This window comes from Corynebacterium dentalis, from assembly GCF_900232865.1.
GTDB lineage: Bacteria > Actinomycetota > Actinomycetes > Mycobacteriales > Mycobacteriaceae > Corynebacterium > Corynebacterium dentalis.
Genome location: NZ_OCTS01000001.1, coordinates 57,672 through 288,357, shown reverse-complemented (window position 1 = coordinate 288,357; position 230,686 = coordinate 57,672). Strand labels below are relative to the sequence as shown.

At 60.0% G+C, this 230,686-nt stretch carries 195 protein-coding genes, 4 tRNA genes and 5 pseudogenes (2 of these 204 only partly in view); 127 read left to right on the top strand and 77 right to left on the bottom strand.

Annotation, left to right across the window (positions count from 1 at the left end; all coding sequences use genetic code 11):
* From CS919_RS01280 to glpX, 4 genes are all read right to left on the bottom strand, one after another.
* Positions 1–264, bottom strand: partial view of an MDR family MFS transporter gene (locus CS919_RS01280; protein WP_234990698.1) — the 5' portion only. The gene continues 1,299 nt to the left of window position 1, outside the view; only the first 264 of its 1,563 coding nucleotides appear in the window; its start codon is at positions 262–264; its stop codon lies beyond the left edge, outside the window.
* Between the two features lie 10 nt (positions 265–274).
* The gene (locus CS919_RS01275; protein WP_234990696.1) at positions 275–1,039 is read right to left on the bottom strand and encodes a TetR/AcrR family transcriptional regulator; all 765 of its coding nucleotides are present in this window, start codon (positions 1,037–1,039) and stop codon (positions 275–277) included.
* A gap of 139 nt (positions 1,040–1,178) precedes the next feature.
* Positions 1,179–2,582 (bottom strand): class II fumarate hydratase, encoded by a 1,404-nt coding sequence (locus tag CS919_RS01270; protein WP_099297465.1) that lies wholly within the window; start codon positions 2,580–2,582, stop codon positions 1,179–1,181.
* A 72-nt stretch (positions 2,583–2,654) separates the two neighbouring features.
* The gene (gene glpX / locus CS919_RS01265) at positions 2,655–3,689 is read right to left on the bottom strand and encodes a class II fructose-bisphosphatase (RefSeq protein ID WP_099297463.1); all 1,035 of its coding nucleotides are present in this window, start codon (positions 3,687–3,689) and stop codon (positions 2,655–2,657) included.
* 131 nt (positions 3,690–3,820) lie between these two features.
* On the opposite strand from glpX, the gene CS919_RS01260 reads away from it, so the two are divergent.
* Positions 3,821–4,387, top strand: a complete 567-nt coding sequence (locus CS919_RS01260) for a DUF4245 domain-containing protein (protein WP_099297461.1) — start codon at positions 3,821–3,823, stop codon at positions 4,385–4,387.
* A 6-nt stretch (positions 4,388–4,393) separates the two neighbouring features.
* Here the strand turns inward: CS919_RS01260 and CS919_RS01255 are convergent, their stop codons facing one another.
* On the bottom strand, positions 4,394–4,666 hold the full coding sequence (locus CS919_RS01255) for an exodeoxyribonuclease VII small subunit (RefSeq protein WP_099297459.1): 273 nt from the start codon (positions 4,664–4,666) through the stop codon (positions 4,394–4,396).
* Positions 4,659–5,990 carry an exodeoxyribonuclease VII large subunit gene (gene xseA / locus CS919_RS01250; RefSeq protein WP_099297457.1) on the bottom strand — a complete coding sequence of 444 codons (1,332 nt, stop codon included), beginning with the start codon at positions 5,988–5,990 and terminating at the stop codon, positions 4,659–4,661. The genes CS919_RS01255 and xseA overlap by 8 nt, the downstream gene beginning before the upstream one ends.
* 97 nt (positions 5,991–6,087) lie before the next feature.
* Between xseA and CS919_RS01245 the strand changes: the two genes are divergently transcribed.
* Positions 6,088–7,089: a 4-hydroxy-3-methylbut-2-enyl diphosphate reductase gene (locus CS919_RS01245; protein WP_099297605.1), complete on the top strand. Its 1,002-nt coding sequence runs from the start codon at positions 6,088–6,090 to the stop codon at positions 7,087–7,089.
* A gap of 3 nt (positions 7,090–7,092) precedes the next feature.
* On the opposite strand, the gene CS919_RS01240 is transcribed toward CS919_RS01245, so the two are convergent.
* Genes CS919_RS01240 through CS919_RS01225 form a run of 4 tightly spaced genes read right to left on the bottom strand, consistent with a single transcriptional unit; the run spans position 7,093 to position 11,291 of the window.
* The gene (locus CS919_RS01240; RefSeq protein ID WP_200818314.1) at positions 7,093–7,854 is read right to left on the bottom strand and encodes a DUF6542 domain-containing protein; all 762 of its coding nucleotides are present in this window, start codon (positions 7,852–7,854) and stop codon (positions 7,093–7,095) included.
* A gap of 11 nt (positions 7,855–7,865) precedes the next feature.
* Entirely contained in the window at positions 7,866–9,449 is a 1,584-nt protein-coding gene (locus CS919_RS01235) for an AI-2E family transporter (protein ID WP_099297455.1), read from the bottom strand.
* Positions 9,450–9,492: 43 nt separating this feature from the next.
* Positions 9,493–9,657: a methionine/alanine import NSS transporter subunit MetS gene (gene metS / locus CS919_RS01230; RefSeq protein WP_099297453.1), complete on the bottom strand. Its 165-nt coding sequence runs from the start codon at positions 9,655–9,657 to the stop codon at positions 9,493–9,495.
* Between the two features lie 5 nt (positions 9,658–9,662).
* A complete protein-coding gene (locus CS919_RS01225) occupies positions 9,663–11,291 on the bottom strand; it encodes a sodium-dependent transporter (RefSeq protein WP_370737734.1) in 1,629 nt (542 codons plus the stop codon).
* A 236-nt stretch (positions 11,292–11,527) separates the two neighbouring features.
* Between CS919_RS01225 and ychF the strand changes: the two genes are divergently transcribed.
* The gene (gene ychF / locus CS919_RS01220; protein ID WP_099297449.1) at positions 11,528–12,613 is read left to right on the top strand and encodes a redox-regulated ATPase YchF; all 1,086 of its coding nucleotides are present in this window, start codon (positions 11,528–11,530) and stop codon (positions 12,611–12,613) included.
* A gap of 275 nt (positions 12,614–12,888) precedes the next feature.
* On the opposite strand, the gene CS919_RS01215 is transcribed toward ychF, so the two are convergent.
* From CS919_RS01215 to CS919_RS01205, 3 genes are all read right to left on the bottom strand, one after another.
* A complete protein-coding gene (locus CS919_RS01215; protein WP_099297447.1) occupies positions 12,889–13,431 on the bottom strand; it encodes a DUF488 domain-containing protein in 543 nt (180 codons plus the stop codon).
* Positions 13,432–14,223: 792 nt separating this feature from the next.
* Positions 14,224–14,601 carry a DUF3253 domain-containing protein gene (locus tag CS919_RS01210; RefSeq protein ID WP_200818321.1) on the bottom strand — a complete coding sequence of 126 codons (378 nt, stop codon included), beginning with the start codon at positions 14,599–14,601 and terminating at the stop codon, positions 14,224–14,226.
* Positions 14,602–14,817: 216 nt separating this feature from the next.
* Positions 14,818–16,212, bottom strand: coding sequence for a threonine/serine exporter family protein (locus CS919_RS01205; RefSeq protein ID WP_099297443.1), 1,395 nt, complete (start codon positions 16,210–16,212; stop codon positions 14,818–14,820).
* Positions 16,213–16,325: 113 nt separating this feature from the next.
* On the opposite strand from CS919_RS01205, the pseudogene CS919_RS01200 reads away from it, so the two are divergent.
* Positions 16,326–16,702: pseudogene (locus CS919_RS01200) on the top strand (PH domain-containing protein).
* Between the two features lie 1,149 nt (positions 16,703–17,851).
* Here CS919_RS01200 and CS919_RS01185 read toward each other — a convergent pair.
* Together CS919_RS01185 and CS919_RS01180 are read right to left on the bottom strand one after the other, a co-directional pair.
* The gene (locus CS919_RS01185) at positions 17,852–19,033 is read right to left on the bottom strand and encodes an alcohol dehydrogenase catalytic domain-containing protein (protein ID WP_099297439.1); all 1,182 of its coding nucleotides are present in this window, start codon (positions 19,031–19,033) and stop codon (positions 17,852–17,854) included.
* A gap of 46 nt (positions 19,034–19,079) precedes the next feature.
* A complete protein-coding gene (locus tag CS919_RS01180; RefSeq protein ID WP_099297437.1) occupies positions 19,080–20,726 on the bottom strand; it encodes an NAD-dependent epimerase/dehydratase family protein in 1,647 nt (548 codons plus the stop codon).
* Positions 20,727–21,102: 376 nt separating this feature from the next.
* On the opposite strand from CS919_RS01180, the gene CS919_RS01175 reads away from it, so the two are divergent.
* Positions 21,103–21,456 carry a hypothetical protein gene (locus CS919_RS01175; RefSeq protein WP_099297435.1) on the top strand — a complete coding sequence of 118 codons (354 nt, stop codon included), beginning with the start codon at positions 21,103–21,105 and terminating at the stop codon, positions 21,454–21,456.
* Between the two features lie 136 nt (positions 21,457–21,592).
* On the opposite strand, the gene CS919_RS01170 is transcribed toward CS919_RS01175, so the two are convergent.
* On the bottom strand, positions 21,593–23,875 hold the full coding sequence (locus CS919_RS01170; protein WP_099297433.1) for a glycosyltransferase: 2,283 nt from the start codon (positions 23,873–23,875) through the stop codon (positions 21,593–21,595).
* On the bottom strand, positions 23,872–24,984 hold the full coding sequence (locus CS919_RS01165; RefSeq protein ID WP_159460938.1) for a WcbI family polysaccharide biosynthesis putative acetyltransferase: 1,113 nt from the start codon (positions 24,982–24,984) through the stop codon (positions 23,872–23,874). The genes CS919_RS01170 and CS919_RS01165 overlap by 4 nt, the downstream gene beginning before the upstream one ends.
* A 226-nt stretch (positions 24,985–25,210) precedes the next feature.
* On the opposite strand from CS919_RS01165, the gene CS919_RS01160 reads away from it, so the two are divergent.
* The 3 genes from CS919_RS01160 to CS919_RS01145 all read left to right on the top strand — a co-directional run bounded on the left by CS919_RS01160 (position 25,211) and on the right by CS919_RS01145 (position 29,741).
* Positions 25,211–27,331: a glycosyltransferase gene (locus CS919_RS01160; protein WP_099297429.1), complete on the top strand. Its 2,121-nt coding sequence runs from the start codon at positions 25,211–25,213 to the stop codon at positions 27,329–27,331.
* 302 nt (positions 27,332–27,633) lie between these two features.
* Positions 27,634–28,416, top strand: a complete 783-nt coding sequence (locus tag CS919_RS01155) for a glycosyltransferase (protein ID WP_234990694.1) — start codon at positions 27,634–27,636, stop codon at positions 28,414–28,416.
* 815 nt (positions 28,417–29,231) lie between these two features.
* Complete coding sequence (locus CS919_RS01145; protein WP_099297423.1) at positions 29,232–29,741, top strand: 2'-5' RNA ligase; 510 nt, start codon at positions 29,232–29,234, stop codon at positions 29,739–29,741.
* 2 nt (positions 29,742–29,743) lie between these two features.
* Here the strand turns inward: CS919_RS01145 and CS919_RS01140 are convergent, their stop codons facing one another.
* Positions 29,744–30,685 carry a cation diffusion facilitator family transporter gene (locus CS919_RS01140; RefSeq protein ID WP_099297421.1) on the bottom strand — a complete coding sequence of 314 codons (942 nt, stop codon included), beginning with the start codon at positions 30,683–30,685 and terminating at the stop codon, positions 29,744–29,746.
* Positions 30,686–30,801: 116 nt separating this feature from the next.
* Here CS919_RS01140 and CS919_RS01135 point away from each other — a divergent pair, with 116 nt between their 5' ends.
* Positions 30,802–31,284, top strand: a complete 483-nt coding sequence (locus CS919_RS01135; protein ID WP_099297419.1) for a DUF4395 domain-containing protein — start codon at positions 30,802–30,804, stop codon at positions 31,282–31,284.
* Between the two features lie 2 nt (positions 31,285–31,286).
* On the opposite strand, the gene CS919_RS01130 is transcribed toward CS919_RS01135, so the two are convergent.
* On the bottom strand, positions 31,287–31,784 hold the full coding sequence (locus CS919_RS01130; RefSeq protein ID WP_099297417.1) for a GyrI-like domain-containing protein: 498 nt from the start codon (positions 31,782–31,784) through the stop codon (positions 31,287–31,289).
* Between the two features lie 75 nt (positions 31,785–31,859).
* The gene (locus CS919_RS01125) at positions 31,860–32,903 is read right to left on the bottom strand and encodes an FUSC family protein (protein WP_159460936.1); all 1,044 of its coding nucleotides are present in this window, start codon (positions 32,901–32,903) and stop codon (positions 31,860–31,862) included.
* Between the two features lie 99 nt (positions 32,904–33,002).
* On the opposite strand from CS919_RS01125, the gene CS919_RS01120 reads away from it, so the two are divergent.
* Positions 33,003–33,422: a DUF488 domain-containing protein gene (locus tag CS919_RS01120; protein WP_099297413.1), complete on the top strand. Its 420-nt coding sequence runs from the start codon at positions 33,003–33,005 to the stop codon at positions 33,420–33,422.
* Positions 33,423–33,506: 84 nt separating this feature from the next.
* On the top strand, positions 33,507–34,160 hold the full coding sequence (locus tag CS919_RS01115) for a hypothetical protein (RefSeq protein ID WP_099297411.1): 654 nt from the start codon (positions 33,507–33,509) through the stop codon (positions 34,158–34,160).
* A gap of 7 nt (positions 34,161–34,167) precedes the next feature.
* On the opposite strand, the gene CS919_RS01110 is transcribed toward CS919_RS01115, so the two are convergent.
* Together CS919_RS01110 and CS919_RS01105 are read right to left on the bottom strand one after the other, a co-directional pair.
* Positions 34,168–35,043, bottom strand: coding sequence for a patatin-like phospholipase family protein (locus tag CS919_RS01110; protein ID WP_099297409.1), 876 nt, complete (start codon positions 35,041–35,043; stop codon positions 34,168–34,170).
* Between the two features lie 39 nt (positions 35,044–35,082).
* A complete protein-coding gene (locus CS919_RS01105; RefSeq protein ID WP_099297407.1) occupies positions 35,083–36,009 on the bottom strand; it encodes a DUF808 domain-containing protein in 927 nt (308 codons plus the stop codon).
* A gap of 219 nt (positions 36,010–36,228) precedes the next feature.
* On the opposite strand from CS919_RS01105, the gene CS919_RS01100 reads away from it, so the two are divergent.
* The gene (locus CS919_RS01100) at positions 36,229–37,128 is read left to right on the top strand and encodes a cutinase family protein (RefSeq protein WP_099297405.1); all 900 of its coding nucleotides are present in this window, start codon (positions 36,229–36,231) and stop codon (positions 37,126–37,128) included.
* Between the two features lie 36 nt (positions 37,129–37,164).
* On the opposite strand, the gene CS919_RS01095 is transcribed toward CS919_RS01100, so the two are convergent.
* Complete coding sequence (locus CS919_RS01095) at positions 37,165–38,913, bottom strand: hypothetical protein (protein WP_099297403.1); 1,749 nt, start codon at positions 38,911–38,913, stop codon at positions 37,165–37,167.
* A gap of 73 nt (positions 38,914–38,986) precedes the next feature.
* A complete protein-coding gene (locus CS919_RS01090; protein ID WP_099297401.1) occupies positions 38,987–39,673 on the bottom strand; it encodes a DUF4232 domain-containing protein in 687 nt (228 codons plus the stop codon).
* Between the two features lie 269 nt (positions 39,674–39,942).
* Between CS919_RS01090 and CS919_RS01085 the strand changes: the two genes are divergently transcribed.
* Entirely contained in the window at positions 39,943–41,112 is a 1,170-nt protein-coding gene (locus CS919_RS01085; RefSeq protein WP_099297399.1) for an acyl-CoA dehydrogenase family protein, read from the top strand.
* 249 nt (positions 41,113–41,361) lie between these two features.
* Entirely contained in the window at positions 41,362–41,646 is a 285-nt protein-coding gene (locus tag CS919_RS01080) for a hypothetical protein (protein WP_099297398.1), read from the top strand.
* A gap of 83 nt (positions 41,647–41,729) precedes the next feature.
* On the opposite strand, the gene CS919_RS01075 is transcribed toward CS919_RS01080, so the two are convergent.
* Together CS919_RS01075 and CS919_RS01070 are read right to left on the bottom strand one after the other, a co-directional pair.
* On the bottom strand, positions 41,730–42,284 hold the full coding sequence (locus CS919_RS01075) for a DUF402 domain-containing protein (RefSeq protein ID WP_099297396.1): 555 nt from the start codon (positions 42,282–42,284) through the stop codon (positions 41,730–41,732).
* A gap of 6 nt (positions 42,285–42,290) precedes the next feature.
* Positions 42,291–42,965 (bottom strand): Rv1157c family protein, encoded by a 675-nt coding sequence (locus tag CS919_RS01070; protein ID WP_099297394.1) that lies wholly within the window; start codon positions 42,963–42,965, stop codon positions 42,291–42,293.
* A 324-nt stretch (positions 42,966–43,289) separates the two neighbouring features.
* Between CS919_RS01070 and typA the strand changes: the two genes are divergently transcribed.
* From typA to CS919_RS01035, 7 genes are all read left to right on the top strand, one after another.
* Complete coding sequence (typA, locus tag CS919_RS01065; protein WP_099297392.1) at positions 43,290–45,212, top strand: translational GTPase TypA; 1,923 nt, start codon at positions 43,290–43,292, stop codon at positions 45,210–45,212.
* A 27-nt stretch (positions 45,213–45,239) separates the two neighbouring features.
* Positions 45,240–47,006, top strand: a complete 1,767-nt coding sequence (locus CS919_RS01060; RefSeq protein WP_143341734.1) for an ABC transporter family substrate-binding protein — start codon at positions 45,240–45,242, stop codon at positions 47,004–47,006.
* Positions 47,006–47,923, top strand: coding sequence for an N-acetyl-1-D-myo-inositol-2-amino-2-deoxy-alpha-D-glucopyranoside deacetylase (gene mshB / locus CS919_RS01055; RefSeq protein WP_234990693.1), 918 nt, complete (start codon positions 47,006–47,008; stop codon positions 47,921–47,923). The genes CS919_RS01060 and mshB overlap by 1 nt, the downstream gene beginning before the upstream one ends.
* A gap of 5 nt (positions 47,924–47,928) precedes the next feature.
* The gene (locus CS919_RS01050) at positions 47,929–48,387 is read left to right on the top strand and encodes a hypothetical protein (protein WP_099297388.1); all 459 of its coding nucleotides are present in this window, start codon (positions 47,929–47,931) and stop codon (positions 48,385–48,387) included.
* 117 nt (positions 48,388–48,504) lie between these two features.
* Positions 48,505–48,825 carry a ferredoxin gene (gene fdxA / locus CS919_RS01045; RefSeq protein WP_099297386.1) on the top strand — a complete coding sequence of 107 codons (321 nt, stop codon included), beginning with the start codon at positions 48,505–48,507 and terminating at the stop codon, positions 48,823–48,825.
* A gap of 1 nt (position 48,826) precedes the next feature.
* Complete coding sequence (dapC, locus tag CS919_RS01040; protein WP_099297384.1) at positions 48,827–49,963, top strand: succinyldiaminopimelate transaminase; 1,137 nt, start codon at positions 48,827–48,829, stop codon at positions 49,961–49,963.
* A 6-nt stretch (positions 49,964–49,969) separates the two neighbouring features.
* Complete coding sequence (locus tag CS919_RS01035) at positions 49,970–50,845, top strand: pseudouridine synthase (protein ID WP_099297382.1); 876 nt, start codon at positions 49,970–49,972, stop codon at positions 50,843–50,845.
* On the opposite strand, the gene dapD is transcribed toward CS919_RS01035, so the two are convergent.
* On the bottom strand, positions 50,842–51,825 hold the full coding sequence (dapD, locus tag CS919_RS01030) for a 2,3,4,5-tetrahydropyridine-2,6-dicarboxylate N-succinyltransferase (RefSeq protein ID WP_099297380.1): 984 nt from the start codon (positions 51,823–51,825) through the stop codon (positions 50,842–50,844). The genes CS919_RS01035 and dapD overlap by 4 nt on opposite strands.
* A gap of 52 nt (positions 51,826–51,877) precedes the next feature.
* Entirely contained in the window at positions 51,878–53,293 is a 1,416-nt protein-coding gene (locus CS919_RS01025) for an amino acid permease (protein WP_099297378.1), read from the bottom strand.
* Positions 53,294–53,412: 119 nt separating this feature from the next.
* Between CS919_RS01025 and dapE the strand changes: the two genes are divergently transcribed.
* The 5 genes from dapE to CS919_RS01000 are packed head-to-tail and all read left to right on the top strand — an operon-like array spanning position 53,413 to position 58,188.
* Complete coding sequence (gene dapE, locus CS919_RS01020) at positions 53,413–54,576, top strand: succinyl-diaminopimelate desuccinylase (protein WP_099297376.1); 1,164 nt, start codon at positions 53,413–53,415, stop codon at positions 54,574–54,576.
* Positions 54,577–54,597: 21 nt separating this feature from the next.
* Positions 54,598–55,497, top strand: coding sequence for an LOG family protein (locus CS919_RS01015; protein ID WP_099297374.1), 900 nt, complete (start codon positions 54,598–54,600; stop codon positions 55,495–55,497).
* A 5-nt stretch (positions 55,498–55,502) separates the two neighbouring features.
* Positions 55,503–55,811: a DivIVA domain-containing protein gene (locus CS919_RS01010; protein WP_099297372.1), complete on the top strand. Its 309-nt coding sequence runs from the start codon at positions 55,503–55,505 to the stop codon at positions 55,809–55,811.
* Positions 55,808–57,265, top strand: coding sequence for a leucyl aminopeptidase family protein (locus CS919_RS01005; RefSeq protein ID WP_099297370.1), 1,458 nt, complete (start codon positions 55,808–55,810; stop codon positions 57,263–57,265). The genes CS919_RS01010 and CS919_RS01005 overlap by 4 nt, the downstream gene beginning before the upstream one ends.
* A gap of 50 nt (positions 57,266–57,315) precedes the next feature.
* Entirely contained in the window at positions 57,316–58,188 is an 873-nt protein-coding gene (locus CS919_RS01000) for a methyltransferase domain-containing protein (RefSeq protein ID WP_099297368.1), read from the top strand.
* On the opposite strand, the gene CS919_RS00995 is transcribed toward CS919_RS01000, so the two are convergent.
* Positions 58,185–59,726, bottom strand: a complete 1,542-nt coding sequence (locus CS919_RS00995; RefSeq protein ID WP_099297366.1) for a glycoside hydrolase family 32 protein — start codon at positions 59,724–59,726, stop codon at positions 58,185–58,187. The genes CS919_RS01000 and CS919_RS00995 overlap by 4 nt on opposite strands.
* Before the next feature lie 23 nt (positions 59,727–59,749).
* Positions 59,750–60,934 (bottom strand): glycogen synthase, encoded by a 1,185-nt coding sequence (gene glgA, locus CS919_RS00990; protein WP_099297364.1) that lies wholly within the window; start codon positions 60,932–60,934, stop codon positions 59,750–59,752.
* A gap of 120 nt (positions 60,935–61,054) precedes the next feature.
* Here glgA and glgC point away from each other — a divergent pair, with 120 nt between their 5' ends.
* Entirely contained in the window at positions 61,055–62,272 is a 1,218-nt protein-coding gene (gene glgC / locus CS919_RS00985) for a glucose-1-phosphate adenylyltransferase (RefSeq protein ID WP_099297362.1), read from the top strand.
* 6 nt (positions 62,273–62,278) lie between these two features.
* Here the strand turns inward: glgC and CS919_RS00980 are convergent, their stop codons facing one another.
* Positions 62,279–62,959: an O-methyltransferase gene (locus CS919_RS00980; RefSeq protein ID WP_200818313.1), complete on the bottom strand. Its 681-nt coding sequence runs from the start codon at positions 62,957–62,959 to the stop codon at positions 62,279–62,281.
* 169 nt (positions 62,960–63,128) lie between these two features.
* On the opposite strand from CS919_RS00980, the gene sigE reads away from it, so the two are divergent.
* From sigE to CS919_RS00965, 3 genes are read left to right on the top strand one after another with little or no spacing between them, the layout of a single operon-like run.
* A complete protein-coding gene (gene sigE, locus CS919_RS00975; protein ID WP_268803734.1) occupies positions 63,129–63,728 on the top strand; it encodes an RNA polymerase sigma factor SigE in 600 nt (199 codons plus the stop codon).
* 23 nt (positions 63,729–63,751) lie between these two features.
* The gene (locus tag CS919_RS00970; protein ID WP_099297358.1) at positions 63,752–64,126 is read left to right on the top strand and encodes an anti-sigma factor; all 375 of its coding nucleotides are present in this window, start codon (positions 63,752–63,754) and stop codon (positions 64,124–64,126) included.
* A 42-nt stretch (positions 64,127–64,168) separates the two neighbouring features.
* Positions 64,169–64,702, top strand: a complete 534-nt coding sequence (locus tag CS919_RS00965; protein WP_099297356.1) for a twin-arginine translocase TatA/TatE family subunit — start codon at positions 64,169–64,171, stop codon at positions 64,700–64,702.
* 12 nt (positions 64,703–64,714) lie between these two features.
* Here the strand turns inward: CS919_RS00965 and CS919_RS00960 are convergent, their stop codons facing one another.
* The 3 genes from CS919_RS00960 to CS919_RS00950 are packed head-to-tail and all read right to left on the bottom strand — an operon-like array spanning position 64,715 to position 67,742.
* A complete protein-coding gene (locus tag CS919_RS00960; RefSeq protein WP_099297354.1) occupies positions 64,715–65,845 on the bottom strand; it encodes an Mrp/NBP35 family ATP-binding protein in 1,131 nt (376 codons plus the stop codon).
* Positions 65,846–65,900: 55 nt separating this feature from the next.
* Positions 65,901–66,449 (bottom strand): DUF1003 domain-containing protein, encoded by a 549-nt coding sequence (locus tag CS919_RS00955; protein WP_099297352.1) that lies wholly within the window; start codon positions 66,447–66,449, stop codon positions 65,901–65,903.
* Positions 66,450–66,455: 6 nt separating this feature from the next.
* Positions 66,456–67,742 (bottom strand): magnesium transporter MgtE N-terminal domain-containing protein, encoded by a 1,287-nt coding sequence (locus tag CS919_RS00950; RefSeq protein ID WP_099297350.1) that lies wholly within the window; start codon positions 67,740–67,742, stop codon positions 66,456–66,458.
* Positions 67,743–67,824: 82 nt separating this feature from the next.
* Here CS919_RS00950 and CS919_RS00945 point away from each other — a divergent pair, with 82 nt between their 5' ends.
* On the top strand, positions 67,825–68,049 hold the full coding sequence (locus tag CS919_RS00945) for a hypothetical protein (protein ID WP_099297348.1): 225 nt from the start codon (positions 67,825–67,827) through the stop codon (positions 68,047–68,049).
* Positions 68,050–68,113: 64 nt separating this feature from the next.
* Positions 68,114–68,629, top strand: coding sequence for a hypothetical protein (locus CS919_RS00940; protein ID WP_143341733.1), 516 nt, complete (start codon positions 68,114–68,116; stop codon positions 68,627–68,629).
* Between the two features lie 65 nt (positions 68,630–68,694).
* Here CS919_RS00940 and CS919_RS00935 read toward each other — a convergent pair whose 3' ends face one another.
* From CS919_RS00935 to CS919_RS00925, 3 genes are all read right to left on the bottom strand, one after another.
* Positions 68,695–72,390, bottom strand: a complete 3,696-nt coding sequence (locus tag CS919_RS00935; protein WP_099297344.1) for a multifunctional oxoglutarate decarboxylase/oxoglutarate dehydrogenase thiamine pyrophosphate-binding subunit/dihydrolipoyllysine-residue succinyltransferase subunit — start codon at positions 72,388–72,390, stop codon at positions 68,695–68,697.
* A gap of 158 nt (positions 72,391–72,548) precedes the next feature.
* Positions 72,549–75,995 (bottom strand): ABC transporter ATP-binding protein, encoded by a 3,447-nt coding sequence (locus CS919_RS00930; RefSeq protein WP_234990692.1) that lies wholly within the window; start codon positions 75,993–75,995, stop codon positions 72,549–72,551.
* Positions 75,996–76,019: 24 nt separating this feature from the next.
* Complete coding sequence (locus CS919_RS00925; RefSeq protein ID WP_099297340.1) at positions 76,020–76,745, bottom strand: hypothetical protein; 726 nt, start codon at positions 76,743–76,745, stop codon at positions 76,020–76,022.
* A gap of 148 nt (positions 76,746–76,893) precedes the next feature.
* On the opposite strand from CS919_RS00925, the gene CS919_RS00920 reads away from it, so the two are divergent.
* Both CS919_RS00920 and CS919_RS00915 read left to right on the top strand, forming a co-directional pair.
* On the top strand, positions 76,894–78,426 hold the full coding sequence (locus tag CS919_RS00920) for a carboxylesterase/lipase family protein (protein WP_099297338.1): 1,533 nt from the start codon (positions 76,894–76,896) through the stop codon (positions 78,424–78,426).
* 118 nt (positions 78,427–78,544) lie between these two features.
* The gene (locus CS919_RS00915; RefSeq protein WP_099297336.1) at positions 78,545–79,339 is read left to right on the top strand and encodes a hypothetical protein; all 795 of its coding nucleotides are present in this window, start codon (positions 78,545–78,547) and stop codon (positions 79,337–79,339) included.
* A 15-nt stretch (positions 79,340–79,354) separates the two neighbouring features.
* Here the strand turns inward: CS919_RS00915 and CS919_RS00910 are convergent, their stop codons facing one another.
* Complete coding sequence (locus tag CS919_RS00910; RefSeq protein WP_143341732.1) at positions 79,355–79,846, bottom strand: hypothetical protein; 492 nt, start codon at positions 79,844–79,846, stop codon at positions 79,355–79,357.
* Positions 79,847–80,064: 218 nt separating this feature from the next.
* On the opposite strand from CS919_RS00910, the gene CS919_RS00905 reads away from it, so the two are divergent.
* Positions 80,065–81,390 (top strand): FAD-dependent oxidoreductase, encoded by a 1,326-nt coding sequence (locus CS919_RS00905; RefSeq protein ID WP_099297332.1) that lies wholly within the window; start codon positions 80,065–80,067, stop codon positions 81,388–81,390.
* Between the two features lie 104 nt (positions 81,391–81,494).
* Entirely contained in the window at positions 81,495–83,702 is a 2,208-nt protein-coding gene (locus tag CS919_RS00900; RefSeq protein ID WP_099297330.1) for a DEAD/DEAH box helicase, read from the top strand.
* Positions 83,703–83,796: 94 nt separating this feature from the next.
* Here CS919_RS00900 and CS919_RS00895 read toward each other — a convergent pair whose 3' ends face one another.
* The 3 genes from CS919_RS00895 to putP are packed head-to-tail and all read right to left on the bottom strand — an operon-like array spanning position 83,797 to position 86,612.
* Positions 83,797–84,279, bottom strand: coding sequence for a hypothetical protein (locus CS919_RS00895; protein WP_099297328.1), 483 nt, complete (start codon positions 84,277–84,279; stop codon positions 83,797–83,799).
* A 45-nt stretch (positions 84,280–84,324) separates the two neighbouring features.
* Positions 84,325–84,957 carry an HNH endonuclease family protein gene (locus CS919_RS00890; protein WP_228073257.1) on the bottom strand — a complete coding sequence of 211 codons (633 nt, stop codon included), beginning with the start codon at positions 84,955–84,957 and terminating at the stop codon, positions 84,325–84,327.
* A gap of 53 nt (positions 84,958–85,010) precedes the next feature.
* Positions 85,011–86,612, bottom strand: a complete 1,602-nt coding sequence (gene putP / locus CS919_RS00885) for a sodium/proline symporter PutP (protein ID WP_099297326.1) — start codon at positions 86,610–86,612, stop codon at positions 85,011–85,013.
* 141 nt (positions 86,613–86,753) lie between these two features.
* On the opposite strand from putP, the gene CS919_RS00880 reads away from it, so the two are divergent.
* From CS919_RS00880 to CS919_RS00865, 4 genes are read left to right on the top strand one after another with little or no spacing between them, the layout of a single operon-like run.
* Complete coding sequence (locus CS919_RS00880; protein WP_099297324.1) at positions 86,754–89,837, top strand: DEAD/DEAH box helicase; 3,084 nt, start codon at positions 86,754–86,756, stop codon at positions 89,835–89,837.
* The gene (locus CS919_RS00875) at positions 89,834–90,811 is read left to right on the top strand and encodes an SWIM zinc finger family protein (protein WP_099297322.1); all 978 of its coding nucleotides are present in this window, start codon (positions 89,834–89,836) and stop codon (positions 90,809–90,811) included. The genes CS919_RS00880 and CS919_RS00875 overlap by 4 nt, the downstream gene beginning before the upstream one ends.
* Positions 90,804–92,036, top strand: coding sequence for a metallophosphoesterase family protein (locus CS919_RS00870; protein WP_099297320.1), 1,233 nt, complete (start codon positions 90,804–90,806; stop codon positions 92,034–92,036). Before CS919_RS00875 ends, CS919_RS00870 begins: the two co-directional genes overlap by 8 nt.
* Before the next feature lie 4 nt (positions 92,037–92,040).
* Entirely contained in the window at positions 92,041–94,818 is a 2,778-nt protein-coding gene (locus tag CS919_RS00865) for an AAA family ATPase (protein WP_099297318.1), read from the top strand.
* Between the two features lie 20 nt (positions 94,819–94,838).
* On the opposite strand, the gene CS919_RS00860 is transcribed toward CS919_RS00865, so the two are convergent.
* A tRNA-Arg gene (locus CS919_RS00860) sits at positions 94,839–94,911 on the bottom strand.
* Between the two features lie 128 nt (positions 94,912–95,039).
* On the opposite strand from CS919_RS00860, the gene argS reads away from it, so the two are divergent.
* The 5 genes from argS (at position 95,040) to CS919_RS00835 (ending at position 102,598) form a co-directional block, all read left to right on the top strand.
* Positions 95,040–96,704 carry an arginine--tRNA ligase gene (argS, locus tag CS919_RS00855; RefSeq protein WP_099297316.1) on the top strand — a complete coding sequence of 555 codons (1,665 nt, stop codon included), beginning with the start codon at positions 95,040–95,042 and terminating at the stop codon, positions 96,702–96,704.
* Between the two features lie 6 nt (positions 96,705–96,710).
* Positions 96,711–98,105: a diaminopimelate decarboxylase gene (lysA, locus tag CS919_RS00850; RefSeq protein WP_099297313.1), complete on the top strand. Its 1,395-nt coding sequence runs from the start codon at positions 96,711–96,713 to the stop codon at positions 98,103–98,105.
* A gap of 94 nt (positions 98,106–98,199) precedes the next feature.
* A complete protein-coding gene (locus tag CS919_RS00845) occupies positions 98,200–99,534 on the top strand; it encodes a homoserine dehydrogenase (RefSeq protein ID WP_099297311.1) in 1,335 nt (444 codons plus the stop codon).
* Positions 99,535–99,552: 18 nt separating this feature from the next.
* Complete coding sequence (thrB, locus tag CS919_RS00840; RefSeq protein WP_099297309.1) at positions 99,553–100,476, top strand: homoserine kinase; 924 nt, start codon at positions 99,553–99,555, stop codon at positions 100,474–100,476.
* A gap of 145 nt (positions 100,477–100,621) precedes the next feature.
* On the top strand, positions 100,622–102,598 hold the full coding sequence (locus CS919_RS00835; protein ID WP_143341731.1) for a YPDG domain-containing protein: 1,977 nt from the start codon (positions 100,622–100,624) through the stop codon (positions 102,596–102,598).
* On the opposite strand, the gene CS919_RS00830 is transcribed toward CS919_RS00835, so the two are convergent.
* The gene (locus tag CS919_RS00830; RefSeq protein WP_099297305.1) at positions 102,549–104,285 is read right to left on the bottom strand and encodes a long-chain fatty-acid--CoA ligase; all 1,737 of its coding nucleotides are present in this window, start codon (positions 104,283–104,285) and stop codon (positions 102,549–102,551) included. The two genes, CS919_RS00835 and CS919_RS00830, sit on opposite strands and share 50 nt — an antisense overlap.
* A gap of 262 nt (positions 104,286–104,547) precedes the next feature.
* On the opposite strand from CS919_RS00830, the gene rho reads away from it, so the two are divergent.
* From rho to CS919_RS00740, 18 genes are all read left to right on the top strand, one after another.
* The gene (gene rho / locus CS919_RS00825; RefSeq protein ID WP_099297303.1) at positions 104,548–106,185 is read left to right on the top strand and encodes a transcription termination factor Rho; all 1,638 of its coding nucleotides are present in this window, start codon (positions 104,548–104,550) and stop codon (positions 106,183–106,185) included.
* Positions 106,186–106,202: 17 nt separating this feature from the next.
* Positions 106,203–107,279, top strand: coding sequence for a peptide chain release factor 1 (gene prfA / locus CS919_RS00820; RefSeq protein ID WP_099297301.1), 1,077 nt, complete (start codon positions 106,203–106,205; stop codon positions 107,277–107,279).
* Positions 107,280–107,290: 11 nt separating this feature from the next.
* The gene (locus CS919_RS00815; RefSeq protein ID WP_099297299.1) at positions 107,291–108,322 is read left to right on the top strand and encodes a N5-glutamine methyltransferase family protein; all 1,032 of its coding nucleotides are present in this window, start codon (positions 107,291–107,293) and stop codon (positions 108,320–108,322) included.
* A 9-nt stretch (positions 108,323–108,331) separates the two neighbouring features.
* Complete coding sequence (locus CS919_RS00810; protein ID WP_099297297.1) at positions 108,332–108,991, top strand: L-threonylcarbamoyladenylate synthase; 660 nt, start codon at positions 108,332–108,334, stop codon at positions 108,989–108,991.
* Between the two features lie 5 nt (positions 108,992–108,996).
* Complete coding sequence (locus tag CS919_RS00805) at positions 108,997–110,172, top strand: MraY family glycosyltransferase (RefSeq protein ID WP_099297295.1); 1,176 nt, start codon at positions 108,997–108,999, stop codon at positions 110,170–110,172.
* Positions 110,173–110,213: 41 nt separating this feature from the next.
* Positions 110,214–110,657, top strand: coding sequence for a Cg1360 family ATP-synthase-associated protein (locus tag CS919_RS00800; RefSeq protein ID WP_099297293.1), 444 nt, complete (start codon positions 110,214–110,216; stop codon positions 110,655–110,657).
* Between the two features lie 293 nt (positions 110,658–110,950).
* A complete protein-coding gene (gene atpB / locus CS919_RS00795; RefSeq protein WP_099297291.1) occupies positions 110,951–111,751 on the top strand; it encodes a F0F1 ATP synthase subunit A in 801 nt (266 codons plus the stop codon).
* Positions 111,752–111,848: 97 nt separating this feature from the next.
* Positions 111,849–112,097: an ATP synthase F0 subunit C gene (locus CS919_RS00790; RefSeq protein ID WP_099297289.1), complete on the top strand. Its 249-nt coding sequence runs from the start codon at positions 111,849–111,851 to the stop codon at positions 112,095–112,097.
* 100 nt (positions 112,098–112,197) lie between these two features.
* Positions 112,198–112,761: a F0F1 ATP synthase subunit B gene (locus CS919_RS00785; RefSeq protein WP_099297287.1), complete on the top strand. Its 564-nt coding sequence runs from the start codon at positions 112,198–112,200 to the stop codon at positions 112,759–112,761.
* A 5-nt stretch (positions 112,762–112,766) separates the two neighbouring features.
* Positions 112,767–113,585 carry a F0F1 ATP synthase subunit delta gene (locus CS919_RS00780; RefSeq protein ID WP_099297285.1) on the top strand — a complete coding sequence of 273 codons (819 nt, stop codon included), beginning with the start codon at positions 112,767–112,769 and terminating at the stop codon, positions 113,583–113,585.
* 56 nt (positions 113,586–113,641) lie between these two features.
* Positions 113,642–115,279 (top strand): F0F1 ATP synthase subunit alpha, encoded by a 1,638-nt coding sequence (atpA, locus tag CS919_RS00775; protein WP_099297597.1) that lies wholly within the window; start codon positions 113,642–113,644, stop codon positions 115,277–115,279.
* A gap of 61 nt (positions 115,280–115,340) precedes the next feature.
* Complete coding sequence (locus tag CS919_RS00770; RefSeq protein ID WP_099297283.1) at positions 115,341–116,321, top strand: F0F1 ATP synthase subunit gamma; 981 nt, start codon at positions 115,341–115,343, stop codon at positions 116,319–116,321.
* Positions 116,322–116,323: 2 nt separating this feature from the next.
* Positions 116,324–117,769, top strand: coding sequence for a F0F1 ATP synthase subunit beta (gene atpD, locus CS919_RS00765; protein WP_099297282.1), 1,446 nt, complete (start codon positions 116,324–116,326; stop codon positions 117,767–117,769).
* Between the two features lie 12 nt (positions 117,770–117,781).
* The gene (locus CS919_RS00760) at positions 117,782–118,153 is read left to right on the top strand and encodes a F0F1 ATP synthase subunit epsilon (RefSeq protein ID WP_099297280.1); all 372 of its coding nucleotides are present in this window, start codon (positions 117,782–117,784) and stop codon (positions 118,151–118,153) included.
* 150 nt (positions 118,154–118,303) lie between these two features.
* Positions 118,304–118,765 (top strand): DUF2550 domain-containing protein, encoded by a 462-nt coding sequence (locus tag CS919_RS00755; RefSeq protein ID WP_234990691.1) that lies wholly within the window; start codon positions 118,304–118,306, stop codon positions 118,763–118,765.
* Between the two features lie 19 nt (positions 118,766–118,784).
* Positions 118,785–119,498: an endonuclease NucS gene (gene nucS, locus CS919_RS00750; protein WP_099297278.1), complete on the top strand. Its 714-nt coding sequence runs from the start codon at positions 118,785–118,787 to the stop codon at positions 119,496–119,498.
* Between the two features lie 21 nt (positions 119,499–119,519).
* A complete protein-coding gene (locus CS919_RS00745; protein ID WP_099297277.1) occupies positions 119,520–120,377 on the top strand; it encodes a tetratricopeptide repeat protein in 858 nt (285 codons plus the stop codon).
* A 35-nt stretch (positions 120,378–120,412) separates the two neighbouring features.
* Complete coding sequence (locus CS919_RS00740; protein WP_099297275.1) at positions 120,413–120,865, top strand: hypothetical protein; 453 nt, start codon at positions 120,413–120,415, stop codon at positions 120,863–120,865.
* On the opposite strand, the gene glgB is transcribed toward CS919_RS00740, so the two are convergent.
* Complete coding sequence (gene glgB / locus CS919_RS00735; protein WP_099297269.1) at positions 120,862–123,027, bottom strand: 1,4-alpha-glucan branching protein GlgB; 2,166 nt, start codon at positions 123,025–123,027, stop codon at positions 120,862–120,864. The two genes, CS919_RS00740 and glgB, sit on opposite strands and share 4 nt — an antisense overlap.
* Before the next feature lie 24 nt (positions 123,028–123,051).
* The gene (locus tag CS919_RS00730) at positions 123,052–125,085 is read right to left on the bottom strand and encodes an alpha-1,4-glucan--maltose-1-phosphate maltosyltransferase (protein ID WP_099297267.1); all 2,034 of its coding nucleotides are present in this window, start codon (positions 125,083–125,085) and stop codon (positions 123,052–123,054) included.
* Between CS919_RS00730 and CS919_RS11065 the strand changes: the two are divergent.
* The 6 genes and pseudogenes from CS919_RS11065 to CS919_RS00700 all read left to right on the top strand — a co-directional run.
* Positions 125,084–125,761: pseudogene (locus CS919_RS11065) on the top strand (ABC transporter ATP-binding protein); the annotation flags it as partial. The gene CS919_RS00730 and the pseudogene CS919_RS11065 overlap by 2 nt on opposite strands.
* Positions 125,762–126,054: 293 nt before the next feature.
* Entirely contained in the window at positions 126,055–126,960 is a 906-nt protein-coding gene (locus CS919_RS00720; protein WP_099297265.1) for an NUDIX hydrolase, read from the top strand.
* A 3-nt stretch (positions 126,961–126,963) separates the two neighbouring features.
* Positions 126,964–128,130 (top strand): class I SAM-dependent methyltransferase, encoded by a 1,167-nt coding sequence (locus CS919_RS00715; RefSeq protein ID WP_099297263.1) that lies wholly within the window; start codon positions 126,964–126,966, stop codon positions 128,128–128,130.
* A gap of 99 nt (positions 128,131–128,229) precedes the next feature.
* Positions 128,230–129,018, top strand: a complete 789-nt coding sequence (locus CS919_RS00710; RefSeq protein WP_099297262.1) for an electron transfer flavoprotein subunit beta/FixA family protein — start codon at positions 128,230–128,232, stop codon at positions 129,016–129,018.
* Positions 129,019–129,064: 46 nt separating this feature from the next.
* Positions 129,065–130,018 (top strand): electron transfer flavoprotein subunit alpha/FixB family protein, encoded by a 954-nt coding sequence (locus CS919_RS00705; protein ID WP_099297261.1) that lies wholly within the window; start codon positions 129,065–129,067, stop codon positions 130,016–130,018.
* Positions 130,019–130,109: 91 nt separating this feature from the next.
* Positions 130,110–130,805 (top strand): DUF8548 family protein, encoded by a 696-nt coding sequence (locus CS919_RS00700; RefSeq protein ID WP_099297259.1) that lies wholly within the window; start codon positions 130,110–130,112, stop codon positions 130,803–130,805.
* Here the strand turns inward: CS919_RS00700 and CS919_RS00695 are convergent.
* Positions 130,756–131,859, bottom strand: coding sequence for an ATP-binding protein (locus CS919_RS00695; protein ID WP_200818312.1), 1,104 nt, complete (start codon positions 131,857–131,859; stop codon positions 130,756–130,758). The two genes, CS919_RS00700 and CS919_RS00695, sit on opposite strands and share 50 nt — an antisense overlap.
* A gap of 98 nt (positions 131,860–131,957) precedes the next feature.
* Here CS919_RS00695 and CS919_RS00690 point away from each other — a divergent pair, with 98 nt between their 5' ends.
* Genes CS919_RS00690 through CS919_RS00675 form a run of 5 tightly spaced genes read left to right on the top strand, consistent with a single transcriptional unit; the run spans position 131,958 to position 136,067 of the window.
* Positions 131,958–133,115: a cysteine desulfurase family protein gene (locus CS919_RS00690; protein WP_099297257.1), complete on the top strand. Its 1,158-nt coding sequence runs from the start codon at positions 131,958–131,960 to the stop codon at positions 133,113–133,115.
* A gap of 10 nt (positions 133,116–133,125) precedes the next feature.
* A complete protein-coding gene (gene mnmA / locus CS919_RS00685; RefSeq protein WP_099297255.1) occupies positions 133,126–134,253 on the top strand; it encodes a tRNA 2-thiouridine(34) synthase MnmA in 1,128 nt (375 codons plus the stop codon).
* On the top strand, positions 134,250–135,173 hold the full coding sequence (locus CS919_RS00680) for a uroporphyrinogen decarboxylase/cobalamine-independent methonine synthase family protein (RefSeq protein WP_099297254.1): 924 nt from the start codon (positions 134,250–134,252) through the stop codon (positions 135,171–135,173). The genes mnmA and CS919_RS00680 overlap by 4 nt, the downstream gene beginning before the upstream one ends.
* Positions 135,173–135,493 (top strand): thiol-disulfide oxidoreductase DCC family protein, encoded by a 321-nt coding sequence (locus CS919_RS10690; RefSeq protein ID WP_159460935.1) that lies wholly within the window; start codon positions 135,173–135,175, stop codon positions 135,491–135,493. Before CS919_RS00680 ends, CS919_RS10690 begins: the two co-directional genes overlap by 1 nt.
* 10 nt (positions 135,494–135,503) lie before the next feature.
* A complete protein-coding gene (locus CS919_RS00675) occupies positions 135,504–136,067 on the top strand; it encodes a TspO/MBR family protein (RefSeq protein WP_159460934.1) in 564 nt (187 codons plus the stop codon).
* On the opposite strand, the gene ligA is transcribed toward CS919_RS00675, so the two are convergent.
* The gene (ligA, locus tag CS919_RS00670; RefSeq protein WP_099297251.1) at positions 136,030–138,141 is read right to left on the bottom strand and encodes an NAD-dependent DNA ligase LigA; all 2,112 of its coding nucleotides are present in this window, start codon (positions 138,139–138,141) and stop codon (positions 136,030–136,032) included. The genes CS919_RS00675 and ligA overlap by 38 nt on opposite strands.
* Positions 138,065–139,393 (bottom strand): HNH endonuclease signature motif containing protein, encoded by a 1,329-nt coding sequence (locus tag CS919_RS00665; RefSeq protein WP_099297250.1) that lies wholly within the window; start codon positions 139,391–139,393, stop codon positions 138,065–138,067. The genes ligA and CS919_RS00665 overlap by 77 nt, the downstream gene beginning before the upstream one ends.
* A gap of 532 nt (positions 139,394–139,925) precedes the next feature.
* On the opposite strand from CS919_RS00665, the gene CS919_RS00660 reads away from it, so the two are divergent.
* Positions 139,926–140,597: a 3'-5' exonuclease gene (locus CS919_RS00660; protein WP_099297249.1), complete on the top strand. Its 672-nt coding sequence runs from the start codon at positions 139,926–139,928 to the stop codon at positions 140,595–140,597.
* Between the two features lie 34 nt (positions 140,598–140,631).
* Positions 140,632–142,143, top strand: a complete 1,512-nt coding sequence (ilvA, locus tag CS919_RS00655; protein WP_099297247.1) for a threonine ammonia-lyase, biosynthetic — start codon at positions 140,632–140,634, stop codon at positions 142,141–142,143.
* On the opposite strand, the gene CS919_RS00650 is transcribed toward ilvA, so the two are convergent.
* A complete protein-coding gene (locus tag CS919_RS00650; RefSeq protein ID WP_099297246.1) occupies positions 142,140–142,802 on the bottom strand; it encodes an ACT domain-containing protein in 663 nt (220 codons plus the stop codon). The genes ilvA and CS919_RS00650 overlap by 4 nt on opposite strands.
* A gap of 73 nt (positions 142,803–142,875) precedes the next feature.
* Between CS919_RS00650 and gatC the strand changes: the two genes are divergently transcribed.
* The 5 genes from gatC to CS919_RS00625 are packed head-to-tail and all read left to right on the top strand — an operon-like array spanning position 142,876 to position 147,677.
* Positions 142,876–143,181, top strand: coding sequence for an Asp-tRNA(Asn)/Glu-tRNA(Gln) amidotransferase subunit GatC (gene gatC / locus CS919_RS00645; RefSeq protein ID WP_099297245.1), 306 nt, complete (start codon positions 142,876–142,878; stop codon positions 143,179–143,181).
* A gap of 11 nt (positions 143,182–143,192) precedes the next feature.
* A complete protein-coding gene (gatA, locus tag CS919_RS00640; protein ID WP_099297243.1) occupies positions 143,193–144,701 on the top strand; it encodes an Asp-tRNA(Asn)/Glu-tRNA(Gln) amidotransferase subunit GatA in 1,509 nt (502 codons plus the stop codon).
* On the top strand, positions 144,691–145,641 hold the full coding sequence (locus CS919_RS00635) for a hypothetical protein (protein WP_099297242.1): 951 nt from the start codon (positions 144,691–144,693) through the stop codon (positions 145,639–145,641). The genes gatA and CS919_RS00635 overlap by 11 nt, the downstream gene beginning before the upstream one ends.
* Before the next feature lie 18 nt (positions 145,642–145,659).
* Positions 145,660–146,298, top strand: a complete 639-nt coding sequence (locus tag CS919_RS00630; RefSeq protein ID WP_099297241.1) for an NUDIX domain-containing protein — start codon at positions 145,660–145,662, stop codon at positions 146,296–146,298.
* A gap of 17 nt (positions 146,299–146,315) precedes the next feature.
* On the top strand, positions 146,316–147,677 hold the full coding sequence (locus CS919_RS00625; protein ID WP_234990731.1) for a DHA2 family efflux MFS transporter permease subunit: 1,362 nt from the start codon (positions 146,316–146,318) through the stop codon (positions 147,675–147,677).
* A gap of 32 nt (positions 147,678–147,709) precedes the next feature.
* Here CS919_RS00625 and CS919_RS10795 read toward each other — a convergent pair.
* A pseudogene (locus CS919_RS10795) lies at positions 147,710–147,820 on the bottom strand (Dyp-type peroxidase); the annotation flags it as partial.
* A 130-nt stretch (positions 147,821–147,950) separates the two neighbouring features.
* A pseudogene (locus tag CS919_RS10790) lies at positions 147,951–148,196 on the bottom strand (Dyp-type peroxidase domain-containing protein); the annotation flags it as partial.
* Positions 148,197–148,235: 39 nt separating this feature from the next.
* Between CS919_RS10790 and CS919_RS00615 the strand changes: the two are divergent.
* The 3 genes from CS919_RS00615 (at position 148,236) to gatB (ending at position 152,229) form a co-directional block, all read left to right on the top strand.
* Complete coding sequence (locus CS919_RS00615; protein WP_099297240.1) at positions 148,236–149,264, top strand: ATP-dependent 6-phosphofructokinase; 1,029 nt, start codon at positions 148,236–148,238, stop codon at positions 149,262–149,264.
* A gap of 458 nt (positions 149,265–149,722) precedes the next feature.
* Complete coding sequence (locus CS919_RS00605) at positions 149,723–150,661, top strand: bile acid:sodium symporter family protein (protein ID WP_099297238.1); 939 nt, start codon at positions 149,723–149,725, stop codon at positions 150,659–150,661.
* A gap of 50 nt (positions 150,662–150,711) precedes the next feature.
* Positions 150,712–152,229 carry an Asp-tRNA(Asn)/Glu-tRNA(Gln) amidotransferase subunit GatB gene (gene gatB, locus CS919_RS00600; RefSeq protein ID WP_194187525.1) on the top strand — a complete coding sequence of 506 codons (1,518 nt, stop codon included), beginning with the start codon at positions 150,712–150,714 and terminating at the stop codon, positions 152,227–152,229.
* Here gatB and CS919_RS00595 read toward each other — a convergent pair.
* Positions 152,226–153,215 (bottom strand): glutathione S-transferase family protein, encoded by a 990-nt coding sequence (locus CS919_RS00595; protein ID WP_099297236.1) that lies wholly within the window; start codon positions 153,213–153,215, stop codon positions 152,226–152,228. The two genes, gatB and CS919_RS00595, sit on opposite strands and share 4 nt — an antisense overlap.
* A gap of 134 nt (positions 153,216–153,349) precedes the next feature.
* Between CS919_RS00595 and CS919_RS00590 the strand changes: the two genes are divergently transcribed.
* Complete coding sequence (locus CS919_RS00590; RefSeq protein ID WP_099297234.1) at positions 153,350–154,240, top strand: DoxX family membrane protein; 891 nt, start codon at positions 153,350–153,352, stop codon at positions 154,238–154,240.
* On the opposite strand, the gene ilvD is transcribed toward CS919_RS00590, so the two are convergent.
* From ilvD to CS919_RS00575, 3 genes are read right to left on the bottom strand one after another with little or no spacing between them, the layout of a single operon-like run.
* Positions 154,237–156,087 (bottom strand): dihydroxy-acid dehydratase, encoded by a 1,851-nt coding sequence (gene ilvD / locus CS919_RS00585; RefSeq protein WP_099297233.1) that lies wholly within the window; start codon positions 156,085–156,087, stop codon positions 154,237–154,239. The genes CS919_RS00590 and ilvD overlap by 4 nt on opposite strands.
* A 4-nt stretch (positions 156,088–156,091) precedes the next feature.
* On the bottom strand, positions 156,092–156,664 hold the full coding sequence (locus CS919_RS00580) for a PH domain-containing protein (RefSeq protein WP_099297231.1): 573 nt from the start codon (positions 156,662–156,664) through the stop codon (positions 156,092–156,094).
* A gap of 44 nt (positions 156,665–156,708) precedes the next feature.
* Positions 156,709–158,181, bottom strand: a complete 1,473-nt coding sequence (locus CS919_RS00575) for a mechanosensitive ion channel family protein (protein WP_099297230.1) — start codon at positions 158,179–158,181, stop codon at positions 156,709–156,711.
* Positions 158,182–158,521: 340 nt separating this feature from the next.
* Between CS919_RS00575 and CS919_RS00570 the strand changes: the two genes are divergently transcribed.
* The 5 genes from CS919_RS00570 (at position 158,522) to serA (ending at position 165,072) form a co-directional block, all read left to right on the top strand.
* Positions 158,522–160,432, top strand: a complete 1,911-nt coding sequence (locus tag CS919_RS00570) for an acetolactate synthase large subunit (RefSeq protein ID WP_099297229.1) — start codon at positions 158,522–158,524, stop codon at positions 160,430–160,432.
* Positions 160,432–160,938 (top strand): acetolactate synthase small subunit, encoded by a 507-nt coding sequence (gene ilvN, locus CS919_RS00565; RefSeq protein WP_099297227.1) that lies wholly within the window; start codon positions 160,432–160,434, stop codon positions 160,936–160,938. Before CS919_RS00570 ends, ilvN begins: the two co-directional genes overlap by 1 nt.
* Positions 160,939–161,072: 134 nt before the next feature.
* Positions 161,073–162,089 carry a ketol-acid reductoisomerase gene (ilvC, locus tag CS919_RS00560; RefSeq protein ID WP_099297226.1) on the top strand — a complete coding sequence of 339 codons (1,017 nt, stop codon included), beginning with the start codon at positions 161,073–161,075 and terminating at the stop codon, positions 162,087–162,089.
* A gap of 237 nt (positions 162,090–162,326) precedes the next feature.
* Positions 162,327–163,376 carry a GTP-binding protein gene (locus CS919_RS00555; RefSeq protein WP_099297225.1) on the top strand — a complete coding sequence of 350 codons (1,050 nt, stop codon included), beginning with the start codon at positions 162,327–162,329 and terminating at the stop codon, positions 163,374–163,376.
* A 100-nt stretch (positions 163,377–163,476) separates the two neighbouring features.
* Entirely contained in the window at positions 163,477–165,072 is a 1,596-nt protein-coding gene (gene serA / locus CS919_RS00550; protein WP_370737733.1) for a phosphoglycerate dehydrogenase, read from the top strand.
* Here the strand turns inward: serA and efeB are convergent.
* The 3 genes from efeB to efeU are packed head-to-tail and all read right to left on the bottom strand — an operon-like array spanning position 165,069 to position 168,311.
* Positions 165,069–166,325, bottom strand: coding sequence for an iron uptake transporter deferrochelatase/peroxidase subunit (gene efeB, locus CS919_RS00545; protein WP_099297222.1), 1,257 nt, complete (start codon positions 166,323–166,325; stop codon positions 165,069–165,071). The two genes, serA and efeB, sit on opposite strands and share 4 nt — an antisense overlap.
* 2 nt (positions 166,326–166,327) lie before the next feature.
* The gene (gene efeO / locus CS919_RS00540; protein WP_099297221.1) at positions 166,328–167,467 is read right to left on the bottom strand and encodes an iron uptake system protein EfeO; all 1,140 of its coding nucleotides are present in this window, start codon (positions 167,465–167,467) and stop codon (positions 166,328–166,330) included.
* Positions 167,460–168,311 (bottom strand): iron uptake transporter permease EfeU, encoded by an 852-nt coding sequence (gene efeU, locus CS919_RS00535; protein ID WP_099297219.1) that lies wholly within the window; start codon positions 168,309–168,311, stop codon positions 167,460–167,462. Before efeU ends, efeO begins: the two co-directional genes overlap by 8 nt.
* Before the next feature lie 214 nt (positions 168,312–168,525).
* Between efeU and CS919_RS00530 the strand changes: the two genes are divergently transcribed.
* The 4 genes from CS919_RS00530 to CS919_RS00515 are packed head-to-tail and all read left to right on the top strand — an operon-like array spanning position 168,526 to position 172,944.
* Positions 168,526–169,548, top strand: coding sequence for a 3-isopropylmalate dehydrogenase (locus tag CS919_RS00530; RefSeq protein WP_099297217.1), 1,023 nt, complete (start codon positions 168,526–168,528; stop codon positions 169,546–169,548).
* Positions 169,549–169,587: 39 nt separating this feature from the next.
* Positions 169,588–171,450 carry a DUF294 nucleotidyltransferase-like domain-containing protein gene (locus tag CS919_RS00525; RefSeq protein WP_099297215.1) on the top strand — a complete coding sequence of 621 codons (1,863 nt, stop codon included), beginning with the start codon at positions 169,588–169,590 and terminating at the stop codon, positions 171,448–171,450.
* Positions 171,450–172,106, top strand: coding sequence for an exonuclease domain-containing protein (locus CS919_RS00520; protein WP_194187533.1), 657 nt, complete (start codon positions 171,450–171,452; stop codon positions 172,104–172,106). Before CS919_RS00525 ends, CS919_RS00520 begins: the two co-directional genes overlap by 1 nt.
* A 31-nt stretch (positions 172,107–172,137) precedes the next feature.
* Positions 172,138–172,944, top strand: a complete 807-nt coding sequence (locus CS919_RS00515) for a fumarylacetoacetate hydrolase family protein (RefSeq protein WP_099297213.1) — start codon at positions 172,138–172,140, stop codon at positions 172,942–172,944.
* Here the strand turns inward: CS919_RS00515 and CS919_RS00510 are convergent.
* The 3 genes from CS919_RS00510 to CS919_RS00500 form a co-directional block, all read right to left on the bottom strand.
* The gene (locus CS919_RS00510; protein WP_099297589.1) at positions 172,941–174,125 is read right to left on the bottom strand and encodes an isochorismate synthase; all 1,185 of its coding nucleotides are present in this window, start codon (positions 174,123–174,125) and stop codon (positions 172,941–172,943) included. The two genes, CS919_RS00515 and CS919_RS00510, sit on opposite strands and share 4 nt — an antisense overlap.
* 31 nt (positions 174,126–174,156) lie before the next feature.
* The gene (locus tag CS919_RS00505; RefSeq protein WP_099297211.1) at positions 174,157–174,462 is read right to left on the bottom strand and encodes an LppU/SCO3897 family protein; all 306 of its coding nucleotides are present in this window, start codon (positions 174,460–174,462) and stop codon (positions 174,157–174,159) included.
* Between the two features lie 124 nt (positions 174,463–174,586).
* On the bottom strand, positions 174,587–175,312 hold the full coding sequence (locus tag CS919_RS00500) for an SDR family oxidoreductase (RefSeq protein WP_099297587.1): 726 nt from the start codon (positions 175,310–175,312) through the stop codon (positions 174,587–174,589).
* A 51-nt stretch (positions 175,313–175,363) separates the two neighbouring features.
* Here CS919_RS00500 and CS919_RS00495 point away from each other — a divergent pair, with 51 nt between their 5' ends.
* The 5 genes from CS919_RS00495 (at position 175,364) to CS919_RS00475 (ending at position 178,982) form a co-directional block, all read left to right on the top strand.
* Positions 175,364–176,095, top strand: coding sequence for a TIM barrel protein (locus tag CS919_RS00495; protein WP_159460933.1), 732 nt, complete (start codon positions 175,364–175,366; stop codon positions 176,093–176,095).
* Between the two features lie 87 nt (positions 176,096–176,182).
* Positions 176,183–177,118 carry a CE1 family esterase gene (locus CS919_RS00490; protein ID WP_234990690.1) on the top strand — a complete coding sequence of 312 codons (936 nt, stop codon included), beginning with the start codon at positions 176,183–176,185 and terminating at the stop codon, positions 177,116–177,118.
* Between the two features lie 52 nt (positions 177,119–177,170).
* The gene (gltX, locus tag CS919_RS00485; protein WP_099297207.1) at positions 177,171–178,661 is read left to right on the top strand and encodes a glutamate--tRNA ligase; all 1,491 of its coding nucleotides are present in this window, start codon (positions 177,171–177,173) and stop codon (positions 178,659–178,661) included.
* 175 nt (positions 178,662–178,836) lie between these two features.
* A tRNA-Gln gene (locus CS919_RS00480) sits at positions 178,837–178,908 on the top strand.
* 1 nt (position 178,909) lies between these two features.
* Positions 178,910–178,982, top strand: a tRNA-Glu gene (locus CS919_RS00475).
* Positions 178,983–178,985: 3 nt separating this feature from the next.
* On the opposite strand, the gene CS919_RS00470 is transcribed toward CS919_RS00475, so the two are convergent.
* The 4 genes from CS919_RS00470 to CS919_RS00455 form a co-directional block, all read right to left on the bottom strand.
* Positions 178,986–179,981, bottom strand: coding sequence for an SGNH/GDSL hydrolase family protein (locus tag CS919_RS00470; RefSeq protein ID WP_099297205.1), 996 nt, complete (start codon positions 179,979–179,981; stop codon positions 178,986–178,988).
* A 71-nt stretch (positions 179,982–180,052) separates the two neighbouring features.
* The gene (locus CS919_RS00465) at positions 180,053–180,946 is read right to left on the bottom strand and encodes an SGNH/GDSL hydrolase family protein (protein WP_099297203.1); all 894 of its coding nucleotides are present in this window, start codon (positions 180,944–180,946) and stop codon (positions 180,053–180,055) included.
* 77 nt (positions 180,947–181,023) lie between these two features.
* Positions 181,024–182,196 (bottom strand): type II toxin-antitoxin system HipA family toxin, encoded by a 1,173-nt coding sequence (locus CS919_RS00460; RefSeq protein WP_099297201.1) that lies wholly within the window; start codon positions 182,194–182,196, stop codon positions 181,024–181,026.
* Positions 182,197–182,198: 2 nt separating this feature from the next.
* On the bottom strand, positions 182,199–182,414 hold the full coding sequence (locus tag CS919_RS00455; protein ID WP_099297199.1) for a helix-turn-helix domain-containing protein: 216 nt from the start codon (positions 182,412–182,414) through the stop codon (positions 182,199–182,201).
* A gap of 253 nt (positions 182,415–182,667) precedes the next feature.
* On the opposite strand from CS919_RS00455, the gene CS919_RS00450 reads away from it, so the two are divergent.
* Positions 182,668–183,576, top strand: a complete 909-nt coding sequence (locus CS919_RS00450) for a VOC family protein (protein WP_099297197.1) — start codon at positions 182,668–182,670, stop codon at positions 183,574–183,576.
* Positions 183,577–183,723: 147 nt separating this feature from the next.
* The gene (locus CS919_RS00445; protein WP_099297195.1) at positions 183,724–184,308 is read left to right on the top strand and encodes an LGFP repeat-containing protein; all 585 of its coding nucleotides are present in this window, start codon (positions 183,724–183,726) and stop codon (positions 184,306–184,308) included.
* A gap of 76 nt (positions 184,309–184,384) precedes the next feature.
* Here the strand turns inward: CS919_RS00445 and CS919_RS00440 are convergent, their stop codons facing one another.
* Positions 184,385–184,672, bottom strand: coding sequence for a DUF7218 family protein (locus CS919_RS00440; RefSeq protein ID WP_099297193.1), 288 nt, complete (start codon positions 184,670–184,672; stop codon positions 184,385–184,387).
* A 209-nt stretch (positions 184,673–184,881) separates the two neighbouring features.
* Between CS919_RS00440 and CS919_RS00435 the strand changes: the two genes are divergently transcribed.
* Both CS919_RS00435 and pntB read left to right on the top strand, forming a co-directional pair.
* Positions 184,882–186,438, top strand: coding sequence for a Re/Si-specific NAD(P)(+) transhydrogenase subunit alpha (locus CS919_RS00435; RefSeq protein WP_099297191.1), 1,557 nt, complete (start codon positions 184,882–184,884; stop codon positions 186,436–186,438).
* A gap of 2 nt (positions 186,439–186,440) precedes the next feature.
* A complete protein-coding gene (gene pntB, locus CS919_RS00430) occupies positions 186,441–187,922 on the top strand; it encodes a Re/Si-specific NAD(P)(+) transhydrogenase subunit beta (RefSeq protein ID WP_099297189.1) in 1,482 nt (493 codons plus the stop codon).
* 39 nt (positions 187,923–187,961) lie between these two features.
* On the opposite strand, the gene malP is transcribed toward pntB, so the two are convergent.
* The 3 genes and pseudogenes from malP to CS919_RS00415 form a co-directional block, all read right to left on the bottom strand.
* Positions 187,962–190,346, bottom strand: coding sequence for a maltodextrin phosphorylase MalP (malP, locus tag CS919_RS00425; RefSeq protein ID WP_099297187.1), 2,385 nt, complete (start codon positions 190,344–190,346; stop codon positions 187,962–187,964).
* Positions 190,347–190,391: 45 nt separating this feature from the next.
* Positions 190,392–192,328: pseudogene (locus CS919_RS00420) on the bottom strand (OPT family oligopeptide transporter).
* A 194-nt stretch (positions 192,329–192,522) separates the two neighbouring features.
* On the bottom strand, positions 192,523–193,719 hold the full coding sequence (locus tag CS919_RS00415; RefSeq protein ID WP_099297185.1) for an MFS transporter: 1,197 nt from the start codon (positions 193,717–193,719) through the stop codon (positions 192,523–192,525).
* 139 nt (positions 193,720–193,858) lie between these two features.
* On the opposite strand from CS919_RS00415, the gene CS919_RS00410 reads away from it, so the two are divergent.
* The 3 genes from CS919_RS00410 (at position 193,859) to CS919_RS00400 (ending at position 195,679) form a co-directional block, all read left to right on the top strand.
* Entirely contained in the window at positions 193,859–194,398 is a 540-nt protein-coding gene (locus CS919_RS00410; protein WP_234990689.1) for a MarR family winged helix-turn-helix transcriptional regulator, read from the top strand.
* Between the two features lie 123 nt (positions 194,399–194,521).
* Positions 194,522–195,199, top strand: a complete 678-nt coding sequence (locus CS919_RS00405; protein WP_099297183.1) for an SDR family oxidoreductase — start codon at positions 194,522–194,524, stop codon at positions 195,197–195,199.
* A 135-nt stretch (positions 195,200–195,334) separates the two neighbouring features.
* Positions 195,335–195,679, top strand: a complete 345-nt coding sequence (locus CS919_RS00400; RefSeq protein WP_370737736.1) for a carboxymuconolactone decarboxylase family protein — start codon at positions 195,335–195,337, stop codon at positions 195,677–195,679.
* Here the strand turns inward: CS919_RS00400 and CS919_RS00395 are convergent.
* On the bottom strand, positions 195,666–196,832 hold the full coding sequence (locus tag CS919_RS00395) for a YihY/virulence factor BrkB family protein (protein ID WP_099297179.1): 1,167 nt from the start codon (positions 196,830–196,832) through the stop codon (positions 195,666–195,668). The two genes, CS919_RS00400 and CS919_RS00395, sit on opposite strands and share 14 nt — an antisense overlap.
* Positions 196,833–196,906: 74 nt before the next feature.
* Positions 196,907–197,977, bottom strand: coding sequence for a winged helix DNA-binding domain-containing protein (locus tag CS919_RS00390; RefSeq protein WP_099297177.1), 1,071 nt, complete (start codon positions 197,975–197,977; stop codon positions 196,907–196,909).
* Positions 197,978–198,381: 404 nt separating this feature from the next.
* Between CS919_RS00390 and CS919_RS00385 the strand changes: the two genes are divergently transcribed.
* Positions 198,382–199,953 (top strand): HNH endonuclease signature motif containing protein, encoded by a 1,572-nt coding sequence (locus tag CS919_RS00385; protein ID WP_159460932.1) that lies wholly within the window; start codon positions 198,382–198,384, stop codon positions 199,951–199,953.
* Between the two features lie 200 nt (positions 199,954–200,153).
* Positions 200,154–200,229 (top strand) — tRNA-Glu (locus CS919_RS00380).
* 104 nt (positions 200,230–200,333) lie between these two features.
* On the opposite strand, the gene CS919_RS00375 is transcribed toward CS919_RS00380, so the two are convergent.
* Positions 200,334–201,056, bottom strand: coding sequence for an IclR family transcriptional regulator (locus tag CS919_RS00375; protein WP_099297173.1), 723 nt, complete (start codon positions 201,054–201,056; stop codon positions 200,334–200,336).
* Positions 201,057–201,230: 174 nt separating this feature from the next.
* On the opposite strand from CS919_RS00375, the gene leuC reads away from it, so the two are divergent.
* A complete protein-coding gene (gene leuC, locus CS919_RS00370) occupies positions 201,231–202,700 on the top strand; it encodes a 3-isopropylmalate dehydratase large subunit (protein ID WP_099297171.1) in 1,470 nt (489 codons plus the stop codon).
* A gap of 121 nt (positions 202,701–202,821) precedes the next feature.
* Entirely contained in the window at positions 202,822–203,409 is a 588-nt protein-coding gene (gene leuD, locus CS919_RS00365) for a 3-isopropylmalate dehydratase small subunit (RefSeq protein WP_099297169.1), read from the top strand.
* Between the two features lie 8 nt (positions 203,410–203,417).
* On the opposite strand, the gene CS919_RS00360 is transcribed toward leuD, so the two are convergent.
* A complete protein-coding gene (locus CS919_RS00360; RefSeq protein ID WP_099297167.1) occupies positions 203,418–204,464 on the bottom strand; it encodes an NUDIX hydrolase in 1,047 nt (348 codons plus the stop codon).
* A gap of 197 nt (positions 204,465–204,661) precedes the next feature.
* Here CS919_RS00360 and CS919_RS00355 point away from each other — a divergent pair, with 197 nt between their 5' ends.
* Positions 204,662–205,663, top strand: a complete 1,002-nt coding sequence (locus tag CS919_RS00355) for an NAD(P)H-dependent glycerol-3-phosphate dehydrogenase (protein ID WP_099297165.1) — start codon at positions 204,662–204,664, stop codon at positions 205,661–205,663.
* A gap of 128 nt (positions 205,664–205,791) precedes the next feature.
* Positions 205,792–207,000, top strand: a complete 1,209-nt coding sequence (locus CS919_RS00350; protein ID WP_288801068.1) for a D-alanine--D-alanine ligase family protein — start codon at positions 205,792–205,794, stop codon at positions 206,998–207,000.
* Positions 207,001–207,019: 19 nt separating this feature from the next.
* On the opposite strand, the gene CS919_RS00345 is transcribed toward CS919_RS00350, so the two are convergent.
* Complete coding sequence (locus tag CS919_RS00345; protein WP_099297161.1) at positions 207,020–208,015, bottom strand: DUF3515 domain-containing protein; 996 nt, start codon at positions 208,013–208,015, stop codon at positions 207,020–207,022.
* A 209-nt stretch (positions 208,016–208,224) separates the two neighbouring features.
* Between CS919_RS00345 and CS919_RS00340 the strand changes: the two genes are divergently transcribed.
* The 11 genes from CS919_RS00340 to mutM all read left to right on the top strand — a co-directional run bounded on the left by CS919_RS00340 (position 208,225) and on the right by mutM (position 218,142).
* Positions 208,225–209,208, top strand: a complete 984-nt coding sequence (locus CS919_RS00340; protein WP_099297159.1) for a thiamine-phosphate kinase — start codon at positions 208,225–208,227, stop codon at positions 209,206–209,208.
* Positions 209,209–209,228: 20 nt separating this feature from the next.
* Entirely contained in the window at positions 209,229–209,891 is a 663-nt protein-coding gene (locus CS919_RS00335) for a uracil-DNA glycosylase (protein ID WP_099297583.1), read from the top strand.
* A 10-nt stretch (positions 209,892–209,901) separates the two neighbouring features.
* Positions 209,902–211,467, top strand: a complete 1,566-nt coding sequence (locus tag CS919_RS00330) for a DAK2 domain-containing protein (protein WP_099297157.1) — start codon at positions 209,902–209,904, stop codon at positions 211,465–211,467.
* Entirely contained in the window at positions 211,468–213,639 is a 2,172-nt protein-coding gene (locus CS919_RS00325; protein WP_099297155.1) for an ATP-dependent DNA helicase RecG, read from the top strand.
* Positions 213,640–213,692: 53 nt separating this feature from the next.
* On the top strand, positions 213,693–213,920 hold the full coding sequence (locus tag CS919_RS00320) for a biotin/lipoyl-containing protein (protein ID WP_099297153.1): 228 nt from the start codon (positions 213,693–213,695) through the stop codon (positions 213,918–213,920).
* Positions 213,917–214,480 carry a 16S rRNA (guanine(966)-N(2))-methyltransferase RsmD gene (gene rsmD, locus CS919_RS00315; protein WP_099297151.1) on the top strand — a complete coding sequence of 188 codons (564 nt, stop codon included), beginning with the start codon at positions 213,917–213,919 and terminating at the stop codon, positions 214,478–214,480. Before CS919_RS00320 ends, rsmD begins: the two co-directional genes overlap by 4 nt.
* A gap of 18 nt (positions 214,481–214,498) precedes the next feature.
* Complete coding sequence (gene coaD, locus CS919_RS00310; protein WP_099297149.1) at positions 214,499–214,984, top strand: pantetheine-phosphate adenylyltransferase; 486 nt, start codon at positions 214,499–214,501, stop codon at positions 214,982–214,984.
* Positions 214,985–215,139: 155 nt separating this feature from the next.
* Entirely contained in the window at positions 215,140–215,898 is a 759-nt protein-coding gene (locus CS919_RS00305) for a F0F1 ATP synthase subunit B (RefSeq protein WP_099297581.1), read from the top strand.
* A gap of 38 nt (positions 215,899–215,936) precedes the next feature.
* On the top strand, positions 215,937–216,476 hold the full coding sequence (locus CS919_RS00300) for a YceD family protein (protein ID WP_099297147.1): 540 nt from the start codon (positions 215,937–215,939) through the stop codon (positions 216,474–216,476).
* 3 nt (positions 216,477–216,479) lie between these two features.
* Positions 216,480–217,253, top strand: a complete 774-nt coding sequence (gene rnc, locus CS919_RS00295; RefSeq protein WP_099297145.1) for a ribonuclease III — start codon at positions 216,480–216,482, stop codon at positions 217,251–217,253.
* A gap of 4 nt (positions 217,254–217,257) precedes the next feature.
* The gene (mutM, locus tag CS919_RS00290) at positions 217,258–218,142 is read left to right on the top strand and encodes a bifunctional DNA-formamidopyrimidine glycosylase/DNA-(apurinic or apyrimidinic site) lyase (RefSeq protein WP_099297143.1); all 885 of its coding nucleotides are present in this window, start codon (positions 217,258–217,260) and stop codon (positions 218,140–218,142) included.
* Positions 218,143–218,180: 38 nt separating this feature from the next.
* On the opposite strand, the gene CS919_RS00285 is transcribed toward mutM, so the two are convergent.
* Entirely contained in the window at positions 218,181–220,274 is a 2,094-nt protein-coding gene (locus CS919_RS00285) for a heavy metal translocating P-type ATPase (RefSeq protein WP_099297141.1), read from the bottom strand.
* A 342-nt stretch (positions 220,275–220,616) separates the two neighbouring features.
* On the opposite strand from CS919_RS00285, the gene CS919_RS00280 reads away from it, so the two are divergent.
* The 3 genes from CS919_RS00280 to CS919_RS00270 are packed head-to-tail and all read left to right on the top strand — an operon-like array spanning position 220,617 to position 229,191.
* Positions 220,617–222,086 carry an alanine/glycine:cation symporter family protein gene (locus tag CS919_RS00280; protein WP_099297139.1) on the top strand — a complete coding sequence of 490 codons (1,470 nt, stop codon included), beginning with the start codon at positions 220,617–220,619 and terminating at the stop codon, positions 222,084–222,086.
* Positions 222,087–222,110: 24 nt separating this feature from the next.
* The gene (smc, locus tag CS919_RS00275) at positions 222,111–225,602 is read left to right on the top strand and encodes a chromosome segregation protein SMC (RefSeq protein ID WP_099297137.1); all 3,492 of its coding nucleotides are present in this window, start codon (positions 222,111–222,113) and stop codon (positions 225,600–225,602) included.
* A 34-nt stretch (positions 225,603–225,636) separates the two neighbouring features.
* A complete protein-coding gene (locus tag CS919_RS00270; RefSeq protein ID WP_234990688.1) occupies positions 225,637–229,191 on the top strand; it encodes a hypothetical protein in 3,555 nt (1,184 codons plus the stop codon).
* Here the strand turns inward: CS919_RS00270 and CS919_RS00265 are convergent.
* Entirely contained in the window at positions 229,188–229,601 is a 414-nt protein-coding gene (locus CS919_RS00265) for an alpha/beta hydrolase (protein ID WP_143341730.1), read from the bottom strand. The two genes, CS919_RS00270 and CS919_RS00265, sit on opposite strands and share 4 nt — an antisense overlap.
* Positions 229,516–229,869, bottom strand: a complete 354-nt coding sequence (locus CS919_RS10630; RefSeq protein ID WP_143341729.1) for an alpha/beta hydrolase — start codon at positions 229,867–229,869, stop codon at positions 229,516–229,518. The genes CS919_RS00265 and CS919_RS10630 overlap by 86 nt, the downstream gene beginning before the upstream one ends.
* A 729-nt stretch (positions 229,870–230,598) precedes the next feature.
* Between CS919_RS10630 and ftsY the strand changes: the two genes are divergently transcribed.
* Positions 230,599–230,686, top strand: the 5' end (the start) of a protein-coding gene (gene ftsY, locus CS919_RS00260; RefSeq protein WP_099297131.1) for a signal recognition particle-docking protein FtsY. 1,610 nt of this gene lie beyond the right edge of the window; 88 of the gene's 1,698 nt are visible here — the first part of the coding sequence; its start codon is at positions 230,599–230,601; its stop codon lies off the right edge, out of view.

The window sequence follows — 230,686 nt, the reverse complement described above, 5'->3', positions numbered from 1 at the left end:
GGGCTTGCGACCGATCTGGTCGCCCAACTTGCCGTAAACCGGCATGCCCACCGTCATCGTGAGCATGAAAATAGTGATGACCCAGCTCATCTGAGCTGCGCCGCCGAGCTCGCCCACCAGTGTGGGAAGCGCGGTAGAGAAAATCATTTGCCCCAGCGAGGACATCAACATGCCCAGCATCAGGCAGGCAACCACAACAGGGACGTTATTGGATTCCGACGTGGTGTTCTCGGGGGTTTCAACAGGTGAAGCTGGAGTGGACAATTACAAAGACCTAATCTGCGTTGGTGAACAGGGATTTTTCTGACATAGCGGTGTAGATGGCCGCGAAGTCAGAGGCAGTAGTGTCTACTGATTCTTCGGTCAGGTACGCCGAAATTGGCTGGGTTGGGAGGATGGAGGCGGCCCACAGCGTCATCGTGGACGAAGTGACCACCAAGCGGGCTTCCTGCGCGGTGGAGCGATGGGGAAGCATGCGGTGCTCGGGGTACTTCTCGAGGTTTTTGGTTACCGCGACGGCCAACCGATTGCGTGTCTTTTCGAACGCGCTGAGCTTGGATAGGCCAAGCGCCGGGTGGCGACGCAACAGCTCGATGCGACGCTGGGAGAGCTCATCTGTCATCTGAGGGTTGATCGAGTTTTGTTCGATATCGCGGGCATGTGCCACGCGAGCGGCACCGACGATCCGCATGAGCTCGTGAATCAGCGAGGAGCCTTCGGGGACCTTAATGTTCTCGATCTTGTCGTAGTCATGGTCGCCGAAGCTGACGGGGGTGGAGCCCACGGCGACGTGCTCTTTCGACTGGAAGTAGTTGAAAAAGGTACGACGCGAGACCATTGCTGCCTCGCAGATTTCCTCGAGGGTGACATCGTCATAGTTCCGCTCGAGGAACAGCTGCGTGGCTTTGTCCTCGATGCGCAAATACGTCTCGAGGCGCTTGCGTTCGCGCAATCCCATGTTTTTGTAGTCAGACTCCAGCTGTGAGCTGACGTGTTGGGCAGTTCTGCTTTCTGTTGGTGAATGAGTTCGAGTTTCCACGACGCACAGTATAACGCGCTCCGAGTAAATAATTCCACCGGTGTAAAAATACACTTACTACAGAATGGGCAGTGGGTGCACGAGAAAGCTCGGAACCCGAAGCGTATTCGGGTTCCGAGCTTTTTCGTGCAGGTGGGGACTACTTATCGCGGTCCGTGTTCGCCATAGCCAGCACGTCGAGGCGCTTGTCCAGCTCTTCCTCGGTGAGCTTGTCGCCATCAACGAAGCCCATGTCGATCACGGTCTGGCGGATAGTCTTGCCTTCCTTCAGCGCGGTCTTGGCGACCTTCGCGGCGTTCTCGTAGCCGATCGCGGAGTTCAGCGGGGTCACGATGGAAGGGGAGGACTCAGCCAGGGTGCGCATGCGGTCCTCATCTGGCTCGATGCCGTCTACCAGGCGGGTAGCGAACTGGCGTGCCGTGTTGGCGATGAGCTTTGCGGACTCCAGAACGTTGCGTGCCATCACTGGGATGAACACGTTGAGCTCGAAGTGTCCGTTGGCACCGGAGAAAGCCACAGCAGCGTCGTTGCCGATAACCTGAGCCGCTACCTGGGTGGCAGTCTCGCACAGAACAGGGTTGACCTTGCCCGGCATGATGGAAGAACCAGGCTGCAGGTCTGGCAGGTGAATCTCGCCCAAGCCGGTCAGCGGGCCGGAGCCCATCCAGCGGATGTCGTTGGCGATCTTGTTCAGAGAGATAGCCACGCCGCGCATTGCAGCGGAGAACTCCACCAGGCCGTCGCGGTTAGCCTGCGCCTCGAAGTGGTTGGTTGCCTCGCTCAGGGACTCGTTGCCCGTGAGCTTGACCAGCTCTGCGGTGACCTTGGCACCGAAGTCAGCTGGGGTGTTCAGGCCGGTACCCACAGCGGTGCCGCCGATGGGCAGCTCGCCGAGGCGACCCAGGGTGGCCTCGATGCGCTCGATGCCCAGGGTGATCTGGCGGGCGTAGCCACCGAACTCCTGGCCGAGGGTCACGGGAACGGCATCCATCAGGTGGGTGCGGCCGGACTTGACCACGTTCTCCCACTCCTTGGACTTCTTCAGCAGGGACTCTTCCAGAACCTTCAGGCCAGGAATCAGGTCATCCGCAGCAGCAACCGCTGCGGCCACATGGGTCGCAGTAGGGAAGGTGTCATTGGAGGACTGGCCCATGTTCACGTGGTCATTAGGGTGAACCTCCACGCCGTTGTTCTTGGCGATGGAAGCGATGACCTCGTTGGTGTTCATGTTCGAGGAAGTACCGGAACCGGTCTGGAACACGTCGATAGGGAATTCATCATCGTGCTTGCCATCGGCAATTTCCTTGGCAGCGGTGATGATGGCATCAGCCTGCTCGTCGCTCAGCAGGCCGCGATCCTTGTTGACCTGGGCACAAGCTGCCTTGAGCAGACCCATGGCGCGGATCTGCGCGGCCTCGAGAGGACGGTCGGAGATAGGGAAGTTGTCTACCGCACGCTGGGTCTGTGCTCGCCACAGCGCCTTGGCTGGGACCTTCACCTCGCCCATCGTGTCGTGTTCAATGCGGAACTCTTGCTCGCTCATTAAAAATCCACCTTTGTTGTCCGTGAAAACTTGCTAACCAGAATACTCGCCGTTTCCGGCGCGGGCAGGTGCCTACCGGGTGTAGTCCAACACGGAGTACTCCTGCAGCTTGTTGAGCTGATGGACACTTTCGATGTGGCGGATGGTGCCGGACTTGGAGCGCATCACCAGAGAGCGGGTGATGGCGGAATTCTGGCGGTAGGAAACGCCACGAACCATGTCGCCGTTGGTCACGCCGGTGGCCACGAAGTAGCAGTGCTCGGAATTGACCAGATCCGAGGTGGTCAGCACGCGGTCCAGGTCATGGCCAGCGTCGATCGCCTTCTGGCGCTCGGCGTCGTCCTTAGGCCACAGCTTTCCCTGGATCTCACCGCCCATGCACTTCATGGCGGCCGCAGTGATCACCCCTTCCGGTGTGCCGCCGATACCCATCATGATGTCCACGGAGTTGGTCAGGTCATCTTGCGCGGCCGCAACGGCACCGGCTACGTCGCCGTCGCCAATTAGACGCACCTTGGCGCCGGCCTCGCGGATTTCGCGAATCAGGTCAGCGTGGCGAGGGCGATCCAGCACCACCACGGTAATGTCCCCAGGAACGGTGTTTTTGGCATTGGCCACGGCATTGATGTTGTGTGCCACAGGCGCGTCGATATCCACCTTGCCCACGGACTCTGGCCCTACGGCCAGCTTGTTCATGTAGAACACGGCGGATGGATCGTACATGGAACCGCGCTCAGCAGCGGCGATCACGGAGATCGCGTTGGGGCGGCCTTCGGCCATCAGGGTGGTGCCGTCCACGGGATCCACGGCGATGTCCACAGCTGGGCCTTGTCCGTTGCCCACTTCCTCACCGTTGAACAGCATGGGGGCTTCGTCCTTCTCGCCCTCGCCGATGACAACCACGCCCTGCATGGTTACCGAGTTGATCATCTGTCGCATGGCATCGACAGCCGCGCCATCGCCGGATTCCTTCTGTCCGCGGCCAACCCACTTGCCGGAGGCCAGCGCTGCGGCCTCGGTGACGCGCACCAGTTCCATTGCCAGGTTGCGGTCTGGCGCTTCACCGGTGCGCTGCGCGGAAGGGTTAACGTTTGCTTGGGCGGTCATCTGCACCAACTCATTTCGTTGTCATCAAGTCTGGGTTGCCTGTGTCTATCGTGTCCATTGTGGCACCGTTGTGGGCTTTCGGGCACTAACCGAAACACCGATTGGGGGGTGGGGCACCATTTAGTGCGATAATGACACCCGTGCGTATCGAAAAGCCTCGTGTATTCCAGTCCGCCAAGGATGTTTTCCTGACTTTGGGAGTGCTCCTGTTTGCCATGTTCTTGGTGGTGGGCTTCACTGGAATGTGTTCGGTGGATCCGGGGGCGCCGGAGGCCAATGGGCCGGTGCAGGAGGTGGATGCTCGGGGCATTTTGACGATGGATGCACGCGCGCTGAATTTCCCCATCCGCTACCCGGACATGCCGGACGGTTGGGTCCCGAACTCGCAGCGCCGCACCACGATTGGTCAGGAGACCTCCGTGGTCACCGGGTGGGTCATTGATGGTGACAAGTTCATTTCTCTTACGCAGACTCCCGCGCCGATGAAGAAGGCCGAGCAGCCAGATGATGATTACCGCGAGGAGATCCGCACGGAGGACATCGCTGGTCAGGAATGGAACGTCTTCGAGGGTGACGACGCCCGCCCCATCTGGGTCACCGACCTCGGCGACGTACGCCTGATCATCGAGGCGATGGCCACCGATGACCTCGCTCGTCAGGCCGCGGAAGCGTCCGTGAAGGCCGAACCGATCTCCTAAACCGGGCTAGTCTTCGTAGTCCTCGCTGTCGGCATCGTCGCCTGCCTCGCGATGTTCGAGCGCCTGCTCGATGCGGGTCGACGCACCGTCCAGGTAGCGCTCGCAGTACGCCGCGAGCTCCTCGCCGCGTTCCCAGTAGTTCAGCGATTCATCCAGGCTCATCTGTCCGAGCTCCAGAATCTTCACGATTTCCACCAGCTCATCGCGCGCCTGCTCGTAGTTCAGTTCCTCGAGTGGACGGAACTGCTGCTGTTCGTTGTCCTGTTGTGGGTTAGTCATCGTTGTTGTCCGCTTCATTGTTGTTGGATGTTGTTGTGTTCTTTTTCTCGACGCCACCAGGTGCTACTTGCACTCCCATCGCCGCTGCGGTGATGGACCCATCCGCCACGCGAATGCGCAGCTGACTTCCGGGTTGCACCTGCTCCACGCCCGTCACCACCGCAGGCCCCGACCCGTCCCGAGGAACTACTTGCAGCACTGAGTAGCCACGCGCCAATGTCTGGGACGGACCCAGGGCGTTGACCTGTGCTTTCAGGGAAGAGATGTGATTGCGCCGCTCGCGGACGGCCAACCCGAGAGCGCGATCCTTGCGTTGCATGGTTTCCCGGACGATGTCCTGCTGTTGCTTGACCGGCAGAAGTGGATCCGCGAGCACTGGCCTGCTGCGGATGTTGTGCAAGCCTCGGCGTTCGTTGGCCACCCATCCGCGTAGGGCGCCGGAGGCGCGTCCACGGAGCTCAATGAGCAGCTGCTTTTCCGCCAGGACATCCGGAACCACGGTTTTCGCTGCATCGGTGGGGGTAGCGGCGCGCAGGTCAGCGACGTTATCCAAAACTGGGTTGTCGGGCTCGTGGCCGATTGCGGAGACGGTTGGCGTCGAGACTCGAGACACCGCACGCGCCAGAGCCTCCTCGCTGAAAGGAAGGAGATCCTCCACCGAACCGCCACCACGGGCGATGATGATCACGTCCACGGTGGGGTCGCGGTCCAGCTTTTCCAATGCCTCGATCACCTGAGGGACTGCGGTGGGGCCTTGCACGGCGGTGTTGATGACCTCGAACTGCACGGCCGGCCAGCGGGACTGGGCAACGGAGAGCACGTCGCGCTCTGCCGCCGAACCGCGGCCGGTGATCAGTCCGATGCGGTGCGGCAGGAAGGGGAGGGGGCGCTTCAGACGTGGATCAAACAGGCCTTCGGCAGCCAGCGCCCGCTTGAGCTCTTCGATGCGCGCCAGCAACTCGCCGATACCTACGTGGCGCACCTTCGTTACCCATAGGGAAAACGAGCCGCGACCTGCATAAAACGCGGGCTTTCCATACATGATCACGCGGTCGCCGTTCTTCAACGGCGTGGTCATGGACCGCAACGTGGACGTGCTCAACGTCACCTGCACGGAAGCCTCTTGCTCCACATCGCGCAAGGTCACGTAGGACAACTTCCACGTGGGCTTCATGTTGACCTGAGTGGCCTGACCTTCCACCCAAATGTGGCCGAGGCGTTCCACCCACTGCTTGACCTTGGCATTGAGTTCCGCCACCGGCCAGGGGGCGGCCTCGCCGGTGGGGGAATCGGGGCCGGAAGAATCTTGGCTAAGAGAAGTCACGGTTATTCATTGTATGGGCAGCCGAGACAACGGCCGGGAGCCCGGCTGCAACAAGGGTCACTGCCTGAGGTTTGTTCCGTGTTATACGATGGCTGACATGACCATTACTAACACCGCCGAAACCGCCGATTCTGGCCAGCCAACCCAGTCTGACAAGCGGGTTTTACTGGCAGCACCGCGAGGCTACTGCGCTGGTGTTGACCGCGCCGTGGAGACTGTGGAGAAGTCGCTCGAAAAGTACGGCGCACCGATCTACGTCCGCAAGGAAATCGTGCACAACAAGCACGTGGTGAAGACCTTCGAGGACCGCGGCGTGATCTTCGTCGACGAAACCACCGAGGTTCCCCAGGGCGCCAACGTGGTGTTCTCCGCCCACGGTGTCTCGCCGATGGTGCACCAGGAGGCCCGCAAGCTGGAACTGAACACCCTGGATGCCACCTGCCCGCTGGTCACTAAGGTGCACCACGAGGTTAAGCGCTTTGCCAAGCAGGGCTACCAGATCGTGCTCATTGGCCACCACGGACACGAGGAAGTGGAAGGTACCGCAGGCGAGGCGCCCGATGTGGTGCACCTGGTTGACGGTCAGGATGACGTCAACGCTCTGGACTTCCCAGAAGGCACCAAGCTGATCTGGTTGTCCCAGACCACGCTGAGCGTGGACGAGACCATGGACACCGTCAAGATGCTGCGCGAGAAGTTCCCGCACATCCAGGATCCGCCGAGCGATGACATCTGCTACGCCACCCAGAACCGCCAAGTCGCGGTCAAGGCCATCGCACCCAAGGTGGAGCTGATGATTGTGGTGGGCTCGCAGAACTCCTCCAACTCGAAGCGCTTGGTGGAGGTCGCGTTGCAGCACGGCACCAAGGAGTCCTACCTGGTGGACTACGCCGATCAGATCGACCTGGCGTGGCTCGAGGGAGTGAACAGCGTGGGCGTGACCAGTGGCGCTTCCGTGCCGGAGATCCTGGTACGCGGCGTGCTGGATCTGCTCGCTGAGCAGGGCTTCCCCACCGTGGAAGAGGTCACCACGGCCACGGAAGATCTGATCTTCTCCCTGCCACGCGAGCTGCGCCCCTCCCGCACCAATCGCGAGTAAGTTCTAGCGCTCGTCGTCGAAGCGGAACTCTGAGTCCTCGAAGGGCTTTTTGTTCGACGCCTGGTATCGGCGAGCTGGGCGGGGCAGCTCAGTTTCCGTCCTCCTCGCGCCGTTTTCGGTCTGCATAGATTCCGAACGGGCGGCGCGCCTTTCTTCTGCGCGGCGCATCAGCTCATCGACAGTGTGGGTGTGAGGCACCTCTGTGGTGCGGGGTTCTCGGGGCTCAGTGCGTGTGGTGCGCGAGCGAACGGTGGTGTAGCTCGAGCGATTGGACTCGTCCGCAGCACGGCGACGCTGCCGGGCTTCGGCATCAGCAAAGGCGGCACGGGTGGCGTCGGCCTTAAAACGACGGAACCGCACCACCGCAATGATGATCGCAATAACGAACGGCACGGCCAGCCACAAAAAGTGCTCCACGGCAGGATACGCCGTGGTCAACAACATGGTCTTCTTCCCACCGACGCTGTTTGCGGGAGCAGCAATCCAGCCGATGAGCATGGTGCCGATCACGTAGTAAATCGGCTGCGTGACCACACTGAGAAACAGCCCACGCGGCTCCACCAACAAGGTGCAGACCACGCAGGCGATAGCGAAGAGAACAAAGAAAGACAGCGGGGCTGCGTCCTTCTCAAACGCAAAAACCAATCCGGTGATTGCGACAGCAATCATCACCAGTAGGGGAGCCCATACCGGAAAGAACGGGCGATCAGACGGCGCGGAGTGGCGGGACTTCGCGCCAGATCGATTTTGATTGGATTCAGACACAGGTAGGAATATTACTTCTCATTTTTCGCAGATTTGTCATTGCCCCGCAGTGGATTGAGAAGAGACGTGATATTCAGCTTCTCTGCCATGGAACGCTTGTGCTCGGACTTGGCGAAGTGACGCTTAGCAGCTTCCTCGCTCTGTGCGCCGGTGAGCGCACCTGCGGTGGTGGAGAACTTGATCTCCGACGAGGTCTTTTCTCCCGTGGCCAAATCCGTGAGGTCGCCCATGTAGCGGAAGGCCACCATGACCATGGCCGCGACAGGCACAGCCAGGAAAGCGCCGATGATGCTGAACAGGGTGGAACCGATGGTGATGGCCAGCAGGATGATGACGGGGTGAACGTTCATCGCGCGGGACTGCAGCACCGGCTGCAGGATGTTGCCCTCCAGCTGCTGCACTGCGATGATGATCACCAGCACGATTACGGCGGTGGTGAAATCATTGGCCACCAGCGCAACCAACACGCTCAGCGCACCAGCGGTGAACGCACCGATCATCGGGATGAAGCCGGCGAAGAAGGTGATCACGGCCAAGAAGCCTGCCAGTGGAACGCCCAGGATCACCAGGCCGATGCCAATGAAGAACGCATCAATGAAGCTCACCAGCGCCTGGGTGCGGATGAATCCGCCCAGGGTGTTCCACATGCGGGTCAGGACCTCGGTGAGGTGCCAGCCCACGCGGCGACCGGTCACTCGGCGCACCATTGGCAGGAAGTGCTCGCCGTCCTTCAGGAAGAAGAAGGTCAGCACCAGCACGATCAGCAAGGTCACCAGAGCGGACAACGTAGCGGAGGCACCAGCGGCGACCTGAGTGGCGATAGTGCCAGAGCGCTCTTGCAGCCAAGCCGTGCCCTTATCCAGCGCGTCATTGAGCTGCGTGGCCTCGAGGTTCAACGGAGGTCCGGAGATCCAGTCCTGGATGGTGGTCAAACCATGGTTGGCCTTGTCCACCAGATCACTCGTCTGGGAGACCGCAGAAGGGGCGATCATCCAGAACACGCCACCGATGACGGCGAAGAATCCCACGATGGTTAGTAGCACCGCGAGGGCATTCGGGATGTGGAACTTGCGCAGCGTGCTTACCACTGGCCATAGCACCGTACACACGATCAGCGACAGCAGGATAGGCAGGATGCCTGCCCACAGCTTGCCGATGACGTTAGACAGAACGTAGCCCGCGGCCACCATGATGAGGAAGCGCAAGCACCAGCCGGCGAACCAGCGGACGGAGGTGCCGATGACCTCCGCGCGGTCGCGAACCTCAGGGCGCAGGCCTTCGTTCTCTCTCAGTTCCTTTTGCAAGGATTCATCGTCCGGATCCAGATCGTGGGCCTTGACGGCTTTGCCTTCGGCGGAATCATCCACGGGAAGACTATGCTCGGCATCGGAGCGGTCATCGGAGCCATCGCCATCTACCCCAGTAGGGACGGTGGGAGGCTCGGACGGATCGCCGCCGAGGGCGGTGCTATCCGGGGACTCTGGAAGAGGCAGCGTTGCCTCGGGATCTAGTCGCTCTGATCCTGCGAGGAAGTCAGCAAAATCCCGGCCATTGTGCTCAGAGCGTGGCTCATCATCACGCTTGTTAGGGCTCATTCTCCCTATTGTGCACTATGACTGGGAAGTGGGAAAGAAATACTTAACGATTCGACGCTGTCAGAGCGCGATCATCAGTACCAGGTGCATCACCAAGTTCGCCGGAGATGTCGTCATTGGTGCTATTGAGCATCACGACGGAGGCCACCAAGCCGCCCCAAATGATGAGAATGAACAGAACCATGAGCACGATTGCAGTTGCAGACATACTGGTTAAATCCTTTCGCTAGCTGGGGTGGACTCAGTGGCGGTTGCCTGAGCAAGTGGGTTCGGCTCACCCTTTGGGCGACCCTTGGAAGGCACACCGTAATCAGAACCTGGAACGCCAGTCAGAACGGTCTGGTTCTTGAACGGGATGAACGTCCACACCACGGCATTGACGATAATGAACGCCACCACGGCCCAGCCGTAGATGCCCAGCTGAGAGGTTGCGTAATCTCCGTAGCCCTCAGTCAGCAGCGTGGAAACCTCCTCGTAGAGGAAGTAGATCAGGATCAGGGGAGTAGCGATGAATGCGCACAGTTGGTATAGCCCGCCCACGCGCACCGAAGACACAGCATTGAGGTGTTGGGTGACTTCGTTGCGTCGACCAGTAATCCAACCCACTGTCACCAGGGCAACCACGGCACAGAACACGATGCCCAAGTTGTTGGTCCACTTATCCATGATGTCCAGGGCGACCAGGCCGGAGGTGGAAGCGAAAAGCACGGTGGACAGGATACCCATGATCGAACCGATGATGATCGCGGTCTTGGCACGACCCCATCCAAGCTTATCGTTAATAGCGGAGAAGACCACTTCCATGATGGAAATCAGGGAAGTCACGCCAGCCAAGAATAAGGTGAGGAAGAACAGCACGCCGAAGACTTCGCCGAACGGCATGTTGTTAATGATCGTCGGGAAGGCCACGAAGGCCAGGCCGATGCCGCTGGTAGCGACCTCATCCACGCCCACGCCCGCAGCGTGTGCCATGTAGCCCAGCGTGGCAAACACGCCGATGCCAGCCAGCACCTCGAAGGAGGAGTTAGCAAAAGCGGTCACCAGGCCGGTGTTGGCCAGGTTCGTACGTGGCTTGAGGTAGGACGCGTAAGTGATCATGATGCCGAAGCCCACGGACAAAGAGAAGAAGATCTGCCCATACGCGGCGATCCATACGCTGGAGTCCTTCAGCGCTTCCCAGTTAGGAGTGAAGAAAGCGTTCAAGCCTTCCGTCGAACCTTCCAAGAACAGGGAACGGACCACCAGGACGGTGAAGAGAACCACCAGGACAGGCACGAACACCACGGTCAGCTTGCCGATGCCGCTGTTGACATCCAGGGCCAGGACCACGATGGAGAACAGCCACACGCCGATCATCATGAACAGAATGGGCAGCACGTAGTTACCGGAAAAGGTGGAGGTGCCGTCCATCTGCAGGAAGTCATTGAACAGGTGGGTCTCTGGGTCATCGCCCCATGCCTTGGTGAAGGCCTTGACGGTGTAGATCGCGGCCCAGGCCACGATCGCGGCGTAGTAGACGGCGATGAAGAAGCTCACGCCCACCTTGAACCAGCCGATGACCTCGCCGTTTCCGGAGAGGCGGCGGAACGCCAGGGGAGCGGAAGCGCGCCAGCGGTGGCCGATGGTGAAATCGAACCACAGGATGGGGATACCCGCGGTCAGCAGTGCGACCAGGTAGGGGATCAGGAAGGCGCCGCCGCCGTTTTCGTAGGCGACGTAGGGGAAGCGCCAGATGTTTCCGAGGCCGACGGCAGAACCGATGGCGGCCATGAGAAACACGAGGCGCGAGTCAAAAGTGTCTCTCTTTGCGGGAGACTTTGCGGTGGCTTCAGCCATACTCATGCTCTTTCTTACTTGTAGGCGCTGGCTCTGGTGAAGATGTTCGCCCAACTTCACATACTTTGAGCTAGGTCACATCGAAGATGTTGAAGATGAATATATCTGGCTTGGAGCCCTCGGGCGTAATTTTTCCTGATAATTCCTTGGGAAAAACGTGGGTGCGCCTGTTGCGGGGGCGGTGAGCTGGAGGTGGGGTGCTGGCGTTTGGTGGAGGTGGCAGACGCGATAGGATAGCCCTCGTGACTCTTACTCTCGGAATTGTCGGACTGCCAAACGTGGGCAAGTCCACCCTGTTTAACGCCCTGACTCGCAGCGACGTATTGGCTGCGAACTACCCGTTCGCCACCATCGAGCCGAATGTGGGCTTGGTGGAGCTGCCGGATGCTCGTTTGAACCGGTTGGCCGAGATCTTCGGTTCGGAACGTATCTTGCCTGCGACTGTGTCCTTTGTGGACATCGCCGGCATCGTGAAGGGGGCGGCCGATGGCGAGGGCATGGGCAATGCGTTCCTCGCCAACATTCGCGAAGCCGATGCGATTTGCCAGGTTGTTCGTGCCTTTTCCGACGACAACGTCATCCACGTCGACGGCCGGGTTGATCCTAGTGCAGACATTTCCGTCATTGAGACGGAGCTGATCCTGGCTGACCTGCAGACGATTGAGAAGGCAGTGCCTCGTCTAGAGAAGGAAGCGCGGAAGAATAAGGAGCTGACCGAGCAGGTCGAGGGAGCCAAAAAGGCTCAGGAGATCTTGGATGACGGACGCACTTTGTCCTCCGCTGCTGCGAAGGGTGAGATCGACTTGGCATCGGTGCGGGAGCTGCACCTGATGACGGCCAAGCCATTTCTTTATGTCTTTAACTCTGATGAGTCGGTGCTGACGGACGAGGCAAAGCAGCAGGAGCTGCGCGACTTGGTGGCACCTGCCGACTGTGTGTTCTTGGATGCTGCTACTGAATCCGAGCTGCTTGAGCTGGATGACGACGAGGCCGCCGAGCTGTTGGCTTCCGTGGGCCAGGATGAGCCGGGCTTGCAGACGCTTGCGCGCGCTGGCTTTGACACGCTGGGGCTGCAGACTTACCTGACCGCTGGTCCGAAGGAGTCCCGCGCGTGGACGATCCGCAAGGGTTCCACAGCTCCACAGGCCGCGGGCGTGATCCACACCGACTTCGAGCGCGGCTTCATTAAGGCCGAGATTGTGACCTTCGATGACTTGGACGAGCTTGGCTCCATGGCTGAGGCTAAGTCCCACGGCAAGGTGCGCCAGGAGGGCAAGGACTACGTCATGCACGATGGTGACGTGGTGGAGTTCAAGTTCAACGTCTAGGTCCGTTGCAAGTCGGTAGCACGTTTTTCGATTCGACGCTTTGGGGCACTACCGGGGCTACCGGTGGTCTTCTTAGGCTAAGCGGTTCAGATTTCCTAACCTAAAGCTCGTTTGAGCGTGCTATTCGCTGGTGTGCCTCCGATGCTGCTGCTCATAAGGGGCGGGCGCTCCATGAATACAAGGCGTAGGTCGCGCCTGAGGTCAGACCGAGGCGGATGCCGTGGCTGACTGAGGCGTAGTCCGAGATTCCGCACCCCGGGCCTCTGGTGTACGCGCTAGCCCCGCTCGGGGTAGCGCACGAGAAGATCGTTGCCGATGACTGCGCCGTCGTTGAGCGTGGCCTCGCTCACCTTCGCCCCGGCTGCACCCAGGCCCATAATGTGGCCTACCTCGTCACCGTGGGCGATGAGGTGGTCGGCGATGATACGCCGGTGGCACCGCCACCACACTGCCTCGGAGCACATGATCGCGGTGGGGGTTTCGGCGGCGTTCGCCCGTAGCTGCGAGAGCGCGTCCGAGAACTCCCCACCCAGCGCATAGTCGGCGTAATTGTGGAAACTGCGGTTACGCCAGTTGCCGTTAACCTCAAACGGCACCGAGTGGGACACGTTGCGCCGCCCGGTGAGGCCCTCGCTTCTGCCGTAAGTGATGCCACATGTGGGAAGGTGTTCGGCAAGGTGGTCGCCGTTGAACCACGGGTACTTCCTGGACCCGGGCAGCTTGCGCACATCCACGATGGATGCCACACCGGCAGCCTTGATCATTTCAGCGAAGTCCTCGAACTCGAGGTTGGAGTGGCCCACGGTGAAAATGCGCATGTCGTCAATGCTACGCGCCAAGCGGGTACACCCACATCGGCGTCCAGGTATCGCGCATCGGCAGGTGGTCGGACCGGTAGAACGGGGGGGGGAGTAGCAGACAGGACGTTTAATGCATTCGCGCCCGCCTTTGCGCGGCATCAATCCTATTTACGGCCGAGCGTTCCGCACGGACCGTTCGGTTAAGTTTCAACGGGTCGCTTGGGCGACATCGGAAGCCTGAATTAACCGTATGTGGGGCGAATCCCATGTATGTCTTGCTAAAGGACGCTGCTGCACGAGGAGCGGGGGCTGAGGCTACCTGGTGTGCACTCTATCTTTGCCGCACATAGCCGGGTGTGGTGGTTTTTAGCTGCTATTCTCGAATGAGAAGGTGACTTTGCAACGACACGTCGTGGAGTTTAAATTTAACGTCTAGCGACGCACCGAAGACTCGGCCGGAGTCGTCAGCGAAAGTTTTTCGGAAGAAGTCAGATTAATGCCTATGTGAAAGCCGATTGCACCTAGCTTTATGGGCACGACGTGAAGGACATGGGTTACCGCCCATGTAGCGCGGTCTTCCCATCCATAGCAGTCTTCAACGCGGCGGTTTCGTTAGAATCTGCCCCGTCGCCAGTGTTGAAGCCCTACAACGAGATGGGTGCATGGCGAGAAAATTCTGAAGCGACTTATTACTGACTTGCTATGAGCAATTTTATCAATTGAGGTGGGCTAGCTCCAGTCGGAATCCATCAGACCGGCTCGGATGGTGATGAGGGATAAGCAGCGGTGGACATGGGTGGAACGGTGCCTTCAGGAGAGGTCACGTAACTGAAACCCAGCCCCAATTCTGATCGGACCCGAAACGGCATCGATGTCAACAGGCTCCCCTTTCTGCAGCACCGTCACCTCACCAGTCCTCACGAGTTCCCCTGCTACGTCACGGGTAATAGGCATGAGATCTCGCCATTGATCGCCTCCCACCACACGGGCAGCCTCCGAAGGACAGATTGTGTTGCCTGCATCCCGATGTCGTAATAGAACTCGTATCGTCGCAGCTAGCCTTTCTCGTCGACCTTCGTCGGTGGCTTCCCACCATGGTTCCCCGCGCTCGCCTAGAGCGATTTTCGCGTCTTGAACTCGGAAACGCACGGAATCTCCGTGGGACTTCACCAATCGTCGTGCGGTCATTAGTTCTTCTACTAGCTGGGAGCGTAATTGGTCCGGAATTGACGGATCGCTTGCTCGCCATTTCCTTCCGTTCACGATGATGTGGCGTCCATCAGGGGTGCGCTCCGGTCCATCAGCAGCTGTATCACTCACTGGAGCAACGGTACACGCTCAACTAGCCATAGCACTGGGATGATGGCGTGGGCATTTCCTCGACTTGCTGGTTGGTATGCGTGGCTAAACCTTTTTACGATCGTCGGTCATCCCCTTTGCTTGAGGCTGGAACTCCTCAACCAAGAAGGGTCGTCTGAACAGAGGGGTGCTGAGCCATTCTGCAGTGAGATGCCGTGCGTCAGTAGTAATTTCTCCATGCAGATACTGTTCACCGAAGTTTCGCGCCTTCATGCCGTTCCATAGAATTTGGCTGGCAATGTATTGACCCAGCACAATGCCTGATCCGAGCGCCATGGCTAACAAGAGAGCAAGTCCGAAGCGGGGGAGAGCAGGTTTATCGTTCGAAAGGTCAACGAATCCAAGGTAAATCTGCATGCCGGGAAGCAACGGCGCGAGCGCCACGCCCAGGGCACCAGTAGGAGTCAACTGGATCCACCTGGTGCCAAGCACTGCAACTGCGCCGAGGGCTGCTGCAGCGATGACAAGTGAGGTCACCGTAGACAGCCCTACGCGTGTTAAAGCCTCAGAGAGCGTAGCAGCACCAACCGCAAGCCCAGCGATCACCGGCACGCGGGACCAAGGCGCGTGGCTACCCAACGCGAAACCACTGGCGATTAGGATAGCGGAAACTGCGACGATGAGTAGTGCCCTTTCCTGCTCGGGCTCTTCGGTAAGATCCAGGCTAAGGCCATAACGGGCAGCGAAGGACAACGCTCCAATGACACCCACCACTAGACCAGCGGTGACGAGTGCCGCGTCGAGGATGCGCGCCGTTGCAGTTAGATACCAGCCGGTGAGGACATCTTGAGCAGCGCCAAGTGCCGCTCCACCGGCGAGCTTAGCAACCAATGCTGCTGTGATAACGACTGCAGGACTGGCCTCGGCGGTGAACTCCACTATTAAGAGTGCAGCCCCCGTGGTAAGAGCTCCCGTGGCTACATGGATGAAGAAAATCGGCATCTCTTGTTCTGATAAATATCCCGAAATTCCTTCCATGACGAAAGCGATTATCGCGGCCAAGAGCATGCTGACCCATCCTGCGCCGAGCAACATAGCGAATCCTGCGGACATAAGCGCCCAACCAAGTAAGCGAATGACAGCATGATGGCCAAGAGGGGTGTACTCAATTTCCTCTAGGCGCTGTGTGCCGGTTGCTAGGGAAATATCCCCACGGATGACATCTTTGGTGGTGGACTCCACGGCGCGGATGGCCGACAAATTGAAACCGGCGGTTCCCACGGCGTGGCTGATGGAAATAGACCGGTCCTCGTCCGGGCTAATCTCAGACATCGTCAACTGATCCATCGTGACGGTAGCGGACGCATTTGGTCTGCCAAAAGTGCGCGCGACCGCGAGCAATGTGTGGGTGACTGTGGCAGCTGGGGCACCGTTGCGGGTCATGATGGAGCCAGCGAGTAGGGCAAACATGAACACACTGTGCAGCGAAGGTTTAGACATTAGCTACAGTCTAACCCGCATCCACTGAAGTTGAATGGGGGTTCAACTAGGTCGGGTTAAGGGTTGTCGCGTTTCCCCTCGTGATTCGGAGCCTTTCTGTATTGACTCGAAACGTGTCAGCTGAAATCGCAGAAAATACCGCGTGGACTTTCCCTCAGAAATCCCCGTTCCGCAACATATCGGGCCGCTCCTCGTCCCCGGTGAAAAGGCTATGGCGGACTACTAAATCTTCCGTGACTCCGCGTTGTTCACAGACCGTCGACTCGTCGTCCGTGATGCTCGCGGCTTGCGAGTAAAGAAAGTGGAACTCTATTCCCTTCCTTGCTCCTCAATCAACATGTGGTCTTCTGAGAATGCCGGGACGTTCGATCTCAATTCTGAAATAAAATTGTGGACGCGAGCAGGAAAAATCAAAATTAACTAGGGTCGCGATGTGGACGTTCGTCGCTTGGACTCTCTAATCGCTCACGTCTTGCTTGCTTCTCATTAACCCCACACTTACTGCAATTGGAATGCCTGAGTAAGCACCGCCGGTTTTTAGGCAGCCAGATTCGCGTGAAGGAGGTTCCTAATGTCGGAACAGCTAGTTACCACACTGTTGGACAAGTACGGGACAACCTCTGCCGAACAAGCCCACATCACTCTGAAGAACGAACCCTCCCCGTTGTTCCGCTTACTCACGCTCAGTATGCTACGAGCCAAACCGATCGGTGCGGACACCGCAGTTCAGGCACTCCTTGGACTCAATAAAGAGGACCTGGACACCGCGGAAAATGTGCATTCCGCGTCTCGGCGAACCATGATTGCGGCCCTTCAAAAGAGCGGCTCACGCTCGTTACGACGAAAGCTCGGCGACCTACCTGCATGAGGCCACAGAGCATGTGCTCAAAGAATAGGGCGGGGACCTCCGCGATCTACGAACTTTCGGAAATATCAAAAAAGATTTATAGAAAATCAGTGGTGTGGGTTCCCCTGCGCAGACATGTTCGCCCGCAACGTCCAAGCCGTGTGGCCGGCACTCGCACCGGCACTAAATACCAAAGCAATTCAAGGCGCCAAAAGACTTTGGCTTTTCGCAGGCCCATAAACCCTTGGGCAAATGGTGAATACGGAAGATCTTCCCAGGCTGTCAGCAGCACTCGTGCGAATCGCGTTGAACCAAACTAACTACATCCTGCTGCCCGTCTAATCGGCCTTTTTCTCGCGAATATCTTTAAGCGCAGCTGAATCGCCAGCCACCATCTCGCAATCTCGGGCAAACTCCTGATCGCCGAATCGAAGCTGCCGTACCGTGAAAATTACCCCGCACCCGTGAGGATGGTGCATAACCCGCAAGGGGTTGGTGACAGTTATGCCTGTGGGGGCATGACGTCGTGATCTGCAATAAGAAAAAGATCCCGTGGCACAAAACAACGCGAACGTTCCCCATCGGGTACATTACGAGAAGGTCAGCCCCATCGATCTCCACCTGTGAGAGCGCTAGGCCCGCTGCCCATTGCAGTAAATGGCCAGGTGTGGCAACGAACTCGTATACATCGCTGGCCGGGACATTAATTAACTACACATGAATAATGACGGCTCTCCATAGGAACAACGTACCCGTGGAGAGCCGGAGACTCATGGTAGAAGCGATTTCGTTTTAACCAGCGGTTGGGTCGAGAACTACCTTCACACAACCGTCCTCTTTTTCCTGGAACATGTCGTATGCTTCAGGCGCCTGAGAAAGAGGCATGCGGTGCGTAACGAAATCATTCAGACCTAGCGGGTCGGCGCTGTCTTCAACGAGCGGGAGCAAATCATCAATCCAGCTACGGACATTACACTGCCCCATTCGAAGCTGAATCTGCTTATCGAACATTGTCAACAGTGGCATAGGGCTGGCTGTGCCTCCGTAGACACCAGAAAGGGAAATGGTTCCGCCGCGGCGTACCAAATCGATGGAGGAGTGCAAAGCAGCGAGGCGGTCCACGCCGGCATTCTGCATGAAGGGTTCGGCAATAGCGTCGGGAAGAAGACCAGCGACATCGTGCGCAAACTTACCCACCGGAGACCCGTGAGCTTCCATGCCCACCGCATCAACCACAGCATCAGGACCACGTCCTTGCGTGGCATCACGGATTTCGTCAGCGGTATCTTCACCACCGTCGAATACCTCAATCCCGTGACGAGCTGCCATGTTCCTGCGTTCCACAACGGGATCGATGCCGAACACTCGCGCGCCTAGGTGGCGTCCGATACGAGCACACATTTGACCGATGGGTCCGAGACCGTAAACAGCTAACGTCTCACCTTCTTTCACATCGGCATAAGCGACTGCCTGCCATGCGGTGGGGAGAACATCACTAAGGAATAGGTAGCGGTGATCGGGGAGTTCTTCTCCCACCTTGACCGGACCAAAATCCGCGTGAGGGACGCGGAGGAACTGTGCCTGCGCACCGGGAACGGATCCGTACAGCTTGGAGTACCCGAAGAGCTGAGCACCAGAACCAAAGTCCTTAACCTGAGTGGTCTCACATTGAGAGAAGAGTCCACGTTGACACATCCAGCATGAACCGCAAGAGATTGTAAATGGGACTACCACGCGGTCACCCACGGTGAGCCCGGATGCGCTGCCCGCTTCAACTACGCGACCCATTGGTTCATGGCCGATGACATCACCTTCCGTCATGAATGGGCCGAGAACTTCGTAGAGGTGCAAGTCGGAACCGCAAATACCCGTTGAGGTGACCTCGATGATTGCATCCGTATCCTGCTGGAGGGTGGGATCAGGAACGGTCTCAACGCTGAGTTTCCGCTTTCCTTGCCAAGTAAGAGCCTTCATTTTTTCTTCTTATCCTTTGGTCTTTGTGGTGGTGGGAGAGTTTTTCTTAACGGTCCGTAGTGCCGTCTTCTGTGAATGCGCGCGGCGCCGCATAGGCGTGGACTTCTTCGAGGTTCTTCAGCTGTTGTTTCGCATCGTCAATGAGCTGTTCAAATACACCGGGATCCAGTCCCAAGTCCTCAGCGTGTGAAAGTAAGGCTTCCCACCCGCCCATCTTGGCTTGCACTGCGCCGCGCATCAGGTCGGCTTCGAGAAGCAACGTCATGGGTGAGCGCTCCACAGCGCGCTTATTGAGCTTCAACCGACCCACACGTTCGCCCACCCACGCCACAGCTTGGCGATAAGGTTTGCGTTGCATTCCCAGATCTTTAATGAGCTGCGCAAGAAAATCGCGCTCGGCGGTGATCTGCTCAGCCATTTGCCCGAGCAGCCCATAAACGGGAGTGTCGATGAAGTCCGCTGCCATGCGGCTTATTCGGTTGACCCCAGCGGTTGCTCCCGTGAGGTGGTCGGATAGATACAGCTCCAAGAGATCATGGCCAATCGTCTCCGGCAGTGGCTTGGGAGCGGATGTTCCCGTTCCTGCATTGGCACCTTCCTCCGCGTTTTCATGTATGGCCTGCACATTGCGCTGGCCCGCATCTCGCGGCTGCAGAGGAGGGGAGGAGTGTCCAGCACCGTCTGCCATCCCGTCGAGGATCTCTCGAACTGTATCGGCAGCACCGTGGCGGGGAGTCCACCCCAGCTCTCGCTTAGCGCGGGAGTTGTCCATCATGGGGACACCCATGGCCATATCGAGCCACCCGGCGTCGGCCGGGACCGCTCCGGTGGTATGAGCGGTAACCATGGCAGCACGAACCAGTGCGGCGGGTGCCTCGGCAACGGAGTCCGAACCAGTGAGAATGGTGGCTAGATCTCGTGGGGAGAGGATATCGTCGGCACAGATGTTGAACGCCCCGCCACGACCCGTCACCGCAGCTGCGGCATACGCCTCACCAGCGTCATCGGAATGAATCACCTGAATATGCAATCCCTTTGGTAGTAAAAGCGAAGGCAGAGCTCCGGGCCGTAGTTTGCGGCTAGGCACCGCAGAACCGATGAAATAGCGTTGAATTTCGCTGGCTGCGTCCCGTTGGAAAATCAGAGCTGGCCGCAGACGAGTCACTGCAATCTCAGGGTGGGCGGCCTCGAAAGCATCCAAAACATCTTCCTGATCAGCTTTATCGGAGCTGTAGTGCGAGGATTTGATACCGTCCGTAGGGAAAGATTCATCACGAAGAGGGAGATCTCCGGCGGTCGTCCGGGCATTATCAGGGGAGTAAGAACCTACAGAGCTCGCGACAATCAAGTGCGGTACGCCGGCCGCTGCGACCGCTTCGGCCACGCGCCGGGTGCCCTCCACATTGACTCGGTGGAGCAACTCGCGTCGGTTATTGGGCTGGATTAGCCAAGCCAAGTGAATGACTGCGTCGTAGTTTCGGAGGTTTTCTGTCAGCTCCGCGATGGCCTCGTCGCAAGCAGTAGCCGCCGCGATATCGATGGAAGCCCATTCGGCCGAATCATAAGGCTCGACGGTGTGATCAGGGAGACGGCGGGCGATGCCCAACACATGCGTGACCTCCGACCGACGTTGGAGCGCACGGAGGACAGCCGTGCCCGCATTTCCGGTGGCGCCTATGACTGCTATGCGCATTTCTTGCTCCCTCGGCACGGCTTGCACGTGCATTGGTGTGTAAGTGGGTTGGCCCAAGACTACACGCCGACGAAGCATCCTTGCCCGCGCCGACAATCTGGTCCATCCAGCCCTCTGCCTGCTAAAACACGAATTGAAATGACCGGTCTTAGCTCCAGTACCCCCGTATGGGTGGCCCGCTTCGAAATGAACCCACCCAGTGGATTCAGCTTCGAACAGCCTTGTGCAGGCGGGAAAATCTCACCGGTGCATCACCTACGTTCAACTGAACCGCCTCACGGCGCTCACTCTCAAAGGAATCCCCCATGTCTCCGACGCTTCGCTCTTCGCGCATCGCAGCAGGACTCTTTACTATCCCCGCCGTCTCCTTTTCGGAATGGGAGCCGCCGGAGCTGCCCCGGCAGTGTCTCCGCTTCCACAACCAACCGTTAACGGGGTGGATTTTGCGGGCGCTTTGCCGCAGCAGTCAGCTCAGAAAGGCAAGACTCAAGCCCAAGCGTGGGACGCCATCGCCTTGGGGGTTTCCGTTCAGGGTGGAACTGCAGTGACTAACGCCAAGAACTTCTCTGCACCGGCAGTCGTCTCCATTGGCCAGAATTTGTGGGCCGAAGCATGGGGAGTAAAGCCAGGTTTGGCACTTGCCGTGGCCGGCCCTAACTCCACCGCCCGTGTTCTTGGCAATACCCCCGTCGAACGTGAGGGCGAATGGGGTCTGGCAGGCGACTTTTAGACCCTCACTGGTTGCGTGGCGTGCCCAACGAACCAGGGTTCTGTACAAGTCCCTCTTAATTCCCCACCCACTTCTCGCTGGCTTGCCTCGTTAGCTTTCCAGTCCCAACAGAAACATAAGCCGCAGCAAGACCCCCTCACCAGCCCGCAAATTGTCGTTCCAAACGGATAGGTTCGCGGGCCGTGTTCCACGTCACGAACACGTCAGTGGCAGTAGAGGAAAGATGCCCCGCAACCTCCAGCGATCTATATCGAGCAGTGGTGATCGTGCCGACCTGAATGTCTTCCTGATTGCTACTGCCGGAGCTGGTGTACACCGTGCACTTTCCCCCTAAGCCATCAACTCCAAAGATGCACTGAGCGGACGAACGATCCGTCGGCCAGGCCGCTTGCTGTAAGTCCACGTTGATGCGGCCCAGGGCCGGACGTTGGTCCACTACTCTCACTCTCGGGTCATCTGCTAATAGCCCCGTCTCCTCCGAATGTAATGCGGTAGCGGGCACCACGACGTGGACGTAGGGGATTGCCAGCCATCCGGTGATCGCCGCGATAGCAGCCCCGGGCGGCCACTCTCCAGCGTTGTCGGGCAACTGAACGAGAACGTCAGCGTCGTCGAAGATCACACCCTCGGGTCGGGCTATGGGGTGAGTAATCCTCTTCGCCAGAGCGAGCGTCTCCGGATTTTTCTGGGAACACGCTTCTTCCCACCCAGCTTGCCGACCCGACCAATCCGGTTCTGGATGAAATGCAAGTGCCGCGGGATTGTGGTGGAAGAGTGCGCCTGCATTCCATGCCCTCCATCCGAACTCCCAGTCCTCTCCTCCATATCCAACAATGGTGGTATCGAATCCCCCCACGCGATCGAACAACTGCCGGTGGCATGTCAACACTGCGGAGATTATGAAGCGCCACGAGGTGTCATCAGCACCTGTTAGATTGCCAGTACGAAGCCACGCGTCGCGCAGCCAGGCGGGCTCCTGAGCATTGCCGTCCCCCACCTCACCGTGTACCCGCCGACCCACCACTAAACCGCGTGGATCGAGCGCGGGTAATCGGACAGCTTCGCGTAGGTAAGCGCGACTCGGAATCGTGTCTCCGTCGACAAACGCCAGAACCTCACCGCGGGCACCACCTGCACCCAAATTCCGGGCAGCAGCCGCTCGGAATCCCTGATCCGCTTGCCGCTCAACCCGGATGGGGAAACTGTACTCCTCTGGGATGAAGGTGGGGGGAGAGCTAGAGCCGTCATCTGCCACCACGCATTCAAATTCGCCGGGATAGTCTTGCTCCGCAAGTGCGCGCAGGATTGCCCGCAATCCCTCCGGGTTGTCGAAGTAAGGGATCACTACGCTCACCAGTGGCCAATGTTCTGGGTTTCTTCCCGCCAGCGGGTAGTTCTTCATCACATCAAAAGGCTCCTTCATCCACACCTGGTGATAGGAAGAAGCCACCTGCGCCCACGTCCAGTCGCTCGGCGGGTCAGAAGGATCACAGAAATCTGAAGGAAGAGCAGCGATAGCTTCAGGCCAGGCGTCGTCTTCCACAAGAACTATGAAATTTGGCCACCGTTCCCGCAACTCTCGAGGGTAGGGACCGTCCGCCACGAGAACTCTACGTCCCAAACTAATCCACTTCATCAAAGAACCGGATGCACTGAAATGGCGATGCGCGCAGACCGGAATGCCCGCCCGGAGCATTTCTTGTTCGAGTTCTTCCGGATTGAGAAAGCCCGTGATCTCAAGGTCGACGCCGGCGCGCATACTGGCCGAACGTAAGTCATCAGCCAGCCACTCGTGGCCATCGGCTATGCGGCCCAGAGCTCTCAGACTGTGAATGCCATGTGCGGGGTTCTTCGATAGAGAATCTAGGAGCTCCATATGCCCCTTACCCGGGTAGATGAATCCCATGATGGCAATGTCATCGTGAATACTCGGAGGGTTAGGGGGGGTGGAGGATGAGGGCTTTATAGTGGTGACGCGCTGCGGAAGAGGAAGCGGAACCACACGCAGCGCTGGGTGTGGATTCTGGGTAAGACGCTGGGTGAAGAATCGAGCCTCGTGCTGCGAATTCACCACCACTGCATCGGCGCGTTGAGCGAGCTCAACGTAGGCCTTGGCTCGGCGCGCAAAGCGGTCAGCTCCCTCCTCTAGTTGGGGGACATCATGAAAAGAAACACTGAGTGGGTGATTCCCCACCAAGTTAAGGACGCGGGTGAGCGCCTCAGACGGTGAACTGCCGAAGAGGTGATCGGTGAAGTAGATCTGTAGCGGCCCAGCTGGAAATTCACGAGGATCTGTGGGCAGAGCAGTCCAATTGTCGAATCGCACAACGCGTCCCCCAGCGTGCTTAGCGAGGAGGAGACCGTATTCAACCACCCCGTGCTGTTCGGGGCCAACGATGAGATGAGTAGGCAAAGTCATGCCCGGGCCCCCACGTGTTGATAACCCAGTAGTCGAAGGAGGGTGGCGTGGCGCGTCATGGCTGAGGTTACGAATTCTGGATGATCGGTGTAGAAGCGGCGGTGAGCGAAGGCGATCTCTTCGGGGTCTAGGGCTCTGCCGTGCAGGGTCCAAGAATCGCGGTCAGCGGGTACCTGTGGGTTATTCGGGACGAGTGTTTCCCAGGCAGCAGTATCGACAGGTTCGCGTAGGTGGCCCAGCATTTCTCGATCCATCGGGGCACTGACTTGGTCAGAGGGTTCGGCGAGATGTGCCCATTCTATCCTCCGCTTTGCGATTGCCTGCTGCACCTGCACACCGAGTCGTTCCAACGTGGCATTGTCCGGGTGATTGAGGGTGTGCCATGTGGGGCACGTCCTGAGGTAATCGGACATGATGACCGTGCCATGTGCGCGTTCGCGCTCTCCCATTTGTTTCACATTTAAATCAAGAATGCCTGGGTAGTCAGCGGGATTCACTCGAGTCAATCCACCCAGCTCCGCGAGGATAGTTATATCGTGGTATGGAACAACTGGCGGGTTGAGGGAGGTATCTGCGGGGGAGCGCACAATGACCCACGTTGGATTGAGCGCGCTGAATCGCAAAACTGGGAAACGGATGACCTGTGCCTCGCCTTCATTGTCCATATTCTGCGCGCGGAGCATCTTTTCAAGCTGAGCTGTGCCGCAGGGCAAGCCGCGGTAATTGTCCCGTACTGGTTGGGATACGAGAACGTTTGCCCACCGGAGTGCGTGATGCACAAACGGCATATCTTCCTGCGTCCATTCGTGGATCGGCGGGATCCGGAATGAGTCGATAGGTTCTGAACTGCTTAACACGATGCGGAGGGACTCCGCTTGGCAATTTCCCACCACTACAACTCGCGGGCGGGCAGTGGCCGTAGACGTAGCGTTAGAGGTACCGGCCGCGTCTGTGGAACCCGGTAGCGGAAGGAGTCCGTAGAACTGCCCGTAGTGGCGAGTCCGGTCCGTAACTCCTGAGGAGAGAATGGGTCGCCTAGGTGCGCCACCGGACACGGTGACAGAATCAGCGGTTGATGGGGGTGTAGTTGGCGTGTCGATTGCTTGCATCCTTGCAGGGGAGTCTAGATAACTTCGGGAGGCTTTCTTTACTTCAAGTATGCGCTCTGTAGCGATTCTCTACTAGCAGCAACCGGTTGCCATAGGGTTAGCTCCACGGCAACCCGGCTGCATACAGCGTGCATGTTTTCCGCTAATGTACTTACTTAAGCCGAGGGCCTTTCGTGGGCACTCGGCTTAAGAAAGCGTATATGCCTAGTGTGGGAGGAGTCGGTTCATGGCAATCCTTTCCATACCTAGCGCGCACCCTTACGTCCAATCCATTCAGCCTCGTGGTGGGTGGTCGTTTACGCATGTGTTGCCGGACCCTGTGGTCAATCCGGATAAACCTGCCCAGTGGTGGCCTCATCCCGCTTTCCACGCACATTGGTGGCTGGATCGGGAGCGTATAGGGACTTCGGAGAGGATTGACCTCGTTCACGTGCACTTCGGTTTTGAGCACTTGACGGTTCACCAGACTCGGGACTTTGTGGAATTGCTTCGCATGCGGCGCATTCCGTTGGTCTTGACGGTGCACGATATCGACAACCCTCACGTGGTTGATCAGCAGGCGTTTCATGTGCAGTTGCGAATTCTTTCAGACGATGCGGCCCGCATTCTTACACTCACTGAGGCTGCCCGGGTCCGCTTGACCCGAGACTTTGGGATCGACCCGCAACGCATAACCGTCGTTCCTCACCCGAGAATTATTGAGGATCCACAATCGGTGGTGGCAGCACAGATGGGAACGGACATTGGGATATTCCTGAAATCGGTGCGTGCCAACGTGGTTACGGATGCGGACTTCTATATCCGCATTGCGGAGCGTTGTGTCGAGAAGGGCCGTCGTGTCACCGTCTTCCTCCACCGCGATCAGGAAGGCACCGTTCTTCATCGATTGCTCTCCGATTCCCCCGCAGTGCACCTTGTACTCCATGAACCTTTTTCCGACGCCACCCTCTTCAGCACAGTGGCAGAGTGTTCCGCTGTCATCCTGCCGTATCTTCGAGGTACGCATTCTGGGTGGTTAGAGATGTGCCGTGACTTAGGTGTGCCTGTGGCTTACCCGGATTGTGGATGTTATTTCAGTCAACTGGATGATTCCTCCGCAGGTGAATCATACCGGGTTGCCGATGCTTGCTCAGCCGCCGATGCGGCAGTGCGTTTAGCTTCGGCGGGTTCAGCCCCGCTGGCTGTAGATCGCCAAGCCCAACGTTCGTTCGTTCTCGATGTGCATGAGCAGATTTATCGGGCGATGTCCACACCCAAACTCAATATCGCCCTCATCGCACCTGCCCGTTTCCCAATCGCCCAGCCCTATGCGGGAGGCTTGGAAGCATTCTGCGCGATGATGGTGCAGGCGTACCGGCACTTCGGGCACCGAGTAGACCTCTATGCCGCCGCCGGTTCGGATGGCCACCAGCGGGAATGGCAATTCCCTGGCGTTAATTGGTCGGGTTACGAAAAGTTTCGGACTGACCATACGTACCCGCCTGGTGAAATGGATCGAGAAGATGCGGCTTTTGCCCGTACTATCGCCCACTTGGAGCAGGCGGTCGAAGCGGGTGTTTACGATGTTATTCACAACAACTGTCTTCACCCCGCCCCATTTCAGACTAAGCGGCCCCTGCCCATGCTCACCACGATTCACACCCCGGTGGATGAACGCATGCAGAACGCAATCAGCACCGCTGTTTCTGAGCGCGGGTCGCGTGGGGCGGGTGCCTTTGCTTCAGTTAGCAGGGCAGCATCATCAACGTGGGACCTGCCGGAAGAGCCAATTGTTGTCTCTAACGGCTTCGATGAGAACATCTGGATGCCGGGGGCTGGTGGGGAGCGCGCTGTGTGGTTCGGTCGTGTCGTGCCGGAAAAGGGGCTGCATTTCGCGATCGACGCTGCCCGTGAACTTGGATTGGAATTGGACATTGCCGGACGAATTGGAAATGAGAGCTATTACGAAGAGGAAATTCTTCCACGGCTAGGTTCGGACACCCACTGGGTAGGTGAATCCTCACAGGAAACTCTCTCTGCATTGGTGGGCGGCAGTAAGTTGTGTTTAGTAACCCCTGTTTGGGACGAGCCCTTCGGTTTGGTTGTGGTCGAAGCATTGGCTTGCGGGACGCCTGTGGCTGCATTGGCGCGCGGGGGAATTGCGGAGATCCTGGCGGATTTCCCGCAAGCCCTAGCTGACCCCGCCAATCCGGTCGCTGACCTGGTCAGAGCCGCTCGCTACGTGATGTCGTTCAGGCGGGAGGACTGGGCTCAGTGGTCCCGTCAGAACTTCAGCGGCCGCCGTTTAGCGAACATTTACACAGAGATCCTTGAAACAGTGGCTTTCAGTTCGCAGGTGACGCAATGACAAGCGAGCAACCGGTCGTTGGAATGTACGCCCATCACCAGGGATCAGGGCACCTCCACAGGTGCAGAACCATCGCATGTGAATTGGCTGCAAGGGGAGCGAAAGTCACTATCTTTTCCTCTGCCATTTCACGGACCGCGTACGACAGCGGACTTGACAGACGACCTTATGAGGAACGGTTTATCCCACTGGATGTTGACCGAGCGGAAGATGTCTCAACCCAGGGGCCTCCGGCTGAAGATCCCACGGCCCATGGAACTTTACACTGGGCACCTACGGACCATCCCGGTTATACACGGCGGATGTTGGCTTTGGCAGCGTGGGTTGCCGAGAATCACCCGGAAGTGTTCTATGTGGATGTTTCAGTTGAGGTCGCTTTATTCATCCGTTTGCTCGGGATTCCCGTTGTGACTCTTGCTATGCCCGGGCAGCGAGTCGACAGGACTCATCAAATGGCTTATAAGCAGGCTGCTGCGATCATTGCTGCGTGGCCAGAAGATGTAGGTGTGCCCGCACATCTGCAAGAATATAGAAATGTGGTGAGTTGTGTCGGTGGAATAAGTAGATTCGACACGCCTACCCGTCCGACCGCAAAAGACACCCCGCGTGACATCCCCGCACGTCGTGTTGTGGTTCTTCAAGGAGCGGGAGGTACGCAATGGACGGAAAAATACTGGTTGGACGTGCAACGAGCTTGTCCTGGGTGGACTTTCAATTTCCTGGGTGGCCGAGTTTTCAGTGACAACCCGTTACGTGACATGGGCGGTGCTGATGTGGTTGTTAGTGCCGCTGGGCAAAATTCAGTGGCTGATATCGCCCTCACCGGGAAGCCCTGCATTCTGATTCCTCAGGACAGAGCATTTCATGAGCAGCATGCCACTGCCTCCGCCGTAGCGCGACTCGGTCTTGCTTTACAGTGTGCGGATCTGCCTGAACCGCACGAATTCCCTTCACTTTTAGAGCAAGCCGTGAGCATGAACCCGGAATGGGTGCTATGGCGGGTTGAGGGTGCAGCGAGGCGAGCGGCATGCGTGATCTTGGAATTATGTTCTTCTGCCCGGCTGGGTAAGGAGAACTGGACATGATCGTCGTTAGTATCGCTAGTGCCGACCGGGCACAGCGGTTAGCTGAACAGCGCAGGCATGTTGAGCTGGGCTCGCCGAGCGTCAAGCATGGCGTCGTCATTCTCGGAAAGGAATCGCTGGATATCGCGGGCGTGGAATGCATCGCTCACGTGAAGGACACTCCAGTCAACCTTTCTCGGGCTCGCAATTTGGCAGGCGATTGGGCAGCAACTCAAGCGAGTACAGGTGGGGAGGCCATAGTTTTTCTCGATGTTGATTGTCTCCCAGCCGAGCAGCTCCAGGGATGGTATCTGGAGGCCCTCTCCCAGTATCCAAACAGCGTGCTGAGCGGCCCCGTTACGTACTTGCCGGAGGATGCTCCTACGGAGCCAGAGCGTTTACACGAGTTGAGGAATCCTCACCCAGCCCGTCCTGACCTCGAACCGGGCGAGGTTCGCCAAGCTACCCACGGTGAATATGATCTCTTTTGGTCGTTAAACTTTTGTGTGAGCGCCCAATTTTGGCGAACCCTCCGGGATCATGGCATTGGCTTTGACGAACAGTTCACGGGGTATGGAGGCGAGGACACAGACTTTGCCTGGAATCTTCGGGCCATGGACGTATCTCTCTGCTGGGTGGGTGGCGCGGACGCGTTCCATATGTGGCATTCAGTGTCCTCGCCACCGTGGGAACACTTGGAGGATATCGTTACCAATGCAAACCGATTTCACGATAAGTGGGGTCAGTGGCCCATGCGTGGCTGGTTGGATGAGTTTGCGGCGGCGGGTGCCATTCGGTGCGAACACAATGTGTGGGTTGTGGTTAGTTAAGAACCCATGACGTCACCCGATAACATACTGCTCCACCTGTCAAAAGATGAGGAACAACAGGTGCGTTCAATCTTCGCTGCTATGTCCGAGCGTGGTTTTCCCCAGCAACGGCAGACACCGCACATCACCATCACCTACTCGCCGCTCATGGGCGATGCAGCCATTGAGCGCGCCGCGGAGCTGCTTCCGCCAGTGATTCCGGCGCAGTTTCGTCGTGCGGGAACCGTGGTGTTTGGAACCAAGGGCAAGCAGACCATCGCCTGGCTGCTGGAAACCTCCGACGAGGTGGAAGACGCAGCGCGCGAAGTTAGTGCCGCCAATCCTGACGGCCGAGGAAAGCAGTGGATCCCGCATCTCACCATGGGTCTGCGCATCCCGCGAAGCCTGGTCGGCGAGTACATCATGGCCCTCGACGAGGAAACCTCCTCGCACTTCAAAAACATGACCGCCACCAGAGCTTCCCTGTGGCGGCCACGCACCCAGGAGCTGACGGTCTTCGCCCACAGTGAGGCGTAGGGCTATTCGTGGCGGATTGCGGGGCTCTCGGCCTCGCTGGCGGACTGCGTTTCCAACTGGAACGTGGAGTGGGTGATGGAAATGGGGAAGTGGTGCTCTACGCAGTTCTGGATATCCCGCAAGATCTTGGGAGCATGGCTATCAGCGAAGCATTCGTCCGCCAGCACGATGTGCGCCGAAATTGTCGGCAAGCCCGTGGCCACCGTGGAGGCATGTAGATCGTGGACGTCCAGCACATGTTCAATGCCCATTATGTGCTCCCGGACCTCGGAAAGATCTAGGTCCTGAGGGGTGAACTCCATGAGGATCGCGGTGGTCTCCCGCATGATTTTTATTGCGCGGGGAACAATGAGAGATGCGATAAAGAGACCCGCGATGGCGTCGGCCTGAAGAAACCCGGTGGTCGCCATCACAATTGCCGCGATGATCACACCGAGGGATCCCAACGCGTCCGCAAGGACCTCGAGGAACGCGGCGCGCATGTTGAAATTGGCGCCGCGGGAGGAGGAGAGCACCACGATGGCGGCGACGTTGGCCAACAGGCCGATCACGCCGAAAATCAGCAGTTCGGTGGCGGGAACCTCGGGCGGGGAGAAAAGCCGCTTGATGCCCTCGACAGCAGCGTAAATACCCACCACCAGCAGCAATGTGGACTGACCGAGGGCAGCGATCACCTCAATGCGACGGAATCCCCACGTGCGCTGCGGATCGGCCGGGAGCATCATCAGGTTGGCTGCTATCAGGGCGATGAGTAGGCCGGAAGCGTCCGTGAGTGCGTGCGCGGTATCGGTTAACAGGGCGAGGCTGCCAGTGAGGAGCGCGCCGATGGCCTGTGCCACCACGATGCCCGCAGTGATGCCGAACGCGATCCACAGCTTGGTGCGGTGGTCGCCGGGGCCTGCGGCGTCCGCAGCTCCGTGATCGTGAGAATGTCCGGCGCTCAAGTGAAGCTCCCTTCTGCAACAGCTTCTTATCTGCGGTGATTATATCACTGGGCGATGACGGGTGAAACAGCCGAGCGTCACTTTGCAAACCAGACAGATCGGTCTATGGTGAGAGAATGCCTTTTGGAGAGTTCCCTGAACGAGTCAACGAGCACGCAGCCCGCACCACCGCCATGCTCGTCATCGCGCTTGCCGTGGTCACCATTGCCTGTGCGCTGTCGATTCAAGGTGGTGTGACGATCGCCCTGAACCTGCTGCTGGTGGTCGGTTTCGCGCTCCGCCTGTGGGCGGGGCCGAAGTACTCGCTGTTCGGGCAGCTGTCCGTGCGCTACCTGGCCCGCGCCGCGTTCGGTGAGCCGCGCATCGTCTCCGGCGCGCCCAAGCAGTTCGCCCAGGGCATCGGCCTGGTGTTCTCCGTGGTGGCACTGTTGTTTAGCGTCTCTGGTCTTTTTGTGGCGACGTCAGTAACCCTCATTCTGCTCGTCGCCGCAGCCTCCGCCGAGGCCTTCCTTGGTTTCTGCGCTGGCTGCTGGATCTACCGCCACGCCCAGCGCGCAGGCATCCTTCCTCCCGATGCCTGTGAGACCTGCGCCATCTAGAACTATTCCGTCTCGCCGGTGACGGGAACCGCGAGGCCAGTGATCAGATCGGCGGGATCCGTCTCCGGGGTGGGCATCGTGTCATAGGCCTCCCAGGACGGCGCACCGAATTCCATGCCGGACGTGTGAATCTCGCCGAGGAAATCCTCCCATGCCTGCGGTAGACCGTCGTAGCCTCCACGGTGTTTGGTGATGGCAATCCGGCCCTGCGGGAGAGAAGAATTGCTGATGGTGAAATCTCCAGCAGCAATGTCTTCCGTCAGACCGTCGTTGACTGGGAAGCCGATTTCCATCGTCGCGGTATCCGTTGGGGGAGCGTCATAGCGCGCGAACGCCGGACCCGTGGGTGTGAACTTGCCTTGAGAAATGGCCTGACCAAGGGCGGTGAAAGTGGCGTCGAAAATCTCATGAATCCGCGCCATCGGCCAGTCCTCCACGCGGACGACCACCGTGGACATGCCGGGGAAATCGATGGTTTGGATTGGATCAATGGTGCTCATGAATGCTCCTTGTCGGTGAGAGGTCACGTTCGAGGGTAGCGAGACTTCGGTGACCGCGGCAGAGGCTCAAGCACGTTACGTCTTGCGCAAGCGCGTGAAGGGGAACTTCTCCGGATTCTCCGCCGAATAGCCAAACGCAACCACACCGATGGCCACGGTGGCGCCGATGACCGTCTCCACAAAGCGAGCGAGAAGCAGATCCGGCACGTCCACGGGAGCAGCGATCTGCGTCATCATCAGCGCCACCGGAGTGATGAAGAGCAACGCCAGCGCATAGTTACGGGCGATGTAGAGCTCTCCTAAGAACTGCAAGATGATGATCCACACCACGAACTGCCACGGATCGATGGGAAAAGAAAGCAAAAAGCCAGCGAGCATCACGCCGCCAAAGCTGCCGAAAATGCGGTGCAGAGAGCGCACAAACCTGTCGCGATGACGCGGCGGAGTAATCGGCGCGACCGCCGCCACCATCGCCCAATAGGAATGTGACAAGCCAGGAATGCCCTGTACAGAGAGTATTCCGATGGTTCCCGCGATTAACGGCGCGATCAGGAAACGAAGCCCATGGCTGCGGATTTCCTTCGTGGACAGGGGAGCGGGCGTGGGTAATTCGGGAATGCCACGACCTTCTCCAATCAAATGTGCGCCCAATCCCAGCACCACACAAAAGGCCGCGGATGCGGCCGCGATGAGGAAGGCCAATCCAGGATGAACGCCACCGTGGACGCTGCCCACTGCTGCCGTCGCAAAGATAAAGAACACGGAACCCGGAGGAACCAGAGCGAAACGAGCCGCCATCATCGCCGTGAAACTTGATAACACGGAGGTCACCAGCATGACGATCCACGGCCCGGCGGCGAACCAGCTGAGCGTGGCGCCCACCGTCACACACATCGTGAGCAACGCGCCGGCCAGGGACTGCTTAAAGAAGCGCGCTTGCGGCGATTCGTGACGTGCGTAGATGCCAGTGAAAGCGCCGAAGGTGGCATAAATGGCCAGGTCAAGACGATGCGTGGCGAGAAGAATTAGCAGCGGGATGGCCACGCCGAAGGCGATGCGGAAAGCGGGAATGTGATCTCGGTTCGCTGGGGCAAGGCCGAACAACTCCCGAAACTGCATGCGCGCTCCTTTACTCTGCTTGTCCTCAACGTCGTCGATGGTAGACCTCTGGGAATCGCAGGAACGCACCGCTCCGGCGACACGGCTACGTTGGAGGATATGTACCACGTCGAAACAGTCAAGATCCATGACCTGCGCTCCGGTGAGGACGATCCGCACGGCACCAACGTGCTGGTGGACCGGATGTGGCCTCGGGGAGTGGCCAAGGACGACGTAGATCTGGAGGAGTGGCTGAAAGATGTTGCCCCGTCGCCGGATCTCCGCAAGTGGTTTGACCACGAGAAGGACAAGTTCGCCGCGTTTAGCAAGAAGTACCGCTCGGAGCTGGACGAGCATGCAGAAGAGCTCGATTCTGCAGACTCCGAGGACCTCTCTGATGCCGCGAAGGATTTAGACACGCTATTGAAGCTGGCTAAGAAGTCCAGCAAGACCACGCCGTTGGTACTGGTGTACGCGGCGAAGGATCGCAAGATAAATCATGCGAACGTGCTGGCAGACTGGCTGACCAAACAGAAGTAGCGCAGCGTGCGGACATCGTCCCGGCTCGCGCTACAATCTCTGGAGACTGTCCCCGCAACTACCACCGGATGGAGAACGTAGTACATGCTGCACGCCGTGAGCTTCGCGCTGATCGATTCGCTCAATGTGCTGCTCATCGGGGTCCTGTTTGCCGCTGCGGTTCTCCACGCGCGGAAGCCGACCTACGGCAAGGTGGCCACGCTGCTGATCGCCGGGGACTGGTTCGGCGTATTCATCCTCTCCCTGTTCACCATGTTGGTGTTCGACGGCATCGGCGACCTCGTCCAGCGCTTCCTCCATTCGCCGATCCTGGGTGTCTTGCTGATCGCTACCGGCCTGCTCAGTGCGGTGCTGACCTTCCGCGGCGGCGACCCCACGCCCATGATCCAGCGAGTGTCCGCACCCCTGCAGACCGCCTCGCGCAAAACATTCTTCACCGGCATGAGCCTGGGGTTGATCCAGTCCGTGACGTCGATTCCGTTCTTTGTGGGCCTTGCGTACTTGAGCGATTCTGGGCTTGCCACCTGGTCGCGCTACCTCGGCGTGGTGATGTACGCCAGCTTGGCGCTGAGTCTTCCGGCCCTGTTCGGGTTACTCATTGGTTTTATTCGACGCCACCCTGATTCCCCCGTCGCTCTATTCATCGAGCGGCTTGGGACGCACAAGGATGCCACCATTGCGGCCTCGGGATATGTCGTGGCCGTGGTATTGATCCTGCTGGGCATCCTGTACCTTTAGTGGTGGATCACTGCTGCAGGAATTCCATCCAGCTATCCCATTCGCGGACGGTTTGGGCCATGCCTGCGTTGAAAGACTGCTTGAGTTTCTGCAGGTTGCGTTCGGTGTTTTGGATACGCATGTCATCCGGATAAAACACCAGTGCTTTGCCGTCGCTTTCCAGCTGCTCGATGACCTCGGCGTAGTGGTTGTAGCGCTTGTGCCGGGTCAGCATGGCCTCAGCTACGGCGGGACGGGAGCGCAACAACCGGCGAATGAGCCGCGGGCTGCGCGGGGGAGTACGGCGGAAGCCACGAGGTCGGGTGCGCAAGATGAGAAACTTTTCAAAGCCGTCATCCATTGCGGCGTCCACGGCCAACCCACCGGAGCGGCCAAGGGCACCGTCCACGTAGTCCACGCCGTCGATCGTGGGCGTGGGCATCAGGCCCGGTAGGGTGCCGGAACAGCGCATACGGAGCATGAAGTCTTTGAGATCCTTAAAGTCCTCGCGTCCCCAGTAGACCGTCTCTCCGTTATCTGCCCGGGTGGCACCGATGCGCAAAGGTGTGGGTTCATTGACGAAGGTCTCCCAGTCAAAGGGCAACTCTTCGCCGGGCGCGCCAGCGATTTCAAACACGTACTCCGCATTGAAGTAGCCGGTTCCGCGCAGAAGACTGCGCACCCCACCAGTGCGAGGATCCGCCCCGAATTCCACGAAACTGTGCGTGGCACGCCACCGGTCGTGGGAGAGAAAGTTCGCGGAGTGAGTGGCGCCGGCACTGATGCCGCCGACCCAGCCAAAGGATACATTGTGAGCGATGAGCTGATCCACGCATGCAGCCGTATAGCTGTTGCGCATCCCGCCACCTTCGAAGATGAGGGCGACATTGGGAGCATCAACCATGGGAAACCTCAGACGTGTGGGGCAGGTTAATCCTGCAACTTATTCTTCGTGCTTGTTGCTTGTGAAAGGCAAGAAGTGCACGATCGCGACCACGATACTACCCACGATAAATCCGAAAATCATCGAAAAGAATGTATTCACGATCCACTGCAGGGCTGCATTGGAACCAACCGCTTCCTCCGCATGGTGAATCATCTCGTGCGGCCAGTGCCAGAACAGCTCGTAGAGTCCTTCGACCAGAATATGGCCGCCAACCCATAGCATGGCAGCTGTACCAATCACCGCGATGATCTGCAGGACATAGGGCATGCCCTTAACTAGGCCACGTCCGAACTTCTGCGAGAATTCCGAGTCCCGCTGCGCCATGGCCAATCCGATATCATCCATCTTCACTAACGCGCTGACTGCTCCGTACACCACCAGAGTGATCAGCAAGCCGACGATGGCGAGGACCACAGCGCGGTTGAGGAAAGGCTGGTCTGCTACCTCGTTGAGCGAGATGACCATGATTTCCGCAGACAGAATGAAGTCCGTGGTCACCGCGCCTCGGACAATCTCCGATTCTGGCTTGGCCGCTTTTTCCTCTTCCACATCTTCTGCGGCTCCTTTGTGCAGGAGCTTTTCCAGAATCTTCTCCGCGCCTTCGAAACACAGATACGTGCCACCACACATCAGCAGGGGAGTCAGAGCCCACGGGGCTAGCCAGCTCAGAATCAGGGCGATCGGCAGAATGATCAGCAGCTTGTTGCGCAGACTGCCCTTGGTGATCTTCCAGATAATGGGTAGTTCGCGGTTGGGCTTGACTCCCGCGACGAAGCGAGGAGTTACTGCAGCATCGTCGACCACCACACCGGCAGCTTTCGCGGAAGTTTTGCCCACTGCCAGACCCACGTCATCCACGCTGGCAGCGGCGGTTTTTGCGATGAGTGCCACATCGTCGAGTAAGGCGGCTAGACCAATGGCCATGGGCAAGTGCTCCGATCTCCGAAAATTCTTACAACAGGGGAGTGCAATCCGTTTAAAGATACGGCATTAACTGTGGCTCTTGGGCACCAACGGGTCTCCAGAGGGCCAATGATGTCCCCTTAAAGAGAGGAATCTGTCACAGATTTACTTCCTCTCCTCGCGCTTAGTCGCAACTGCATCTATTATTAACTCGATTTGAAGAGGAAAAATTAGAAACCCATGATCGGATCACACATGAAGCACCGTTTTGCGCGAGCGTGCGCTAGTCTTGCTCTCGCCGTCACTGCAGTGGCTGGCGGAACCGCCTCCGCCTCCGCGCAGACTCTGGGCAGTTCCAATGTCGGCCTTCCTGATCTGAGCAGTCGTCAGTGCGCTGCCAACATGGTGATTAGCGTTCCCGGTGGAGCGAACTCCAGTGCACGAGTTCCAGACAACGTGCCGCACGGGTTGTACACCACCGACGTGGGCCCGCAGCTGCGCAACACCACGGGTGGCCGAGTCGTGGACCACTACGCGTCCTTCGATTCTCTGCCCGGCGGATTCCGTGACTATGAGACCGTCCGCAACGGTGCCCTCAAATCCGCCCGGAACCTGATCGCGCGCGATGCAGCCAAGTGCCCAGACGCCAAGTTCAGCATCTACGGCTACTCCCTAGGAGCTGACGTGGCTTCCTTGCTGGTTCGTGACATTGGCAACGGCCGGGGACCAATTCCCGTTGACCGACTCAGCTCTGCTGTCTTCATGGCGAGCCCGAACCGCGGCGTGCCTGGCGTCGAACAACTTGGCGGAGCTCCTGGCTACACCGAAGGCGCCTTCGGTGCGCTGCCCGGCGGCTACGGCGAAGCGACCGACCGCGTGGTGGACATCTGCCGCCGTGGAGATATAGTTTGCGACACGCCACACGCAACGTCGACCGTGGCAAAGCAGCTGGCCAAGACGGCAATCTTGACCTCACACACCAACCTGGCTGCGGCGTTGACCTCCATCAACAGCCTGAGCCCCGCAGATAAGCTGGTCGCAGCGCCAGCGCTGATCACGGGATTCCCCATCCACATCGACTATGTCGCGGTGAACGGAACGGGCCTGTCCGCCAACTACATCCGCAGCCACCTGGCTTAGTTTTCAGCGCTTAGTTTTCTGGGCTTAGTTCCTGGGCTAGCCCTGCGGCACCATCGGCCCGATGTTCCCCGCGCCCAGGCAGATATGGGCGTTGCTATCCGGCCCATGAACCTCAACCATGATCGTGCCGCCGCCGCCGTGCACGCTCACCCACTCGGGCTGAAGATCCGTGCTGACCGGCACGGTAACAGCCCGAGATCTCGTTTGTTCGGCCGTCTCCAGCCCGTTCGGCGTGGTGATGGTCATCGTGGTCCCTGGAGTCGACGCCACCGCGTTGAGCTCCCACACCCACAGCCCAAATGGAAGCGGATTATCGATTTTCACGATCTTCCACTGTCCCGATTGCACGCGGATCCCACACTGTTCAGCATCGCCGTGTTCCGTGCGTGCTGCAGGCAAAACCGCCGCGGGCACTACATTGCCCTGCACATCGATGACCTGCGGGCGAGTGGTGAGGTTTTCCTTCTCCTTGCCCGTGACCGAGTAAATGGTGTTGTAGGGATGCATCAGCGGAGTGAGCACTTCCAGCGGAACCGGCTGATCCAGGATTGGTTCTTGAGTCTGGTCGAGAGAACGCTGGAGGTTCGCTAGATAGTCACCTGTGGGGTCATCCTTCCACGCGTTGACCCAGGACACCGTGGTGATCGTGGAAGAAACAGCGAGCAGGATTGCGAGAACAATGCGTAGGTGGGGGAGGTGACGTCGGGAAGAAGGCCAACGATACGTTCCCGCGGCCAGAATCAGGACGCTCAACGTCCACCACTCGGCGTAATAGTGCAGCGTACGCGTCAGCAAGTCGGCAGCACCAGGGCCCGTGCGCGCATTGCCCAACACCCACATCAGGACCATGAAAAAGGCCAAGGAAACAACCAACTCTGCACCGCGGCGAGGGCGCCGAAACACCCATCCGATGACCAGGACCGCTGCCACAACCACCGCCAATATCAGCAGCCAGGTGGGAGGGCTCGCAAAGGCCTGCGATGGAGTCCACCTTTCCCAGACCCACGGGCCGCCCAGCATTCCCGGTATCACGGCTTTGCCCAGAGTCTCGGGCAGGAAATCCATCAGGTTTTGCGGGGAATCCGAACGGAACACGGTGGTGTTGCTAAAGACGACAAAGGCCCACGCGATAGACAATGCAAGCGGGCCCAACCAGAACAGCCAGTTGATGCGACGATGCATTATCCACACGGTAAAGGCCACCAGCGGAGCGATGGACAAGGACTTTTCGGATAGCGTCAGAGCGCCCAAGACGGCGAGGGAAGCCACTACTGAGGGCCACACCAGGCGGTGAGGAGAATTCACGGCGATGCTGGCGCACCACAAAGTCACCGCAAAGCCCAGCTGCCAGCCCAAAGAATTTAGAGCCGCGGACCACCAGCCGGAGGCGGTCATCAAAAACGGCGAGAATGTTAACGCCACGAACGTCAGCGTGTACAGTCCGCGCAGGTCACGAGACTTCTGCCGCGGGAACAGCCGAGTCAACGCGGCGGCAAAAAAGCCATACGTCGCCGCGGTCATCACCACGATGACGCACGCTGGAAACACAAAATTCAGCGGGGCAATCGCATCAGCCAGAACCTGAATGCCGATCGCGCCCGGCATCACATGACCGTCGTAAGACTGGAAGAAATCCGTGAAGCTCGCGTCCCGGAAGCGAGCCGGAATAACCAAGTCATCCCAATAGAACGTGCGTTGCGAGAGTTGATAAATCCGCAGGCACAGCGCGGCGATCGCAATGGCCGTGAGCCATACCCACGGAGAACGGGACTTGACGGTGGGCATGATGTGCGGGTTGTTCCTCAAATATCGTCGACGCCAAGGGCAAGCACCCGGCGCACAAGTGAAGTAGCGGGAACTACTCAGATTCGACGACAGGCTGAATGCTTAATACTGGCACATCGCCGGCACAACCTTCGAGGTTTTCCATAGCAATAAAAGCAGCAGAGGTCTGCGCTGGAGGGTAGACGCGCAGTCCGTCCGCCTTGGTGGGATCACACTCGGAAGGATCCAGCGGGCCGGTGGAGGTGACCTTCAGGTCCGCGGTTGCAGATTGACCCTTGTCGATGGTCACCGGCTGGTACTCAACATTCCTTTCCCGCGTCGCCGAGGCGCCCAGCTGAGTTCCGTTGTTATCTGTCACCAAAGAGACGCCGGGGAAGCCGTTGAGGACACACGGGGCATCGCCCTTATTGGTGAACTTGATGGAAAACAAAGTGGATCCGGCGGCGCCGTGTGGCTCGGTCGTGGTGATATCGAGGGCGTTGGTGGCGCAGATGTTGTCATCGTTTGTTTCCGACGCCTGACCGCCCTGTGCTGTCAGCGCTGCATTGGTTTGTGCATCGGAAGACTCGGCAGACTGGGTGGACTCAGACGAAGAATCTGAGTTCGTGCCATCTTCGGGGAAGCAAGCGGCCAAAGCGGTGCTCGATGAGGCGGTGAGTGCGGCGAAAACCAGCGCTGCCTTCCGAGTGGAACGCACGGGGCGCTTGGCACGAGGGGCTGTGCTGGGTGAGGAGGAAACGGACTGCAACCGTGTATTCATGTCCCATACGTTAATAGGAGGGGCCAGTGGGATAAAAGTGAAAAGGGGCGTTCACCCTGCAAAGTGAGCAAATTGATTCCAATTTGTAATGAAAACCGGCTGAGATGGCGCGGAAAGATAAAGAAACGGGGAACAGAATATATCGTCAGCCGCTCCGGCTACACTGGAGTACGTCCGTTCTCGTGCACAATTGCCGGTACACGCACCCTCGACAGGTGGCGTTCTGTCCGGCCACAAACGACAGATCTTACGAAAGGTTGTTCACCACTATGGGTTTTAACCCGGATTTCGAGCCCTTCCGCCTTCCCGACGAGTACCTGGAGCTGCGCAGCGCCATCCGTGGCCTCGTAGAGCAGGAAATTGCTCCTTATGCTGCGGATGTTGATGAAAACGAGCGCTTTCCGGAAGAGGCTCTCAAGGCTCTGAACGCCTCTGGCTTCAACGCTATCCACGTTCCAGATGAGTTCGGTGGACAGGGCGGAGATTCCCTGGCCGCAGTCATCGTCATTGAAGAAGTGGCTCGCGTGTGTGGATCTTCCTCTCTGATCCCCGCAGTGAACAAGCTGGGAACCATGGGCTTGATCCTCAACGGTTCCGACGAACTCAAGGGTGAGGTGCTGCCAGATATCGCCAACGGCGAGATGGCATCTTATGCACTGACCGAGCGTGAGGCCGGCTCCGATGCCGGTGCTATGAAGACCCGCGCGGTGCGCGATGGCGATTCCTACGTCATCAACGGCTCCAAGTGCTTCATCACCAACGGCGGACGCTCCAGCTGGTACACCGTCATGGCCGTGACTGATCCAGATGCTGGCGCTCGCGGCATCTCCGCATTCATGGTGCACAAGGATGACGAAGGTTTCCGCGTGGGCGGACTGGAACACAAGCTGGGCATCAAGGGTTCCCCGACAGCTGAGCTGTACTTCGAGGACTGCCGTGTCCCCGCCTCCCGCATGATCGGCGAAGAGGGAAGTGGCTTCAAGACTGCTCTGCAGACCTTGGACCACACTCGCCCAACCATCGGCGCGCAGGCTTTGGGTATTGCTCAGGGCGCATTCGATAACGCCGTGGCTTACGTCAAGGAGCGCAAGCAGTTCGGCAAGGCCATCGCGGACTTCCAGAACACACAGTTCATGCTGGCAGACATGAAGATGAAGATCGATGCTGCGCGCCTGATGATCTACACCGCAGCGTCCAACGCTGAGCGCGGCGAGGCAGAAAGCGGAGAGAAGCTGGGTCTGCTGGCAGCAGGCTCCAAGGCCTTTGCCTCTGACGTGGCCATGGATGTCACCGTGGATGCAGTCCAGTTGCTGGGTGGCTACGGCTTCACCCGTGATTTTCCACTGGAGCGCATGATGCGCGACGCGAAGATCACCCAGATCTACGAAGGCACCAACCAGATCTGCCGCATGGTCATGGGCCGCCAGATCCTCGGCTAGCAGGGACTTTTAATAACACGAGCCGGGATCTTCCTGAAGGAGGGTGCCGGCTTTGTCGTTACCGAGGAAATGGGGAAGTGTACACCCTGATGCAAATCGTTACGCAACATGAAAAAGTTAGTTTCGCCATGCAAGCGGTGTATAGAAACCCCCCCGGGGGTAAGAATTTTTCGGTAGGGTGTAGCAAAAACTCAGGGTATCGCGGTAGATAAATGTTTATACCGTTCATATTTTGACAGGAAGTACACAATGTCTCTCATCCTCGAAATCCAGGAAATTGTCTCCGGTCCAATCAAGGACCTGTTCCTCGAGATCACCGGCCCGCTGTTCCAGTTGCCTCCCGCTCCTCAGCTGCCTCCGGTAGACGTTCAGGTTGGTCCTGAGACCGTTGGTGACGTGAACTTGGGTTCTTCCTTCGGTGATCAGAACTTCGGCTCCAGCTTCGGCGATTTCGCTCCTGAGTTGGGCTCCAGCAATGGTGACCAGAACATCTGCGGCCTGTCATTGCCTTCCATCCTAGGCTCTGCTGGCTAATAGCTCAACGCACAAATCCGGCCTATCTGCAGCAAGTCGCTGTGGATAGGCCGGCTATTTTTGTGTTCGGCGAGTCGATCGAATTACGGCTTGGGTGGGTGGTCGGACTCGCGGGGAATGTCCTGGTGCCAGGCCAGCGGGTAATCATGCCGCGATAGCCACGAGTGGAGATTGCCGTGGGTATTAATGCCGTCCAACAGCTGCTGGGTGGCGTGTAGCGCTCGGTTGCCCTCTTCGGCGTCTATGTATCCGGCGGCGAGCGCAAGGCCCAGCTCGTCGAGATCTAGCACTTCCAACCTTCCGCCACGATGTGTGACCACGTCGATGTAGAGGTCCCGCGTTGTCCAATTGTCTGGATCGGAATTGTCCACCGTGGCGATGTCTACGTACATCTCCTGGGTGGGCACATCCTTGCGGGCCTGTTCGCGAAAGTGAAACCAGGTCACGCGGATATCCAGACTCGGGTAGAGCCAGGATTCTAGATAGTGGAATCGAGGATGATCAGCCGGCCGCGCCATATACAAAGCGCCCCGCTGGATCGAAAACTGATCCACGGGGTGAGTAAACCCCTTGGGGTCTACGTTGACCTGCTCGGCGATCTGAAATGACTCCAGCTTGACTGGGTGCAGATCGGCCATGGGTGCTTAGCGAACTGGAATGATTGCTGCGGTAGGCAGGAAGTTGCAGTTCGAAGGGCCGTTGTCATTGTTGGTGGTCACGCCACCGGTAACGACAGCCAGCACGGTGCCGCTGCCAGTCTTGGCTGCGCCGTTGACGGTTGCCGGACCCTTAGGGTTGATGCCGTTGTAGCCCAAGCGGGTGGTGCCCATGCGACCGTTGTTGATGTTGACCCACTGGACGTTCATCTGGGTGGTCTGGCGCTGAGCGACGGTTCCGGTGCCCAGGGCAGTGAAGACGAAGTTGACTTCGCCGCGACCCACGCCGGGCAGTGGCAGTGCGGCAGGGCCAGGCACGGCGGCTGCGGTGCCGACGGCGTTGTTCTTGCCGTCGATGCAGGAACCGGCGATGGTTGGCCATCCAAACTGGGTGAACACAGGGCCGTTTTGTGGGATGTCGACGCCAGGCTCGCCATCGCCACGGAAGAAGCCAACCAGGCGCTTCAGGATTGGCTGCAGCCTCTCTGGGGTCGCTGGATTCTCAGCCAGGTTTTCCATCTGGGTGAGGATCTGCTCGTTGGGGCGACCCAGTTCATCGAGTGGGCTTGCAGCGGTTGCCGGGGCAAACAGGGTGGGAACGGCCAGGGCGATAGCAGTGGTGATGGAAGCGACTGCTCGTGAGGTGCGTCGTGAAATAGCCACGGTCAACCTTTCATGTCCTTTGAAAATCGTGGGTAAAGCGTATGAATTCGCGCTAGTGCTGAGCAAATGTGCAGCTCAAATGACATATCGCGAATTAACAATAGTCACACCAGTAACAAATGTCACATTGATAACAACCTTCGTTGCTATGGCAATATGGTATCACTACTAAAACTACAACTGTAGCGAAACGGTAAATTCCCGTAGGTTTTCCTGAATTCCCCTGACAATTACCTCTTCGTGATGCTCCGGATGAGAGGTTTGGGGCGGAAGAGAGTAGCATTTAACCGTTACCCGCTTTAGCTATCAGGAAGTTTTGGATCTGTGACCCTCACTGAATTCCGTAATGTCGCCATCGTCGCACACGTTGACCACGGCAAAACCACCCTCGTGGACGCCATGTTGCACCAGTCGGGAGCATTCGACTCCCACGGTGAAGTGCAAGATCGTGTGATGGACTCAGGTGACTTGGAAAAGGAAAAGGGCATCACGATCCTTGCCAAGAACACCGCCATCCGTCGCAAGGGAGCCGGCAAGGATGGTCAGGATCTGATCATCAACGTGATCGACACCCCAGGCCACGCCGACTTCGGCGGCGAGGTGGAGCGCGCGCTGTCCATGGTGGACGGCGTGGTTCTGCTGGTGGACGCATCTGAAGGCCCGTTGCCTCAGACCCGCTTTGTGCTGGGCAAGGCACTTGCCTCCAAGCTTCCCGTGATCATCTGCGTGAACAAGACTGACCGTCCGGATGCGCGCATCGACGATGTGGTGGAAGAAGCGCAGGACCTGCTGCTGGAGCTGGCCTCTACCCTCGAGGACGAAGACGCAGCCCTTGCAGCCGAGAAGCTGCTGGATCTGCCAGTGCTCTACACTTCCGGTCGCGAAGGCAAGGCCTCCACCGAAAACCCAGGCAACGGCAACGTCCCCGATTCTGAGGACCTGCAGCCACTGTTCAACGTTCTCTACGATGTCCTCCCAGAGCCTTCTGCAGACATCGACGCTCCTCTGCAAGCACACGTCACCAACCTGGATTCCTCGTCCTTCCTGGGACGAATCGGCTTGGTCCGCATTTTCGCGGGCAAGCTCCGCAAGGGCCAGCAGGTTGCATGGATTCACTACGACGATGAAGGCAACCAACACATTAAGACCGCCAAGATCGCAGAGCTGCTGCGTACCGTCGGTGTGACCCGAATCCCTGCTGAGGAAATTATCGCCGGTGACATCGCCGCAATCTCTGGCATCGATAACGTCATGATCGGTGATACCTTGGCCGATCCAGAAGATCCTCAGGCGCTGCCACGCATCACCGTGGATGAGCCAGCTATCTCCATGACCATCGGTGTGAACACCTCCCCGATGGCCGGAAAGGGTGGCGGCGACAAGCTCACCGCCCGCGTGGTTAAGGCTCGCCTGGACCAAGAGCTCATCGGTAACGTGTCCATCCGCGTTCTCCCCACCGACCGTCCGGATGCCTGGGAAGTCCAGGGCCGTGGCGAAATGGCACTGTCAGTGCTCGTGGAGACCATGCGACGTGAAGGCTTCGAGCTGACCGTGGGTAAGCCACAGGTGGTTACCCGCACCATCGACGGCACCCTGCACGAGCCATACGAGAACTTAATCATCGACGTGCCAGAAGAGCACCTCGGTGCAGTTACCCAGCTGATGGCCGCCCGCAAGGGCCGCATGGAGAGCATGGACAACTCCGGCTCCGGCTGGATCCGCATGCACTTCATCGTGCCTGCGCGTGGCCTGATTGGTTTCCGTACCGTGTTCATGACCGAAACCCGCGGCACCGGCATCGCCAACAACTACTCCGCTGGCTACCAGCCGTGGGCAGGCGAGATCAAGGATCGCGCCTCTGGATCCCTGGTGGCAGACCGCACCGGTCAGATCACCGCATATGCACTCATGCAGCTGGCTGACCGAGGCTCGTTCTTCGTTGAGCCTGGCGTCGATGCATACGAGGGCATGGTCGTGGGCGCCAACAACCGTGATGAGGACATGGACATCAACATCACGAAGGAAAAGAAGCTTACCAACATGCGTTCCGCAACGGCTGATGCCACCGTGACGCTGGCCAAGGCTAAGAACCTGACCTTGGAAGAGGCCATGGAGTTCTGTGGTGTTGACGAGTGTGTTGAGGTAACTCCAGACACCGTGCGCGTCCGCAAGGTGATTCTGAACGCTACCGAGCGTGGTCGTGCTCGTTCTCGCGAGAAGCAGCGCAACCAGGCCGCTCAGTCCTAAAGCGACATAGCGGCAGGTGAGACGCGCGTGGGAGCGTTTTTTGGTGACGGTGGGCGAGCAGAGGCTCGGGTGAGCTGGCGACGACGTGGTGTTTTCTTAGCGACGCCACTTCTGGCCGTCATGCTTGCTGCCTGCCAAGCTAATCCCGGTGACGCTCCGACTGTTGAGCAGGTGGATTCGACCGCTGAATCCGCACCGCCGACAGCTCCTCCCGATAAAGATGACCTGCAGCTGCATGTGGGCATCGGCTCGTTTACCGGCAATCTCAACCCGCACCTGACGGGCAATGTTAGTGCCACGGTGATGGGCATCGCAGATCTCACTCTGCCCAGCACTCACAACCTGCGCGACGGCGCGTGGGAGATGAACTCTGATCTGCTTCTAAGTGTGACTCCCAACGATCCACAGACTCCTATAAAGGTCACCTATCAGCTGAACACGTCGGCTCAGTGGTCAGACGGCACGCCGGTAAACGTTAGCGATTTCCGCTATCTCCGCCAGCAGATCGTGCAGAATCCTTCCACGGCTGAAGCTGCCTCGTATGAACTGATCAAGTCCATCGAGCCGGTGTCCGGCGGGAAGATCGAAGTGACGTTTAGCCAACCGTTTGCTGGGTGGCAGTCGCTGTTTCGGCATCTGCTGCCCAGCCATATCTACGGTGCTGAGAATCAGCCGTTTGCCACGATGATGGACGGTAATTTGGCTGCTTCTGCCAGCGCGTATGCCGTCACCAGCATCGATGAAGGCCGCGGACGCATTGAACTGCGCCGGAACGACCGCTTCTGGGGGGATACTCCCGCGGCCACGGACCGGCTCATTTTCGATCGGATTCCGGATCTTCCGACGGGCATGCAGATGCTGCGTACCGGCCAGATCGAGATGATGGTCTCGGAGCCCAGCGATATCAGCACCATTGCCCTCGAATCGATTCCGGGCGTGCAATATCGAGCTATTGAACGTCACGTGGATTTGAGCTTTTTGTTGAATACCCACAGCTCAACTATGGCTATGGCTGATTATCGCGCACGGATCATGCAGGCATTGAACCCAGACCGCATCGCGCAGATAGCCACGGAAAGTACCCACACGGTCCGGCCAGCGAACCCGCCGATTGAGGCGGCTGCGGTCCGAGGTGCGGCGACGGAATCGACGAATGAGCAAACGAATGACCCCGCGCGTGCCCTCGGTAGCCTCAGCGGCGACGGGGCGGTAGTTATCGGTGCACCGTCGGACGACGATCGGGCCGTGGCAGCAGCACGCGTGGCTGCCGATCAGTTGAACTCCGCAGGTATCACTACTCGCGTGGTGACGAAAGACGAAGCGGAACTGTTTGCTAAGGATATTCCTGAGGGAACCGTGGATGCCGTAGTGAGTTGGCAGAAGACCCCAGAGAGCAGCACGGATTACTTCAACCAGTTCTATTGCTCACCGAAGCAGGGCGGAACTAGCACTGAGGGTGCGGATGCGGAGCGGAATAGTCTCATTCCATTGTCCGGAAACATCACTGGCTACTGCAGTGAAGAGCTGAATCTGGGTCTGTTGGACACTATCGAAGGAAAAACGGCCTTCGCCGCTCAGCAAGACAAGCTCAATGAGCGCATTGCGCAGGCCAACGTCGTGGTCCCCTTGGTGCGGGATACGCAAGTGGTGGCCACAGGCCCGGCGATCGAAGGAGCTGCTCCTGCGCTCGAACAGTGGGCGGCGGATCCTTTGAGCGGCGTGATGGTCTCCGCACCGGATTGGAAGAAGCTCAATTTGGATGAATCGAGCGAATCTTTGGAAGGGGAGCAGTAGTGTCACAAGACCTGCACAATCTGACGGTGGTGGCGGTGCATGCCCATCCAGATGACGAGTCCATTTGGACGGGGTTACTGCTCGCACAGTTAGCGCGGCGCGGGGCGCGCACCCACGTGGTGACCTGCACGATGGGGGAGCAGGGCGAAGTCATTGGCGATTACCAGGCACTGGTGGAAGAACACACCGGGCTGCTCGGCGGTTATCGCATTGCGGAGCTGGAGCGAGCACTGGAAGCCTTGGGTGCGCAGCCACAGCCGGATTTCCTGGGCGGAGTGGGCCGGTGGAAAGATTCCGGCATGGCCGGTTCTGACTCAATACAACGCGCCGGTGCCTTTGCCAACCCGGAGGATGGGGAAGCATTCCACCATCAAGTCGAGCACCTGACTACTGCGTTGCAGCGCATACAGCCAGACATCGTGCTGACATATGCGCCGGATGGCGGCTACGGCCACCCGGATCACATTCGTGCCCACAAGATCACGCACGCGGCAGTCAGTGATGGGGGTGTGCCGTCGGTTAAGCAGATCTTGTGGCCTCGCACCGTGACTGAGGATGTGCAGGACGGTATGCAGGGAGCACACGTTCCGGAGGAGTGGAGTGCTCCTGCGGACGGAGACATCGCCAGCGTAGATAAGTCCGAGACGTCGCTGCGAGTGCAGGGAAGTTCAGCGGACGTAGCAACCAAGCATCGCGCCATGCGGGCGCACGCCACACAGGTCTGGTTCGCGGACGGACAACCCAGCCCGGCGCAGCCCCATACCGTTGCAGTACCAGAGGGTTCGCCAATGCTGTGGGCGCTGAGTAATTTGATTGCCCAACCGCTGCTGGATACCGAATGCTATTCAGTGGGATATACCGCGGAGGGAATCAGCCAAGACTATTCCGTCCAACAACTTGGAATCGATCGGTTTTAGGCGTCATGAGCATAGAGACAGACGAACCCAACTGGGGGCATCCAACGAAATCCCAGGTACGACGTGACACCACTCAGGCCGAGCGGATTTCTGGCATCGCGTGGCTGACCATCGGCGCACTGTTCTGCCTGTTCGTGTGTGTGCTGTACATCGGGACTCGTATGACGTTTGGGTCGGTCAATATTCCTGTTCCCTGGCCGATCCTCTTTGCCCCGTTCATGCTGTATGTCTTGAGCTCCACGGCGTTGCTGTGGACCGAGAATAAGCTGATCGCCGGAATTCCTCTGGCCGCCTGGGTGGGCGGGTTTGTGATCCTCGCCGCGTGGCCAGCTCTTCCATTAGGTGGAGATACCGTGGTGCCGGGCTCGCTGTGGTCCATGCTGCTGATGATCTTTGGCATGGTGGGTGGATCATTGCCCCTGTTAACTCGGTTTTCCTTTGACCCCCCTACGGTGGAACAATAGGACACTGGTTTAGTATTGCGGTATACACTAAATAGACAGATCTGTTCAGGTGACTCTGAACGGAGTGACGAATCACTTTTGCGAAACGCTCAGCGAAAGAAAGGTCGGTAAACGACGATGACCTACACCATTGCGCAGCCTTGTGTGGACGTCTTGGACCGCGCATGTGTTGAAGAATGCCCCGTCGATTGCATCTACGAGGGCAAGCGCATGCTCTACATCCACCCAGACGAGTGCGTGGACTGCGGTGCTTGTGAGCCAGTCTGCCCCGTTGAGGCCATCTTCTACGAAGATGATGTGCCCGAGGAGTGGGAAGAGTACAACGACGCCAACGCGGCGTTCTTCGACGATCTCGGTTCCCCGGGCGGTGCGGCCAAGTTGGGTCCTCAGGACTTCGACGCCGAGATGATCGCCAAGCTTCCTCCCCAGGCCGAGTAGCATGGCCCAGTCCCGCGTCCCTGTATCCCAACGGCTGCCAGATTTCCCGTGGGACTCCTTGGCAGAGGCAACCGCAGCGGCGAAGGCTCACCCGGAAGGTCTCATCGACCTGTCCGTAGGTACACCTATTGATCCTGTAGCTCCTAACATTCAGTTGGCACTCGCGGAATCAGCGGCGGTGCCGGGCTACCCGCAGACCAAGGGAACGCCTCGCTTGCGCCAAGCCACTGCTCTAGCGATGGAGCGCCGTTTTGGCGTGACGGGACTGGACGCGGATCAGCACGTCCTGCCGGTGATCGGCACCAAGGAAGCCATCGCCTGGCTTCCTACCCTCCTGGGTGTGGGCGAGGGTCACCAGGTGGTCATCCCTGAGCTGGCATATCCCACCTATGAGGTCTCCGCGAAGCTCGCGGGTGCCGAGGTGACGCGGAGCGATTCCACCCTTCGTTTGGGGCCTTCTGCGCCAGCGCTGTTCTACCTCAACTCCCCGGCGAACCCGCACGGCAAGGTTTTGGGTGTGGAGCACCTGCGCAAGATGGTGGAGTTCGCCCGCGAACGCGGCACCATAGTGGTTTCAGACGAGTGCTATTTGGGGCTCGGCTGGGAAGGGGAGCGTCCGCGCTCCATTCTGGATCCAGAGGTCTGCGACGGAGATTTCACCAACCTCATCGCCGTGCATTCCCTGTCCAAGACGTCCAACATGGCCAGCTACCGCGCTGGTTGGCTGGCGGGCGATCCGCAGCTCATTCAGGAGCTGTTGGAAGTGCGCCGTCACGCTGGCCTGATGAACCCCGGCCCCATCCAGGCCGCCATGGTGGCCGCGCTGGAGGAAGATGGCCACGAGCAGCTGCAGAAGGAGCTCTACCGGCACCGCCGCGAGATCCTGCGTTCTGCCCTGACCGAGGCCGGATTCACCATCGAACACTCCGAGGCGGGCTTGTATCTCTGGGCCACAGAAGGCCGCGACGGCCGGGAGACCGTGTCCCGTTTGGCGGAGATCGGCATTCTCTGTGCTCCAGGCGAGTTTTATGGCCCGAATGGCGCCCAGTATGTGCGTGTCGGCCTGACTGCCACCGATCAGCAGATCGAGGCCGCCGCCACACGTATTGCAGAGGCCTTCGGGGCGGCTTCCCGCTAAACTCCGATGCCTCTTGAGCGCTGGTCGCCCACTCCTCGACAGGGTATTTCCGCCCAGCGAGTGAAGCTTTCCGGCTGCGTTCCGGACGACGGCGTGGCCTACCTGGCCGCTGCAGCCGGGGACTCTCCCTTTGCCCCCGGCGAGCCTTTGGAACCCGGCACCCCTCTGGGACATCCGATTCCCGCCTGGTTTCATCCCACCACCGGCGACGAGCCCCCGCACCTGCTCAACAGTGATGTCCCCATCGTCGGCGAAACTCCGGACGTGCTGGTGGTGGACGAGCCCCACGGCCTGCCCTCCACACCGAACGGGTGCCTCATGCGAGCCACCGCGCAGACCCTGTTGCGCATTAGGCGCGAGGAGCCAGATCTGGTCGCCGCGCACCGCCTGGATCGGTTGACGGGTGGTCTTCTTCTTTTTTCTCGACGCCAACCCACCCGCGGATTCCTACAAACCCAATTCCAAAGGCATGAAGTGTCCAAGTGTTACCGAGCGCGAACCGAAGTGGACGTGGACACAGTGCTGGGCACGAGGACGGACGTGGGGGCAGTGGTGGCGTCGGGAAAAAGAACGAGGGTGACCCTCCCAATGCGCAAGGACAAAGGAAACCCGCACGTGAGCGTGCACCCAAATGGAAAGATGACCGAGACGTGGGTGACACGAGTGGGGGACAGGGAGTTCGCGTTGGAGCCACGCACGGGGCACACGCACCAGCTGCGCGTGCTCATGAATCATCTGGGCATGCCGATTGCTGGCGATGACACATATCCCCACGTGCGTGACGCAGACCTCTGGGATGCAGACGCGAAAAAGCTCCAGCTGCGGGCAGTGCGGCTGGAGCTGAAGCTTCCCGATGGTCAGCTCGGGAGTTGGGAAATTTAGTTCTTGTGCAGGTCAGCGTTGAGCTGCACGCCGAGGCCTGCTGCAGGAACGGCCTCCACAGCGCCGGAAACAGAGTTGCGGCGGAACAAGATGTTGGACTTGCCGGAGAGCTCGGAGGCCTTGACCAGGCCGCCGTCTTCCACGTCTGCTTCCTCGGCGATGATGCCGCGAGCGGTGACCTTGGTGCCGAAGGTGAGGTAGAGACCAGCCTCTACGGTCACGTTGTCACCCAAGGAAATTCCTACGCCGGAGTTAGCGCCCAACAGGCAGCCCTGGCCCACGGAGATGACCTGCTTGCCGCCACCGGACAGGGTGCCCATGATGGACGCGCCACCGCCGATGTCGGAGCCGTCACCCACTACAACGCCGCCGGAAATGCGGCCTTCCACCATGGAGGAGCCGAGCGTGCCGGCATTGAAGTTCACAAAGCCCTCGTGCATCACGGTGGTGCCCTCAGCCAGGTGAGCGCCGAGACGAACGCGGTCTGCATCGCCAATACGCACGCCGGTGGGGACTACGTAATCCACCATGCGAGGGAACTTGTCAATGGAGTACACGCTCACAGCACCGCGCGAAGCCTGCAGGCGCGCACGGGTGGTCTCGAAGCCCTCCACGGCGCACGGTCCGTGATTGGTCCACACGACGTTGGTCAGCAGGCCGAAAACGCCGTCCAGGTTGCATCCATGCGGCTGCAGCTTGCGACCGGAGATCAGGTGCAGACGAAGGTAGGCATCGTAGGCATCGGCAGGTGCTGCGTCGATATCAGCGATGACGGTACGCACGGCAACGCGGCGGACCTGGCGAACCTCATCCACACCAGCCAGCTCAGCCAGCTGTGGGTCGATCTCTGAAGGCTCCACCACGGTGGATCCCACGGAGCCCTCGGGGCTGTCCGTGAGATCAAAGTTGATGTACCACGCATCCAGGACTGTGCCCTGCTCGGTCAGAGTTGCGAATCCATTACCAATTGCAGCTGTCATAGTGGGAAATCCTACAGAATGTTCGAGACAGGGACGTCTGGGAGGTGGTCGCTTAAGAGGTGGCGGAGGTGTCTACGCGGTCCGAAAGCGAATCATCGTAGGCCGGAGCCGTGCGCCCGCGGGTGATGAGCCAGCCCAGAGCAGACAGGGCTACGAAGACCACAGCGACCGTGAGCACCTGCATGCGAGCGCTTTCATCCCACAGCATGAGCAGTCCCAAGCCGAGAACCATGACGAACGTGATCCACGGCAGAACTGGATAGCCCCACATGCGTACTGGCATGGGGCCAGCCGCTTCCAACTGTGGGCGCAAGCGGATTGCGGAGAGCGTAATCATGGCCCAGATCACCAGCAGAGAGCCACCCACAGCGTTGAACAGTACGCCGATGAGGTTGGACGGTCCCCATACCTGCAGAGCCACGGACAGGAAGCCGAACACCAGGGAAGAGATGACCGCAAGGGTTGGAACGCGGGAAGAATTGAGCTTCTGGAAGAACTTCGGTGCGAAGCCCTGGTGGGAGAAGCTGTAGACCAAACGCGAGGTGGCGTAGATCTGAGCGTTGAACGCGGACAGCAACGCGATCACGATGATGATCTCCATGAAGCGGACCACACCAGGGATCTCAGCGAACGCCAAGATGCGGGTGAAGGGAGACTCGGCAGCGCTGGATGCTTCGCCCAGAGAGTCGGAAGGCAGTAGCGCAGCGATGAAGAACACGGAGCCCAAGTAGAACACGGAGATGCGCCAGATCACGGCGCGCACAGCAGCCGCAATGGACTCGACGGGCTTTTCGGACTCAGCAGCGGCGATGGTGACGATCTCGATGCCGCCGAAAGCAAACGCCACGGCTAGCAAGCCGACAGCCAGGCCGGAAATGCCATTGGGCATGAAGTTTTCAAAGTTGGACATGCCCGGGGACTCATAGTTCGGGAAGAGATCGAACAGCAGACCTGCGGCGATGATGAGGAACAGAACCAATACGGCCACCTTGATGAAGGCGAACCAGTACTCAAACTCGCCGAAACCGCGCACGGCGGCCAGGTTGATCACGGTAAAGAAGCAGACGGCGACCAAGCCGGGAATCCAGCCGGGGACTCCGAACCATTCACCCATGATGGCGCCAGCGCCGGTGATTTCCGCACCCATCACCATGATCAGCATGAACCAGTACAGCCAGCCGAGGGAGAATCCGGCCCAGTCACCGAAGGCCAGACGGCCGTAGGTGGCGAAGGAGCCTGAGGCCGGACGAGCAGCCGCCATCTCCCCGAGCATTTGCATCACGAAGATCACCAGAATGCCGGCGACGATATAAGACAGGAGAACTGCCGGACCTGCGGCTTGGATACCAACGCCGGTGCCGAGGAAGAGGCCCGCGCCGATGGCAGATCCCAAGCCCATCATTGTGAGGTGTCGAGTCTTTAGACCGTGGCCAAGTTGCCCGCGAGACTCTGCTGTAGGTGTAGTCATAGCGAGAATTGTCGCACACGAGCAGGACGTTGAAGGAAAAGTTAGGTTTTCGCGCAAAAAATTCGGGGGCACACTGTCACCCATGTGCGATGTCTGGCTTATCTATACGATGAAACCCGATGGCTACTAATGAGCAACCAACCGATTATCATCAGTTCCGTGGCACCGGATCTCTGACATTGACGGATGACCCAATCTCGCTCACCGCAGCGCTCGTGGATATCTACAGTGAATCCCACAATGAGCAGGTCATTGCCGATGTCCTCGAGACCGCCTTGCGGGAGATCCCAGAGGTTGAGGTGGTTCGGCAAGGACACACGATTATCGCCCGCACGCAGCGCGACCTCGGCGACCGTGTGATCCTCGCCGGGCACATCGATACCGTGCCGCCTGCTAACAACCTGCCTTCGCGCATCGGAGTGGACGAACAAACCGGCCAGGAGACGTTGTTCGGCCTGGGTAGCGTGGATATGAAGTCCGGCGCAGCCTGCTACATTCACGCATTTGCCACGCTGGCGAATTCTCCAGATCTGCGACGGGACCTCACCCTGGTGCTCTATGAGTGCGAGGAAGTCTCCACCAAGTACAACGGGTTGCACCGGTTGGTCCGCACTAACCCGGAGCTCTTTGATGGTTCCGTGGCGCTGCTGGGAGAGCCCTCCAACGCACAGATCGAGGCGGGTTGCCAAGGCACGCTGCGTTTGCGCGTCACCGCCCACGGCCAGCGCGCCCATTCAGCACGCAGCTGGCTGGGTGACAATGCCCTACACAAGCTAGCTCGCGTCATGGTGCGGGCGGCTGACTATGAGGCTGCCGCAGTGGAGATTGACGGATTGACCTACCGCGAGGGGCTGAACTTCGTGGTCGCAGAGTCCGGAGTGGCCACCAACACCATCCCGGACGAGGCATGGGCCTTCGTCAATTTCCGCTTCGCCCCGAACCGCACGGTGGACGAAGCACTCGCGCACACCTACGAGGTGCTCGGCATCGGTACCTCGGAAGATCCCGCAGAGGGATTCACCATTGAGATTGATGACACGGCGAGCGGAGCCTTACCCGGGTTGGATCAGCCCGCCACGCAGGCGCTGGTGCAGGCCACAGGAGGCCAAGTCCACCCAAAGTTTGGATGGACCGACGTTGCTTGCTTCACCGAACTGGGAATTCCTGCGGTGAACTTTGGGGCGGGCGACCCAGGACTTTCCCACACCAAGGATGAGCGGTGTCCCGTGGAACAGATAACCACCGTTTCTGATCAGCTACTGAAGTTCCTCACCACTGCCTAGACAGAGCACACAATCACCAACATGAACGAGGAAAAATCAGTGAACGACAAGCCGAAATTTGACCAAGATTCCAACGCCCAGCGGTCGGACAACCGCAGTGAATTTGGCCTACGTGGACCGGTTGTCTTACGCGGCAGCCAACTGGGAAGCAAGCAGGAATCCACCACGGACCAGCGCCTCTTGGGCGAGCAGACCAGCGTGGATTGGCTGCACACGGATCCCTGGCGCGTCATGCGTATTCAATCCGAGTTCGTGGACGGTTTCGGCGCTCTGGCCAAGATCCCCAAGGCCATCACCGTGTTCGGCTCGGCGCGCGTGAGGCCGGATCACCCGTACTACGAAACCGGCTTGGAGCTGGGCAAGCTCATCGCGGAAGCAGGCTATGCCACCATCACCGGCGGTGGACCAGGGCTCATGGAAGCCCCCAACCGCGGAGCAAACGAAGCCGGCGGTCTATCCATCGGCTTGGGCATCGAGCTGCCCATGGAGCAAGGGCTCAACCACTGGGTGGACCTGGGCCTAAACTTCCGCTACTTCTTCGTGCGCAAGACCATGTTCCTCAAGTACTCCCAGGCATATATCTGCCTGCCGGGCGGGTTCGGCACCTTGGACGAGATGTTTGAAGCGCTGGTCATGGTGCAGACCGAAAAGATCCAGCGTTTCCCCATCATCCTCATCGGCACCGAGTTCTGGTCCGGCCTGGTGGACTGGATTCGCGCCCGCCTGGTGGACGAGAAGATGATCAACGCGGATGACCCAGACCTGTTTTTCGTCACCGATGACCCGAAGGAGGCCGTGGATTTCTGCGTGCAGGCCCATGCGCAGCGTATGGATGATCTCCTGGAGCGTCGCGAGGAGCTGCGCCAAGAGTCCGCCGAATTGGACCGGGAGATCGATCGCTTTAACCGGCAGGTAGATTAAGAGCCATGTACTGGTTGTTTTCCTTCGGCGGAGCTGTTTTGGTGGGCGCATTGCTCACCTACCTGCTATCCACCTCTTTCGGGCGCGGCGAGGATCTGCCTCCCGCCACCCGAGGACCGTTGGAGCCAGAACACCGCGCACAATTGGAGCAGGCCCCTGTGTCTGCAGATAGCGTGGACAACGTGAGATTCGCCACCGCTGTACGAGGCTATAACCAGCAGGAAGTTGATGCCTATCTGCGCCGCATTTCGGCGCGTCTGGCTGAGTACGAGGCGCGGGACACCGCGATCGAGATCCGAGGAGAAGCACAATGACCCCGATTCCCAGCATTCCCCAGCCCGTTCCTACCGTGACCTACGGCGAGCCCTCCACGCGGATTGAGGGCAGCGAGGTCATTGATGTGCGCATCGTTCCCGGTGCTCGCGGTGTGGAGTTGCAAGCCGACGGTACGTGGGAGGTCGGTGTTGATGAAGAGCCGACGCAACTAGTGGATCTTTCCGATAATCCAGAATTCTTTGAGGAAGGCTGGCGTGGAGCGGGCGCCTCGCTGGTGCGACGTATCAACACCATCATCGAGGGCCACCCAGTGCGCGCCAAGAAGCACGTGGTACAAATCTCCCTGCCCGCCACCACCAGTGCGCAGAACCTACGCAATCTGGCCATTGGCCTGACCGTCGGCGGACATTCCTTTGTCAGCACCAATCGCAAGCGCCCAGCGCGAGTGCGCAGCATCCATATCGTTGCGGCCTCTGCGCTGAACGTGGATGCGATGAACAGTGCGGTGGAAGAAGGCGTAGACATGGGCACAGCCACGTGTCTCAGCCGCGATCTGGCCAACACCCCATCGAACGTCAAGTCACCAGAATGGTTGGCTGACCAGGCAAAGCGCGCTGTCCGTGACGTCGCTGGAGTCAAGGTCAAGATCCGCGACGAACAGTGGCTAGAATCCAAGGGCTTCGGCGGAGTCCTCGCGGTGGGCAATGGCTCCACGCGTCCGCCTCGCCTGATCCAGTTGGTGTGGGACCCAGAAGAAGTAGGCAAGAAGCGCCGCCGCAACACCGTGCTGTTGGTGGGCAAGGGTGTCACTTTCGACACTGGCGGAATTAGCATCAAGCCTGCGTCGGGAATGGATACGATGCGCACCGACATGACCGGCGGTGCATCCGTGATTGCCGCATTCAAACTGCTGGCGGAACGCCAAGTTCCTCGCAAGATCGTGGCGCTGATTCCGGCTGCGGAAAACATGGTGGACGGCAATTCCTACCGTCCGGGCGATGTGGTGGAGCACTACGGTGGAATCACCACTGAGGTGGCCAATACGGATGCAGAAGGCCGGATGATTCTCGCCGATGCGTTGAGTTACGGATGCAAGAAGTTCCGCCCGTCTACCGTGGTGACGGTAGCTACGCTCACAGGTGCGGCCAAGGTGGCGCTGGGAACCCGCACGGGCGCTGTCTTCGCACCGACGTGGTCGCGGGCCGTGAAAGTTGCGCGTCGGGGCGCTGCCGTGGGCGAGCGCTGGTGGCCGATGCCGATGCTGGACTACCTCGAGGACAACGTGGACTCGCAGGTCGCGGACGTTAAGCAGGCGCCGAGCGGTCCCGGTGCCGTTACCGCGGCGATGTTCCTGCGCCGGTTTACCCGCAATACGCCACTGATCCACCTGGATATCGCCGGCCCCGGGCGGGCGGAATCGACCTTCGATGAGGTTAACCCAGTGGGAACCGGATTCGCCGCGCGCACTCTTGTACAGTGGTTGTCACATTAGAGGCTCTTCACCAGCGCCCCATCATTACTACTTTCTAAGGAGTGCAGCCGGTGCTTTCGGATGTCATTGACTTGCTTGCCGATCCAGTGGATGGAACGGATTTGTCTGCTGGCGATGAGCAATGGCGCACGGTGGTCTCTGAATCAGGACATAGCTACGACGTCGCCCGCCAAGGCTATGTCACGTTGGTTGGCGGATCCGGGCTGCGCTACTCGGGCGACGATGCCTCGATGATCGATGCCCGCGAGACCTTCCTGTCTGGCGGTCACTTCGCGCCGTTCGTGGAGAGCGTGACGCACAACGTGGAAGCGGTGCTGGACGATGCTGCCCTCGGCGCCGATGCTCGCCCTGCGATCGTGGAGGTGGGCGCAGGTACTGGCTACTACCTCTCGCACACTCTGGATACGGTGGAGAACTCTCGCGGCGTGGGCTTGGATGTCTCCACTGCGGCGGCGAAGCGTTTAGCCTCGGCGCATCCTCGGGTCGGTGCCGTTGTTGCCGACGCATGGTCTCAGCTGCCTCTGCGTGATTCCAGCACCGACGCGATCATGGTGGTCTTTGCTCCGCGTAACGCCGCTGAGTTCGCGCGCGTGCTCTCGCCGAAGGGCGAGGTGGTGGTGCTAACTGCGGATGCCGGCCACCTGGCTGAGCTGCGCGAGCCTTTGGGCATCATCGACGTGGAAAAGGGCAAGGTGGAGCGCATGATTGCCCAGGCATCTGGCCACTTGGAGCCCGTGGCGTCCTCACAGATCGTTGAGTTCACGATGAACTTGGATCAGGCATCCATCGCCGCGCAGATTGGGATGAGCCCTTCGGCCCGTCACATCCATCCGGACGTGCTGCGCGAGCGCATCGCGGAGCTGCCGGACTCGATGGAAGTCACGGCGCGCGCCGCGATTACGCGCTTGAAGCCGCTGCGCTAGTCGTCTTCGGAGAACAAGCCTTCAGCAACTTCGCGGTCGGCGACCAGCGCTTCTGCCATGAATCGTTCCTGGGCTTCGGGGGAATCTAAGCCCACCCGGGTGAGCAGCAGCTCTTGCCCCACGGTGACCATGGAATTGATGATGCTGGCTTCACCGGAGACTTCTACCTGCACGTCCGTCGCTCCCTCGGGGATGGTGCTGGTGAGGGAGGTGGCGCCGCCATCCACGAAGACTTCGCACAGTGGGCCATCCACGAAGATAGCCAAGCTGGAGGAGCTGGTATCACCAAGCTGAGCGGTTACAGTATCGTCCTCGCCGCGGGTGACGGAGACAGACGATTGGTCGTGCGTGATGTGCACGAGGGCATTGCCTTCCTTGTCCACCACGTCCGCAGTCACTGATCCATCGGTGCAATCCAACTGGCCGGTCCAAATGACCGCGCGATCGGAGTATCCCTTGACTGCGCGAGGTGCTCCCACGATGTCTTGGTAGACGTGACCGTCCACCAAGCTCAAATAGCGCGGGGAGGTCAGGCAGTTAGCCCACAAGCTATCCAGATTTGGATGCGCGCCCACCAGTCCGAAGAGGAGCGGTTGGTCGCCGGAAATGACGCGGGGCCGAGTGAAATTGTGACCGTGATCCAGCACCGTGTACGCAGTGGACACCGTGAATTCCGCTTCCTGGAGCGTGCCCACAACATAGCCGGTGGACTCAGACGACCCACTGGTTTCTGGGTATGTCACAAACAACACGTCGCGAACCTCGCCCGTGGACTCGTCCGTCATGGAGACCATGCGGGGTGAGAATGGCCGCACCGCCGGGAGATTGGCCTCACCAGCAATCTGCAGCGGGCCCACTACCTTCCAGTGCTGACGGTCAGTTGAGCGAAGTACTACGATCTCGGCATCGGTCTCGCCGGACAGGCTCAGTGCGATCATTAGCCAGGATCCCTCGTGAAAGAGGACGTTTGGAGTCACCAAGTCCTCGATGGGGTAGGCGCTGTCATCGATATCGATAGCACCCAAGCGCTCCACCCGGCTATCCGCCTCGGTCGGATCATCAGACACATCCAGCATGTCTGCGACATCGGGGATGTAAGCGCGCTGAATCTGGAATGAACGATCGCTCCGATCCCCGTGGTGGATGCGATTGCCCAAGAGATCAGGGGAAGCGGAACCGGTTGATTTTGGCGTCGACGTCACGAAGAACAGTTCCACCGCATTGTTGTCCTCGGAGCCTGCCGCCTGAGGGTCTGCGGACAACAAAACGGACGAACCGGCGAGGACATCCACCTCGTTGCCTGCAGGAGTGAGCACGTCATCGCAAACATCCCAGTCATAAGGAACCTCGGAGGCCACTTGGTGAGCCCAACGGGATCCTTCGTCCGCGCGGGGGCGGAACTGGTGGAAGACGTGGAGGTTTCCATCGGCAACTATCGCTCCAGCGGGTGCTTCCAAAACACCCAGCTCCGCGGTGACGTGAAGTTCCGGACGGCTGGTGGAGGTTTCTGCTTGGGGCTGAACAGAGGAAGTTGACATACCGTCTTTTGTACCAGCGAAATCTACATCAGGGAGCGGTAGACCTCGATGGTTTGCTCAGCGATGTTCTCCCAAGAGAACGTGGTGACGGCTCGCTCGCGCCCCGCCTCGCCGAATGCCTTGGCCTTGGCAGAGTCCCCGACGAGGGCGTTGGTGGCTTCGGCGAGACTGCGTTCGAACCCTTCAGGATCGGATTCTTCGTAGTGGCAGAGGATTCCTGTCTGCCCGTCCACGACAACCTCGGGAATACCGCCGACGTCCGAGGCGATAACAGCAGTGCCACAAGCCATGGCCTCCAGGTTGACGATGCCCAGCGGTTCGTAGATCGACGGGCACAAAAACGCATCTGAGGCCGTGAGGATCTCTTGCAAGTAGCGCTTGTCCAGCATGTTCTTAACCCAGTGAACGCCGTCACGCTCGGCCTGCAGCGTTTGTACCAGCTCGGTGACCTCGGCCTCGATCTCCGGGGTATCAGGAGCACCGGCACACAGCACCACCTGAATCTCCGGATCCATCTGCCGGATTGCTTTGAGAAGGTGGGGCACACCTTTCTGGCGAGTAATGCGGCCAACAAAGCTGATCAGGGGACGGTTCGGATCCACGCCGAGCTCACCTAAGACACTTCGTCCGGTTTCTTCAACAGCGGCAGCAAAGGTAGGCCGCGGCTGCCAGAGCTGAGAATCGATGCCGTTGAGCACTACGTGAATGCGCTCCGGATCGATTGCCGGGTAGGCATCCAAGATGGCCTGCTTCATCTTGGCGGATACCGCGATGACCGCATCCGCGTGTTCCATGGCGTTCTTCTCTGACCACGAAGACACCTCGTAACCGCCACCCAATTGTTCGCGCTTCCACGGGCGATGCGGCTCCAACGAATGCGCAGTAGCAACGTGTGGGATTCCCCACAGTTTTCCGCCCACATGGCCACCCAAGCCGGTGTACCACGTGTGGGAGTGAACCACGTCTACATCGCCCAAGGAATTGGCCATACGCAGACCGGTAGACAGTGTCTTCAGGGATGCATTCGCCTCCTCCAAAGCCGGATCCACACCGTGCACGTAAACGTTGGGCTCATCGCGAGGTGCGCCCATACAATGCACGTCAACGGGCTCGAGTTCTCGCATGAAACGAGTCAACTCTGTGACGTGTACGCCAGCGCCACCGTAGATCTCTGGGGGATATTCCTTGGTCAGCATCGCGATTCGCATAAAACCCACAGTAGTGCGCGGGCGCAGACCTGTCCGTGCAATCAGTGCCGGGGTAGATCGGGGAGAGCAGCCCGAAAAGTTGTCCGGCGAACGTCACTGATTCTCACTACCGTAGGAGGTGTGAAGACTACTCCGAACGTTCTGTCCATTGTCCTTGCGGGCGGCGAGGGAAAGCGTCTGTATCCCTTCACCGCAGACCGCGCCAAGCCAGCCGTGCCTTTCGGCGGCAACTACCGCCTCATTGACTTTGTCTTGTCCAACCTGGTCAACGCGGGCTACCACAAGATTTGCGTGCTCACCCAGTACAAGAGTCACTCGCTGGACCGCCACATATCCCAGTCCTGGCAGTTGTCTGGCTTGACCGGGCAGTACATCACCCCAGTTCCAGCACAGCAACGGTTGGGACGCCGCTGGTTCACCGGTTCCGCAGATGCCATCCTGCAGTCCTTGAACTTGGTATACGACGAACAGCCGGAATACATCATCGTCTTTGGTGCGGATCACGTCTACCGCATGGATCCAGAGCAGATGGTCGAGGCACACATCGCCTCGGGCGCCGGAGTCACCGTCGCGGGCCTGCGCGTTCCTCGCGAGGAAGCCACGGCGTTTGGAGTGATCCAAGCAGGTGAGGACAACCGCATCGAGCAATTCCTGGAAAAACCTGCCGACCCTCCGAGCGTTCCGGATGATGAGAACGTGGCCTTTGCTTCCATGGGCAACTACGTGTTCACCGCGCAGACGCTGATTGACGCGCTCAAGGAGGACTCGGAAAATGAAAGCTCCAACCACGATATGGGTGGAGACATCATTCCGATGCTCGTGGACCGCGGAGAGGCTTACGTTTACGATTTCTCAGACAACTACGTGCCGGGCGAGACGGAACGCGATAAGGGCTATTGGCGCGATGTGGGAACCGTGGATGCCTTCTACGAGGCGCATATGGACCTGATCTCCGTGCACCCAGTGTTTAACCTCTACAACCTGAAGTGGCCGATTCACACCGCAGAGACGGGTAATTTGCCTCCCGCCAAGTTCGTCAAGGGTGGTATCGCCCAGTCCTCCATGGTGGCTGCAGGATCGATCATTTCTGCAGGTACCGTGCGCAACAGCGTGATCTCAGAGAACGTGATCGTGGAGGACAGTGCGACCGTCGAAGGCTGCGTACTCATGCCGGGCGTACGCGTGGGTAAGGGCGCGGTGGTTCGCCACGCCATCATCGACAAGAACGTGCAGATCACCGACGGGCAGATCGTGGGCGTGGATCGTCAACTCGACGAGCAGCGCTTCACCGTCTCCCAAGGCGGGGTGGTGTGCGTGGGCAAGAACGAAGTGGTCTAGCCCGACTTAAGCTGACTTGGTGATCAGCGTCAGGCCTGCGCCAAGTGGCAGGCGGCTGACGCTGATGCCATCCATCTCCTGCAGTGCAGCATCGGCCTCGCGGGCAGCGGTGGTCTGCCGATCAGTGCGCGATTCATCCGCGATCAGGCCATCCAAGAGAGAGTCCAGCAGCACCAAAATGCCACCGGGGCGCAGTGCGGGGAGGGTGGATTCTACGGTGCGCAGGAGATTTTCTTCCGCGGCGTCGGCGATGGCGATGTCGTAGCTATCCTGCGCTAGGCGCCCAACGACATCCAGGGGAGCGCTGGGCAGGAAGCGGAACATGTTCGCGCGCACACCGGCGGACTGGAAAGCATTGCGCGCCAGCTGCTGGTGCTGCACCTCCGGCTCAATGCACGTTACGTGGCCAGCGCCGAGACCGCGGAACAAATGTAGTCCGATCACTCCGCACGCTGGAGACATCACGATTGCGGTAGGGGTGTGCCCCGTCTGCGTACTCGTTCCCGCAGCGCGCGCTGCCAAGAAGGTGAGAAATTCGGTGGTCATCGTGTCCGGGGTGGACAGTCCGAATTCCGCAGCGGCTTCGTTAGCAGCATCGATGTTCTCATCGTTGGGCGCAGTGCGGTCGACGAAAGAGCGGATCGCATCGAGGGGAGAGTTCTGAGCAGCATTCACAACGGCAACCATAGGGGAATACCTGCTGCATGTGGGGGTGGTGAGCCGGAGTGTCAGGGGTGGCGTCGAAAAAAAGAAACGAGAGTAAACGCGTGTGAAAGCAGTGATTAAAAACACGACGGTTCACGTGGCAAAATCATTCACAGCAAACGTACAGCGGAAAGAGAGAACAACCGCACATGTGTGGTTCAATATGATGAGTATGTCCTCACACGAACCTGCCTCCACCGCTGAATTCGACGCCGGAAACGGCGCGATGCCTTCATGGAGCGAGCTGGTGGAGCAGCACGCAGATAGCGTGTACCGCTTGGCCTACCGGCTGTCCGGAAATCAGCACGATGCCGAAGACCTCACTCAAGACACATTCATGCGCGTGTTCCGCAGCCTCAAGAACTACCGCCCCGGAACGTTCGAGGGATGGCTGCACCGCATTACCACAAACCTCTTTTTGGACATGGTGCGCCACCGCTCCTCCATTCGGATGGAAGCGCTGCCCGAGGATTACGACCGGATCGAAGGCAACCTGGCCGATCCCGAACAGCACTTCGCGATGAGCCACCTGGACCCGGCGCTAGAGAAGGCGCTGGACCAACTCGCGCCCGATTTCCGCGTCGCCGTGGTGCTCTGTGACGTGCTCGGCATGACTTACGATGAAATCGCCCAGACACTCGGTGTAAAAATGGGAACTGTGCGTTCCCGAATCCACCGAGCACGAGCACAACTGCGCGACATGCTGGAGCGGGACGTTGAGCTTGGACACCTGAGCTACATCGGAAGCTGAACGGAAGGAGAGCATCGGAAACCATGACATCTCATGTAGAAAATCCAGATACTCAGTTATCCGTGGAGCACCTGTCATGCGAGGCGATCGCCGCACTGGCCGATGGTGAGCTGTCCCGCCGCGCTGAGCATCGAGCCAAGGTGCACCTCGTGCACTGCGTGACTTGCCGAGAAGAAGTGACCAGGCAGCGAGAGGCCTCCGAAAGGTTGCGCGATAACTGCGAAGTCAAGGCCTCTGGGAGCCTGATCGAAAGACTGTCCCGAATTCCAGAAGCGGCCGGGGAATCGCCTCGCTCACGAGACTTCGGTGTAGACGGGTGCCGTCACCCGGAAACGTTTGTGGACAGCGTGGATCTTTGGGTGCGCAAGCTGCAACGCTTGCCACGACGTTCGAAGTAATCTGACCGCCCCGATGGGGCCTAAGTGCGATAAGGTAAACGGGTGTTTTCAAGTGTCGGATGGGGAGAAGTTCTTGTTCTCCTAGTGGTGGGCTTGCTGGTCATTGGACCAGAGCGGCTGCCCGGTCTCATCAACGAAGCGCGCGCGGTGTTGCTCGCAATCCGCAACGCGGTAGGCGAAGCCAAAGAGCAGCTGGACGGCGAATTTGGTGATGAACTCAAGCAATTTTCCAAGCCCATCTCAGAGCTCAACAGCGTGCGCCAAATGGGTGCGCGTGGATTCATCACCAAGACGTTGCTAGACGGAGATGATTCCTTCCTGACCAGCTTCGATTCCACGAAGAATGACGTGAAGAGCACCGTCGATGGCGTACGCAAGACGAACCTGCGGGACGCTCTGCGCAGCCCACAAAATAGCAGCTCCGATGGCGCAGTGCCCGTCCAGCAGCAAGCCGCCGCGGGCGAATCTCAAGCAGCGGACCGTCCCATTCAGTCCGCAGCGCAGGATATGACACAGGATCTCTCGTCCGCCGAAGGCCAAGGAAGAATCGCCGGCAACTGGGACGATGTCACCTAGGCCAGCAATCTTCTAGTTGTTTGTCACGCCCAAGTTCAGCGACTTACCTGCCAAAGAATCCCGGCGCTTGGCCAGCTGATCCGCGATCTTTCCGAAGGCACTAGTGACCTCCGCCTGCGGTTCAGCCTTGACGATGGGGTTACCCACATCTCCGCCGACGCGCAGATTAGGATCCAGCGGAATCTGTCCCAGCAGGGGAATCTCCGAGCCAGTCAGCTGGCTCAAGCGATCCGCCACGAACTGTCCACCACCAGAGCCAAAAGGCTCCATGCGGGAGCCGTCCGGCAGATCCATCCAGCTCATGTTTTCAATCACGCCACCGATGCGCTGGCGAGTCTGCTGAGAAATTGAACCAGCGCGCTCCGCCACCTCAGCCGCGGCCACCTGCGGGGTCGTCACAATCAGCAGCTCCGCGTTCGGAACCAGCTGAGCCACGGAGATGGCAACATCGCCGGTTCCCGGTGGAAGATCCAGCAGCAGGATGTCTAGATCGCCCCAGAACACATCGCCCAAGAACTGCTGAATCGCGCGGTGCAGCATCGGACCGCGCCACACCACCGGGGAGTTATCGTCCACAAAGTGGCCGATGGAAATCAGCTTCACGCCGTGCGCCTGCAGCGGCATGATCATCTCGTCCACCTGATGAGGCTTGTCCGTAGAACCCATGAGGTGGGGAACGGAATGTCCGTAGATGTCTGCGTCGACAATTCCCACATTCAACCCCCGCTGCGCCAGCGCAACGGCCAGGTTCACGGTGACGCTCGACTTGCCCACGCCACCCTTGCCGGAGGCCACGGCGTAGACGCGCGTGGTGGAGTCCGGCTGTGCGAAAGGGATCACTGGCTCGGCGGATTCGCCACGCACCTTGATGCGGATTTCGCGGCGCTGCTCGTCGCTCATGACATCCGTGGAGACAGTGACGTCCTCCACGCCTTCCACGCCGAGGGCTGCCTCGCGCGTGGATTCCGTGAGGTGCGTTTTCATCGGGCAACCAGCGATGGTCAGGTAGATCTCTACGGCGACCGACGAGCCGTCGATGTCAATGGATTTGACCATTCCCAGATCGGTGATGGAGCGGTTGAGCTCGGGATCCTCTACGCGGGACAGCGCGCTGCGGACAGCGGATTCAGTGACAACAGACATGATGAAACCATCCTAACGCAGCCCCCAGAGAGTGCTTAAACCCCCGTGGCACTCCTTATCGTTGCCGGTCGTCGGCCTGCGGTGGATCCTGCAGCGAGGTTTCATCGTGGCGCGTGTCCTCGAGCTTGTCCTCGATACGGTGCATCAGGACCGTGAGTTCTTCCAATTCTCGACGAAGGTAGTCGCGGGTCACTGTCTCACCCACGGAGATGCGCACGCCGGCGAGCTCGCGGGCGAGGAATTCTGTATCGGCCTTTGTCTCTGCGGCGCGTCGGCGGTCCTCGTCCAGGGAGACGCGGTCGCGGTCATCCTGGCGGTTCTGGGCTAGCAGGATCAGCGGTGCGGCGTAAGCAGCCTGGGTGGAAAATGCCAAGTTCAACAGGATGAACGGGTACGGATCCCAAGCAAACGCGAACATTCCTGCGTTGAGTAGCACCCACACGATCACGAAGATGGACTGCCACGCCAGATACTGGCCGGTGCCGAGGAAGCGGGCTACTTTTTCCGCAGAACGTCCCACGCTGTCGCCATTGAGGCTGAACTTCTTGCGCCGTACAGACTGAACCGGTGTGTCCAGATCGGCCTTCTTGTAGTTGTTGGCCATAGGGGACTAGGCCTCCTTTCGCATCTGGTCGGTGGTGTCCACGCGCCAATCTTGCTGGCGCCAGTCCTCAGGCAGCAAGTGATCCAGCAGGTCGTCCACGGCCACGGCACCCAGTAGGTGGTTGTCCTGATCCAGCACGGGGCCGCACACCAGGTTGTACGTGGCGAAGTAACGGGCCGCTGTCTCCTGGTTGTCCTCGGCGTAGAGGGCGGGAAGCTCGAGGTCCAGGATGCCGCCGATCTGCGTAGATGGGGGTTCGCGCAGCAGCTTCTGCAGGTGGACACAGCCGAGGTATTTGCCGGTGGGCGTGGCCTGCGGAGGACGCGCGACGAAAATCATCGAGGACAGAGAAGTAGGTAGCTCAGGGTTGCGAGCGTGCGCCAGCGCCTCTGCCACAGTGGCTTGCGGCATCAAGATGATGGGCTCCGGGGTCATCAAAGCACCTACCGTGTCCGGCGAGAACGTCATCAGACGGCGCACCGGTTCGGAATCCTCGGGATTCATCAGCTCCAGCAGCACGTCCGACTTATCCTCACCCAGCTCGGCCAGGACGTCTGCCGCGTCATCCGGATCCATTTCTTCCAGCACGTCGGCGGCGCGCTCGATATTCAGCTGGCTGAGGATGTCCGCCTGGTAATCGTCTGGCATCTCGGCCAGCACGTCCGCCAGGCGCTCATCGTCGAGCTCTTGGGCGATCTTCACGCGGCGATCTTCGGGGAGGTCGTGCAGAGTGCTCGCCACGTCTGCGTTGCGCATCTCGTTGAACGAGGCGATCAGCTCCGCATCCGGGTTGACCGTGCCTGTACCCGAGGCGTGCAGACCCTGGATACGATCCAAAGGAATAATGGTCACGCGTGTGCGTCGACCCAAACGGGAACGCTGCGCCACCGCAACGCGGCGAATACGCCAATCTCTGGTGCGGTTGCGCTCCATCTCGACGTCCACGATTTCCACGGCCTTGCCGTGCAGCTCAGGGTGCTCTGGATCGTCAGTGTGCACCTTGGCGCCAATGAGGTCATCCATGAGGGAGACTTCGCCGGAACGGGGTTTGAAAGGGCGGAGATTGACCGTACTGCTGACTGTGGTCAGCTCGTTTTCCGTGATGGCCGCGATGCGCAGCATGGGAAGGAAAATCTTCCTCTTCGTGGCCAGCTCTACGACAACCCCCAAGGCAGTGGCCTTGTCTTCGTAGATGGAAACGACCACGTCACGCACGCGTCCGACGGAATCGCCATCGGGTCCTAACACCACCATGCCGGCAAGCCGGCCGGCAAACACACGCATACCAGTCATAACGCTCGAGACTACTGCACGCGGGTAATGTTGTTGTGTCTTAGGTTTGATGGAGGTTGTTACGCATGGAGGTCGGTGCGCGATGAGGATTCTCAGTAGATTAATCACCGGTGGATTAGTCGGTTTTGCGTGCGTGCTGGCAGTGCTTGGCCATTCCATGTGGATCGCTCATGCGGTGTCTGCGGCCGTGTCCTTTGTTGCCGTGATGATTGCCGCTGTGGGGGAGCGGCAGGGCCGTAGTTCTCGCGTGTGGTTGGTGGTGCCGGTGATCGCTCTAATTGCGGTGTATTTCTATGCGTGGTTCTAGGCTTTACGTGTGCAGCGCCGTCGTTGCGGTCAGCGTTCTTGGACTCGCGGGGTGTGGCATGCAGATGGCCGACGACACCGCGCCTGATCCCAAAGCCGGTCTAATCCTCGGAGTGCCTGATTCGGACACCATCGAGCCGTCACTGTTGCCGGGCATCCGCGCCACCTACGTGGAGAAGTTGGAAGGCACAGACCATCCGGTTCGTTCCATGGCGGTCACTGATGCCAAGCGCATCGAGGACGTCCGTAACGGGCAGGTGGATGTGACCTTCGGGTGTGTGGGTGAGTTGTTAGATCTTGCCGACGCCAATGCGGCCGATCGTCTCCGCTCCGAGTACGCCGCCGAGGAGGATCCGGATCCAGTGACCTGGCGCGACGCCGTCCATTCCACGCTGTTGGGCACGATGCCAGGCGGTGTGACGCTGTCCAATCCAGGTATCGCCGAAGTGTGTGAAGACGAGACTCTGCCGCAGAATATCGTTGCGGTGTATCGCGCGGTGGATATTGATCGCGAGGACACTCAAGCCCTGAACAACGTGGCGGGCGGCACATCTGAGGAAGCGTTTGCGGACAAGGGCTAGCTTCCTAAAGGCAAAGGAAAAACCCGCTTGCTGGAGAACCAGCAAGCGGGTGAGGGGGCGGGGTATTAGTCCTCGAAGGCCTCTTCCATCAGCGCCTTCTGCTCCATCTGGTGGACCTTGGCCACACCAGTTGCAGTGGAAGACTGAGCGCGACGGGATACGCGCTTGAGCTGAATGCCAGGCAGGTACTCAGGCAACTGCAGAGCCAGGAATGGCCATGCGCCCTGGTTTGCTGGCTCATCCTGTACCCAGCGGATTTCCGTGGCGTTCGGGTAGTTGCCCAGCGCGTCGCGGATCCGGTTGTAAGGAACAGGGTGCAGCATCTCCACGCGGACGATGGCGACATCGTCGCGGCCATCGGCCTCGCGCTTCTTCTCGAGGTCGTAGTAGACCTTGCCGGAGCACATTAGGACGGTCTTGATGTCCTTATTGACGCCGTTCTGGTTTGGATCATCGATCACCGACTGGAACTTCTTGACCTCGGTGAAGTCCTCGATGGAAGACACCGCGGCTTTGTTGCGCAGCATGGACTTCGGGGTGAAGACGATAAGTGGGCGCTTCAGGCCACCCAGCGCGTGACGGCGCAACAGGTGGAAGTAGTTCGCGGGGGTGGTGGGCTGAGCCACCGTCCACGAACCCTCGGCGGACATCTGCAGGAAGCGCTCGATGCGAGCAGAGGAGTGGTCTGGTCCCTGTCCCTCGTAACCGTGTGGTAGCAGCAGGATCAGGGAGGACTTCTGTCCCCACTTGGCCTCGCCGGAGGAGATGTACTCATCGACGATGGTCTGGGCACCGTTGATGAAGTCGCCGAACTGAGCTTCCCATGCCACCACGGCATCCGGGTTACCCACGGTGTAGCCGTATTCGAATCCCACGGCAGCGAACTCGCTGAGTGCGGAGTTGTAGGCCCGGAAGGATCCGCCGTTGCCGGCCTCTTCGGCCAGGGTCTGCAGTGGGTTGTAGCTATCCAGATCTTCGTGGTCGAACAGCACGGCGTGGCGCTGGGTGAAGGTTCCGCGCAGCGTATCCTCACCGATCAGGCGGACCAACCTGCCACGCTCTACGAGCGAACCAAAGGCGATGAGTTCGCCGAAAGCCCAGTCGATATTGCCCTTTTCGGACATCTCCTTACGCTTCTTAATTACCGGAGCCACGCGAGGGTGGATCTTGAGGTAATCAGGCGTGTTGTAGAACTTGTCACCGATCTCGGCGATCAGGTCCTTGGAGATGGACGTGTCCAAGCCGTGCGGGAGTTCCTGCGAGCCGGTGATGCCGGTTTGTTCCTTGGGCTTTGCACCCTTTTCCGCCTGGCGAACGTCGTTGAACACTGTCTCCAGCTGCTCGTGGAAGTCTCGCTGGACGCGCTCGGCATCTTCTTCGGACAGATCGCCGCGACCGATGAGGGTTTCCGTGTACTGCGCGCGGGAGGTCGGCAGTTCGGAGATGATCTTGTACATCAGCGGCTGGGTCATCGATGGGTCGTCGGCCTCGTTGTGGCCGCGACGACGGTAGGCCACAAGGTCGATGAACACATCTTTGCCGTAGCGGTTGCGATAGTCCACAGCCAGCTGAGCAACCCAGACTACGGCTTCGGCATCGTCGCCGTTGACGTGGAAGACAGGGGAATCAAAGCCCTTGGCCAGGTCGGTGGCGTAGTGGGTGGAGCGGCCAGCATCTGGGGTGGTGGTGAAGCCGATCTGGTTGTTCACCACGATGTGCACGGTGCCGCCCACTTCGTAAGCGTCCAGCTTGGCCAGGTTCAGGGTTTCCTGCACGATGCCCAAGCCAGTGAAGGAGGCATCGCCGTGCAGCATGATAGGCAGCACGGTGCGCTCGTCGTCTCGATCAATTTGATCTTGACGGGCGCGGGCGATGCCCTCCATGACTGGGTCGACAGCCTCGAGGTGGGATGGGTTGGCTGCCAGGTAGACCTCGATGTCTCCCTCGCCGAACATCTGGTGGTAGTGGCCACGGGAGCCCAAGTGGTACTTCACGTCGCCGGAACCGCCAGCCGACGCTGGGTCGATGTTGCCCTCGAACTCGGTGAAGATCTTGGAGTATGGCTTGCCGACGATGTTGGCCAGGACGTTGAGGCGGCCACGGTGTGGCATGCCGATCACAACTTCATCCAAGTCCGCACCAGCGGCGCGGTCGATGGCGGCATCCATCATCGGGATCAGGGTTTCAGCGCCCTCGAGGGAGAAGCGCTTCTGGCCCACGTACTTGGTCTGCAGGAAGTTCTCAAACGCCTCGGCAGAGTTGAGCTTCTGCAGGATGTACTTCTGCTCGGCCTGGGAGTAGCGAGGCTGACCAGCCTCGATGCGCTCGCGCAACCAAGAGCGCTCCTCGGCATCCAGGATGTGCGTGTACTCGTAGCCGACTTTGAGGGTGTAAGCCTTGCGCAGTGCTGCGAGCACCTCGCGCAAGGTCATGGTCTCGCGACCAAGGAATCCGCCCACGTTGAACGTGCGGTCGTAATCCCACAGAGTCAGACCGTGGTTCTCGATGAACAGGTCTGAGTGATCCGGCACAGGCAGACCCGGCTGGGTCCAGTGCAGGGGATCGATATCTGCAATCAGGTGACCACGGGAGCGGTAAGACTCGATCAGCTCCATCACGCGGGTGGACTTGTCCACGCCGGCGTTTGGCAGGTCCTGGCTCCAGCGCACAGGAGCGTAAGGCACCTTCATGGACTTGAAGATGTCATCCCAGAACTCATCGTTGATGAGCAGGCGGCTCATGGTACGCAGGAATTCGCCGGATTCAGCACCCTGAATGATGCGGTGATCGTAGGTAGAGGTGATGGTCACCAGCTTGCCTACACCCATTTCGCCGAGGCGATCCTCGGATGCACCGGCGAATTCGGCTGGGTAATCCATGGAGCCCACGCCGATGATAGCGCCCTGGCCCTTGGTTAGGCGAGGTACGGAGTGACGGGTACCGATGCCACCTGGGTTCGTCAGCGAGATGGTGACTCCGGAGAAGTCGTCCATCGTCAGCTTGCCGTGGCGAGCACGGTCCACGATGTCCTCGTACTTCTCCACGAATTGGGAGAAGCTCAGGGTCTCGGATTCCTTGATGGCTGCCACCACGAGGGAGCGGGTGCCGTTCTTGCCCACCATGTCGATGGCAAGTCCCAGGTTAATGTGCTCCGGGGTCACGAGGGTGGGCTTGCCATCCACGACTTCGTAGGAGTTGTTCATGTCCGGGTGAGCCATGACCGCACGGATGAGCGCGTAGCCGATGATGTGCGTGAAGCTGATCTTTCCGCCGCCGCGTGCACGCAGGGTGTTGTTGATCATCGTGCGGTTTTCGAACATCAGCTTGGCTGGCATGTCACGCACGGAGGTCGCGGTAGGGATCTCCAAAGACAGATCCATATTCTTCACCACGGCCTTGGCAGCACCACGGATGACAGACTTACCAGCCTCCGGAGCATCCACCACGTCCTTAGGTGCAGGTGGTGCCTTGCGTTCTGGAATGACCGAGCGCTTGGTGTGCTCGGGTTGCTGCTTCTTTGAATCTGGAATGACCTCAGAGGCAGCCTGGGCAACTGTTTGTTGCTGTACTGCATCCTCAGAGGACACCCGGCTTCCGGCAGATTCCTTGGGGGTTTCGGCAGAACTGACCTCTGCGTTCCCCTGAGGATTCTTCTTGAAGAAGTCGCGCCATTCTGGATCCACTGATTGTGGGTCTTTGCTGTACTGCTGGTACATCTGATCCACCAGCCATGCATTCTGACCAAAATTCGCGCTGCTCACGGCAGGTCCTCGCCTCTTTTCTTAATGACTTCAGTCTCGTCGCCCCACCCTACTACAAATCAGAGACTCCGCCGCGGGGCAGGGGGCGAGGAATTTATGTATATATGTGCAGATGAATGGCGACTTTTGCTCTCAGAACAAGTCACCTGCGTTAAGACTTAGGTGATGAGTCCCATATGGCTAGCCCAAAGGTCGGCATAGACACCTTTATGCCGCAGCAATTCGCCGTGGGTGCCGGATTCCACGATTTTTCCGCCGTCCATCACCACCACGCGGTCCGCGTGCACCGCCGTGGAGAGTCGGTGGGCAATGATGATGGCCGTTCGTCCTGCCACTGCCTTGGAAATCGCGGAGACCACCGCTCGCTCCACCTCCGAAGGCAGGGTCGAGGTGGCTTCGTCGAGCACCATGATCGATGGCCCCAGCAGTTGGGCGCGAGCCAACGCCACGATCTGTCGCTGTCCGGCCGAAAGGTTGTGCGCTCGTTCGTTCAGCGGCGCCAGGAAGCCCCCGGGGATGCTGGCGAGGATTTCTTGGCCACCAATGTCCTTGACCGCTTGTTCAATCTCCTCGCGGGTGGCATCCGGTCGCCCAAAGGCGATGTTGTGCGCCACCGTGGTGGGGAAGAAGTAGGGTTCCTGCGGCACCGTTCCTATTTCTCGACGCCACTGCCGAATATCCGCCTCTTTCACCGGCAAGACATGCGACTGCCCCGTGTCACGGAACTCCGCCACCACAGCACCTTGTTGTGGGTCGTACCAGCGGGACACCAGCTTGCCCAGCGTGGACTTTCCCGCGCCCGAGGCTCCGACCACCGCCGTGGTACCCGTGAAAGTCGTGTCGATATCCAACTCAGGACGCATATTTGGGGAAGTAGAGGAATACCAGAAGCGCGTGGCGTCGAAACAAAGACGTGGAGCACTGCCGGCAGGAACGGACCGCGGCGAGGAAGAATTGACCACGCGGGGCTCGGTGCGGAGGAAATCACCAATGCGAGACAGGCCCACGGAGGCCTGCTGGAAGCTGTCGAAGATCTGTGACAGCTGCTGAACCGGGCCGAAGAAGATCGACAAGTAAAGGCTGAAAGCCACCACCGCACCCTCGGTGGTGCGGCCCTCGGCGATCAGTGACGTGCCCGCCGCCAAGATGCTGGCCTGAGCAAGTTCTGTGAGCCAGTTGATGCCGGGGAAAAATACGCTCACCGCGGCTTGGGCCTGTGTGCGTAGGCGACGGTAGCCAGCGGATTCGGCATCCAAACGCGATTGTAGCGTGGATCCATAGCCGTAGCCCTGGCTGGTCACCAGGCCGTAAATAGATTCCTGGAAGGTGGCGTTGACTTGGCTGACCTGAGTGCGGGACAACGTGTACAAGCGTGCAGCCGTGCGCTTGAATACCCACGAAGCCACCGCGATGACGGGAAGAAACGCGGCGGTGATCAGCGTGAGCGTGATATCCGTGTACAGCAACATGCCCAGCACGCCGAGCAACACGGTGAGGCTGACGATGGTCTGGGATAGGCCGTTGTAGAGGAATCGGGACAGCGAATCGATGTCCGTGGTCAGGCGTGTCATTATGTGGCCGGAAGAGTTGTTCTCGAACCAACTGATGTCCATGCGATTGAGGTGCCGGTAGCAGCGCAAACGCAGGGCATACAGCAGGCTTTCGCCCGCGCGCATCGTTAGCACGGTGTTGGCGGCCAGGGCAGCCCAACAGAGCAACACCACCAGTAGGGCGACCGCGGCCGTGGAATAGACCACGGATTCGTTGCCCTGAGCGATACCCGCATCGAGTGCGTAGCGAATGAAGCTGGGCAGGGTGATGTCTGCCAGGACGGTGACCAGCAATGTTGCCACCACCGCGATCAGCGGAACGCGGATCAGCGCGATCAACGAGCGCAGACTGAAGGCCGCGGTGTAGTCAGCTACCGCGGGTTCTGAGCCGTGGGGATCGATCTCCGTGGCGCCGGGCGGAATGTCTTGGGCGGGTTCGAGGGGAGCAGGAGGGTCTGCGGGCCAGAGCTCGTGCTCGGCTGCCGGGGAAAGCTGGACAGTGTGCGCGGGAGTAGAGCTGGGGGAGGCCAGAGTTTCCTGACGATGGGTGATCACCACCAGAGTCATCGGGCCAGACTCCGCCACGGCAGCCATGATGCGGCGTTCGGTGACAGTGTCGATGGCGGAGGTGGCGTCGTCGAGAATGAGGAACGACGGCCGGCGCAACACCGCACGCGCTAGAGCGATGCGCTGGCGCTGACCGCCGGACAAGGTGAGCCCGCGCTCGCCAACCACCGTGTCCAGTCCGCCGAGCTCGGCGACGAAATCCAACGCACACGCCACGGCGAGAGCATCCCAAATCTGCTCGTCGGAGGCGGCGAAGCCAAGCGCGACGTTGTCTCGGATGCTGCTGGAAAACAGGAAGGGCTCGTCCACCACCAGTACCGGGCGAGCGGACTCGGGGACGTCCAATAGTGGGGTGCGGGTGCCGTCGGACAAGACTGCCGTGAAGTCCCGTGCGGCCTGCGAATTCAAGCCCGCTAGCGCTTGCGCGAGATACGTCTTTCCCGTTGCCGGATCACCGTTAATGACCGTGGTCTGGCCTGCGGGAACGGAAACCTGAAGGAGGCTGCTATCAAGCCCGTCAAGGCAGCCCTCGATAGCCACCACGCGGTGTGACGTGCCGGACGGAGTGGGACGAGCGTCCATGGCCAACAGATCCTCGATCCGTCGCATCGAGGCGCGAGCCACAAAGACTTCCACCAGCATCGCCGCAGTCATGCGAGTCAACCGTGCGAGCATCGTGACAAACGTCGCGGTGGCAAGGAACTCGCCCACCGACAAATGCCCGCGCATGGCCATCCAACCACCTACCACGATAATTCCCACCAGCATCACGTTGGGCAGCGTATTCAGCAGCGGTTGGAACGTAGCAGTGATACGGCTGACCACCATGCGCAAGCCAAACAACTCCCGCGCGAGCACCGCAAAGCGCTCATACAAGCGCTGCTGCTGGCCAAAGTTCTTCACCACGCGGACGCCCGCCACGGACTGCTCGATGTGGGCGGCGATGTCCGCTGTCTGTTGCTGAGCGCGCCACGTGGCGGGATACAGCCTGCGGCGGGAACGCGCGGCAACCACAAACATGAGCGGCACGTGGGCCAGCACCAGAAGCCCCACAGGGACGGACATCCACAATACGATGCCGATGATCAAGACCACCTCGAAGAGCCCCGAGGCGATGATGGGCAGAGTGGCAAGCATCGACTGGACCTGATTGAGGTCAGAGATCGTCCGCGACACCACATGACCCGTGCGCAGAGACGTTGCCTGGATGGCATCGATGTGTAGAAGCCGACGCATCACGGACATGCGCAGCGTGTGCTGCACACGCACTGAGAGCGTGCCGGCGAGGAAACGCCTCGAACCGTGAACGGCGAAGCGGACGGTAGCTGCGATTAACAGCCCACCGATGGCACCCTGCTTCCCATCGATCGCCGCACCCGCAAACAGTGGCGAGGCCACCGCAGCAATGGGAACCAGTGCGCTGAATATGGTAACGCACGCGAACAGCCACGGATGCTGCTTGAGGTAGTCCAGAAGGGTGCGGGTCACAATGGAAAGACGTTACATGCAGCTCTAGGCAGCAGAGGAGTCCAGCTCGCTCATCAAGCGACGGACCTGGGAAATCATGCCGTCGGCGATCTTACGATTAGCGCGTGCACCCAGCACAGCACCCACACCGAATGGCAGAATCTTGCGCACCAAGGCACCGCCGAAGCGCTTGCGCATCTGCTTGAACGCGATGCGACCGAGCATGGAGTTCACCGCAAGGAGATCCTTGCCCGAGGCGTTCTTCAGTCCGCGCAGCGACTTGATAGAAGTAAGGGCACCGTCCTCCGTGAGCGCCTGGACCAGCTCGTTGCCCGAGGCGCCGGATACTGCGGTGAGGATGATGGTGCGTCGGCGCTGTTCGTCATCGATGTTGATTCCGTGCAGCTGTGCGGAAGCCAGAGCGTAGAGGCCACAGGCCTCCAAAAGAACCACGGACTCGCCAGCGATACTTCCCAGAGAAAGCAGCGTGCCGATTCCCGGCATCGCCGCAAGACCACCCGTGCCCAGGCCAGAACCGGTGGCCAGGGTGCGGAAGTGCTTATCCAGGATCTGCTGCTTTTCCTCTAGCGACTTTGCAGAGTGCTTGGATTCCAGCTTCTTGACATACGAGCGCACGGCAGGACCCTGGACGGACGCCGCGCTATCAACGGCCGAAAAGAAGCGACCGGCGATGGGGCCGCTAGGGTAATCCGAGCGATCCGCCAGGTTCGTCGATTCCTGCTTTTTGTCCTTCTTGGAAAAGATCCCCATGAGTCCTATATTCCTTGTCTTATTGCCAGTGAGCTGACCACCGAATGGTGCTGGTCTATGCATTGCAACACTAATGCAACAATCGAATGCGTGTGAAAAGGCTGAAGATAGCTGCGTTGGAGGCGCGGTGGACTTACTATCGACTCTCATGAACACAGTCGACGGGCGCGCAGAGGGGGATTTTATCGACGCCACCGTGGACGGAGGAGCCCTCCGCGGTCTGGTTACCGAGGGCGTGCGTACCTGGCGGGGCGTGCCCTATGGAGTGGCAGACAGGTGGAAAGCACCGCGCCCCGTGGAGTGGGAGGGGGTGTGGCAGGCAGACGAGTACGGCAACGTGGCACCGCAAACCACTTACACCCTGAAAGATGATGTGGTGGGGGACGAAGACTGCCTGAACCTGGATGTGGTGCGTCCGGACACCGAGGAAACCTTGCCCGTGGTGGTCTACCTGCATGGCGGTGGGTTCTTCGCTGGTGCCAGCCACACAGCCGTGCTGCGGGGCTTTTCTTTTGCCAAGCGAGTCAATGCTGTTTATGTGGCGGTGAACTTTCGCCTGGGTGTGTTTGGGTACCTGGACATGTCTTCACTGGGAGTGGAGGGCGCAGAGGACTATGAGCCAAATCCCGCGTTGCGCGACCAAATGTTGGCGCTGCGCTGGGTGAAGAAGAACATTGCCGCGTTCGGTGGGGATCCGGATAGAGTCACGCTAATGGGAGAGTCCGCTGGGGGCTCGGCCATTGCGGCGCTGATGGCAACTCCTTCCGCGAATGGCCTGTTTCATCGAGCGATCCTGCAATCTGCCCCCGTGCTGACGGTTCACGGCAGAGAACAATCTCGCATTTGGTCTAAGAAGCTGGTGCAGTACGCAGGACTTACTCCCCGCACGGTGAAGGTTCGGGACCTAGAGAGCATGGCGGCAGGAGACTTGGTGCGCGCCGGGCAGCAGATGCTGTGGCGAGGCAGAGGGCTGTGGGAGCTCAACTCTTGTTTCAGCAACGCGGTGGACGGGGATTTGCTTCCGGAACATCCTTTGACCGCGTTTGAAAACGTGCATCAACATCGCGTTCCCATGCTCATTGGTACTAACGACGACGAGCTCAGCGCTGCCCAAGTGTTGTTCTTCTCCAAGGGCAAGCGTGCCAAAGCGGTGCGAAAGATGCTGAGTGCGCACGATCCAGAGCTGGCCGAGAAGGTGGAAGCGGCATACGGCGATGTGGGATCCAGACAGGCATTTGCCCAGCTGATGGCGGATGCAGTCTTTTGGGCGCAGTCGGTGCGGCTAGCAGACTTGCACGCTCGAGCGGGCCTGGACGTGTGGATGTATCGCTTCGATTACGCCCCCGCGTTGCTACGCAGGCTGGGTGTGGGCGCGATGCATTCCATGGAGCTATCCGCGGTATTCGGCGATGCGCATGCCTCCAAGGCCCGGGTGCTGTTGGGCGCGGAGATGGAGCAAGTCACTGAGGAAATGCAGGAAGCATGGGCAGGCTTCATCTGGGGCGACTCTCCAGGTTGGGAGAAGTACACCGAAGATACCCGGGCCACGCGCATCATCGAACGCAGTTCTCACACGGAGAACGATCCGCGCCGGGAACATCGCTTGGCGTGGGAGAGTTTTCGCATGCAGGGTTGGATGGGCACGCCGGAGGGGATCCCGCTGCCTCGTCCTGGCCGGTAGTCATACTCAGGGGCACTAGCAGCGGCGGGCTAGCGCGGTTACGATGAGGTCGTAGCGTCGGTGCTTGCCGGGGTGACTGTCACAACACACGGAATTGACCCGTAGGAAGGGACCTGTTGTGGGTTTCTATGAAGACATTGCTGATGCGCTAGATCTAGAGGGCATCGAGTCCAGGATCGCGGAGGACACGCTGTTCGTCCCGATCGCTCCGGAGTTGGAAATCCAGTTTGTTCAGATTCACGGCGTGGGGGCCGCCCAGTCCATTCAGGCTGCCAATGTTTTTGTGGCCATGGCTGATGTCTCCGATGAGGATGAACAGTTCGATGCCGCGCTGGTGGGCGTGGTCTTTTCCGTGGAATCTGCCATGCAAGAAGTGGCCAGTTACATGGCCACTGACCATGTGATCAGTGTGCTCAACGAGTTGCTGGAGGGCGAGGACGAGCGGCTCGAAGAGCTTGAATTTGAGCAGGATCCGTCTGAACCTTTCGTGGTCTACGCCTCGGTGGGAGAAGGCTCCGTTCTGACGGTGGAATTGGATCCCGAGGGAATCGCTCCCACTGGCAACGTCAGCTTCGTGACCTATGGCGATGATTTCGACGAGCTGCTGGAACAGGCCACTGAAGAGCTGATCGAGGCCGATGATGAAGTCACTGAGAGTGAAAAGCAGGAGATTTTCCGCTCAGCAGTCGCAGACGTGGGGGAGCAGACCCGTGAGGTCTTGGAACTGGGCACTTTCGACGATTTCGAATTGATGTTTGACGCCCTTGCCGTGGCTTCTCAGCAGGCCTACGAGTGGGAGGAGATGCTGGTTCCGTTGGACGACGGCGCGCGTGGCATCGTCTATTTTGACGAGGACCTCGACGAGGAAGATCTCGATGACGATGACTACTTCGAGGACGAATCAGAAGACTAAAACCTGGGTGAGTGACTAAGCGACGTGCGGCTGCGCGTGTTTTGTGTCGGCATCGAGGTCACGTTGTGTCATCAGGCTGTGCCACGTCCACGTCAGGTTGTCTCCCACGTGTTCGCGCTGCGTCCAGCTTTCTCCGGTGACCGCGCGAAACAGAGAATGGATTTCCGACGTCACGCTCGCGAGGCTTCCCGAGACGGAATCCGCATCCACCGTGGCGCTTAGAGTGACCAAAAACATGGGTTGCTCACTGGGGGCTTCAACTCCGTTGAGCTTTTCCCACAACACGGGTGTGACGCGGTGGCGAGATACGTGAACCAGAGCGTCCGCAGAGTTGAGCTCCGCAGAAATATAAGGTGCGCGCCAACCGGGAGTGATCCGGATGCGGCTGCGGGGATGCCGCAACAGCGCCTTCATCTGCTCTCCGTATTCGCTGATCAGCGAAGTAGGTGCCAGGTTGGACAACGGGAAAGCCTTGTGGGACACAGTGGGTATACGAAGGTTCAACATCGGCTATCTCCTATCAATGTAAGTGGTGAGCTAGGCCCGGTAGGCCGAGTGACGAGTGTCAATCTAGGACAGGGGTGAGACAGGGAGAGGGTGGCGTCGGAAAATAAATCGAACAATTGTTCTAAACATACCGGGAGGCAAACAACTACCGCAACCGACTGCGGACAATTAGCATGGCTTATGTTTAAAGCACTAAGAAGCGATCAAGGTGGACAGCAATGAGCGACGTGGCGATCATCGGCGGAGGACTGCCGGGCCTGGCAGCTGCCCGCACACTCCGAAACGCGGGAGTGAGGTGCGCGCTGTTCGAAGCCTCGGATCAATTGGGTGGTCGAGCGCGCTCCCAGCACTTCGGGGACATCACCGTGGACAACGGTTTCCAGCTGTTGAACTCCTGGTATCCGTCCTTGAAAGAATTGCTCAGCAATGGCGAATACGCTGCGCTCAACCAGTGCAACTTCGAATCGGGATTTCAAACGCACACGTCGCAGGGCCAGGTGTTCATTGGTGACCCCGTCCGCACCCCACGTCTACTCGGTGAGCTGCTGAGCAAAAACTCCCGCTCAGCGATGAGCTTCCGAGACATCATGGGTCTGCGCAAGTGGTTCGGTTCCGAGCTGTCCCATCGTTCCTCGTTGGAGATGCGCAAGATCAGTGAAAAGCGGCGAGCCAAGGACTCGAAGGTGTGCGAAAGCCTTGATAAGTCCGGTGTGACCCGCCAGATGCGCACGGCGGCTGCGGACCCTGCGATGCGAGCATTCTTGCTGGACACGGACGGTGAGACCTCCGCGATCACGGCGAAGTGGGTCTTTGCCACCTTGCTGCGTGGAGCACCGACGGTTCCAGCGCAAGGCATGGGCGATGTGGCTAACCTGTTGGGGCGGAACACTGGCGTGATCACGGAGACGAACGCACGGGTAACCGCGCTAAAAACCAATCCGGGAAATTCCACGGAATCCGCTGGGGTGACCCTGCACTTCGGTGAGCATGACCGCACAGAGACCTTCCGCTATGTCGTGTTGGCTCTGCCACAGAAGATGGAAGCAGAATTGCTGGACCGACCAGTATTGCCTGCTCGGGGCATGGAAACGTTTTGGTTTGTCTCCGACGAGCCAATAGGAAAGCGGCCGGTCATCACCGTAGACGGCACCGGCAGGACACCGGTTGCCAGCGTGGCCGAACTCACCGCCGCAGCTCCCTCTTATGCGCCCGGCCGTCACCTCATCCAAGGAACTGTTGCTTTTGGCGGAAGCCAACGTGCGCTGCAGCCGGGAGCGATCCCCAACGAGGTGGAGATGCGCAGGTACATGGGCGAGATTCTGGACGTACCCACCAGTGGATGGGAACTAGTGACTCGTCAAAGAATCACAGATGTTTTCCCCGTGCTGACCCCAGAGCGTGCGGCGCATAGCGCCGAGGAGGATCTGGTGGTGGATGGTGGTGTCATCCTGGCCGGGGCACAACATGCCACTCCGTCCATCGACGGCGCCCTGCGTAGTGGGCAGCGCGCGGCCCAAAAGGTCATTGAATTAATGGGCTCATAGCTTAAGTGATCTAGCACTCACTTGGGGGCTGTGGGATCAGTTTGCTCACTCCCGGACGCTGCAAAATCGCTTTTAGCTGCGCAATCGCGTAGGGTAAGCAGGCAATGAGTGATACTGAAAACGTCGCCGGCGACGTAAACCAGCCGGTGGAAGACGATAAGTCGGTATCTCAGAACAATCTGCACGGTGAGGACAATGGCGCAAAGCCATTGGACGTGGTCGATGTGCTCGGGCGAGAACCCGAAGCAGTTGTGCCTTCTGAGGAAGCACACAGCACCACGGAGCATGTGAACGCAGGAGCATCTGAGAAAGCCGAAGAAGCTGAAGATGTCCAGGAGAAGGCCGATAAGGGCCCTCGTTTCGAGGGTCTGGGTCTTCCTAAGGAAGTCCTGGCAGCGGTGAAGAAGGTTGGATTCGAACAGCCATCACCTATCCAGGCGGAGACCATTCCAGTTTTGATGGATGGTCAGGACGTAGTGGGACTGGCGCAGACCGGTACGGGTAAGACCGCCGCATTCGCACTGCCCATCTTGTCCCAGATCGATCCGAAGGACCGCCACCCGCAAGCGTTGGTGCTGGCCCCAACCCGTGAGCTCGCACTGCAGGTCGCGGAATCTTTCCAGTCATTTTCTGAGCACCTGGGCGGCATTTCTGTGCTGCCTATCTACGGTGGTCAGGCCTACGGCGTGCAGCTGTCCGGGCTGCGCCGTGGCGCTCACATCGTGGTGGGCACCCCGGGCCGTGTCATCGATCACCTGAAGAAGGGCAGCCTGGATATCTCCAAGCTGCGTTTCATGGTGCTGGATGAGGCCGATGAAATGCTCAACATGGGCTTCCAGGAAGACGTGGAGCGCATTCTGGAGGACACGCCAGAGGACAAGCAGGTTGCTCTGTTCTCCGCGACCATGCCTAACGGCATTCGTCGCCTGTCCAAGCAGTACTTGAAGAGCCCCGTGGAAGTCACGGTCAAGGCCACGCAGCGTACCTCGGAGAACATCACGCAGGACTACCTGCTGGTGAATCACCGCGAAAAGCTGGACGCTTTGACCCGCATCCTCGAGGTCACTGAGTTCGACGCGATGATCATGTTCGTGCGTACCAAGAATGAGACCGAAGAGCTGGCAGAACGTCTGCGTGCTCGTGGTTTCAACGCTGCAGCGATCAATGGCGATATTGCCCAGGCGCAGCGCGAGCGCACCGTTGACCAGCTCAAGGATGGCCGTCTGGACATCCTGGTTGCTACCGACGTGGCAGCCCGTGGCTTGGACGTGGATCGCATCACCCACGTGTTCAACTACGACATCCCGCACGATACCGAGTCCTATGTGCACCGCATTGGCCGTACCGGCCGTGCTGGCCGTACCGGTCGCGCCGTGCTGTTCGTTACCCCTCGTGAACGACGCCTGCTCAAGGCCATTGAGCGTGCGACCAAGTCTCGCTTGAACGAGATCCAGCTGCCTTCCGTTGACGAGGTCAACGAGTCGCGCAAGGAAAAGTTCAACGATCAGCTGACTGAGTCCCTCGGTGACCCGCAGATGCAGGTCTTCCGCGAGCTCGTTACTCAGTACGCGGCTGCAAACGACGTGCCGATGGAAGACATCGCTGCAGCGTTGGCTACCCAGCTGCAGGCTGGCGAGAAGTTCCTGATGAAGGAGCAGCCCAAGAGCGAGCGTCCGCAGCGCCGTCGGGACGATGATCGTTACGGCGATGACCGTCGCAACGGTGGTGGATCTGCCCGCGACTTCAAGGAGCGTTTCAACAAGGAAGCTCCTAAGGTTGCGGATCGCAATGGCAACGAACTGGCCGTCTACCGCCTCAGCGTGGGACACCGCCAGCGCGTTCGCCCAGGTGCCATCGTGGGCGCTTTGGCTAACGAAGGTGGCCTGAACTCCCGCGACTTCGGACGTATCAGCATTTTCGCTGAGCACTCCCTGGTGGAACTGCCTGCGGATCTGCCGGAAGACGTGTTCCGTCAGCTGGATGACACGCGCGTGTCCGGTCAGCTGATCAACATTGAGCCGGATCCGGGGGCACCGAATGGTCGCCCTGCCATCCACCGAGATCGTGGTGACCGAGATCGTGGTGACCGTGGCGGTAAGCGTGGAGATTTCCGCGGCGACCGTCGACGCGATGGCGACCGTAACGATCGTCGTGACGACCGCCGTGGCGGTGGCCGTGGTGGTCGCTTCAACGATCGTGATGACCGTCGCGATGATCGCCGTGGCGGTGGCCGAGGCGGACGTTTCAACGACCGTCAGGACAACTTCCGCGGTGACCGAGGTGGACGCGGCCGTGGAAAGTGGGATCGCTAAACAGCGAATCCCCGCACAATAAACGCCCCGCACTTGGTGCTCGCTCTCGTGGAGAGTGGCTGCCGGTGCGGGGCGTTTGTGATGAAAGTGGACGCTAGATTACCATCAGGATCGCGATGATGACCCACAGCAGGTTGAAGATGCCACCGAACATTGCTGCTTGACCAGGCAGCTTAGTAGCATCGGTTTTCTGAACCGCGGCAGTTTCCTTCTCCGTGGCGGGGTCGTCAGCTGGCTGCAGCGCGTTGGCAGCAACCAGGCCCAGGCGCTGGCGAGGGATCACCAGGAAGACCAGCAAGCCCCATGCGATGACGGCCAGCAGGATGGAAGCGTGGAAGCGACCGTCCTTCAGGGCACCTTCAGAGGTAAACATGGCGATGACGCCCAGAACGGGCACGATGGCAGAAGCCAAGCCGTAGACGCGAGTGATCTTGTGCAGCAGGCGCAGAGTGCCTGCAGATTCGTTACCTGCAGTGACCTTGCGCAGTTGTGGGGCGAACATTGACGTGGCCACCATCACGGGGCCCATCAACATGATTGCTGCTATAACGTGCAGTCCGACAACAATTGTTTCCATACCCATACTCAATCAGAGTTGCCTGGCTTTGTCAGATCGGCACATCTACAGCCCACAGACATCCCGAGCTACTTGTGCGTCCGCCGAGCTGATGGCGAGGCGGTAGTGCAGCGCCACCGTGAGAAACTGCGAAACGTAGTGGCAGTGCCCGCCCGCTGGGGGAGGCAGCCATAGCCCTGGGGTGCTATCCGATTTGTCCTGGTTAATCGCCCCCGCCGTGGCCACCAAGTTGATGTCCACGTCATTAGCGAACCGGCGCCGCTGCTCTGCCTCCCAACTCCACGCGCCCATGTCCCACGCGGCAGCCAGGGGGTAGACGTGGTCGATCTCCATTGTCGACGCCAATTCCGTGGCTCCCGTGTATCCGTCCGTAGCCTCGGCAGGATTTTGCCTAGGCTGTGCACCCACTGCGGCCTGACGCAGGACGATGTCTCGGGTGTCCAGATAATCGCCGTCTGAGGAAAGCCGCATGGCCCATCCGTTGCCGAACTGATCTCGGGAGTAGCCCAGCACGCGCGGCCGATAGGCCACCACCTGCAGCTGGCTCAAGGCGGAGGCGACGGAGTTGGCGTCGGGAAAAGAGGACAAAGACCACGGCAAACGCACGCACGTAACCAACAACGAGGCGGCGATGACGGCATAGAAAAAGGCCCTCCGGCGATGGGCGCTGACGCTCAATAACAACACATGAGCATCAGACTCCGCCGAGGGGCCGAAGGTTCTTGGGGAGACTAGACGGTGCCAGCCTGGCGAACCTCGTCGGACTTCGCAGCTTCCTCGAAGTCCGTTTCTGGATCCTTCTTCGCAGCGTGGGACAGAGCCACGGCCTTGTCGAAGGTGGAGGTCACTGCCTCAGAAGGCTCCTTGGTGGCGTAGGTGACAATCACCATGGCGATGATGTTTGCTGCCACGCCAGGGATCATCTCGTACAAACCAAATGGCTTGTCAATGATGCCGAAGGTTGGAAGACCGCCCCAGATGAACGCCACGACCGCACCAGCGAACATGCCGGCTGCAGCGCCTGCAGCGTTGAGACGGCGCCAGTACAGCGCTCCGACCACGATAGGACCGAAGGCCGAACCGAAGCCAGCCCATGCGAACTCCACCAGCTTGAGGATGCCGGAATCTGGGTTCCACGCGATCACACCGGCCAGCAGAGCCACGACGATCACGGAGACGCGGGACAGGTTCTTCAGGGAAGAGTCGTCGGCATTCTTGTTGATCAGGCCCTTGTAGATGTCTTCGATCAGCGCGGAGGAAACCACCAGCAGCTGGGAGGAAACGGTGGACATGATCGCAGCCAGCACAGCGGTCAGAACCAGACCAGCAATCAGTGGGTGGAACAGGATGCGTCCCATATCTAGGAAGATTGTCTCGAAATTCTCTTGGTCAGTGATCGCGATGCTTGGATCCATTCCGAAGAATGCAGGTCCGATGATCGCCACGGCGATGGCGCCGATCAGGCACAAGAACATCCAGGTCACGCCGTAGCGCATGCCGGCCTTGGCATCCGATGGGGTACGCAGTGCCATGAAGCGCACGATAATGTGTGGCTGGCCGAAGTAGCCCAAGCCCCATGCGAGGTTGGAAACGATGGCCACGAAGCTCACACCGGTGAACAAGGAGAACCAGTGTGGGTTTGGCTCGATGGTGCCCACGCCGTAGGCATTCTCGGTCTGGTAGGTCCAGATGGCACCGGGATCGCTCATGTGCAGCAGGGCCATGATTGGCACCAAGATCAGCGAGATGAACATGATGATGCCCTGGACGGTATCCGTGTAGGACACAGCCAAGAAGCCGCCCACGAAGGTGTAGGCCACGGTGACCGCAGCCACCACGATCAGGCCGGTGATGTAATCGCCCTCGAACGTGGACTGGAAGTAACGACCGCCAGCTACCATGCCGGAGGAGACGTAGAAGGTGAAGAACACCAGAATCACGATGCCGGCGATGATGCGCAGCGTATGGGTGCGATCGTTAAAGCGGTTCTCGAAGAACGAGGGCAGGGTGATCGAGTTGTTCGCGACCTCGGTGTAGGCGCGCAGACGTGGGGCGGTCAGCCACCAGTTCAGCGTTGCACCCACCAGCAAGCCCAAAGCCATCCAAATCTCAGAGAAGCCGGAGACATACAGGGCACCGGGGAGACCCATGAGGAGCCAGCCGGACATATCCGAGGCTCCGGCCGACAGTGCGGCGGGGAAAGGGTGAAGATTGCGTCCGGCGAGCATGAAATCTTCGTACTCGTCAGTTTGCTTAAAGGAATACAAACCGATGAGGAGCATAGCGATCAGATAGATCACCATGGCTATGACAAACCATGTTAAGTCTGACACGTTCTTGACACTCCTTGAATCGTCAATTGCGCAGCAGCTGAAAATTCCCTGTGTGGGGTTCAGCTAACTCCAATGAATATGTGTGCCATCCCACCGTAGCTAAAAGAGACTGCCGTCACAGCCACATGGTAAAACCGACACATGGAATTCGACTGTCGGCTGCACATCTTGTTGCCGCCTCAAGGCGGCGTGCACTTATGGGTCGAACGAGTGGCCGGACACGTGGTCATCGCTGATGCGGGAGATCTCACTGAAACCGACTTGCCTCGCGAGGTGCTTCGATTGGTGCAGGTCAGGCCTTTTCGTCATCGGGGATCGGTGAGTCTGGCCACGCCGAAGGGCAAGCTGAAGAAGATTTCTGTGCCCACCGTTGCGTATACGCCAGAGCAATCTTTGGCGGTTTTGCATCAGTTAAATGAGTGGGCCGTAGAATCGGTGGAAAATAATTCTGAGAATTTCTCCGATGCGGGCGTGGTGTGGGGCGCAGACGTTCAATTTCTTCTTACTTTGTATCGTTTGGCGTTCGATATTGTCCGCGCCGGCCGTGTGATGCTGCGGATGGATCGGGTGGATCAGGAATGGATGCCGCGATGGATGCCGTCCACCGCAGGCTCCCACCACGGAGTGATCCAGCAGCTCCGGGAACGTGTGCCGCAGGTGCTGGAGCTCAACGGCAGTAGCGATGTGGTGGGGGATGCCGTTGATGAGCTGGTGCATTGGATGACCGTGCGCATCCTCCGTGACCACTTGGGGGCCAGCGACGAGATCGATACTCCGTTCATGCGTGCAATCCTTGCGGGAAAGCCCGCGCGCCGGGTGACAGCAGACACGGTGTCCATGCTGAATCGGTGGCGAGTCTCCGCCGCCGACGCCGCCAGCAACGTGGTCCTTATTCTTTCTTCTCCTTCCGACGCCACACTCGCCTCCTCCGGCCACTCCGAGACCCTCGCCCAGTTGGATGCTGACGAGGTGGACCTAGACGACGTGCGTTGGCGCTTGGACATTGGCCTGAGCATGAATGACGGGCCAGTCGAAGTACTAGTCCCCGCGGAAGTGACAGAAGCACAGTCCACGCGCCTCTACCGCGCGCTGAGCCACATGCGTGCCTCGTGGACGCCGCTGGCGGAGATGATTGCGCCGGTGGAGCAGTGGTTTGCCACCGGCGTGTGGCAGCCGCAGCTCTATGCCACCCGAACGATATCCCTGGCGCTGACGATTCGCCAGGTGGAGCAGCTTCTAGCCGAGGGCGTGCGGACCCTGCGCGGAGCAGGAGTACAAGTGATGGTCCCCCGTGGTTGGACCAGGGCGGTGCCCCGGGTGAACGTAGCGGTCAATCCCGTGGGAACCGGACCGGGCTCGGGCAAGCTGGGGATGGACCAGCTGGTGGACTTCGAATGGGACGTGTCCGTAGAGGGCGCCAGCCTGAGTGAAGAAGAACGACAAGGGCTATTGAATTCCGCAAGCAATATCGTGGCGGTTAACGGGCAATTCGTATTTCTAGACACCAGCTCTCTGACTCGTGCTCGCGGGTGGATCGAAGCAGTGCGGAAAAAGCAGGAAGGGGATAAGGACTCGGAGGAGTCCACCGACGGCGAATCCCAGGTGACACTGCGGGACGTGATGGAGGCGGACGCCTTGGCGTCGGACTTCCAAGAAAAAAACGGCGACCACCACTTCCGAGTGGAGGCTGGCGGATGGATGCAACGGCTGATGTCCGACCAACCCGTAGAGCCACCGCAGTCGGTGACGGTGCCGGACACAGTGGTCACGACGTTGCGCGATCATCAGCAGCGCGGCGTGAATTGGCTGGCGTGGATGAGCCAGCACCAGCTCGGCGCGATTCTGGCCGACGACATGGGTCTGGGTAAAACGCTGCAGATCTTGACACTGCTGGCATGCGAAAAGGCCGCGGGAAAAGCCGTCGACCCCATGTTGGTGATCGCACCGACTAGCGTCTTGGAATCCTGGCGCAGGGAAGTGCAACGGCATACGCCGTCACTGACCGTGCTGGTGGACCACGGTTCCGTTAAGGTCGCCGATGCGGAATTCGAAGAGAATGCGCGGAGCCACGATGTGGTGGTGACCTCGTATGGAACGGTCTCGCGGAATCCGGAGCGCTACCAACAGCTGGAATGGCACCGGGTGGTTGCCGATGAGGCACAGAACATTAAGAATCCGGGAACCAAGCAGTCCAGGGCAGTGCGGAGTTTGCACGCTCGAAATCGGATCGCGCTGACAGGAACGCCTGTAGAAAACCGGCTCTCGGACTTGTACGCGATCATGGACTTCGCCAACCCGGGCATTCTGGGCAGCCCCGCGGCATTCCAAAACCGGTTGGCTATCCCCGTGGAGCGCTACCAAGACGAGGCCGCGCGGGATCGTTTACAGCGCGTGGTGCAGCCGTTTGTATTGCGTCGACTAAAAACCGACGAGGGAGTGGGCCTCAACCTGCCCACCAAGCGCGACCACGTGGAATTGATCCCACTGACCAACGAGCAGGCCGCGCTGTACAAGGCGTACACGGACAACATGGAACAGAAACTGCGGGACCGGGAGGAATCTCGACGCGGGCTAATCCTTGGGGCTTTGGTCAAAATCAAGCAGATTTGCAACCACCCCGCGCACTTCGCCGGGGATGGTTCCGCGCTGTTGCGGTTGGGCAGGCATCGCTCGAACAAGGTCAAGCGGATGTTTGAAATCATCGACGAGGCGCGAGCCTCCGGGCGCAAGGTGCTGGTATTTACGCAGTTCCCGTCCTTTGGGCGGATGCTGATTCCGGAAATGAACCAGCGTTACGAGGTGGACGTGCCCATGCTGCACGGCGGGCTGACACGTACTGCGCGCGTGAAGATGGTGGAGGATTTCCAATCTCCGGAAGGGCCGCCGATCATGGTGCTGTCTGTCCGTGCGGGTGGTACCGGCATCACGCTGACGGAGGCCTCGGTGGTCATCCACATCGACCGCTGGTGGAATCCGGCGGTGGAAGACCAGGCTACGGACCGGGCGTATCGCATCGGGCAGGATAAGGACGTCACCGTTTATAAGTTGGTGTCCAAGGGCACATTGGATGAGCGCATTCATGACATCATCGTGGGTAAACGAGAGCTCGCCGGCGCCGTGATTGGGGCGGGTGAGGGCTGGATCGCCAACCTGGACGATGCCGATCTGCGTGAATTGTGGAGATTGAAGTCCGCATCCGAAGAGGCGAGCGAGGGGCAACCATGAGTGAGAAGAAAAAGGGACGTAAGTACGCCACCTGGGGTGACAACGTTGTCCTCGCAGATTTTGGTGCCCGACGCAGGCGCGAAATGGCCGCAGGAAAAGCCGAACCAAAGTTTCCCCATCGGGACACGGAAAGTTGGGCGGCGAACCTGCTCATGGAAGCAGTGGCGGAGAACGCGGACTCGGGAAGGCTGGCGCGTGGGCGCGAGTACTACCGCGCGGACAAAGTGCTGGGTGTCGAGCTACTGGCCAACATGATTAGCGGGCTGGTGGCGGGCACGCAATTAGAGCCTTTCGATGTCACTGTGCGTCTGCGGCCGTTGGGAGATAGGCAACGGGAGTTTGTGAAGCAAGAACTGCTGATGGATGCCTCGCACATGCGCAGCTTGGCCCGAGGTAGCGCGCCGGGCGATGACGTGGCGTCCATCCTGTTGCGCCGGGATCACATTGGGCAGCTTTCCTGTACCTGTCCGGACAAATCTGCGGTGTGTAAGCACGTGGTCTGTGTGATGTACGCGGTGTCTGCGCGGTTGACTCGCTACCCGTTGCACATTCTGCGTCTGCGGGGGATTGACCCGGCGCCGTTGCTGCAGCAACTGGGGCAGGCAGATCATGCGGCGGGAGTGGTGCCGCTGGCACGCGGTGCGGAGACGGAGAAGCAGCAATATTCACTGAAGACAGATGCTGCGGATGAAACCCCGGAGATCGTGGACACGAAGGCGTTTTGGGGCGAGGGTGCTGACGATGTGACCTGGGAGCCGTTCGCAGAGGAGTGGGGGATGGAAAAGGGCGACGAGCAGGCGTTAATGGGTGCACTGCGGACTGTGTCCTTCACTGGCGTGGATCAGCTGTATATCCGCCATGAGCTGGAGCGATGCTATGAGACGCTGACTGATTCACAGCTGGTGTTCGATAATCCCCCGTGGAGCGAGGATCCGCTGTCTGGGCTGGATGCTAGAAATGGTCAGCATGACTGAGAACCAAGGCGCTACCGCCACGTTCCGCTTCCTCCACACCTCCGACTGGCAGCTGGGTATGCCCACGAAATACCTAGATCATGAAGCCCGCGCTCGTTTCGCCGAGGCGCGCCTCGCTGCGGTGGAAAAGCTGTTCGCGCTAGCAGTTGAGCGTGAGTGTGAGGCGATTGTGGTGGCAGGGGATGTCTTTGATGACAACCTCCTGCGCCCCGAGGTGTACCGCCGCGCCATGGACGTGCTGCGCCGCAGTCCGGTTCCTGTGTTCTTGTTGCCGGGCAATCATGATCCATTCGACGCCGCCAGCATCTATCGCAAGCCCGAGTTTGCAGAGCTCGCAGAAGGCAGCGGCAACGGTGCTGCCGTGGTGGTGCTGGATGACAGCGCTCCGCGCGTAGTTCGAGACAGTGAGCAGGGTCGCGTAGAGATTGTGGGGGCTCCGTTGTTGACGAAGAAGCCCAACGAGGATTTGGTGGCGAAGGCTATTGCCGAGTGTGCACAACGGGATGATGAAGCTGACATCCGCGTACTGGTGGGACACGGAAATGTGAGTTCCTTCGGCGACGTACTTGACCTGAGCCAGATTGACGTGGCCGCCGCGGAGCGCGCATGTGCAGACGGAGTCATTGATTACGTGGCCCTCGGGGATACACACTCGGCGATGAAGCTGGGCACCGAAGGGACCGTGTGGTACTCGGGAGCGCCCGAAGTCACGGCGTTTCTGGAGCCACACGGGGGAGGCGAGAACAATTCCGGAAAGGCACTGGTGGTGGATATCACCGCCGGTGATGGCTCCGACGCAGCCGAAGTACAGGTAGAAGAAGTGCATGTGGGCCAGTGGGCGTTTATCGCACTGGAGGCGGAGATCAATTCGCGGGAAGATGCGGAGGCTTTCGTCGAGAAATTGAACGATCTGCCGCACAAGCGCACCACAGTGGCGAAGTACGCGCTGCGGGGGACGGTGGACTTGGACACTGCCGCGTGGATGGACGAGCAATTAGCAGATATTTCACTCGGATTTGCGCGGCTTTACGCGCGAGAACGGCTGATGGACTTGCACGTGGTACCGGAGATGGATGAATTGGCCGAGGCCAATTTTGGTGAAGGATTCGTAGATGCGGCAGCGAGGGAACTGCTGGAACGCGCGCGCAATGAGGAGCAGGCGGCATCGGATGCACTGCGCTTGCTGTACCGGCTGAGCTCATCTGTGCGAAAGGAAGGTGCATGAGGCCATGCTGATCTTGCACAGTTTGACCCTGAAGAATGTGGCCGGAGTGGATGCAGCCCGGATTGAGCTAGCCGAGCGCGGGGTCTCAGTGATCTATGGTCCCAATGAGGCGGGAAAGACCACGCTTCTCAAGGCCTTCGAAACCCTGCTGAGAGACATCAAGGTGGGCAGTAGCGCCAAAGCCGTGCAGTGGATGTATCCCCGGCAAGCAGATGTCTCCCCGGAGATCAGCGCCGAGATGACGGTGGGCGACTATGAGCTGCGGGTAACCAAGATGTATAAGCAGCGTGCGGGGCAAGCCACTCTGCAAGTCAGCGCACCGCAGGTGGAAAACCTGACGGGACGCCAAGCAGAGGAACGTTTACAGGAGATCTTGTCCGAAGGGATGGACCGGACGCTGCGCGATGCCCTGACGATCCGGCAGGGCGAAAGCCTGGAGACGTTTGTAGCTGCGGACGTGGACTCCCTTGCACAGGCCTTGGAAGACGATGACGCCGTGGACAGCGCGCCACAGTCTGCCGATGCTTCTTCGGAACTGCTGAACCGGGTGTACACGGAATACAAACGATATTTCACCGACGGTGGTGCAGAGTCGAATAAGGGCGAGCTGCGGACAGCGCGCCGGGCAGTGGAAGAGGCCCAAGAGGTAGCCGACGTAGCCCAACAAAACTATGCAGCGGCGCAAGGTCACATTGAAGCAATTGATCAACTGACCCAGAGCATCGAAGAGCAAAAGGCTAACATTCCGGCTGCGCACCAGGAGCTGGAAAAGCGGAAGCTGGAACTTGCAGAAGCCGAGGCAGTGGAACAGAAGCGACAGAAGTTGGAAGCCATTGCGCGAGCAGCGGAGAGCCAGCGGGAAGTTGCAGAATCCAGGGTGGTAGCTCGGCGGGAATTGATTGCCGACGTGGGTGCACTCGGCGAGAAGATCAGCGAGTTGGAATCTGGGCTCGTCGCTTCGCGAGAAAGGTTTGATTTTGAACAACAATCAGCTCGCGAGCAGGTGCAACGGCGCGAGGCTAAGATGCGTGAGCTGGATGAGTCCGAGCTCCTGCTAGCAGTGGTATCTGGTGTGGAGGAAGTGCAGGAGCGCGCGCACCAGGCGATTGCAGCGCATCGCCTATCTGTGGAGATTGCCGAACTGATGGAGCAGCGCGCGAAGGTTAAGGAGGCATTAGACGGAAACCCTGCAACACCCAAGAAGCTGGCGTCTTTCCGGGAAACGGTGGCTCAGCTGCGTACAGCGGAGCGTTTCCGAGATTCTGTGGCCACCAGCGTGCACATTGATGGCCCGTCCGGAGCGACGATCGGCGATGAAGCAGGTGAAGACTTAGAGCTAGCGGAAGATGGAGTGCAGATTCACGTCACTTCTCGGAGAAAGCTCTCGCTGGGCGAATACACCGTGACCGTCACGCCTTCGCAGGACTTGTCTCAGAGCGAGACCGACGTGCAGCGCGCAACAAAGGACGTGGACAAGCTGTGCGCGGAATTGGGGTTGGAATCTCCAGAACTCGGACCGGCGGAAAGCAAAGCTGCGCTCCGAGAAAAGGCAGCCGAAGAGTTACAGCAACTGCAAAACAAGCTGGCTTCGAAGGTCGGTGACCGAGGAGAAGAGAACGTCGGAACTAGGGCTGAGGATGCAGCGGAGTCGATGGCGCGTTCGCTCGATTCACTGCAGGAGTTGGTCACTGAGTATGACGAGCTGGAGGTAGAGAAACCGCACGATCTTCTGAAGCATGCAAGGAAGCTGTACGCCGTAAAGGACACGAACACTGATCCAGTCGAGCGGAGTGCAGCTATCACGCAGCTGTCCGAGGAGTCAGGCTTTGACGTGAACGCGGCTCGCGAGGAGGTTCAGCGATGGAACGCCCAGGTCAAAGACTTTGTGCGGAGCCTTCCAGAACGTGACGGTGGAATGTCCGAAGTGCAAAAGAAGTACTTCTCTTTGGAAGCGGGGTTGGAACAGGTTCAAGCCTCGCACCATTCCAAGGCGGAGACTCTCTCCATTGCACGAGAAGACTCTTCCGACGAGGATCTAGAGCAGGAGCACAAGGCCGCGGCAGAAGCTTTTGGCCAAGCCAAACAGGCACTTGAGCAGGCAGAACAAAGCGGTGGCGCGGACTCTGTGCAATTGGTGCGGGAGAAGTTTGACGGCGCGGAAGCTCGAGTGCAGCAAATCGACAATCGGATTCAGCAGCTGAAGCTGGATCGCGCGCAGCGGGAGGGCCAACTCGAACGCGGTTATGGTGCTGCCTCGGAGAAGGAAGAAGCAGACAGGGAACTGAAAACTCAGGAACTGGCGCTGCAGAAAGTTCAAGCTCAGGCTGCGGCGGCGAAGTTACTCCACGAGACCATCGAGGGCGCGCGGGCAGCTCTTCGCGCGCAGTACGAAAAGCCCTTCAAGCAGGCCTTCGAGAGCTTGGCTGGAGCGGTGTTCGGCAATGGCACAAGCTTCACTTTTGGCACGGATCTGAGCATTGAGAAGCGCGTGCGAGGCGGCGTGGACATCGAGGCGGACGCGTTGTCCGGCGGTGCCCAAGAGCAGATGATGATGCTGGCGCGCCTCGCTGTGGCGACCCTGGTTGGTGGGGGAGACAGCGTGCCGATATTCATCGACGACGCGCTCGGCTTCTCGGATCCACACCGTATGAAGAGCATGAACGCGGTGCTGGGACGCCTAGGCAGAGATCATCAAATCATTGTGTTGACCTGCGATGTTGATCGCTTCGATAGTATCGCCGGGGCTGCCCAGCACTCTATCGAGAGCGTGAAGTCCGTCTAGGAGACGCACGCATAAAAATGTGCCCTCGAGAGGATTCGAACCTCCGACCCCTGGTACCGGAAACCAGTGCTCTATCCCCTGAGCTACGAGGGCGCGCACCCACATCCAAGTGAGTACGAGGGCAAAGTCTAGCATTCGGGCGCGGGCCGCCAATAAATCGCCATCCGCTATCCCAAACCGCCGTGCATATACCTGCCTTGGCGCTTGCTAGGCTAGCCCGTGTGACTCCTGCAGAACTTTCCTCACTGATTACCGATGTTGCCCGTAACGTGCTCGAAGCCCAAGGGCTGGATAGTGACGTCGTCGAAAAAACGGCAACCGTAGAGCGTCCCCGCAACTCTGAGCACGGCGATTACGCCACCAACATCGCCATGCAGGTAGCCAAGCGCGCCGGAACGAATCCGCGGCAGCTGGGAACCTGGCTGGCAGAGGCCCTCGCCGAAGAAGAGGCCATCGACGAGGCCAGCGTGGCTGGACCCGGCTTCATCAATATCCGTTTGGCCGCTGCGGCGCAGGGCAAGATCGTCGCAGAGATCCTCGCCACCGGTGCGGACTTCGGTAAGGGTGAGGAGCTCGCAGGACAGAAGATCAACCTGGAGTTCGTCTCCGCCAACCCCACCGGCCCCATCCACTTGGGCGGCACCCGCTGGGCTGCCGTGGGTGATTCCCTCGGCCGCGTGCTGGGACACCGGGGCGCAGACGTGACCCGCGAGTACTACTTCAATGATCACGGCACCCAGATCGACCGTTTCGCCAACTCTCTAATCGCCGCAGCCAAGGGCGAGCCCACCCCAGAAGACGGCTACGGCGGCGCCTACATCCACGATATCGCCCAGCAGGTCACCACCGCGAACCCGCAGTGGAGTGAACTGCCGGAAGAGAAGCTTCGGGAATTGTTCCGCTCCGAGGGCGTGGAGTTGATGTTCGCGCACATCAAGCGCACGCTCGCTGAGTTCGGCACGGAGTTTGACGTGTACTTCCACGAAAACTCGCTGTTCGAGTCCGGGGCAGTGGACAAGGCGATCAACACTCTCAAGTCCAACGGCAACCTCTACGAGGCCGACGGCGCGTGGTGGTTGAAGTCTTCCGAGTATGGAGACGACAAGGACCGGGTGGTTATTAAGTCCGACGGCAATGCCGCCTATATTGCGGGTGATATCGCTTACATCGTGGACAAGATCGAGCGCGGGCATAACCTCTGCATCTACATGCTCGGAGCCGACCACCACGGATACATCGCCCGCCTACGCGCAGCTGCCGCTGCCTTGGGATATGACCCGAACCAGGTCGAGGTTCTCATCGGACAGATGGTCAACCTCGTGCAGCACGGCAAGGCCGTGCGCATGTCCAAGCGCGCAGGAAACGTCATCACTCTCGATGACCTGGTGGAAGCCATCGGTGTGGACGCGGCTCGCTACGCGCTGATCCGCTCTTCTGTGGATTCTTCGCTAGATATCGACATGGCTCTCTGGTCTTCCAAGACTTCTGACAACCCGGTGTTCTACGTCCAGTACGGTCACGCCCGCCTCGCGTCTATCGGCCGCAAGGCCGCAGAGCTGGGCGTGACCTATTCCGATCCAGATCTGTCACTGCTCACCGATGGGCGCGAAGGTGATCTGATCCGCACCCTGGGTGAGTTCCCGAAGGTGGTGGGAACCGCAGCTGAACTGCGCGAACCACACCGCATTGCTCGCTACACCGAGGAGCTGGCAGGCACGTTCCACCGTTTCTACGATGCGTGCCAGATCCTGCCGAAGGGCGAGGAACCCACCGGGGAGCAGGCCGATCCACTGTTCCGGGCTCGCCTTGCTCTGGCGGCTGCTACCAAGCAGACTCTGGCCAACGCGTTGCAGCTGGTGGGCGTCAGCGCACCGGAGAGGATGTAATTCCGCATGGATATTGAAACCAGCCTCCGCCCCGTCCCGTTGCGTCACCGCACGGAGACCACCGCGGAGTTCAACCAGATTCCGGCACACGTGTTCTCGGAGCACACCACCCGCGAGGATGACGGCGCCGTATCTATTGCTGGCGTGAAGCTGACGGACATTGCGCAGCAATACGGCACCGCCGCGTTTGTACTGGATGAAGCTGATTTTCGAAATCGCTGTCGTCGGCTCGCTACCGCGTTTGGCGGCGGAGAACGCGTCCACTATGCGTCCAAGGCGTTTCTCTCCAAGACCGTGTGCAAGTGGGTCGAGGATGAGGGCCTGTCCCTAGACGTCGCGAGCCACGGCGAGCTGCAGGTCGCTCTGGCGGCTGGGTTCCCTGCCAACCGCATCACCGTGCACGGCAACAACAAGTCCCGCGAGTTTCTTACCGCCGCCGTCGAGGCCGAGGTTGAGCTGATCGTCGTAGATTCCCTGCAGGAAATCGGCACGCTTTCTGAAGTGGCGACCAGCTGCGGTCGCACGCAAGATGTGCTGGTGCGCGTCACCCCGGGCGTGCACGTGGATACGCACGAGTTCATCGCGACCAGCCACGAGGACCAGAAGTTCGGTTTCTCTTTGGCCTCCGGCGCCGCGCGTCGTGCTGCTCTTTCGTGTGTCGACGCCACCTCTGTCACCTTGCGCGGATTGCATTGCCACGTGGGTTCCCAAGTCTTCGAGGCCGATGGCTTTGTTCTGGCAGCGGAGCGTTTGCTTAGCCTGTGGGCGGGGCTGCTTCAGGAATTGCAGGGGGAGCAGGCCAAGGCCTTGGACACTCTGGACTTGGGTGGCGGTTACGGCATCGCGTACATGCCGGATCACGAAGCGCTTGATGTGGAAGCTGTCGCTGCAGAACTGCTGGAAAAGGTCGCCGAGGCCGCGTACAAGATGGGCGTTCCTCGCCCCGTGGTGAACGTGGAGCCTGGCCGGGCAATTGCTGGCCCATCGATGGTCACGTTGTACACAGTGGGCACGGTCAAGGACGTAGAAACGTCGGATCGTGCAGTGCGGCGGTACGTCTCGGTAGACGGAGGTATGGCGGATAACATCCGACCAGCTCTCTACCAGGCGGAATACGACGTGCGCGTGGTTAACCGTGAGCTAGCTGGCGAATTGGTGCCCTCCCGAGTTGTGGGATCGCACTGTGAGTCCGGCGATGTTTTGGTCAATGACGTTCCGCTGCCGAATGACCTCGTGCCCGGCGATCTGCTGGCCATTCCAGCCACGGGTGCGTACTGCTATTCCATGGCGTCGCGCTACAACATGATGCTGCGTCCGCCCGTGATTGTGGTTTCCGAAGGGCAGTCGCGCGTGATGATTCGTCGCGAGACGATCGAAGATGCTCTGGCACTGGAGGAGTAGCGCGCCCCTCCCGCTTGACTGCATGAGATGGGGATCACGCTAGACTACGGAAAGCACCTGCTTAACAAACTCTCAAAGAAAACGGAGAAGAAACATGACTGAAGCGTCGACTTATTCTTTCCGCCCAGGCAAGGGCGCAGGCTCCACCGTTGGTGTGGCTCTGCTGGGTATGGGCACTGTCGGCGCGGAAGTCATGCGCTTGATCGAAGAGCGCGGCGATGAGTTTGCCGCCCGCATTGGCGGCCGTTTGGAAGTTCGCGGCGTGGCCGTTGGCGATATCAATAAGCCTCGTCCAGGCGTTTCTCCTGATCTGCTCACCGACGATGCCCTGAGCTTGGCGCAGCGCGATGACATTGATTTGGTCATCGAAGTTATCGGTGGCATTGATTACCCGCGCGAGGTCGTGCTTGCTGCTCTGCAAGCCGGTAAGTCCGTAGTGACCGCGAACAAGGCGTTGATTGCAGCACACGCAGACGAGCTCTCGGCTGCCGCCGATGAGTCCGGAGTAGACCTATTCTTCGAGGCTGCTGTGGCCGCGGCGATCCCACTAGTCGGTCCGCTGCGTCGTTCGCTGGCTGGCGACAAGGTGGACGCCGTGATGGGTATCGTCAACGGAACCACCAACTTCATCTTGGATGCCATGTACAACCGTGGCGCTTCCTATGACGAGATGCTCGCCGAGGCCACGGAGCTGGGCTACGCGGAAGCGGATCCCACCGCCGACGTGGACGGCTTCGACGCTGCCAGCAAGGCAGCAATCCTGGCCTCCATCGCCTTCCACACTCGTGTGTCCAGCGACGATGTCCACACCGAGGGTATCCGTGAGATCTCTATCGATGACATCAAGGCGGCCAAGGCAGCGAACTCCACGATCAAGCTGCTGGCCATCTGCGAGCGTCTCAAGGACGAGTCCGGACAGGAATCTGTGTCCGCTCGAGTGTACCCCGCTCTCGTTCCTCTTTCTCATCCACTGGCTTCCGTCTCCGAGTCCTACAATGCGGTATTCGTTGAAGCCGAATCTGCAGGCGGTCTCATGTTCTACGGAAATGGTGCCGGTGGAGGCCCAACTGCCTCTGCCGTGCTCGGCGATGTTGTTGCCGTGTCTCGAAACATTGTCTTGGGCGGACGCGGCCCCGGTGAATCCACGTACGCCGAGCTGCCGATTGCGGACTTCGGCGAAGTAGAAACTGCCTACCACGTGGACATGGAAGTCGAAGACCGCGTGGGCGTTTTGGCTGAGGTGGCAAACGCCTTCTCGGATAATGGTGTCTCTCTCAAGACGGTTCGCCAGGAGGGTCTGGCAGACGGCGCTCGCCTCGTGGTGATCACGCATGTGGCCAAGGAGCGCAACTTGGAAGAAACGGTCGCGCACCTGAAGGAACTGGATGCGGTGAAGTCCGTACGTTCCGTCATCCGCATGGAAGGCTAGGAAGGGCGCGTAAGAACCATGAGTGTGGAAATTCCAGTCGGAAAGTCCGTTCACGTCTCTGTTCCGGCATCGTCTGCCAACCTCGGCCCAGGGTTTGACACTCTCGGGCTGGCAGTTGGCCTCTATGACCACGTTGACGTGGAGGTCATCGAATCTGGCCTGGATATTGAGGTCACCGGTGAGGGCAGCGGGGAAGTTCCACTCGACGAGCGTCACCTTGTGGTCCGCGCGATCCGCGAAGGTCTCCGTGCAGCCGATGTCACCGTGCCTGGATTGCGTGTGCGGTGTAATAACTCCATCCCGCAGTCCCGCGGCCTGGGTTCTTCTGCAGCTGCGGCTGTGGCGGGAGTTGCCGCGGCTAATGGACTGGCAGGTTTTACCTTGACCGATGCGCAGCTTATCCAGCTGGCATCAACGTTCGAAGGCCACCCAGATAATGCGGCGGCCTCGATCCTGGGCAACGCCGTGGTTTCATGGACGAATATCCCCGTCGATGGTCATACTGCCCCTCAGTACGCAGCAGCTCGCATCGATGTGCACAAAGACATTTTGATCACGGCGTTTGTGCCAGATTTCCATGCCTCCACCGAAGCCGTGCGGCGCGTGCTTCCCACAGACATTAGCCACCGGGACGCTCGGTTCAACGTCTCCCGTACTGCTGTCATGACCGTGGCATTGCGCGATAATCCCGAGTTGCTCTGGGAAGGCACCAGGGATCGCATGCACCAGCCGTATCGTGCGGAAGTTCTTCCCGTGACCTCGGAATGGGTCAATCGTCTGCGTAACCAGGGCTATCCCGCCTTCCTTTCCGGAGCGGGCCCTACCATCATGGTTCTGTCCACGGAAAAGGTTGATAAGTCACATGTTGAAGAGGCGAGGGGACGAGGTATCAAAGTGATGGAATTCGAGGTCGCGCAGGCCGTCGAGGTCACTGTCAACTAGACGATGTGATCTGCGACCTTCCGCTGGCTGTTCGCCTATCGCTCAGCTTTACCTCAGTGTAAGCTGAGCCTAAGTTTTCAACTTCTATTTACGTGGCTGTTGCCTTCAGAAGGGCGCTCTCGTGTTCCAGCGGAAACTGCCTTCTGTGGCAGTCAGTGCGGTGATGGTGTTTTCCATCGTCGTGGCTCCGCATGCTACGGCGCAGGAACTTTCGGAGACCACCGCTGATACCACTGCGGAAACCAGCACCCCCGAAGAAGCTGAGCAGCCACCAGAGGTCACGCTCTATCAAACTCCGGAAGAGTCAGAAGACTCGACCGAAGAGACCCCTGTGGATACAACCGAGTCCGAACGTCCAATGGACGAGGAGTATTCGCCCCGGTACTCCAACTCCACGGTGATAGCCGGACAGTCCGCGACGTCCGAGGTGAGGTCCAGTTTTCCTGCAGGAGCCAGGTTCGAATTAGCTTCGCAGCCGCCTGGCGGATGGACCGTATCCATCGATTCGTTTTCAGGCGCCGTCACCGCTTCCACGGATTCCCGGCTCGCTGAAGGAACCTCGCTGAAGCAGCGCATTGACGTGACTTATCCGGATGGCAGCTCGGATACCGCTATCGCCGCCTTTGTGGTGGCCGCTCGTCAGCGGACCGATAGCCAGCGTTTTCAGGCGGCGTACTCTCGGGTGAGTGTTGACCCAGGTCAGGGCACTGAAATCGCCCCGAAGTGGCAAGGGCAATCGGCCCCCGAAGGTGCAACATTTGACCTGCTCAGCGATCCTCCCGCGCTGTGGTCCATCACAGTGGATCAGTCCACCGGTGCCGCACGCATTGGCGCCTCCGATCGCTTGCCCGCGGGCGATGCGGCGTCTGTTCCGGTTCGAGTGACGTTCGCCGATGGCTCGACATCCCGCCTCGAGCTGCATGCCACGGTTTCTACCGCCCCTCCCGCCAAGCCCGGTTCGGTTGCTTCTCGTCTGAATCCCACAGTGCGCGACGTGGTCATGTCACCGGACCATTTGGCGACCGCCCAGGTCAAGGGCGGGCCGTTTCCAACCGGAACGTTCTTCCGTATTATTTCGGATCGCAGAGGTCCGGTTTCTTCTGTTATCGACGCCAACACCGGCCGGCTCACGCTGATCCCCAACTCCTCCGCCAAGCCCGGCCTCCGGAAGCGCGTGATGGTGGAAGTGAGCTACCCCGACGGTTCTGCTGATGTTACTTCGGCACAGGTTTCGATCATTGATCCTTCTCATTCCATCGCGGGGCGGGTGGATCCGTCATACCCGAATGGCTACGTGCCTTTCGGGCAGAAGATCACTCTGCGCACGGAAGAGGACGTCCCGGCGGGAACTGAGTTCTCCGTCGAAGGCGATGCACCTTTGGGCTGGACCTGGACGGTCGATGAAAACTCTGGCGAGTTGGACGTGCGTGTGCACGACAATATCGTGGACGTCTCCACCGAAATTCCAGTGAAAGCCACCTATTCGGACGACAGTACGGATACGGTCTACGTGCACGTCGAGGTCACGGACCTCGCGGGACATATGCGTTTGCGCTATCCGTCCACCGCCATGGAATTCGGCGAGCAGGCACAAGCTCGAATCCAAGGCGCACCCGCGGAAACCACCTTTGACATCGTGGAGCAGCCGGGGGATGGGTGGACTGCGGAGATCGACGAGCACGGACAGCTCACCGTGGCGTCGCCTAAAAACGAGGACGCGGAAGACAACAAGGACATCACCGTACGGGTGATTTTCCCGGACCGCTCGGCAACCACCGTCGAGGCTGAGTTCGCAACGGGCACGCACGCTACGCAGTCAGCGATGGAACTAGAGCCCGCACAGCAACCGGTCGAGCAATCGATGGCGGAGGTCATCGATCGTCTGGGTCTGACTGATTACGTGGATCCAACCACGGGCAAGCTCATCCAAGAACTGCCGGATGACGTGGAAGATCGCATTCACGCGGGCTTCGGTGCTTCGGGCAATGGGCAAGCAGTCAAGCCGGAGGGTGACCGGGTGATCTTGGTGACGCTCGACGGAATGCTGGATCTAGTGGCCACCGGACTGCCGTTTATTCTGGAGCGGATTCGTTCTGGTCAGATTCGCGTCGCCGAATCCTAAGCACGTCGAACTCGCCTTCGGCATAAGCCTGTCGTAGTTCTTTCTTGTCGTATTTATCCACTGAAGTCTTAAAGATTGTCGGTACGAAGACCCAATAGTCAGGGATCATCCACCGCGGAACTTTTGCGCCGACCTCGGCGTGGAGGGACCGTGCAGTCTCCTCGGTGGGCTCGAAGCTCTTGTTGAGGCGAATCACGGCCAGGGGTCGTTGTCCCCACTTGTCGTCTGGGACTCCCACCACTGCGGCTTCCACTACGGCCTCGGATTCCATCAAATAGTTTTCCAGGGCAGGGGAGTAGATCCACTCGCCCCCGCTGCGGATGGAATCGCTGATCCGATCGTGGACGGTGAGGAATCCATCCTCGTTGATCGTGGCCACGTCGCCTGTGCGCAGCCACCCGTCCTCGGTGAAGCGCGCCGGTGCGTCTTCCACTGGTTTGCCGCGGAACTCGGACTGGACCGGGGAGTGGTAGTACTCCGCGGTCACCGCATTGCCGCGCACTTGCAGCTCGCCGGAGTTGCGGTCATTGATCTCCAGTACGTTGTCCTGTGGATCCACCAGTCGGTACTCCAAGGAGGCGGGGAACCTGCCCTGCGAGTAGCGGTAGCGGGCCCTGGCCTCACCGCTGACACCAGCAGGCGGATGGGCAACCGTGCCGAGGGAAGCCGTTTCCGTCATGCCCCACGTGTGAATCATGTCCACGCCGTAGAGCTCCTCCCATCCGTCGATCAGCGACGGGGGAACCTGCTGGCCACCCGAGTAGATTTCCTGCAAGCTCATCTTCTTGGGCGGATGCGTGGAGTAGTACTCCAGCAAGCTCGTCCACACCGCTGGCGAGCCGTGTGCCGCTCGGGGCATCGCGTCCGTGATCACGTGAGCGATGTGTGCCGGTGTTGCCGAGCGCCCGGTGAACACCAACGGCGCGCCACACATGAACGCAGCCAGCGGAACGCCCCAGCTCAAGATGTGATAGATCGGCACGCAGCAGAGAAACTTTTGTCCGTTGCGGATGCCGAACGCATCGGCGGTACGGAGATTTAGTGCATGCAGCCACAACGTGCGGTGGCTGTACACCACGCCCTTGGGTGCGCCTTCCGTGCCGGTGGAATAGCAGATTGCCGCGGGAGTAGTTTCTTCCTGCACCGGCCACGCGTATTCGGTGGAACGGCCGTCCAGCAACTCTTCGTAGGCGCGAACCTGCACGTTATGGCTTAATTCTCGTGCCAGCGCACGGGCCAGTTGTACCGAGCGTACGTCCGAGCCAGTCAGAATCACGGCGCGAACCGTGGGGCAGTGGGTCAGCATGGGGATCAGGCGCTCGCTATACGCCGGATCACAGATGATGACCTTGTCTTCGGCATGGTTGATGACGTGGATGATCTGGTCATTCATCAGATAGCGATTCAGCGGATGGAAGATCGCGCCCATCGAAGGCACCGCCAACATGGATTCCATATGCTCAGCGCAATTGGAGAGAAAGGTGCCCACTCGGTCCCCGATCTCGATGCGGTAGACGTCCCGCAGCGCATTAGCTAGTGCACCCGCGCGGGCGGCGATATGGCCAAACGTGGTGATTTCCGCGTCCTTGCCGAAATACGTGGCCACAGTGGTGTTTCTGTGGGCTGTGGCTCCGAACTCGAGGATGCGAGCTACGGAAAACGGTATCTCCTGCATGGTGGACTTCATGACTCACAAGACTACCGTTGTGATTTTGTTACCGGAGTGGTGTTAGGATGAACGCAACTTCGCAACCTTTCTTTTGGGCGAAGCGTGGCCGTGTGTCTATCTTTCTTTCTTTTTTCGACGCCACCTCTAACGCCACAGGCTCCCATTCCACTTGAGTATGGGGAGCACACAATCTGAAGATTTATCTACTCATCGTGTTGCCACGCGCTGCGACGATTTTCGTCCGCACGTTCATTGACGGCGGCAACGTGAAAGGACTTTCGTGAGCCTGTCCGATATTCTCACCCGGGCTGAAACAGGCGGCTTAGCTTCTCTCAAGTTGCCGGAGCTGCGCCAAGTTGCAGCCGCCCAGGGTCTCAAGGGCACCTCTGGACTGCGCAAGGGGGATCTCATCGCAGCTATTGAAACCGCTGGTGGTCGCAGCCGTTCCCAGCAGGAGCAGCCGCAGCCACCCAAGCAGCAGGAACCTGCGCGCCAGGAGCGTGAGGAGGCAGAAGTGGCGTCGGAAGATAACAAACGCAACAACAACGATCAGCAACGTCGCCACAACGGGGACGACCGGCAGGGAAACAACCGACGGAATCGTCGTAACCGGCGCAATCGCCGAAACCGCAACGACAATCGAGGCGGTAATCGGCACGATAACCGCAACGAGCAGGACGATCGCGGTCACGAGACCAACCACAACAATGAGCAGCAACAGCAGCAACAGCAGCAGCTGACGAACGTGGCCGGCATCCTGGACTTCGCTGATGCCAACACTGCGTTCATTCGCACCACGGGCTACCACGCGGGAGCCACGGACGTGTACGTGCCAATCAACATGGTGCGCAAGTTCGGTATGCGCCACGGAGATGCCATCGTGGGAACTATCCGCCCGCGCGGTAATGAGAACAACAATAATCACCACAACAACCGCGGCAACCGCGGTCGTAACCGGCAGAAGTACACGCCGCTGCACTCCGTGGAGTCCGTCAACGGACTGTCCCCGCAGGAGGCGAACCAGCGTCCGCAGTTCACCAAGCTCACCCCGCTGTACCCGAACCAGCGACTGCGTTTGGAGACGGAACCCAAGGTCCTCACCACTCGTGTGATCGATCTGGTGATGCCGATTGGTAAGGGTCAGCGCGCGCTGATCGTGTCTCCGCCCAAGGCCGGTAAGACCACGATCATGCAGGACATTGCGAACGCCATCGCGGTCAACAACCCCGAGTGCTACCTGATGGTGGTGCTGGTGGACGAGCGTCCCGAGGAAGTTACGGACATGCAGCGCAGCGTGAAGGGCGAGGTCATTGCCTCTACCTTCGACCGCCCGCCAGGGGAGCACACCGCCGTGGCTGAGCTGGCCGTGGAGCGCGCAAAGCGCCTGGTGGAGCAAGGCAAGGACGTGGTCTTGCTGCTGGATTCCATCACTCGCCTGGGACGTGCCTACAACAACTCCTCGCCAGCGTCCGGTCGCATCCTGTCCGGTGGCGTGGATTCCAACGCACTGTACCCACCGAAGAAGTTCCTCGGTGCGGCGCGAAACATCGAAAATGGAGGCTCGCTGACCATCATCGCCACCGCCATGGTGGAGACTGGTTCCGCCGGTGACACAGTGATCTTCGAAGAGTTCAAGGGCACGGGCAACGCGGAGCTGAAGCTGGATCGCAAGATCTCCGAGCGTCGCGTATTCCCTGCCGTGGACGTCAACCCGTCCGGCACCCGCAAGGACGAGCTACTGCTCGGTCCGGACGAGGCGCGCATCCTGCACAAGCTGCGCCGTATCTTGTCCGCCCTGGATTCCCAGGCGGCCATCGATCTGCTGATCAAGCAGCTGCGTAAGAACAAGACCAATCGCGATTTCATGTTGCAGATTGCTAGCTCCGCACCGCTCGCCGGTGAGGACGAGGACGAGTAAGGAGCTGCTGAAGAGCAATGGCTGATTCACCATCAATGGTCGATGACATCCTGTCCGAGTACCAAGGACTGGAAATGCAGTTGAGTGATCCTGAACTGCACAATGATCCCGCCGCCGCGCGAAAGGTTGGCAAGCGCTTTTCCGAGTTGCAGCCGATCATCCAGACTCACCAGCGCCTGACTCAGGCCAAGGACGACCGCGAAGCTGCCCTGGAAATGGCCAGCGAAGACGCGGAATTTGCGGAAGAGGCCAAGCGCCTCGAGCCGGAGATCGAGCAGTTGGAAGAGCAGCTCGCTGACCTACTGGCACCTCGAGATCCTCATGATGGCGAGGACATCGTCATGGAAATCAAGTCCGGTGCAGGCGGCGAAGAAGCGGCACTGTTCGCAGGAGAGCTGGCGCGCATGTACCAGCGCTACGCCGAGCGCCACGGCTACGCCACCGAGATCCTCGGCCTCAACGAGACCGATCTGGGCGGCGTGAAGGACATGACCTTGTCCATCCGCTCCAAGCAGCCGTCCCGCGACGGCGCCTGGTCCGAGTTTAAGTTCGAAGGTGGCGTGCACCGCGTGCAGCGCGTGCCCGTGACCGAGTCACAGGGACGCATCCAGACTTCTGCCGCTGGCGTGCTGGTCTACCCAGAGCCGGATGAAGTAGAAGACGTGCAGATCGATGACAAGGATCTGCGCGTGGACGTTTACCGATCCTCCGGCAAGGGCGGACAGGGCGTGAACACCACGGACTCTGCCGTGCGCATCACCCACCTGCCCACGGGCGTGGTGGTCACGTGTCAGAAGGAGCGTTCCCAGATTCAGAATAAGGCCCGCGCCATGCAGGTGCTGGCCGCTCGTCTACAGCAGATGAAGGAAGAAGAAGTAGAGGCCGAGGCCGCCGAGGGTCGCGCCGCGCAGATCCGCACCATGGACCGTTCGGAGCGCATCCGCACCTACAACTTCCCGGAGTCTCGCGTATCCGATCATCGCATCGGCTACAAGGCGAACAACCTGGACGCCGTGCTGGGTGGAGACCTGGAGGCGCTGTTCGGGGCGCTGAAGGATTCCGAGCGCGCACGTCGTTTGGAAGCGGAAGACTAGACACCGCGTTTATGACTAGCGAAAACACCCGCCTCACGGTCTCCATGGCCGTGCGTGCGGGTGCTCAACTTTTGGGTGACGCGGGGATTGAAACCGCGGCAGTGGAGGCGAAAGCGCTGATGGGCTACGCCTTGGCGTCGGAACCAAAACTCGGTGACCCACGCGTCCCAGTGAGCTCGACCGACTTGTTCATGCGAGCCGACGAACCTGCTCCCGAGCAATACCAACAGTGGCTGCGCAGGCGCATCGACCGCGAACCGATGCAGCACATCGTGGGTTCGGCCAGCTTCGATGGGCTGGATTTCCTGTCCTCGCCGGCTGGATTCATTCCCCGCCCGGAGACAGAATTGCTGGTGGAGTGGGCGGACCACTGGTTGCGTGGCTTTGAACACCCCGTCACGGTGGTGGACGTGTGCAGCGGGCCGGGAACCATCGCGCTGGCACTGGCGCACCGTCTTTCTTCCTTGTCGACGCCACCAGTGACCATCATCGGAATCGAAAAAGATCCAGCGGCGATCCAACTGGCGCGGGATAACGAAGCTCAGCTGCGGCGCCGGGGTTTGCTCGCGGACTCTGTCGTGGTGAAATTTCTGCGCATGGATGTGCGGGAGCCAGTAATACTGGGACGTCACGGTCTGGTTGCTACGGCTGATCTGGTGCTGAGCAACCCGCCGTACGTGCCGGAGACGGCGCTGGACGAGGGGCACATCAGCGTGGAAGTGCGGCAAGATCCCCACGATGCCGTGTTCGGCGGCGCGGACGGGATGAGCTTGATGCCGGACCTCGCGCGTTTCATCGACCTGCTGGCGCGGGTAGGCGCGGGCGTGGCCGTGGAGCACGATGATGCGACCGGCCCGCAGGTACAAAAGGTACTGCGCGAGGCAGGAATGGTGGAGGTAACTCAAGACCACGACTTTGCGGACCGGGACCGCTTTGTCACCGCAACCATTAGGCGAGACCCAGGTCATATCCCCACCTACGACCCATGGGCACAGCGCAACGATAGAGTGAATACAGCAACAACAGATCGTGAAGGGGCTTAGAGGCACAACATGGCGCAACGCGTAGACGCAACGAATCCGCAGGATCGGGATGCGGCCATCGCCACAGCAGAAAGTGCGGTCAAGGGTGGCCGCCTGGTGGTGATCCCCACCGATACTGTTTACGGCATTGGCTGTGATGCCTTCGATAACCAGGCCGTGGAAGCACTGCTGCGCGCCAAGCACCGGGGCCCGGACATGCCGGTGCCCGTGCTGGTGGGTAGCTGGAACACCGTCCAAGGGCTGGTGCGGGACTACAGCTTCAACATGCGCCGCCTGGTGGAGGCTTTTTGGCCAGGTGGACTGTCCGTGGTGGTCCACCAAGCTCCGAGCCTGCCGTGGAACCTGGGCGATACCCGGGGAACGGTAATGCTGCGCATGCCGATGCACCCGGTGGCCCTCGAACTCTTGGACAAGACCGGCCCCATGGCCGTGAGCTCGGCCAATATTTCCGGTCAGCCCCCTGCGACCACCGTGGATATGGCCATGGAACAGCTCGGCGAGACAGTTGGCGTGTATGTGGATGGGGGAGAAGCCACCATTGGTGAGGCCTCGACCATCGTGGACTTGTCCAGCGGCAAGCCACGCATCCTTCGTGAGGGCGCGACCACCGCCGAGAAGATCGGGGAAGTGCTCGGCATGTCCGCAGCTCAATTGCGAGGACAGATCTAGTACCCGTGTCCACCCCTGACGTTACGTACCTCGCCCAGTCCGGCGCCGGCGCTGGTGTGCCTTTGCGCGAGCTGGCTCTGGTTCTGTTCGTGGGGTGTGCCATCACGTATTTGGCCACGGGAATTGTGCGCACGATCATGATGCGCTTTGGTCAGGTCAATGCGCCGCGTGAGCGCGACGTGCACCAGGTCCCCACGCCTCGGCTTGGTGGGGTGGCGATGTTTACGGGCATGATTATTGCGATCATCACCGCTAGTCAGCTGCCCGCATTGACTCGCGGTTTTCCGCCAATCACTCCGGATATGGCTGCGGTGGTGGCCGCGGCGTTCATCATTGTGGTGGTGGGTGTGATCGATGACCTCTATGACATTTCGTGGATGTTGAAGCTGGGCGGCCAGGTGGGTGGTGCCGTGGTGATGAGCCTGATGGGGCTCTCGTGGTATCTCGTGAGCGTGCCGGTAGGCGGTGGTAGCACGTTGATTCTGGATCAAGTCCAGTCCACTGTCTTGACTGCGCTGCTGACCGTGACCATTGTCAACGCGATGAACTTCGTCGATGGCCTCGACGGCTTGGCTGCCGGTCTGGGTGCGATCGCGGCAGGGACCATCCTGATTTATTCGCTGACGATCCTGCACGATCAAGGTGGCACGGTCTCTGCGTACCCGCCCGCTATCATTTCCGCGGTGTTGCTGGGCATGTGTGCGGGCTTTTTGCCGCACAATTTCTCGCCTGCGCGAATCTTCATGGGGGATTCGGGTTCTATGCTCATTGGCCTGCTGCTTTCGGCTGCGTGCGTGTCCGCGTCCGGCCGCATCAACATGTCTCTGTATGGCACTGCGGACATGTTCGCTTTGCTTTCTCCGATGATCGTGGTGCTGGCCGCGCTGTCCATCCCGTTGTTGGATTTGTTGTTGGCTGTTGTTCGACGCCTAGCTAACGGCAAATCTCCCTTCGCCCCCGACAAAAAGCACCTCCATCACCGGCTGCTTGGTTTGGGGCATACCCATAAGCGCGTGGTTCTGGTTCTCTACAGCTGGGTGGCTGTGGTTGCCTTCGGTGCTGTCGGTTCCACTGTTCTTCCGCCGCAGTTGACGCTGCTTTTGCTGGGCCTGGCGCTGGTGATCGTCACGGCGGTGACGGTGGTGCCAATGTGGAAAGACCACTCGTGGAAGAACTTTTGAGTTTCGCGCTTTGTTGGTGCTGACCGATACACTGGTTGGCCGTGACTAGTGATCAAAACGAACTCCCAGAGCTAAACGACGTCTCCCACGCTGATGACCACAACTGGCCGCTGCGCCGAGCATTGCGCATTAGCGCGATTGCTCTGGTCATCATCGGTATCGGTTCCCTGGCTGTGTGGGGATGGGCCAAGGACACTGAGGGTATTTGGGGAGCCCTGTTGGGGCTGGCCATCGGTGGCGCATTCATGCTGATCACCGTGGTGGTCACGCTCATGACGTCGAATTCCAGCCCGGCTACCACCATGGCCGTGGTGCTGGGTAGCTGGCTGGCAAAGATCGCCGTGGTCTTGGTGATCCTGCTGTCCATTAAGAACCTGGATTTTTATGATCCAATGGCCCTTGCATGCACCGTTGTGATCAGCCTGATTGTGCTTCTAGCTGCCGAAACGTGGTCCGTGACCAAGGCACAGAGCGTCTATGTGTAGCGATCCGCAGTGCCTCTCCTTGTAGGAAGGTGGCACGAGCGTGAAAAAGTCGGGGGGACTGGCTGAAAGTCGCTTAGCGACAATAGATCAAGAACTGATAAAGTGCATGAGGGCCATCTAGGTGGATTAGAGCCACCAAGAGCGGCGCCTATCGGCATGACACAGGGACGTGCGACGGAGTCCCATTAATGCCGATAGATATCTCGACTTCAGACCTCCATCGCACCGCTTGACATAACCCATGTCCCGCGGCCCTATCACGGGAGAGAACGCTGAGCGTAACAACCTTGGCCATGAAGGGTGAGTTTCACAGCCCTTCATTGGAACACGAATTCTTCCCGGGGCAAGTGAATCCGGATAGCCTCTGGTTCGACGAGTTTCTCGGTGGAGCGTTCGCGCTTGACCGTCTGATGCTCATTCGTATCCTGATGATTCTTGTCGTCACTGCATTCTTCTTCTTTGCTATGCGCAAGCCGAAGTTGATCCCTAGTGGCGTACAGAACTTCGCAGAGCTCGCTCTGGATTTCGTCCGCATTCACATCGCGGAGGACATTTTGGGGAAGAAGGAAGGACGTCGCTTCCTTCCAATCATCGCGGCGATCTTCTTCACCGTTCTCGCAGTAAACCTGCCTACTATCATCCCGTTTTTGAATATCTCGCCTAGTGCGCGAATCGGCCTGCCATTGGTGCTGGCCCTCGTCGCTTACGTGGCATTCATCTACGCCGGTGTGAAGCGTCACGGTTTCGGCAAGTTCGTGAAGTCCTCGTTGATTATTCCTGGGCTGCCCACCTTCCTTCACTTCTTGGTGGCACCCATCGAATTCTTCTCTACTTTCGTCCTTCGTCCGCTCACGTTGACCATCCGTTTGATGGCCAACATGCTGGCTGGACACCTCATCCTCGTCATGCTGTTTAGCGCCACGAACTTCTTCTTCTGGCAGCTCAACGGCTGGACATTGCTGGCTGGCGGCACAATCCTCTTTGCGATTGCATTCTCCTTCTTCGAGCTCATGGTCATTTTCCTGCAGGCATACATCTTTGCTCTGCTGGCGGCCGTGTACATCGAGTTGTCTTTGCACGCAGACGATCACTAAGCCACCGGGTAACTATCAACCACATAACGCTCGACCAGGAACCTAACTTGACTACATATTCATCCTGGTCGGTCACCAGAAAGGTAATGTAAAACTCATGAACGACCTCATTCTTCTGGCACAGGAGTCCTCCACCACCACCCTGACCGGTCTCGGCTCCATCGGCTACGGCCTGGCAGCTATCGGCCCAGGCATCGGTGTGGGTCTGGTCGCAGGTAAGACCGCTGAAGCTATGGCACGCCAGCCAGAGATGGCCGGCCAGCTGCGTACCACCATGTTCCTGGGTATCGCCTTCACCGAGGCGCTCGCCCTGATCGGTCTCGTCGCCGGCTTCCTGTTCGGCTAATCGTGTTGTGCGCGGTGGTGGGAAATTCCACGTTCCGTGCGAATGAATTCACGACCGCATTACAACTACGACACACGCATAAGAGCGAAAGCTGGAGACTATGACGAATACGTTTTTGCTGGCAGCCGAAGGTGGCTTGCCAATGGAGGAGCAGATTAATCCGCTCATTCCGCCGCTGTACGACGTCGTCTGGTCCCTCATCCCGTTCGCAGTCATCCTGATCGTCTTCTGGAAGTTCATTCTTCCGAAGTTCCAGGAAGTTCTGCACCAGCGCGAGGACCAGATCGAAGGCGGCATCCAGCGCGCCGAGGCCGCACAGGCTGAGGCCAAGGCTGCACTGGAAAAGTACAACGCCCAACTCGCAGAGGCTCGCACTGAAGCCGCTCAGATCCGCGACGATGCTCGTTCTCAGGGACAGAAGATCATCGCTGATATGAAGGCTCAGGCTACTGACGAGTCCAACCGGATCGTGGAATCCGGAAACAAGCAGCTGGAGGCACAGCGTGCCGCAGTTGTTTCTGATCTCCGTAAGGACATGGGCGAAAACTCCATTTCCTTGGCTGAGCGCCTGCTGGGCGAGCAGCTTTCGGACGATGTGAAGCGTTCGGGCACCATCGATTCCTTCCTGGCCGATCTCGATCGAGTCGGCACCTCTAGGAAGTGATTGGTATGCACGCAGCGAGCCGAGAGGCATTGGAACGACTCAACGAGACCCTGGATCAGGGCCTTCGCGAGTCTGACAACACGGTTGAAATCGGAGCAACGACGGGAACTGAATTGTTTGACGTCGTGGACGTTCTCGATTCCGATCGCAGCCTGCGCGTCGCATTGGTCGATGCTGCAGCTGAGCCGGAGCAGCGCGTTGCTCTGATTAAGGGCCTGTTGGCAGGCAAGGTATCTGCCTCTACCGAGGAGATCGTGTCCGCTGCTGTGACCCAGACCTGGTCTGACACTCGTGACTTCCGCAATGGATTGATTGCTTTGGGCCGTCGTGCCCTGCTTCGTTCCGCGGAAGCTCAGGGTCAGCTCGATCGTGTCGAGGATGAGCTTTACCAACTCGCACGCATCGTGGAGCGCGAACCACAACTTGAACTGCTGCTGGCTGACAAGGCCGTATCTTCTGATGCGCGCCGAGATCTGCTAGCAAAGGTGCTGTACGGCAAGGTCACCTCTGTGACCGAGGCGTTGGCACTGCAGGCCGTGGGTCGCGTGCAGAAGCGTCCGATGGAAGATTTGGATGCACTCTGCGACGAGGTTGCCGCACTGGGTGGTCGCGAGGTTGCTCGCGTTCGCAGTGCTGCACCGCTAGGTGATGAGCAGCAGTCTAGTCTGGCGGACAAGCTGGAAAAGATTTACGGCCGTAAGATTGCGGTGCATTCCGAGGTTGACTCCAGCCTCCTCGGTGGCGCCGTGATCCGCGTCGGTGACGAAGTGATCGACGGAAGCACCGCAGGTAAACTGCGCAGGCTTCGTCGCTCCCTCGTCTAAGACGGGCTGAACTGTTAGTAGCAATGCTGGAAGACAACACCGAGAGCAGGAACAACATGGCGGAGCTGACGATCTCCTCCGACGAGATCCGTAGCGCGATTGCGAACTACACCTCGAGCTACTCCCCGGAGGCCTCCCGTGAGGAGGTCGGCGTGGTTACGACGGCAGCAGACGGTATCGCCCAGGTGAGCGGAATGCCTTCTGTGATGGCCAACGAGCTGCTCGAGTTCCCAGGCGGCATCATTGGTGTCGCGCAGAACCTCGATACCGACAAGGTCGGCGTCGTGGTCCTGGGTAACTACGAGTCCCTCAAGGAGGGCGACGAGGTCAAGCGGACCGGCGAGGTTCTATCCATTCCGGTTGGGGACAACTTCCTCGGCCGCGTTATCAACCCATTGGGCAAGCCCATCGATGGTCTCGGCGCTATTGAAGCCGATTCCGACCGCGTGCTGGAGCTGCAGGCTCCCTCTGTGCTGCAGCGTCAGCCAGTGGAAGAGCCAATGCAGACCGGCATCAAGGCTATCGATGCAATGACCCCTATCGGCCGTGGTCAGCGCCAGCTGATCATTGGCGACCGTAAGACCGGTAAGACCTCGGTCTGTATCGATACCATTCTGAACCAGCGTGCCAACTGGGAGACTGGTGATCCCACCCAGCAGGTACGTTGTATCTACGTTGCGATTGGTCAGAAGGGCTCGACCATCGCTTCCATCCGCAAGACCCTCGAGGAAAACGGCGCGCTGGAGTACACCACCATCGTGGCTGCACCAGCATCCGATTCCGCTGGCTTCAAGTGGCTCGCACCTTTCGCAGGTGCAGCACTGGGTCAGCAGTGGATGTACGAGGGCAAGCACGTTCTGGTGATCTACGATGATCTGACCAAGCAGGCTGAGGCCTACCGTGCGATCTCCCTGCTGCTGCGTCGCCCACCGGGCCGCGAAGCATACCCAGGCGATGTGTTCTACCTGCACTCCCGTCTTCTGGAGCGCGCTGCAAAGCTCTCCGATGAGCTCGGTGGCGGTTCTTTGACCGCACTGCCGATCATCGAGACCAAGGCAAACGACGTGTCTGCCTTCATTCCAACCAACGTGATTTCTATTACCGACGGCCAGGTCTTCCTGGAGTCCGACCTGTTCAACCAGGGCGTCCGTCCGGCAATTAACGTCGGTGTGTCCGTGTCTCGCGTGGGTGGTGCTGCACAGACCAAGGGCATGAAGAAGGTCGCAGGTTCCCTGCGTCTGGACTTGGCTGCATACCGTGACCTGGAGGCCTTCGCCGCCTTCGCTTCTGACTTGGACTCCGCTTCCAAGGCTCAGCTGGAGCGTGGTAAGCGCCTGGTGGAGCTGCTGAAGCAGACCGAGACCAAGCCACAGTCCGTCGAGGATCAGATGGTCTCCATCTACCTGGCTGGCGAGGGTGAGTTCGACGACGTTCCAGTTGAGGACGTCCGTCGCTTCGAGGCCGAGCTGTGGGAGGATCTGCACGCCAACCACGCTGGTGTCTACGAGCAGATTGATGGCGGAAAGGCATTCAGCGACGAGTCTAAGTCTGAGCTGAAGAACGCGATTGCCGACTTCAAGCGCTCTTTCCAGACCACCGAGGGCCACACCATCGTCAACGAGCCTGAGGCTGACGCCCTGGGTGAGGACGAGGTCAAGAAGTCCCAGATCACTGTCTCTCGCAAGGTCAAGTAAGCGAAAAGACAGGGATTGTGACCACAATGACCATTAACGGACAAGAAGGGAGGCGATAGCGATGGCTAATCTTCGCGAACTGAGAACACGCATTAAGTCTGTGAACTCAACCAAGAAGATCACCAAGGCCCAAGAGCTGATCGCCACCTCGAGGATCACGAAGGCGCAAGCTCGCGTTGCTGAATCCCAGCCATACGCTGATGAGATCACCCAGGTGATCCAGCGTCTGGCCTCCGTCAGCACCTTGCAGCACAAGATGCTGCAGGAGCAGGAGGACGCACAGCGAGCTGCAATCCTCGTGATTTCGAGTGACCGTGGCATGTGCGGTGGCTACAACAACAACGTGTTCAAGAAGACCGCCGAGCTCCGCAAGTTGCTTGAGGAGCAGGGCAAAGAGGTCGTCTTGTACGTCTCCGGCAGCAAGGGAATTACCTACTACAACTTCCGTGAGGAGCCTCTCGGAGGATCGTGGTCTGGTTACTCTCAGGACCCTGATTACGCTGCCATCTCTGATCTTCGTCATCATCTCATCGAAGGCTTTTTGGCTGGCTCCGAAGGATCCACCGAGTGGCGCGAAGGCGTCGCTGGTTCCGAGGGAGACAGCATCCAGGGCTTCGACGAGGTTCACATGGTGTACACGGAGTTCGAGTCCATGCTGACTCAGAAGGCTCATGCCACCCGCCTGCTGCCAATTGAGACTGTTGTGGAAGAGGAGAAGATCGAATCCGGCGATGACCTGGTCAGCGATAAGGTTGATCACGTTGGAGCTGAATACGATTTCGAGCCAGATCCAGACAAGCTGCTTGAGGCCTTGTTGCCGCAGTACGTTTCCCGTGGCATCTTTGCTGCCATGTTGGAAGCTGCAGCTTCCGAGTCTGCTGCTCGACGCACCGCAATGAGCGCCGCAACTGACAACGCGACTGACCTGGTTAAGCAGCTCTCTCGCGTGGCCAACCAGGCTCGTCAGGCACAGATTACCCAGGAAATCACAGAGATCGTCGGTGGTGCTTCGGCACTCGGCGATAGCGGAGAAAGTGACTAATTATGACTACAGCAACTCAGGAGCAGAGCACCGCTGCGCCGACTGCTGCGGGCCGCGTCGTCCGAGTGATCGGCCCGGTTGTCGACGTGGAGTTCCCACGCGGCGAGCAGCCGGCTCTGTTTAACGCCCTGCAGGTCGAGGTAACCCTCGAAGCAGTGGCTAAGACCATCACGCTCGAGGTTGCACAGCACCTTGGTGACAACCTCGTGCGCGCCGTGTCCATGGCTCCTACCGACGGCCTTGTCCGCGGTGCGGAGGTCAAGGACACCGGCAAGCCAATTTCCGTCCCAGTGGGCGATGTCGTGAAGGGCCACGTGTTCAACGCACTGGGCGACTGCATCGACGAGCCAGGCTTGGGCCGCGACGGCGAGCAGTGGAGCATCCACCGCGAGCCGCCAGCCTTCGACCAGCTCGAGGGCAAGACCGAGATTCTGGAAACCGGTATTAAGGTCATCGACCTGCTCACCCCGTACGTGAAGGGCGGCAAGATCGGCCTCTTCGGCGGCGCAGGTGTGGGTAAGACCGTGCTGATCCAGGAAATGATCACCCGTATCGCTCGCGAGTTCTCCGGTACGTCCGTGTTTGCGGGTGTTGGTGAGCGTACCCGTGAGGGCACCGACCTCTTCCTGGAAATGGAAGAGATGGGCGTGCTGCAAGATACCGCCCTCGTGTTCGGCCAGATGGACGAGCCACCAGGGGTTCGTATGCGCGTGGCTCTGTCCGGCCTGACCATGGCGGAATACTTCCGCGATGTGCAGAGCCAGGACGTGCTGCTGTTCATCGACAACATCTTCCGTTTCACCCAGGCTGGCTCTGAGGTTTCCACGCTGCTGGGACGCATGCCGTCCGCAGTGGGTTACCAGCCAACCCTGGCTGACGAGATGGGTGTTCTGCAGGAGCGCATTACCTCTACCAAGGGTAAGTCCATTACGTCTCTGCAGGCCGTTTACGTGCCTGCCGATGACTACACGGACCCTGCTCCGGCAACCACCTTCGCCCACTTGGACGCAACCACCGAGCTCAACCGTGCGATTGCTTCCAAGGGTATTTACCCTGCAGTGGACCCACTGACCTCTACCTCTCGTATCCTCGAGCCAGGTATCGTCGGCGACCGCCACTATGAGATCGCTCAGCGAGTGATCAACATCCTGCAGAAGAACAAGGAACTGCAGGACATCATCGCCATCCTGGGTATGGACGAGCTGTCCGAGGAAGACAAGGTCACCGTGCAGCGTGCACGTCGTATCGAGCGCTTCCTGGGCCAGAACTTCTTCGTCGCAGAGAAGTTCACCGGCATTCCGGGCTCCTACGTCCCACTGAAGGACACCGTTGACGCTTTCGAGCGCATCTGCAACGGCGACTTCGACCACTACCCAGAGCAGGCCTTCAACGGCCTCGGTGGTCTGGATGACGTTGAGGCTGCCTACAAGAAGCTCAACGAAAAGTAAGGGGAGACGCACATGGCTGAGATTGCCGCTCAATTGGTCGCTGTGGAGCGTGCGCTGTGGTCTGGTACCGCAACGTCCGTTACCGCGCAGACGACCGAAGGCGAGATCGGCGTGCTCCCCGGTCACGAGCCTCTGCTCGGCCAGTTGGTCGAGAACGGCGTAGTGGTCATTCGGACCAGCGAGGGTGAGAAGAAGGTGGCGTCGGTAAAGGGAGGTTTCCTTTCCGTCTCGCCGGACAAGATCACCATCTTGGCGGACTCCGCGATTTGGGCCGATGAGGTCGATTCCGCGGACGCTGAGTCTCGTGTACAGAGTGCTGAAAATGAGCACGATAAGGCACAGGCTGAGTCCGAGTTGCGCGCTGTGAAGCGACTTCAGGACTAGTAGCTCGCGCTACTTGACTGGTGGTTAAGCCCGCCGCTGTGATTCCTTGCAAAAGGATGAACGGCGGCGGGCTTTGCTTGTACCCCCTTGCCGTTTGCAATATGCGAGCGGGCGCGTAGATTTACTTTCACTGGATGCTTTTGGGACCCGATGAAGGGAGGCGTACCTGTGGAGATCGTTATGGCGATTCTGACCGTGATGGTTTTGCTTGTCTGCGCCTTGGGTCTGTGGCGATTTTTCACGCTCCGTTCTCAGGGTTACCCCGTGGTGATGCGTCCGGCTGATAGTAAAGATGGCCGGCACTGGCGCCACGGGGTTTTGGTTTATAGTGCCACGTCCGCGAAGTTTTATAAGCTGCGCAGCATTCGTCCGGAGTCGAATGTGACGTTGACTCGTTTGGGTACGGAGATTGTGCAGCGTAGGGAGATCTCTGAGCGCGAGACGCAGTTTCTGGAGCGGTCGATGCACGTGATTCGCGTACGTCATCGGGACCGTGAGTGGGAGCTGTCGCTGGATAGTGCGGGGGATACTGCGCTGGTGGCGTGGTTGGAATCGGGTCCTTCGGCACGCCGCGATAGTCATTCGGCGTACAACCGTCCGCGCCCGATCTAGCGAGCGGTATCCTGAGGTAATGCGTTTAGTACTTGCTCGTTGCAGTGTGGATTACATGGGCCGGTTGGAGGCCCATTTGCCGGAAGCTGACCGTTTGGTCATGGTCAAGGCGGATGGTTCTGTGTCGATTCATGCCGACGACCGTGCGTACAAGCCGTTGAATTGGATGACCTCGCCGTGTTCTTTAACGGAGCTGATGCCTTCGTCGCCCGACGCAAGCACGCATCCCGAGTTCGAGGATGAGCGTGTCGAGCGCTTGTGGATCGTGGAGAACAAAGCTGCGGAGCAGTTGCGCATCCGGCTTTTCGCGGTGCACTCGGACTTCGAGCACGAGCTGGGGGAGGACCCAGGCTTGGTGAAGGACGGTGTGGAGGCGCATCTGCAGGAGCTACTGGCGGAGCAGATTGAGCTGCTGGGAAATGGTTATACCTTGGTCAGTCGCGAGTATCCCACGCCTATCGGCCCTGTTGATCTGCTTTCCCGCGATGCGGATGGCACGACGGTGGCCGTGGAGATCAAACGTCGCGGTGGCATCGATGGTGTGGAGCAGCTGACCCGCTATGTGGATTTGCTGAACCGTGATGAGTTGCTCAGTCCCGTCACGGGAATTTTTGCCGCCCAGGAGATCAAGCCGCAGGCTCGCACTCTGGCCGAGGATCGCGGATTCCGCTGCGTGACCTTGGATTATGCAGCGATGCGCGGCACGGATGATTCCGAGTTCCGCCTGTTTTAGCCGGCTGGTTAGGATGGGGGCATGACTTCTCCGCAGAATCCTCAGAACTCTGGCCCTAGCTTTGTTGGAGGCGCGATTGACCTCGGCGAGCTGAAGAACCGTCCGCAGCCGAATCAGACCGAGGACAGCGGTGACGTGGCTCGCTTTGCCGAGGTGACGCCGGAGACCTTCGAGCAGGATCTGGTGGTCCGTTCCACTCAGGTGGCCGTGGTCTTGTTGCTGGGTACCGCGCGTTCGGAGTCCAGTGAGCAGCTGAAGTCCACGCTGGGCCGGTTGGCGCAGATGCAGCAGGAGCCGGTGCAGTGGGTGGCGCGCTATGTGGATGTGGACACCAACGGCGAGATTGCCCAAGCGCTTCAGGTCAAGGCCGTGCCGACCGTGGTAGCGTTGGCTGCCGGTCGCCCGTTGGCGCAGTTTGAGGGCGGTCAGCCGGAGGATCAGGTGCAGCAGTGGATCGACGCCGTGCTCGAGGCCACCGAGGGCAAGCTTGCCGGACTGCCGGGCAGCGGCGAAGCCCCTGCGGATCCGCGCATGGTGGAAGGGGAAGCCCACTTGGAGGCTGGCGATCTGGATGCGGCCATCGCGGCGTATGACGAGATTTTGGCGGAGGATCCAAGCCATGCAGAGGCCAAGGCGGCCCGCGCCAACGCGTTGCTGTTGCAGCGTGCACAGGATCCGCAGGCTCACGATGCGGACAAGTTGCTCCTAGAGGGCCGCAACGCGGAAGCGTTTGACCTGTTGATCGAGGAGATCAAGAATTCCACGGGCGACGAACGCGAGGAAGCCAAGAAGCGGCTGTTCGATCTGTTCGCGATGTTCGATGCCGGGGATCCGGACGTGATCGCCGCCCGCACAAAGCTTTCCAGCGCACTGTTCTAGTTGCGGGGCTGCCCGCGGTGTGACAACTTGGGTTTATGAACAAAATCAAACGCTTCGCGGCCTCCGCAGCGCTCGCCACTGTCCTGTGTTCCACTTCTCCCGCCGTTGCCAACGCTGATGCAGTTGACCGTGCGCTCAATGCTCTTCCTGCCGGACAGATCAGCTGCCAGCAAGCCCGCAGCTACTGGACGAATACTGCGGACTATAACAACAAGGTGGCTCAGGCCCGCGCCCTCGCGCTGGTGGATCCTCGTGGTTCGCGCATTTTGGCTGCTCTTGCCCGCATCGATGAGGCCGCTAACCGTTGCGGTCTCAAGGGCGGTGGTGCCCCAGCAACCAATCCAGCATCAGCTCCTCGCGCCGTGCAGGTCATCCCTGGAGCTCCCGTGGCTCAGGTAGTCAACGTTCCTGCCGTGGGAACCGTGGCGGTACCGGATCTATTCAAGATGTTGCAGACCTGGCTGGCAGGCTTCGGTATCCGCATCTAGGCGTCGAAAATAAACAACTGAGCGCTGTGCGCTGGCACGGTGAGCACGGCGGATTGGGCGAACCCATGCGAGCCTTGCGTGGCCGTGATGAGGTTGCACTGAGCGCGGTCGGCGCCTTCGAAGCGGGCGGCGTCTGTGCTTAAGGCTTGCCGCCAGGTGCCGGCTGCCGGTAGGCCGATGCGGTAGTTGTCGATAGTGGAGCCGGAGAAGTTGATCACGCAGGCCATCCATTGGCTGCCGTCGGCGCTGCGGCGGAGGTAGCTCAGCACGTTGTTGGCGGCATCGTCGGCGGCGATCCAGCGGAAGCCGTCGGGGGAGTGGTCGTCGGTGCCCACCGCGGGCTTGTCGGTGTACAGCGCGTTGAGCTCCGCGGTCAGTTGGCTCAAGCCCCGGTGGTATTCGCCTTCCCAACCGTCCTGATCTGCCCAGTCCACGCCGCGGGACTCGTTCCATTCTTGGATCTGGCCAAATTCTTGGCCTTGGAACAGGAGCTTCTTGCCGGGGTGGGTCCACATGTATGCCAGCAGGGTGCGCAGCATCGCGGCTTTGTCCCAGGAAGAGTCCGCGGGCATGCGCTGCCAGAGCGAGCCCTTGCCGTGCACCACTTCATCGTGGCTGATGGGTAGCACGTAGTTCTCGGAGTAGGCGTAGACCATGGAGAAGGTGATCTCGCCGTGGTGGTGGCTGCGGTGAGCGGGGTCGCGCTGGATGTACTCGAGGGTGTCGTGCATCCATCCCATGTTCCACTTCAGGGAAAAGCCCAGGCCATCCTCGCTGGTGGGCTTGGTCACGCCCGGCCAGGAGGTGGATTCTTCGGCGATGGTCAGCACGCCCGGCACATCGCGCTGCACGGTGGCGTTCATCTCCTGCAGGAATGCCACTGCGTCCAGGTTTTCGCGGCCTCCGTAGATGTTTGGCAGCCATTCGCCCTCGTTGCGGGAGTAATCCAGATAGAGCATAGAGGCTACTGCGTCCACGCGCAGGCCATCGATGTGGAACTCGCGGCACCAATACAGCGCGTTGGCCACCAGGAAATTACGCACTTCGTTGCGTCCAAAGTTGAACACGTGCGTGCCCCAGTCCGGCTGATCTCCGCGGCGGGGATCCGGGTGCTCGTAGCAGGCCTGTCCATCGAAGCGGGCCAGTGCCCACGCATCGCGGGGGAAGTGACCGGGCACCCAGTCCATGATCACGCCGATGTTCGCGGCGTGGAGGGCGTCGATAAAGGCACGGAAATCATCCGGGGAGCCGTAGCGATTGTTCGGCGCGTAATACGAGGTGACCTGATATCCCCAGGAGGGCTCGTAGGGGTGCTCGGAGACTCCCATGAGCTCCACATGGGTAAAGCCTTTCTCCGTAACGTATTCCACCAGTTCAGTGGCCAATTCTTGGTAGGTCAGACCCTTGCGCCAGCTGCCCAGGTGCACTTCGTAGACGCTCATGGGCTGGTGCAGGATGTCCTGGGATTCCCGGTGTGCGATCCACGCGGAGTCTTGCCACGCGTAGGAATCTCGTTCCACCACGATCGAGGCGGTCGCAGGTGCCGGTTCTGCGAAACGCGCCATGGGATCGGCCTTGTCTAACTGCACTCCGTCGCCGGTGGTGATTGCGAACTTATAGTGCGCGCCTGCCCGTTGCCCAGGGATGAACAGCTCCCAAATCCCCGTGGATCCCAGGGAGCGCATGGGGTGCTGGCGGGGGTTCCACCCGTTGAAGTCCGCAATCACGGACACGCCCGCAGCGTTGGGTGCCCACACGGAAAATGCGATGCCGCCGTCCATGACGCGCGCGCCGAGTGCTTCCCACAGACGCTCGTGGCGACCTTCGCCAATCAGGTGCAGATCCAACTCGCCTACGGTGGGCCAGTGGCTATATGGATCCTGCACCTCGGCGGAGTGCTGTCCCCACGTCACGCGGAAGGAGTATTTGCCCTCGGAGGCGGGCGTGACCAGCTCAAAGATGTCATCCCCGATGTTGTGCATGGGGATGGATTGTCCACCAGTGACAACCTCTACCGAGTCTGCTCCGCACTGCACCGTGCGGAAAACGGAGTGCCCATCAGCAGAGTGCCTGCCCAAGACATCGTGCGGCGCATAGTGCCTGCGCTGCACCAGGCGAGCGCGGTCGAAGACATCCAGCAGGGGTTGGTGGGTTTCGATCATGCCCACCAGCCTAGTCCGGAATGTTTAGCCTCGCGGGTCGTAGTCTTCGTCGCGGAAGGCCAAGGCAGCGCGGCGGGATTCGGGTACATCCGGCAGGCGCAGGATGTGTGCCACCTGGAAGTCCGGATCCAGGCGCACGTAGTTTTCCTCGCTCCACTGGAAGATCTGGTTGGTGGGCAGATCCAGCACCTCGTAGTTCGCGCCTTGATCCAATCCCACGACCTCCAGATCCACCGTGATCGTGCCTTCCTGGACGTTATGCGGATCTAGGTTGACCACTACCAGCACGGCGTTGCCGCTGACGGCATCGATGCGGGAATAGGCCAGCATGTTCTCGTTGGTGGTCTCGTGCAGGTGCAGATTTCGCTGCTGTTGCAGAGCCGGGTTGGTCTTGCGCCAGTTGTTCAGCGACGTGATCCACGGCTCTAGGGAATCGCCATCGGCCGCGGCCTGCGCAAAATTGCGCGGGCGGAGCTGGTACTTCTCTGAATCCATGTACTCCTCCGAACCCTCGTGCACGGGGACGTGCTCGAACAGCTCGTAGCCGGAGTACACGCCCCACAGCGGAGACATGGTGGCCGCCAGCGCAGCGCGAATAGCGAACACCGCGCGCCCGCCCGTCTGCAAGGATTCGTGCAGGATGTCCGGAGTATTGACGAACAAGTTGGGGCGGAACACGTCCGCGCCCTCGGCCACGTCCGTGGCGAACTCCTCCAGCTCTTCCTTGCTGGTCTTCCACGTGAAGTAGCTGTAGGACTGCGTGAATCCGGCCTTCGCCAAGCCGTACAAGCGTGGCGGCCGGGTGAATGCCTCGGCGAGGAACACCACGTCTGGGTCCGTGCGGTGGATGTCGTTGATCAGCCAGTGCCAGAACTCCGTGGGTTTAGTGTGAGGGTTGTCCACGCGGAACACGCGCACGCCCCGCTGGATCCACAGACGCACCACGTCGCGCACTGCCAGGTACAGGCCGTCTGGGTCGTTATCGAAGTTCAGCGGGTAGATGTCCTGGTACTTCTTCGGCGGGTTCTCCGCGTAGGCGATGCTGCCGTCAGGCAGAACCGTGAACCACTCCGGGTGCTCCTTGGCCCACGGGTGATCCGGCGCGCACTGCAGCGCCAAGTCCAGCGCCACCTTCAGGCCCAGCTCTTCGGCGGTTTTCACGAAGTGCGCGAAGTCCTCCACGGTTCCCAGCTCCGTGTGGATCGCCTCGTGACCACCTTCGTCCGAGCCAATGGCCCACGGCGAGCCCACATCTTCCTTGGTGGGCGTGAGGGTGTTGTTCTTACCCTTGCGGTTGATCTTGCCGATCGGGTGGATGGGAGGAAGGTAGATGGTATCGAACCCCATCGCCGCGATGCGTGGGAGGTCTTTTTCCGACGTCAGGAACGTGCCGTGAAGGGGATTCCCCGCGTGATCAGTTCCGCCTGTCGAGCGCGGAAAGAATTCATACCAGGAGCCGAATGCCGATTCCAGCGGTTCCACCAGCACCTGGAATTCCTGACCGCGGGTGAGCATATCGCGCACTGGGCGGCGCTCCAGCGCCGCGCGAACCTGCGGGGACAAAGCTTGCTCGATGCGGCTTTCCAGGGGGAGGGACTCGTCTCGCAGCGCGGCGATGACACTGTCGATGGTGGCGACGTGCCCACGGGAGACCTTCTCCTTGGCCCGCTCAAACAGACGGGCGCCGGTCTCTAGATCGTTGGCCAACAAGGCAGCGTCCTGCCCCGCGTCGACCTTCTTAGTGATGGCATTGAACCAGGTGGCGAAAGGATCGGACCAGGCGTCGACACGAAAGGTCCACAACCCCGGCACATCAGGAACGAACAGCGCGTGCCGCACGTCCACGTTGTCGCCTTCCTCGGCGGTCATCGTGATCTTGGCGCGCCCGCCCTCGCTGCCAGCGGGGCGGCGGACGACGAGGGTGGCGGAGATGGCGTCATGGCCTTCTCGCCAGACCTGCGCGGAGACGGGGAAGACCTGCCCCACGGTTGCTTTGGCGGGAACCTGGCCGAGGGAAATAACGGGGGAGACGTTGTCAACGCCAAGACGTCCGAGCATGGAAGGGTGGCTCCTCAAACAAGAAATGGATGGACAGCTACCCCCAAGATTAAAGGCGTGGCGTGTTTTCTGCAGGTGGTGCAACATGGAGTGCGTGACGCATCCCAACAACCCTCTGATTTCTGCACCCGCAACCGCGCCCGCCGTGGCCGAAGATCTCATCATCGACATGGCCGGGGTCTCCGTAGTGCGCGAAGGACGGACCATCCTCGGGCCGGTGGATTGGCAGGTTGAGCTGGACGAACGATGGATCATCATCGGCCCGAATGGGGCCGGCAAGACCACGCTGATGAGGCTGGCCGCCGCGCAAATGTTCCCCACCACCGGCACCGTAACGCTGATCGGCGAGCAGATGGGGCGCGTGGATCTGCGCGAGATTAGGACGTCGATCGGCATGTCCTCCTCCGCGCTGGCGCAGCGCATTCCGAACGACGAGATGGTTTCGGACATCGTGATCTCTGCTGGCTACGACGTGCTGGGGCGCTGGCGCGAGGAATACGCGGACATGGACCGCGAGCGCGTCATTGAGATCCTGGAGCAGGTGGGTGCCTACCACCTGGCTGATCAGAAGTGGGGCACCTTGAGTGAGGGCGAGCGCAAGCGCACCCTCATTGCCCGCGCGCTGATGACGGATCCAGAGCTGTTGCTGCTGGACGAGCCCGGCGCTGGCTTGGACTTGGGTGGGCGCGAGGACTTGATCCACCTGCTGAGCCAGCTGGCCGAGGATCCGGATTCGCCCGCCATCGTGATGATTACGCACCACGTGGAGGAGATCCCGCCCGGCTTTACGCACGGCATGCTGCTGGATGAAGGCGGAGTAGTGGCGCAGGGGGTGCTGGAGGACGTGATGACCTCCGAGCACCTAACCAAGGCCTTCCACCAGCCAATTAGCGTAACCCAGGACGACGGACGGTGGTTCGCCCGCCGCACCCGACGAGGCGGATCCCACCGCAGCAGGAGGAGCGCCCGATGAACATGCTTGGCCCCGTGGAGCCCCGCCATGCCTCCACCGTGATCCTGCTGCGCGATACGCTCTCCGGCCCGGAGGTCTACGTGCAAGAGCGTGCGTCCACCATGTCCTTTTGCGCGGAGATGACCGTGTTTCCCGGCGGTGGAGTGGATGCCCGCGATATGCCCGGCGACGTGGATCAGGACGGACACAATTCCCCCGGCCTGCAGTGGCAAGGCCCTAACCTGCAGTGGTGGAGCCAGCGCCTGCTGAAGGATCCCGCGATGGCACGCGCGTTGGTGTGTGCTGCGGTGCGGGAGACGTTCGAGGAGTCCGGAACGTTGCTGGCCGGCACACCCGACGGCAAGGTCGTGGCGGATACCGCTGTGTTCCAGCAGGAGCGCAAGCAGCTGGAGAACCACCAGCTGTCCTTCTCTGACTTCATGGATGCCAATGATCTGGTGCTGCGCGCGGACCTGCTGCGCCCCTGGGCCAACTGGGTGACCCCCAAGGAGCAGCCTATCCGCTACGACACGGCATTCTTTGTGGCCCAGCTGCCCCAGGGACAAATCACCACCGGAGACACCCGCGAGGCCACCTCCACCGGATGGTTCCGCCCCGCCACACTGCTGGACGGATGGCGCAGCCGGAAGATCAACCTCATGCCACCCACCTGGGCGCAGCTCAAGCTGCTGGATACCTTCCGCACGGTGGAGGAGATCATGGAGTTCAGCGCGAACCTCTCCGTTGACCCCGTGTTGGAGGAGCCCGTGGACGAGCCCTACATGGCCGAGTACTACCTCATGGAAACCAAGATGTTCGGAACCCCGCGCAGGCACTTCGCGCCGGGCATGAAATTCGCGGTGGACCCAGCGGATCTGCCGGAGCATCCCTTCAAGAGCCTTCCTGGCTCCTACCTGCAGTAGGCCATGCCGTATTCCTTAGACGAGCTGGACTTTCTGCGCAGTCACCCCGAGGCAGTGGCGGACGCGGAACAGTTGGAGCTGAGCAAGAAGACCGAGCTGGCGAACGTGACCAGCCTGCGCAACCATTACGGAGAGAACGCCCGGGGGTTGGTGGAACTGGTGAAGGCGAGGCGTGTGGCGTCGAAAAAGATCGACGGGGGAGCAGAGTGGCTGCTCGATGGCCCCAGCGCGCAGCAAGCCACGCCCAGCGCGGTGGCTCAGGTGCGCGTGAAGCACCTGCAGCAGATGGGCGCGTGCCGGGTGGCGGACGTGACGTGTTCCGTGGGCACCGAGCTGGCGCATCTACAGCGCGCCGGGATCGATGCCGTGGGCGCGGACCTGGACATGGTGCGGCTGCGGATGGCACGGGCCAACGTGCCGGGTGTGCCGGTGGTGTGCGCGGATGCTCTGCGTCCGGTGATCGATGCGGACGTTGTGGTGGCGGATCCGGCGCGTCGAGGCAGTTCGGGGCGGATTCACAACATCAATCAGCTGATGCCGCCGCTGCCCGAGCTGGTTCAAGCGCATCGCGGGCGAGAGCTGGCGGTCAAGTGCGCGCCGGGCATCGACTTCGCGGACGTGGCGGATTGGGCCGGGCAGATCGACGTGGTCAGCGTGGACGGCGACGTCAAAGAATCCTGCGTGTATACCCCGGGGCTGTCGGTGGGGAACGTGCGCCGAGCGGTGGTGCTTCGTGGCGCGGAGGAGCTGACGTTGACCTCCGCGATGCCCGATGACGTGGGTGATGGGCCCGCTGGTTCCTTTATTTTCGACGCCGACGGTGCGATAGTCCGCGCGGGACTTGTTCGGCACGTGGCCTACAAGCACGGCCTGTGGCAGCTGGATCCGCGGATCGCCTACCTGACGGGTGATGCCGTGCCCGCGGGGCTGACGGGGCTACGTGCGTTCGAGGTGGTAGAGCAGGTGCAGCTGAAAAAGTTGAAGGCTGCTCTGCACGGGTTGGGGGCCACCAGCGTGGAGATTTTGGTGCGCGGTGTGGACGTGGATCCGGACCAGTTGCGCAAGAAACTCAAGCTCAAAAGTGGGGCAGGACCGAAGCAAGCGTGGTCCGTGGTGATCACCCGGGTGGGATCTAACGCCATGGCCTATGTGTGCCGACCTGTGGATTAGCTGGCGATTATAAAAATATTGCTACTATTGTGGTGGCGGTTACTTAAACATCTATATAGTGGATTGGGAAAAATAAACCCAAGCAGGAAAGGCCAACGAATGTCGAACATCGTTGTTCTCGTCAAGCAGGTGCCGGACACTTACTCCGAGCGCAAGCTCACCGACGATGACTTCACCCTGGATCGTGACAATGCAGATGCGGTTCTGGATGAAATCAATGAAAACGCCGTGGAAGCAGCCCTCCAGCTGAAGGAAGCAGATAGCTCCCGCAACGTTATCGTTTTGTCCGTCGGCCCATCTCGCGCCACCGAGGCCGTGCGCAAGGCACTGTCTCTCGGCGCTGATGAAGGCATCCTCGTCACCGACGATGCTTTCGCAGGCTCCGACGTTCTGGGCACCGCATGGACCCTGTCCAACGCCCTGAACCAGATCGATGACATCGAGCTCATCATCGCCGGTAATGCATCCACCGATGGTGGCGCCGGTTCCATCCCTGGCCTGCTCTCCGAGTACCGCCAGATCCCTGCCCTGACCCACATGCAGACCCTCAACGTTGAGGGTGGCAAGGTCACCGGCGAGCGCGTTACCGACGAAGGCAAGTTCGGACTGGAAGCTCCACTGCCAGCCATCGTCTCCGTGACGGAGAAGGCCAACACCCCTCGCTTCGCAGCGTTCAAGGGCATCATGGCTGCAAAGAAGAAGAAGATCCAGGAGCTGTCCCTCGCCGACATCGGCGTGGACGCTGCAAACGTGGGCTTGGCAAACGCGGCAACCTCCGTGTCCGCCAACAACCCGAAGCCACCAAAGTCCGCCGGTGAGATCATCACCGACGAAGGCGATGGCGGCAAGAAGCTCGTCGAGTTCCTGGTCAAGGAAAAGCTGGTCTAGGCCAGTTCACCCCAAGTACACATTCGAAATAGGAGAGGTAAACCTCATGACCAACGTTTTGGTTCTGGTAGACCATGTCGAGGGTGAGCTGAAGAACACCACCCTCGAGCTGATCACCGCAGCTCGTGCTTTCGGCACCGTCGGTGCTGTTGTAGTGGGCAACCCTGGTACCACCGAGAAGCTGCAGTCCGCTCTGGCTGAGGCTGGCGCAGAGACCATCTACGCAGCTGAGTCCGACAATGCAGATTCCCTGCTGGTCACCCCATCCGTGGACGCACTGTCCGCCCTGGCTGCTCACCTGCAGGTTCCTGCACTGGTGACCGCCACCGCCACCGGCAACGAGATCGCTGGTCGTACCGGCGCTCGCGTTGCTTCCGGCGTGATCTACGATGCTTCCTCCGTGGACGCAGACCGCAACGCGCAGGTCAGCATCTTCGGTGGTTCCTACAACGTGACCACCTCCGCTGGTGGCGCATCCCCAATCTTCACCCTGCGCCCAGGCGCTGTGGACCCAGAGCCACAGGCTGCTGCAGGAACCGTGCAGGCTGTGGAGCTGCCAGGCGCAGGCCCAACCGCCGTCACCATCACCTCCTTCTCCCCAGCTGAGGGCGGCGACCGCCCAGAGCTGACCGAGGCGAAGATCGTGGTTTCCGGTGGCCGTGGTGTTGCAGGTGCCGAAGGCTTCGAGACCACCGTCGAGCCTCTGGCCGACGTACTCGGTGCTGCAGTTGGCGCTTCCCGTGCCGCTGTGGATGCCGACTACTACCCAGGCAAGTTCCAGGTTGGACAGACCGGTTCCACCGTGTCTCCAAACCTGTACATCGCACTGGGCATCTCCGGTGCTATCCAGCACAAGGCTGGTATGCAGACCTCGAAGACCATCGTCGCTGTGAACAAGGACGAAGAGGCTTCCATCTTCGAGATCGCCGACTTCGGTGTGGTTGGCGACCTGTTCAAGGTTGCCCCACAGGCTACCGAGGAGCTCAAGGGCCGTAAGTAAGCCCTAGCCTTCTTAAAACTGGAAACCCGCCCTTTGGGGCGGGTTTTTCGTACTCTTAGTAAGTACGAATTTCAGATTGAGCGAGGTAAAGATGACTACTGACACCGAGAAGCTACTGCAAAGCCTGGAGCTAGTTCCCAAAGACAACTTCACAAAGTATGGAGGCGGTTGGGAAGGTCGCATTTCTGTTGCGTTGATTGATGCTGTTTTCAGCATGGGCGCGCGTTATGAGACCGCTAATGGCAAAGGCGTTGGTCCACGAGTCGTTGCACTTAGCAACGGGTGGATGGAAAACGAAACTGATCCTTCAAACAATCTCGTACGTCTGTTGGAATTGGGAGAAGAGCCTATCCGAGCAGAGATGGGTGAAGGCAAAGTTGTGCCGGGGCATAATGACGAGCGCTTTAAATCCATAGCTGTTTTGGAAGCTGCGCAGAACTTTGTCGATCTAGGAATTGTTAGTGCTGAAGACCTTGAGGCATTTCGTACTAGTAGCGAGGACAACGGCAACAAGTTGATGTCTGCCTATACCGGACCTGTGGGCCTGGGCAAAGTGACTTTCGAATATTTCCTGATGTTGCTGGGAGTCCCCGGGGTTAAGGCGGATCGCATGATCAACCGCTTCGTGGAGCGTTCACTTGGAACCGATAAGGGGGCCCGTGAGCAGATCATTGCCGCTCACGAAGAATGGCTCAAGCAGGACGGCAATACCGCCTCGCTGATCGAGTTCGAGCATGCTATCTGGCGCTATGAGAGCGAACGTATTCATCCAAATACGGAAGAGTAAACCGAACCGCGCCAAACCCGGCGCTTTCGATCAAGTCCCGATTGATCAGGCGTTGTCGTCGGGCTGAAATACCGTTCGGCGAAGTGCCTAGCGCACGGGCGATCTCCGCGGTCGGCACGTCATCCTCACCGTAATTGGCCATGGCCTGCAGGAACGCGATCTCCCCGTCGGGCACCTGGGTGAGGGCGGGGCGGTGAACTTGGCTCATCATGCGCTTGATGGCGTCCGCCTCGATGGTCTGAACATGATGGTCGGTGATGGTGTCCGCTTCGTCCAACGATGCCTGCGCCCACGCCAGCGACCCAACCACCTGGATCAAGTATGGGTAGCCCTTGCACAGCGCCGTCGCGCGTGCGAGACCTGCAGGTTCGATGGTCTTGCCGCCGTCGGTGATGGTGGTGTGCAGCGTCTCAGAAACGTCGTCATCGGCCACCGCGTGCAGGTCAATGCGCGTTGCTCGGCGCATGAAGGTGGTGCCTTCGTGTTGCAGTAATTGTTCGACACCATGCGGCAGACCAGCGCACGCAATAGCTATCTCGTACTCGTCTCGGATCAGGTCCTGCACCGCGGTGGCTAGTTCATGCAGAGGCTCTGGTTGGGCGGCTTGGAGCTCGTCCAAGGTGATGAGTATTCCGGTGCTGTGTTCCGCGAGTTCGCGAAGTCTGGTGATCAGAGTGGGCGCGGACTCCAGGAACTTGGGATTGTCTGACGTGCGAATACCGCCAACGCCCGCGATGCTGCCGCCGGATATCGTCCGCTCCTTTTGTGGATCCAGGGTGGAGATGGTCTGGGGGATGGTGGTGCTGACTAGTTCTTCGATCATGTTGGAGCGCGGGTAGCTGCGCAGCGTGATCCATCCCTGTGCAGCTGCGGTATCTTCGAGCTCATTGAGCAGCACCGTTTTGCCCACGCCACGAACGCCGCTGAGCAGAAGTGCGCGGTTGGGGGAGCCGGGGCCTTCCATGAGGCTCAGCTGGAAGTCCCGCAAAAGTTCTCCGCGACCTGCGAGGAAGTAGGGTGAGGCGCCGAAGCTGGGGCGGAAGGGGTTACGCATGCCCCTCACTCTAGTAGAGATTTGATAGATCTTCGTGGGCGGAGTAGATCTGATAGATCTTCGAGCGGTTGAGCGATTCTGTAGATCCCCCGACTAAGGTGGCAACCGTGAACCGTCTGTACGTAGATAATGCCGCATCCCAGCCACTGCGCCCCGAGGCTCTGGAGGCCATGAACGCCATGGCTGCCCAAGGCAATCCCGCAGGCCAATACGCAACGGGACGTGCCGCGCGCAGCCACCTCGAAGATGCTCGCGAGCAGATCGCCGAGCTGCTCGGCGCCGATGCCGCGGAGGTTATCTTCACTGGATCCGGCACGGAGGCCAACAACATTGCCGTGCAGGGCCTAGCGTTTGGATCCAAGGCGCAACGCGGTGCGTCGGTGATTGCAAGCGCGAATATCGAACATCCCGCTGTCATGGAATCCGTCTCTTGGATATGCGACGGGCCCATCGATTTCGGATTCACACAGCAGCGATTGCCGGTGGATGCCGACGGCCGCGTCCAGCTACCCGGAGAGCTGGATCCGCAAGAGATTGCCTTGCTGACGTGCATGTGGGCCAATAATGAGACCGGAAATATCCAACCCGTTCAGCAGTTCGCAGACCACGGTATCCCTTTTCACACGGATGCCGTGCAAGCTGTTGGCCACCTGCTCATCGATTTCCACGAGCTCGGCGCGGCAACCCTCGCCGCCAGCGCACACAAGTTTGGCGGGCCGAAGTCCCTCGGTATTCTGCTGGCCCGCCGCGACGCCAAGATTCTCAGTCCAGTCCGCGGAGGAGGTCAGGAGCGCAAGCTGCGTTCGGGCACAGTCAACGTGCAGGGAGCGGTGGGAGCTGCGGCAGCGTTGGCGTCGGCATTTAAGAACATGGAGGAAGAAAACAAGAAGATGGCCGCAGCACGCGACCTCGTGCGCACCACGGCCGAAAGCATTCCCGACGTACGGATCTGGACCAACGAGCCCGCCCTGCCTGGCCACCTGCACATGAGCTTCCCCGGCGCGGAGGGCGATAGCCTGATCATGCTTCTGGACGCGGCTGGCGTGGATGCGTCCACCGGGTCGGCGTGCAGCGCGGGGGTGAATCGGGCGTCGCATGTGCTCACAGCAATGGGCGTTGACGTGGATGTGGCGCGCGGGGCGCTGCGCCTGACTTTCGGTCCACACGTGACCCAACAAGAGGCTGCTGAGCTGGCGGAAAAGCTGCCGCGCATCGTGGAGCAAGCCAGGTTGGCCGGTATGGCATCGGGGGCGTAGGGTGCCTCGTATGCGAGTTGTAGCAGCGATGAGTGGCGGGGTTGATTCCGCCGTAGCAGCGGCCCGAGCCTTGGAAGAGGGCCACGAGGTGATCGGCGTGCACTTGGCGCTGTCCCAAAGCCCTGAGGCGGTGCGTGCCGGTTCCCGCGGTTGCTGCAGCCTCGAAGATTCTGCAGATGCCCGCCGCGTGGCCGATAAGCTGGGCATTCCCTTCTACGTGTGGGACTTCTCCGACCGTTTCAAGGCCGACGTGATTGATGATTTCGTGGATTCCTACGCCATCGGCGAGACCCCGAATCCCTGCCTGCGCTGCAACGAGAAGATCAAGTTTGAAGCGTTGCTGGATCGCTCCATCGCGCTGGGTTTCGATGCGGTGGTCACCGGGCATTATGCGCGTCTGGATGGCGGGGTGATGCGTCGTGGGATCGACGCCAACAAGGATCAGTCCTACGTTCTCGGCGTGCTCACTGACGAGCAGCTGGAGCACTGCATGTTCCCCGTGGGCGACACGATCAAGCCAGAAATCCGAGAAGAGGCCAAGGACGCTGGGTTCGGGGTGGCCTCCAAGCCGGATTCTCACGACATCTGCTTCATTCCGGACGGACGCACGCAAGCGTTCCTCGGTAACAAGATCGGCCTGCGACCAGGGCTTATGAAGGACGCATCCGGGGAAACCGTGGCGGAGCACGAGGGCGTGTACGGATTCACCATCGGGCAGCGCAAGGGCTTGGGCCTGCCGCGCGAAGGGCTGGATGGGCAGCCGCGCTTCGTTACGGACATTAACGCGGCCACCGGCACGGTGACGGTTGGACGGCGCGAAGACCTGCAGGTCCGTGAGATTGTGGCGGATCGCCTCAAGCGTCTGCACCCGGCCAAGCACGGCCGCGAGTTCGAGTGTGACGTGCAGGTGCGCGCCCACGGTGGTGTGGTGCCCGCGATAGCTCGGCTGGTGGCTGACCCGGAACCAGTCACGGCAGCCGGCCGCGAGAAGAGCGAAGACGAAGCCCCATGGCGCATGGAGCTGGAGCTGCTGGAACCGTTGGAGGGCGTGGCCCGCGGACAGGCAGCTGTGGTTTACCAACGCGATCCCGAGGGAGACATCCTGCTGGGCTCCGGAACCATCCGCGCCACGGCATGATCCGCTACGGCTGGTGGGAGGATACCGTCACCACCCACACTGACCTGCGGGCTGCCTATGCCAGCGCGCTGACACGCACAGTGGACGTGGATGAAGACATCGGTGTGGCTCCGGCTCTATCGTTGCCGCGGGTCAGTGGTGGCGTCGGAAAACAATTGGCCGCAACCACCGCAGCGATGGCGCAGATTCCGCTGCACACCACCCCGCGTGGGTGGGAGTTATCTGCGCACCCGAGCTTGGAATCGCGGCGGACGGCCGGGTACCTGCGGGAGCAGTGGGACCTGGCGGAGGAAATCCTGCCCGGGCGCGTGGAGCGCGTGCTGGTGCACGTGTTGGGGCCGTGGAGTTTGGGCGCGCAGGTGGAGTACCGCGGGCATTCCGTGATTGCGGACCGGCCGGCGTTTAAGGATATGGCGCTGACTTTGGGCGACGCTGTGCACGAGTACTGCGAGCGCCTGAGCAGGGCCGTTAGCGCGGAAGTGGCGGTTCGGGTTCACGAGCCGGAGGTCAACAATGTGCTGGAGGGCCTGCCAGGGGCTACGCAGTTTCACCAGCTGGATCCGGTGGATCGGGAAATTGTGGAGGCGGTGTGGCGTCGGTTCGATGAGCAGGTTGAGGTGGACGTGTTGCTTTCTCATTCCGACGTCAGCCTCCATTCCTTGCAGGACAGTGCCATCAAGGATGCCGTGGGCGCTCGGCTGGGGGAGGGCAAGCGGCTCGGCGTGAGGGTGCCATCCGGGATGAGCTCTGACGAGCTGGCGAAGTCCATGATGAGCTTGTGGAAGCAGTGGACTTTGCCCGCCGAGCAGCTGCCGGAGCTGGTGAACTTCGTGGTTCCGGAGGCTGTCCGCACGCCTGCAGAAGCGAGTACCTTGGCTGCTATAGCACGACATGCAGCGGCGAAGCTCTGGAGGAACTGATGGCTTTCTACTATGACGGTGATTGCGGATTCTGTCAGTGGTCCGCGCGCAAGCTCACTGGCTTAGCCGATGTGGAGGTCAAACCTGCGCGCCTCGACGACTTTGCTGTCTACGAGAACGGGGATTCCAAGGAGCTTGGCCACAAGGCCATTGGTGCTGTGCTCAAGCAGCACGGGCGGGCTAGATGGTCTCGTGCGGCCGGTACCGTGTTGCTGTTCCGCCCGCTATCCCCGCTGTTCGCCGGTGCGTACCGATTGGTGGCCATCAACCGACACAAGCTGGGGCCTCTGGTGGGCGAGGAATCCTGCGCCATTCGCTAGGCTGGTGCCAATGAACCCCTTGGCTTCATTCATCGACAAGTTTCAGACCGGCCCCATCAAGCAGCGTCGACGTCACCGCACCTTGACCGCGACCGCCTTGGCCATCGCCGCAAACGCGGGCATCGGGATCGTCGCCACCGATCCGAATTCTACGTGGTACCGGAGCCTAATAAAGCCGGCCATCCAGCCGCCGAATTGGGTGTTTCCGCTGGTATGGAACCCCATTTTCCTGGCCACCGGGCATGTTGTGGGGCATAGCCTCGCTGACCTTGAGGAGCGCGAAGGCAAGGCACAGCACTTCACCGAGCTCAAGGAATCTTTCGGCGCGAACATTGCACTGAACGCGGGGTGGAGCTTGCTCTTCTTCCGCGGCCATGCACCGTTTTTATCCACCATCGAGTCCGCATTGCTCTTCGGCTCGACCATGGACCTGATGCTGCGCAGCCGCCAGGTGGAGCCTACCCGCGCCTTGGCGCTGGGACCCTATGTGGCGTGGACGGGCTTCGCGACCGTCCTCACTGGGTCCATCTGGTGGCTTAATCGGCCGGAATTCCTTCGGCGAGCAGCTTCTTAAAGCCTTCCTCATCTAGCACCGTCACGCCGAGATCGCGGGCCTTGGTGAGTTTTGAGCCAGCCTTTTCGCCCGCCACTAGGTAGTCCGTGTTCTTCGAAACACTTCCCGATGCCTTCCCGCCGCGCTCCTCAATCGCTTCCTTGGCTTGAGTGCGGTCGAACGCTTCCAGTGAGCCCGTCACCACGATGGTCAAACCTTCTAGGGAGGGGAGATCAGCGGAAGAGTCGGCGTCGGGAACAAACATCTGAACCCCAGCCTCCTCCCATCGATCAACGATCTCCTGGTGCCAATCGACGGTGAACCAATCTGCCACGGATTGGGCGATGATCGGGCCCACGCCCTCGATGCCGGACATGTCCTCGGCGGAGGCGTTGCGGATAGCCTCGATGGAACCGAAGTGCCTGGCCAGGGCTTTTGCTGCGGTGGGACCTGCGTGGCGTATGGATAGTGCTACGATGATGCGCCACAGGTCGACGGTCTTGGCAGCCTCGAGCTTCTCCAGCAGCGTCTCGCCGGACTTGTTGAGGTTGCCAGCCTTGGTGGAGTACGCGGAGGTGCGCTCGAGGTCTTCGCGGGTGAGGCTGAACAGGCGTGATTCGTCGGTGAGCACCCCTGAGTGGATGAGGTCGTACGCGGCCTTTTCTCCCAGCGCATCAATATCGAAAGCGCCACGTCCGGCGAGGTAAGTCAGGCGAGTGTGTAGCTGACCAGGGCAGAAGCGGGTGTTGGGGCAGCGCCAGTCTGCGTCGTCCTCTTTGGTGGGGGCCAGCGAGGTGCCGCATTCTGGGCAGATGCTGGAGAAGACGAACTCCAGTTCGGAGCCGTCGCGGGCATCCTCCACGGGGCCCAGGACTTCCGGGATGACCTCGCCCGCTTTGCGGATCATGATGGTATCGCCCAAGCGGATTCCCTTGCGGTGGGCCTCCGTGGGGTTGTGCAGCGTGGCCATGGACACCGTGGAGCCAGCGACGTACTTGGGCTCCATCACGGCATACGGCGTGGCGCGACCGGTGCGACCGATGCCGATGCGGATATTGCGCAGGGTGGTCATCGCCTCTTCGGGCGGGTACTTGTAGGCAATCGCCCAGCGTGGAGCGCGGCTAGTGGTACCGAGTTCGAGCTGCTCGTCCAGCGAGTCCACCTTGATGACGAGCCCGTCCATCTCATGGGCGGCGTCGTGGCGGTGCTCGCCCCAGTACGTGACCTGGTCAACGACTTCCTTCGCCGTGTGAACTTGCTTGGTATACGGGCTGACAGGCAGACCCCAGGACTCGATGGCTTTGTACGCCTCGTGCTGGCTGGAGACGTTGAAACCTTCGCGCGCGCCGATGCCATGGCAGATCAATCGCAGTGGGCGCTTGGCAGTATCTTCGGGATTCTTCTGGCGCATCGCACCCGCCGCAGCGTTGCGGGGGTTGGCGAACATCTTGAGGCCCTCGGCCTGGCGCTGGGCGTTCATCGTGGCAAAATCCTCGACCGTGATGAATACCTCGCCACGGATTTCCACGAGTTCGGGGAAGTCGCCACTGAGCTGGTCGGGGATGTCTTTGAGGGTGCGGGCGTTGTGGGTGATGTCTTCGCCGGTGGTGCCATCGCCGCGGGTCAGTGCGAGCTCGAGCTTTCCGTTGACGTAGAGCAGGTTGATGGAGGCGCCGTCGATCTTTAGCTCGGTGAGATACGTTTTCGCCGGGGTTCGGTCGAGCCAACCCTGCAGCGACTCCTTGTCGAAGACGTTGTCCAGGCTGAGCATGCGCTCGCGGTGGTCGACGTTGCGGAACGGGCTGGATTCCGGCGGGGCAGGGGCAACCTCCTCGGTGGGGCTGGTGCCCGTGATAGCTTCGGGGTGCTCTTCTTCTAGCTGCTTGAGCTGGCGCAGCAGAGCGTCGAAGTCCTCGTCGGTGATCGTGGGGTCACCGTAGTAGTAGCGGTCGCGGTGCGTGCGCAGTTCGTCCGCCAACTGCTGCCACTGTTCTGCGTAGTTAGTCACCTTTCTGAGTCTATCCGCAGCTGAATACTCGCTGGAGCTTGGAGGGGAGTGGGCCGTATTTGTCTTCGTACGCGGCGGCGAGAGCATCGATGACCTGGGAAGGTGATGTCTCGTCTGCCTTCGCATCCAACTTTGCTGCCATCCGGGCAGCACCAGCTACCCGAGAATTCCACTCCTCATTGATGACCCGCTGCTGGTTGTAATCCGCGAGTACCTTGGTGCGGCGAACCGCTCGGTGTTCAAAGGTTTCGCGTTGCAGCACGCCGCCTGGCTCGGTAACGACCGTGTGTCCATCGCCGTGCGACGTCCACTCTTCCGTACCGTCCCGGCGGAGCGTGACATCCCATTGACCAGCCGTTTTAAGCCGGTGGTGGGTGCGACAAAGGCAGTGAAGATTGTCGGTTGAGGTAACGGACTCCCAGCGCTGCACGTGGTCGAGGTCGCAGCGCTCCGCGGGGACGTCACAGCCGGGGAAGCGGCAGTGGCCGTCGCGTCCCATAACCGACGCCCGGATGCCCAGCGTGGGTTGGTATCCCTCGCATCGTGCCCAGCCAGGCGCGAAAACGTGGGTGACCCGACGCATCCAGTCTTGGGAGATAAGCGGGTGCAGCCAGTGACCAGCTATTTGAATCTGTCCGTCTTCGCTGTCTGCTGAGCGGTAGATGTTGAGCGTGATCTCCGGGCGGGACTCTCCGCGTAGCAATCGCATAAAGGCTGCGCCACGGTCGCAAAACTGCTCGCGGCAGACGTAGTCCAGCATGAGGGTCACCTCGTGCGCTTCGGCCTTGTTGAGACGAAGGATGAAATCCGTGACCGTGTCCTTGCGGGCATCGACGTGCAGAAGCGGATCTCGCTCATCCGGAGGTGGAGGTGGCGAATCCTTCTCCTCCTTAGGGCGCGCAGGTGGGCAACGTTTGTCCATGATCCGCTCGCAAATTGCACGCAAGCGGCGGCCGGTGGGGACGGACTGCTGAGGTTTCTTCGGCGCGATTTCCTTGAGTAGGTCCTCTTCAACCGTAGAAACGAGCTCGTCAGGCACGGCTTCGAGATACTCGGCTAGCCGCCGCACGGAGTCAAAGCACATGTGCCCATCAGACAGATGCTGGGCGAGGAGGGGAAAGCGGGTGAGCATGAGGCTGGCGTCGACAAAATACATGGCGACTGTTTCCGTCAGACCCATGCGGACGGCGAGACGGGAGCGCACGTCATCGACACATTCTTCCCAATCGGGAAGGCAGCTTGAGGCGATGGCGAGGTCGAGTATGTTGCGTTGGATGGTGGCGAGGCTGAGTGGATCGGTGGCGTCGCAGACGCGCCACGACGGTTGGTCTGTGTTCACGAGTCCCCCGAGGACGTGATGTGGTGGTGAATGAGGTGTTGAAAAACAGAGTATTCACGCGCGAGACAAGTCCTGAAAATCCCCCGCTAAATTAGAGCGCATGTTCGATTATAGCGCATAGAGAGGGGCTGTCATTAGGAACTCCAAAAGTGGAAGTTCCTCGTGAGGTAACCATGAAAACATCAGTTCACCAGTGGTTATACGTGTGCGCTGCGCCACAGAAGGGGGAGTGGGTGATTCGGGGAAACATAACAACTGGGGTGTCGATGATCTGGCGTGAGCTGCAAAAATGGTGCTCTACTGATGAAATTATCTGGGGGTCCAGGGTCGACGTGCGGCGCCAGTTGGTTTTAGCGTGAAAACCGTCCAACTGACACCAACCCAAACAAGGAGCACCACAATGTTTCTCTTCCCAGACACCTCCGCAAACAACTACCTCTTCGGCGACGACGAAGCACTGTTCATCGAAGCGGACAACACTGATCGTATTGCCGACGACATGCTTGTCTAAGCCCCATATAGAGTGGGGGACATGAACGGGCATTTTGATCCAAGCCACATGCTGAGCTTCGACCTCGAAACCACAGGAGTCGATCCACAAACGGCAAAAATCGTCACCAGTGCCCTGGTGAGTATTCGTGGTAAAGAGCGCGATGACCTGGAAATGCTCGCAGATCCCGGGATCGAAATCCCGAAACAAGCCTCCGCCGTGCATGGCATCACCACGGAATACGCCAGAGAGCATGGCAAGCCGCACGATGAAGTGCTCGCCGAAACCATCCGCCGCATCCGCCAAGGGTGGGAGGGCGGGGCAACTCTCATCGTCTACAACGCGACATATGACCTCAGCGTCCTACGGGCACTCGAACCCTCCTTCACGGTAGATGGGCCGGTGTTTGATCCGTTTGTCGTCGATAAGGAAAAGAACAAGTTCCGTAAGGGCAAGCGCACGCTGGAGAATGTGTGCGCACACTACAACGTGCCTCTGGACAATGCGCACGAGGCCACGGCCGATGCCGTTGCGGCGGCTCGCGTGGCGTGGAAGCTCACCCGGGAATTTCCTGAGCTTGTGGAGATGACTTCGGACGAGCTGACGCTGGCGCAATCCACGTGGTACTACCAATCGCAAGTGGAGCTGCAGGCGTGGTTCGAAAAGCAGGGGAAAAATACATCTGTTAATAACAATTGGCCGATTGCGAGTTAACGCTCACTAAGCCACGTAGCTAAGATTGTCTTCCATGACAGGCGCAGACTACTTGAAGAGCATCGTGGCAGCTCCCGTGTATCGGGTCGCCAAGCACACGCCCCTGGAGAGCATGAATAGCTTGTCCATGCGGAGCGGCAACTCGGTGTTGATTAAGCGTGAAGACCTGCAGACCGTACACAGCTTCAAGATCCGCGGCGCGTTCAACCGGATGGCGCAGCTCAGCGAGTCCGAGAAGCAACGCGGGGTAGTAGCCGCATCGGCTGGCAATCACGCGCAGGGCGTGGCTTTGTCCGGCACCGAGCTGGGCATCCGGACCATTATCGTGATGCCGGTTACTACGCCGAGCATCAAGGTAGACGCGGTGCGCGGCTTCGGGGGAGAAGTGCTGCTGCACGGCAACAACTTCGACGAGGCCAAGGCCAAGGCCATGGAATTGTCCGAAACTGACGGCATGGTCTGGGTCGCTCCTTTCGACGACGAAGCCGTCATCGCTGGTCAGGGCACGATCGGCCTGGAGATCTTCCAGGACCGTTCGGATGTGGACCGCGTATTCGTCCCCGTTGGCGGCGGCGGGTTGGCCGCAGGCATCGCCGTGCTGCTCAAGCAACTGCGCCCCGAGATCCAAGTCATCGGCGTGGAGCCGGTGGAGTCCGCGTGCCTGAGCGCCGCCCTCGAGGCCGGACATCCCGTCCCGCTGGATCATGTGAGCCTGTTCGCCGAGGGCGTGGCCGTGCGCGAGATCGGTGCGGAGACGTTCCGGGTGTGCCAGGAGTTTCTGGACGACGTCATCACCGTCACCTCCGATGAGATCAGTGCCGCGATCAAGGATATTTTCGACGACACCCGCGCCATCGCCGAACCAGCCGGCGCAGTCGCACTGGCTGGCCTCAAGCGCTACGTGCACGAGCATGGCATCCAAGGCGAGACGCTCGCCGCAGTGCTCTCTGGCGCCAACATGAACTTCCACTCCCTGCGCTACGTCTCCGAGCGTGCGGAGATTGGCGAAGGAGGGGAGGGCATCTTCGGCGTGACCATCCCCGAGCGCGAAGGCGCGTTCTTGGAGTTCTGCCAAGTCCTGGGTGGACGCGCGGTCACGGAGTTCAGCTACCGCGTTGGTTCCCGCAATTCCGCGCGCATTTTCGTGGGCGTCCAGCTCAAGCAAGGCTCCCAGGAGCGCGAGGCCATCACGAGGGACTTGGAGGCCGCAGGTTACGGGGTAGTGGACCTCTCCACAGATGAGATGGCCAAGGAGCACGTTCGCTACATGATCGGTGGGCAGCCGCCGGTAGAGGTATCAGAAAACACGCTGAGCTTTGAGTTCCCAGAGCATCCCGGTGCTCTGCAGCACTTCCTGGAGATCCTCGGCACCCGATGGAATATCACGGCGTTCCACTACCGTAGCTTCGGCATGGACTACGGCCGTATCCTCGCCGCGTTTGAGAACGTGGAGAATGATCCCGAGTTCCAACATCACTTAGAGCAGCTGGGATACCACTTCAAGGATGTCACGGACTCCCCGGCGTACCGCTTCTTTATGCGCTAGTTGAAGAACGCGCCCACGATGGTGCTCAGCTGTTCCAGTCCCTCCAGTTCGGAGAGCAGGAAGTCCGGACCACCCGGGCGGCCGATGACCAGCAGCAGGTCCGTTCCCTTTATGGGGGTCGCGGCCAAGGATGAGTCCATGACCGTCCAGTTATCCGGGATCCATTCCTCGCGCTCTGGGTTGAGCACGCGGGTCTCGGTCACGGGGGCAGAATCCAACACCTTGCCGTTATCAGCTGGTGCCGCAGCGGAAGCCGCCACGCGGGTGGTGGTGGGCTCGCTGCGCAAAACAATCGCCCAGCCCGCAGTCATGGACTTAGGCAAACCGTCCATCATGATGTCCAGCGCTTGATTGACATCGTGGCGTCGGGAAGCAACGGCAGCAAGCATCTGCACCTGGCCGCGACGATCCACCGTTCCCGAATACGGACGGATGGAATCCACGTACACACCGGCGATTTCTTGGGAGGCCGTGATCAGTGCGTCCGGGAGATGCTGGCTGGGCAGCTGGACGATGATGTCATCGACAACCACGCCGTCAGCATCGTGCCCCACGATATCCACGCCAATAATATTCGCGCCCACGTTGCCCAAAGCGACAGCCAGCAGTCCCAGGGAACCGGGGGCATCGGGCATACGAACGCGCATGAGGTAAGACATGCGCCCGAGTTTAGCCATCTCCCAGACACCCCGTGAGACCGCACCCCAACCAAGTATCGCTAAACTAAAACGCATGTCTGAGATTTCGCGCGATGACGTAGCACACTTGGCCCGCCTAGCCCGCCTGAGCTTGAGCGATGCCGAACTAGAGGAATACGCCACCCAGATCGACGGAATCGTCGACCACGTGGCCGCCATTCGGGACGTGGACACTGCCGATGTGCAGCCACTGAGCCACCCCACGCAAAACGTGGACGGCGACGTATCCGTGATGCGTGACGACGTGGTGATCCCCTCGCTGACCGCCGAGCAGGCCCTGGACCAGGCGCCCGCCAGCGACCAGCAGCGTTTCCAAGTTCCCCAGATCCTCGCCGACTAACAGGAGATTCCATGTCTGCCCAAAACCAGTATGTCGTCGGCGCACAAGATAGCGCGGACTACACCACGTGGACTGCCGCTGACCTGGCGGAAAAGATCCACGCTCGCGAAATCAGCTCCGTCGAGGTAACCGAAGCGCACCTCAACCGCATTAGCGAGATCGACGGAGACATCAACGCTTTCCTGCACGTCGGTGCGGACGAGGCCATCGCCGCAGCGACCTCCGTGGACGAAGCCCTGGCGGCGAGGGAGACCCCTACTAGCCCGCTGGCCGGTGTGCCGCTTGCGCTGAAGGACGTCTTCACCACCACGGATGCGCCCACTACCTGTGGCTCCAAGATGCTTGAGGGCTACATAAGCCCTTATGACGCGACCGTCACCATGTCGCTGCGCGCCGCCGGAATTCCCATCCTGGGCAAGACCAACATGGACGAGTTCGCGATGGGTTCCTCCACGGAGAACTCCGCATACGGCTCCACCAAGAATCCTTATGACCTCGAGCGCACCCCAGGTGGCTCCGGCGGCGGTTCGTCCGCAGCGCTGGCCGCAGGTATGGCTCCGTTGGCTATCGGCACGGACACGGGCGGTTCCATCCGCCAGCCTGCCGCGCTGACCAACACCGTGGGTGTGAAGCCCACCTACGGCACAGTGTCCCGCTATGGCTTGGTTGCTTGCGCTTCCTCCCTGGATCAGGGTGGCCCCACCGCGCGCACGGTGCTGGACACCGCGCTGCTGCACTCTGTCATTGCAGGTCATGACCGTAACGATTCCACCTCCTCCCAGCGCCCCATCGCGGACGTGGTGGGTGCCGCTAAGGCTGGCGCCTCCGGCGACCTCAGCGGCGTGAAGCTGGGCGTGGTCAAGCAGTTCGAGCGCACCGAGGCAATGCAGCCAGGCGTGCTGGAGGCCTACCATGCCAACCTCAAACAGCTGGAGTCCCAAGGCGCGGAGCTGGTGGAGGTCGATTGCCCGAACTTCGACCACGCCATGAACGCCTACTACCTGATCCTGCCGTGTGAGGTCAGCTCTAACCTGGCCCGCTTCGACGGAATGCGTTACGGCCAGCGCGTAGGCGATGACGGAACGCACTCCGCCGACGAGGTCATGAGCCTCACCCGCGCCCAAGGCTTCGGCCCCGAGGTCAAGCGACGCATCATGCTGGGCACCTACGCTCTGTCCGTGGGCTACTACGATGCCTACTACCTGCAGGCACAGCGCGTGCGAAATCTCATCGCCCGCGATTTCCAGGAGGCCTTCAACAAGGTCGACGCCATCGTGGCACCGACCACCCCGTCCACCGCGTTCAAGCTCGGCGAGAAGATCGACGATCCTCTAGCGATGTACATGTTCGACTTGTTCACCCTGCCGCTAAACCTCGCTGGAGTATGCGGAATGTCCGTTCCTGGCGGCATGGCCAGCGATACCAACATGCCAACCGGCCTGCAGATCATGGGTCCGGCACACGGCGACGATCGTCTGTACCGCGTCGGTGCTGCGTTCGAGGCTGGTCGTGGACGATAAAGTCCAGGAATTCTGGACCTGGTGGAACGGCAGTGCAGCGGAACAGCTCGCGAAGATGTTTCGCGAGGAGATCCCGCAGGATGAGGCAGTGTTCGCCGAATTAACCGACCGCGTCCAGGCCATCGCCCCGGGGTTGACGTTCGAGTTTTCCTCCGGCGAGAGTTCCGAGTTTGAGCTCACGGTGACCTCCGAAGGCGTGGCCGAGTTCCGCGGCCCCGCGCGTCGATGGTTGGACGCCGCCCCCGCACCGGATGCCACGTGGGCATATTCCGATCTACGCCTGCCCAAGGATGACTGCGGCATCCTCATGGGCGATCTCGATGTAAAATCCAGCGACCTCCGCTTCACCATCGAACCCGGCCAATCGGTACTCAACATCGGCATGCATCACCCTGCATTCGAGCAGCTCAGCGAGGACACCCAACCGTCGCTAGCACAGCTGGGATTCGTACTGTTAGATAGCGTGCTCGGCGAGCGCAACGTGGAACTGTGGGTCGGACAGATCGACTGGATCCAGCACCCTGGTCCGGAGCTTCTTGTTTCCGACGCCAAGGCCGCCGTCGCCCAGCTGGAAGCCCGCTTCCCAGTAGAAGGCGAAGGCAACTGGGTGGTATTCGAGTCCCACCAGGGCGAAGAGCATTACGTGGCGCGCGTTCGCCCACCCTTGAAGCCGCTCGCAGATCCCCTCAAAGACATTCACGTTCGTGTTGAGGTTCCTTGCGTCGAAAATGAACTCGATGACCTCTACGAACTCGAAGATCGGCTCATGGAGGTTCAGGGGGCGCGGCTCGTGGCCGTGGAGACGTTGGCAGGGGTGCGCACGTTCCATCTCTACACCTCGGGTGAACACATCGAATCGCTTCACGGCCTGACGCAGGAGCACTCTGGCGAGGCCGTTGTAGATCCCGGCTGGGTGCGCGTTTCCCACTTACATTTTTAAGTAGCTACGCTGGCGGGCATGGACAATCACGCTCACGATTATCGAGGCGATGGCTGGGCAGTCATGGCAGATGGAACGCGCTTTTGGGGCGTGCTCGGAGCCGCCGGGCTTTTTTTGGTCTCGCCGGATGACTACGTGCTGGTGCAACTTCGCGCCGCATGGACCAACCGGGGCGGCACATGGGCTGTTCCCGGCGGAGCGCGAAACCCGGGGGAGAGCGCAGCAGAGGCAGCTTTGCGTGAAACGTGGGAGGAAACGTGTGTGGAATCCGGGCACGTGAAGATTCTCGGAGAGTGTGTGACTGCGGAGTTCCCGCTCTCGCACGTGCTGCGACGGGAGCCGTTGACGGAAAAGGCACTGTTGGAGCGTGTGGAATTGGGCGACGAGGTCTTCCACCCAGACCACGGCGGTCAGGGAATCATCGGACTGGGCAACCACGGCTGGTGGGAAATCAAAGATGAGAACTTCGCCGAAGAGTGGACTTACACCACAGTGATCGCGGAGTGCGATGAGCAGCTGGCGTTCACCGCGACCAGCGAGTCTTCGGATCTGGCGTGGTATCACATCGACAAGCTGGAGGAGCTGGATCTTCTTCCCGCGTTCAAGGACGCGCTGCCCACTCTGCGCCGGGAGCTGAAGCGGCTGAGTGCCAAGTGACGTATCCCGCTCTACCTTTGGCTTTGCCCCAGGCATGGCGTTGTGTCATCGCGCTGTGCATCGGCTTTTTCATGATCCTGCTGGATCAGACAATCGTCACGGTGGCCACGCCTGCGATTCAGAAAGACCTTGGAGCTGACTACGGGCAGATCGTATGGATCACATCGGTATACCTTCTGTGCTTTGCCGTTCCGCTACTGGTCACGGGACGTTTGGGGGACAGGTGGGGGCCGAAACGCCTCTACATCGCGGGCATGACGCTCTTCACGGTGGCTTCTCTGTGGTGCGGCCTAGCGGGCTCTATCGAACAACTCATAGCTGCTCGCGCGGTGCAGGGATTGGGCGCCTCATTGTTGAGCCCCCAGACGATGAGCGTGATCAATCGGGTGTTCCCGCGCGAGCGACGCGGTTCCGCGCTGGGTGTGTGGGGTGCGACTGCCGGTCTGTCCACCCTGCTCGGGCCCATTCTGGGTGGCGTGATCACCAGCGCGGCCAGTTGGCACTGGATCTTCTTCATCAACGTGCCCATCGGTGTGGTATCCGTGGTGATGGTGTACCTGTGGGTGCCGCGCTTTAAGCCTTCGGACAAGCCCATCGATGGGGTCTCGATTGGGCTATCGATCCTGGCGATGAGCGCGTTAATCTTTGCGATCCAAGAGGTGCAGCGGGCGTGGTGGATCTGGCTTCTGTTCCCCGTTGCTGCGGTGTGTGCCTTCTTTTTCATTCGACGCCAAGCTCGTGTCATCGGCAGAGATCCCTTGGTTCCACTGTCGCTATTTGAGCGGCGTTCGTTTACCTTCGGCAACGTGTCCATCTTCACGATGGGCTTTGCGATTGCCGGAATGATGATCCCCATCATGCTCTACGTACAACAGGTGCGCGGTTTGGATCCGCTGTACGCGGGATTGTTAATGACCCCAATGTCGGTGCTGAGCTTCCTGCTTAGCCCGTTGGTGGGGCGGGCGACTGACCGGATGAGTCCGCGGCCGTTGGCGATGACTGGTTTTGGCCTAATGGCCGTCGGCGTGGCGATGATCGCAGGAATGATTGCAGCGGGAATCGACGTGTGGTGGATTTTACTGGCCAACGTGGTCTTAGGCGTCGCAAGCCCGCTGATTTGGGCACCGAATTCCACCTCTACCTTGCGGGACTTGCCCGGCTCCTTGGCTGGTGCTGGCTCTGGTGTCTATAACTCCACGAGGCAGTTAGGTTCCGTGACGGGCGCTGCAGTCATCGGTTTGATTTTGCAACTGCCCATCGGAGATTCACCTGGAATAACCTTCGCCGTTTCGCTTGTGCCTGCCGTGATTCTGCTGGGTGTTGGCATGTGGGGCGCTACAGCGAGTCGAGAAATTCCTAAGAACAACCCGCCGGTGTGAGCAGTGGAGAAGTCCAGAATGCGGTCGTGATCAGGATTGTCAATGAACATGTTCCGAAGCATCCGCTCGATGCGGCCAAGGTTCTTGGTATAGCCGATGAAGTAGGTACCGAACTCCTTGTCGCCGATGGATCCGAACGGCATGTTCGGCCGCAGCGAATTCTGGATTCTCCGAACCATCCACGACACCCAGCAGGTCTCGCCCATCGAATAACTTAAGGCCGTGCGTCTCATCCACAACCTCTGCATGGCCTTCCAAGCGTTGGCTGATCAACGTTGCCAACTGGATACACATATCCAAGTGATTGGTTCGCAAGTGGGCTAGCAGGTCACCCAGCGTGGATACGGCGGCGTGTTCGGCGTCGGGAAAAAGACGGTCCCACAACCCACTACCGATTCCCACCACGCTCAAAAGATTGTCCGCAGGAGCGCGGAACTCTACGCTACGGGTGAGACCAGGCAGAGCGCGCTGGGGCGGGGCAGGCCTTTTGCGATGGTGTGGCGGGAGTATAACTCGCATACCCAGCGAAGGCAGAGGGTTGTCGCTAGACTGAGAAGTATGCGAATTGCGACCCTGACCAGTGGTGGAGATTGCCCCGGCCTCAATGCAGTGATCCGCGGCATCGTACGAACGGCAACTGGTTACGGTGCCAACGTGGTGGGGTTTGAAGACGGTTGGCAAGGGTTGCTGGAGGACCGTCGAGTGCAGTTGTACGACGATGACTACATCGACCGGATCCTCCGACGTGGCGGAACCATCCTCGGTACGGGTCGCCTGCACCCGGACAAATTCAAGGCCGGCATTGAGCAGATCAAGGCCAACCTGAAGGACGCGGAGATCGACGCGCTGATCCCCATCGGCGGCGAGGGCACACTCAAGGGGGCGAAGTTCTTAGCGGACAACGGCATCCCTGTGGTGGGGGTGCCGAAGACTATCGATAACGACGTCAACGGAACCGATTACACCTTTGGTTTCGACTCCGCTGTGGCGGTTGCCACGGATGCCATCGACCGTCTGCATACCACCGCAGAATCCCACGACCGCGTGATGATCGTGGAAGTCATGGGGCGGCACGTGGGATGGATCGCTCTGCACGCGGGCATGGCCTCCGGTGCGCACGACATTCTGATTCCCGAAGTGCCCTTCGATATCGACGACGTGTGCCGGAAGATGGCTCGCAGGTTCCAGCTGGGCGAGAAATACGGAATCATCGTGGTGGCTGAAGGCGCACTTCCTAAGGAAGGCACACTAGATGTGGCCGAACGCGAGGTGGACCAGTTCGGTCACGAGAAGTTCGAGGACATGAGCGGTCTGATCGCCCGCGAGATTGAAAACCGCCTGGATACCGAAGTGCGGTCCACCGTGCTGGGGCACGTGCAGCGCGGTGGCACGCCCACCGCATTCGACCGCGTTCTGGCGACTCGCTTTGCCGTCAATGCCACCAAGGCGTGTATTCGCGGGGACTTCAACAAGGTGGTCGCACTCAAGGGTCAACACATCGAGATGATTGGCTTTGACGAAGCAATCGGCTCGCTGAAGCAGGTGCCGATGAAGCGCTACGAGACAGCGCAGTCACTGTTTGGCTAAAAGTTACCGGCAGTTTACTCGCGGAATCCCGTGGGCCATTACCTGCGGCAACCGCGACGAAGATTCCAACGAAGATGCAGGTACCGGCGTGTACGAACGCCACATGGTAGATTTCGTTCGCCAGTACAAGCACAACCTGAACCCGGAAGCACCTGACAGGGAATACGGTCACTCTGATGCCCAACTGCTTGTGGGTTCCTCCAGGCATGGCAACCGTGCCGCGTTTGCCATATGGTTGCTAGATTCCGGCAACTACTTGCCCGGGCACGGGCTTCGCTCCATACGGGTTGCACGACGGCACGTGGCAGCAGAACACCTTGCGCGGGGCGCGCGTGTTCGAGCTCAACGAGAACTCGGAGCGCGTTTACGAGTCCCACCCGCGTGGACATGAACCCCAAGAAGCAGCCAGTGGATAGCCCTGCGGAACTTCCGGAGTACGTGAAGCTACCCTGAGTCTCATGACGTCTTCAGGTTCTACTCAGCCCAGTATCTTAAGTTCTCTTGGTTTTCCCATCCTGGTAATCATCGGGGGAGTAATTGGTTACTTGACGGGAGACGGGGCCGCATCCCTGAGCTCGTGGGTCACTCCGCTGCTGGGACTGATCATGTTTGGCATGGGGCTAACCATCAAACCTGGAGACTTCGTGGTGGTTGCCAAGCGTCCCTTGCCGGTGCTCATCGGCGTAGTGGCACAGTTTGTCATCATGCCGCTGGTGGCGGTTCTCGTGGTGTGGATGCTGAGTTTGCCTCCGGAGATCGCCGTGGGCGTGATTCTGGTGGGCTGCTGCCCAGGCGGAACCAGCTCGAACGTGGTGAGCTACTTGGCTAACGGCGACGTGGCGCTATCGGTAGCGATGACCACCGTGTCCACTCTTCTAGCACCCCTGCTGACACCTGCGCTGATGCTCATGTTGGCAGGGCAGTACATGGATGTATCCGTGCAGGCGATGGCACTGAGCATTCTGCAGGTGGTCCTCCTGCCGGTGGTTGCAGGGTTGGTGATCGCACGCTTTGCTCCGCGGGTAGTGGAACTGGTGGGGCCGGTATTGCCCTGGGTATCCGCGCTAGCTATCTCCACGATCGTGGCGATCGTGGTGGGCGGAAGTAAGAGCAACATCGTTACCGCGGGCGCGCTGGTGTTCGGTGCCGTGATTTTGCACAACGCGATTGGTTACCTGCTGGGATACCTGACTGGCGTTGCTACCAAACAGCCGATTCCGGCACGCCGCACCATGGCTGTGGAAGTGGGAATGCAGAACTCCGGGCTGGCGGCTTCCCTGGCCAGCTCGTACATCAATCCGCTGGCAGCCCTTCCCGGTGCCGTGTTCTCCGTATGGCACAACATCTCCGGCGCGATCCTCGCGGCCACGGTTCGCTATAGCGATATGCGCAAGTAACAGTTGGGCACTGCATTACAAGATGTAGCCGACGTATTAAGATGGCTTGCATGACTGCGCCTGTCTACGACTACTCCGATGACGTGATGGACTTCGACGAAGTGCTGGAGCGCTTCGACCCAGTAATGGGTATGGAGGTCCACGTTGAGCTCGCGACGAAGACCAAGATGTTTTCCACGTCTTCCGCCGAGTTTGGCGACGAGCCAAACACCAACGTGGACCCCTGCAGCCTGGGCCTTCCAGGCGCGCTGCCCGTGGTGAACAAGCAGGGCGTGGAGTGGGCTATCAAGATTGGCCTGGCTCTGAACTGCGATATCGCGCCGTTTTCTCGCTTCGCCCGCAAGAATTACTTCTACCCGGATCAGCCGAAGAACTACCAGATCAGCCAGTACGATGAGCCCATCGCTCACGACGGCTACCTAGACGTCACCCTCGAAGACGGCACCGAGTGGCGCATCGAGATCGAGCGCGCGCACATGGAGGAAGACACCGGCAAGCTCACCCACCTCGGTGGCGCCGGTGGCCGCATTCACGGCGCTACCGCGTCTCTGGTGGATTGCAACCGTGCTGGCGTGCCGTTGATCGAGATCGTCACCAAGCCCATCGAGGGTGCTGGGGAACGTGCCCCCGAGGTGGCCAAGGCGTACGTGTCCGCGCTGCGTGATTTGGTTAAGGCGCTGGGTGTTTCCGACGCCCGCATGGACCAAGGATCAATGCGCGTAGACTCCAACCTCTCCCTCCGGGAAAATGGCACCACCGAGTTCGGTACCCGTACTGAAACCAAGAACATCAACTCGTTGAAGTCTGTAGAGCAGGCTGTGCGTTTCGAGATGCAGCGCCAAGCCGCCTGCCTGGTTAATGATGTAGAGATCATCCAGGAGACCCGTCACTACCAAGAGACGGACGGAACCACCTCCAAGGGTCGCCCCAAGGAGACCATGGCGGATTACCGCTACTTCAACGATCCGGATCTGCCACCCGTGCTGGCTCCTGCAGAATGGGTAGAAGAAATTCGTTCTACTCTGCCCGAAATGCCATGGATTCGCCGTGCCCGAATCCAGAAGGAGTGGGGACTCAAGGATGAGGAGATGCGTGACCTTGTCAACGCTGGTGCGCTGGATCTCATCATCGAGACCGTAGAAGCTGGTGCGGCTCCCGGCGAAGCTCGTTCGTGGTGGGTTTCCTACCTGGCAGGCAAGGCCAACGAGGCAGGTGTAGAGCTCACGCAGCTGCAGATCACTCCTGCGCAGGTGGCTCTGGTAATCGCTCTGGTCAGCGAAGGAAAGCTGACCACCAAGCTCGCCCGTCAGGCGGTGGACGGAGTGATTGCCGGGGAGGGTGACGTCGATAAGGTCGTTGCTGAACGTGGACTGGAAGTTGTCCGCGACGACGGCGCCATCGAGGCGGCAGTTGACGAGGCCCTCGCCGCTAACCCAGACGTGGTGGAAAAGTACAAGGCCGGCAACACAAAGGTCACCGGCGCTATTGTGGGAGCGGTCATGAAGGCAACCCGCGGTAAGGCAGACCCAGCGCAGGTCAACCAGCTGATCGCCAAGAAACTGAGCTAGACGAAAGCGCCCTTCTCATCATCGGAGAAGCTCTCTTCTGACGGGTTAGGGCCAGGCGCGGTGCCGTTGGCACCCCAGGTCTCGCCCGGGAGTTCGGTGCGATCGTGCGCCGCATAGTAGCTCGCAGGATTCGGCCCCACGGGAACCACACCCGTGGGGTTGATGTCTGTGTGGACCAGGAAGTAGTGGTCCTTGATCTGCTGGAAATTGGTCGTATCGCCGAATCCAGGAGTCTGGAACAGGTCACGGAGGTATCCCCACAGGTTGGGCATCTCGGCGATCTTGTTCCGATTGCACTTGAAGTGGTTGTGGTAAACCATGTCGAAGCGAATCAGGGTGGGGTAGAGGAAAACGTCTGCCAAAGTGAGTTGGTTGCCCACGAGGTAACGACGATCGCTGAGGCGCTCCTCGAGCCAATCGAGGGATTCAAAGAGCTCGTTGAATGCCTTTTCGTAGGCCTCCTGGGAGCCTGCAAAGCCTGCCTTGTACACGCCGTTGTTGACAGTGTGGAAGACGCGATTGGCTACTTCGTCGATTTCCTCACGGAGTTCTTCTGGGTACAGGTTCGGGGCGCCTTCGCGGTGGAAATGAGTCCACTCAGTGCAGAAGTCCTTGACCATGGTGCGGAAATCATTAGTGACGACTGCCTGGGATTCGATCTCCACGAGCGCCGGAACCGTGATGCCCTTGGGGTAGTCCGGGTAGCGATTGAGGTACGCGCTGCGCAGCTGGCCCATCTTCAGGACGGGATCGATGCTGTTGGGGTAGAGGTCGAAGGTCCACGACTTCCAGTCGTGAGTGGGCCCGGTCAAACCCAGGCTGATGGATTGCTCGAGGCCGAGGAGCCTGCGAGTGATAATCGCGCGGTGGGCCCACGGGCAGGCTCGGGCGCCGATGAGACGGTACGTGTCCGCTGCAGGCTGTGCGCGGTCGTCGATGTAGTTCATGTCGCGGTCGTAGCTACCGCCGGTGGCAACGTAGGCCATGGGGGACTCCTTGTGGTTGAGGTGATGTAGTTCCAGCCTACGTAGGATTTAGTTGATACGTCAACCATTTGCGAGTTTCGACGCGCCGACCTTGCTTCCTGCCACTGTACAAATGTGGCACTTAGGCTAGGGGCGTGAATAATTCATCGAATTCCCGTGACAGCAATCCGAACTCGACGCAGGCGGACAGCGAATTTTTCGATGACGCCAACTCTGACATCGATGTCCCCGTCTACCGCCGTGACGCCGAGCGCGAGAAGAAGCCGGAGCCACGCGACCCGTACACCATGACCGGACGAGCCCGTCCCCAGCGCATCGAGGCGGCGAAGCCGGAACCTCAATCAGTGGAGGTAGCGCCAGCCGCTGAACCGGAGCCAGCGCCAGAACCAGTCATCCGTGAGGATCCGGCGTTCGCGGAGCCTGCGAAGGCCGTCCCGGTCAGTGCAACAGAGACCACGGGCGAAACTCCCGTGGTACCCGCTGCTGCTGCGGAGCCAGAGGTTGCCACCGACAAGCCCGTGCGGGAAAAGCGCGGCACCCTCGGCTTTGGTCTGCTGCTCCTGCGCCTCGTTGTGGGCGGCTTGCTGCTGGTCCAAGGCTTGCAGACGCTATTCGCATTCGGCGGCAACGGCGGCCTGAACGTTTTGGAACGTCACCTGACGGATCACTCCCATGCGGATCTGTTGGCCGTGGGACTCTCCGCGGGTGCGGTGGTTGCCGGCGGACTATTGATCCTCGGCCTCCTGACCCCGTTTGGTGCCGCGATCGGGGCCGTGGTTGCCGGTTTCTTCGCCCTGCACTTCCTCCGCAAGTGGGACGGTGGCTACTGGCCATCCGCTCTCGATACAGAAGTACAGATGTGGGCGATCCTCGCTGCGGTCGCCGTGGCTATCCTATTCACCGGCCCTGGGCGAATCTCCTTTGATCGCTCCCGTGGATGGGCCACTCGACCACTGGCATCCGCTTGGCTTTTTGCCATCATCGCCGGCGGCGCGCTGGCTGCGCTGTGGTTCCTAACCGCTTAGTTAACTTCGCGGACTGCGCCGCGATCAGCAGACGTAGCCATAGATGCGTAGGCGCGCAGAGCCTTGGTCACCGTGCGCTGGCGAGTGGTAGGAGACCACGGCTTGTCGCGAGACTCCATCTCTTCCTTTCGACGCGCGATTTCCTCGTCAGAGACCTGCAGCTCCAAGCGGCGCTCGTGGATGTCGATCAGGATCGGATCGCCGTCCTGAACCAGACCGATGAGTCCGCCGTGAGCAGCCTCGGGGGAGATGTGGCCCACGGAGATTCCCGAGGAGCCTCCTGAGAAGCGACCATCGGTGATCAGCGCACACTTCTTGCCCAGGCCAGCGCCCTTCAAGAAAGCGGTGGGGTGCAGCATCTCCTGCATGCCCGGGCCACCGGCGGGACCTTCGTAGCGCACAACCACCACGTGGCCAGGCTGAACCTTTTTGTCCAGGATCACGCGTACTGCTTCTTCTTGAGATTCCACGACCAACGCGGTTCCCTCGAAGTGCCACACCGATGGATCCACGCCAGCGGACTTAATCACAGCGCCGTTTTCCGCGAGGTTGCCGCGGAGGATGACCAAGCCGCCGTCGGACGTAAAAGCATGTTCGACGTCACGAATGACACCTTCAGCTGCATCCGTGTCCAAAGACGACCAGCGGTTGCTAGTGGAGAATGGCTCAGTAGTGCGCACACCACCTGGCGCGGCGTGGAAGAGCTCGATGGCTTCCTCGGACGCCTCACCGGAACGGATGTCCCAGTTCAGCAGCCATTCCTTCAGCGTGTTGGAGTGCACGCTGTGCACACCCTCGTTGAGCTTTCCGCCCCGGTAGAGCTCGCCCAAGATGGCGGGGATGCCACCACCGCGGTGCACGTCTTCCATGTGGTAATCGGAGTTCGGGGAGACCTTGGACAAGCATGGAACACGCTTGGACAGATCGTCGATGTCCTGCAGGTTGAAGCCCACTTCACCCTCTTCGGCAGCGGCCAAGATGTGCAGCACGGTATTGGTGGAACCGCCCATGGCCATGTCCAGAGCCATGGCGTTCTCGAAGGCCTCGCGCGTGGCGATGTTGCGAGGCAACACGGAGGAATCGCCCTCGCCGTAGTAGCGCTTACACAGATCCACGATGGTGGTTCCGGCCTTACGGAAAAGCTCCTTGCGGGCCACCTGAGTTGCCAGAGTAGAACCATTGCCCGGCAGGGAAAGCCCCAGAGCCTCGGTGAGACAGTTCATGGAGTTTGCCGTGAACATACCGGAACAGGAACCGCAGGTAGGACAAGCGGCGGATTCCACATCTAACAGTCCTTGCGCATCCACCTTGTCCGATGCAGAAGCAGAGATGGCGGTGATCAGGTCAGTGGGAGCCTGCACCACACCATCAACAGCCACGGCTTTGCCGGCCTCCATCGGTCCGCCAGAGACGAACACCACGGGGATGTTCAAGCGCATTGCGGCATTGAGCATACCCGGGGTGATCTTGTCGCAGTTGGAGATGCACACCAGTGCGTCCGCGGCATGACCGTTGACCATGTACTCCACGGCGTCGGAAATGACCTCACGAGAAGGCAGGGAGTACAGCATGCCCGCGTGACCCATGGCGATGCCGTCATCCACGGCGATGGTGTTGAATTCGCGTGCCACGCCACCGGCTTCAGTGATGGCCTCTGCCACGATGTCGCCAACGTCCTTGAGGTGCACGTGACCCGGCACGAACTGCGTGTACGAGTTCGCGATGGCGATGATGGGCTTGTTGTCGAAGTCCGCGTCGGTCATGCCCGTGGCGCGCCACAGTGCGCGTGCGCCTGCAGCGTTACGGCCCTGGGTGGTTACAGCGGATCTCAATGGGATTGCGTTCATCGTTTTAGTCACTCTTCTCTACTTCGGCGCGACGCTGAGCTTCGTATTCAGCGTATTCGTCCTTGTCCATCAGCACTGCGTGGCCATCCTTGTGGACAACCTGCACCTTGCGATCTGCGGCTTCTCGTCCCGGGGTCACCGGATCGGGAATTCGGCCGTCAGATGCCACGCTGAGGGTGATCAGCGAATTAAAGGTTACTCCCGGGAGCCAGAATCGGGTGTCGTCGGCTCCGTCTTCGTGAGTAACCGCGTAGGCCTTACCTGCCTTATTAAACTGCACACCGGAAAATTTATTCCAGCTCATCTTCCGGTTCTTGCGCAGGGCGTAGCGGGTAGCGATGCCCTGAGGCCCCACCGTGGTTCGCACGTAAAAAGTCCACGCCAGGAAGATCAGCGGTAGCAGTGGAACCCAGAAGAACCAAGAGAACTTGAATCCCGCAAAGATCAGACACAGCACCACCATGAAAGCCACGCCGAGCAAATGCTCGCGGCTCGGGGAGAGGTACACCGTGTCGCCACGCCACTTCACTCCAGGCCCTGCAGTAGGTGGAGTGCTTCTTTTTGCCTTTGCGCTCATGGTTGCTATTTAAACAGGTTGGTCTGTGGTTGTTGAATCAGGTGCTATTGCGAGGGCTGGGTGTTGTCCGCCGTCGATTGCTCTTGGGTGGACGAGTCAGGCTGTTGCTGGCTCGATTCGCTCTGAGGCGTCTGTTCATAGGTCTGTTGGTTAGTTGTGTCCGTTGGTTGCTCGGTGTACTGAGGTTGTTCCTCGGTCGGCGTCTCCATTACCTCAGACTCAGTAGCAGAAGGGGTGGTCTCGGAAATCTCCGTGGTTTCCTCTGTGGACTGCCAGCGAGCTGGGTTGAGCAGGCCTGCCTGGCCGCCTTCTGGATTCGACGCCGCCAGTGCCAGCCCGCCCACGAAGATCAGCGCAATGAACAGCAGGGTAGTAGACACGCGAGTGCGACCACCGATGCTCAAGAAGTTTTTGAGCTTCGTGTCGTAATCATGGCGCTCGAAGGCTGCCTCGTCGAGGGAATCGCCGAAGTCTTCCTCGCCAACAATAATGTCGCCGCGCTCGTCACGTCGCCGACCGGGACGCTGCGGATCGAACGTGTGATTTGACGGGGAGCCTGGGCCATCGTCCTTAGGCTCAGAACCGCTTGCCTGCTCAGTAAGGGCAGCGTTCTCGTCTCGGTTGGCGGAGACGGAATCGGCGGGGGTGGTGGCGTCGGAAAAAGAAGAAGGACCGAACGCGGGCGCATGCTGCATACGCTCCCAGAACTCATTGGCCACCGCGGCACGAATAGCACGCTCCACGGCCCACTGGCGCGCAGGATTGACGTCAGCCGTGATACGGAACTGCACCGACCACGGCTGACCGGCGGTCGCGGGCTGAACCAAGCTCATGGCAGGCAAAACGTCCAGCTGATCGGTGACATCCTTGGCGACCTCAGGATCGCGGACGGCATGCTGAGCGGCCTGCTCCACGCCGCGGGTGAGCTCGGCCATGGACTCGCCGTGCTTCATTGGAATTTCGATGTCCACAACAGCACGGGACCACTCCTGAGAGAAGTTAGTGATCACGCCGGTGGTGCCGTTAGGGACGTTGACCATCTCGCCGGACGGGGTGCGCAAGCGGGTGGCGCGGAGGGTGATCGCTACCACCGTGCCCTCGACGGGATTGCTGGGTCCATCGAAGCTGACGTAATCTCCCAAACCGAACTGGCGTTCCGAGATGATGAAGAAACCAGCCAGGAAGTCACCAATAACGTTCTGCGCGCCGAAACCAATGGCAGCAGAAACCACAGTGGCGGGCAATGCCGCGCCCATGGCGGGAACGCCCAAGTTAGTGAGGCCGACCATGACGATGAAGAAGAAGGCAACAGCTTCTACCACGTAAACCAGCGCGCCAATCAGCGCCAGGCGGGTCTTGGTTGCCTCTTCGCCCTTGGAGAGCTGGCGCTCGGCCATGCGCATCGCCAAGCGTCCCAAGCGTGGGATGAGGATCGCTGTAAGCACGAGAGCAGTGAGGGGAATGCCGTGGTGGATTAACCATCCCCAGACCTCGTAGAGGAAAAACTTCACATTCATGCGCTCCACCGTAATGAAAAATTTCAGTGAGTCACACTCTTGGAATGAGCTTGGCAAACGCTGAATTTCACGGTGTTAAGTGGTCACCTAGTGGGATAGTGACGTTCATAGTTTGGGAAAGTTGTGCTCAGTGACTTGCATGACACAGCACCGCTAGTTATGATGACAACCATGATGAGCAACCTAGTTATTCGCGTACTCGTAGGCTGAGGGGCGCAACCCTCACTCGAGATCCTCGAATACACACCGCGCCCTCGGTACCGACTCGCTCGGTTACTCGGGGGCTTTTTGATTGCCGTCCTCTTCGACAAAGACCATTGACCCAAGGAGCGAATGACACGTGACTGACACATCACGCTCGCAACCCACACCAGCCATCCTGGCGAACAACTCTCGCGGCAAGCGACCCGAGCGCATTAACGGCGCAGAAGCTGTTGTCCGCTCCCTCGAAGAGCTGGGCACAGACGTTGTCTTTGGTCTGCCTGGCGGCGCAGTGTTGCCACTGTACGAGGCGCTCTACTCCTCCGAAAAGCTCAATCACATCCTGGTCCGTCACGAGCAGGGTGCAGGCCATGCAGCAACGGGCTTTGCGCAGGCGACCGGTCGCGTTGGTGTGTGTATCGCCACCTCCGGACCTGGTGCCACGAACCTGGTCACCCCCATTGCCGACGCCAACATGGACTCCGTTCCACTGGTGGCCATCACCGGCCAGGTAGGCCAGCACATGCTCGGTACGGATGCCTTCCAGGAGGCTGATATCCGTGGCGTGACTATGCCCATCACCAAGCACAACTTCATGGTGACCCATCCTGATGACATTCCTGCAGCCATCGCGGAGGCCTTCCATGTGGCATCCACGGGCCGTCCCGGCGCCGTGCTGGTGGACATCCCCAAGGATGTGCAGAACGCTGAGCTGGACTTTGTCTGGCCGCCGAAGTACGAACTGCCTGGCTACCGTCCGGTCACCACTCCGCACTCGCGGCAGATCGATGAAGCCGTGCATCTGATCAATAGCGCCAAGAAGCCAGTGCTGTACGTCGGCGGTGGCGTGGTCAAGGCTGAGGCTCACCGTGAGTTGATGGCTTTCGCTGAGGCCTACGACATCCCCGTGGTCACCACTTTGATGGCTTTGGGAACCTTCCCGGACTCCCACCCACTGCACATGGGCATGCCCGGTATGCACGGAACCGTGCCTGCCGTGGCCGCGCTGCAGCGCTCTGACCTGCTGATCACCATCGGCGCTCGCTTCGACGACCGCGTGACTGGTCATCTGGGCAGCTTCGCTCCGAACGCACAGGTTATTCACGCGGACATCGACCCCGCGGAAATCGGCAAGGTGCGCGAAGTGCAGGTGCCGATCGTGGGCGACGCTCGCGAGGTACTGCAGGCGCTCAGCGACGCGATGAAGTCCAACAAGCTGGAGGGGCCGGACACTACGGGCTGGCTGAAGTACTTGGGCAAGCTGGTCGAGGACTTCCCACGCGGCTACAGCGAGCAGCCTAATGAGAAGCTGGCGCCACAGTTCGTCATCGAGACGCTGTCTCGCGTGATTGGACCAGAGGCCATCTACGTGGCTGGCGTGGGTCAGCACCAGATGTGGGCGGCGCAGTTCGTGGACTACGAAAACCCCCGGACCTGGCTGAACTCCGGTGGGCTGGGAACCATGGGCTACGCGGTGCCCGCCGCCATGGGTGCGAAGGCCGGAAAGCCAGAGACCAGCGTGTGGGCCATCGACGGCGACGGCTGCTTCCAGATGACCAACCAGGAACTGGTGACCTGTGCGGTGGAGAAGCTGCCGATCAAGGTCGCTCTGATCAACAACGGCAACCTGGGCATGGTGCGCCAGTGGCAGACGCTGTTCTACGACGAGCACTACTCTCACACCAACTTGAAGCCCGGCGAGAACTACCTGCCAGACTTCCTGATGCTGGCGGAGGCCATGGGCTGTGCCGCATTCCGCGTGACCCGCAAGGAAGACGTGGAGCCGACCATCCGCAAGGCCGAAGCGATCAATGACCGTCCCGTGGTGATCGACTTTATCGTGGGTGAGGACGCGCAGGTTTGGCCAATGGTTGCCGCTGGTACCTCAAACAATGAGATCCAGTACGCGATGAATCTACGTCCACTGTTCGATGATGAATCCTCGGCAGGGGAGGATCCTGCGGAGATTCATGGCGTCGTCAAAGAAGAGATGGAAGAAGATCTCCAGGACCAGATCGCAGAGCGCACCGACAACGAGGAGAAGAACTAATGTCTCAAGTCCATACACTGTCCATCCTGTGTGAAGACGTAGACGGCATCATCTCCCGTATCTCGGGGATGTTTACGCGTCGCGCGTTCTCGATCCTGTCCATCAGCTCAGGCCGAACTGAGGTAGAGGGCGTCAATCGAATCACGATCGTATTAGAGGGTGAAGACCAGGTGATCGAGCAGATTACCAAGCAGCTGAACAAGCTGATCCCCGTGCTCAAGGTCTCCCGTCAGGATCCGGACACTACGGTGGCCCGCGGGCTACTGATGGTGAAGGTTTCCGCCGATGCCACGAACCGTACGCAGGTGGTCGAATCCGCCAAGCTGTTCCGCGCGCACGTCGTGGACGTGGGTGCTGAATCCGTGATCATCGAGGCCACAGGATCTCCGTCTAAGCTGCAGGCTTTGCTGGACATCCTGGAGCCATTCGGTATCCGTGAGCTGGTGGAATCCTCGATCACGGCGATGAGCCGCGGACCGAAGGCTATGTACCCAGCGAAGCTCTAGTTTTGGCGGATGGAGTGAGGTTCACTATATGGACACCCCATCCCATCAACTGAAACGCGCGGCTGGTATAAAAGAAGATATTGACGGCTGATTCATTCACGAACAGCTCGTTCCCAACGAAAGGAACTATTCCCATGGCAATTGACGTGTTGTACGACGACGATGCAGACGTGTCCATCATCCAGGGTCGCAAGGTCGCTGTTATTGGCTACGGCTCCCAGGGACACGCACACTCCCAGAACCTGCGCGATTCCGGCGTGGATGTAGTCATCGGCCTGCGCGAAGGCTCCAAGTCCCGCGCCAAGGCTGAAGAAGCTGGCTTCAAGGTGATGAATAACGCCGAGGCATCCGAGTGGGCAGATGTCATCATGCTGCTGGCTCCTGATACCTCCCAGGCGTCCATCTTCGAAAACGACATTCAGCCCAACCTGAAGGACGGCGACGCGCTGTTCTTCGGACACGGCCTGAACATCCACTTCGACCTGATCAAGCCAGCGGATAACATCACCATTGGCATGGTTGCTCCAAAGGGTCCAGGCCACCTGGTGCGTCGCCAGTTCGTCGATGGCAAGGGCGTTCCCTGCCTGATCGCCATCGACCAGGATCCAAAGGGCGAGGGCAAGGACCTGGCACTGGCTTACGCTGCTGCCATTGGTGGAGCTCGCGCCGGCGTGATCCCTACCACCTTCGAAGCGGAGACCGTGACCGACCTGTTTGGTGAGCAGGCTGTGCTTTGTGGCGGGACCGAGGAGCTGGTCAAGACAGGCTTCGAGGTACTGGTTGAGGCTGGCTACGAGCCAGAGATGGCATATTTCGAGTGCCTGCACGAGCTGAAGCTGATCGTGGACCTCATGTTCGAGGGCGGCATCGCCAACATGAACTACTCCGTGTCTGACACCGCCGAGTTCGGTGGCTACCTCTCTGGCCCACGCGTGATCGACGCGGACACCAAGAAGCGTATGAAAGACATCCTGACCGATATTCAGGACGGCACCTTCACCAAACGCTTGGTTGCCAACGTTGAGGGTGGCAACAAGGAGCTCGAGGATCTGCGTGCTTCCTACAACGACCACCAGATTGAGACTACCGGCAAGAAGCTGCGCGATCTCATGAGCTGGGTTAAGGTCGACGCCCGCGCTGAGACTGCCTAAGTTTTTCCTCAGTCGGTTCGCTTAAGCGCCGTTCACCGTTTCTGGTGGGCGGCGCTTTTTGCTTGTTTGTTTGAGGGGGATTCACAATTCTTCCCCAACTCAAATCGTGCCCATGCAAAACCCCAAGACAATGTTGCAGATGGGATTGGCGCGGAGCAGTTGGGGAAAAATTGTGAAAGTCGGTAGGCCGGCAACCGCTAATGAAAACGATTATCCGTAAGGTGTAGAGTTGCTCGCATGTCACACGAACATGCATCAACTCCCGTCACCGTTATCTCTGGGTTCCTCGGCTCCGGCAAGACAACCCTGCTCAATGATTTGCTTGCAGACCGCGAAGGCCGGCGCATCGCGGTCATCGTCAACGATTTCTCCGAGGTCAACATCGATGCCTCGCTTATCGCGGGGGAGGGGCACCTCGAAAGGGGAGAAGATCGCTTCGTTGAATTAACCAACGGCTGCATCTGCTGCACGTTGCGAGAAGATCTCATCGAGTCCGTGGGAAAGCTCGCCAAGTCCGGGAAATATGACCACATCGTGATCGAATCCACCGGCATCTCCGAGCCCATGCCCGTGGCTGCCACGTTTGAGTGGCAGTGGGAAGGCGGAACCAGGCTGGCGGATGTCGCGCCCATCGATACGATGGTCACCCTCGTGGATGCCTCCCAGTTCCTGCAGCTTATAGGCCAAAAGCAGCTGCTGCGCGAAGCAGACATGGAAGCCACACCAGAAGATGAACGCACCATCGCAGACCTGCTGGTAGACCAGATTGAATTCGCAGACAAGATCTATATCACCAAGCCAGATCTGACCACCCCTGGCCGCTACAAAGCCACTGAGGCGCTGATCAAGAAGATGAATCCGCGAGCTGGCGTCGAGAAAATGACCGAAGGAAAGGTCAACGGGCGCAGCGTCATCGAGAACATCCTCGGCGCGCACCTCTACGACGAAGACACGGCACGCGCCTACGAGGGCTACCTCGACGAACTCGCCAACCCGCACACGCCGGAGACGGAAGAATACGGCATCAGCTCAGTAGTTTTCCGTGGCGATCGGCCATTCGACCGCGGCCGCCTGCTAGAAGCCCTTCGCGGAACGGCGGGACTCATCCAAGTGTGGCACCAAGCTGGACCCGATTTGCGCATCCAACCAGCTGGTTCGTGGGGCAGTGCCGGCCTCACGCCAGCCAACGAGGTGGTGCTCATCGGCGTGAACTTTGATGCCGCCGCGGCGATAGCCAGGTTCCAGGACGCAATGCTGAATGATTATGAAGTAACAGCTATGCTGTAATGCGTCGCACGCCACACTTGGACGGCGTGGTCCCTCTCGGCGCCGGCGCGGTCGTTTCGGCGCGGACGAGGCACTACTTTTCCACTCAGGAGAAAATATCGTGAGCAGTAATCGCCCGGTAGTCCTCATTGCCGACAAGCTTTCCCAGTCCACCGTGGACGCCCTCGGAGATTCCGTAGAGGTGCGTTGGGTGGATGGCCCGAACCGCCCCGAGCTGCTGAAGGCAGTCGTGGACGCAGATGCTCTGCTGGTCCGTTCCGCAACCAAGGTTGATGCCGAGGTTCTGGAAGCCGCACCGAAGCTGCAGATCGTCGGACGTGCAGGCGTGGGCCTGGACAACGTGGACATCGAGACCGCCACCTCCCGTGGCGTGATGGTGGCTAATGCTCCGACCTCCAACATCCACTCCGCATGTGAGCACGCAATCTCCCTGTTGCTGTCCACCGCCCGTCAGATCCCAGCCGCGGATAAGACCCTGCGCGATGGCGAGTGGAAGCGCTCCTCCTTCAATGGCGTGGAGATCCTTAACAAGACCGTCGGCATCGTCGGCTTCGGCCACATTGGCCAGCTGTTCGCTCAGCGCCTGGCTGCCTTCGAGACGGACATCATTGCCTACGATCCTTACGCCAACGCTGCGCGCGCCGCTCAGCTGGGCGTGGAGCTGGTGGACAACCTTGAGGACCTGATGGGTCGCGCGGACTTCGTCACCATCCACCTTCCTAAGACCAAGGAAACGGCCGGCATGTTCAATGCTGACCTGTTGGCTAAGTCCAAGAAGGGCCAGATCATCATCAACGCCGCCCGCGGTGGCCTGGTTGACGAGCAGGCTCTGGCAGACGCCATCAAGTCCGGTCATATCCGTGGTGCCGGCTTCGACGTCTACGCCTCCGAGCCTTGCACCGATTCCCCTCTGTTCGAGCTGGATGAGGTTGTTGTTACCCCTCACCTCGGCGCGTCCACCGAAGAGGCTCAGGACCGTGCAGGCACCGACGTGGCTGCCTCCGTTCTGCGCGCACTGTCTGGCGATTTTGTTCCCGACGCCGTCAACGTCGCAGGTGGCAAGGTCTCCGAGGAAGTTGCGCTCTGGCTGAACCTGGCAACCAAGCTGGGCCGCGTGGCAGGTTCCCTGCTGGGTGCCGCTCCGCAGGCTGTCACCGTGGAGGCTCGTGGCGAGCTGTCCTCTGAGTCCGTTGATGCGCTGGGACTGTCCGCACTGCGCGGCGTGTTCTCCGGTGTGATTGACGAGCAGGTGACCTTCGTCAACGCTCCAAAGATCGCCGAAGAGCGTGGCGTATCCCTCGAGGTCAGCACCCAGGATGAGTCCGTGACTCACCGCTCTGTGTTGGAGGTCAAGGTCGTTTCTGCCGACGGACAGTCCGCGTCCGTCATCGGTGCCCTGACCGGCCTGGAGCGCGTGGAGAAGATCGTGCGCCTGAACGGTCGCGGTCTGGATCTGCGAGCCACCGGTCACAACCTGTTCCTGGTCTACGGCGACCAGCCAGGCGCTCTGGGCTCCGTGGGCACCGCGCTGGGTGCCGAGGGCATCAACATTGACGCTGCTGCACTGTCTCCCTCCGAGGGCGACGAGCAGGCAACGCTGGTTCTGCGCGTAGCTCAGGACCTGGACGAGCAGCTGGTGGAAAAGATTCAGGGTGACCTGAACGCCTCCACCGCTGTAGTCCTGGATCTGAACTAGCCGAACAGCTGCGTGCCCCAGTCCTGGCCCTCTTTGAGGCCGGGAGGGCACGCGAAGATGGCTTTGGACTCGTAGCGAACGTACTCATTCATACGGTCGTTACGAGACAGCTTCATCTGGATAGGGATGAACGTCTCTTCCGGCTTGCCAGCGAAAGCGATAAAGAACAGGCCCGCTGACAAGTGACCGAAGGTGTCCGAACCTTCGATGAAGTTATACGCGCGCCGCAGGATGCGCGCACCGCTGTTGTTCTCTGGGTGGGAGAGGAACACGTGCGAATCTTCGGGGATGACTGGTTCCCGGCCGTAGATCAGGTCAAACGGAACTTCCGCGAATTCTTGATCGTCCGTATCCTCCGTGCCTAGGGGAGCGCCGGACTTGCGGAAGCGCGCGAACGTGGCTTGCTGCTCGCCGAGGTTCTGCCGATCCCACAGCTCCAGCAGCATGCGGATGCGACGGGCGCACAAGTAGGAGCCGCCGTTCATCCATCCGGCTTCGTCCGCCCACACGTAGTCATCCACGGCTTCGGTCTCGCTCGAGTGGATGTTGCGGGTACCGTCTTTGAAGCCAAAGAGGTTGCGGGGAGTGGCCTGCTCGGTAGTCGTGGAACTAGCGCGGCCGTAGCCCAGCTGAGACCAGCGCACCTCCACCACACCACTGCCAGCACGCACCAAGTTGCGTACCGCGTGGACCGCCACCTGTGGATCGTCCGCGCAGGCCTGGATCACGATGTCGCCATCGCAGAGCTCGTCCTTGAGCTGATCGCTAGGGAAGGTGGGAAGAGGATTGAGCTGTGCAGGCTTGGAGTTCTTCAGCCCGAATCTGTCGTCGAAAAGAGAAGGACCATAACCGACGGTCACGGTGAGGTTCTTGGCGCCCAGGTCCTGCGCCTCGCCGGAATCGGTGGGCACGGCGTAATCGGACTCGCCGGATTCATCTGCGGCGGGTAAGCCCTGAGTCATGCGCTCGGCCATGGTGGTCCAGGTGGCGAGCATGTCTATGAGCTCGTCGCGATCCTCAGTGAGCACGTCCATCGCCACGATGTGCAGGTGTTCCTGCTGTGCCGTGACAATGCCCGCCTGATGCGCGTCGCGGAAAGGAATAGAAGAATCCTCGCCGGTGGAATCCGTTTCTGCGGAGTACGCCGCAACACCACCGCCACCAGCGAGAACGCCGGCACCGGCGCCGATGCCCATTCCCGCGAGGAAACCTCGCCGGGAGACTCCGGACTTGTTCTTGTTCTCAGAGGTCATGACTATTCGGAAATTACGCTTGGGACCTTGGAGACTTCCTCGGTGAGGTGATCCAAGGCGGTGGACAGGGCCTTGCGCTCGGAATCGGAGACAGTGTCATAGCTGACAAAGCCATCGCCCTCGCGGTGCTTGTTGAGTTCGTCCTGCACGGCATCGAAGCGGGAGTTGATCTCCTTGAGCATGCCTGGCTTGCGCTCTTCCAGCGGCTTTTCCAGAGAGGCGATGGCCGCGCGGCTGCCCTCCAGGTTGGCCTGGAAATCGTAGAGGTCGGTGTGGGAGAAAATGTCCTCTTCACCAGTGATCTTGGAGGTGGCGATCTCATCCAGCAGACCCTGGGCACCCGTGGCGATCTGCACGGGGCTGAGCTGGAAGTCATCAGAGTTGATGCCATCCACCAGCTCCTTGATGTCCTGCGACAGCTGATCGGCGTTCTTCTTGGTCTGGCCGGTGATCTTGCCGCCTTCCCACAGGTCCTTTTCGATGGTGTGGAAGCCGGTCCACTCGTCGCCCTCGGCGAGGTCGGCCTCGCGCAGGTCGATGCGTGGGTCTAGATCGTTAGGGAAGGACTCTGCGACGGGCTCGATTCGCTCGTATGGGGTGCGGACTTGCGGGAACAGCTCCTTGGCCTTGTCCACGTCGCCGGCCTTGACGGCGTCTACGAACTCGGCGGTGACATCTTGTAGGTTTTCGGTCTGGCTGCGCACGTAGGAGGTGTAGTTCTCCACGGCCTCGGTCAGGGCGGCATCGCCTTCTGCGGAGTTCACGGACTCGCCGGTGACCTTGATGGTCCCGGAGATGCCTTCTCCCACCATGCCGGGCTTGCACAGGGTGGTGTAATCGCCAGCGTCCTGGAACTCGACCACCAAGGTGCGGGAGGCGCCGGGGCCGATGTTTTCCACTTCGCCCAGCACGCGGCCGCCGCTGGTCATGACGTAGAACTCGTTGGTCTTGGTGCCGTTGTTGACCACCTTGAACGTGGTGGATCCGGTGCTGGTCTCAGAGCTTCCTACCTCGCAGGCGGTGTCATTAGCATTGACGTCGATTGAAGAAGCGCCTTCTTCGGCTTTATCGGCACAACCGACGAGAACCAGGCTGAGTGCGACAGCAGGGGCGAGGGCGCGAATGGAAGAGTACTTAGACATTGGCGGGGGTAGCTTTCTGTGAGGCAGGGGTAGAGGTGACGTTTTTCTTCGGGGTTGGCTTGCCCGCGCGCAGGAACAGCGCCATGACGATGATGAGGTACGCGGCCCACGCCACGAAGGAGAGAACGGAAGGGTTAGGCACGAAGTTGAACATGCCCTCGATGGCCGTGGCGTACCAGGTGCCCGGGGTCAGGATTCCGGAGATGTCGAAGGCGTGGGTGTTTAGCCCTGGCAGCACACCTGCTTCCTGCAGGTCGTGGATGCCGTAGCGCAGGATGCCCGCCGCCACCAGCACCAGCAGGATGCCGAGCAGGCGGAACAATTTGCCGATGTCTACGCGAATGGCGCCCTTGTAGATGAGGAAGCCGATGACCACGGCGATCGAGATACCTACCGCGAGTCCGATGAACGGAGTGCTGTTATTCGACGTCAGGCTGTCAAAAGCCAGCAGGATCGTCTCGATGCCCTCGCGACCGACTGCCAAAAACGCTACGAAGAAGACGGCTTTGGGGCCTACTGCAGCTTCCATGCGTCCCTTGAGCTCGGCGGACATGCTCTTGCCCGCGCTGCTCATCCACAGCAGCATCCACGTGATCATCGCGACGGTTACCAGTGACGCGATGCCACCAATGAGCTCCTGGCCTTGGGTGGTCAGGGTTTTGGTGCCGAAGTGGAGAATGGCGAAGCTGATGGCGGTGAAGATCAGTGCAGCAAGCACGCCACCGAACAGCCATGGCCGCTCGTGTTTTCTGCCGGTTTTGGTCAGGTATGCAGCCAAAATGGTGACCACCATGGTGGCTTCCAGACCTTCGCGCAGTCCGATAAGGAGGTTGGCGTAGAGCACAAGTACCCCGGTTCAGTAGGAAAGTAGGCTGGAGGCGTGGCGACTTAGGTAAGGCCACATAAAGTTACCGAAGCCTAACTTTAGTGATGATGTAAACGAGTTGACTGTAGCGGTTGAGCAGTATTTAAGGCAACCGCTTGTTGCGAAATTAGGGTGTATTGGAGGCGTGTTACACTAATCGCAATCCAACTAGTGAGACAAAGGAGTTCACACAATGAAACTCGCTGTGATTGCCGGAGATGGCATCGGCACCGAAGTTGTTCCGGAAGCGCTGAAGGTTTTGCAGGCCCTGCGCGATGACGTGGAAACGACTGATTTTGACCTCGGCGCCCGTCGCTACCTTCGCAATGGCGAGACTCTCACTGACGCTGATCTGGACTCCCTCCGCGAGCACGATGCTATCCTGCTGGGCGCCATCGGTGATCCCCGCACCGTGCCCGCGGGCGTGCTGGAACGCGGGCTGCTGCTGCCGCTGCGCTTCAAGCTGGATCATGCGGTGAACCTGCGCCCATCCAAGCTCTACCCGGGAGCTACCAGCCCGCTAAGTAACCCTGGCGAGATCGACTTCGTGGTGGTCCGCGAAGGCACCGAAGGCCTGTACTGCGGCAACGGAGGAACGCTGCGCCAGGGAACCGACCAGGAGGTGGCCTCCGAGGTTTCGCAGAACACCTATTACGGCGTAGAGCGCGTGGTGCGCGATGCGTTTGAGCGCGCACAGTCTCGACGCAAGAAGCTGACCTTCGTGCACAAAACCAACGTGTTGGTCAACGCTGGCGGCCTGTGGCAGCGCGCGGTGGATACCATCGGCAAGGAATACCCCGAGGTCACGGTTGATTACAACCACATCGATGCCGCCACCATCTACATGGTGACCAAGCCTTCAGTCTACGACGTGATTGTCACCGATAACCTCTTCGGCGATATTCTCACCGACCTCGCGGGTGCGGTCACTGGCGGAATTGGCTTGGCTGCCTCCGGCAACATCGACCCTTCCCACAAGAGCCCGTCGATGTTTGAACCAGTCCACGGTTCCGCGCCGGATATCGCGGGGCAGGGAATTGCCGATCCGTGTGCCACCATCCTGTCCGTGGCACTGATGCTGCGCCACCTGGGAGATGAAGAGAACGCGGACAAGATCGAGCGCGCCGTGCTCGAGGAAGCCGCCAACCGCGACGGTTCGCCCATCAACACCTCCGAGGTCGGCGACCGCGTGGCAGCGGCGGTGCAGAAGCTCTAAATCGCAGATGTAGAAACGTTTGTGGGCTAAACTAAGTCCATGAACGTCGAGCTAGACGAGGTGCGCCGTTTCCTCGCAGAGCATCACCCATTCCACTCCTTGGATCCGGAGATCCTCGATACAGTTCCCGGCTCCATGACGATGCGCTACGTGCGCAAAGGCACCACACTCATCAGAGCCGGCGAGCCCAACGACTATCTCTACGTGGTGCGTTCCGGCGCGGTGGACGTGATGGATGCCGACGACGTGCTGCTGGATAGACGAGACACCGGGCGCAGCTTCGGGTACTCCACCCTGGTTACGGAGTCCACCTCGAAGTACACAATCGTCACGGTGGAGGACTCCCTGTTGCTCCTGATGGAGCGCCAGGCCTTCGCCGAGCTGGCTGCCTCCAGTCCAGAATTGGTGCGGTACTACTCGGGGCTGTCCGCACGCATTCGCGCTGAGGCTCAACAGCTGCATGGTGAATCCTTTTCAGACGTGCTTCGTACCCGCCTCGATAACTTCGCCATTCCCAATCCCGCGCACATCGCGCCGGAGATCACGCTGCAGGAATCTGCCCGCATCATGGGAGACAAGAACGTCAGCTCTCTGTTGGTCATGGATAACGGCAGCTTAGACGGCGAACTGCTGGGGATCATCACCGACCGCGACATGCGCAAGGCCATCGCCCAGGCCATCGATCCGGCCACACCCGTGAGCGAGCTGATGACGCGCGAGGTGCACACCGCCAGCCCGGATCAGCTGGTCATGGAAGCCATGCTGGTGATGGCAGAGCTAAACATTCATCACATCCCCATCGTGGAACGTGGGCGCACCACCGGCATCATTGCCTCCGCGGACGTCATGCGCTTGCTGCAGGCTAACCCCATGTACTTCGCAGGGGATTTGGGACGTAAGAACTCTCAGGAGGAAATGCGAGAGGTCTACGACGATGCACAACGCGTGGCCTTGCGTTTCATCGAACGCGGCGCTTCCGCGGACGAGATCACCAGCCTGTTAACCGTGGTGGCCGATTCCATGGCGCGCCGCTTGCTACACCTGGCTGAAGAGAAACTAGGGCCTCCACCAGTGCAGTATGCCTTCGTCGTCTTGGGATCGCAGGGTCGCAAGGAGATGGGTTTGGCGTCGGACCAAGACAACGCATTGGTGCTCTCAAACGAATACGACCTTATCACCCACGGCGAGTATTTCGCGCAGCTCTCCGAGTACGTCTGCCACGGACTGGATACCGCGGGACAAGTGCTATGTCCTGGTGAAATGATGGCCAGCAATCCCGAGTGGCGGATGACCGCCTCGCAGTGGGCCGACACTTTCCACCAGTGGATCACCGCTCCTGAGCCTGATGCGCTCCTGTACGCGCAGACGTTCTTCGACATGCGCCCGATCCACGGGGACGTTCAGCTCGCGGAATCCGTGCACGCGCAGGCGGTCGCTACCGCTCAGAACTCCTCGCGCCTGCACGCCCACCTCGCGGCTCTGGCTGCCCGGCGCGAACCGCCGCTCGGATTCTTCCGCGGCCTGGTGGTGGACCGTAGCGGGGACTACCGCAACACGTTGGACGTGAAGAAGGGCGGAACGGCGGCGATCGTGCAGATGGCGCGGCTGGTCTCTATCACCGCAGGAAAAGACGCGCTGGGCACACTGCAGCGGCTCGAGCGAGCCAAGGACGCCGGGCTGTCTGCTCGCTCAGTCTCGGACCTCACAGACGCGTTCACATTCCTCAACAACATCACACTCCAGCACCAGGCAGAGCAGATTCGTCAGGGCGAGAAGCCGGACTATCACATCGCGCCTGGCCGCTTGTCCAAGATGGATCGCGAGAACCTGCGCGACGCGTTCCAGATCATTAAAAGCATGCAAAATTCCTTGAATCTCAAGTATCCCATTCGGAGCATCTGATGTTTAAGATGTTTCGACGCCATGGCACAGCGACTGGTGCGCTACGAGATTTCTACGACGCGCCGCGCCCGGCAGCCGATACCTCGCTGGAGCAGTTGCCGTTGCTGGCCGTGGATGTTGAAACCACAGGACTCGATGCCGCGAAGGATCGCGTGCTGTCCATCGGATGGGTGCCAGTCAATGGAGGGGAGATTGATCTTTCCGGCTCAGGCTACGAGCTGATCAACACCGCAGGGGCGGACAGCGTTGGGCACTCCGCCACCATCCACGGGCTGACGGACGAGGAGCTCTCCTGGGGCACACGACCGGACGTGGCCGTGGACAGGCTGCTCCGTGCACTCGCCGGACGGGCTCTGCTAGCGCACTACGCGTCCATCGAACGGGAGTTCCTCGGAGCGCTGTGCCGCGAGCATTACGGATCCGGATTGTCCGTGCCGGTGGTGGATACGTTTGCGATTGAGCGTCGGCACATGGAAAGGATGGGAACGTTCCCGCGGGGAGAAGACCTGCGACTTCCGCGCGTACGCGCCCGCTATGAGCTGCCGGAGTACCGCAGCCACAATGCCTTGACGGATGCTCTCGCGTGCGCGGAGCTCTACCTCGCGATGAAGGCGCGTGCACAGGCAAGCACCTTAAAGGCCATGCAGCCCCTGTGAGTAAGACAAGCGTGCGCTAAGATTACGATCCATGCGCATTGCTCGAATAGCTCACCCAGAAGGAATGACATTTGCGGTCCTCGAAGGGGGACAGCCGGATGGAACCGGTGCCACCTGCCGCCAAATTGCCGGGCACCCTTTTGGGCAGCCTGAGTTCACAGGCAAGGAATGGCCCATTGAGGAAGTCCGCCTGCTGGCGCCAATTCTTCCCTCCAAGGTAGTTGCCGTGGGGCGCAACTACGCGGACCATGTTGCCGAGGTCTTCAAGCAGGGCGCGGAACACCTGCCTCCCACAATCTTCCTCAAGCCACCCACAGCCGTGGTGGGCCCCGAGGCTCCCATTCGCATCCCCGAGTGGGCTACGCGCGTGGAGTTCGAGGGCGAGCTGGCCATTGTGATTGGTCGTCCATGCAAGGACGTCAAGGCAGAGAACTGGAAGGACGTGGTGCTGGGATTCACCATCGTCAACGATGTCTCCTCCCGCGACCTGCAGTTCGCCGACGGCCAGTGGGCGCGCGCTAAGGGCCTCGATTCCTTCTGCCCACTGGGCCCGTGGATCGAGACCAACGTGGGCGAGATGGAGATCGATAACCTGTCCATCAAGGCGCACCTGACTCACGACGGCGAGACCGAGACCAAGCAGGATTCCAACTCCAACCAGATGATTAAGTCCATCCCGGAGATCGTGGAGTGGATTTCCTCTGCATTCACCCTCCTGCCGGGCGATGTCATCTGCACCGGTTCTCCAGCTGGTACCGCAGAGATGACCCCAGGCGATCGCATCGCCGTGGAGATTCCAGGATTGGGAACTCTGGCCAATCCGGTGGAGCGCTACTAGCTCAACCCGCTCAACAGCTCTATGGGAACGTTCAACGCCCGTAGGGCTGTTCGCATTTTTGCGGCGGTTTCTTCTGCCTCGGCATCGGGATCAGAAGACCCCACGATGCCACCGCCAGCCCACGTGCGGGCGGTGCGCCCATCGGCGGCGATGTCTGCGCTACGAATGGCGACCATGTACTCGCCGTCGCCGTTGGCAGAACACCAGCCCACGAAGCCCGCGTACATCCCGCGGCTTTCGGGCTCCGCGGCGGAGATCACGCCCATTGCCGCCTCCGTGGGCGTCCCGCCGACCGCCGGGGTGGGGTGGAGCAGCAGGGCGAGGTCCAGCGCGGAGTAATCCAGATCCTTCAGCACGCCTTCGATCGGCGTGCCGAGGTGGATCATTTCCTTGGTCAGGTGGATCTCCGGGGTTTCGGGGATCTCCAACTCACGGCTGAGTGGCTCGAGGACGCGGCGGTAGTGCTGGACGACCAAGTGGTGCTCGTAGAGGTCCTTCTCCGAATTCAAAAGGGCATCGGCGGCTGCTTCATCCACCACGCGATTGCCGGAGCGGGGCAGGGACCCGGCCAGGGGAAACGCGGAGAACTCCGCGCCGTGGCGCTTGATAAGCATCTCCGGACTGGAGCCCGTGAAGAACGAGCCGCCCAGCTCCTCCGGCAACTGCATGCCATAGCCGTCCAAGTTGGCGGAGAGATCGATCATCCGCGCGGAGACCAGCAGGGGATCGATGGGATGGGCGAAATGAACGTCGGCGAAGCGGGCCAGCACCACCTTTTCCAACTGGGTGGTCAGGATAGTGTGCGTGGCGGCGTTGACTACTTCGGCGTGTTCTTCTGCCGTGGCGGAGGTGATGACCTCGGAGACGTTGATCCGGTCAGAGATATCGTGGCCACGGAAGAACGCAGGTGGTTCCAGCGGCCCTTCTGACCACCACGTTTTCTCAGGAATAACCAGAGCTGCGGGATCGCTGAGAGCAAAGGGAACGCAGCCGACGATGACTTCGTCCGCAGCGGAGTTCGCAGCGCTCGCCATGAGGTTGCGGATGTGCGTGGAAGCATCATACGCGCTGCTAAACAGCTCCTTTACACCTTGCGTACGCAAACTCCCCGTGGGCCGCGACAGCAGAAAATCAGGTGCTGTTGACGGCCGCGATGGGGAGTGTGGGCTGGGCTGAGTCATGAACACAGCCTAGCGAACGTCTAAGAAAACGTTACTTTTGCGTGAGGCAGTAGGTGGTTGTGCCCATACCGCGCTTCCACTGCAGCTCGAGGGTGGCTTCGGGCACGCTACGGCACGTGAAATCATCGGATTTGCCTACGCTCAACATCTCGTAAGCGGCTGCGGGATCCTCGCAGTTCAGCGACTGCGGTTTCTGCTTGTTGTCCGTATTGGTGGATTCCTGCGAGATGCAATCGCCAGTCTGCGCGTTGTGGTTAAACGGTATCCAGTCCTCATAGCGCACGATGGAAAGAAAGCCCAGCACCAGCACGATGGACACGATGATGACTTTGATCACCAGCCAAATAGCCGACAGTGCGCCAGATCTCTTGCTAGACTTCCCGTTTTTCGTCGCTGAGACAGATTAGATGTTCCGGGTCTTAAGAGTTGAGTTTCTGCAAGATGGAGGGGGTATATCCCGGTTAACCGCGCCCCAGATATGGCATGCCAGCGGCCGTTACCGTCACGTGGTCCACCGAAACATTGGCGGGAAGCTGGGCCACGGCCACGAGTAGGCGGGCGGCGTGGTTGGCGTCGAACATAGGCTCGCTGCCGGTAAACGATCCCAGCAACTCCGTGCGAGCGTTGCCAATGTCTAGTTCGGTGGCGGTAATTCCGTGATCGCGGCCATCTAGCGTGGTGGAGACGGTGAGGCTGGACACGGCCGCCTTGGAGGCTGCGTAGGCGGCGGCACCCGGGCGAGGGGAGTGGGAGGCGATGGAGCCGTTGTTGATGATGCGGCCGCCGCCGTTGTCCTTCATCCAAGCGAAGGCGTACTGCGTGCACCAGAGCGCGCCCAGGAAATTGGTGTTGATTGTGGCCTGAGCGTGGGCTGGGTCGATTGTGTCTAGCTGTCCGGTGGGGCCGGGGATGCCCGCGTTGTTGACCAGCAGATCTAGGCGGCCGAGACGCGTGGTGATGGTTTCGAATGCAGTGGCCACGGCTTCCGGGTCCGTGACATCGCAGGTCAGGGCGAGATGATGTTTATTTCCGACGCCACCACAGACCGATACGGTTTCCTCCACCGTGGCCTGCGTTCTTCCCAGCGCCGCGATGACCCATCCGGCCTCGGCGAGAGCTAGGGCGAAGGTTCGCCCTAATCCGCCGCCGGCGCCGGTGATGATTGCTACTGGGTATTCGCTGTTCATGGTGCTCATTGTTGCATGAGGCTGTCTCTGGGGATCTCTAGACTGGGCGGCATGGGAAGTATGGGCCAGTGGCTGACGGCGAAGAACTGCTCTATTGGGCGCGAGGATCTGCTGATCATGGAGAAGCTGGATGCGGCTGCAGATGAGGGATACGCGCGGGTAGAGCTGTGGTGGCCGTTCGGTACGCCCGAACCGGCTGCAGAAGAGATGGATGAGTTAGTGGCTGGCTTGGAGAAGCGAGGGCAGCAGTTGGTGGCGCTCAACGCCTGGGCGGGGGACATGGCTGGTGGGGAGCGGGGGATTTTGCACCAGCGGGATATGCCGGTGGGGCATATTGATGCGCTGGACTACCTTCATCAGCGCACGGGGGTGCGGAGGTTTAACGTTCTGCTGGGAGCGGATGGGCGCGAGGCGAGCGCGGCGCAGGTGGCGCGGTTTGGTCAAGTGCAGAGTCAGCTGGAGCGGCGGTTTGGGGGCGTGGCGATGGTGGAGCCGCTCTCCGGCATGGAGAACTACCCCGTGCAGACGGTGGTGGACGCAGAGTGTGTGATTGCCCAAGTGGGCGGCGGGCTGCTGCTGGATGTGTATCACTTGGCGGTGAATACGGGTGTCTCGGGCGTCGACGAGATTGTGGATTCGGTCCGCCCGGAGCATGTGCAGGTGGCGGATTCGCCTGGGCGTGGGGCTCCGGGGACGGGTGAGCTGCCATTGGGTGAATGGATGCGCAGGTTGCGCGATGCGGGCTATGCAGGGGAGATCGTCGGGGAGTGGTTGCCGAGTTGAGACGCGCCGAGTCGGAAATACATCCCTCGCGCAGCAGCTATTGTGATTAAAGTTGCCTGTGTGGCTCCTGTGACTTATGTTAGAGCTGTGACGCGCGCACACGCCGTCCGATTCCGCTACGTCCTCGGCCTATTGTTGGCTCTGCTACTTGGGCTTGCGGCCAGCCCTGCGGCGTCGGCTCAAGACGCTCCGCCGCCACCGCCCCGCTCTTTGGCAGCATTAGCGCCCGGCCTTCCCGGTAATCCCACCAACGTGGAATTTTTCCGCCCTAACCAGGAGATCCGCAGCGCGATCATCAGCGTGACCTCCAACTATGACCCGAACCATCCCATCCCGGTTCTCTTCGGCTTCGGCGGTTGGCACGATTCCCCGGAGAACTACCGCAACTACTCTCGCTTCGCGAACACCGGTGCCGCACAGGAAGCCATCGTGGTCTACCCGCGCGGGCGGGAAAATGCTTGGGAGGGCGCACCCTATGCACGCACACTCCGCGGGGGAGACGTGGCATTTGTCCGACAAATCGTCGCCGAGCTGCAGCACCACTTCAACGTGGACATGAACCGCATTTACGCGGCCGGCATGTCCAACGGCGGCGGGTTCGCGGCCAACCTCGCGTGCCAGGCCCCAGATCTCATGGCGGGTGTGGTGGGAGTCTCCGGCGCGTATTACAACCCCGTCAACGAGGGTTGCGCGCTAGGTAGCGTGCCAACCTTCTTGGTTCATGGTGCCGACGACAAGCTCACCCACTACAACGGTGGTGCTCTCCACGAAGCCCCATACCTTCCCGTGATGGACCTCATCCACAATCGCGCTCAAGCCAATGGCTGCGCACCCCAGCCTGTGGTGCAAAACCTGCGGGGCGGGGTAGTCACTCAGTTCGGCTTCCCAGGATGTCAGGACGAGGCCGTGCACTGGCGTATCAACGGACAGGATCACAACTGGTTCTTCTCGCCAGATATTGCCAATGAGACTTGGAACTTCCTCGCCCGGCAGAACAAGGCTTTGCAGGGTCCGGCTGAGTAACAACGGGGAGAGTTTGGCGTCGAATAAAAAACAGCCGCTAAACTGGGGCGTTATGAGTGAAATTCGCGTACGATTCTGCCCTTCGCCCACCGGAACGCCGCACGTGGGCCTGGTGCGCACCGCACTGTTTAACTGGGCGCACGCGCGCCACAATGACGGCAAACTCGTGTTCCGCATCGAGGACACGGACGCCAAGCGTGATTCTGAGGAGTCCTACCAGGCGATCATCGACGCGCTGAACTGGCTCGGACTCGGCTGGGACGAAGGAGTGGAAGTCGGGGGACCACACGAGCCATACCGTCAGTCTCAGCGCATGGACATCTACGCGGACGTGCTGGCCACGCTGAAGGAGGCCGGCGAGGTCTACCCGGCATACTCCACCGCCGCTGAGGTGGAAGAGCGCCACAAGGCCGCCGGTCGCGACCCAAAGCTGGGCTATGACAACTACGACCGCGACCTGACCGACGAGCAGATCGAAGCGTTCAAGGCCGAGGGCCGCGAGCCTGTGTGGCGCCTGCGGATGCCGGACGACCGCATCTACGAGTGGACCGACCTGGTGCGCGGCGAGATGACCGTGGACGGCAAGACCATTCCGGACTTCGTGGTGGCGCGCTCCAACGGGCAGCCGCTATACACGCTGGTCAATCCGGTAGATGACGCGCTGATGGAGATCACTCACGTGCTGCGCGGCGAGGACCTGCTGCCGTCCACTCCGCGCCAGATCGCGTTGTATGAGGCTTTGGAGCGCATCGGTGTGGCCAAGCAGGTTCCCACCTTCGGCCACCTGCCGTTCGTGATGGGCGAGGGCAACAAGAAGCTCTCCAAGCGAGATCCGCAGTCTGACCTGTTCCTGCACCGCGAGAACGGCATCATCCCCGAGGGCATGCTGAACTACCTCTCGTTGCTGGGATGGTCCTTGAGCGCGGATGAGGACATCTTCGGCATGGATCAGCTGATCGCCAACTTCGACGTGGCGGACGTGAAGCCGAATCCGGCGCGCTTCGACCAGAAGAAGCTGGAGGCCATCAACGCCGACCACATTCGCCTGCTGGAGCTGTCCGACTTCACTGAGCGACTGCGCAGCTACCTAGAGGAGTACAAGGGTTTCCCAGTGGACTACCCGGCGGACAAGTTCGCGTTCGCTGCTGAGCTGGTGCAGACGCGCATCAAGGTGCTCGCGGACGCCGACGGCCTGCTGAAGTTCCTGATCACCGCAGATGAAGACCTGGTGCTGGACGAAAAGTCCGCCAAGAAGAACCTCAAGGAAGACGCGGTGGAGGTGCTCAACGTTTCCATCGAGGAGGTCGAAGGGATCGACGCCAACTCGTTCACTGCCTCGGCACTTGAGACCGCCCTGCAGGGTCGACTGATTGAGCAGATGGAACTGAAGCCTCGTAAAGCGTATGGAGCGCTGCGCGTGGCTGTCTCCGGCGCTGCTGTGTCGCCTCCGCTGTTCGAGTCCATGGAGTTGCTGGGTAAGGAGTCCACGCTGGCACGCCTGCGTTCTGCCCTGGCGCAGACGCCTTACGCTGCTGCGGAGTAATGGGGGTGTCGGGGAGAGTCTCAGCTAGTTACACAGCTGTGATTCGCCCTCGCTCCGTGATGGCCGCGGAAAGGTGCCCTGAGCAGGCGATTTGCTTGTGAACAGGGCATCTGGTTATATTACATTCCGTTGCGAGCGAGGTTCACCGCCAAATGAACCTTGAACAAGCGAACAATGGCCTATGGTGTAATTGGCAACACAGCGGTTTCTGGTACCGTCGTTCTAGGTTCGAGTCCTGGTAGGCCAGCGCCCCGTTCGTCTAGCGGCCTAGGACGCTGGCCTCTCACGCCGGTAACACGGGTTCAAATCCCGTACGGGGTACAACTAAAAGCGGGCCCTCCCGTCACATTGAGTGATTGGGAGGGCTCGCTTTTTGCTGCGTGGATTTTCGGCAGCCTCGGATCCGACACTTGCACAAATATCCCCAACCACCGCATCGGCCATGACCTTCTGGCCCAGCGCAGTCGGGTGCATCGAGTGGGAATTGGTGAGGCGTCCGGATCCATCGACCCAGCGCTGGGCGGGATCAGCGCACGCGGTGTGCTGATCAGCATTTGCTGGCAGGACGAATTTCGCGCCGTGGCGAGAAGCGGCGTCGGACATAAGAACGTTCAAACGATCGGTGAGATCGACAATCCACGCCCTATCCGTCAACGACATCGCGCCTGCCTCAGAACACGCACCCGAATCCGTGACCAGGGTGTAGTAGCCCGTCACGATGACCTGTGCGTTGGGGGAGCGGCGGTCGATCTCCGAGTGCACCGCGTCCAGCTTGGCGGGCAGCGCCGCGTACCGCTGGTTGATGTCATCCTCCAGGCGGCCCTTGCACGGTGTGGCGTTTGGATCCTGGGCGACCTCGAAGAAGCAGCTGGCGATGGCGCTGAAGTTGATGTCGTTGCCACCGATGGACAGCGTGACCAGATCCGTGCCCGCGTTCAAGCTATCCGCCTGCGCCGGAATCACCAGGCCGCCGCCACGATCCCACGGGCGCAGCACGTTGTCCGTGACCGCGCCGCCGCACGATGCGTCCGTTCCTTGGATGTTCGGTTGGCTGAGCACGCCAGATGGGTAGTTGTCATTTGCCCGACGACACGGCTCAGGGCCAGTAGTTGGAGCCGTGACCGAACCGTAGGCGGCGTAGGAATCACCGAGTGCTACGTAGTCGACTGCATTCTCGTTCGGCGCGGAGGAGCCAGGAAGGCTGGATCCCAAGGAGCCGAAGATGTCGAGGGAACCCATCGACGTTTGAGCGGCGGCCTGACCGACGCTGAACATGGCGGCGAGCAGCAGGGTGGCAGTGGCGAGCGTGTTGTGTTTCATAACGCTGATACGACGGGTAGGGAAACTATCGGCCTAGATAAATGCGCAAACCCGCGCGATTCTCCCCGCGGCTAGCCCTGGTGCACGGCCGCCAGCACCGCGGTGCCCATCGCCTTCTGCCCGGCCGCAGTGGGGTGCATCGGGTAGGAATCCGTTTGGTCGCCGAGGATATTCACCCAGCGCTGGTCGGGACTCACGCATGCGGTGTGCTGATCGGCATCAGCTGGCAGAACGTATTGAGCGTTGTGGCGAGAAGCGGCGTCTGAAACAATCTCATTAATACGGTGCGTCACATCAATCGACCACACACTATCCGCATGGCTGATCGCACCCGATTCCGAGCATTGGACGTCCGGTTCCAGCATCGTGAAATAACCCGTGGCGATGATGCGTGCATCGGGTGAGCGGCGGGCGATTTCCTCGTAGACGGCGTCCAGCTTGACGGGTAGGGATTGTAACTCGCGATCTGTCACGGCGCCGAGTTCACTCTCGCAACTGGGGCCGGCATCCTCCGAAAGTTTGCCGTAGAGGCAGCGGGAGATCGCACCGAAATTGGTATCGTTGCCGCCGATGGACAGGGAGACCAGGTCAGTGTCCGGGCGCAGGCTATTGGCCTGGGCGGGGATGTTCGTGCCATTGGCCCAATCGTGGATGATGTGCCGTGATTGCGCGCCCGAGCACGACGCATCCACGCCCTCAATATTGGGATCCTCCAGTACCACCGACGGGTAATTGTCCGCCGAGCGCACGCACGGCCCAGGCCCCGTAGTGGGCGCGCTTTCCGATCCCATCGCTGCATAGGAATCGCCGAGCGCCACATAGTGCAGAGGTTGTTCTGGAGTTGCAGTCTGCGTGCTGGTTGCGGGAGCGCTTGCTGGCTCTGGTTCCTCGTTTTTCGACGCCGAACAGGCGGCTAGCAAAGCTGCTGAGAGGAGGGTCGAGGTGGTGAGGGCAAAACGCTTCATGGAGTTGAGTCTACGAAGTGACGAGACATTTATTCAGGAACTGGGCAAAGTGGGGCGACGCGGGAATGGCGCGGATTTTAATCCAACAGTTCGTTTCGGCGGAATCTCAGTTCGCGCTGGGCGCCATGCAATGGAGAGCCTGAGAATGGAAGATCTGCGAGGTCTATCTTTGTGGCGATGGAAAGAGCTAAGCTCATGACACTCCGTGCTGCTGATTGTGGAAGGCCAATTGAGTCTGCACACTCGTCCCAGTGCTTCTTCCGGACCCTTTTAGTTCTTCCCGCAATGGGAAGTGCGAGTGAAAAGTCCCTGTAAATCGCAGTGCACGGAATATCGTAGACCGGTGAAACTCCCCAATGCGCGGAGGGATCTTGCAGGATGGCAACATTTTTCGCATGCAGATCTCCGTTGCCGGTCAGCCATGCGAACAGAAACTGAAGGTATAGATTCCTCTTGGCGATCATGGGAGCCCTCGTGCGTTGTGCAAGCCCCATGATGACTTCTTCGGTATCTACTGCGTATTTCCTCCCTGGGTAAATTCCAAGTACTTGGCCGGCATCTTCCATTGCGAGCCGTGAACCGTCTTTTGTCCGATCAAATCTCGAGACGAGTAGCCCCGGAATTCCGGCGCTGTCTTGGACTATTGAGAAATCGCTGATTGGTATCCCTAGCGAACGTGCGTGGCTCAAATGAAGAGCTTCGTTCTTTACTAAATGAGGGTGGTCTGGCGGATCAATCTTCAGAATTGCAGCATGGCCCTGAGTGCTTACAGGGGTATTGATCATGGAAGCAGAGGCTTTGTCTTGCACTCCGGGAATGCCCGTGCGGTCCACGCTTTCCGTAATCATCTGAAAGTCCGTTGTTCCGCTGTCCAAATCTAGTTCGGGAGTGATGTTTTTTGGTGTGCGTCCTGCTGGGACAATTTGGACGTCTCCGGGTGTGTCTTCTCCGATGGCGAGAAGAAGCGTGAGTTCATCATCGAAACTAGATTTTGTTGCCCGAGATAACAGGGTGAGGCGGTGGCCTTCGGGAAGTAGTCCGCTGAAAAATGGTGGCAAGCTACCGCCTGCAGACGCAATTGGCTCGGTGATTTCGGTCTGGGGGAGAGTGGTCGCTATGTCTGGTCCGAAGTAACCATCCGTATATCTAAATTCAACTAGTCCGTTATCGAGCCTTTTTAGATGGCCGGCAATGTTGCCTCCTTTGTAAACATCTGCGTGGGTCGTGTTCTTGAGTGATTCAAAATCCATCGTTAGTTGACTCCGATGTCTAGCCCGAGCACGTCAAGGGTGTGAAGTACACCAGCGAAGCTAGGGGAGCCCGTCCCGTGCTCGATGTCCCGAATCGTCTTATCGGAGAGTTCGGCCAATTCTGAAAGTTGGCGCTGCGTGAGGTTATAGCGCTTTCTGGCAGCGCGAACGTGCTTGCCGACTTCTACGGCTACTGGATGGTGAGGCGCAACGCTCATCGGAAGAATCCTTCGGAAACGGGGCAATGTTCTGACTATTCTACCCAATTTCAGACCAAAAGCGCACAATAGTTCGGATTTTCCTTGAAGTTGGCCACCTGCTCCTCCGGAAGCGATTAAATGCGAACTATTCTTCGTTTTTCGACCCGGATAAGACCTGTTGGAATACCCCCGGGCCTCATCAGTTGAAAGTAGTTGACATGACAACTACTTGTGGTTAGATGGAGACCATAAGCACAGAAAGGATTCCGCCATGCCGCGCTTCCTGCAGCAACTTCACCCCGATTATGTCGCTGACCGCCCTGCCGATCAGCTCCTCGCTCCGGCAACTCAGATGGGTGCCGTTGAGTTGCTCGTTCGCGACCTCGACAAGGTCCTTAAGTTTTACATCGAAGGCGCTCTGCTCGACGTCCTAGAGCACCATGGCACCACGGCCACGTTGGGCAAGCATGGCGTTCCAAGTGTCAAACTCGTGCAGGTCGGAGACTTACCGCCATTCAATCCGCGCGGCGCGGGCCTCTTTCATACCGCACTGGTTTACTCCACCAAGGCCGAGTTGGCTTCAGCGTTGTATAGCGTGGCCCGCAATTACCCTCACTCGTTCACCGGCGCCGGAGACCACATCTTCTCCGAGGCCTTCTATTTCGATGACCCCGAGGGCAATGGCGTGGAATTGTATGTCGACCGTCCGCGTGAGCAGTGGGAAGTTGAGCCTGACGGCAAGCTCTACTCTCAAGCCACTCTGGCCCTGGATCCGAATGAATTCCTTCGCGCCAATCTCCGCGAGGACAGCGCGGACCAGGCAACCTCGACTCTGGGCCACGTACACCTCCAGGTCGGCGACATCGATACCGCCCGAGATTTCTACGCCGGCACCCTGGGATTTGAAATCACCGGCGAGGTCGGTCCTGCGCTATTCGTTTCCGCAGGTGGCTACCACCATCACATGGCGCTGAACGTTTTCCGCTCCCAAGGCGCTGGTCCTCGTGCTGCTTCCTATGGATTGGGACGCGTGAACATCGACGTACCTAATGAAGATGATCGTTTGGCTCTCGCCGCGCGACTCGCTGAGCGGCAGATCTCCATGCGGGATGACGGTCGGGCTCTGGAGTTCAACGATCCATGGAACTCTCTGATCCGCGTGAAGGTCGGCGAGAAGTAGCCACACTGAGTAGCTGAGCACAATGCGTGACAGATCACGTTTTGGTAGCGATTTGATATAGATTCCGCAGGGGCAGTGCACCTGAGTAGAGAATTCGGTACATAGGAATACGTAGTTGACAATTCTTCACGAGGAGATTGAACAATCATGGCTTTGAATAAGATTCTGACCCGTCGCTCTGCTGTTGCTGTTGCAGCCGGAACCGCACTCGTTTTCGGTGCCGCAGCGTGCTCCGACGCTGAAGACACGGCCAACAACGCAACCTCCGCTGCCAACGATGCGACCGACGCTGCGGGTTCCGCAGCCAATGATGCAACCGATGCTGCCGGAAGCGCTGCTAACAACGCTTCCGAGGCTATGTCCAGCGATGACGACTCTGAGGACGATTCCCAGGATCTGCCTGCAGACATCCAGACCCTGTGGGACAACGAGGGTGGCGAGTCCGGTGACTTGGGCGCGCTGAAGAACGTTGAGAAGACCGACAAGGGCACCCTGGCAACCTTCGACAACGGTTGGGTTACCCACTCTGACGAGACCGGCGCCGTGAAGCTCGTCGGCAAGATCGGCGAGACCTGGGCTAACGATGGTGCTCTGGACAACGAGATCGGCCTGCCAACCGCTCCTGAGCAGGGCGATGCGATGAATGGCTGGACCCAGTCCTTCCAGAACGGCACCATCTCTTGGACTAAGGACGACGACGGCGAGTTCGAAGCCGACGTTGAGGACAACTAAGTCCTAGCCCATAGAAAGCTCTAGTTCTTAGAACTTTCACTGCCGTCCGCGCTCACAGTGAGCGTGGGCGGCTTTTTTAATGCTCGCGGAGCGCGGCGATCAGTTCGTACTTGTTCATCGTGGAGCGACCTTCGATGTCCAGTTCGGAGGCCCGTTCGTGTAATTGGTCCACGGTCCAGTCTTGGTAGTCGCCGGATTCCCCGCCCTTCTTTCCGACGCCACCGCGGCCCGACTGCGCCGCAGCATTCGCGATGCGCGCAGCTTTTTCCTTGCTTGCGCCGTCCTCACGGAGCGACTCGTAGAGCTCGCCGTCTTTCACGGATGCGCCGCCCGGAGTGTTCTCTGGATGCTTATCTTTAGCCATGCTTCTCGAGTGTAATAAGAGCCTAGACATGTCAGCTGGATCCCAACGTATGGGACAAGGGGGTGGCAATTTTCTCAAAAAGTGGGACTTTTGCGGGTTCTTCGCCTATGGTTTTAGAACTAATGAAAAATTTCATTGACTTGCCCATATTTGCTGGCTTTTCCAAGTACTAGTCAGCATCCGCACAACCCTCAGTGAGGAGCCAAACGTTGCTCATCGGCATCCCCAAAGAGCCGCTCGCACTGGTTTCCGCCACTCCAGACACTGTATCCAAGCTCATCAAGCTCGGGTACGACGTGTCAGTGGAATCCGGAGCCGGCGATAACGCCAATTTCCCAGACAGCCAGTATGAAGAGGCTGGAGCCAAAATTGTCGGTGACGATGTATGGACAGCAGACATCATCACCACTCTGGACCCTCCCACGGCTGCACAGCGCACCGCGATGCAGCCCGGCGCCACCATCATCTCCCGCCTGGCACCAGGCCGGAATGAAGAGCTCATCGAAGAGCTGGCAAGCCGCAACATCACCTCGGTAGCAATGGACACCGTGCCACGCATCAGCCGTGCACAGTCCATGGACGTGTTGAGCTCGCAGGCCAATATCGCCGGCTACCGCGCTGTCGTGGAAGCTGCGAACACGTTTGGTCGCCTGTTCACCGGACAGGTCACCGCCGCAGGCAAGGTGCCACCCGCCGTGGTCTATGTCATCGGCGCTGGTGTGGCTGGTCTGGCCGCGATTGGCACGGCAAACTCCATGGGCGCCATCGTCAAGGCAACCGACCTGCGCCCGGAAACCGCCGAGCAGGTGGAATCCATGGGTGCGGAGTTCGTAGAGATCCCCGTGGCCACCGAAAAGTCTGAGGATGGCTACGCCAAGGAGATGACTCAAGACCAGGCCGAGGCTGCAGCAAAGCTCTACGCTGCAGAATCTGCCAAGGCTGACATCGTCATTACCACCGCGAACATCCCCGGCCGCAAGTCTCCCGTCCTGCTCACCGCAGCAGACGTGGCAGCGATGAAGCCCGGATCCATCATCGTGGACATGGCCGCCGCCAACGGTGGCAACTGTGAACTTACCGTGCCCGGAGAGATCACCACCACGGATAACGGCGTGAGCATCATCGGCTACACCGACCTCGCAGGCCGTCTGCCCGCACAGGCTTCCCAGCTCTACGGACAGAACATCGTTAACCTGCTGAAGCTGATGACTCCGGAAAAGGACGGACAGATCGCCTTCGATCTCGAAGACGTGATCGTGCGCGGAATTACCGTCACCAAGTCTCAGAATGACACTGCCGGCGCAGCTCAGGCAGATATTCTCTGGCCTCCGCCGCCGGTGAAGGTTTCGGCGGCCCCGGCGTCGAACCAAAACAACAACGCGGATGCCGCGACCGCACAACCTGCCACCGAGGAAGAAGTAAAGAAGCCTTCCGGTGCATGGAAGTGGATCGCTGGTGCCCTCGGCCTGGCACTGATCCTGGCCAGCCCCATGCAGGTGGCAACCGAATACATGCTGCTCATGCTGGCAATCGTGGTGGGCTTCTACGTGATCACCTCGGTGACCCACAAGTTGCACACCCCGCTGATGGCAGAGACGAACGCGATCTCCGGCATCATTCTCGTCGGCGCGATCCTGCAGGTTGGTTCGTCCAACATCGCCGTGGCAGCGCTGGCGTTCCTGGCCATCGTGGTGGCCTCAATCAACATCTTCGGTGGCTTCTTCGTCACACGACGCATGCTGACCATGTTCGACGGAGGTAACTAGACATGAACACTCTGTACTTGGCTAACGAACAAGCCATCGTGAATCCCAACGTCCTGGAATGGACGGACAAGATCACCAACCTGGCCTACATCGTCGCTGGTCTGCTATTCATTTTGGCTCTGGCAGGACTGTCTAAGCAGCAAACCGCCACCCGCGGCAACAAGTTCGGCATGGCAGGCATGGGCATCGCCCTTATCGCCACCATCGCCAAGGCTGTGGTCAACTCCATCAACGCTGGAGACGATTCCAACGGCCCGTTGGTCACCGTCCTGTTGATTGTGGTGGCTATGCTGCTGGGCGCGGCCATTGGTATCCCGCGCGCCAAGAAGGTGGAGATGACCGGCATGCCGGAGCTCATCGCGATGCTGCACAGCTTCGTGGGCCTGGCCGCCGTGCTGATCGGCATCAACTCCTTCATCGCTCCGGATGAAGAGTCCGAAGCTATCGAGGCCTTCCACATGGGCGAGGTCTACCTGGGCATCTTCATCGGGGCCGTGACGCTGACCGGTTCCATCGTGGCGTACCTGAAGCTGTCCGGAAAGATGAACGGCAAGCCACTGGTGCTTCCTGGACGTCACCTGCTGAACCTGGCCGTGATCGTGATCTCGCTGGTGGGCATGGGTGTCTTCATTGCCGCTGGTCACGAGAACACCACCGTGGCGTGGATCGCGCTCGTTGTAATGCTGGTGCTCGCACTGTTCCTCGGCTTCCACCTGGTGGCGGCCATCGGCGGCGGCGACATGCCGGTCGTCGTATCCATGCTGAACTCTTACTCCGGTTGGGCCGCGGCGGCCGCTGGCTTCATGCTGGCTAACCCACTGCTCATCATCGTCGGCGCGCTGGTGGGCTCCTCCGGCGCCTACCTGTCTTACGTCATGTGCCAAGCCATGAACCGTAGCTTCATCTCCGTGATCCTCGGCGGCTTCGGCGGAGACGCCGCAGTCAGCGAGGATCGCGAGTACGGCGAGCACACCGAAGTGTCTGCGGAGGACACCGCAGAAATGCTCAAGAACGCCAAGACTGTCATGATCACCCCGGGCTACGGAATGGCCGTGGCTCAGGCGCAGTACCCAGTGGCATCGCTGGTGTCCAAGCTGCAGGAGCAGGGCGTGGAAGTCACCTTCGGCATCCACCCAGTGGCCGGACGCCTGCCAGGACACATGAACGTGCTGCTGGCGGAAGCTAAGGTGCCGTATGACATCGTTCTGGAACTGGACGAGGTAAACGATGACTTTGCTGACATCGACGTGGTGTTAGTCATCGGCGCAAACGATACGGTCAACCCCATCGCCGAAGAGCCCGGCTCACCTATCGCGGGTATGCCCGTGCTCAAGGTCTGGGAGGCTGACAAGGTCGTCGTGTTCAAGCGCTCCATGGGCTCCGGCTACGCGGGCGTGCAGAACCCACTGTTCTTCAACGAGAACACGGACATGCTGCTGGGCGATGCCAAGAAGTCTGTCGACGAGATCATCGCCGCGCTCTAACTCGCTCTAGCTTGCTTTAACTCGCAGCCCATCCCACCGTTAAGAAACGGCAGGGGTGGGCTGCAACTTCCATACCTCGGTGGCGTAGTCGCGAATAGTGCGATCCGAGGAGAAACGGCCGGATTCGCAGATGTTGATCCACGCCATCCGCGCCCACTCCAAAGGATGAGAAGCGTAGTCCGCGGCCATCCGATCCCGCGTTTCCCGGTAGTCGGAGAAATCGCCGAGCACGTAGTAGGAATCGCTGGCATCCTCGCCGTAGCCGTCCAACAAGGACCGCTTGAGATCGTAGAACCAGCCCGAGTGATCGTCATGCAATGTGCCGTTATCCAGCGCATCGAGCGCACGCTTCAGGCCCGGCACCGTCTCGTAGAGCTGATACGGATTGTATTTACGCCGCAGCTCCGGCAGATCTTCCACGCGAGCGCCGAAAATGTACGCGTTGTCCTCGCCGACGGAATCCACGATCTCCACGTTCGCGCCGTCCATCGTGCCCAGCGTGAGCGCCCCGTTCATCATGAACTTCATGTTCGACGTGCCCGAGGCCTCTTTGCCAGCCGTCGAGATCTGCTGCGAGATATCCGACGCCGGAAGGATGTGCTCAGCAGGAGAGACGTTGTAGTTTTCCACGAACACAACCTTGAGCAGCGGAGAGACAACCGGATCATTGTTGACCAGCTCTGCGATCTGATTGATCAGCTTGATGATCGCCTTGGCCCGCGTGTATCCCGGTGCGGCCTTCGCACCGAAAATCACCGTGCGTGGTGCGATATCGCGCAGTCCGTCCTCCTTGATGCGGAAGTACAGATCCAGCACATACAGCGCGTTCATCAGCTGTCGCTTGTATTCGTGCAGTCGCTTAATCTGCACGTCGAAGATGGAATCCGGATCCACCTCCACGCCCTGTCGCTCCACGATCCACGCCGCGAAGTCCCGCTTGTTCGCAGCCTTGATGTCCATCAATTCGCTCATCGCGGCATCGTCTTCGGCGTAGTGGCGCAGGGTCTTTAGTACGTCCAAGTCCGTCACCCACGAATCATCGCCCACCAGGCGCGTGAGCAGCGACGACAGCCGCGGATTGATCATGCGCAACCAACGCCGCGGGGTCACTCCGTTGGTCTTGTTGTTGAACTTTTCTGGCCAGCGATTGTGCCAATCCGCCAGCGTTTCTGCCTTGATGATCTCGGTGTGCAGCGCCGCCACTCCATTGATGGAATACGCTGCGTAGCAGGCGATCCATGCCATGTGGACGGTGCCGTGCTGGATCGGCGCGGTGCGTTGAATCGTTTCTTCGTCGACGCCAGCAGCGGCGCTTTCCATGCGGAATCGACGATCAATTTCCGCGATGATCTCCCACACGCGCCAGAACAGCTGTTGGAAAATCTGCTGATCCCACTGCTCCAGAGCTTCTGTCAGCACCGTGTGGTTGGTGTAGGCGAAGGTCTGGGTGACGATCTCCCATGCCTGTTCCCATCCCATGCCGTGCTCGTCCATCAGGATGCGCATGAGTTCCGGGATGGCCAGCACCGGGTGGGTGTCATTGAGTTGAATACTGTTGAACTCGCCGAACGTCGACAGGTCACCGTGGTTGGCTAGGTGTGAGGCGATGATCGCCTGCAGGGAGGCTGAGGTGAAGAAGTACTGCTGGCGGACGCGCAGCTTCTTGCCCTCGTAGGTGGTGTCATTGGGGTAGAGCACCCTACAAATATCGGAGACGCGCTCGCGCTCCACGATGGCCTCGGTGAATCGTTGGGAATTGAATGCGTCGTAATCGAACTCCTCCCACGGCTCGGCCTTCCACAGGCGCAGCGTGCCTACATTGTTGGTGCCATAGCCGGTGATGGGCATGTCGTAGGGAATGGCACGAGCTTTCATGTCGTCGAAATGAACGACAAGCTGATCCGATGCACGGCGAATGGTGAAGGGATACTCTTCCTCATGCCACGGATCAGGGCGCTCGATCTGAAAGCCGTTATCGAAGGACTGGCGAAACAGGCCGAATCGGTAGAGGATGCCGTAGCCGGTCACGGGGTAGTCCTGGGTCACGGCGGAATCGAGGAAACAGGCAGCCAGGCGGCCCAGGCCACCGTTTCCCAGTGCCGCGTCATTTTCCACCTCGAGGATGTCCGTGAGCTCCTGGCCGAACTCGCGGGTGGCGGCGGATGCATCTTCCACCAGACCTAGGTTGGTGAGGTTGTTCAGAAGCGCGCGTCCCATGAGGAACTCCGCGGAGAAATAGTGCTGCTGGCGGGTTGCGACGTATGCCTTACGGGTGGATTCCCAATCATCGGAGATACGGTCTTGCACTGCGCGGGACAGACCGGTCCAGAATTTACGAGGGGTGGCGTGTGGTGCGGGGGCGCCGGCGGCAGCCCTCACGTGACTGCCGACGGTGGTGGACGTGAGTGGATGCTCAAGGCTCATAAAAATGAGTCTAAAACCCGCCGAGACAAACTGCTGGTTAGGCAGTTAGGACTTGCGGCCGAGACCTTGGACGAAACGGTAACAACCTGCCACGGCCAGCACGAAGACGATCGGGCCGAGCCAGTTGGCGGCGGTAGACCAGGACTCGGGGAAGACGGCGAGGGCGTCGCCGTCACCGGCGGCAGCGATGATTCCCGCGTTCAGCACGCCGAACAGGGACTCACCGACGATCAAGCCCGTAGCCACCAAAATGCCCAAGCGCCTGGTGGATTCTGGATTGCGCTGCTTGCCAGCCCAACGGTCGTAGTACATGCCCACCACGGCACCCAGCGGAATAATGAGAGTCAGGGTGACTGGCAGGTACATGCCCATGCCCACGGCCAGCGGCGGCAAGGAGAAGCTGGTGGTTTTGCGGAGGATTTCGTCGACGAGGATCACTCCCACACCAATCAGCGCGCCCAGCCCGATCAGCGACCAATCCAGAGAGTTACCAAAGATGCCCGAGGCCACTGAGGATAGCAATGCCGCCTGTGGTGCGGCGAGGGCGTCATCGCCAGCGCCCGGCGCGCCGACGAAGCCGAAGCTGGTCATCATCAGTTGCAGCACGGGCGGGATGATCGCGGAGCCAAATAGCACACCGATGATCAAAGCGACCTGCTGCTTCCATGGGGTGGCGCCGACGATCTGGCCGGTCTTGAGGTCCTGCAGATTGTCGTTCGAAATGGTGGCGATGCCGAACACCACCGCGGCGGTGAACAGCGTGAATGCGACCAGTGCCTCTGGGTTGGACTGGGACTCCGTGCCGGTGATGGCCTTAATGAGCAGGGCAGCGGAGAGCACCACGATGATGCCCACGCCGGAAATAGGGGAGTTCGAAGCGCCGATCAGACCGGCCATGTAACCGCAGATGGACGCGACAATTAGGCCCACCAACAGTACATACACGATGGAGACAATGACCAAGCTGGTGGCGTGGTGCATGATCGACGTGTCCTTGACGAATAGCCACAGCAGAATACCCACGGGCAGCATCGATGCCACCGTGACCCCGGCGACGACGGGGAAGGGGATATCGCGCTCGGTCAAGGCAACCTGCTGGCCGTCGTGGCGGGCGCGGAAGGAAGTCAGCGAATCCTTGATGCCCTTGATGATGGGACCGATGATCTTCAATAGTGTCCAGACGGCCGCCACGGCCATCGCGCCGGCGCCAATGAAGCGCACTTCGCTAGAGAAGGACGTATCCACGATGTCCGCGAGAGCGTCCGAGCCGCTGAGTCCGTCCACCAATCCGGAGGTCTTCAGAGGCAGAAGAACCACAAAGGAGATGATCAGGCCCACGATCATGGCGATGCCCACGGACATGCCCACCAAGTGGCCCACACCAATCAACGCCAGCGAGAGGGAACCGCCGATGGTGGTGGCACCTGCGCCCACCTTGAAGTAAGTGGACAACGAACCTGCCACACCCTTGAGCGCCGCCAAGAGGGCGAAACCGGCAGAAGCCACAGCGCCCACCACGATGGCGTGAAGGCCGCGCTTGTTCTCTTCGGCGGATCCTTGCTCATCGCCGACTTTCAGCACCTCGCCGGCAGCGCGACCCTCTGGGTATGGAAGGTCAGAGCCCGTGACCAGTGCACGGCGCAGCGGGATGGAGTACGTCACGCCCAAAATGCCACCCACGGCGCAGACAAACGCTGTGGTCCAGTACGGGAATCCTGACCAGAAGCCGATCATGATCAGGCCAGGAAGCACAAAGATGATCGCGGACAACGTGCCAGCCGCCGAAGCAATGGTCTGCACGATGTTGTTTTCCACGATGGTGTGATGCGCGAACCGGCGCAGAATCGCCATGGAAATGACGGCTGCGGGAATCGACGTGGCGAACGTCAGACCAACCTTCGGCCCAAATAAACGTTTGCTGCGGTGAAAACCAACGTGATGATGCCGCCCAAAATGATGGCGCGGACAGTCAACTCTCGCATGGACCCGGCACCCGGCGGAGTGCTGGGAGTGTCGTGAAGCGGGGAACTGGCAGAGCTGGCGGGTTGGGCCGGTTCGGTCATGATGTGAACTTTCTAGCAGGGGATCCCAGCAGTGTGAGCCGAGATGAATGTAACCAAAGGAACGTTACTCCTTGTTTCGCGCAATTCGGCCATTTTCCCCGTCATTTTGGTTGTTAGGGCTGGACTTGTTGGCGTCGAAAATCTTGATGACGACCGTGAACCACCACGTACAGCGCGCTGGCAACCACCAATACCGCGGCCAAGAACACGTACATCGCGCCGTAGCCAGCCGTACCCACGAGCATGCCTAGGAACACCGGACCCACACCGAGGCCTACGTCCATGAGCAGGAACATTGTGGAAATGCCCGTGCCTAGCTCGTGCGCCTGCACCAAGCGCACGCTGATGGCCTGGCAGGCGGGCATTAATGTGCCATAACCCATGCCCGTCAACGCGCCCGCGAGCACGACCATCCAATCCGCGCTCGCTACTGCCAGCAGAAGCAGTGCGCAGCAAAAGGACACTAAGCCCAGTGCGATGACAAGGTTATCTCCGCGTACATCTTGAATGCGCCCCAAGAAAAAGCGCATGATCAGCATGACCACCGAGTAGGCCACGAAGAACAACCCGGCGCCCATGGTCAGCCCGCGATCCACCGAGTAGCCGTTCAGGTACGTGATTACGCCCGAGTAGCACAGGCCCACGAGCAGCATGAACAGGCCGATCGGGAGCACCGAAGGATGGATGATGGACGCCAAGCTGAACTTCTCCTGCGCTCCCGCCGAAGGGTGGGCAGGGATGCGCAAGAACAGGGCGAGCAGTAGACCCGCCAGGGACGTCGCGAGTGTCACGCCGAACAGCACGGCGTGGGAGTATGAGTCCACCAGGAATAGGCCAGCTGCCGGGCCTAACGCAGTGGCGAGCGTGGAGCTGAGAGCGAAGAATCCGGTACCTTCTGCGCGCCTGGATGAGGGCATGCCGGTCTGCACGACCGCCATGATCGCGGTGCTGGCGAAGGCATACGCGAAGCCGTGTAGGATGCGCACGGCAATGAGCAGCGGCAGCGAGTTAGTGGGGAAGTAGAGCGCCGAAGCTACCGCCACGACCGCCACGGCGGTGAGCAGGATGGGGCGCTGGCCGAGCAGATCAGTGAGATAGCCGGAGAAGATACGGGCGATGGTGGCGCCGATCACGAAGGAGCTGGCGGCCAGGCCGCTGGCGGCCTCGGAGGCTGCGAATTCCTCGACCGCGTACAGTGCGATGGTGGTGATGAGTAAGTAGAAAAGTAAATATTGGATGAAGTTGATCAGCCAGGCCACCACGAAGGTGGGGGTGATTAGTTGTGGTTTTTCGGAAGATTTCGGGGTCAATAGATGTCCTTCCGGGTTGAGTCTTCTGGGGACGGACGGGAGATTATGCACCCGGCCTGCGAATTTGCATAATGCAAACTGTACGCTTGGTGGGGTGAAGAGTCACATCGCCACCCAAGATTTCGTGCACAATGGAGCCATGGCATCTGACAATCACACTGAACGTCAAACTCCTCGCGGGTCTTTTGGTTCGGATGCACGGACCGATGACTCTGTAGGGGCAGACATGCGGGTCCCCATCGACATGATGGTCTACGAGCACATGCTGCTGTCTCGAATTCCCCTGCATGGAGTGGAGCCTTACGGCCGCCAAGCGCTGATGGACCGTAGCGCCGCTGTGTTGCTCTCCCGGTTGACCGCGGAAGGACCCATGTCCGTGGCGGAACTCGCGGAAGCCTTCGACGTGGATGTCTCCACGGTCCACCGGCAGATCGCTGCCGCAATGAAACACGGACTCGTGGAAAAGATTGCAGACCCGGACGGTGGAGCCGCGAAGAAGCATCAGCCCAGCAAAGAGGGGGCAGAACTGCTGAAGCAGGAGTTTGCCGCACGCAGGGATAGCGCTGCCACAGTCATGGATGACTGGAGCGCTGAAGACGTGGCTACCTACGCGCGGATGCTGCGCCGCTTTAACCAAAGCGTGGAAGAAAAGCGCGGAAAGCCCTGGCCGCGGGCGTGATATCTGCTCGCGGGAATTCTGACCGTCTGTGTGCGTTGTAGAAGCTAGAGGCTCTTGTGGCCGAGTCGAACTTCGGCGAACTAAAACCCGCGTCAAGACGACGAGAAATGGAGATTTATCACCATGTCAACAGTCACGATCGTTGGTGGACACGGCAAGGTCGCCCTGCGTGCGGCCCCACTTCTAGCGGACAACGGCCACACCGTGCGCTCCCTGATCCGCAAACAAGAGCAGGCAGATGACGTGCGTGAGGCGGGAGCGGAGCCTGTCGTCGAAGATGTCACGCAACTCGATGAAGACCAGATCGCCGACGTCTTCCGCGGCTCCGACGTGGTGGTATGGAGCGCCGGCGCGGGCGGATCCGGCGAAGAAGAAACGTGGGCAATCGACCGCGACGCCGCCATCCGCACCATGGAGGCAGCCAAGAAGGCCGGAGTGCAGCGCTACGTCATGGTCTCCTTCTTCAACTCGCACATGGTGGACGGCGAATTCCCTGGCGTGGACAAGAGCGAGGGCATGTACGCCTACTTCAACGCGAAGGTGCAAGCTGACGAGCACCTGCGCAACAGCGGGCTGGACTGGACAATCGTGGGCCCATCCGTGCTGACTCTGGACGAGCCCACGGGCAAGATCGACGTGCAAGAGGGAACGGAACTGTCCGATACGGACGTGCCTGCCACGTCCCGCGCCAACGTTGCCCAGGTGGTTGCGGCTGCAGTGGATGAGGACAAGACGATTGGCAAGCAGATCAACTTCCACGACGGTGAGACCCCCGTGGCTGAGGCGCTGGCTGCGGTGTAGTTGCGAAGAGGTGTCTCGCTCCTCACTAGAGTGAGGGGCATGACAAACAGCAACGAGAACACTGAAGCTAATACTAGGGAAACTGGGAGCGGAGACTCCCGGTTCGATGACGGTATTCAGGTGCGGCGCGAAGTAATGGGGGATGACTTTGTCGATGCTGCGCTCGAGCGAGCAGCAGGTTCCGACGGCGAAGAACTGCAAAAGCACGTCACGGCCACCGTGTGGGGATCCGTGTGGACCCGTGATGGCTTGTCGCGCCGCGACCGGAGCCTGCTGAACATCGGCATGCTGGTTGCCCTGCGCGCCACCGAAGAACTGCGCGGGCACGTGCGCGGTGGGCTGAACAACGGGCTCACCCGGGAAGAAATTACCGAGGCAGTTATCCACTCCTCGGGCTACTGCGGCGCCCCGGCCGCACTGTCTGCGATGAAGGTAGTGCAGGAAGTCCTCGAAGCAGAACTTGAACCTAAGGCGCAGTAGCTGGTGATTCACTAGCTGGCGGAACCGTATCGCCATACCGCTTGCGGTAGCGGGCGGCCTGCTCGACCAACTGCGCGTTGAAGACATTGTTGACGTTCGCGCCAACCGACGAACGTGGAGGAACCTGAATCAGCTCCTCTGAGTGCATGCCAGCTTGTAGTTCGCGGACGCGGGTGACCTCGGCGTCGATCTTGAGACCACACAACAACAGTGAGTTAATCAGGACCAGCCCCACGCAGCCGGCGATGAGTCCGCCAAGTGCGCCGTACATGCCGACGTGCAGGAAGTTGTTCAGGTAAATCCGCACACCGATGCCCACCAGCGTCATCGTGATCAGAGCGAATATGGAACCGCTGGTCAGCCACCGCACTCGGCCGTATTTTACGTTCGGGGCACCGTGGTAGAGCAGGGCGATCATCACCATGGACATGCCGAAAATCACCGGCCAGCGCACGTACTCCCAAATCGGCAGGAACGTATCGAGGAAGAAGCTGGTGAAGCCCTCCCAGCCCAGCGGCTTGGAAATCGGGTTGAGCAGCGGCGTGAGGATGTCATAGCGCAAGAAGAACCCCAAGGCAATCAGTGATAGCCCCATGACCAGCAGGATCGTTAGCCCCCACATCGTCAGCCACGTCCGCGCGAGGCTGCGGCCTTCCTCTCGTCCGTACATCAGGTTCGCCGTACGGGAGAATGCGCGCACATAAGCGGAAGAAGAAAACAGCGCGATCAGAACGGAAATCAGCAGCGTGACTACCGATTGCTCCGTGGAGCCGATGATCGTATCAATGAACTTGCGCGCCTCATCAGTGAAGTTTTCCGGGATGTTTTCGTTGATGAACTGGTCGGTGATCTCGACGACCTTGCGTCGATTCTGATCCAGCACCAGCGTGGTTATTGCGTAGAACGCCATGAGGGTGGGCACGGTCGTGAGCAGGGAGAAGAACCCCAGCGTCGCGCCCCGGTCCATCAGGCCGCGGAAAAACGTCTCCACGTACACGCGCTTGAAGATCAGCTTCCACGCAGAGATGCGGAGGAAGCGCTGCTTGCGGCTGACCTCGCGGTAGTACTCGCGGTACGGCAGCGTCTGAACTGGGTCCCCACCGGCGGCGGGAACCACAAAATCTGTCACGGGGAGGGCGCTGTTCTTGGACATCGCCTTTAACCTACCTGTTTGCCAGCTTTTCCCAAGGTTTCACGCGCGGGGAATGTGGAATGTGGTGGGCGCGACTAATCCGACGCCCGACCCTGCACCACGCCAGCGTGCACGACGAACGGCCAACACATCCCGTTCTTCGACGGTCCGACTTCGGGGATCAGTGCGGCGTCCATGACCTGGGAACGGTCCTTGTAGCCCAGGATGTACTCGTCGAACGCGGGCAGGCGGAGCGTGAGTGTGAGGGCGTGGGCAAGCTCTTCTTCCGTGACCGTGGACTGCCACGCACCCATCGAATAGGTGATGTTCTCGCAGGTCACCTCGATGGGTGGGGTGCTTGAGTTCTGCGCTTCTGTGAAGCCGGCCTTGGCCTCCCTGACCGTAAGCCCGCTCCACCACGCGAAATCTTGAGCCGTGGCTGGGCCGTGCGAGTTGATGTAGCGCGCCGCCAACTCGCCGATCGCGCGCTCCCGCCCCAATTCCTTATCGACGTCACGCGCCTGACCAACCACCTTGTCATGCAGCACAAACGAGTCCATATTGCCGTGGGGAGGGCCCTGGATAATCTCGCCCTCGCCGCCAAAGTGCCGCAACATGTGCGGGCCGCGCTGTTCATCGGGATCCACACCAGCTTCACGGAAAACCTCGTAGCACTGCGTTCTAGATAGCGGTTGTTGTGCATGTTCGAGGGCGGTGATGAGGGCATCACGTGCCGTGTCAACTGCTTCGTCCGTAAGCCCTAATCCTGCCCGACGCTTACTCGAAGCCGCCTGTACCCGTGGCGTGCACACACGCGTGACCCAGCCGACATCCGGCGCGAAAAGCGCGTGATGCGTGCCGCGCTGGGACCAGCTGCGTACAACTTGGGCTTGCTTGATCGCCTCTTCTACGTGCTGTTTGTCCGTGTTTGCGCGGATGGCGAGGGCATCTAATCCGGAATTGCGGAGCTGGAACTGGGTGGCGACCATCCACTCGGTGACAGCTGCGACTGTTGTGGCTGTTGTGGCTGCCGCTGCGGTTGCGACGGGATTATCGGTGCCGTTGATTTGGAGAGGGTGGGCCTGGCTGGGGGCCAGTAGCTGCGCGATCAACCGGCGTGCGCGGAGTTCATCGGGGGAGATGGTCTTGGTGGTGTTGTGCGGCATCGATGACCTCCTGGTGCGTGGGCTTATTGGTTTGTGAGGGGAGGGGAGAAGTGTTGTGTGTGGGTGAGTTTGGCGTCGGCGAGGAAGAAAGGGGACTGGCTACCGACCGTAATGGTGGACGAGAAAAATTTTTGAAGAAAGTTGGCGGTAGGGGTTGTAGATGCTAGATCAGGTGTTCTAAAATGTAGATAGGAAATATACGGGAAGCAAGTTGGGGATGCGGCAGCAGGGGTTTGTTGTCGTGGTGAGACATAAGAGGGGATTTGGGGGTGATGAACGTGAGTAGTCCTATATGTCATGGCGCGGAGGGGCCGAGTGTAGCGGCTGATTTTGGCGCGGGGCACGTCGATAGTTTGCAGGACTTTCAGGCGGATCTGGAGCTTTTGGCAGAGGTAACGGCGCGCGTGGCAGGGCGTAACGCTGATATGTGGGAGCGGATCAGTGCAGATGAGCGTCCGGATTACTATGCGCTGGTCACCACCTCAAGAAGGATGCTGACCAATGCCGATGTGGGGTTGGTGTGCGCTCACGAGGAACATATGCCGTTGGGTAAACATAAGCGTCCGCAGTGGCTGATGATGGAGTTTGGATTTACCTCGCTGGAGGCGCGCGGGATTATGGCTGCGGTGGAACGCCTGGATGATCGGCCAAAAGGGCCAGATGTGCGACCGTCGAAGAAATATATGCCCAAGATCCATGAACTGGTGAAGAGTGGAACCCTGAATGAGGAGGGGGTTCGGCGGGTCGATAAAGCCATTAAATCTATGCCGGATAGAACGCATGATCTACTTGTGGAGCGTGGGGACAAGATCATTGCGGACCTAGCGGAACAGTGTGGACCGGAAGTGTTGAACGAGCTGAATGACTTGCTGTGGGCGCTACTTGGGGAAGAAGAACCCGAGTATGAGCCCAAAGATCACGCTCGCAAGCGAGGAATCAAGATCTCCCGCCAAGGCGCGGATGGAATGAGCTCCATCAAAGGTTGTCTGACTCCGCGATGCGCTGCCGTGTTCCAGAGGTTGCTCGCTGACCATGCGACGGCTGGTGGATTGCTCAAAGACGGCGAATTGGGTGATCACGGTTTCAACGATGATCCACGGAGCCCTTCGCAACGTGCGCATGACTGCTTGGAGTCTGCGTTGTTCAATAGCTTCTCCAGGGAAGAGCGCGAGATTATGCGCGAAGAGTTTGGGGACACGTTCGGAGAAGAGTTCGGTGAGTCGGGCTCGCAAGGGAACGGTTGCTCTAACTACGAGGAGGAAGGGCTGAGGGAAGAGGGGCTGAGACGACGCGACGTTGAAGAGGGGATTGAAGAGGAGAATGAATCGGAAGGCGATGAGGAATTTACCCCGCCATTACGCGAATTTGAACTGAAACCGCGGCGGGGCAGTACCTCGATAGTGGCCGTGGTGAACCTCCGTGAGTTGTTGGAGGGGCGCGGGTTCGGACTGACTGACACGAACATGAAAATCGGTATGAACGAGCTGATCGAGGGGACTTTGGCGCAAGATTTCTATCTGCAAGTTTTGGATCTCAGCGGCAGAACTCTGTGGTTAGGCAGGTCGCAGCGTCTGGGCAGTCTGGATCAGTACCTCGCGCTGTGCGGAGAGGAAGGAGGCTCGACGGCACCTAGTTCCACTACGCCCCCTGCCCGCTGCCACATGCATCACATCAATGGCTGGGAAGAAGGTGGTGTGACGGACCTAGAGAATCTGACCTTCGCTGATCCTCGCATGCATGCCCGAGTGGATGACTCGAGGAAGAATCGAGATCGTTGGTGGACCCTCAGCACTGATCCGAGCACAGGGGACAAAGTGATATGGATTCCGCCGGGATCTGACGATCCACAAAGACGGCCACGGCGAAACTTGAATCCCACCACTTCAAGAACACCTGGACGAAAGCTGCAAGACGGAGCGAGGCGAAGGTGGAGGGGTGCAAAAGCAGAGCGGAAGTGGGTGTGTGTGGGAGACTGACTTTTGGGGAGTGGAAGTAAGAAAGTGAGAGTTGGGAAGTAAGGCTGGAGGGGCTGAGGGCAGAAGTAGGCTGGGGACGAAATGGGGCAAGTTGAGGAACGCGCGATAAAGCTGCCCTCACCTGCGGATTAGGTGCGGAATGAAGAATCTGTGTAGAGTTACCTCTCGTTCCTAACGAACATTTATGTCTGCATAGGCATGCCCCGTTCGTCTAGCGGCCTAGGACGCTGGCCTCTCACGCCGGTAACACGGGTTCAAATCCCGTACGGGGTACCAACCGAAAAGTCCCTCTCTCGTCAACGTTGTAAGCGTTAACCGGAGAGGGACTTTTCTTTGTTTAGCCCCTACTTAACCTCAGGTTGCTGCAGCAGCGCGTGAACTTAACCCAGCTGCTCTTCGATTTGGCGAGCTGCTTCCTTGAGTTGGCTTCCGAACCGCTCCGCAGGAGCGCCCCCAATTCGGCCAACCGGTCCGGAAATGGACAGGGCTGCGATCAGGGCGCCGCTGGCGTCGAAAATGGGTACGGACGCGGAGGCAAGTGAGGGGTCGCGCTCGGCTGAAGACTCGGACACGCCGTCGCGCACAATTCGTTCCAGTTCCTTAGCGTCGAAGGCTGCGGTAGGAAGAACGTCTTTTTGCAGAGAGGCAGAACCGTATGCGACCAGGATCTTCGCGGCGGAACCTGCCTCGAGTGTCATGCGTGTGCCCACGGGGACGGTATCGCGCAAACCTGCGGTTGGTTCTGCGTTGGCAATGCACACACGCTCCATGCCGCTGCGCCGATACAGCTGCACGGATTCGTTAGTCTCCTGCATGAGGCGCGGCAAGATGTGCTCTGCGGCGTCCTCGAGGCGGGAACTAGAATGAGGAGCAAGTTCAGCCAACGCAGGGCCGGCAGTCCACTGACTATCAGGCATGCGCTCAATCAGTCGATGCTTCTCCAAGGCCACGGCGATACGGTGGGCCGTGGCACGGGGGAGTCCGGTGATTTCGCACAACTCGGCGAGGTTGCGCGGCTCCTTGGCGATCACGCTGAGGAGGAAGATCGCGCGATCGAGAACCTGGATGCCACTTACGGCGGGCACGTCTTTGTTTTGTCCCATGATTTGATACTATACATTCCATCCAGTGGAACAAGCCATGTGAGACGCAACTGTGGTCACTCGGCTGGGGCAGCTTTGGAAACCATCCAAGCCCCGTGCATTGTGGGCAACCACTAGGTCACCGCAAGCAATCCACTAGAAGACTTCTGCAACAGAACATGCAGCAGACTCTGCATGAGACAACGAGGAGAGATCGTGACGGACAAGCCTTTAACTCTCGCCGAAAAGGTGTGGCGCGACCATGTAGTCGCCGAAGGTCAGGATGGCGGGCCAGATCTGCTGTTCATCGACCTTCACCTCGTCCACGAGGTCACCTCTCCGCAGGCATTCGATGGACTGCGCCAGGCCGGCCGCAAGGTTCGCCGTCCAGACCTGACCATCGCCACGGAGGATCACAACGTTCCTACCATCGGTGTGTCCTCCGGCAACCTGCTGGAGATCCAAGAGCCAACGTCTCGTCTCCAAGTCTCCACCTTGCGTGACAACGCTGAAGAGTTCGGCATCCGCCTGCACTCCATGGGTGATATCGAGCAGGGCATCGTCCACACCGTGGGCCCACAGCTCGGCCTGACCCAGCCCGGCATGACCGTGGTGTGCGGTGACTCCCACACTTCTACTCACGGCGCGTTCGGCTCCATCGCCATGGGAATCGGCACCTCTGAGGTGGAGCATGTCATGGCCACCCAGACCCTGCCACTGAAGCCATTCAAGACCATGGCCATCGAAGTTTCCGGCGAGCTGCAGCCCGGTGTCACCTCGAAGGATCTGATCTTGGCCATCATCGCCAAGATCGGCACCGGCGGCGGCCAAGGCCACATCATCGAGTACCGCGGCGAAGCTATCCGCAAGCTATCCATGGAAGCCCGCATGACCATGTGCAACATGTCCATCGAGGCGGGCGCCCGCGCAGGCATGATCGCACCAGATGAGACCACCTTCGAGTACGTCAAGGGACGCCCGCACGCACCTCAAGGTGAGCAGTGGGACGCCGCAGTAGAGTACTGGAAGTCCTTACAGACCGACGCCGACGCAGACTTCGACACCGTCGTTCACATCGACGGCGCAGCCCTGACTCCTTTCGTGACCTGGGGTACCAACCCCGGTCAGGGCCTGCCGCTGGGAGAGAGTGTCCCCGCTCTGGAGGACTTCACCAACGACAGCGACCGTGCCGCCGCCGAGCGTGCATTGGAGTACATGGATCTCGAGCCTGGCACCCCATTGCGTGAGATCAAGATCGATACCGTCTTCCTCGGTTCTTGCACCAACTCCCGTATCGAGGATCTCCGCGTGGCAGCAGAGGTTATCAAGGGACACAAGGTCGCCGATGACGTGCGCATGCTCGTGGTTCCATCCTCGGCTCGCGTAAAGGTGCAGGCCGAAGAAGAGGGCCTAGACAAGATCTTCGAAGAAGCTGGTGCCGAATGGCGCACGGCGGGCTGCTCCATGTGCCTAGGTATGAACCCAGATCAGCTCGATGTGGGAGAGCGCTCTGCGTCCACCTCCAACCGCAACTTTGAGGGCCGTCAGGGCAAGGGATCCCGTACCCACCTGGTCTCGCCTCCTGTCGCAGCGGCAACGGCCATCCGTGGCACCTTGTCTTCACCAGCTGATTTGGAGCCGGCGTTGGCGTCTGCACAAAACTAGGGCAACACAGCGGGGCCTGCGGCGAACAACCTCGCCGCAACCTACGCACGGCCCGCTCAGCGCCTCATAGCTCAACACACGAGACCTCATTTCCAACTTCCCACCCGTCAGGAGTTAGCCCATGGACAAGTTCACTACCCACACCGGCGTGGCAGCACCGCTGACCCGCTCAAACGTGGACACCGACCAGATAATCCCCGCCGTCTACCTAAAGCGCGTGAGCCGCACCGGCTTTGAAGACGGCCTGTTCGCCGCATGGCGCAAAGACCCCACCTTCGTGCTCAACCAAAAGCCTTATGAGAATGCGTCCGTGCTGGTCGCGGGCCCAGACTTCGGTACTGGTTCCTCGCGTGAACACGCAGTGTGGGCGCTGATGGACTACGGTTTCCGCGTGGTTCTCTCCAGCCGCTTCGCGGACATCTTCCGCGGAAACTCAGGCAAGGCGGGCCTGCTCGCGGCGCAGCTGGAGGAATCGGATATCGAGCTGATCTTCAAGCTGCTGGAGCAGAACCCCGGCCAAGAAATGACGATCAACCTGGAAGAGCGCACCGCAACGCTGGGTAATCACACCTTCCAGATTGAGGTGGACGATTACACTCGCTGGCGCTTGATGGAGGGCTTGGATGACATCGGCCTGACTCTGCGCCAGGAGGACAAGATCGAGACTTACGAGAAGTCTCGTCCGGCGTTTAAGCCACAGACCCTCTAGGGTCGCAGCTACTTCACCGGCAGGGGGCTGGCCAGGTAGTCCAGCCCCAGCAGCTGGTCGCCCCTGAAGTGCAGCACCCAGATGCTGGATTTCTTCACGCGCATGTCCTCGATTTCAATATCCTGATCTGCGCAGATGCGTCCCATAACTCCGGGGATTGCGGTACCTTGGCCAACCACCACGGAGATGGGGGCAGCGGTTGCAGCGTGGAAGGCATCCACGGCAGCATTGGGATCTTCGCGCCATCCGGAATCGCCGAGCTGCGGGTTCACGTTCAGTTCCAAGCCGAGGTCCTGAGCGGTGGGCTCAGCGGTGTGTACGCAGCGCTCGGGGTAGGCGCTGGCCAGCTGGGTGGGGCGGTAGCCCTCCACAGTGGACACGAGCATTTCGGACTGGCGGCGTCCCTTCTTGGTCAGCGGGCGCAGGTTGTCGTCGCCGGCCCACCCCTTACGGTCGTGAGCCTTGGCGTGGCGGATGTAGAGCACGCGGCGGTCGCAGCCCAGGGAAAGCAATCCGCGGGCAGCGTCGATGACTTCGCGGTCAACATCGTAGGTGAGCAGCTCGGCGGCTTCGTCGAAGCTGACCCAACGGAGTTCATCGACTTCCTCGTTGGCCACGAAGGTTCCCGAGGTCACCTCAGCGGTCCAGTAGTAGACCACCTTGGTGCGGGAGCTGACTGGGTAGTGCACGTAACCCAGCAGCCAGCCGAGGGTGGCATCGAGTCCGGTTTCCTCTTTGATCTCGCGGAGCGCCGTGCCAGGCAAATTCTCGCCGGGGTCAACTTTGCCCTTGGGTAGGGACCAGTCGTCGTAACGAGGGCGGTGAACCACTGCGATCTCAATGCCTTCGTTTCCACCCAAGCCAGCGTCCGTGAAGCCCTCGCCCTGGCCGGCAGGGGAGCCTTCTGGTCGACGCCACAGCACTGCGCCTGATGCGAAGGTAGGACGCGCGAATTCCTCAGCCGGGCGGGATCCGATGCGGCTGATGTGTCCGGTGCCGTGGTGAGACAGCGCGAGGGACGTGGACAAATCGCCGATTCCAGAATGGGAGATCACAGAGTCAATTCCTCACAAAGCAGGTGTTTAGTGCAGTTTTTCATTAAGCTGCCGTCACAGGAACAAAAATTCGCTCACCGTATTCGCGCATTTCCAGCTTCGCGCGGGTGTTTGGTCGTCATCGAGCGGTAACTAGCAGTTATCGTTTCAAAGTATCGCATAATGAGCGCACAGAACAGGATTGAGGAAGGAAGCGGATGGTACAGGTCGCAGTGATGGGGGCAGGATCCTGGGGCACCACGGTGGGCAAGGTTTTCGCAGACGCCGGCAACCAGGTTTCCGTGTGGGCCCGGCGCGAGGAAGTCGCCGCCGACATTCGCGATAACCACCGGAATTCTTCCTACCTCGGGGATATCGCGCTTCCGGAGTGTCTCTATGGAACTTCCGATCCCGCCGAGGCACTCCAGGATGCGGAGATTGTTGTGTTTGGCGTGCCGTCGCAGTCGTTGCGCAAGAACCTGGAGCAGTGGAAGGGGTTGATTTCTTCCGACGCCTCGCTTGTGTCGCTCGCAAAGGGCATCGAGCACAGCACGGGGCTGCGGATGAGTCAGCTGATCGCTGAGGTGACGGAAGCAGATAGTGACCGTATTGCAGTGTTGACTGGCCCGAACCTGGCGAAGGAGGTGGCGGCGGGTCAGCCTGCGGCGACTGTGGTGGCGTGTGAGAACACAGACCGTGCGCAGCTGATCCAGGCTGCGGTGGCGGCACCTTATTTCCGTCCGTATACCAACACGGACGTGGTGGGTTGCGAAGTCGCGGGTACATGCAAGAACGTGATTGCGCTGGCTGCGGGCATTTCGGCTGGCATGGGCTTTGGCGATAACACTGCGGCCACCGTGGTGACGCGTGGTTTGGCGGAGACGACTCGTCTGGCGCTGGAGCTGGGTGGCGATCCCCGCACGCTTGCCGGGTTGGCGGGAATGGGTGATTTGGTGGCCACATGTGCCTCCAAGCTCTCGCGTAACCGCACGTTCGGTTTCCACTTGGCCCAGGGAAAAACGGTCGAAGAAGCCGCGGAAGAGACGAAGGGCCAAGTGGCAGAGGGCGTGGTCTCGAGCCAGTCCGTTGCGGAGCTGGCGCGCAAGGTGGGTGTGGAGATGCCTATTACGGACGCAGTGGTGGAGATCTGTCACAACGGTGAGGATGCGAAGGCTGCGTTGCAGCAGTTGTTGGGGCGTTCTCGTAAGTCTGAGCTCTAGCGGAGCTCAACGGGTGGACCCGGTCCAGGAGCACCGCTCAGTGTCCCGTTCAGTGTGTCGTAACACTGTGCCGTATTCAGTGTGTCCCAGTGAGTGACGTGTCTTCTTGATCGGTAGAGTTGGGTGCCGTGAATAATTTTGCAGCCCCTACCTCAGCAACCGTGTCCGCTAAGCAGTCTTCGGCGGGTTCCTCGCCGTCGGAGGCACGGGCATCGTCCGAGGTAAACGCAGCGAAACCCCGCGATGGAAAAGTAACCGTCGCTATTTTGTTCGGTGGCCAGTCCACGGAGCATTCGGTGAGCTGCATCTCTGCGGGGGCCGTGATGTCTCATCTGGATCCCGATCGCTACCAGGTAGTGCCTGTGGGCATCACCCAGAAGGGTGCGTGGATCCCGCAGAATCCGAATATCAGCGAGCTCAGCGAGCAGCTCAAGGCTCAGGGGGCCACTATGCCGCGGGTCAGCGATAGCGGCGAGCACGTCCAGCTGGTCTTTGGCGGTCAGCCTGGCCACATGCGCTACACCACGGGGGATAACGCCGGTGAGCCGTTTGCGGACGTCGATGTCATCTTCCCAGTCCTGCACGGGCTCAACGGCGAGGACGGCACTATCCAGGGTCTGTTCGACCTCGTAGGCGTCCCGTATGTGGGTAATGGCGTGCTGGCCTCTGCGGCGGGCATGGACAAGGTGTTCACCAAGAAGCTGGCCCGTGAGGCGGGCATCCCGGTCACTCATGAGCTGGTTATTTCCGAGGAGCGAGAGCTCACCGAGCAGGAGCAGCAGGAGCTGGGCCTGCCGGTATTCGTGAAGCCAGCCCGCGGCGGTTCGTCGATCGGTATTTCCAAGGTGGACGCGTGGGAGGAACTTCCCGTTGCCCTGAAGGAAGCGTTTAACAACGATGACAAGGTGGTCATCGAGTCCATGATTTATGGCGCTGAGGTGGAGTGCGGCGTGCTGCAGCAGCCATCCGGTGAGCTGGTCGCGTCCGTCCCGGCCTTGTTGCAGGGAACCGGAGATGGGTACGAAGGTTTCTATGGTTTCGACGCCAAGTACGTGGATAACACAGTCAGCGCCGCCATCCCCGCCCCGATCGATCCAGCGATGACCACGCAGGTGCAGGACTGGTCGATCGCCACGTTTGAGGCTTTGGGCTGCGAGGGCCTAGCTCGCGTGGACTTTTTTGTCACGGATAAGGGGCCGGTGCTCAACGAGATCAACACCATGCCCGGCTTCACGCCGATCTCGATGTACCCCAAGATGTTCGCGGCTTCCAACGTCGCCTACAGAGAGCTTCTGTCCACGCTGATTGAGAGGGCCTTGGAGCACCCAGCGCACTAGAGCGGGAGGTTGGGCAGCGTTACTTCTGTTCCAGCTTCATGGTGGAGCTGATGGCCTCGGTCACAGCGTCGACGGCGGCGTTGCCCACGTTGTTCGGCATAGACACGGCCACGATCTGTTCGTGGCTCAGCGCGTACCACACGCCGGTGGTGGAGCCTTGTGCCACGGATGGCTCGGCGAACCACGCCACGTCGTTGACCTGAGTGATGTTCTCGCCGGAGCCGTAGCTCTCTGGCAGCTCGGCGCCGCAGCGAACCACCACGGGTTCGGCGGAGTCCGTACTGAGGTAGGTGGCGCTGCGAGACGGTGCTCCTTCGCGTTCCTCGCGTGCATACCCGGCAAAGGAATCAGGTAGGGCGTTGAGGAACTCGGAACAGACGGAGTTTGCGTCGGACGAAGAGACCATAGGAATCTCGGACAGAGGGTACGGGCCAGGTTCGGGAGCCTCGCCGGGGAAAGACTTGGTGGCGTGGCCGAGGGAACCCAGTTGTTCGGTGATGTCATTGCTACTGGTCACGGCCACCGCGGGGCTGGAGCCGACGGAGTACCAGGTGCGTAGGTCGGAGCCTGGGGTGGCGTCGACGACTTCCAGCCACTTCGAGCCGTCGGCCTCAATGGTGGGGGACAACACGGTGTACTGGTCCGGAAGGCGCACGCCGCAACGAACAGTCAGCTCGTCCTTGGCCAGGTTTCGGTAGCCCGCGGCGCCTGCGGGGGCGGGGTCAACCAGGCCAACGTTCTTGTAACCGCCGAGCTCTTGGGGCAGGTCGGAGATGTACTGCGAGCAGGTCTGGCTCTCGGCGTCTGGGGCATCCACGGGACCCATCGCGATGGGAACCATGCTCTGGCGTTCCATGACGATGCGCGCTCCCACCACCACGGCGATCACAAACAGCACGGCGAGAACCAGCGCGATAATGATCGGCAGGCGCGAGGAATCCCGTGAAGCATCCGCGGATGAACCAGTGGCAGTGCGCGGTGCGGGAGAAGAAGAGTCAGTGACAGGAGACGACATAGTGGAATATTTTAGGTCGGTGTTCGCGCAGCTGTTAATAGGGCAGGTAAGTAGGGGTGCAGATTCGGCATGGTGTAGTTGTGTCACGTATGTTGAACTGTTGATACGCGTCTTTCGGCCTTGACATTGCTTGAGGTAGAGACAGACACACGCACTGGTGCGCACACACTGACGTACACATGAAACACCGAGGACGGTTGAGGACGGCTATGGCACGAAACATCACCGTGGAACAGGCGGGCGAAGCCGGAACCATCGCGGCGATCCGCTCCGCCGCACCTAGCTCCCTCAACGGTGATGATGCAGCCGTGCTGGATTCCACCACGTCGAACGCTCGCCAAGTCTGTACTACGGACATCCTGGTGCGGGGTCGGCACTTCCGTTTCCGCTACTCGTCTCCCTATGAGGTGGGCGTAAAGGCAGTGATGCAGAACTTCGCGGACATTCAAGCGATGGGCGCACGTCCCACCGCTTTGCTGCTGGCGATCGTGACCCCGGGGGACATGCCCCTGGAGACCATCTCGGAGCTAGCCCGCGGCATTAACGATGCAGCCACTCCGTGGGGTGCCGAGCTCGTAGGTGGCGACGTGGTGCGGGCCGAGGATCTGGTCTTGTCGCTGACTGCACTCGGAGAGCTGGGAGGACCAGCGCCAGCCTTGACTTTGGACGGCGCGGGAGTGGGGCACCGAGTGATCGCCTCGGGCAACATCGGCTATTCGGCAGCAGGACTGGATGTGCTGCAGTACTTCGGATCTCGCAAGTCCGTCCCACAGGATGATCCGATCCTGCAGGAGCTCGTGTCTTGGCATTGCTCACCGAAGCTTGAGGTGGGGCGCGGCACCGTCGCGCGTGCGGCCGGGGCGAGCTCCATGACGGATAACTCCGATGGCTTGGTGGCGGATCTCTCTGTGATCGCGCAGCGCTCAGGCGTGTGCATTGACGTAGACGTGGAAGCCGTCGCGCCCGATAGCAATCTGTTGCACGCAGCAGAGCGCACCGGATGCGACCCGTGGAAGTGGGTGCTTACCGGTGGGGAAGACCACACACTGATCGGCACCACAGATTCGCGCTTGCCTGCTTCGTACCGCCCAATCGGCATGGTGCGCAGGCTCGACGAAACCGATCCGGACGCCCCGTTTGTGACCATCGGTGGAAACCGACCCACGTACACCACCGGGTGGCAGTCGCTGTGAACGCACCGGGGAACGAGCAAATGAATATCCCCCAGCTGGTGGAGCAAATTCACCCGGGCTGGCAGGTGCATGGCGTCGAAAATGTTCTGCAAGACGTTCTGGCGGAAGCACAACATGAGGAACAGATCCTGCCGGAACCGCATCTGATCCTGCGGGCGTTGCGCATGGCGCCGGAGGACGTACGCGTGTTAATCGTGGGGCAGGACCCGTATCCCACGCCCGGGCACGCGGTGGGGCTGTCGTTTTCTGCGGACCTGCCCGCGCAGGCGAAGTTACCGAAATCGCTGGCCAACATCTTTGCGGAATACCAAACGGACTTGGGGTTTGATCGCCCCACCAGTGGAGATTTGTCCCCGTGGGCGGAGCAGGGGGTGATGCTGCTCAACCGTGTTCTCACGGTGCGCGCCGGGCAACCGGGAAGCCACCACAACCGCGGATGGGAGCAGATCACTGAATCGGTTGTCAAGCAAGTGGCTGAGCGCCCGGACACAGTGGCGATTCTCTGGGGGAAGCCAGCACAGAAGTTCGCGCCATTGTTTGGACCGGATCGCGTCATCGCCTCGCCGCATCCGTCTCCGCTGTCCGCATATCGCGGGTTTTTCGGCTCGCACCCTTTTACCGGAGCGAACCAACTGCTGGCCTCCCTGGGTGCCGATCCCGTCAACTGGTCGCTGAACAGCTAGGCTGGTGCACATGGCAGAAAACCTCGACGGACCCTTGATCACTCAATGGGCGCGCCGGGCAGCAGCGGGGTTGCGGGAGCGTCAGGCGGAGATCAACCGTCTGAATGTTTTTCCGATTCCGGATTCCGATACCGGTTCCAACATGGCCTACACCATGGCGGTCGCTGTAGATTCTGCTGATCAAGCCGATTCTGAGGACGTGCAGGACGTCACCACGGCTCTGGCTAGCGGTGCGGTGCGTGGGGCGCGGGGCAACTCGGGCATGGTGCTTTCGCAGGTGTTGCGGGCGCTGTCTGATACGGCGTCCCGGGGGAAGATCGATAGCCAAGCCGTGGTGAAAATGTTGCAGCTGTCTGTCGATTTTGTGAAGACGTCTATTTCTTCGCCCGTTGAGGGCACGATCCTCACGGTGCTTCGTGCGGCTGCCGAGGGTGCGGCTTCGGGGCGTGCCTCGCTCACTGAGACGGTGGGTCAGGCCTTGCACGCTGCGGAAGTTGCGTTGGAGCAAACCCCCACACAGCTGGACGTGCTGGCCAAGGCGGGCGTGGTTGATGCAGGTGGGCGCGGTCTCGTGGTCATCTTGCAGTCCTTGTACGACACCCTGAGCGGCGAGTCTGGTGCGAGCCGAGCCATCGAGGGAGCTGCCGGGGAAAACGCTGGAGCGGAGGGGGAAGCGGATCCTACCGATGCAGCAGCTTCGGGCAGCACTCAATCCGAACCAGCTTCTGCAGACAATTCCAGCCCGGAGAAGGACCCCGCCACCGATCCTGAGATCGGCGTGCATGGCAGTGGTTCTGCGGAGCTGGAGGTCATGTTCATGTTCGACGCCAGCGCCGACCCTTCCTCCTTTGCCGCACTGCGCGCTTTTCTCGATCGCAACGGCAACAGCTTGGTCATCGCCCAGGCAGGAGACAACCTGGTGCGAGTGCACATTCACACTCGTTTCCCAGGGGCCGTCATCGAGCGTGCTTATGAGCTTGGAGGTGTCTCCGACCTGCGGCTGGAAGTACTGCCGGATTCGGAGTTTCCCTCGTCACCGATCATCGCGCTGGCTCCCACAGGAGGGGTCGCGAGCATCTTTGAAAATGCCGGAGCAATCACTTTGGACGTAGAGCGCGCCTCTGCCCAAGAAGTTCGCGATCTGCTGGCGATGTCCGGAACTGGGTCCTTGGTGGTGCTGACCAACGGCCGAGATGCCTCATCGATCCTCAACCAGGGCTTTGATCTCAGTGCCATTGATACCAGCTCTTTAGTGGGTGGGCTGGCGGCTCTGGCCGTGCATGATCCTGCCAATGATCATGACGATGATGTGGAAGATATGGTCGACGCTGTTTCTGCACAGCGGTTCTGCATGTCCACTGGGGATGCGATGATCGCCGACTTGGACGAGATGTTGGCTGAGGGCGGCGAGCTGGTTACCTTGCTGTGGTCCACGCCGGAAGTCAGCGACGACGAGATGGAGAAGCTGCGGGCGCATATGCAACGGCAGCATCCAGATATTGAATTCCACGATTACCCAGCGGAGGGCATGGCTGCTGATTCCGTGGGGCACGTGGTGGAGATCGGAGTGGAATAGATGCTCGGGTGGGAAGATCAGCGGCCTCTCTCGCAGGTCATCACTCCGGATCGGGCCCGCAAGCTGGCGGATAGGCCCAAGCTGCGCATCATGACGGACGCATTGTTGAATTTCCCCACCAAGTACGTTCGCGCGGGCAGTACCGAGGCTCTCGACCTGCTGGAAGAGGGGGAGATGTACACGTGCGTGGCAGAGATCATCAACGTCTCTGAGCGGGAAAACCGTTCCGGTCGCGGCCCTCGCACCATCGTCTCCTTCACGTTTACCGACGGCGCGGCGATGATGGAATCCGCGCTGTTTGGCAATCCGGGTCTGCATAAGGCCTGCTTGACCGCCGGAACCATCGTGCTGCTCTACGGAAAGCTGGGGCGCTTCCGTGAGGCGTGGCAATTGAAAAACCCCAGCTACGTCACCGTGCATCCCGGGGAAGGTGCTAAGTTCGGCGCGTTCGGGCCGCTCAAAACGATCGTGGACGTGGCGGGTTCGGGCGAGCAGGCCCAAGAGCTGTTGAGCAAGCCGTGGCTGCCGAGCTACCCGCGCCGTCCCGGCACGTCCACCGCCGAGCTGATCGGCGTGATGGACAAGGTTCTCGCGGCTGTGGACCAGCCCGCCGAGGTCCTGCCTGCTGCGTCCACAGACGCGCCTGCTCCGGCCTGGCCGATCGACCCAGAGGGTGAGCCGTTGATTTCCTTTGCCCAGGCCGTGCGGGAGATCCACCAACCTCCGGTAGAGGGGCCGTTCGCCGCGCAGAGCCGCATCAAATTCAACGAAGCGCTTGAGCTGCAAGTGGTGATGGCGCTGCGTCGCGCGGATGCGGAGAAGCGGACGTCGGTGGCGATGGCTCCGCAGGACACGGGTGTGGCGTCGGAGGTAAAAAAAGCCTTGCCGTACACCTTGAGCGAGGGGCAAACCCACGCGCTGGAACGCATCAGCGAGGCCCTTAACAGTACGAACCCGGCGCAGCTGATGCTGCAAGGAGACGTGGGCAGCGGCAAGACTGTGGTGGCGCTGCTGGCGATGATGCAGGTGGTGCAGGCTGGTTTTCAGTGCGCCTTCATCGCGCCGACCGAGGTGCTGGCAGCGCAACATGCGCGCACGCTGACGCAGCTGCTGTCCGGCACCACCGTGGGCGTGACCCTGCTGACTGGCTCGCAGAAAACGGCCGAGAAGAAGCTCAGCCTGCTCAACATCATTAGTGGTCAGGCGGACATTGTGGTGGGTACGCATGCACTGATCCAAGACGGTGTGGAATTCGCGGATCTGGGTTTGGTTATCGTGGACGAGCAACACCGTTTTGGTGTGCGGCAGCGCGACAAGCTGCGAGAGATGGCGCCGATGGATCGCACGCCGCACACGCTGGTCATGACGGCCACACCCATTCCGCGCACGGTGGCGATGACGATGTTCGGCGATCTGCAATCGGTGCGTTTGGAAGGTCTACCGGCTGGTCGCGGAAAGATTTCCACCTCGGTGGTGCCTGCGTGGAAGCCCCGGTGGGTGGAGCGCGCGTGGCAGCGTATGGCCGAGGAAATTCGCGCGGGCAGGCAGGCTTATGTGGTGGTGCCGCGCATCGATGGCGACGACGGCGTGGAGGCCTGGGGCGAGCGCATTGCCACCCAGATCCTGCCCGATGCCACCGTTGCAGTACTGCACGGGCGCATGAACGCCGAGGATAAAGACGAGGTCATGGGCCTGTTCTCCCGCGGCGACATCGATGTGTTGGTGGCCACCACGGTCATTGAGGTGGGCGTGGACGTTCCCAATGCGACCATGATGTTAATTCTCGACGCCGAGAACTTCGGCGTATCTCAGCTTCACCAGTTGCGCGGACGGGTGGGCCGCGGAAGCGCTGATGCGGTGTGCTTGTTGCATACGGAAGCGGAAGAGGGCAGTCCCAGCTACGCGCGGCTGGAGGCTGTGGCGGGGACTCTGGACGGCTTTGTGCTGGCGGAATTGGACCTCAAGCAACGCACGGAGGGGGACATCCTGGGCGAGAGCCAGTCCGGGGCGCGCGTGCGCAGGGCCACGCTGCTGGATCTCACGGAGGACGAGGAGATCATCCTTGAGGCGCGGCGCTATGCCACGGAGCTGGTCAGTTATGACGAACAATTGGCACGGAATTTGGTGGCCGGCCTGGACGTGGATGAGCAGGATTACATCGAGCGCAACTAGTTTGCTCTCCCGGCTGCGGAGTGGGATGTACCGCGCCGGTTAGGATGTGGGACATGAAGATTTGCGCACCATTCGCGGGGACGGCTCGATTCCTCGTGGCAGATGGGGATGAGGTGGACACTGGTGCTGCAGTGGCAGTGGTGGAAGCAATGAAGCTGGAAGCGCCCGTGCTGGCGCCGGGGCCGGGAGTGGTGCGGCGGAGCATACACGAGGACTTCGTGGCAGTGTCCGGGGGAGATGAGCTGCTGGTGATTGAGGCAGTGCGAGGAGAAGACTCATGACACGCATCATTTCTGGAACTGCTCGGGGCAGGAAAATCAAGGTTCCGCCGGCTGGCACGCGTCCTACGTCTGACCGCGCACGCGAGGGACTGTTTTCCTCGCTGCAGGTGCGCTTCGGGTTCGAGGGCGAGCGCGTGTTGGATCTGTTCGCGGGCTCGGGTGCGCTGGGGCTGGAGGCTGCCTCGCGCGGGGCGGCCGAGGTCACGTTGGTGGACTTCAACCACCGCGCAGCCGAGATCATCAACGCGAACGCGAAGGTGGTGGGGCATCCGTCAACCCACGTGGTGGAGGCCAAGGCATCCACCTATTTGCATACCGCTCCGCAGAACCACTTCACGATGGTGTTTGCTGATCCTCCGTACGAGCTGACCGATGAGGCCACGGACGAGCTGGTCGCAGCGCTTCCTCGCGTGCTGGCTGAGGATGCGGTGGTGATTATCGAGCGGCCGTCCGATGCTCGCGAAGTGGTGTGGCCGGAAGGCTTTGAGCGGACCGACCAGAAGTTGAAGAAGCGGACCTACGGCATCGCGCGCTTCGACATGGCGATTTGGCGCGGTTAGGCACGTAGACTGTGGGGCATGCATGTAGTTTGCCCCGGATCCTTTGACCCCGTGACCCTAGGCCACCTGGATATCTTCACCCGCGCTGCCTCAGATTGGGAGCAGGTGACCATCTTGGTGACGTACAACCCCAACAAGAACGGGCTGTTCACGGCCGAAGAGCGCGTGGAGCTGATTGAGAAATCCTTGCAGTCCCTGCCGAATCCTCCGCAGAACGTGCGCGTAGATACGTGGGACAAGTTGCTGGTGGACTACCTGACACAGAACAACATCACGGCGATGGTTAAGGGTCTGCGCAGCTCATTGGATTACGAGTACGAACTGCCGATGGCGCAGATGAACCAGCGCCTGTCCGGGGCGGATACGTACTTCCTGCTTACCAGCCCGGAATATGGATACGTGTCCTCGACCTTGTGCAAGGAAGTGGCCAAGTACGGCGGAGACATTGATGGATTGTTGCCGGAGCCTGTCGTCGAGGCTGTGAAGGCCAAGTACGCGAAGTAGGGCGCGGGGGCTGAGCTCAACGAGCACCCAGAGCATTCCACCGCAGCCTGTTTACCTCCGTGTTACCCAACATTCCCTCTATTTTCTTCTGTCACATGAATTAACACGCGTGTCTTTGAGCAACACCGTGGAGTAGAGGTGCCATAGTGGATGCCATGTACAAGACATTCCAGGGTATGGACGATCTACAGCAGATGGTGGAGCAGGCTTACGGCGTGCCCATGACCGCAAACTGCATGGTGCCGCGCCGTGAGGTGCTCGACATTCTCGACGAAATGCGCAATGCCATTCCAGTGGAGCTAGACGACGCTCAGGATGTCTTGGACCACCGCGATAACATCATCTCGGACGCTCAGCAGCAGTCCGATTCCATGATCGGGGACGCGGAATCAGAGCGGGATGCGATCCTCGCAGATGCCACAGTGCGGGCGGATGAAATTCTGCAGGACGCTCAGGATCGTGCGACCGCCACCGTGGCTCAAGCTGAGGCAGAGGCCGACCGCCTGGTCTCCGATGCTCGCCGCGAATACGAGCAGGTCACCGGCCGCGCAGAGGCTGAGGCCGGGCGCCTCATTACCTCCGGTAACGAGTCTTACCAGCGCTCTGTGGACGAAGGCATCGCCGAGCAGCAGCGCTTGGTCTCCGAGTCTGAGGTCGTGCGCAACGCAGAAGCAGAGGCACACCGCATCGTCGAGTCCGCTCACGCAGATTCCGATCGCCTCCGCACCGAGTGCGACCGCTACGTGGACTCCACTCTCTCTGAGTTTGAGAACTCCCTGAATGAAACGCTCCGCGTGGTCAACCGCGACCGCGCTGCGCTACGTAAGGGTGCGGGTGCCGCAGGTTACCGCCCACAGCAGGCACCGTCCCACGGACAGCCACAGGGACCAGGTAACGGCGACTATGCGCTGTAGTTACCGGTAAGTGCCCGAAAGCGGGTACAAACTAGGGTATGAGCAACCCTTTTGTCATTCACGTTGGAGACATCGCCAGCGGAGCGTCGGAAACGATCAACACCACCGGACCGTCTCCCGTTCGGTGGGGTGCGCAGATGCTGGCGGTGGAGGAAAACACTCCCGTCAGTGTCACCGCGACAATCAACAACCTGGGCGAGGCGTTCATGGTCAACGCAGAGGTCGACGGCGAAGCCACCGGCACCTGCGCCCGCTGCTTGCAGCCACTGAACCCAGAGTTCACCGTGCGCGTCAACGAAGTATTCGGCGCGAACCCAGATTTCATCGAAGGCGATGAAGCAGAAGAGGGCGAAGAGCCGAACCTGGTGGAAGATAACGCCATCGACATCTCCCAGCTGGTGATCGACGAAGCCGGCCTGAATACGCCGTTTTCTCCCACCTGCGAGACCTACGGCACCGCCTGCCAGGAATCCACCCCGGAGCCGGACGGCATTTCCGAAGATGTGGAAGCAGAAGACACTCCGGACCCACGATGGGCCGGCTTGGAGAAGTTCAAGCTTCAGGAGGATGAGCAGTAACTCATGGCTAGAAAGCGTCGCCTGACTGGCGAAGCAGCCCTCAACGCGGCGTATAGCAAGTCCGATCACCAGCCACTGCTGGACGCGTGGGGAATCACGCTCTCGGAGGACAATCTGCGGCTGGCGCTGACTCACCGCTCCTTCGCGCATGAGAATGACAATCTCCCAGACAACGAGCGCCTGGAATTTTTGGGCGACGCCGTGCTGGGTGTGTCCGTTGCGGAGCAGCTCTACCGTGAGTTCCCCAACCGTTCTGAGTCTGACTTGTCCAAGATGCGCGCAGGCGTGGTGAACAAGTTCGCGCTCGCCTCCGTGGCTCGCGAACTGGGCATTGGGCCTTACATCTTGCTTGGCCGCGGTGAAATGCTTACCGGCGGCGATGACAAAGATTCCACGCTCTCGGACACGGTCGAGGCCATCCTGGGCGCGATCTACCTGGAGCACGGCTTCGCCACGGCTCGCGAGACCGTGCTGCGGATCTTCGCCAGCCGCATCAGCGAGGCGCCTGCTACCGGCTTGAATATGGACTGGAAGACCGTGCTGCTGGAGCGCCTGAGTGACATGAAGCTCCCGCTCCCGGAGTACAGCACCTCGGCGTCGGGTCCAGAACACGATCAGACGTTCTCCGCCACGGCGACTGTCGGCGAGGACCACCGCACCGAGGGCACCGGCCACACGAAGAAGGAGGCCGAGCACGCCGCCGCCAAGGCGATGGTGACCCTGCTCAAGGGCGAGGTCTCGCAGGCTGGGCGGGCCTCGAAGCAGGCCTCTTCTTAAACCCATGCCCGAATTGCCCGAGGTCGAGGTTGTCCGTGCTGGTCTGGAGCAGCACGTGGTGGGGCGGACGTTCGTGGGGGTGGACGTACTGCATCCCCGCGCCGTGCGCTCGCATGTGGGTCAGGATCTTTCTCTTCTTCTCGACGCCGCCCTGATTCGTTCGGCTCGTCGCCGCGGCAAGTTTCTCTGGCTGGAACTGAGCCGGAAAATCCCTGGCACAGGCGATCAGTGGGCCGAGCCGACTGAAGCTCTGGTGGTGCACCTGGGCATGAGTGGGCAGATGCTGGTGACCGAGCCAGATGCGGTGACCTCCACCCACTTGCGCATCAGGGCCAGGCTCTCCGGGGGCGTGGACTTGAACTTTGTGGATCAGCGGACGTTCGGGCGCTGGGAGTTGGTGGCCCTGGTGGATGACTCGCATGGCGAGTATCCGGCGGGCGTTCCAGCCTCGGCGGCGCACATTGCGCAGGATCCGCTGGAATCTTCCTTCAATGCACAGGCGGTGGCCAAGGACATTAAACGTAGGCAGTCGCCTATCAAGCAGGTGCTTTTGAACCAAGAGGTAATTGCAGGGATTGGCAATATTTACGCTGATGAAGCCCTGTGGGCTGCTGGTGTGCGGCCACGGAGGAAAGCTGCTGGTTTGAGCGGGGTTGGCGTCGAAAGAATCATTCACGCTGCCCGCGAGGTGATGGAACGGGCCCTGGAAGCCGGCGGAACCAGCTTCGATGTGCTGTACGTGAACGTGAATGGCGCTTCGGGGTACTTCTCGCGCTCGCTCAACGTCTACGGGCGCGAGGGGCGGCCGTGCGTTCGGTGTGAGACGCCTATTCAGCGTGTTGTTGTGGGTGGACGGAGTTCACATTTCTGCCCCGAATGTCAGCGATGACGATGCCGGTTGCTCCTCGAATCATGGCGAGTTCGGCATTAGGAGCGATTGGTTGAATTTGGTGCGAGGTCCACGCGACGGAGTAGTTGTGCATTAAATGCCACAACGACGGTTGATAGAGACATCAGGATCGCGCCGACGGACATGGGCATCACGAATCCAATCGGTGCAAGTACACCAGCAGCGAGTGGAACCGAAATTATGTTGTAGCCCGCAGCCCACCACAAATTCTGCTTCATCTTTCGGTATGTGGCCTTGGATAGCCGAATAACTGAAAGGACGCTGCGCGGGTCAGAACTGGCCAAGATGACTCCTGCCGAAGCGATCGCCACGTCCGTGCCGGCCCCAATAGCAATGCCGACATCCGATTGGGCGAGTGCTGGAGCATCGTTGACGCCGTCGCCGACCATCGCGACCTTCTTGTCCTCCTTCTGCAGAGATGCGACCTTGGCCGACTTGTCTGCCGGCCGCACTCCAGCGAACACGCGGTCGATCCCCAGCTCTTGACCAACTTTGTTGGCCACGGCTTCAGCATCTCCGGTGATCATCACAACCTCGATGCGCCGTTGGTGTAGAGCATTCACAGCCTCGCGAGACTCGGGACGTATTTCATCAGCGAGCTTGAGTCCGCCAATGACTTCTCCTTCTCGAACAACGTGCAGGATGATGGCGCCTTCTTCACGCCAGTTGGCGGCAGCTCCGATTTCTTCCTGTCCAGATTCTTCGAGCAGACGTGGACCACCGACTCGGACGTTCTGGCCATCCACTGTTGCGCTTACGCCGACAGCGGGGGAAGAACTAAAATCGCTGGATGTTGAGAAACGTAGGCCCTTATCTTTTGCTGCTTTGACTATCGCTCGAGCTAAAGGATGCTCACTATCAGCCTCAGCAGCCGCAGCCAGTGCGAGCACGCGGTCAGAATCGAGGTCTACGACGGATTCGATATCCGTGACGGTAGGTTCGCCCTTGGTCAGTGTGCCGGTCTTATCGAATAGAACGACGTCGACGTCACGCATGGATTCCAACGCGAGGCGATCCTTGATCAACACACCATTGCGGGCTGCGCGTTCGGTTGCTATGGACACCACGAGTGGTATTGCAAGGCCGAGAGCGTGGGGGCAGGCGATAACCAACACCGTGATGGTGCGCTCTACTGCATCGGCAGGACTACCGAAGATCGACCACACAGTAGCGGTAATGAGAGCAGCCCCGAGTGCGAACCAGAAAAGGAGCGCAGCGGCACGGTCAGCGATTCTCTGAGCACGCGTGGAAGAATCTTGGGCATCAGATACCAGTCGGTTAATCCCCGCCAAGGCAGTGTCCTCGCCAATGGCAGTAATTTCTACGTGCAGGCCGGAATCGGTGGCGACAGTACCGGCTGTCACCGAGTCTCCCTCAGCGCGGGAAATGGAACGGGACTCTCCTGTGATCATGGACTCGTCCATTTCCGCGTGGCCTTCAACAATGGTGCCATCAGCAGGAACGCTTCCGCCTGGTCGGACAATGACGATGTTGCCCACTTCCAGTTCAGATGGGTCGACCGTTACTACATCTTCACCTTCGATGCGCTCGGCCTTCTCGGGCAGGAGAGCCGCAAGTGAATCGAGTGCCGAGGAGGTTTGCGCTAGAGAACGCATCTCGATCCAGTGACCCAGAAGCATGATGACGACCAGTAGTGCCAGTTCCCACCAAAACTCGAGTTGGTGATTCACCAAACCGAGCGTCGCCGCCCACGATGCGAGAAACGCGACGGTAATTCCTAACGCTATGAGCATCATCATCCCCGGTTGGCGGCTCTTCAGCTCTTCCCACCCACCAGTAAGGAAGGGCTTGCCGCCCCAGAAATACATGACGGTTCCGAGTCCGCCAGCAACCCAGCCGGCCCAGCTGGGAACTGAATAGCCTATGAGCATCGCGAACATGGGGGAGAGTAATACAACAGGTAGTGCGATGAAGAGATTTATCCAGAACAGCCGACGGAACTGCATCACGTGATCACCGTGCCCTGCATGACCTGAGTGGCTATGGCTGTCATGTTCACCGTGGTTTGTATGACCTCCATCGGGCTCTGTTGCGATGTCATGCCGGCCGTGCTCGGAAGTGTGATCGTGGGAGTGCGCTTGTCCGGTCATAGATGTTCTCCTTTGAATCTGTTTGGGTGATGTTCCTTGATGTAGGCGTCCTGGTAGCGAAATTCTGATTCTCTAAGGTTCTACGCAAGATTATATACCCCTAGGGGGTATATTGCAATGGGGTTTGAAGAGTGAAGAGTGTGTGCCGATCAGAGGCCTGTGCGGCTGACGCACCGGAACGAAGCCCGCGTACCGATGACGATGTGCCCACAAACTGCTGCTTCGATGAATCGTGTCGTCGTGGCCAAAGGCCAAAATTCCTGCTGCCACTGAAGTGAGCATTTTCCCAAAATGTCAGCAATAATGCACCGGATCTGCTGTCCATAGGATACGTTTTGCGCTATGGATCTCACTCAGATTGAAACCTTCATCACTGACGTGATCAACAACAACGTGTGGAAGGTTATCCCTTTTCTGTTGATCGCCGCCGGTGTTTACTTCGGGCTGCGCACGGTCATCGTGCAGGTGCGCATGTTCCCAGACATGCTCCGCTCCTTGCGCGACAAGCCGGATAATGGCGACAGCCGGGACGACATCTCCGCGTTCAAGGCCTTCACCATTTCTGCGGCCTCCCGCGTGGGTACTGGCAACGTGGTGGGCGTGGCCATCGCCATTTCCTTGGGTGGACCTGGCGCAGTGTTCTGGATGTGGATGATCGCCATCATCGGCGGCGCAACTGCATTCGTGGAGTCCACACTGGCGCAGTTGTGGAAATCACGTGGTGAAGAAGGGTATGTGGGTGGACCTGCGTACTACATGACGCGTGGTTTGGGTCTGAAGCCGTTGGCGGTCATCTTTGGCATCGCCATCACCATCACCTATGGCTTCGTCTACAACGCGGTGCAGACTAACTCCATCGTGGAGGCCACGGCAACCTCATTGGGCGGTGACGTGTCCACAACCACCCGCATGATCATCGGCGGAGTGATTGCCGCGGTGACGGCCGTGATCATCTTCGGTGGTGTGCGCAGCATTGCGAACGCCACGCAGATCATCGTGCCGTTCATGGCCGGAATCTACATCGTGGTCGGCGTGATTGTACTGCTGCTCAACATCACGGAAGTTCCGGCGATGATCGGCAGCATCATTTCCCACGCCCTCGGTTTCAAGGAAATCGCCGGTGCCACCATTGGTGCAGCGTTCATGAACGGTATGCGCCGTGGTTTGTTCTCTAATGAGGCTGGCCAGGGCTCCGCTCCTAATGCGGCCGCTACTGCCGCAGTATCGCACCCCGTCAAACAGGGGTTGGTGCAGGCCCTGGGCGTGTATTTCGACACTCTGGTGGTGTGTTCCATCACCGCATTCATCATCTTGCTGTCTAACCCGGTGTTCGGAGAGGACATGGAATCCGCCAACCTCACCCAGAACGCGTTGGCTTCTCAGATCGGCGACTGGGGAATTCACCTCGTCACGTTCATCTTGTTCTTCCTGGCGTTCTCCTCCGTGTTGGGCAATTACTACTTGGCACAGGCCAACGTGGAGTACTTCACCAAGTCCAAGCCAGTGATGATTACTTTCCGCGTCCTCGTGGTTGCTTGTGTGTTCGGCGGCGCCGTGGGCACCGTGCCGCTGGTGTGGTCCTTGGCGGATACTTTTGCGGCCATCATGGTGGTCATTAACCTGATCGCCATCTTCCCTCTGGGTGGGGTAGCAGTGAAGCTGTTGCGTCATTACTCCGCGCAGAAGAGGCAGGGCTTGGAGCCGATCTTCCACCGCGACGATCTTCCAGAGCTGAAGAACGTGGAGTGCTGGGACGGTACGGATCCCGTGACCACCCGTGCATATTGGGATGAGCGAGCTTCCCGCGCCTAATCCGGACGATGTTATTCTGAACCGATGTATTTGAAGTCGCTGACCCTCAAGGGATTTAAGTCCTTTGCATCTGCGACGACCTTGAAACTCGAGCCGGGCATTTGCGCGGTGGTGGGGCCTAATGGATCGGGCAAGTCCAACGTGGTGGACGCACTGGCGTGGGTGATGGGTGAGCACTCAGCCAAAACATTGCGCGGTGGCAAGATGGAAGATGTCATCTTCGCCGGAGCGGGCGAGCGCAAGGCGCTGGGGCGCGCCGAGGTCACACTGACCATTGATAATTCCGACGGTGCCCTTCCCATCGAGTACTCGGAAGTCTCCGTGACCCGTCGCATGTTCCGCGACGGTGCCAGCGAGTACGAAATCAACGGCGCCAAGGCTCGCCTCATGGACATCCAGGAATTGCTCAGCGATTCCGGCATCGGCCGCGAAATGCACGTGATCGTGGGACAAGGCAGGCTCGCGCAAATCCTCGAGTCCAAGCCGGAGGATCGCCGCGCATTCATCGAGGAAGCCGCGGGAGTGCTGAAGCATCGGCGTCGAAAAGAAAAGGCGCAACGCAAACTGGTGAGCATGCAGGCCAACCTCGACCGCCTGCACGATCTCACCGACGAACTGCGCAAACAGCTAGGACCACTGGCTCGCCAGGCTGAGGCAGCACAAAAGGCATCCACGGTGCAGGCAACCATTCGCCAGTCGCGGGTGCAGCTGACCGTGCACCGCGTGCAGACGCTGTCCGAAGAGTTGAACTCGGTATCCGGCCGGGCCAGCTTGGTAGCCGAGCAAGTCGAGGAGCTGCAAGACCAGTTAGAGGAGCACTCCGAGCGACTCGCCGTGACCGAAGAAGAGCTGAGCACCGCGATGGAGAGCGCAGAATCCGCCCGCACGCTGTGGTACCGCTTGTCCGCCGTGGCGGAGAAGAACTCGGCGACCATCCGCATCGCCGCGGACCGCGCCGAACAACACCACTCGGCGCAATGGTCCGGCCAAGACCCTGACCAGCTCATGGAACGCGCCGCGCGTGCTGAGCAGGAGCAGGAAGAGCTGGACGAGGCCGTGGAGATGGCCACCGAAAAGCTCGAGACCGTGCGGGAAGAAGTCGCCGAGCGCGAGGATGCGGCGCGGCAGGCAGAAAAAGAACACTTCGCCCAGGTGCGTGCTATCGCCGACCGTCGTGAAGGCGTGGTGCGCCTGCTCAGCCAGCACGAGGCCGCCACCGCCACCGTGGAATCCGCCCGATCCGAGGTGGAGCGTCTTTCCCAAACTGTTGAGCACCACCAGGAGGCCGTGGACGCTGCGGCCGAAGAGCTGGAACTGGCATCGGAGACCTCCATGGAGGCAGAGACTTCAGGTTCTGACCTTGACGACCAGCTGGAACGCGCCGAACGGGAAGCCGCTACCGCCGAGACCCGCGCAGACGAGCTGCGTGCCCGGCAGCTGGGTCTGGAGCGCGAAGTGGCCACCCTGCGCGCCACCATCAGCGCGTGGAATGACCAGATGCGCCCCACCGACGGTGCCGAGGTGGCTACCCGCGTGGCCCAGGAGCAGGACACGCAGGCCACCGCGCTAGCCGAGGTCATTGAAGCCCGCGAAGGGTGGGGCACCGCCCTGTCCGCCGCGCTGGGTGAGGCCGCCGCAGGCATGGTGATCGGTGATTCCGAATCCCCCAATTTTTCTATTTCCGACGCCATACTCCGCGCCCTCAGCTCCGAATCTCAGGGCCGCGCGGTGCTTCTGGAAGGGGGAAGCACGAAAGGCTGGCGATTGGACACAGCTCCAGCTCACGGACAATGGCTGCTGGATCTCGTGGACGCACCGGAGGCTATCGGTGGCGCGCTGAGCTCGTTGCTGGTGGATGTGGTTGCTGCAGACGACGCGACACAAGCTCGCAAGGTGGTGAGCGAAGATCCGCGCCTGCGCGCCGTCACTAAGGACGGGATGATCTTTGGCGCTGGATGGGCCGCTGCGGGTACCGGAGGCACGACTGCCGTGGAGCTGGCGGAGCGTGTGCACGAGGCGGAGCGTGGCGTCGAAAAAAAGGAAAAGGATCTCGCGGACCTGCACGCCGCACTCGATGGTGCCTTGGAGGCGGCCTCTGAACGCAGAACTGCGGCTGCCAGTGCGCGTGCGGCGATGCAGGCGCACAAGGCCACGTTGGAAGGCAAGCAACGCCACGCGGCGGCCACACAGAAGGCGTTTGAGGCGGCCAGCCGGCAGCTGCAGCGCGCAACGGCCGAATCCGAGGCTGCGCAACAGCGCCTGGATAAGGCCGAGGCACAGGTCGCGGAGTTGGCTGATCGTGTGGCGCGGATCGACGACGAGGGGGAGGAGCAGGAGCCCTCAACGCATGAGAAGGATGCGGCTGCGCAGGCGTTGTCCCAGGTTAAGGCGCTGGAAATGGAAACTCGCCTGGCCTTGCGCACCGCCGAGGAGCGCGCCGGTGCCACTCGAGGCCGGGCGGAGGGACTGCGGAAGCAGGCCCGCCAGGAACTGGCAGCGCGCGAGCAGTTTGAGAAGGCGCAGCAGCGGCGCATAGCAGCACAGCAGACAGCGGCAGCCGTGTTGCAGCAGGCCCAGCGCGTAGGCCAGCGCATCGAGGACGCGCTGCACAGAGCGGAGGATGCCCGCCAGGCCACGGATGCGCAGCACAAGCATTGGCAGACCACGATGAGCCAGCAAAAGGACAAGGTCTCCGCATTGTCTGCACAGCTCGGACGGCTGACGGACTCCGCGCACCAGGCAGAGCTGGCCCGCAGTCAAGCTCAACTCAAGATTGAACAAGCACTGGATAACGCGATGGAGCAGCTCAGCATGACCGCCGAGCAGCTATTCGCCGAGGAGCTGCCGGAGGACTTTGACGCCACCGAGACGCGCGCAGAGCTGAAGAAGGCGGAAAAGGCGCTGAACTCGCTGGGTAAGGTCAACCCGCTGGCCTTGGAGGAATATAAGGCGCTGGAAGAGCGCTACTCGTTCCTAGCGCAGCAACTGGACGACGTGGAGCGTGCCCGCGAGGACCTGCAAGGCGTGATCAAGGACGTGGATAACACCATCCTGACGCTGTTCACGGAAGCCTGGGAGGACGTGGAAGCGGAGTTCCCTAAGGTCTTCAACACCCTATTCCCGGGAGGTGCAGGACGCCTGGTGCTCACGGAGCCGGAGGACATGCTCACCACCGGCATCGAGGTGGAAGCGCGCCCACCAGGCAAGAAGGTCAAGCGTCTGACGCTGCTCTCCGGCGGTGAGAAGTCCCTGACTGCGCTGGCCATGCTGGTGGCCATTTTCCGCGCGCGCCCTTCGCCGTTCTACGTCATGGACGAGGTTGAAGCCGCGCTGGATGACGTGAACCTGCGCCGCCTCATCGCGCTGTTTGAAGAGCTGCGTAAGGATTCGCAGCTGATCGTCATCACGCACCAAAAGCCCACGATGGACGTGGCTAACGTGCTCTACGGCGTGACGATGCGCGGCGATGGAATCACTCGCGTGATCTCGCAGAGGATGCAGCCGGCGGGCGCCTAGCGCGTGCAAAATCTCACAGCGTAGGATTGTCCGCGTGACTGACAGCCCCATCGCAGACGTGAATGACACACTCCTACCTTGGGCTTCCACAGCGGAAGCAGCGTTAGCCGCCCGGCTTCACGATGTGGAGCTCTTTGTGGATCTTGATATCGCTGGTGACCAGCTGGAACGCTATTCTCGATTCTTCGGTACCTTCCTCTCCCGTCAGCTGGCTGCGGGGGCGGATCCGGCGGCGCTGTTGGCAGCTTGCCCGGCTTTGACCGCAACTGCGCTGATCACGCGCGCGGCTCGTTTCAACCGTGTGGGCGAGCTGCCTCGCGAGTTCTGGGCAGGGCTGGGTCTGGAGCCTACGGACGAGCGCTTGACCTGCGTTGAAGGCCGTTTTGCGGAGATTCTTTCGGCGGCTGGCTTGGATCCATTCGATGAGGCCGTGGGCGGTCCGGATGGAGAGAACGGTCGCCTGTTCTTGCACGTGGGGCTGGCCACGGACTGGATCCCGGAGGTGGTTGAGGCCTTTGATTCTCGACGCCAAGACGCAACCGCAGTAGACGATACCGAACAGGAAGCCGCCGCAGTGGTGCAGCAACTCGCAGGGGGCGAGTTGCAGGCCGGTCCGCTGTGCACGCTCAAGCCGCAGATTGCGCAGCGTCTATTCACGCCTTTGGTGCAGGTGATCCGCCATGCGGAAGCACACCCGGAGACGTGGGAATACACTCTGCCAGCGGTAAAACTTCCTCGGTTGATCTTGGAAGACGTGATCGAGGAGCTGCGCGAGCGCCCGGTGGGCACCGAGGATCGGCGTTACGCCGTGGGCGTGGCTCACCGTGAGGACCAACCGCGGCTGCGGTTGGATGTGGATCGCAATCGTGTGGTGCTGCGCTTGCCTGCGCAGAGCTTGCCCTCCGTGGAGGAAGAACCTGCCGCAGAGATCCGCTGGCGCGTGGATACCGACGGGCGCCCGCATGCATTCCGCACGGGCCGCTCCGAGCACCTGGGCGGTTCCGATTCTGAGGTGGTGGATCTGCCGATTCGCCGCCCGCTGCGCGAGTTGCACGTGCACAGCATGACTCACGGCGAGCACTGGACATTGCCGGTGATCAACCGGCCGGAGCCCGCGCTGATCTTCTCTGTCCGTGGCGCGGAGCTCACGGAGCTGGACACGCTTCATCGCGTCTCGGTGATCGTTGTGTGCCCGGAGGATACGACTGCGGTGGATCCGGTTCAGGATCGTTCGATCCCCGTGGTGTGGGAGCGTCCCATGAAGCTATGGGATGGCTGGGTGATCCGTCGCCTGGACCTCTCGGATGCGCTGAGCCTGCACATCGAGCGTTCGGGGGAGCGACGTCCGTCTATGGACACGATGCGCGCCGTGGATCCGCGCCAACGCGTGCTGTTCGTGGAGCCGGATCAGCCGGAGCCGTCGATCGAGACTGCCAGTGGCAAGCCCATATTCTCTGAGAGCTTGCGTGTGGAGTTCCCGCCGACGATCTCCGGCGATACCGAACTGTGGCACGTATCCGTCTCCGCCTACGCTGGCCCCGGCGTGCCCGGCGAGGCGGTCTCTGAGGAGGAGCCCCTGGAGGTCTCCGCCGAAGGTGGAGTCTTTGATGTCTTCGATCCCGAGGCCTATGACAGCCCGTGGGTCGGCGAGTACTTGGTGCGCTTGCGCGGTCCGCGCTACGAGAGCTTCCGCCACGAGTTCGCGCTGGTAGAAGGCATGAACGTGGAGGTCGAGATCGATGGCGCCTCTCCACATACTCGCCTGCCACTGACCGCGGGGCTGAGCCCCACTACGGTCCGGTTGCGATCCGGAGACAAGCCGTTTGAGCGCATCGCACCGCTGCATCTGAGCCCGTCAGATCGCTTTGCCACGGCTGTGATCGAGACAGATGCCGGTGACGCTCTGCCCGTGGTAGTCAATCCACCGCGCATTCGCTTCCAGTTGCCCATGCAGGGCGAGGCACCCGTGTGGCGTACCGAAGCGCTGCGGATCGCGGCGAATTGGCTGGACCTGAACACGCGTTTCCGCGTACGCCCGGAGGCCGCCATTTCTGATGCCCGTCTGGTGGTTCGTGATCGTCACGGCTCTCCGGCACGCTCCGCGAAGTTGCAGACCCAGGACAACGTCACCTGGTGGGTTAATCTGCAGGCCATTGCGCCATCCGTGCAGATCATGTCCGAGGGGTCGCTGGAGCTGGAGTTCGTGGATGCTGCTGCTGGTCGCCGAGTCAGCGTGCGCATGGCGCGGATCGTCCCTGGTTCCGAGGTCACCGTGACCTATATGGAGGATCACACCCTCGATGTCCAGTGCGATGATCCCGATCGCTTGACGGGCAAGGCGCTGTGGATCTGGCCTCTGACCGCGCCGTGGGAGCCAGCCCGCAGCGTCAAGATCGGAGCACCCCTGCCTGCAGAACTTCGCGACGCCGGCCCTTTGGCCGTCCAACTGTTCTCCACGGATCGTTTCAATTTCCTGCGCGCCCCCGAGTTCCCCGGCAGCCGAGCCGTGCGGGTGGATCACCCTGGTTTCTTCGGTGGATCTCTGGTCGACGCCGCCTCACCTTACACTCAGCTCTCTGCCTTCCTGGCGGGCGAGACCGACCAGCTGCCGCAGGACACAGAGATCCTCCCGACGCTGTGGGATGTGCTCGCCGGTGGTCTTAAACACCGTGTCAGCGCGGAGGCGGGTTCTCCGGTCATGGGCGATCTCCACGCCAAGCTCCGCGAGGCCCTATCCGTCAATCCTGCGGCGTCCATGCATGCGATGAGTACCTCGCTGGTGCCTGCCAGCGACCGCCCCGCGCAGTTCATTTCCTCCGGGTTGGTGCAGGGCAAGGTGGCGTCGGAGAATACCGACGGTGAGAGCCACGACAAGAAACGACGCGGCGATGCGCCCTGGATCGCGGCGCTGGAGGTCCTCAGCGACCTTTTCACCGAAGAAGATGACACGGCGCACGCCAAAGCGTTGCGCACGGAGCTGGCTGAGATCGCCGGTCACACACTGGTGGAGACGATGGACACGGGTCGCGACCGCACGCTGGAGACGGCGTGTATCGATGCCACGACCGTGCAGATCGCCCATCTGGATCCGGCGCAGCAGAAGGCCGTGCTGGACTCGTTCTTCAATGGAGCGGGAGTGGTCCCGGGTGCGCTGAGCGAGGAAAATACGCGTCTGATCAGTGTGTTCGAGACGTTCACGCAGCGCGAGCAGCTTAGCGAGTTGCTGGGCGACCCGGAGCTGATGACCACCGCGGTGAAGATTCTGCGCAAGGTCAAGAGCTCCAACCGCCAGCTGTACTTGTCCGCGCGCGTGCGCTTCGAGCGACTCGACGGCGTGGACACGGACGATCCCGCCAACCGGTGGGCGCTGGTGCCGGTCCTATCGATGATGTTCGCGCTGGCTGCCCGCATGTACGCCCACGGCCGATTGAGCAACCTGGGCAAGCTACCCAACGTCTACGGCGCATGGTCGGAGATGGCTCGTTTAGTGCCGGATCTGGTCACCGGGGACATCGTCAGCGCGGAGGCCATGGTACTCGGTGTGTTTGGTCCCGACGCCGAACCTGAGGAAGTCGAAGCCGAAGACTAACCCTGTAGTTCGAGCCTGCCGCGCTGGGCGACGTAGGCGAAGTCCTCGGCGATGGCGTGTCTCCACGCCCCGAAATCGTGGCCTCCGGGGACCATTCGGTAGGTGGTGTCCGTGCCGGCTATGCGGGCTTTGTTGTTGAGTGTGCTCAGGTCCTGCTGAGCAAACTTTTCTGACTTGCCTGCGACGAACCGTCCGCTGATTCCGTGGAATGTAGAAATTTTGTCATTGGTGGCGTGGTGCAGAATGTCTAGCGGGTTGCGTTGCTGGAACAGTGCTTCGCTGTCCTCGTAGAAAGTCTTGACGGTGGTTTCGCGAGAGTAACTGTCATTGGGGCGCAGCTCGCCGGAGTAGTCCACGAATTTTCCGTAGCTGGTAGAGGAGTTGGTGACCACCTGGAGGGCGCGTGCCACCGTAGGAAAAGCCACCGATGGTCCACGTCTTCTGGTCTGGGTTGGGGCTGAAACGATGTATGATCGAGTCGGTCACCTCCTGGGTCAGATAGGTCATTACCTTGTCTTTTGGACTGTCCGTGCATACGGGATTGGCGGCGACGTCTCCGGTGACATCGATGGCTACCACGATCGGGATAATGCCGTTATTTGTGGCCTGGTAGTTGTCCACCACATTGGCTAGGCCGCCTTCCCTCGAACCACTGCGTGGGTCCGCCGGGGGATCCATTCATCAGGGTGAGCACTTGAAGCTGGGGGGCGGGGAGTGGAGAACCCGGCCGGAGGGAGGAAAACTAATGCATTGCGAGCTTGGAATCCGGAGTGCGGTGTGGGCACCGGCATGCTGACCCGAGTTCTCTTTGCGGGGAGATTTGCAGATTGGAGCATTCCTGCAGTGCGCAGTTTATTCCATTCCGCCAGCGAAATGGAGGCGGGCTGTTGATCGGGTTCGGGGATCTGCTCCGCAGACGCTTGGTTGTAATGACTGGTGGGTAAGAATGAATCGAAGTCCGGGTACAAGTTGCAGGATTGATTAGCTACCAACAACCCGGCGGCGAGGTTGACGATCAGAGTCAGCAGGCTGACAAGTGAGCGCCACTTGAAAAACTTGCGGACGAGCACGCGGACGAAAAAAATACACTGCTGAGGCCTACAGATAAGGCAGCAAACGAGGCGGGGCGTAACTCGCTGGCGGGAGTTTGCGCCAGCCGCAGAGCGGCGCCAACTGCGACACCCGTGAGTACCAGGGAAATCCCGCAGGAGAACAGTGCTGATCGTGTGCGGGTACGAGAAGGCACAAGCGCGATGAGTGCAGCGAATGTCAGCAGAAGGAGAGCCCAGGCGATAACCATGGGGATCGTTCCGGTGAGGGGAAGCGATCGCAGGGAGTCGATCATGCTCAGTAGTGGTAGACCGGTGGTCTGAGCCCACCAATACCAATTTTGGTTTACTGGTAGTCATGGAACTTTCACTGCTCACGTGGATCATCATTGGCGTCGTCCTTGTTGTGATCATCGCCATTTTGCTCATCGTCTTCGGGCTGCGAA

Coding starts and splice junctions, on each gene's coding strand:
- CS919_RS01270 (WP_099297465.1), bottom strand. CDS start 2,582: ATGAGCGAGCAAGAGTTCCGCATTGAACACGACACGATGGGCGAGGTG.
- glpX (WP_099297463.1), bottom strand. CDS start 3,689: ATGACCGCCCAAGCAAACGTTAACCCTTCCGCGCAGCGCACCGGTGAA.
- CS919_RS01260 (WP_099297461.1), top strand. CDS start 3,821: ATGACACCCGTGCGTATCGAAAAGCCTCGTGTATTCCAGTCCGCCAAG.
- CS919_RS01255 (WP_099297459.1), bottom strand. CDS start 4,666: ATGACTAACCCACAACAGGACAACGAACAGCAGCAGTTCCGTCCACTC.
- CS919_RS01245 (WP_099297605.1), top strand. CDS start 6,088: ATGACCATTACTAACACCGCCGAAACCGCCGATTCTGGCCAGCCAACC.
- CS919_RS01235 (WP_099297455.1), bottom strand. CDS start 9,449: ATGAGCCCTAACAAGCGTGATGATGAGCCACGCTCTGAGCACAATGGC.
- metS (WP_099297453.1), bottom strand. CDS start 9,657: ATGTCTGCAACTGCAATCGTGCTCATGGTTCTGTTCATTCTCATCATT.
- CS919_RS01225 (WP_370737734.1), bottom strand. CDS start 11,291: ATGAGTATGGCTGAAGCCACCGCAAAGTCTCCCGCAAAGAGAGACACT.
- CS919_RS01215 (WP_099297447.1), bottom strand. CDS start 13,431: ATGCGCATTTTCACCGTGGGCCACTCCAACCTCGAGTTCGAGGACTTC.
- CS919_RS01210 (WP_200818321.1), bottom strand. CDS start 14,601: ATGACCGCACGACGATTGGTGAAGTCCCACGGAGATTCCGTGCGTTTC.
- CS919_RS01205 (WP_099297443.1), bottom strand. CDS start 16,212: ATGTCTAAACCTTCGCTGCACAGTGTGTTCATGTTTGCCCTACTCGCT.
- CS919_RS01185 (WP_099297439.1), bottom strand. CDS start 19,033: ATGAAGGCTCTTACTTGGCAAGGAAAGCGGAAACTCAGCGTTGAGACC.
- CS919_RS01180 (WP_099297437.1), bottom strand. CDS start 20,726: ATGCGCATAGCAGTCATAGGCGCCACCGGAAATGCGGGCACGGCTGTC.
- CS919_RS01175 (WP_099297435.1), top strand. CDS start 21,103: ATGGGAGCCGCCGGAGCTGCCCCGGCAGTGTCTCCGCTTCCACAACCA.
- CS919_RS01170 (WP_099297433.1), bottom strand. CDS start 23,875: ATGACTTTGCCTACTCATCTCATCGTTGGCCCCGAACAGCACGGGGTG.
- CS919_RS01165 (WP_159460938.1), bottom strand. CDS start 24,984: ATGCAAGCAATCGACACGCCAACTACACCCCCATCAACCGCTGATTCT.
- CS919_RS01160 (WP_099297429.1), top strand. CDS start 25,211: ATGGCAATCCTTTCCATACCTAGCGCGCACCCTTACGTCCAATCCATT.
- CS919_RS01155 (WP_234990694.1), top strand. CDS start 27,634: ATGTTGGCTTTGGCAGCGTGGGTTGCCGAGAATCACCCGGAAGTGTTC.
- CS919_RS01145 (WP_099297423.1), top strand. CDS start 29,232: ATGACGTCACCCGATAACATACTGCTCCACCTGTCAAAAGATGAGGAA.
- CS919_RS01135 (WP_099297419.1), top strand. CDS start 30,802: ATGCCTTTTGGAGAGTTCCCTGAACGAGTCAACGAGCACGCAGCCCGC.
- CS919_RS01130 (WP_099297417.1), bottom strand. CDS start 31,784: ATGAGCACCATTGATCCAATCCAAACCATCGATTTCCCCGGCATGTCC.
- CS919_RS01125 (WP_159460936.1), bottom strand. CDS start 32,903: ATGCAGTTTCGGGAGTTGTTCGGCCTTGCCCCAGCGAACCGAGATCAC.
- CS919_RS01120 (WP_099297413.1), top strand. CDS start 33,003: ATGTACCACGTCGAAACAGTCAAGATCCATGACCTGCGCTCCGGTGAG.
- CS919_RS01115 (WP_099297411.1), top strand. CDS start 33,507: ATGCTGCACGCCGTGAGCTTCGCGCTGATCGATTCGCTCAATGTGCTG.
- CS919_RS01110 (WP_099297409.1), bottom strand. CDS start 35,043: ATGGTTGATGCTCCCAATGTCGCCCTCATCTTCGAAGGTGGCGGGATG.
- CS919_RS01105 (WP_099297407.1), bottom strand. CDS start 36,009: ATGGCCATTGGTCTAGCCGCCTTACTCGACGATGTGGCACTCATCGCA.
- CS919_RS01100 (WP_099297405.1), top strand. CDS start 36,229: ATGATCGGATCACACATGAAGCACCGTTTTGCGCGAGCGTGCGCTAGT.
- CS919_RS01095 (WP_099297403.1), bottom strand. CDS start 38,913: ATGCCCACCGTCAAGTCCCGTTCTCCGTGGGTATGGCTCACGGCCATT.
- CS919_RS01090 (WP_099297401.1), bottom strand. CDS start 39,673: ATGAATACACGGTTGCAGTCCGTTTCCTCCTCACCCAGCACAGCCCCT.
- CS919_RS01085 (WP_099297399.1), top strand. CDS start 39,943: ATGGGTTTTAACCCGGATTTCGAGCCCTTCCGCCTTCCCGACGAGTAC.
- CS919_RS01080 (WP_099297398.1), top strand. CDS start 41,362: ATGTCTCTCATCCTCGAAATCCAGGAAATTGTCTCCGGTCCAATCAAG.
- CS919_RS01075 (WP_099297396.1), bottom strand. CDS start 42,284: ATGGCCGATCTGCACCCAGTCAAGCTGGAGTCATTTCAGATCGCCGAG.
- CS919_RS01050 (WP_099297388.1), top strand. CDS start 47,929: ATGAGCATAGAGACAGACGAACCCAACTGGGGGCATCCAACGAAATCC.
- fdxA (WP_099297386.1), top strand. CDS start 48,505: ATGACCTACACCATTGCGCAGCCTTGTGTGGACGTCTTGGACCGCGCA.
- dapC (WP_099297384.1), top strand. CDS start 48,827: ATGGCCCAGTCCCGCGTCCCTGTATCCCAACGGCTGCCAGATTTCCCG.
- CS919_RS01035 (WP_099297382.1), top strand. CDS start 49,970: ATGCCTCTTGAGCGCTGGTCGCCCACTCCTCGACAGGGTATTTCCGCC.
- dapD (WP_099297380.1), bottom strand. CDS start 51,825: ATGACAGCTGCAATTGGTAATGGATTCGCAACTCTGACCGAGCAGGGC.
- CS919_RS01025 (WP_099297378.1), bottom strand. CDS start 53,293: ATGACTACACCTACAGCAGAGTCTCGCGGGCAACTTGGCCACGGTCTA.
- dapE (WP_099297376.1), top strand. CDS start 53,413: ATGGCTACTAATGAGCAACCAACCGATTATCATCAGTTCCGTGGCACC.
- CS919_RS01015 (WP_099297374.1), top strand. CDS start 54,598: ATGAACGAGGAAAAATCAGTGAACGACAAGCCGAAATTTGACCAAGAT.
- CS919_RS01010 (WP_099297372.1), top strand. CDS start 55,503: ATGTACTGGTTGTTTTCCTTCGGCGGAGCTGTTTTGGTGGGCGCATTG.
- CS919_RS01005 (WP_099297370.1), top strand. CDS start 55,808: ATGACCCCGATTCCCAGCATTCCCCAGCCCGTTCCTACCGTGACCTAC.
- CS919_RS00995 (WP_099297366.1), bottom strand. CDS start 59,726: ATGTCAACTTCCTCTGTTCAGCCCCAAGCAGAAACCTCCACCAGCCGT.
- glgA (WP_099297364.1), bottom strand. CDS start 60,934: ATGCGAATCGCGATGCTGACCAAGGAATATCCCCCAGAGATCTACGGT.
- CS919_RS00980 (WP_200818313.1), bottom strand. CDS start 62,959: ATGGTTGCCGTTGTGAATGCTGCTCAGAACTCTCCCCTCGATGCGATC.
- CS919_RS00970 (WP_099297358.1), top strand. CDS start 63,752: ATGACATCTCATGTAGAAAATCCAGATACTCAGTTATCCGTGGAGCAC.
- CS919_RS00960 (WP_099297354.1), bottom strand. CDS start 65,845: ATGTCTGTTGTCACTGAATCCGCTGTCCGCAGCGCGCTGTCCCGCGTA.
- CS919_RS00955 (WP_099297352.1), bottom strand. CDS start 66,449: ATGGCCAACAACTACAAGAAGGCCGATCTGGACACACCGGTTCAGTCT.
- CS919_RS00950 (WP_099297350.1), bottom strand. CDS start 67,742: ATGACTGGTATGCGTGTGTTTGCCGGCCGGCTTGCCGGCATGGTGGTG.
- CS919_RS00945 (WP_099297348.1), top strand. CDS start 67,825: ATGAGGATTCTCAGTAGATTAATCACCGGTGGATTAGTCGGTTTTGCG.
- CS919_RS00940 (WP_143341733.1), top strand. CDS start 68,114: ATGGCCGACGACACCGCGCCTGATCCCAAAGCCGGTCTAATCCTCGGA.
- CS919_RS00925 (WP_099297340.1), bottom strand. CDS start 76,745: ATGGGGATCTTTTCCAAGAAGGACAAAAAGCAGGAATCGACGAACCTG.
- CS919_RS00920 (WP_099297338.1), top strand. CDS start 76,894: ATGAACACAGTCGACGGGCGCGCAGAGGGGGATTTTATCGACGCCACC.
- CS919_RS00910 (WP_143341732.1), bottom strand. CDS start 79,846: ATGTTGAACCTTCGTATACCCACTGTGTCCCACAAGGCTTTCCCGTTG.
- CS919_RS00905 (WP_099297332.1), top strand. CDS start 80,065: ATGAGCGACGTGGCGATCATCGGCGGAGGACTGCCGGGCCTGGCAGCT.
- CS919_RS00900 (WP_099297330.1), top strand. CDS start 81,495: ATGAGTGATACTGAAAACGTCGCCGGCGACGTAAACCAGCCGGTGGAA.
- CS919_RS00895 (WP_099297328.1), bottom strand. CDS start 84,279: ATGGAAACAATTGTTGTCGGACTGCACGTTATAGCAGCAATCATGTTG.
- CS919_RS00880 (WP_099297324.1), top strand. CDS start 86,754: ATGGAATTCGACTGTCGGCTGCACATCTTGTTGCCGCCTCAAGGCGGC.
- CS919_RS00875 (WP_099297322.1), top strand. CDS start 89,834: ATGAGTGAGAAGAAAAAGGGACGTAAGTACGCCACCTGGGGTGACAAC.
- CS919_RS00870 (WP_099297320.1), top strand. CDS start 90,804: ATGACTGAGAACCAAGGCGCTACCGCCACGTTCCGCTTCCTCCACACC.
- CS919_RS00865 (WP_099297318.1), top strand. CDS start 92,041: ATGCTGATCTTGCACAGTTTGACCCTGAAGAATGTGGCCGGAGTGGAT.
- lysA (WP_099297313.1), top strand. CDS start 96,711: ATGGATATTGAAACCAGCCTCCGCCCCGTCCCGTTGCGTCACCGCACG.
- CS919_RS00845 (WP_099297311.1), top strand. CDS start 98,200: ATGACTGAAGCGTCGACTTATTCTTTCCGCCCAGGCAAGGGCGCAGGC.
- thrB (WP_099297309.1), top strand. CDS start 99,553: ATGAGTGTGGAAATTCCAGTCGGAAAGTCCGTTCACGTCTCTGTTCCG.
- CS919_RS00830 (WP_099297305.1), bottom strand. CDS start 104,285: ATGAAGTCCACCATGCAGGAGATACCGTTTTCCGTAGCTCGCATCCTC.
- prfA (WP_099297301.1), top strand. CDS start 106,203: ATGGCTGATTCACCATCAATGGTCGATGACATCCTGTCCGAGTACCAA.
- CS919_RS00815 (WP_099297299.1), top strand. CDS start 107,291: ATGACTAGCGAAAACACCCGCCTCACGGTCTCCATGGCCGTGCGTGCG.
- CS919_RS00810 (WP_099297297.1), top strand. CDS start 108,332: ATGGCGCAACGCGTAGACGCAACGAATCCGCAGGATCGGGATGCGGCC.
- atpB (WP_099297291.1), top strand. CDS start 110,951: ATGAAGGGTGAGTTTCACAGCCCTTCATTGGAACACGAATTCTTCCCG.
- CS919_RS00790 (WP_099297289.1), top strand. CDS start 111,849: ATGAACGACCTCATTCTTCTGGCACAGGAGTCCTCCACCACCACCCTG.
- CS919_RS00785 (WP_099297287.1), top strand. CDS start 112,198: ATGACGAATACGTTTTTGCTGGCAGCCGAAGGTGGCTTGCCAATGGAG.
- CS919_RS00780 (WP_099297285.1), top strand. CDS start 112,767: ATGCACGCAGCGAGCCGAGAGGCATTGGAACGACTCAACGAGACCCTG.
- atpA (WP_099297597.1), top strand. CDS start 113,642: ATGGCGGAGCTGACGATCTCCTCCGACGAGATCCGTAGCGCGATTGCG.
- CS919_RS00770 (WP_099297283.1), top strand. CDS start 115,341: ATGGCTAATCTTCGCGAACTGAGAACACGCATTAAGTCTGTGAACTCA.
- atpD (WP_099297282.1), top strand. CDS start 116,324: ATGACTACAGCAACTCAGGAGCAGAGCACCGCTGCGCCGACTGCTGCG.
- CS919_RS00760 (WP_099297280.1), top strand. CDS start 117,782: ATGGCTGAGATTGCCGCTCAATTGGTCGCTGTGGAGCGTGCGCTGTGG.
- CS919_RS00755 (WP_234990691.1), top strand. CDS start 118,304: ATGAAGGGAGGCGTACCTGTGGAGATCGTTATGGCGATTCTGACCGTG.
- nucS (WP_099297278.1), top strand. CDS start 118,785: ATGCGTTTAGTACTTGCTCGTTGCAGTGTGGATTACATGGGCCGGTTG.
- CS919_RS00745 (WP_099297277.1), top strand. CDS start 119,520: ATGACTTCTCCGCAGAATCCTCAGAACTCTGGCCCTAGCTTTGTTGGA.
- CS919_RS00740 (WP_099297275.1), top strand. CDS start 120,413: ATGAACAAAATCAAACGCTTCGCGGCCTCCGCAGCGCTCGCCACTGTC.
- glgB (WP_099297269.1), bottom strand. CDS start 123,027: ATGATCGAAACCCACCAACCCCTGCTGGATGTCTTCGACCGCGCTCGC.
- CS919_RS00730 (WP_099297267.1), bottom strand. CDS start 125,085: ATGCTCGGACGTCTTGGCGTTGACAACGTCTCCCCCGTTATTTCCCTC.
- CS919_RS00720 (WP_099297265.1), top strand. CDS start 126,055: ATGAACATGCTTGGCCCCGTGGAGCCCCGCCATGCCTCCACCGTGATC.
- CS919_RS00715 (WP_099297263.1), top strand. CDS start 126,964: ATGCCGTATTCCTTAGACGAGCTGGACTTTCTGCGCAGTCACCCCGAG.
- CS919_RS00710 (WP_099297262.1), top strand. CDS start 128,230: ATGTCGAACATCGTTGTTCTCGTCAAGCAGGTGCCGGACACTTACTCC.
- CS919_RS00705 (WP_099297261.1), top strand. CDS start 129,065: ATGACCAACGTTTTGGTTCTGGTAGACCATGTCGAGGGTGAGCTGAAG.
- CS919_RS00700 (WP_099297259.1), top strand. CDS start 130,110: ATGACTACTGACACCGAGAAGCTACTGCAAAGCCTGGAGCTAGTTCCC.
- CS919_RS00695 (WP_200818312.1), bottom strand. CDS start 131,859: ATGCGTAACCCCTTCCGCCCCAGCTTCGGCGCCTCACCCTACTTCCTC.
- mnmA (WP_099297255.1), top strand. CDS start 133,126: ATGCGAGTTGTAGCAGCGATGAGTGGCGGGGTTGATTCCGCCGTAGCA.
- CS919_RS00680 (WP_099297254.1), top strand. CDS start 134,250: ATGATCCGCTACGGCTGGTGGGAGGATACCGTCACCACCCACACTGAC.
- CS919_RS10690 (WP_159460935.1), top strand. CDS start 135,173: ATGGCTTTCTACTATGACGGTGATTGCGGATTCTGTCAGTGGTCCGCG.
- CS919_RS00675 (WP_159460934.1), top strand. CDS start 135,504: ATGAACCCCTTGGCTTCATTCATCGACAAGTTTCAGACCGGCCCCATC.
- ligA (WP_099297251.1), bottom strand. CDS start 138,141: ATGCTCTCGCCGCCGCGTACGAAGACAAATACGGCCCACTCCCCTCCA.
- CS919_RS00660 (WP_099297249.1), top strand. CDS start 139,926: ATGAACGGGCATTTTGATCCAAGCCACATGCTGAGCTTCGACCTCGAA.
- ilvA (WP_099297247.1), top strand. CDS start 140,632: ATGACAGGCGCAGACTACTTGAAGAGCATCGTGGCAGCTCCCGTGTAT.
- CS919_RS00650 (WP_099297246.1), bottom strand. CDS start 142,802: ATGTCTTACCTCATGCGCGTTCGTATGCCCGATGCCCCCGGTTCCCTG.
- gatC (WP_099297245.1), top strand. CDS start 142,876: ATGTCTGAGATTTCGCGCGATGACGTAGCACACTTGGCCCGCCTAGCC.
- gatA (WP_099297243.1), top strand. CDS start 143,193: ATGTCTGCCCAAAACCAGTATGTCGTCGGCGCACAAGATAGCGCGGAC.
- CS919_RS00630 (WP_099297241.1), top strand. CDS start 145,660: ATGGACAATCACGCTCACGATTATCGAGGCGATGGCTGGGCAGTCATG.
- CS919_RS00615 (WP_099297240.1), top strand. CDS start 148,236: ATGCGAATTGCGACCCTGACCAGTGGTGGAGATTGCCCCGGCCTCAAT.
- CS919_RS00605 (WP_099297238.1), top strand. CDS start 149,723: ATGACGTCTTCAGGTTCTACTCAGCCCAGTATCTTAAGTTCTCTTGGT.
- gatB (WP_194187525.1), top strand. CDS start 150,712: ATGACTGCGCCTGTCTACGACTACTCCGATGACGTGATGGACTTCGAC.
- CS919_RS00595 (WP_099297236.1), bottom strand. CDS start 153,215: ATGGCCTACGTTGCCACCGGCGGTAGCTACGACCGCGACATGAACTAC.
- ilvD (WP_099297233.1), bottom strand. CDS start 156,087: ATGAACGCAATCCCATTGAGATCCGCTGTAACCACCCAGGGCCGTAAC.
- CS919_RS00580 (WP_099297231.1), bottom strand. CDS start 156,664: ATGAGCGCAAAGGCAAAAAGAAGCACTCCACCTACTGCAGGGCCTGGA.
- CS919_RS00575 (WP_099297230.1), bottom strand. CDS start 158,181: ATGAATGTGAAGTTTTTCCTCTACGAGGTCTGGGGATGGTTAATCCAC.
- ilvN (WP_099297227.1), top strand. CDS start 160,432: ATGTCTCAAGTCCATACACTGTCCATCCTGTGTGAAGACGTAGACGGC.
- ilvC (WP_099297226.1), top strand. CDS start 161,073: ATGGCAATTGACGTGTTGTACGACGACGATGCAGACGTGTCCATCATC.
- CS919_RS00555 (WP_099297225.1), top strand. CDS start 162,327: ATGTCACACGAACATGCATCAACTCCCGTCACCGTTATCTCTGGGTTC.
- efeB (WP_099297222.1), bottom strand. CDS start 166,325: ATGACCTCTGAGAACAAGAACAAGTCCGGAGTCTCCCGGCGAGGTTTC.
- efeO (WP_099297221.1), bottom strand. CDS start 167,467: ATGTCTAAGTACTCTTCCATTCGCGCCCTCGCCCCTGCTGTCGCACTC.
- CS919_RS00530 (WP_099297217.1), top strand. CDS start 168,526: ATGAAACTCGCTGTGATTGCCGGAGATGGCATCGGCACCGAAGTTGTT.
- CS919_RS00525 (WP_099297215.1), top strand. CDS start 169,588: ATGAACGTCGAGCTAGACGAGGTGCGCCGTTTCCTCGCAGAGCATCAC.
- CS919_RS00520 (WP_194187533.1), top strand. CDS start 171,450: ATGTTTAAGATGTTTCGACGCCATGGCACAGCGACTGGTGCGCTACGA.
- CS919_RS00515 (WP_099297213.1), top strand. CDS start 172,138: ATGCGCATTGCTCGAATAGCTCACCCAGAAGGAATGACATTTGCGGTC.
- CS919_RS00510 (WP_099297589.1), bottom strand. CDS start 174,125: ATGACTCAGCCCAGCCCACACTCCCCATCGCGGCCGTCAACAGCACCT.
- CS919_RS00500 (WP_099297587.1), bottom strand. CDS start 175,312: ATGAACAGCGAATACCCAGTAGCAATCATCACCGGCGCCGGCGGCGGA.
- CS919_RS00495 (WP_159460933.1), top strand. CDS start 175,364: ATGGGAAGTATGGGCCAGTGGCTGACGGCGAAGAACTGCTCTATTGGG.
- gltX (WP_099297207.1), top strand. CDS start 177,171: ATGAGTGAAATTCGCGTACGATTCTGCCCTTCGCCCACCGGAACGCCG.
- CS919_RS00470 (WP_099297205.1), bottom strand. CDS start 179,981: ATGAAACACAACACGCTCGCCACTGCCACCCTGCTGCTCGCCGCCATG.
- CS919_RS00465 (WP_099297203.1), bottom strand. CDS start 180,946: ATGAAGCGTTTTGCCCTCACCACCTCGACCCTCCTCTCAGCAGCTTTG.
- CS919_RS00460 (WP_099297201.1), bottom strand. CDS start 182,196: ATGGATTTTGAATCACTCAAGAACACGACCCACGCAGATGTTTACAAA.
- CS919_RS00455 (WP_099297199.1), bottom strand. CDS start 182,414: ATGAGCGTTGCGCCTCACCATCCAGTAGCCGTAGAAGTCGGCAAGCAC.
- CS919_RS00450 (WP_099297197.1), top strand. CDS start 182,668: ATGCCGCGCTTCCTGCAGCAACTTCACCCCGATTATGTCGCTGACCGC.
- CS919_RS00445 (WP_099297195.1), top strand. CDS start 183,724: ATGGCTTTGAATAAGATTCTGACCCGTCGCTCTGCTGTTGCTGTTGCA.
- CS919_RS00440 (WP_099297193.1), bottom strand. CDS start 184,672: ATGGCTAAAGATAAGCATCCAGAGAACACTCCGGGCGGCGCATCCGTG.
- pntB (WP_099297189.1), top strand. CDS start 186,441: ATGAACACTCTGTACTTGGCTAACGAACAAGCCATCGTGAATCCCAAC.
- malP (WP_099297187.1), bottom strand. CDS start 190,346: ATGAGCCTTGAGCATCCACTCACGTCCACCACCGTCGGCAGTCACGTG.
- CS919_RS00410 (WP_234990689.1), top strand. CDS start 193,859: ATGGCATCTGACAATCACACTGAACGTCAAACTCCTCGCGGGTCTTTT.
- CS919_RS00405 (WP_099297183.1), top strand. CDS start 194,522: ATGTCAACAGTCACGATCGTTGGTGGACACGGCAAGGTCGCCCTGCGT.
- CS919_RS00400 (WP_370737736.1), top strand. CDS start 195,335: ATGGGGGATGACTTTGTCGATGCTGCGCTCGAGCGAGCAGCAGGTTCC.
- CS919_RS00395 (WP_099297179.1), bottom strand. CDS start 196,832: ATGTCCAAGAACAGCGCCCTCCCCGTGACAGATTTTGTGGTTCCCGCC.
- CS919_RS00390 (WP_099297177.1), bottom strand. CDS start 197,977: ATGCCGCACAACACCACCAAGACCATCTCCCCCGATGAACTCCGCGCA.
- CS919_RS00375 (WP_099297173.1), bottom strand. CDS start 201,056: ATGGGACAAAACAAAGACGTGCCCGCCGTAAGTGGCATCCAGGTTCTC.
- leuC (WP_099297171.1), top strand. CDS start 201,231: ATGAGACAACGAGGAGAGATCGTGACGGACAAGCCTTTAACTCTCGCC.
- leuD (WP_099297169.1), top strand. CDS start 202,822: ATGGACAAGTTCACTACCCACACCGGCGTGGCAGCACCGCTGACCCGC.
- CS919_RS00355 (WP_099297165.1), top strand. CDS start 204,662: ATGGTACAGGTCGCAGTGATGGGGGCAGGATCCTGGGGCACCACGGTG.
- CS919_RS00345 (WP_099297161.1), bottom strand. CDS start 208,015: ATGTCGTCTCCTGTCACTGACTCTTCTTCTCCCGCACCGCGCACTGCC.
- CS919_RS00340 (WP_099297159.1), top strand. CDS start 208,225: ATGGCACGAAACATCACCGTGGAACAGGCGGGCGAAGCCGGAACCATC.
- CS919_RS00335 (WP_099297583.1), top strand. CDS start 209,229: ATGAATATCCCCCAGCTGGTGGAGCAAATTCACCCGGGCTGGCAGGTG.
- CS919_RS00330 (WP_099297157.1), top strand. CDS start 209,902: ATGGCAGAAAACCTCGACGGACCCTTGATCACTCAATGGGCGCGCCGG.
- CS919_RS00325 (WP_099297155.1), top strand. CDS start 211,468: ATGCTCGGGTGGGAAGATCAGCGGCCTCTCTCGCAGGTCATCACTCCG.
- CS919_RS00320 (WP_099297153.1), top strand. CDS start 213,693: ATGAAGATTTGCGCACCATTCGCGGGGACGGCTCGATTCCTCGTGGCA.
- rsmD (WP_099297151.1), top strand. CDS start 213,917: ATGACACGCATCATTTCTGGAACTGCTCGGGGCAGGAAAATCAAGGTT.
- coaD (WP_099297149.1), top strand. CDS start 214,499: ATGCATGTAGTTTGCCCCGGATCCTTTGACCCCGTGACCCTAGGCCAC.
- CS919_RS00305 (WP_099297581.1), top strand. CDS start 215,140: ATGTACAAGACATTCCAGGGTATGGACGATCTACAGCAGATGGTGGAG.
- CS919_RS00300 (WP_099297147.1), top strand. CDS start 215,937: ATGAGCAACCCTTTTGTCATTCACGTTGGAGACATCGCCAGCGGAGCG.
- rnc (WP_099297145.1), top strand. CDS start 216,480: ATGGCTAGAAAGCGTCGCCTGACTGGCGAAGCAGCCCTCAACGCGGCG.
- mutM (WP_099297143.1), top strand. CDS start 217,258: ATGCCCGAATTGCCCGAGGTCGAGGTTGTCCGTGCTGGTCTGGAGCAG.
- CS919_RS00285 (WP_099297141.1), bottom strand. CDS start 220,274: ATGACCGGACAAGCGCACTCCCACGATCACACTTCCGAGCACGGCCGG.
- CS919_RS00280 (WP_099297139.1), top strand. CDS start 220,617: ATGGATCTCACTCAGATTGAAACCTTCATCACTGACGTGATCAACAAC.
- smc (WP_099297137.1), top strand. CDS start 222,111: ATGTATTTGAAGTCGCTGACCCTCAAGGGATTTAAGTCCTTTGCATCT.
- CS919_RS10630 (WP_143341729.1), bottom strand. CDS start 229,869: ATGGATCCCCCGGCGGACCCACGCAGTGGTTCGAGGGAAGGCGGCCTA.